The organism is Paenibacillus sp. G2S3 (assembly GCF_030123105.1).
GTDB lineage: Bacteria > Bacillota > Bacilli > Paenibacillales > Paenibacillaceae > Paenibacillus_AQ.
In genome coordinates, this window is sequence record NZ_CP126095.1 from 5651802 (window position 1) to 5882487 (window position 230686).

Genomic DNA, 230686 nt, shown 5'->3' on the forward strand with positions numbered 1-230686 from the left:
GATGATGGGCATGTACTCGTTGACCCACCTTCCCGGCAATCTGCTTGCAGGCGTACTCGTCGATCGTAATGGCTCCCGCCGCTACATCGTCTTCAGCCTTGTCGCAGCGGGAGCTATTCTACTGCTGCAAGCTCATGTACAGCTTCCATGGCATCTGCTAATGCTAAGAGCAGCAAGTGGATTCGTGCTCGCTTTTCTCTCTCCAGCCTGTATGACGTTACTGGCTTCTTTGTCATCGGATGCCACAGAGCAGGGTAAATATATGTCCGGACATGGTATCGTTCATACGTTAGCTTCAGTTGTATCGCCTGCTGCGGGAGCTTTTATCGTAGCAAAAGCGGGCTACTCTGGCACCTTCACCACACTTGGTTGGCTCCTAATCGCAACAGGAATCATGGCTTTTTTCAGTGTACCTGCACCTTCGAGACATATATTAAAGCCGTTAAGCTCAGCGCAATCAGCATTAAAAGTTCCAGATAAACCTTCTATTCCAGCGAAAGAGGATGATCAAGTTTCCAAACGTTATTACCTTTTACCTTTTTTCGTTTCCTGTTCACAAGGTGTTCTCTTTTTCGAGCTCCCACTATCTCAAACAGGGAGTAACAGTATCCTTTCCACAGGTATACTACTGTCACTCCTCAGTTTAGGTGCTTTGGTAACGCTCAGCATGCTCTTCCTGAACCGTCTTTCTCCGGGAGGAAGAATAGCAGCGGCATTACTGGGAATGGCCATCAGCTTCTTTGCACTCGCCTCATTTCACAGGATTCCGACTGCTGCGATTCTTTTTGTGCTCGGTGCAGCCAAAGGAGTGTTGTTTCCTGCAATGGCATCACTCTTCATTAGTCTAGGCGGCCCTGGGAGAATGGGTCGAACTTTCTCCATGCAGTCGATAGCCATGTCACTTGGTGCATTCGCTGGGCCCGTGGCTGCTGGACAGCTAAGGTCCTTCGTTTCTCCTTACTTCATAGCCTTTCTACTACTAATGGTAGCATTGCTTCTTCTTCCACCTAAAAACACAGGGAAACTATCGAGCCTCACTTCCAAATGGAACGGGCGAGCCGCATGATTCTTTGCTTTTACGACATTTCCCGGGGAATGAAGACTTTCCTGCAGAAACAGTTGTTAAAAATGACGATCCTTCGGTAAACTATAATGAGCCTGAAGCTTGGACCCATTCCCGGAGGTGATTGTCAGCTAATGTCCATAACAATTATTGTCGAAGGTAAGAACGATCGCAGCAGATTACGACGCGTGCTGGTACCGGAAGTAGAAATCCTATGTACCTTTGGTACATTAAATACACTAAAATTAGAATCCCTCCGCAAACAAGTAGGAGATGGAGAAGTATACCTTTATTTGGATAACGATAGCTCTGGCAAAAAAATACGCAGTGTGCTCCGGGATGCCTTCCCTGATGCCGATCACATTTATACTCGTCGCGGATATGCTGGTGTGGAAGGTACGCCTGATGAATACAACATCACTCAGCTCGAAAAGGCTGGATTGGAAGATTTCATCGTCTATCCTGAGCCACTTCCATTTTAAGCGTTTATACTTTCTTAAATTTTTTTAAAAAAAACGCCTTTTTCGTAATCCCATCTATAAAAAGGGATTCGAAAAAGGCGTTTTTAATGTTTGATGTTCTATTCCCGAGCCAATTCCTTCAGCTGATCAGCAAGAAATTCAGGAGTTACGTTCTCCGTATCTCCTGCGTCATACAATGCACGAAGTTGATTGTCTCGGTCAACTAACGCTATACGATTGGCATGTACGAAATTTTCTTTGGAATTCCCTGCGATTAGTACCTTAAAAGAATCCGTCGCTAACTTACGAACTTCTTCCTGATCCCCCCGCAAGAAATACCATCCATCATAATTCGCCTGAAACCGGTCTGCAAAAGCCTTAATAGCTTCCCGAGTATCATTCTTCGGATCAAAAGAGATAGAAACAAACTCCGTATCTTTACCAAAACTGCCATCCTCGACCAGAATCTTTTGTGTCTGAGATAACAAAAACGTAGTTATAGGACATACATCCGGACATTGTGTAAAAAAGAAGTATACCAGCCGTGCTTTACCTTGTGTATCAGCCAGAGTAACCTGGTCTCCATTCACATTTTCAAGAGAAAAGTCCTGTACTTCTCCGATTACTGGCAGCTTCTCTTTTCCTAAATTCAAAGAGTTAATTGCCAGATAACCAGCCATAATCAAAGCAAGTAATAGTAGAAGCCAAGTCCATTTATAACGCTTAAAGGTCTGCACGGACACGTATACCCTCCCTCTTCTTAACCGTGAATCGTATTTAATACAAGTACGATCAAACTAACTGTCAGGTAGTTAATGGAGAAGAGGAAGTTCTTCTTCGCCCAGACTTCATCATCCTTAGCCTTAAAGCCCATCAAGGTCAATACTAACCAAGCCAGGGACAACGCTGATGAAATGATTAGAAAAAATATGCCTGCGTAATCGTAGGCGTACATTAACACTGGAATAGGCAGCAAAAGGGCGACATAAGGAATCATCTGGAATTTTGTACGTCGTGTTCCTTTAACTACAGGTAGCAATGGAAATCCTGCCGCTCTGTATTCTTCTTTACGTCTTATCCCCAAAGCCCAGAAGTGAGGAGGTTGCCATAGGAACAACATAGCAAAGATCAGCCAAGCACCTAAGTCAACGGTTCCTGAAACCGCAACATAACCAATTACCGGAGGCATTGCTCCAGATATCGCACCTACAGAGGTGCTCCATGTTGATGTCCGTTTCAACCAAAGCGTGTATACTACAACGTAAACGAACATGCCAACAATTCCAAACAGACCGGCAAGCATGCCAGAAAAAGCAAACAGCACGATCAAACCTGCAATACCAAGCCCAATGGCGTATAATAATACAGTGTTTGGTTTCAGTCGTCCTGTAGGAAGTCCCCGTTCACGGGTTCTTTCCATCTTCATATCTAGATCACGGTCGAAATAGTTATTAAAAACGCAGGCCGAAGCCATAACCAGCATTGTACCAAGCAGCGTTAGAACTAACCTGCCGTAATGAACATCCCAACCCGAGGCCAGCCAATATCCCGCAAAGGCCGCAATAAGGTTAGATCGGATAATACCGGGTTTTGTTACAGCAATGAAATCACGCCAGCTAGCACCTTCCGGTGGAGATTTTGCAGACATGGCTGCAGAGTCGGAAGAAGCTTGAAATGTTATATGATTGTCCACACCTAATGATCCTCCTTCTAAACGAACATGTAACGTTCTAACCGAAGTTGTTTTAACTTCGCTGTTAACTTTATCATAACAAACCCGTGAAGACTTTGACAGTCATGGAACAGTAAGTTCATGAATTCGACAATTACGTGACAATATTTATTTTGTATTTATTACACTCCCCTTAATAACCAGAGCTAAATTTGGGTAATTATTAAATAGAGAACTTCCGAACAACAAAGGAGAACTGACCAATGGATACTGCTACACATTTAGTTATGGGCCTAGGCTTAGCTGGGCTTTCCTTCGTTGATCCCATCGTTGCTTCTGATCCGAAACTGGCCGGAGCTGTTATGCTGGCAACAGTAATCGCCTCTCAGGCTCCTGATGCCGATACTGCGCTACGACTGAAGGACAATGCATTGTATATTCGAAATCACCGAGGAATCACGCATTCCCTACCCTTTTTAATTCTGTGGCCCGCCCTGATTTCCTTCGTGTTAGGGCCCTTATTTGGTTTTACTGATTTACAAGCTCTAAGCCATATTGCGCTCTGGAGCTTCATTGGTGTAGGTGTTCACGTATTTTCTGATCTATTTAATACCTATGGCACTCAGGCTGCACGTCCATTCACGGAGAAATGGATTGCATGGAACATCATCCACATTTTTGATCCATTTATATTTGGTAGCCATATCGCAGCCATCCTTCTCTGGATCACCGGGATCGTTCCACCGCAGCCTTTATTTATTACGCTGTATGCCTGTACTATTCTTTATTATATTTGGAGAACCATCGTTCACGCACGCCTTACGCGTAATATCAAGCTTAAGGATTTACATCATAGTGCTGGCGAACGTTATATTGTAATCCCTACAATTTCACTAAAGCGCTGGAACATAGTAAAGGTGAAAAAAGATGGCAGCTATGATGTAGGGCAGCTAGTCAATAACAGACTGGAATGGTTCAAACATGCTGTATGCTCGACTCATCCCGCTGTGGAGATATCCAAGTCGCACCCTGATATTCAGTCCTTTCTATACTTCACCTCTTATGCAGTAGCCGAAGTGGAGGAACTTCCTTCAGGATATATGGTGCGCTGGGGGGACGTGCGTTATTTACATCGCAAACAATACCCATTTGTGGCTGTGTTAGTGATGGACAATCAATATCGCCCTTTAAATACCTATGTAGGTTGGCTTAGCAGCGAGAAGCTCGACAAGCGATTTTCCATTGACCCTGGTTCTTTAAGATGAAACTGTAGACTTACGCAGAGATCTATTCTATAATCACAAAAAATCCCGGAGTATTATTATCATACTCCGGGATTCATTTTAGCAGACATAGAAAGGAAGGCTCTCCTAATGGGTAAAGGACTTTCACTTTGGTTCGCTTGTTCTTCTATTCTTATTCTTACTGCCGCTTCAATCGCGATCAGTTATAGCTTTTGGTTGGCACTTCTGCTCGGGTTTCTCTGTGTCATGAATATTGGCTGGGGATTTATCCTCAAGGCCAAGATCAGACGCAAACAGGAAAGCCTGAGCGCTGATTAAATTAACGAGCTGGCAGAAATCCCATCCGTTCTTTAACTCCATTCAACGTCTCAGTTGCAACAATACGTGCACGACCAGCACCTTCAGCGAGAATATCTGTAATCGCACCCGAGCTACGAATTTCATTATATTTTTGTTGTAAAGGCTCAAGCGTAGATACAACCACTTCAGCAAGATCCTTCTTAAAGCCGCCATACATTTGCCCTTCATAACGATCGGCAATTTGCTGGAGTGTCATTCCAGAACATTCGGAATAAATACTCATCAAATTACTGATCTCTGGCTTATTAGCTGGATCAAAAATCACTTCACGTCCTGAATCAGTCGTTGCACGGCTGATTTTTTTACGGATCACGTCCGGTGAATCCAACAGAGCAATGTAGCTGCCAGCGTTAGGGTTGCTCTTGCTCATTTTTTTGGTACCATCATCCAGAGACATAATACGTGCACCCACCTCTGGAATGTACGGCTCCGGAATGGTAAAGAATTCACCAAAACGATTATTGAAGCGGCCAGCTAAATCACGAGTCAGCTCCAAATGTTGCTTCTGATCTTCTCCGACCGGCACAAGATCTGCGTTATAAACAAGAATATCTGCTGCCATCAAGGAAGGATAGACGAATAAACCAGCGCCAACAGAATCTTTACCTGATGATTTATCTTTAAACTGGGTCATACGCTCCAGCTCACCCATTGCTGTAAGTGTCGTCATGATCCAGCCTAGTTCAGCGTGTTGTGGCACATGCGACTGCATATAGACATTAGAACGTGCAGGATCAATTCCCGCTGCAATAAAGAGGGCTGCTACGGACTCTGACTGCTCACGCAGTGCCGCCGGATCTTGTGCTACAGTGATCGCATGCATATCGACAACCATAAAGAAACATTGATGATCATCTTGCAGCTTCACAAAATTTTTCAGTGCTCCAATATAGTTCCCCAGTGTAAGTGAACCGCTCGGCTGAATGCCTGACAATACTTTTTTCATAATATAGACCTCCGTTTGATGTCATTTCTAAGTTTCCGAGAACGCAAAAAAAGCCCCATCCGCAAGGGACGTGAGACCGTGGTGCCACCCTTATTCGCTGCTTAATCTTGTTTAGACAAGAAGAAAACAGCCTTAGTCTTCCGTTAACGGGGAAGATCCGGCCGGTCTACTAGGGCATTTAGCTCCCGTTCAAGCTCGGCGCTCAGGGGTCCATTCATCAGGTTTGTCCTACCGGTTCGCATCAACCACCGGCTTTCTGAAGGTGCAATACCTGCCTACTTGTCCCCGTCATCACATTATCATCATGAATTAATGCCTTCATCATAGAACCATAAAGAGAAGTTGTCAAATCACTTAACCACTACCGTATAAATCTGTTATGATAAGGTTATCCATGTTCTATTCGATTACAGTTACGATAAAGGAGCATATCTCATGAAACAGGTGACCAAAGGGCAGTGGGGCGGTTATGATACTTATATTTTGCACAGCCGTGAACTGGAAGTCACGCTTTTGCCGCGACTAGGAAATAACGTGATTTCATTGTTTGATGTAAAGAAACAACGGGAAATTCTACGGCGGCCTGATGAAAGCGATCAAGCTTTCTTTATGCAAAAACCTTACCATTTTGGCATGCCGCTATTAATTCCACCCGGAAGAATTCGCAAGGGCCAATTTCAGTTCGAGGGTACAAGTTATCAATTTGACCAGAATACCGCTAATGACAATCATATTCATGGTCTACACCGAACTCAGGCTTGGTGTGTCAGCGATATTGAAGAAGATGAGGATGGTTGCGCGGTCACTACTGAATTCCGAACGGAAGATGATCCTCACTGGATGGAGCAATTCCCTATCCCACTTAAATTCGAAATGACATTTAGGCTTCAGGAAGCCCGACTTACCCAAACTTTAAAGGTTACAAATCTCGGAGATCATCGAATTCCTTTTGGAATCGGTTATCACACATGGTTTATGATTGATGGAGAACCTGAGCGCTGGAATCTTAAACTCCCAGTAAATAGTATTTATGAACTGAACGATGAATTGCTCCCTAGCGGCGATCTAATTCCACTTGGTGATCTGGAAGCCTTGAACACCGGAATGAACATGCAGGGAACTAATTTTGATACCGCTCTACGTATTGGAGAAGAACAGCCCGTAGAAGCCTTATTATTACGAGATGATGGTTATGGCCTTCGTTATACTGCTGACGAGAATCTATTCCGTCACTGGGTGCTATATACCAAAGGACCAGCAGATCAATTTCTGTGCATTGAGCCCTATACATGGCTCGCGAATGCACCAAATGTATCCGACGATGCTTCCTTCACCGGTCTTTTAACGATAGAACCCGGTCAAAGTCAGAATCTATCCACCGTGCTGGAAATGATCTATCCTGAGATTTAAAGCAGATATACATTATATCGGTCTTCCTTTACGATTACGTAAGGGAAGACCGATTTTTTTTGTTTGATTCCTAGCAATTAAGAAGTTTATATCCTCACTTTTAATTCACTAAAAATTACCATCCTTAAAACCTTTCGAACGGATGCATGAATTAACCTCTTAGCGCTCATACTATCTTCACAACGGGCGAAGGAGGTGACACACATGGGTCAAGCAGGTCAAGGTCGTAGCAGTCGTTCCAATAACCTGGTCGTTCCTCAAGCAACTGCGGCATTGCAACAGTTGAAATATGAAGCAGCACAGGAGCTTGGAGTAACGATCCCAGCTGACGGTTATTACGGGAACTACACTTCTCGCGAAACTGGTTCTCTGGGCGGTTACATCACTAAACGTCTAGTACAACTGGCAGAACAACAACTGTCCGGTCGTCAGTAACAACGTTATCTTAAGTGTTTTATCCGGCTAGGGCGATATCAAGCCTAAAGCCGAGTAGCTTTTGAGCCCTCTCACACTTCTTTCTGAAGCTGTGGGAGGGTTTTTGATTTAAAAAAACATTTCAAATTTTATGTAAATAACGCTTAACCAAAAAATTGTTCGGAACTTTCCACATAGGCATTACGAGGCGATCGAATCATTAGATTCGCCATATTGTAATTGGACTCCAACGTAGCATCTACAATCACCATTCCCTGTCTGATGGCGAACTCATAAGAAATTTCACCATGCGTCCAACGCCGCTTGTATTTCAGACTTTCCAACGCCATTAGTCGAAAAGAAGACTGCTGCCCCTCTGTCATCCCTTCTTTCACATCAGTGAATCCCCCACTCCGTCCAGAAAGCGGATTATGTCGTATGCCGAATTTTCCGATCATGTTATTTCGTATTTGCACAAATACCGTTCCAGAAGTTAATCCCGATAATTCTTCCTGCAGCTCCTTAAACACCATATCCATCTGTCTCGCTAATGATAGTTGTTCTGTCTTAAGCATACTTTTCCTCCTAAAAGTTTTGTGAGCTTAGCTTCGTTCGAGTTCACTTCGTACAAAACTTGCTTCGTAAGCATTCACTTAGTTTTGTGAGCTTGCTTCATTCGAGTTCACTTCGTACAAAGCTGACTTCGTAAGCGCTTGCTTCATTTTGAGAGCTTAGCTAAGTGGTTTTTCTAGCACGCCTTATATAAGGCTTAAGACTCATTATAGGTTACTGATAAAGGGTAAACAACATTATTCGGAAAAATTGGGTTATTATCCCTATAGATGCGCAAAATCCATAGATTAATCGTATATTTATTTTTAAAAATCGTGTTTTTTCGACATTATACCATTAAAAAAAGCCCCTATATCAGGGGCTTTTGCGTATTCATACTGAAAATTAGTTGCTTTTTTTACCGTGAAATTTGTCTTACTTTAGACTTTTTTAAATTAAGTGCTCCGTCATCTCCAAGAACTCATTAATGTCAGCTACGATCAGATCTGTAGCACCTTGCCAGAAGTCCGGCTTCGTCAGATCCACACCCAGATGCTTAAGTACCAAATCCTCTAAAGTCATCACACCAGTATCTTGCAACAAGTTATCATATTTGTCTGCAAAGGAAGCTCCTTCTTGCAGAGCCAGTCGATACAAGCCTGTGCTGAACATGTAACCAACGGTATACGGGAAGTTATAGAACGGCACATCAGTGATATAAAAATGCAGCTTTGAAGCCCAGAAATGAGGATGGTATTCCGAAAGCACTCCACAGAAGGCTTCCTTCTGTGCTTCCACCATCAATTCAGACAGCTCCTCAGCATTCACAAGTCCTTCCTTACGTTTCTCATAAAAGCGAGTCTCGAACAAGAACCGTGCGTGAATGTTCATAAAGAAGGCCACGCTGTTCTGAATCTTCGTTTCAAGCAGCGCCAGCTTCTCTTCAGCGTTGCTAGCGGCTTTAACCTGAGCGTCAGACACAATGACCTCTGCGAAGGTTGAAGCGGTCTCAGCAACGTTCATGGCATAGTTCTGATTAAATACAGGTTGATCGTCCAGCAGATAAGAATGATAAGCATGTCCCAGCTCATGCGCCAAGGTTGAAACATTGGAAGTGGTGCCGCTATACGTCATGAATATCCGTGATTCCTTGCTCTCAGGGAAGGATGTACAGAAACCTCCAGGGCGTTTCCCCGGACGATCCTCAACCTCAATCCAGTTATTATCAAAAGCACGCTCTGCAAACTCGGCCATTTTCGGACTAAATTTGCGGAACTGGGTAACGATATCTTTAGCAGCCTGATCATATGGGATTTTACCTGAAGATTTGCCCACAGGCGCTTCGACATCGACCCATGAGAGAGCATCCAGTCCAAGCAGCTTTGCTTTTCGCTGAAGATAGGTCACGAGTGCAGGCTTGCTGTTCGTAATCACGTCCCACATCGCATTCAAAGTATCTTGTGACATCCGATTGATGCTCAGCGGATCTTTCAGAATATCTTCCCAACCTCTTCCTTTATAGAGCTTCAGACGGAAGCCTGCTAAGTGATTCAAGGTATCCGCACAGTTATCTGCTGCTTCGGTCCATGCTTCTTCCCATTTATGGAACATGGATTGACGTACTTTCGGATCTGGATCATCCAGCTTGTTAAAAGCTTGACCTGCGGAGAGCAGCTTTGTTCCTTCTTCATCCTCAAACGGGATCTTAATCGAGCTTACAATCGTATCATAGTGCCCGCTCCATCCATGATATCCGTCAACGGCTAGTTCTAGCGCTAAGCTTTCCAGCTCTGGACTCATCTTCTCACGGGCCAAGTCACGGCTCTCGCTCAGCACGAACGTTAATGGAGCAATCTCCGGACGTGCCATCCACTCTGCCCATACCTTGTCCGTAGTCTGACGAAGCACGTTACTGAATTGTGAGCTGATGCCTTCGAATCCGGCACGCATACTTGTCACTCGAGCCGCCAGTCTTACCGCACCCTTGTCCATTTGATTCTGAGCGCCCAGACAGTCTGCGAAGGAAGAGACCTCCACAAGTCTTCCTGAACAGCTCTGAAGCAGTTCTATAACCTCGTCCAGCGCCTTTGTAGACTCAACATCCGTTGGAGCTACAGCATTCTTCACCAGACCCTGTAAGGCTGTAATATCTTGTTCAAGATTCTTTAAAAAGCTTTCTAACTCAATAGAGGACGATCCTCCAGGAAATATGGAATCAAGTTCCCAAGTCAGTGATAATGATTGTTTCATGTCTTCTCACCATTCCTTTGCTCTCATTTGGTTTTCTTTGTAATTGACTTAACACCATGGTAAAGTGAATAACGATACCGGAACATTCATAGCCGATAAACTTTAGGAGGGCATCCATATGAAGCCACTACAAATTTCACCGGAAACAGCCATAACGTTATCCAAGCAACTAGGCGTTCCACTGGAACACTTGATGCATATGCCCCAACATATTTTGCTACAAAAAATAGCTGAGCTATCCAAAAAGCAGAATTCACCGCAAGCTGAGGATGGAAATAAAGAGTCTCCTTCTGGGATGGATTCACAATGATTCCTTTTAGTCATACCTGGCCTTATGACATTATTTTAGGCGATATGTATGTGCAGTATTGCCCTTTCTGCAGCTCGGAGAATGTTCTTCTCCCTATGAAGCCAAAAGAATTGCAAATCGTTCGTGACGGCAAGAAAAAACTACTTGTCTTCCCATGTTGCAGCGCCAGTCCCACAGTTGTAGATAACGACGGAGATTACCTCCTATTCGATCGGGCAGTCCGATAAATTGAAGGTCATCTAAATCCCAATCTTACCATTTTTATAAAGCGCAGACGAGAGCATTACTCTCTTCTGCGCTCTTTGTTGTTCGTGAAACTTTAAGAACCTGAAGGCAATCCCTCAGCATCAATATCTACAGCTTCGCCGCGCATTTGCTCTCTTAGCACAACCCACTGCTCCCTGGCAGCTCTTATCATCGCAGCATCCATAATCTTCTGATCATTAATCAGGCGGGAGAACCACATTACAGCCACAGAGAACTCTCCGATGCGCCGGTTAAGTTCGCCGATAAGATACATGAGCCGGGCATCATTGCCAGCTATTCCGTCTTTTTCGTATACCTTCACATATTCAGCTAATGAATAACGCAAAAAGCGTTGTTCCTGTTCCGTATTCCCTTGATAACGATACAACCAGGCAATGTGATGAAGCAGGCTTGCAATAATTCGATCCTTATCGTTAATACTTTGAGCGCATAAAAGCGCCAGTTTATAGGTCTCAAGTGCAGTTTCCCAGCTTCGTTTATCCCCAAAGTCACGGCTCTTCCATCGTTTTCCTACCTGTTCATTAAATGCCTTTCGCTGCAGATCCGTCAGCTTGTCCGCTGAATTTTCTGTAGAGGCAAACCCACAACTCGGGCAGACACGTACAACATAATAATCCGGATTCTCGTTTTTGTAATATGCGCAAAAATCAGCATCGCGGCGGATAGCCTTTTTCAGGCTAGGGCGTACGCGAGAGGTTGAAAATTCATGTTCACAATTGCAACATTTGACCTTAATAGAATATAGGGGTATTAAGTCTGGCAAGTACTCTCATTCCTTTCAGGATCAACCTGTCCCTTATTATTCCTGGGGCATGTTAACAAAATGATGTGCGGGACCTGCAAGGCGACTAAGCACGAAGGAACGTAGCGGCTCTTCTACGCCAGTTTCCACGAGCGCCTCTTTCATACACTGCAACCATTCTTCAGCACGTTCTGGAGTAATGGGAATATGCATATGCCTTGCTCTCATCATGGGATGTCCATGCAGTTCTGAATACAATGGGCCACCGCCAAAAAACTGTGTCAGGAATTGATACTGCTTCTCCAGAACAGGAGAAATATCTTCAGGAAATAACGGACCCAGCTGCGGATGAAGCTGCACTTTGGCATAGAACACTTCCACCAATCGATGTAGCGCCTCAGCTCCTCCTAGGTTCTCATATATACTCTCATTTGGATTCATTGAGGTTACCAGCTCTCTTCCATATTAATGAAACGTTTCTTACTTTATTATACCAAAAAAAAGCACGGCTGGGATATCCGTCGAAAGTGCCCCTAAACGCCAGAAAAAAGACGCTAAACTAAAGTTTAGCGCCTGGAGGTTATTGTCAGTAGGTCCGAAATTCTTCATCACCTGCAGGGACGAGAGAGACCCGGATCACATATACAAAAGCACAAACGAGAACTCCGGCTACAACGCTCATCGCCATCACTCCATCCCATTTATTCTTGTAACAGAGGGTGCATTTCTTATTTACATAATATCATATTCCGAGCGAAAAAGCACAGATTAATGTAACCGCTTCCTTTATTTTTTTTGTGCTGTTTGTCTTTCTTTTTGCATACATCTAACCATAGATCAGGAGGCGTTAATTATGACTTTTAAAAAGATTGGCGGCCCACTGCTGGGATTAACATTAGCGGGCTGTATGCTGCTGATGTTGCTTCATCCGGAGGCATCCCTTGGCGCAGCCTTACGAGGCCTGGCCATCTGGTGGGATGTGTTATTCCCCTCCCTATTTCCATTCTTCGTCATATCCGAAATCATGCTAGGCCTAGGGATCGTTCATCTCTTCGGTGCACTGCTCGATCCATTGATGCGCCCTCTTTTTGGTATACCAGGTAGCGGCGGGTTTGTCGCTGCGATGGGATATGTATCAGGATATCCTGTTGGCGCTAAATTAACCGCTAAGCTGCGGGAACAGAATCTGATTAGTAGAGTAGAGGGCGAACGATTAGTCGCTTTCACAACCTCCTCTGACCCAATCTTTCTGTTAGGTGCAGTATCGGTTGGTTTCTTTCGAGATGCATCGTTGGGGCTCATCCTAGCCCTCGCCCACTATGGGAGCGGTTTGATTGTTGGCTTGCTAATGTCGTTCCATGGACGCAAAGAACAGAGATCTCCGTCCCAAGACCCATCCTTAACTAGTTCTGCTGCCCCCTCTGTACCAGCCAAAAAAGGCTTTGGAAGAATACATGCAGCACTCCTTGCTATGGAGGAGGCACGGCGCAAAGATGGACGGAGCTTTGGGGAGCTATTAAAGGGCGCAATTCAGTCTTCACTAAAGCTTATTATTGTCGTAGGAGGGCTGGTTGTATTCTTCAATGTGTTAATGGAGCTGCTCGCCCGCGCCGGAATCATGTCCTCATTATTTAGCATGGCCGGGCATCTTGTCTCGCTAGTTGGAGGACCTCCCGAATTAGCTCAGGCCTTAATCAGCGGATTGTTCGAGGTCACCATCGGTGCCCGCTCGGCCGGTGAAGCCGCTTCTTCCATCCCGCTTCAATTCAAGGTAGCAGCAGCGGCCTTCATACTCTCTTGGGGCGGCTTATCTGTACATGCCCAGGTGGCAAGTATTCTGAACGGTACTGGGCTGCGGTATCTGCCCTTTTTGACTGCACGTCTAATTCACGCCATACTCGCATCAGGACTGGTCTTGCTGCTCTGGAACCCTGTGATGAAGACAGGACTGTCTACCGCATGGGTAGCATTACCCGCCTCTGTTGCCTTTACTCCTTCTGCCTCCGGGTTCACGGCAAGCCTCGCTCTGCTCAGCCTATTATTAACTGCTGCAATTCTAGTCTCACTGCTTGTTCCTACTTTCATGAAAATGGTTCGATGGATGCGGCGAAGTTGATTAACATATTGTGTTCCGGGTCAAGATTGATTATGATCGGTGTATGACTGAATTATACAAAAGGAGCCTGTACATCTTGAGATATTATGTTCTGGACCGCGGTGATGAACTATCAATCAAACTTGCCGAGCAGTTTCACAAGCTGGCGGCCGAGCGGGACCTGCAACTGGACGCCGAGTCTCCCGAAATCGTCATCTCTATTGGCGGAGACGGCACAATGCTGCACGCTTTTCATACCTTTATCGATCAAATCCCCAATTTAGCCTTCGTAGGTGTGCACACAGGACACTTAGGCTTCTATGCGGACTGGCAAGCTGAAGAGCTGCCCACCTTAATCGACTACATGTGCGGAACCGAGGATTCTGAGCCTCAGAAACCTCGTATCGTGAAATATCCGTTACTTGAGCTGGAAATTCACAAGAAATCCGGTTCTTCGTCTCACATTGCCCTAAATGAATTCACCCTTAAAGGGGTAGATGGAACTATAATGATTCAAGTTGACATCAATGATGTTACCTTCGAAATGTTCCGGGGTGATGGACTTTGTATTTCTACTCCTTCTGGTAGCACGGCCTATAACAAAAGCCTTGGGGGAGCCATGGTTCACCCATCTATAGAAGCGCTGCAGATTGCCGAAATCGCCTCAATTAACAACCGTGTATTTCGAACAATGGGGTCGCCATTACTACTGCCGAAGCATCACCATTGCGATATTATTTCATGTAAGGATCAGCGCTTACTACTCACGATAGATCATAACAATATTCCGGTAGACGACCTGATTTCAGTACGCTGCCAAGTATCGGACAAGAAGGTCAGTTTCGCCAGGTACCGTCCTTTTCCGTTCTGGAACCGTGTTCGTGAAGCTTTTTTGGTTTAAGATTAACCTTCGATCCAACGATTTTCAGTGGCTGGAGATATCCATTTCTCCGGCTTTTTTGTGTGACAAAACTAACACCAACTGATAGACTGAGAGAGAAGCCAAATGGTATAATGAGGCTATTTTACAAAGAGTTACATAAAAGGAGAGAGTACTGTTGAAAAGATTTTTATCCCTCTTAAGCATAAGTCTACTGGCCCTCATACTTGCGGTCCCGGCTTTTGCAGCATCGAAACCAATTGATGTTTATATTAACGGAAGTAAGGTTTCCTTCCCCGCTGGATCCCCATACTTAGCGAACAATTCTGTACTTGTACCCTTCCGGGTTGTCTTTGAGAAGCTTGGACTTCAAGTTCTTTGGGATGCCAAAACTGGAACGGTAACGGGTAAAAGTTCAAATCTTGCGATTACCCTCAAAATTGGCAGTAACCGCGCTACTGTTAATGGAACCGTTAAAAAACTAACCACTGCACCAGTTTCCTCAGCTGGCACTACATATATCCCTTTGCGTTTTATCGCCGAGGCAACCGGGGGCACAGCTGTCTGGAATTCTACCAGTAGAAGTGTACAAATTACTACTCCTGTCTCCAAAGGTAAGGACGAAGCAGCCATTACAGCATTAATCCGTTTGTCTAATCAATATTTCAATGAGGAAAAAGCGACCAGTTTCTATTCTCTAATGGATTCAGATTCCTCTTACACACAATCTGTATCTGATCTTAATGATTCCTTTTTAGCTTTCGACATTAAGAATACAATTGATAGCTTAGATATCCTCGACATTAAAGCTGACGAAGCCACTGTATATACAATTGAAAGTTCTCGCAGAGTAGGTGGGGCTTATACCCCAGATACAGAGGATGAATACATCTATACCCTGGTCCGCAAGAACGGAAGCTGGAAGATCTCATCCGTGGAATCCCAAAGCTCCAGCATTCTCCTTACGCGTGAACAAGCTCTAAAACCAGCAGCCAACATCCCTCAAAATGATGCGGATGCCATCAAAGGCAGTATTACCAAGTATTATCAAGCAATGAACGAAGAGAATCCTACCGCAGTTCTTTCCACGATGACTTCATATGGAGAAGAATATGATTCCTCTCTCAAGGCAGATTTGGATGATTTCTTCGCTTCGTATGATATTACCTATACTCCAGGCATTTCAAATATTTATTATTACAGCGCCAAAGAAGCTGCTATATATGTAGAAAGCAAAGACAAGGAAGCAAGTGAAGAGGAGACTTACGAGCAGGGTCTCATCTATATTCTATCCAAGTCGGATACCGGTGTATGGACAATCGATGACACATATAACGTCTACAACAAACTTGTGAAATCCTAATAAAAAAGGGTGTTTGATTCCATGAAATCCAAAAAAGTAATAAGTGCACTGTTAACCAGCTGTCTAGCTTTATCAATCACATTTGCTCCACTGGCTTCCGCAGCGGATGCTGCTAAAGCTTCCACAGACAACAGTGATCTTATTAATGAAGTAATGAAGCTATTGGAGAACTATAACATTTCAGATGTAGATAAAGATATTTTGATTCGCGGAGCAATTGACGGCATGGTGAACACACTGGACGATCCATACAGCCAATACTTCAATTCCGAGGAAGCGGCGCAATTTGAACATGCGGTTGATCTCGAATACGTTGGCATCGGTGTTAAACTACAATATACGCCAACAGAGCTCTACATCGAAGAAATCTCTCCAGGGTCTCCTGCTGAAAAGGCAGGCTTGAAACGCGGCGATACGATTCTCAAAATCAACGGAATACCTGTTGACGAAACGGATGATTCGGAACTGAGTGGAGCCGCAGGCACCAAGGTCACCCTGCTGATCCTCAGAAATGGTGTCACAAAATCTTATGTTGTCACCCGAAATGAATTGAACTCGACTTCCGTTTTTGGAACCCTCATTGGTCCGAAGATTGCCTATATTTCGCTAAGTGGTTTCACCCAGAATTCTGATGAAGAATTCACAGCTATGCTGAAGAAGATGCGTGCAGCCGGAATGAAATCCATGGTGCTTGATTTACGTGATAACTTGGGTGGCTACATGGATTCGGCATACAACATTGCCTCTAGCTTTATGGATAAGGGCATCATGATGTATACTTCTGATCAAAGTGGCGCGCTAACTCCTGTAACGATTACTAGTGGCAGCAAAATCAGTGTGCCCGTCGTAATTCTAACCAACGAATACACTGCAAGTGCCTCAGAAGCTCTTACGGGCGCCCTGCGTGACAACAAGCTAGCTACTGTCGTAGGCACTCGTTCTTATGGCAAAGCGCGTATTCAAAGCCTACTTCCGGTGTCTAATGGCGACATGCTGAAATTGACCACGCAGAAATATTTAACACCTAAAAAAGAAGACTTTAATCATATCGGTCTCGCACCGGATATTGAGGTAAAAGGCAAAACTGCACAGCTGATTACCGCCCTGCAGATTGCTGGAATGAAGACTTTAGAAGTCACCGGAGATCATCATATCTTAAATATCAATGGAGTTCCTTTTGCTGGTAATGTTGGTCTTGTGAAGCAGGGCGATAAAACTTATGCTTCTTCGCTCGTGCTGGCTGCGCTTGTCGAAGGCGAGATCACTTGGGATGCTAAGAATAAAAAGGTCATCGTAAAGAGCGGAACAGGCACGTCCACCGGCTTTACACTTTCCTCCAAAGAGGCGCTATCCCAGAATGGTGAGACCTACATTGAATTAAATGCCTTTAAGAAGAAGTTCCCGGCACTCGTGTGGAGTTACAACGCTACACAGAAGCAATTGAAATTATCTGTAAAATAATCCATAACGACATAAGGCAGCAATTCTCCAGAGATGGAGGTTTGCTGCCTTTATTTTTTGTACATATCCATTCCAAACAAGCAAAAACGCCTTCGGCGTCCCAAATGGACGGTAAGCGTTGATGCGAGAAATAGAAAAAAGCTGTCTCATTCGTAGAAGGACTCTACTTATGGTTCAGCTTTCATCATTAGGATTGTGAATTTTCTGCGTTTTGTGTATTTGGATTATTTTGAGGCTTTTGTGTGTTTTGTGTGTTTTGGGGCTTTTGGGACTGACCTTGTGGTGGTCTGCTTTGAAATTCCTTTTTGGATTTCTTCCCCTGTGAATCCTTGCCCCGGTGATTTCGGCTTTGGTGTTCTCTCAAGGGTCTATCCTTAGCAGAAGTCATCTCTTTAAATGCAGCAGATGAATTCGAACCTTGCTTAGATGATGTTTCTTTAGCAGAAAACTCTTTATCTGTAGCCGTTCCATCATTATCTTCAGCTTCTAGCTCCGAATCTTCTTCCTCACTCGGCTCTGGAATTTCTTTGATGAGAATATCCTTGAACAAGCCTTCTTGTGGTACCTCTTTTAATTTATGCAGCACAAAATATGCGCAGCCAAAATTGCAATATTCATTAATATAATCGACCATGCCAGAAATAGCTGTATCCCGATTCACCTTAGGGTGGTTGTCCCGGTAAAAGCCTTTCAAACGCAGCTGACTGTAACCCCAGTCACCAATAATATAGTCGTATCTTTCCAGCACTTCGCTATATCTTCCGCGAAACGCCTCCGGATTCCAACCATCCTTATGATCTAACATAAGTTCGTAGCCTTTTCCGCCTATAACGATCAAACCTTTTGTCGCCTGCCTTTCTGTGGGGAGGGTGCGTTGATTATGCCGTCATTTCCGAGAAATATTGGGCTTTCGGTCGCTGTTGTTGATTAATTTCTTTTATTTGAACCGCATTCAGCGGTGAAATTAATCAACAGCGTATGCTTACGATGCTAGCTTTCCTTCGGAAAGCTTTCAGGCGAACGCTAACGCTCCTACAGCTCCAACATTTCTCTCCAATGACTCAAATCAACGTTTTTTATGTGTAACCTATGGGCTGAGTGTTTCAGAACGCTATCGCTCCTTCAACCCTCTCCTTAATAAAACCTTTTTGTGACTTTGTCACTATTTCAAAAAAATCAACTAGAAGAAACCGCGCGCTCCTCACGAGCTTGAGCAGCAGATTTCACCTGCTCATGCGCACGATAAGAACTACGAACAAGTGGGGCTGATTCCACATGGCTGAAGCCACGCTTCAATCCCTCTTCCTTGAGCAGTGCAAATTCCTCCGGTGGATAATATTTCTCCACGTTCAAATGCTTTGGAGAAGGCTGCAAGTATTGTCCTAAAGTCAATATATCACAATTTACGGCTCGTAAATCATCCATTGCTTGTAAAATCTCATCCCACTCTTCACCGACTCCAAGCATAATGCTTGATTTGGTAGGAATGTCCGGCTTCATCTCCTTGGCTCTGCGCAGCAGTTCCATCGAACGGCGATACTTCGCTTTAGCCCGCACACGGTCTGACATCCGTTCCACCGTCTCGATATTATGGTTAAGAATGTCTGGATTACTGTTCATGACAATCTCTAGACTATTCCGTTCTCCCAAGAAGTCTGGAATCAGTACTTCAACACTACATAACGGAAGGCGTTTACGAATTGCCGCTACCGTCTCAGCAAAAATCTGGGCGCCACCATCCGCAAGATCATCGCGGGCCACACTGGTTACCACGCAATGGCGAAGGTTCATACTCTCTGCAGCTTCTGCTACACGTTCAGGTTCCTGCAGGTCCAGCTCTGTCGGCATCCCTGTATTCACAGCGCAGAAACGACATGCGCGAGTACATATATCTCCAAGAATCATAAATGTCGCCGTTCGATTTGCCCAGCATTCATAAATGTTCGGACACCTAGCTTCTTCACATACAGTATGTAAAGTTTTAGAACGCATCATGCTCTTGATTTCCTGATAGTTATCACCGGTAGTTAGCTTAATTCTAATCCAATCCGGCTTAGGCTGCTTTGCTGTTTTATTCGTCAAAATAATAAACCCCGCTTCCTCCTGAATGTGTTGCTGCAGATGAAAGATGCTGCCTCATATTATACCATGTGCGCTTTACAATTGCCTGTTTTTGTGAAATATGCAGGGTACACCAACTTCGATTCCGCCGGAGAATTTACTGGTACCTTTAGACAAGAACGGATAAAAAGTAGCTTTTTGCTTCAATCTATAATAAAAGCTTCAACCGAAGTGCCTACATTCAATTCTACGCCCGGACAAAAGGAGGCTGTTATCTTGCTGGCCCTATTTAAGAATACTAATAACCGGAGAACTATGTTATGTCTTTCCGCGGCCGCTATCCTTTGGGGTGGTTTAGGCCTTCCCGTTCCAGCAGCTGCAGTACAGGCTACAGTCCAACCGGTGGAAAGCAGCGGCAATCCCGTTAATGCTAGCAAGGAATCCATATGGTCTGCCCGCAGGGGAATTTATGATCACCTGAGTGCAGCCACTGGAATCCCTTGGTTTAGATTCGCAGCCATTGATCAATATGAACGCACCATCGCCAAAAAAGGGTCCTCAGACAAGCCCGTCACCAACCGTCTTACAGGAATCATGGTTCCAGCACCCGTATGGTCCGGTCCACTCAATCCGGATCAGGAGGATACTTCTCCTGCCTCCATCACCTTCTTTAACGGCTTCGGCCGTGATGGCTCGGGAGATGGAATCGCAGATCCAGAGAATGATGCTGACGTTCTATATAGTATGGCTAGACACTTGCAGAAATATGGTGATTCAGCTAATGATTTCAGTATCGGTATTTGGGAGTATTATCACAATGGCCGTGCCTCTCAGCGCATAGCTCAGTTCGCCAAGCTATATGAACATTTTGGGCGGCTTGACCTATCAGGTAATGCTTTTCCACTTCCCTTAAGTAATTCTTATTCTTATCGTAGCACTTGGGGAACCGGCAGAAGCTGGGGTGGGGCACGTATCCACGAAGGGACTGACCTCTTTGCACCACAAGGCATGCCGGTACGCAGCACCTGCTTTGGCTTAGTGGAAACTAAAGGTTGGAACCGCTATGGCGGCTGGAGAATTGGAATTCGCGATATCGAGAATCGATACCATTATTACGCCCATTTATCCGGATATAACAAATCCATTTCGCGTGGAGATATCGTCGCACCAGGTGAAATCATTGGCTGGGTCGGCAGCTCAGGATACGGAAATCCAGGAACACAAGGGAAATTCCCGCCACATCTACATTTCGGCATCTACCGGGACCGAGGAATTACAGAATGGGCTTTTGATCCATTTCCATTGCTAAAACAATGGGAGAATCAGGAGTATAGAGACCTAAAGAACAAAAATAAAAAAAGTGCTACGAATTAAAATTAAAAAGAAACGGCTTCGCCATCCTTTGGAGATGACAGCCGTTTCTTGATGAACATTAAGGCCCCTTCTTTGGAAAGAGGCCTTATATTATTTTAATACAACATTAAACAGCCAAACGGTTCCATGCTCACTATAAGCTTGTTAGTATTTTTAAAAGTAGCTCCTGACAGTAAATCGGTTAGCACATTCTTATCCGAACGATATGCATTAAGCTCAATCTCGTACGCGTTCGGAGAATTATTGATAATTAATCCTATCTTTTCATGACCCACACCCCGCGTATAACCGAGAACATTACGTACTTCATCCGTGAACCAAGGTCGGAATGTACCCTTCCGTAGAATATCACAGCTTTTTCTTAGGAAAATCAGTTCTTGATACCACTTCAGCAGCGCTGTATTCTGAGCCTGCTCTTGCCATACCATAGCTTTTCTACAGTGAGGGTCCGTGGCTCCTTCCATCCCAACCTCATCCCCATAATAGATCATCGGAATACCGATATAGGTCATCTGAAAAAAAACCGCCAACCTCATGCGCTGTATTGCCGTACTCTCGCGGTCCCAGCCACGTCCCCCTTCCTTACACGCTGTAAGAAAACGCAACGTATCATGACTGCCAATCAATTGAAACATAGCAGAATTCGCCTGGTCATTATACAACGCCTCCTGATGGAGTACTTGCTCCATAAAGCGATCTGGTCCTGTTGACTGCTCTGCAAAGAATTCCAGCAAGGCATCCCGAAGCACATAATTCATGCCACCATCGAATTGATCCCCTCTAAGCCAAGGCCCAGAAGCATGCATAATCTCTCCGATGAGTAGGATTTCAGGATATTCAGACTTGAGCTCTTGCCGGAAGCGGGACCAAAACGCCGGATTGACCTCATTCGCTACATCAAGACGCCAGCCGTCTATCTTTGTTTCACGAATCCAATACTTGGCAACGTCAATCATATAATCTGCCGTTTCGGGATGATCCATATTCAGCTTAGGCATATGAGCTTCAGCTTTGGCAAACGTCTCATAATTCGGCGCTGGCGTCTGTGTAACGGGAAAAGAACGAATAAAGAACCAATCTTTATACGGGGACTGCTCGCCTTTTTCCATCACATCCTTAAAAGCAAAAAATTGGTCTCCCGAATGATTAAACACGGCATCCAGTATTACCTTAATTCCATGATGATGGGCCACACTGACCAGTGACCTTAGTCCGTCCAAATCTCCAAAGGCAGGGTCGATCTTATAATAATCAGAGGTATTATATTTATGCTCGGAAGGAGACTCAAATACAGGCGTCATGTAAATAACGTTTACACCAAGCTGCTGTAGATAGGGAATTTTCTCCGAAATGCCCTGTAGAGTTCCACCATTATAGCTACTAGGATATATTTGATAGGTCACCGCATCCTGGCTCCATGAAGGTAGCTTTAAAGCCTCAGAACGGTGGAGGTATGCATATTGAAAAGAACCTGCACGCTCCCGATTCTCTGACGCCCCCCTCTCTCCATACCAGACATACTGTCCTGTAGCATTCGCTATATGAAATAGATATCTGCATCTTCTAGTGCTAGTGTGAATAATGGCTTCATGAATCTCATAAATACCGGCCGACCCTATCCGCTCCATCTGCAAAGGAACTTCTTGTCCCGGAGAATCATAACGATCCGAGTGGATTACGGTACAGGATAATTGCTGTCCAGCTTGTGTGAATAGTCTGAGCTTCAGGATACCCGTACCTACTGGATAGGCAAATGGATCTTCACTCGTATGATAAATAAACCATGATTGAGGCATAACTTAAGGACTCCTTCTATACTTTTATCGTTCTATCTACCTGTTCATTCTTCATTAGAGAGACTGCTAAATATGTGTTATTATGGTTACAAATACCGTTTTTAAGTTATGAGGGACGACGATGAAAGTAACGATTTCTGATATTGCCAAAGCAGCCAATGTGGCTAAATCTACCGTATCTAAAGTACTAAATGATTCCCCGAAAATATCACAGGAAACGAAACAAAAGGTTCGAGAGATTATGAAGCAAATGAACTACACGCCGAGCAGTATCGCTACTGGGTTAGCTAGACAAAGCAGCTGCAATATTGGCCTATTGGTCGATATGTCTAAAGAAAGTGAGTTTCTAAACCAATTCTTCTACAACATTATTGGTGGAATCGAGAGCGTAATTGCACCTTTAAAATACGAACTGACCATTTCCAATGTGCAACATAGTAGTCCAGAAGGCCATTTTCTAAATAGGCTTGTGTTTAGCAAACGTGTCGACGGTATTATAGCCAATAACTCCGTGCTGACTGAAGAGCTATCTGAAGAACTGAATCAACTGGGGTTTCCTTACATCTCCATTGGAGAGATTATGGCCCCTGGAAGTTGGGTTGATTTCGATAATGAAGCAGGCGGCAATATGCTGACCGCGCATCTCGTCGAACAGGGTTATTCAAAGATAGCCTTCATAGGCGGGCAGCAGCAGGAGAAGATTTATACCCATCGCCAAGGTGGTTTTTTAAGAGCTTTACAGCAGGCTGACCTTACCGTTCCTCAGCAATGGATCATTAACTGCAAGGCTGATGAGCATGATAGCTATCATGCTGCTCTTGAGCTTTTGCAACGCGAAGAACGGCCAGACTCTGTAGTGTGCATGAACAGTTATGTAGCCTTTGGGGTGCTTCAAGCCGCAAAAGCACTCGGAATTGATGTTCCATCCGAACTAGGCATCGCCGCTTTCGATGAATATCCGCTATCCCGATATACAACACCTCCTTTAACTTCACTTAATATTGATACGTTCAAGCTGGGTGTGTCTTCAGGGCAGCTGCTGATGGAGCGCATTCGTAGTAATGATATGCCCCTCAAGCATTTGCTATTAGAGCCAGAACTAATTCCCCGTGAATCTACGATGAGAACAAAATTCTCTGGAGGAACTTCGTAAATGGATCATTCAAATTCATATCTATTGTATCTTCTGCAATGAAAAAGCTTCATACTACTTACCAAGGAGCGGCCCCACACGGGGGCCGCTCCTTGTCATGTGAAAGGTATTATGATCCACTCGAGTATCAACTTATAGATCTTTCCAACGCTGCACGGTCAGATTCACTATTTGTGCGCCGCCTGCTGGAGTAAGTGTTCGATTGGAAATGTCTGATCCGTTCGAGTTTACTTCCACATTAGTCCAAGCGCCCCGCGTAACTTTATATTGCACCGCTGTTCCTGCTGGTAAGCTAAGTGTGATGGAATACACCCCATCACTACCTTTAGTCAGTTGATAGGCTGGATCCGCTGCATTCCAGCTGTTGAAGGTACCGGTAAGATACACAGGTCCGCTAGTCGGAGTAGACGCTGGAACATTTACACGAAACGTCACACTGTCTGCTTGAGGTTCCCCTGCGCTGATACTTCCGTTCACCAGGTTCCAGGTTCCAGCATCAAAATGATAATTACTGCTGCCGTTGTTATCCCATGTACCACTGCCATTATTAAAGGCTGCGGTCAGTCCGGCTGCAGTACCCAGCTGAATTGTGATCGACTTATATCCTGGGAAAGAAGAAGCCTGAAGCTGTTCACCAGGAGCCGTCGTCCAGACTGTCGATCCGTCCAGCCTGTAATGAATATACGAGCTGCTATAAGCCGTATTCTTATAATAGATCGTTGCCGTGTTGCCAGTTGGTGTAGCTGTTGGTGTTACTGTCGGCGTTGGTGTCGGCGTTACCGTTGGTGTCGGTGTCACTGTTGGCGTTGGTGTTGCCGTCGGTGTCGGTGTTGGCGTTGGCGTTGGTGTCGGTGTCGGTGTCGGTGTCGGTGTCGGTGTTACCGTCGGCGTTGGTGTCACTGGTCCACCCGATGTAATACTTCCTGTTGGCGTATAAGTCCAGGTTCCAGTACCGAATAGATAGTTGCTCCCCCCGTTACTGTCCCATGTGCCGCTGCCATTGTTAAAGCATGCTTCAAGCTGGCTGGCGGAGCCGATATTAATCGTTATTTTGTTGTATCCGGCTACATCAGATACAGGTATAGCCACACCCGGAGATGTCGTCCATGTACCACCTACTGGGCGATAATGAATATAAGGCGAGGTATAACCTTGCTTATAGTAAATCGTGACACTGTTCCCTGCTGGTGTTGTAATAGAGGCAATCGCACTAAGAAGAGATAGATTGCCTGCGGCATCAAATGCTTTTACCGTGTAGTTATAGGTAGTGCTAGCGGATAAACCATTGTCCGTATAGGAAGTAGTCGCCGTTGTGCCTACCTTGACACCATTACGATAAACTTCATATCCAGTTACGCCTACGTTGTCGGTAGAAGCCGTCCAGCTGATCAAAGCGCTAGATGCATTTTGAACAGTTGCCGTTACATTGGTCGGAGTAGTTGGAGGAACTGTTTCTGATGGTGGTTGTTGTTTCGCATAGATTTTGGCTGAATTTGCACCTACAGTTACAGTAATTTGCTTTCCAGTTACTCCACCTGATTGTACAGTCACTGTATCTGCAGTATTCAGCTGATTATACAAAACTGTTCCTGCGGTCAAACTACTCTCGGCGCGCAGCGGGATCGTTACCGTTTGCGAACCATTAGATTGATTACTAAATACAGAGATAGCTTCTTGACCTTGATTAGTTCCAGTGTCGATACGACGTGAGAAGGCGTATAAGTTCTGTGCAGCCCACATTTCACGTTGAGTACCTGTACGTAGTGCTGGGTTATTTTTACGAATCTCATTAAGTTTGGCTACGTGCTTGTAGGTGCTGGCATTTTCATTAAAATAGTTCTCAATTACGTTTCCGCTTGCATCCCGTTTCACCATAGACCAACGGTTCCAAGTATCAGCAATCCCGCCTGTCATGATCTGACTGTTGCCATTGCCTTTGTTCTGCTCTGTTCCTTGGAAGACAACCGGTGTTCCACGAACTGTAAAAATAAAGGTTAAAGCATTCTGCAGCTTATCAACGCTTCCCCCGGCTTCCGTTAGAAAACGGTTGCGGTCATGATTGTCGATAAAGGTAACCATGTGATTGGCATTCCCGTTGTAGTAGGAATCCTGTGCCAAGGTGCTTTTGATATTGGACTCAAAAGACTGCCCATAAGCAAAACTGTTAAGTACGGAGAAGAACATTGGGAAATCGAGCATGCCCCATTCTTTGTTGTTTCCGACCCAACGTGAGACAAATTCAGCATTTCCGTCGAAATTCTCACCAAATGTATTAACGCCCAGATAATTTTGTAGTTCACCAATATCTGTTGGCTTCATCAGCTTGGCAGCATCCACACGTGCACCGTCAGCGCCTGTATAATCAAACCAGCCTTTGATGGAATCGAATATCGCCTGCTTAGCCGCAGGAACATCAAAATCAATGTCATCTAGCCCGCCCAAATCATGATTCTCTAAGTAATCTTGCGCCCACTGGTCATATCTTCCATCCGCTAGAGACCAGTTAATATCTCCATTATGGTGGTACCATGCTGGATTATTGAACGGAGCCACTGGCTGCAATGATGGGATATCATAATAGGCTTGAGAACCTAGCATATAATCACCGACGTGGTTTGGCACAACGTCAATCACTACTTTGATGCCAAGCGCATGTGCGGAATCCACAAGCTCCTTCAGCTTCTCCTTCGTTCCGAAGTATGGATTGGCAGCGTTAGGGTTCTTAACGTTGTATCCGTGATAGGCTGTATTTTTACCGGTACCGTTGTTTTCCCGGTTAGTCATTTGTGGCTCAGCCACTGGGGAAATCCAAATCGCGGTATAGCCCATATTTTTAATATATGATAGCTTGTCGATAATCCCCTGCCAGTCTCCGCCTTTCATATAACGGAAATCTTCCTCAGAGTTTTCTCCATAGCGAATTGCCGCACCAGTAGCATTGTTGGAAGTGTCTCCATCATTAAATCGGTCAACCATAATCTGATAAATTGTGTCGTTCTCATTAATCGTGCCGATGCTGGCCGCTTCAGCCTTTTGCGGTGTTAAGACAAACAAATTAATCACGGTAGAAAGAAGAATAGATGTAATTAGAACGGGTACATACCATAGCCTACGTTTCATTGCGTGCATCTCCCTCTCTTATTAAAGCGTATTCATAACAATCTAAAACCTACTTCCTTGATTAAAAACCAAGCCCGCCCAGTGATGTCTTTAATGTTTTTAACGTCTTTAACACAAAAAACAAATAATTTTAAGGAAACCGGTTTCCCCACTAAAAATTACCATGATTATGAATGCGTTGTCAAGCTATAAAAAAATAAACTTCATAAGAAAAAGAGCCTCCTTAATTGGGGCTCTTTAGGGTTAATTATTTAAATTTCATCCTCAGCTTCCTACACTCTGAATAAAATGCAATACTTCATTCATGATCCGGTCCTTATCTTCACAATGACAAACCATATGGCCACTGTTATCCACCAGAAGTACCTGTTTTTGAGTCGTAGGGATTGTATGCTGCAGGTAGTCAGCGCTCCTAGTCTTCACCAGATGATCTCGTTTACCCTGCACGATCAGGGTTGGAGTCTCAATATGCGGATAGATTGAAAAGCTCTCCCGGACCAGTCGTTGGAACTCTCTCGTAGCCTTTGGGGGCGTTGAAGTGAATTTGTTAATATACGTTTTTAGCATGGAAAAGCTCGCAAGAGTCTTAAGGATCTCCACGGGATTTAGCGGAAATACAGGGGTGGACAATAAAGTAAGAGATTTGATCCAGGGTTTATACCGTACAGAAAGATGTGAAGCAATAAGAGCACCGGTTGAAAAGCCGATCAGATGAACGCCTTCATTCGTCTTTAACAGCTCTGTCAATTCATCTTCAGCACTCTGCTGCCAATCATGTCGATCCGAATGCAGTAAATCATTCCTGCTCCCCCCATGCCCTTTCAGGGTAAACGTTCTGGAACGGTAATTATGCTGCTCCATAAACTGGGACAAGGGAGAGATTTCATGCTCACCTCCGGTAAAGCCATGAATAAATAAACAACTTTCCATAATTGTCCCTCTTTTCACAATTCCATCTGACTTGCAGCTTTATTGTATAATGCCAATCCCCTTTATTTTCTATACATTCCATCCTTTTATGTAAAACCTCAACCCAAGTGGTGTCAAGGTTCAGCTCTGTTAATGGTTCTTAGCAAGAACTCTATTGTTCCCACCAAAGAAGACCCAGCGCTGAGGTAATCGTTAAACCTACGGCGGAGCTAGATGAAGTGACGTTAGCACAAATAGCCGTCCCGGGCGGGACAATGATGCTGCCCGTAAAGTTCTGTGTGAATGCTCCCGGTGCCAATTGATAATTGTAAAGCGTCGTCCCCCCGCTAATGGCTGCTGTGGAGGATTGAACGGTCATCGCACTCGTAGCCGAGCTTCCTAAATTATTATTCGTTGGCGTTAAGGTTGTAGGTGAAGTTACCGTCCCTCCTTTTACAATTGTAAAGCTACCCGACATTGCCGATAACAGAGAAGAACCGCCGATACTGCCGCTTATACGTGAGATATAAACCGTTTTTCCACTGCCAGCAGCATTACTAATCCGAATAGAAGCGATTGCGGAAATAAGACTAAGCACGACCAAACTAGATGCAGAAGTGTTAGTTGAATATAAGACTGCAGCTTGCGAAGCGCTTATTTCCGGTGGTGCGCTAATATCTGGAGATTGGAAGGTATTCACCATATCTACAAAAACAGGTTGATCGTTGTCGTTAAATACAAATTGATTAGGCATATTTATCCCCTCCTGTCTCTAATATTCCCACCAGCTGATTGACGTTGTCGCCGCTGAAGTCCCCGATGAAATCGTTATAGAGGTAGTGATGGAACTTCCGGGAGGAACAACAATTTGTCCCGTAAAATCCACAATGACCGGACCGGCCGCTAGCAATAGAGATACTAAAGTGGCTGGGCTTCCAGTAGGGGCGGTAGTTGAGGTTCTAGCCGTCATAACACTAGTTAACGCACTACCAAAATTATAATTAATCGGTGTAACGGTAGTTCCGGTGACCGTAGCGTTCCGAAGTAGTGTTAAGGTAACTGCCGCTGTCGCTGTGCTGGCTGTAACACGGGACACATACAGGGTGCGTCCGCTGCCTCCCGGATTACTAATCTGAATTACCAGCGGTGCAGCAGTCGTTACCGTAGAAGTAAATGGGATTCCAAACAATAGCCCCGCCTTTGCTGCTCCCCCCTCAGGAGCTGAATCTATACCAGGTGCAACATACGTATTGACTTGTTCTGTAAAAAGTGGCTGGCTACTCTGATTGAATACTGAGTCGTTCGGCATGAGATATCCTCCCCGTACTTAAGCTTATTCTCATTTTATGCCGCTCTCAGTAACAGGTTGTGGGAATGTGCGTATTTTTGCTTTCCCAGCCCAATCACCCCCTATTTCCCACCATATATTAATATCACACCATTCGAATGGCTAAGGATTGTCCCTATCGGTTTGGCTTATTGGACTGCGGTTTATTTGGGCTCAAACGACGGTTTGGGCCTTTTCATGGATAGAGTTCCAGAGACCCCGCAGGTCGATGAAATCCATAACGGTCTGGAGATCCGCCCGAATAGTTTTGATTGTTTTGTAGATTTAGAAGAGATTGTTGTCTCAATAGAAATGAGAGTGCTAGTGCTGAGTCAATTCCTAAAGTGGACTCGAATCTTCGCCTCTTCACTATTTCAATGGGTTTAAGATTGTGTATACGTCCAAGCCCAGTCTTTAGGTATATCTTGATCATTTTATAAGGAAGGGACGAGGAACTTTGCCTAACTATAGCTCTTTTCAAGCGAATCCTGATAATCTACGAACGCTTATATTCGGCCGGGATGCCTCGCTGATTGATCATCCGCTCACTACAGATCCAAGCGGAAATCTAACAACAATTATCCTAAATGGTACGATTTCCAGCGTGCTTGGCGCTACCATCACCGCGGGTACTTTGTCCTCCGCAGGAACAGTTACCAACATCCTTAACGGGACTATTACTAGCGTGCTTGGCGCTACAATTACTGCGGGTACTTTGTCCTCCGCAGGAACAGTTACCAATATCCTTAACGGGACTATTACTAGCGTGCTCGGCGCTACAATTACTGCGGGTACTTTGTCCTCCGCAGGAACAGTTACTAACATCCTTAACGGGACTATTACTAGCGTGCTCGGCGCTACAATTACTGCAGGTACTTTGTCCTCCGCAGGAACAGTTACTAACATCCTTAACGGGACTATTACTAGCGTGCTCGGCGCTACAATTACTGCGGGTACTTTGTCCTCCGCAGGAACAGTTACTAACATCCTTAACGGGACTATTACTAGCGTGCTTGGTGCTACGATCACAGCAGGTACCATCACCAGCGTACTCGGAGCCACCATCACAGCCGGTACTCTATCTTCCGCTGGTACAGTAACCAATATTCTTAACGGTACCATCACCAGCGTACTCGGAGCCACCATCACAGCGGGTACTCTATCCTCTGCAGGTACGGTTACCAACATTCTCAACGGTACCATCACCAGCGTACTCGGAGCCACTATCACAGCGGGTACCCTTTCTTCCGCAGGCACGGTTACTAATATTCTCAACGGAACTATCACCAGCGTACTCGGAGCTACGATTACTGCCGGTACTTTGTCCTCCGCAGGCACGGTTACTAATATTCTCAACGGAACTATCACCAGCGTACTCGGAGCTACGATTACTGCCGGTACTTTGTCCTCCGCAGGCACGGTTACCAACATTCTCAACGGTACCATCACCAGCGTACTCGGAGCCACTATCACAGCGGGTACTCTGTCTTCCGCAGGTACAGTCACTAACATCCTTAACGGAACTATCACCAGCGTGCTCGGAGCTACGATTACTGCTGGTACACTAAGTAGTGTGACCTCTATTTCCCAACGCAGCTTTATTGAACAGACGACTACAGGCATTGCGACTGCTAATACCTATACACCTCTACCTGCCGTTACTACGAGCGTACTGGGAACGTATTCCTTCTTCATTAATAATACTGGGGCAAATCCAGTCAACACACGTGTAGAAATCAGTGCTGATGGAACGAACTATTTCGTCGATACTACAGGAGATAATCCATTAGCAGCAGGCTCTATCGATGTCATAGTGCCAGCCAGATTCCTAAAATATACCCGCCTATCCTATCAATCAGCGAATTCAGGCTCTGCATCCACGATCAATGTAAGCTTCAATGCTCAGGGCACGTAATCCAGATGACTATCATATGCTGTAACAAGAAAGAGTACATGGATATCCATGTGCTTTTTCTTTTGTAAATGCCTTCCAAGGAGGAACAACCGTGAACAATATTACGCTTGGCGTCCACCTCATCGTAAAAGATGAAGCTGATCTCCTGCCCCACTGTCTTGCAAGCGTAGCTGGTGCTGACGAAATTGTGATAATAGATACGGGTTCTACCGACGAATCCATAGCTATTGCCGAAGCGCACGGGGCTAGAGTCTTCCAACGGGAATGGACAAACGATTTCGCTGCCGCTCGTAATGAAGGGCTCATTCATGCCTCAACGAATTGGATTCTTGTTCTCGATGCCGATGAGTGCCTGCAAACCCCACTTACAGAACTCCGCAGCCTTCTGCAGAACACACAAGCTCAGGCTTTTACAGTAAACATTGATAATTGGGTAGGCATTCGACCTGAAGATAAGGTAAAGCACAGCGCAGTTCGCTTATTCCGAAATGGACAGGGTTATCAATATAGCGGAAGAATTCATGAGGGAATTGACACATCAATCCTTAGCAAACATAACCCCTCAGCGATTGAACACAGTCAACTTGAGATTATTCACTTTGGATATTTACCTGAAATCATGACACGAAAAGATAAAATCAACAGAAATAGGTACCTGCTGCGCCTCGCTTTAACCGAACATCCGGATGATCCTTTCCACTCCTATAATTTAGCAGTAAACTGCTGCCAGGACGGTCGTCTTCAGGAAGCTGAGACGTTACTTCGTCAAGCCCTCCAGCATGTAGCACTCGAAACCTCCTATCGTCCTACGATGATTAGGGATCTCTGTAAAATATATCTTTCTCAAGGAAAAACGAATGCGATTGACCCCTTGCTGATGATTGAACTGGAGCGTTATGGCGACTACCCTGATCTACATTTTTTATTAGGGCAATCTTTGGAGAGCCAGGGGCTTTTGGAACGAGCACTATTAGCATATCAACATGCAGAATCCATTCCTGAACATGAGGTATTTAGCGGAAAATATGTATGCGAGCAAGGAATGAGCACCTTTCGCCCCCTATATCGTATGGGTTTTATTTCACAGCGGCTTGGACTGCAGGAGGATGCTGCGAGGTTTTTTCATCGTGCACTTCAACACCATTCTTTATATACGCCCGCCTTACAGGGGATAGCTGCTGCTTTTCAACGCCTAGCTGTACCCGATGCGGAAATTGCCACTTTACTGATCCAGCTCGTTCCGCCAACAACTTCAGCCAGTAGATCCGCGATCATGGATACTTTATTTGAGATAAATGCTTATGAGACCATTACCACCTTATCCCGAGACGTTTTTCCATTGGAATTGGATACTGCAAATGGGATCATCTCTTCACTCATCATCACCGGCAAGCTGGAAGACGCATGTATAGCTATAGAACAGCTGACTTCACTAGCTTACCAAGATAACCTAGGTTTGGAGCATAAAAAGCAGTTATGTACCCTTTGGGCCATTTGCCAATGGGAGCGATATGGGGAATTCAAAAACGACCTACTCAGTCATGCATCACATGAACTTCGTTCTGGACTGGAGTATATTGAGCGATGCCAACGCCAGCAAGAGGTATGTCCGGTAGAAATAGAGGTAGATCACTTATATTCCTCATTCCTTTCAGACCTCATCGGGCAATCCGTAAAGCTGCAACAGCTCAGACTTAGTCATACTTTAGTGGACTTGTTCCCTGCCTATCGCTCTGAATTTGCCACAGCATTATATAAAGAGGGGAACTGGGAGGCCGCAGGAGAGCAATTTATTGTACTTGTACGCGATAAGACCACCGATGCAAGCGTGCTTTTTTATATTGGTGAGATGATCTTTGACAAGGGGCATTATTCTGAAGCCAGTGAATGGTTTCAACAAGCGCTAGAACAAGAGCCTGAGCATGAATCCGCAAGGATCGGCTTATCCCTCTGTTACCTTCAGCAAGCGAAGATGAGTATGGAAGATGCTCTAAAAAGCTTAATTGATGCCCATGTTCATGGCCCATTACAGGAGGATATCAGAGCTATTCGTAAATCCATTTCCTTGCTGAATCGTACCCCATGGCACACACAGTGGAGCTTCCGTCAGAGCGAAGGGAGGTCATCCATATGAACCGTTCAAGAAAAAATCCACTAATTTCCTTATGCATGATCGTTAAGAACGAAGGAGATAGCTTGAACCAATGTTTAAAAAGCGTACGCGGAGTCGTCGATGAGATTATTGTAGTCGATACTGGATCCACCGACTCTTCGGTTCAAATTGCCCTTAGCTTCGGAGCTAAAGTCATACACCACGCTTGGAGCGGCGACTTTGCAGCTGCCCGTAACGCAGGTCTCCAGCAGGCCCACGGACAATGGATTCTCGTTCTAGATGGAGATGAGGAATTGAGTGAGGAGAGCAAAGGAGAATTACTGCTGTGTGCTGAGCATATGGAGTACGAGGCGTTTTTCCTACGTATTCATAATCATAAAGGGCAAACCCCCGCTTCACAGACGATTACCGTCAATCCGATTATCCGGATGTTCCGTAATCACCCTAATTACCGGTTTAGCGGTATCATCCACGAACAGATCGCCGAGGCCATCATAACAGCTACACCCCAGGCACCGATGCATTTGACCACTATAGTCATCCATCATTATGGTTACGCAGAGGGGGTAGTGGTCAAGAAGGATAAAATCAAACGAAATGTCGAGCTGCTCAAAGAACAGCTAAGGCTAAATCCCAAAGATCCTTTCCATCATTTTAATATGGCTGTTGAGTATATGCGTCTGGGGGAGTATCAACCTGCGCTAAAGCATATCCAGCAATCACTAGAAGAAGCTCCTCCTGATACAAGTTATATCCACCTGCTGCACAAATATGAAATTCGCTCTCTTGCAGAATTAAAAGATTTCCCTGGGGCGCTTGCAGCTTGTGACCGTGGGATTAGCTCCCATCCAGATTACCCAGACTTAGCTCATATCAAAGGGGCTCTACTCTTACAATTAGGTGCCTTTGCAGAAGCCAAAGTAGCGTTGCTACAAGCGCTGGTCATCGGAGCTGCTCCTCCCGGCTACCATACTGAGGCTGGGTTTGGTTCATTTTTAACGTATTATATGCTGGGTCAATTATGTGAGGAGATGGGTGATGAGACCGAAGCCATTGCTTGCTACACCAAAACCGCACAGCTTCATCCCGAGCCGATTCCCGTCATTACTCGGCTACTGCGAGCCCTGAAATGTGCAGGTCGCGAAAGTGAGATTTACGGTTGGTTCCACGCTCATCTACCAGACTACACAGTGACTAAGAAAAGAATTCTCCTAGAATTATTACAGAGTGAGGGATGTAGTGAAGCAGCTTCACAGCTGATAAATGCCACGAAGCAGCCCCTCCCTATAGAAGCCGCATTTAATCAAGCTTCTCAACAGGGTCGTTCACAGATTTTGTTAGCGGATCGTCTGCTTGCTTCATTATCCTCTTCAGCTACCTATTCTCCAGCGGTCAAAAGAGCACGCCTCGCACTTCCGCTTTCCAAAGTTTCAGAATAGGAGGGACGTTTCCCATGACCACACCCGATATCACACTTTGTATGATTGTTAAGAATGAGGCGAACCACCTGGAGAAATGCCTGTCCTCTGTGCAAGGAATCGTATCAGAAATCATCATTGTGGATACCGGGTCTGAGGATAATAGCAAAGATATAGCGCTTAAGTTTGGTGCAAAGATCATCGATATGCCTTGGGAGAATGATTTCTCGAAAGCACGAAACCAAAGTCTGAAGCATGCAACTTCCCCCTGGATTCTGGTACTTGATGCCGATGAGGCTGTAGACCATTGGAGGAAGGATCAGGTCCAGGATCTGCTGGGCGCAGCGCATATTCACGGATATTGGCTGCCCATTATCCACTATATCGGTGATGCCCCTGAAGCGGATTTTGTTACCGATCATGTCTGTCGCCTGTTCAGAAACGATAAAAGAATCATCTTTCGTGGAATCATTCATGAGGAGACGGCCAGCAGCATTTGGGAGCTTCCTGAGGGGGAGATCGCTTACGCTGAATTGCGTATTAATCACTACGGTTATTTAGAGGATGAATTGCAACGCAAAAATAAATACCAGCGCAATTTAGCTCTCATCAATAGTGGGCTGCAGCTTCAACCAAGTCAGCCAATCCTTCGTTATGCACTTGGGGTGGAGTATTATCAACAGGAACAATATCATGCAGCGGCAGATGTACTTCTCCCATTGCTTAATGAGGTTCCAACCCAATCCGGGTATACCTCCGATATTTATCTTAAGACTGCCTACGCCTTACAACGATGTGGTCGACAGCAGGAATCCGAGGAAGTCTTTCATGCGGGGAGCTTATTGTTTCCCGATTTCACTGATTTATTAGAGGGGTATGCTGCTTTGTTGCTCGAACAAAGAAAGCTTGGTAAAGCTAGACACTTCCTACAGCAAGCTCTGATGAGCGGGGATACGGCACAGCAATATCCTTCTTCCTCGGGAAGCGGAACGTATCGAACAGAACTACTGGCGGGCAGAGTGTGTGAGAATTTATTTCTGTATCCAAACGCGCAAAAACATTACGAGGCGGCTATACAATTCAAAACAGATTATACGGATGCGTGGAAACAGCTTGTCCCGCTAAGCCTGCTTTCTGGAGAGAGGTTAAGTCTGATATCATTGACCCGCTGCCATATTCACGCGCTCTCACCGGTTACCTTAAGCTATCTTGTGCCTGCAGCGCTCAATGCTCGTGACATTGAATGGCTGACCACTCTCTCTACTGCTCCACAATTACCGCCGGCCGTTCAGACCATTGTGCAGACTTTTCTTCCCTGTACACAGCAGCAAGTGGGGCATAACACCCTCGCATCGCTTGAACTGCTGCTTCATGATCCATCTTTTCTTTCCGAACGTTCATCTATACTTGGCTATCTCTGGGCGTTATCCTGCCGTGCTGAAGATATAGAATCAGCCATGCAGTGGCTTATTTCCTTATTGCCATACAGACCGGGAATGTTAGCGATTCATCATATTTTAACAGGTCGTTCTGACATTAAGCCTGCTCTTTCTGATCTGAGCTACGCTACACAATTGCTGCTTCAGGTCGGTGCTTGGGATCATGTATTAACGCTCTATCGACAATCAAAGAGTTCTTCCTTCCAATGGTGCAAGCTGCCGCAGCCCTTACTCTTTGGATTGCTTGAGGCTCCTATACCTGTAAAGAAACAGTGGTGCTCCATCTATCTCAGTCAAAACCTTCATTATAATGCCTCAACGGACTGCGCCGAATGGCTATTATATGTGGCAATAGCTTGCTCTTGTGGGGAAATTCCAAAGATTGATCTATCAGATGAAAAAGCTTTGCACAGGATCGGGGGAACAACCGCTGCAGTGGGTCTCTCATACTACAAGCTTATGCTCGCTGCAAAAGCTTATCCCTATGGGATATCCTCAGGTCATATTTCATGGGGGTTGCTCGTTAGATCTGCCAGTCAGACCTAGCCGACTGGCAGATTCGGATTTCAGAGCTCTTCCTTCCATTCGACCAAATGGGGCTGCACATCTAGAATCGACTGGTACTGCTCCAGACTCCCCCAACGTCCCTCTGGATCAAGCTCCAGATAACGCGAGTATTTACGTCGAAGCTCTTCGGGTGAAACTGCCCATCCATAATGCTTCACTCGCAGCTCGGCAAGAAAGCCCGGCAATACAGAGTAGGAAAGCGGGAGCCTAGGAACATGATGATCCATTTTCGGAAAAAAATAATGAAAATTCGGCAAGTATCGAACCAGTGTACGAGTATGCTTCGTATGGATATTCCAATGTTCATCTTCACGATAATGGGTGGTGCCACCCCAGAAATCAAATAACCGGAAGGATACCCAGTCATACACATCCTGATCAATCAGCCGTCTCATCTCCCGTTTGGCTGCCTCTTCATAGAACTCATCAGCGTCCACTGAGAGAAGCCAATCCGGATTCGTTGACACCGCCAAATTCCATAACGTCTGCCTTAGCTCCCACTCACGATTAAACAAGGAGGTCTCCAGTGTCACAAGCTTCGTAACCTTGGCAAAGGAACGACATAACTGTGCCGTATGATCCGTACTTCCATCATCTACAATCACAATATCATCCACGAACTCACTTAGTTCTTCAAGCACCTGCTCCAGATACCTACCAGCTTCATTTCGAACCTGCATCATAGCGGTCAAGCGGTTACCTGCTGTTTTGCGGAGAGGCCATCTATGAGTACTCATCCCTCCACTCTCCTTCTCAATCGTCTTATAGCCTCTTCTAGATCCGCCATCTCTGATAAAAGCGGCCACGCCTGATTATCTTGCCCTGCCGCATTCAAGAAGCTGCGAATAGCCTCATGTCGTCTGCCATGTAGCAAATGTATTGTGCCTTCTATAACCCCATCCACGCTTCCATCCAGTTCATGCTGAAGCTCCAGCGCCTTCTCCCATTGGAAGGTCCGAATATAATTCTGAATCAGCAGCCGCTTTGCTTCTGAGGTAGTGAGCGAGCTTAGAATCCGTATTCCCGCAGCCTCATCCTCATTCAAACGGAACAGCTCAGCTCGAACAAGTTCGTACTGCCCAGAGTGAAGCCAGCCCTGCAGTCTTTCCGCCTCCAGCTTCTCTTCAGTTGTTAATGCCGTAATCGTGTACTGTTGAACAGCCGTTTCCAATTCCCCTGTCTTGACCTCTATAGCCGAAAAAAAGCGAAAATGTGAATGAAGACAATCTAAATATTCATACAGGACCATCAGCTCAAAGGATTGCGCCAGATAACGGTTTGCTGCGGGATCGCCCAACAAGTACAGATAGGAAGCTGCCAAATAATGTACAACAGGTTGGCTGGGCAGCTTAGCGCACATGGAAATATAATAATCCGCCCGCAACTCAAGCTGGATACTAACCCAATCAGAGGATATAGTTGGATCCTGCCACAAGTTCACTATCGCCTTCCTCCATAGCACCTCATAATCCGTAAGAAAATGTAGCCGATCTCCCTGAAAGGTGATTCCATAGGATTCCTGCTGATCCCCGCCGAGATAGATCACACCTTCCCTGCGTAAGCTCTGCTCTAGATAAATCCTTTCGGATCGGGTGGCTACAAGGTCAGCTTTTGCGCCAAGCAAGCCACTGTATTTATCCCATAACCACTTTTTTTCTTCTTCCTGACAGCGTTCTAGCAGAGCCACTACATAGGTTGCCTGCAAGGAGAGAACCTCTGAGAGCCAATAGGGAGAAGAGACAAGAACCGTGTATTGCTTCACGTTCAGAGAATAAATATCTACAGCCGCAACGGCCCTAATCTGAGTGTTAGTCTGCTGTTCACGGGTCATTCGTCCAGCAAAGCAGACCTCTTCCCGGTCGGGAAGAAGCTCTAGCAATCTTTTATATTCGTAGTCCTCCCAAGAACCTCCGCTTAGAATTAGATATTTCATGGGTGTGCCTCCTTGGAATCGGACAAATCCCCAATATACCCTATTACCAGAGAGGCTTTAGGGTGAAGCAGCAATTGACGGGAAGTAGACTTCCTATTGCTAATCATCCCAGGCACAATCCCTCCTTTATAAGCAACACGTTCAAGAGGTAAAGTGACCGCTGAATCTCCCCCTGCAAGCAAATGAACCCCCGCTTCCTCCATTTCGGTGGATAAACTGACGATCAGATCTGCCGAGCCTTGAGTTATAGCCTTCATCACTCGTTCAATATAACGTTTCTCATATAGGATGGAAGTGGACAAATACAAGATGATCTCACTCTCATATAATGCAGATGCGTTCTTTAACGCCCGTAGCCATGCATCCTCACCACGAACTGTAATCACTACATCATGTTCGCTAACCGTAAATTCAGGAGTAGCGTCCACCGAAGTATCTCTGATCCAAATCCAGCGAACATGCTTGTAGCTCTGCTGCTCCTGTACAGCTATCCATTGCTGAGTCAGCTCATCGCAATCCTTAGCTTCATCAAAATACACTATGGCCGTCACCAAGGGTGAGACTAAAGGCATCCTGCCCAACGGTATAACCGGATGCGGAAAGTTTAAGGTTTCAGTAGCCGGCACTAAGATTTCTTCATTCCCTATCCCGCTTTCAAATGCCCATTTCTTGCAGTATGTCTGCCAGCCATTCGTCTGTTTGGATTCCTCTTTCGTTCTAAGGTATCTATCGAGAGACTGAATAGCATGAACATACACAGCTTCACTCAGTGCCAGCTTCGCTCCAATCTGCCGCGCTCGGAGACACCAGTCAGCAATCATGAGATACCGTGCTTGAAGCGAAGCGTCAAAACCGCCAATTCGCTGAATCAATTCCTTAGTAAATAGAAGACAAGATCCGGTTAGCACTTCCACCTCGCGCCATTCACCTTGGTACCGCCCAAGGCTATAGCTTACATGGTCAGCTAATTCATGATGAGTGCCAAAGTGAAGTCGTTTCTTCCCTTCCCCTCTCTCGGTAGAAGAACGTGGGGCCACGACTCGAACGGAAGCATCATCAAAGGAAACCCACATTAACTCGCTTAACCAGCCAGGCGATACCATAATCGAATCTTCAAGCAGAACAGCAAAGGTGGTCTCGATATGGGCCAGGGCTAGGTTGGGCATATACTCTTCCTTCTCATAGGGTAAGAAGAGCACTGGCTCCTCCGGCGAGAACTGTCTTGCTAATACCTCGATGGGGAAATTGGGCGTCATTGAAACAGCAATAATGCGCACAGTCGCTCCCGAGTGGAGCAGCAGCAAGGGTAAACAGACCGTTGCACATTCCATACGGCTAAGCTCAACTACAATAGAAATCCCATCATTACTAGGCAAGGGGAGTAGTCCCGCACGTTCAAGGGAACTATATCTCCCTGCCAAGCGTTCCACATTCAGCGATTCATATGACATCAGGACTCACGCTCCATTTATTTAAAGCTACTCTACCTATAGTCTATGAGCGGTGGAGCACGATATCCCTTAATTTCCTCCATTTACACCTTTGTCGCCTTCTTCTGTATGATCTGTGCCTGTATTCGAAGAATTGGATGCAGCTGGCGATGGATTGCTATCCTTTTGGCTATTTCCAGTGCTTTCCTTGCTCTGATCGGATACTCCATTATTATCGCTACTTACAGATGGTGCAGGAATAGCAATTCCCGGAGCACTGCTGCCATTAGCTCCGACAGGCTGGCCTTGATTATCGTAGTAATACATAGGCACGTCTCCGACGACCATCAAATAAGACACAGGAATTTCCGTATCCACTACTTGGGGTTCCATGTCAAAAGGAACAACGACCGCTACCTCCGTAACGATATGGATATAGACCTCAACTAAAATCATATTGATTCCGGCATTTTGCTGGCGAGTGCTGAGTTCCACCTTAACAGCACCTTGCGGTTCAATCTTGATCGGGATATCAGGTCCATAAGAGGCGATGAGGGGACTACCTAATGCCTGACCAAGTGGAATATATTCTGTCTGATTATGCAAATCCTGCAGTGTAGTCTGGATGACCTCTGCTGCTTGCGAAGTAATACGCATATGCTCCGCATAGTTCAGCATAAAGCCTGATATTTTCCCGTTCTTATCGGTCTTCCAATCAATCAGTTCCTCCGCATTTCCTCCGTTCGCAACTTGTGAAGTAATCGCTTTATTTATCGACTCAGTTGCGATTTGCTTCACACGAATTTGTGCTAAATGCAAGATAGGCGGCTTCAAGTGCAGCTCCACATATCGCAGTGCCTGTAACACAAGCACAATCAATACTAAGGATGCAATCAACCAAAATTTGCGCCGGCTTCTTGGCTTACGCGTGTTTCCACCGGAAACGGTCATCTTTCTCTCTGCCCTACTGGACGCTCTCATATGACTTCTGCTTCGCTTAGCTTCAAACCGTGCACTTTGTGGTCTAGCCGCTGCCCTACTAGGTTTTGACTTGAACGCGGAGCTTCTTCCAGAGAACCTCGGCGTCCCGCCCCCATTTATTTTTGGCAGCCGAAGTTGACCTAGATCAGGTAATCTTAGCCCTCGGTTCCCCCATTTTTTTAATCTCCCCATTGCGATAGTCCCTCCCACCTTACGTAGAGGTCAAGCCACCTCCACTTAGTTTAAGGTATTCGGACAGAAGGCAAAAAAGAAGAACGTTCCCTCCGGCGGATAATGCCAAAGAAACGTTCTTCATTCATTAGAAGATCAATTAAAAATATATATTTAGTGCATTCTACTCCGTTTATCTTCCTGCAAATGGTCCCAGTGCCGCCGTATAAAGATACCGATTAGAATAGCGATAAACACGGCATACCAAGTAAGATAACCATCCCATTCTTCCTTAGGGACAATCAAGCTTGATCCGATTGTACCGAATAGCCAAATGTAAGACATATTCCCAAGCACTGTTCCCCAAATAAAAGATGATGCTTTAATCGGTGAAACTGCGGACATAAAATTGATTACATTGTTCGGAATAATTGGAATCGTACGTAGAAGCACCAAAGTCCAGATTCCATATCGATCCAAGTACCGCTGCCATTTGTCATACCTTTTCAGCTTGGACCTCCATTTTCGATCAAACCAATTGTACAGGTATCGCCGAATGAGGAAGTACATCAGTATTCCACCCAGATTACAAGCCAGCCAACTAATTAGCATACCTCCAACAACGTTAAAGACAGACACATGGAGGACAATCAAAATTACAAACGGAAAAAATCCTAATATACTCTGCAAAAGTGCCAATGGAATCGTCACAAATAAAATAGAGGGTCCACTAAGGCCAAGCGTTTGCAGCAGCCAATCTATCCAGGTATTTATGGTCTCTGTCATGAAGCAGTCTCCTCTCTTGACTCCTTGCAGCAGCTGCCTCCTGATTTACTTCGCTAAAGCATAAGTGTAAGCATTAAAAATATAAGAAAAGTACCTATATTACTCTAATTACTTTGCTTATATTCCCAAGAAAAACACCCCTTCCGGGGTGTTTTATTGAATGAGTTTGCTTATGAAGTGCATTTGTAAAGAACAGTGGTTAGCGTACAAGTTACACTTTTGTAATCCATTGATTCTTCACATCATACCACAGAATTCTATCTACTTACAATTCTACACCTTGAATCCATGCATTTACTTTATCAGGGTTATTTTCTACCCAAGTCTTAGCAGCTTCTTCTGGTGATTTCCCACCTTGAACCTCAACCATTACTTTCGCCATATCTTCTGCCGTCCATTCGAATTGATCCAAGAACTTATAGACATTCGGCATGTCTTCTTTCAGACCTTGGCGAACCATCGTATGGATTTGCTCATCCGCACCATATACACCTTTTGGATCTTCCAGATATTTCAGGTCCATATTGGCGAACATCCAGTGTGGTGTCCAACCCGTTACAACGATAGGCTCGTTGTTGTCATAGGCTTTTTGCAGCTCCTGAGCCATCGCTGCCGATGAGCTTTCTAGAAGCGTGTAATCACTAAGACCATACTCCGCAATAGCCTTTTCAGTCGTCGTCATAATACCAGCACCTGGCTCAATTCCGATAATTCGATTGCTCAGTTTACCTGCCAGGTCACTGTTCTTCAAGTCTTCAATAGAATTAATATCCATGTACGCTGGAACTGCTAAACCAACTTTAGTTCCGTTCAAATTAGCACCTAAATCTTCGATTTTCGAACCATACTTCTCTAAATAAGCTGCATGCGTGCTTGGTAGCCAAGCTGCGACCATAGCATCCGCACTACCATCAGCAACCCCTGCCCACATTGGGCCAGCATCTACCTGCAGCATTTCAACGGTAGCTCCAAGCTTAGTTTCAAGTACTTCTTTAACAACATAAGTACTCGCAATTTCGGAATCCCATGCCACATAAGCCAATTTTACCTTTTCGTTACTTGAGGATGAACATCCAGCAATAACAGTAATCATCATAATCACTAACAAGAATAAACCTATATTTTTTTTCTTCATATCTCTTTAAAACCCCTATCTCTTTTTTGGTTTTAGTGCGTTCTGCGTTAAACGGTCGAGTAGAATAGCTATAATAACGATAGCAATCCCCGCCTCGAAGCCATCTCCTGTCTTAGCCTGCGATACCGCACGGTATACATAGGCACCTACACCTTGCGCACCAATCATAGATGAGATGACAACCATCGATAGTGACAACATAATCGTCTGATTGACGCCTGCCATAATCGTTGGCAGCGCGATCGGCAGCTGCAATTTAACCAGTTTCTGAGTAGGTGTTGAACCGAAAGCATCAGCTGCTTCCACTAGCTCCTCTGAAACTTGGCGAATACCGAGATTGGTCAAACGAATTGTCGGCGGAATCGCAAAGATGATCGATGCAATTACACCTGGAACTACCCCAAGTGAGAAAAAAGATACCGCTGGCAATAAATACACAAATGCCGGCATCGTCTGCATAAAGTCCAAAATAGGCGTAACAGTATTTCTAACCGCATTTCTCTGCGCACACAAGATACCAATCGGTACGCCGATTACTACAGCCAATATCGAGGCGGTTAGAACAAGGGCTAAAGATTGCATCGAAGGTCCCCATAATCCGAGATTATCGATTAAGAGCAGTCCGATGACCGCAAATAAAGCCATGCGCCATTTCCCAATCCAATAAGACAAGGCTGCAATAAGTACGATAAGCACTAATGCAGGCAGGAAGGTCAGTGCACCTTCAATTGCAGAAACCATTCCACCGATAATCGTAGCGATAAAGTCAAACAAGGGGCCACAATACGTAGTTAGCCAGTTTTCCAACCACTCGAGTGCCTTTCCTAAAGGCAGTTTTGGAATGTCCATTAAGATCCTTCTCCTTCCGGTACCGCGTTACCCGCGAGTGCGGAAAGAACGGCTCCCTTAATCACAATGCCCTTTAATTTATCCGCTTCATCTACGACGGCTACAGGCAAATGTGTCTCAGATATTAGTTCAAAGAAATCATTGAGCAGCGTTTCTGGATATACACGAGGGATCTCCCGCCGTGTAACCTCTAGGATAGATTTATTATCTTTCAGTGCCTGTGCTGCATCCTCAGCTGTAATAACACCCAAGAGCTTGTTTTCTTTGTCTACCACATACAGGCTGAATATGCCGCTATCGCGCATCAGTTGAAGGGCTACACGAGGTCCACGCTCAGGTCTAACCGTTTCTGGTTGCCGCATCACATGAGCTGCAGTTAGCACCTTGGACAAGTCCACATCCTCCACGAACCGCTCTACATATTTATTGGCAGGTTGAATGAGAATCTCTTCCGGTGTACCAATCTGCACGATAACGCCGTCTTTCATCAGCGCAATCCGATCACCAATCCGCAGGGCTTCGTCTAGATCATGAGTGATGAACACAATCGTCTTCTTCACTCTGGACTGCAATTCCAGCAGCTCCTGCTGCATGTCTTTACGAATCAGCGGATCCAGTGCACTAAAGGCTTCGTCCATGAGCAGGATATCAGGGTCATTAGCAAGTCCTCTTGCTAGTCCCACACGCTGCTGCATCCCTCCGCTTAGTTGATCCGGGCGATGGTTCTCCCAGCCCTTTAGACCCACTAGATGCAATGCCTCCATGGCCCGTTCAGTTCTCTTCTTTTTATCTACGCCCTGAACCTCAAGTCCGTATTCCGCATTCTCCAATACCGTCCGGTGTGGAAACAATGCGAACTTCTGAAACACCATGCCGATGTTCTTGCGCCGAAATTGCCGAAGCTCCTCCGGGTTCATTTTTACGACGTCTTTTCCTTTAAAAAGGACTTGTCCCCCTGTAGGTTCAATCAAACGGTTCAATAAACGAACCAACGTTGACTTCCCACTGCCGGACAATCCCATAATGACGAATATTTCTCCTTCTTCAATGCTGAATTCGGCTTTGTTGACTCCGACTGTCAACTTTAATTCCTGAGCGATCTTTTCCTTCGACCACCCTTGCTCTAATAATGGAATCGCCTTTCCCGCATCATGACCGAATACTTTGGTTAGCTTTTTCACCTCTATAATAGCCATGCCGTCCTCCTTCTCCCGAAGATATATCCGGGTTTAGTTCACTTATAGTAGTGTACCGGACTATTGAAAATTCATGCAAACACCATATACGGATAAAATTTAGTGTACAGTTTTAACTTTACGTACTTTATATATAGAATACTCTGTTTTACACCAAATTCCTTTCTTCATGATTTCTTTACTTATGGAGGGGGATTTGATTACAATACATTGTATAAGGTTGCAGCAGTCTATCGACCTATTCCTCAGGAGGGACATCATGAACGATTTAGAAGGGTTAACACCCGAACAAATAGAGAAGATTAGTAAGGCCCGTGAACGCGTGATAGACTCTATCGGTAAAAATATGGACCTATACGGCATCACTTTATCAATTGGGCATTTATACGGTTATATGTATTTCAATCAAGGTCCAGTGACACTGGACGAGCTTAGCAAAACAATGGGAATGAGCAAAACGTCCATGAGTACGGGAGTCCGTACCCTCCTAGATCTGAAAATGATCGATAAAGTTTGGGGGAGAGGGACTCGCAAAGACCTGTTTACCACCGTGCCTGACTGGCATCAGAACTTCAGTGATTACTTCTCTATTAAATGGAGAAAAGCCGTCGAAGGAAATATGATCTCACTAGCGAAATCACTTGCGGAAATTAACGATATGAAAAAAGAGTATAGTGACGATAGTAAACTTATGCAGCTCTTAAATACAGATGAAGAGAAGATTACCGAATCCATTAATTACTACCGCTGGTTGCTAAAATTAATAGAATCTTTTGAGAATGGTAAGATCTTCGAATTTATCCCTAAAGAAGAATCTTAATTCCAAGCCAAAAAAACGACAGTGCTCCTGTAAAAAGGAAAACACTGCCGTTTTTTCGTTTAACCTTCGATTAAACTTACATCATCCAAATAAATCGTGCTGCCCGCACTAATTTCACTATTCGTCTCCGTACTGTTTCCATCAATAAGCCCTAGTAAAAAAACAAGATGTGCCCCTGCGTCTGTCGCACCGTTCATGGTAAATGTGTAACTGAATTCTTTCATATTCTCGGTCAGAGCTACAAGCTCAGCTTCCATATATTTGGTGTAATCCCCGCCTTTATGCTCCACAGCTACCTGAATATTACGGTTTACCGTAGAACGGGCCTTAAACTTCAAGATGTACGTCTTCCCCTGAACAAGCTTCAGGTTTTCGTAATCCACTTGTGCGCTGTAGGCAGCTTCCCCTGTGCCTGTCAGGTCTATCGCAAATTCCCCATCTTTTACAGCAGCAGATCCAGTTCCATCAAAATACTGGCTCCATCCTTTGGAATCCAAATCAAATGTTCCATTATCCAGCGTGCCGCTTGGTGGTGTCACTGGCGGACCACCTTGTACTTCCCGAACCACAATATCGTCAAAAGAAATCGTATGTGGCGTACTGTTAGCCGTAGGATCAGCGCCCAGCGATTTGCCGATCAGATAATTCAGCTTCAGCGGATTGCTGTTAGACACCGTAAATTGTGCGCCATAAGTTACCCAATCAGCAGTAATATCAAACTTAGCTTGAGCAGAAGCTGCAGAAGTATTGGAGTATTCTAGGATGATCTGCCGCGGAACCGTTGATTTCGCCTTAAAGCTCACCTCATATGTTTTTCCGCCTTCCAGTGGGATACCTTCTTGGTAAAATTGTGTATGCCACGCCTCCCATCCTGCTGACGTAATCAAGATTTCTGCCACGCCATCCTTCACAGCAAACGCAGAAACACCACCTTCTCCAGACCATGTAGACCACCCCGTATTACCATTGCCGAACGAGCCATTTATGACTAGATTGTTATCGTTAGCAAGTATCGTCTGAAGTACAGATGCATTTGCGTAATGGTCAGCTTCTACAGTGATTGTATAGCTGCCCTCGGATGGAAATACTGCTGCATCGATTGTGATTTTTCCAGGCTCAATGGTGTACTGTTCAGTTTCAAGTGTTATACCATTAACCTTCACTGCAACGATTTTCTTTCTCCAATCCTCATGGTCTATGAAGGTTAGCTCAATCGGCTGCGAAACTCTGTTATTGCTGCTATCGCTTAGTAGTTCCTGCGGTTTAGCCGGTGCATTTTTGATTTCAAATTTCACATTATCGATGATAATATCATGGCTTTGAGGAATACTAATCCCCTCAACCTTCCCAAGCAGGAATTTAAGAGACAATGTGTCCTTGCTGCCTTGACGGAATTCGTATTTGTAATGATTCGTTGCTGGTGTGAGCTCTACAATTTTTGTAAATGAAGCCTGATAAGATGCATTTTCAACATTTACTCCGATTTTTCGGGCTATGGTTGAACTGGCATCAAACTCCAGCACATAATCTATTCCACTGGCAGCTTTCAAATTATTTTGAAACAACATCACGGAATATGGCTGACTACCCGTATTCGTAATGTTAAACTTTGCTGTTCCATCTGTAGCAGTAGCGGTGCTCTGTCCGCCCTGCTCCGTCAACAGCCGATCCCAGGCATGAAATTCAGCGTTGAATTCACCATTCACAAGCGGGTAGTAGACAAGTGATGGATCATAATAAAAGCTCGTGCGCAGCAACTTGAAGTTATCCAAGATGACTGTATCGGTAGCACCGTTCAGAAGTAACACAAATTGTCCCTCATGATCCGTTGTACCTGCAAGGTTGGTGAAGACTGCTTTTATTTCTTGTTCACCTTGGGCTAAATTAACTGACTGCTGCGCATGTACGCTGCCGTCTTTTCCAAGAAGCTGAACTGTAGCAGTACGTGCAGAGGATACTGCAGCATTAAAGGTAAGCTCATAATCTTGGCCCTGTATGAGCTGAATTCCCTTCTGAAGCAATCGAACTTCGCCACTTTCGCTGCCGCCAATCTGCAGATTCAGCTTTCCTGTATCATCTACATTGGCAGTGGACGTTGTACCATTGGCTGTTTCTACGTGCCAATAGCTCATCCGATTGGGCTCACCAAGATCGAAAGTGCCATTGTACAGATGATTACCGCTACCGAGCGGTGTTTTTATTCCATCATGATCAAAAGGAATACTATCTACCTCTTCCAGACGGACATTACCTAACCAAACTGGTGAAGCGTTAGTTCCCATATTGAACTCTATCCGTGCTGCAATATCAGAGTTGTCCTTCATTTGAAACATCGTTTCGTAATGGGACATCTCAGAAGTCAGCTCTGCCTTAAGTGCCGGAGAATAAGCAGCAAAGCCACGTGATTCTCCCCCCGTTAATTTAACGCTAATATTACGTGACACATCTGTTTTCGTATCGAAGCTGAGCTTATAGAATCTACCTTTAGCAACGGATACGATCGCTTGAGGTTGAACGGAATACGCATTGCCTCCAGCATTACTGATATTTACCTTTAGGAAGTTATGTCCCCCAATCGGTACAGTGGAGACAGCAGCATCAGCTCCTGGTTCTTTAAACAAAACCCAGTGTGAAGTATTCGGTATGCCCATTCCATTATCTCCCGGAACCTGCTCCGTGAAGTTGTTGTTATAGACAAGGTTGCCGTCAGGAAGTGCTAGCTTTGAGCCTTCCAAGTAAGGTTCCTTATCCAGCGTAACTGGCACCGGCTCACGATACTCACGGCCTGTCAGTTCATAGACTCTGACATAATCAACCTGCATCGATTTTGGAAACACGGTTTCTGGTGTTGGATCACCATCGAAGTTGCCGCCAACAGCTAGATTTAACAGCAGGTGGAACTCCTGATTGAACGGTGCTGGATAAGCATTATTCGCAGGCTGCCCATTGCTGATGCTGTACCAGTCATTTTTGGTTAAAAACAGTTCGCCATCTACATACCAGCGAATTTCTCCCGGCTCCCACTCAATAGAATACGTATGGTATTGCTCAATCGTAGAACCTTCCGGGAATACATACTCTTTGCCAGAGTACACATTGTTAGGCCATTCGCCGCCGTAATGGATGGTGCCCGCTACCGTATTAGGTCGGCTGCCCCAGCCCTCCATAATATCAAGCTCACCAGAGGAAGCCCAATTTCCGTACTCGTAGTTCTCCGGCAGCATCCAGATCGCTGGCCAGTACCCTTTTCCGGTAGGCGCTTTAGCCCGAATCTCAAACTTCCCATATTTCTTACTAAACAGACCTTTCGTTTTAAGTCGCGAAGAAGTGTACTCCTTGCCACTTACTGCTTCTTTACGCGCAGTAATCACTAGATTACCATCCTGTATCTTTGCGTTCTTCTCATCACTTGTATACCATTGCTTCTCGTTGTTGCCCCAACCTGGATTGTTAAATTGCGAACCATCTCCAAGGTCATAGGTCCATTTCGTAGGATCAATGGTTCCTTCATTGAATTCATCTCCCCAAACCAGCGTCCACGGATCATTGGTTGGTGTGGCGGTAGGCGTTGCCGTTGGTGTCGGTGTTGGTGTTGGTGTTGGTGTTGGTGTTTCGGTTGGTGTAGTAGTTGCTGTGGCTGTTGCTTCAGGTGTAGAGGTCGGTGTCGATATTGGACCTCCATTACCAGAACTGCTTGAGGCTGAAGTTGCTACTGGCAGTGTTGTTTTACTAGTGTTTCCTTTCTTTAATGGCGAGCCGCCAATCGTTACTCCATCGGCTTTGTTATCTATTGAGGTTACGCTTCCGCTGCCTTGAATCGCTGTTCCTCCAGCGCTCGCAGTCAGGATTAACGCGGCCACCTGTGCATTGTTCTCCAGAGTCAATTGTGTTGGGCTGCCCACCGTAAGACTGGCAACAGTTCCTGAGATTCTTAGCAAAGAACCGCTGACTGCTGAGTCTGCCGAGCGAACCGCTGCAAATATCCCTCGAAGTGAGATAATGTGAGGAACGACGTCCATCTCAACATCCCCAAAGCCTGCTCCCGTAAGATCGCTACTCTCTTCCAAAATAGCTCCGGATTGCAGTTGCACAGTACCCACAGCTGTTGAGCCGCTGGCATAAATTCGAACCTTCCCGTTAGGTTTAGCTACTTGAAGCGGCCCAAGAGAAGTATTGTGTAAGCCAATACTCTGCTCACCGCCTCCGCGTACAAACGTAGTCCCTGTTACCTTTACCCCTTCAAGCTTCGCATTCCCTTCGGCGATCCCCTCGGTTAGATAAAGATTACCTTGGATGACCGTGTCTTTAAGAATCACATCGGCCTGATTAATGACTATATTGCCCTTTACTGTTCCAAGCGAAGTCTCTCCAGATTTCAGGAGGAGTCCCGAAACCATCCGATCAGCAAGCTGAGCAAGCTCTGCACGTGTAATTCCGCCCCCAGGCTTAAACAAACCTCCAGGGTAACCTTTAATAAAGCCAGCACTCGTTAGGGCTACTATCGCTTTCGCAGTTTCATCATTGACTCCGTTCAGATCAGTGAATGCTGCCGTACTGCTTTTGTCCGTATTGAAACGAAACACTTTCTCCAAGGCCAACGCCGCCTCAGCGCGCGAAAGCGCACGTGAGGGATAAATGTTGTTGTTCTGATCACTGCTTAAATATCCAGCTGCAATTCCTTTGGCAATATCACTTTTATACCAGTCTGTAGCCAGGACATCCGCTGGAAGCTTATCCGATTGCTCCTGATAATTAAAAATACGATTCATAATAGCCGCGAATTCTGCCTTCGTGACTTCCTTGCCCGGTCGAAACGATCCATCGTCATATCCACTTATGATCCCATTTGCGCTCCAGCGCTGTAATGGACCTGCAGCCCAATGGCTTGGAGATACATCCGTAAACGCTTTCAATACATCGATTGCTGCACTTCCTACTTTCGTTGCCGCTGAATCAGGTGAGTTTGCCTTTAATGCCTCTGCCGCTGAAGCATTCATGCTCCCAACCGGTGATAGCAGCCCGGTGACAAGGAGCATAGCAGTTATTGCAGCTGTGAAATTCCTCTTCATCCTAAACATCACTCCTCGAATTTCGTAATATTCGTAATTCAAACGAAGAATCGAAATCGGTTTCGACAATGCTATTGTTACTTAGATTTCCATATTTGTAAAGATGTAATTTTGAATTTTTTTACATAAATTTTTTTCGGAATATATCTCAATCTTAAAATATCCGTTTGACTTGTTTCGGCAATAAGAATAGACTTAAAATAACTGTTTTACTCTTCACCCCATTCAAAAAAACTCATAAATAACCGCTCTACTACAGTCTTTCCCCCATATTTCAACTATTAAGCGGAGGGTGGCTTATATTACATATGAATATCAAAATGATTGCCGAAATGGCCGGAGTTTCTGTCTCAACCGTTTCGAAAATTATGAATAATTACAGCGATGTTTCGGAAAAGACCAAGAAAAGAGTCTTGGAGATCATCGAGCAAACTGGGTATTCACCATCCAACTCCGCCAAGACACTTGCAACCAAGAAATCGAATTTGATCGGTGTGATTTTTGCGGGTGAGCTTAATGTAGAATTTACGCATCCTTTTTTCGTTGAGGTATTAAATTCCTTCAAGAAACAGATGGGTGTCTTAGGATACGATCTCATCTTCTTCTCAAACGAGAAATTTATTAGCAGCGGAGATTACTTCGCGCGCGCTGTTCATTTTAATGTGGATGGCTGCGTCATTATATCCGGACAGAAGATGGAGCCAACGATCCACGATCTGGATATGAGCAGTATCCCTTGTATCGGGGTAGATCTCGAACTAAAAGGGAAGAAGTCAGGCTTTGTTATGTCAGATAACTTCCAAATATCCTCTAAGGTCGTGGAGCATTTTTACCTTCTTGGTTATAGGGAGCTTGGTTTTATAGGAAGTGCCGCGGATTCAGAAATATCCAACCTACGGGAAGCAGGATATACCAAAGCTATCGAAAGTTTCGGTCTCCCTTTGAACCGGCGTTGGTTTGTACATGGCGACGATTTCTTTGAGTCCAGCGGGTATACGGCTATGCAACAATTAATTCAAAGCGGCAGTTTACCAAAGGCTATTTTTGCTGCCTCTGATTTACTAGCTTTAGGAGCCATCCGTGCTTTAAAAGAACATGACCTTCGTGTCCCTGAGGATATCGCCATCATCGGCTGTGATGACATCGAAGCCTGCAAATATACTACCCCAAGACTGTCTACCATCCGTCAGAACAAAGAACGTCTTGGTATTCTCGCTGCCCATATGCTCTATGATTTGATTAACAATCAGTCGGGTGGCGGTTCATTTGTAGTGGAGCCCGTACTTGTTGTGCGCGAGTCCTGCGGAAACCAATTGAAATTCTAGGGCATAACATTAATAAATCCCCTCAAAGTTTACAACGCCTCGACCTCGATACGAAGTCTAAGGCATTGTCTAACTTGAGGGGATTTTTCATGTCGGAAGCTTAAAATTTCATTCTAGAATTTCGCAAGTAGATTGGAAATACTCTGAGCTGCCTCGGCACGGGTTGTCATCGATTGCGGAAGGAAGTTACCCTCCTGATGACCCGACAGAAGCTTAGCTTCTAGCGCACCTTGTACATAGGTTACTGCCCAAAAACTAACTTTAGAGCTGTCATTAGTCGGATGGAATGAGCCTGCTTCCGGCTTAACGCCCGTACGATATGCAAAGGCTCTTACCAGCATAGCTGCCATTTCCTCGTGAGTAATCTGTTGATTTGGTTCAAAACGATCCTCGGATACGCCTAGAATAATGCCTGCCTCAAAGGTAGCATTAACGCCCTCTTCATACCACGATCCAGCAACTACATCTTGGAATGAAGTCGAACGGCTCGCAGTTAAAGAAAGGGCTCTGCTGAGGAGAGCTGCATATTCCGCTCTTGTGATGGAACCCGATGGGTTAAACATAGAGTCAGATTGGCCCTTCACGATCTGTTTAGCAGATAGTTCCTGAATGGTCTTGTATGCCCAGTGACTTTCAGGTACATCACGGTAGCTGCTTTGTAACGAAAGAACAACGTATTGACTAAAATGACTCAAATCTACGGTAAGACTGGTTTTGGACGGATTCATTGTCCCCCCTAGATAGGTAAAGCCACCATTTTCCTCGATACGATAAATACCCGCCAGTGCTGGATTGTTTCCATTCAGAATCGGTAATGTTATTTTCACAGGTACAGGGAATTGCTTCAGTGAATAATTATTACCAGACTCATCTGACATGATTAATGAGAAGTCCATGATGTCACCAACCCGTAAATACGGTGGAGCTATCGTCAGATGATTCGATTGAATGGCCTCCATCTTCAAAATTATCGTTGCTGTCTTCGCAGTGGATGGCAGAAGCTTACGAAGCTCATTCAATACTTTGGAGGACATAACGGCACGAACCCCATTCACTTGAATCTCTAGATCCCTATTGCCGATCTGATCGAGTTGATCGATTGGAATCATAACTTGATTCTTATCCGCTTGAAGCTGCAAAATGATGTTTCCTTCAGCACTCTTCGTTAAGAGTTCATCTGGGATAACAACCGCCCCTGTAGGCAGCTCCGGCTTCACCACCACTGGCAGCGTAACATTTAATCCCGGGTTACCCCCACTCGTTGGTGGTGTTGTCGGCGTATCATTTTCACGCATAACAGTAATTGTGTAGATCTGCTTGGTCCCATCTTGAGCTGTCACAGTTACGGTGATCATATTAGTGCCGACATATAAATCTCCACTACCTGTTATCGATACGGTAGCCATAGGATCTGCTAATGTATAGGTTACTCGCGTAACGGTTGTAGTGTAAGGTACAGTCATTTCATAGTTGTATTGCCCAGAGGTAAATCCACGCACCGTAGTTCCGTTAACACGAAGATCTACCAAATCTGCATTGCTTGAAGACTCCGCTTCAGGCTGACGCGTAATGATGATCGTATAAATATTTAGTAATTCGTCTTGAGCGGTCACGGTAACCTTCACGACGTTCCTACCAACCTCAAGGGCTCCACTACCCGTAATCTTAACTACGCTAGTCGGATCGTATGCCGTATAGGTAATATCCGTTACCGACGTACTATAGGGAACCGTTACGTTATAGTTCAACGTACTAGGTGCAAAAGCTGGCAGAGTTTCCCCATCCATTCGTAGATCGGACAGCAGAATTTGGTTAGGTAAGGATTCTGACTCACGGATGACGATAATGGTATACACATTCGAGCTGCCGTCTGGAGCTTGGACATGCACTTCCACCAGATTCTCGCCTACTTGCAGAGATTTACCACCTATGACATGAACGCTTAGCAAAGGATCTGCTACCTTATAAGTGATCTCTGCGACCGAAACATTATTCGGTACACGAATCGCATAGTTCATTTGATCCGGTGTGAAGCCGATCAACGATTGACCGTTTACCTGAAGATCTACTAGTGTTGCCTGAGAGATCTGTACTTCTTTAGTTGCAGTGGTCAAATTCGGCATCGTTTCATGCCCTTTCGCATCTGCAATCATCGCTTGCGTAATTTGTACAGCAGTAGCCTTTTCTTGTGGTGATACTCGTAGCTTAAGAATCGGAGCATCAGCTTGAATGCCATTCGTTGAGGTTAGAATGATTCTTGTTACTCCATTAACCGTCTCCTTGCGCACAATCTTAACGCCAGGTTGAGCCGGTTCAATCGATGAGAAGTTGAGATTGCTGGAGTCCACATTCAAATCAATGGCTGTCACATCTGAAGTCGCATTGTTGATCGATACTTCATAACCGTTAACCTTTTGCGTAGCAGCATCAACTAATTTCGTGAATTGCAAGTCTGCAGCACCTGGTTGTTTCTGTTCAGTCTGCGGTATGAACATACCGTCAATGACATGAGAATCTCCAATCGTTGGATTCAAGCCAAGTGCAGTTAGAACCGTTGCAGCCAAATCTCTCGTATTCCCACCTTGCAACAATTTTTCCTTCCCTGCTTCAGTGGCTACAGTTCTACCATTCGCCGCGAAGAAGATTGTGGTGGCAAGGGGCTCATCTTGCCCATGACTTGTTGCCATGCCCAAAGTTCCGTCTGCATTCTCTTTACCCCCACCATGGTCAGGTAGCATGAGTATGAGCGTGTCTTCCAACAAATGATTGTTCTTTAAAGCATCATAAATGGTCTGGATGTTCTTATCCGTCTTCTTTATTTGCTCATAATACGACTTCGTATAGAATCCATCACCGTGGCCCGCTCCATCCATATCATCCAATTGGAAGAAGATTAACGAGGTATCTTTCGCTTTGCCGCTAGCTGCGTATTGCGTGAACGCCGCTACATCAGCTTCATCTCCTAGGGAATAACCTTCGACACCAACAGAAGGTTCAATATGCCCCTGAACGATGTTGCTCCAGGTGGAGAATACCGTTTGTTTAGTAGCAGGCAATGCCTCCCTAATTTTTTTGAATACCGTTGGGTAGTCCCATGATTCACTGTATGTGTAGGCTGCGGTATCGTCATTATATAGACCATGCTTTTCATAACCAACACCATTGATCATCGAGCCCCAGTTTGGAGATGAGCTGGAAGGTAATGTAGTTTTAGCCGTATAGCTAATAGCTCCATGCTCGATAATATTCCGAATGGCTGGAATTTGCAGGCGATCGCCTACCTTTTCTTTCTTGGCGCTAGGCGTCTCCCAATAAGGAGCATCCTTGGAGACCGCTATACCCCCACCATCAATCCCGATAACAATTACACGTTTATAAGGTTGGTATTGGGCTTGGGCAGCTATATCTGCTAACTCTTTATCTGAAATATCTTGCGCAAGTGCAAGGTCACCTATCGTAACATAACCATCTGCATTAAGATCTTCGGAAACTTTAGCATGGATCTGAATAACGGCAGGCGCCGATTCAAATGCCTTAATCGTTAGTTTTGTTGATCCAGTATAGAAATCCGCATGCTTAACTTCAATGATGCCTTGGCCGGAAGCACCAAGCGTATTGAATTTGAGCTCCGAGATTCTGGACTTTGCATACTCCAGCGGATTCTCGATGTTATAGACATTACCTCCTGGTAGTTCTAGTCTAACGATACCAGGGGTCGAAACGTCTGTCTTCGTTGCGCGCGAGGCGCTGACAAATTCGAACTGTTCTGAATCATAGGCAATCTCAACGACAGCTTTGTCCACTTTAGTCGTCATGTCAGGTGTACGCAGATCTAGGTTATATCGGAATTGCGTACCTTGAACCGTATGCTTAGCTCCAATCAGATTTAATGATCCTGAAAAATCCTCAATAGAAGCGAGCGGCGGAGCACTATTATACATATTAGAAACTTCCTGCGCAGTTAATGTTCTTCCATACATATGAAGCTCATCAAGCTGTACTTGCAGCGCGTTGCTGTAATTGCCTGTACCATCATTGCCGATCATGGTTGACAATCCGGTATCCAGGGTACCTGTCCGACCTGCAATGGTCATAGTGCTAGCGATTCCCTGATAGTTCGTGCCATTGACTTTGGTCACATTAACAGGAACACCATCTTTATAAAAATCAACTCGCCCTGAAGCACGATCATGCGATATGGCGATATGATGCCAGGTGCCGTCTACAACATTTGGAATTTGGGCATCTGCACGCGATTCGCCGGATGTATTAAAGTTCCATTGGAGTGCACTTCCCTTCAGCGCTAAGGCATAACCTACATTTGCACCGGAATCCCAATTTTTGTTGGATAGAATCGCAGGGTCTCCTGAGACAGAAGGCGATTTAACCCAGAATGCGAACGAGAAATTCTTGTCCTTGCCGAATTGCAGACTTGCTGGCTTGCCAAGATCAACATATTGCAGCGCTGAGCTCTTGGAATCGATACTCAAGGCTTGTCCGACGCGACCTTTCACGAACTGTGGATCTTTAACCGGTGTTGCCGGTATAGCATTTACAGATTGATCCTCCAAATTATTCTCGAAGGACATCTGTAGAAGTGTATCCGCAGAGAGCACTGAGCTACCGGTAAAATCGATTTCACTCATACTGGTGAATAAAGCGGTTGGGTTATAGGTGCTCGTGACAACAAATTTCACATATCTACCTTGTATCGCTTTATCCAGCATATTGAAATCTTGATAGCTCGTGCCTTTCCAGGTTTTCTGGAATGTGCCGCTCGCTTTATTCGCCGGATTGCTCAGGTACGCCGGATCGGTCAAATCCGATAATTGATCCGAGGCGTAGAGTTCAAAATCCTTTGGAAATTCCAGAGCCGTCTGACTTAAGCGGCTAGTGCGCCCAATACCAGTTAAGTTCTTACTGCCCTTCATGTCGATAATCACCCAATGTGGAAATGAAGCGACAGGCTCCTGCCATTTGGAATGCCAAATCGTAGCCGTATCGTTATCTAGGATGTTCGCAGCATTGGCATTTTCATTGTCCGCATAAGAACTAAAGGAGTTGATAGTGAATGCGTTCTTAGAAATAAAGGAATATATTGCTGCCTGTTGTATTTTTTTATAGACCCACTGAAGCTCGACATAAGCAAGGTCAATTTCGGTTGGGCTATTACTTGCCGTCAGTTGTCTGGCTTTCTGAAGTTGGTTCGCAAGCTCGTCCAGTTGGTCTTTCGGGTAAGATACACCACTGACTTTATCGCTGTTCTTTTGGAAGGAAGCAGCATCATGAATTAATGTGGTGAGCTGTTCAAAGGTAAAGAGCTGAACACCCTTATAGGAATCCGACAATGCTTTGTTTTCCGTAGCTGTGAGCGATCTCTTCCAGATTCTCAGATCATCTATGGTAATCGTTGCTCCGCCATTTCCTTTGTTGCCATCCACACCAATCAGCGTGTTAAAGGTTGTATCTACACTTTGAGTACCAAGCGAGGCAATACTCCCCGATGCCTTCTCCGTCCCATCTACATAAACTTTTGCTAAGTTGTTTGTTCTGTCCGCTGTAATGGTAAAGAGATGCCACTCCGTTCCGACACTTGATGCTGTAATATCCGCTCTTTTCGTTCCATCACTGATATTTAAGGTCATGCCATTGGTGGAGGCAGGTCCAATATACCAGCCTAGGTTACCGCCACTATTCCAGTTCTTATTGGAAAGGATAGTCTGATCTCCGGAAAGATTGCCTTTGTGCCAGAAAGACACGGTGAAGATTCCTGCTCCGAATTTCAAATCATCTCGTTTTCCCAAATCAATATAATTACTATTGCCCGCTGCAATGATCGCGGCTTTATTGGATTTACCATCGACATACGTTACATTGCCTGCGAGACTTGCAAGCCCTGTCACGTCTTTAGCATCATCAGATAGGTTTCCATCCAATTTCATATCGACAACTAGATCTTTCCACATGGTCGATGGATCAATTGGTGTCAGTTCAGGTGCTTCATTGCCGGCTGTAAACGATTGCTCTAGCGTTGCAGAGCGATTCCCGTAGGCATCAACAGCCGTCACTTGAACAATGTACGAAGTTTGAGGTGCAAGTCCTTCGAGTGGAATATTCATTACATTCGGAATCGGGGAAAAATAGTAGTCAGAGAATACATTTACTGATTTGCTGCTGACTCCAGATCTTTTATCGATGACATTAATCTCATAATGATGCATAGATTGATCATCTTTCGCTTGCTTAAAGGAAAGTAAAGGTATCTTATCCTGATTCGTTATGTCGAGTTCACTACTAAATACAGGAGCAACCTTATTACGGTTGGCCGTCGTGTACTTGAAATTGCTCTTAATCGCTTCATTCGTCGAGCCTTTTAGCTGAATGACCCACTTGTCTCCAGCAACTGAACCCGCACTGTTGAATGGAGGCTGCGGCTCAGCCGTCCATTTGCCGTCTGTGTAGATATCTCCAGGATCTGCGTTAAACGCAATCCGATCCACTTCAACCCGATCCGCATACACCTCAATGAAGTCGGCCTGACTCACAGGAAATTCAAAACGTCCTTCAAGTCCCTTCTTAGTCACTTGGGAGTACCCGCGATCGGATTCAATGTAAGACATGGAGCCGAGGTTGACCGAAGTAAAATCCTTCTGGTAGATGGAGCGATCATCACTAATATTCAGATGGGAGTGTCCTGAGAAGGTAATCACTTGAGGATAGTCTTTGAGATCGGAATAAAGATTAGGATTCGATGCCTGCTGCCCATCCATTACCGTATTCGATATAGGTTGGTGTACATTCACGAATATGGGAGTATTCTGATTTTTCGGATCAGCTGTGAGCTCTGCAAGTCTACCCCTTAGCCAATTACGCTGGCCTGTATCTGAGTTGTAGTTGTTCCCGTTTAAAAATAAGAAATGATAGCCACCGATTTCAGATTCATAATAGCCATTCGGCTGGCTTGTGAACCAGTCCACAGGATAATGTTCGTTGACTTTAGCAACGGTGGAATCGTGGTTACCTATAGCCATTCGGATCTGAGTGTTATTCCACTGCTTTCTAGCTAAATTTTGCTCAAAAATTTCCCGAACCATCACATGATCATTGGGTTTGTCGTTCCCATTATCATTAATCATATCACCAACGACGAGTATCGCATCCGGGTTCGGGAAAATCGACCCTATGGTATCAAAGAATTGGGTGTAACGTGCATCTGCTGAAGCATGTGAGCCTACATGTACGTCAGACATCGCTACAAACTGGAGCAATGGCTTTTCTTTGGTTTTGATGATATAAGAGAAGGTTACTCCTTTACTAGCTACACCATCCTTGATCGTAATGGCAGACAAATTCGTTGTTTTGGAAATCGAGATCGGCCCGTTATATTTCAAACTATGAACATCCGGAAGTGTGCCGTCGAGTGTATAGTAAATGTCAGCATTCTGCGTTGCAGTTGTGAGGTGGATCGTCTGCGCTTCTTCATATCGGCCGGTGGGTACAGAAGTCGTTGGTTGATCTACAGATAGAATCTCAGATTCTTCAGCTGCAAACACAGGGGTGATATTCGGCATCGTAGAACAAATCACTGTGAGTGCCAGTAATAATGCAACAAATTTCCTACCTTTTCTGAACAAAATCATCTCTCCCAAGCATTATTTTATAGTTTTGAATCCCATGAGAACTCTCCATCGACAAAAGAGCTAACTACCCTTATCTCGGATATATTCGATAACTCCTCCTTTCTTCATCCTATTCAAATTACATCCCATACTATTTTTTTGGTAGACTGGGGTCTGCTGTGTTTATTGTAGGTATGGATTATTTGCCTAGCATTAAATATCTGTAAACTTCAAAAGATGCATCCAAAGGCTGTGATATGGGTCGAAATGACTAACTCAATCCCAAAAGACGCCTAATAGATGAACAAAATATGCATATCATTAGCCGAACATGATCATAACAGTAGCCAAATACATGCATAACATATGCCCGAAAATACTTTTAGTAATGAAACAAAAACGACCATCCCTCGGAAAAATACCGAGAAATGGTCGCAGCTTTAACAATATTTTATTATTTATGTTTACTCGAACAACTCACAATAACGTTGGCTCCCCTACTAGTTCATCCAAGTTCAGCTCCACCAGTTGGCCCGCCTGCGTCAGCCCCGCACCAAAGCCATACATCAGAATCTTGTGCCCGTTCTTTACTTTGCCTTCACGAATGCCCAAATCAAGAGCCAAGGGAATCGTTGCGGCAGAAGTATTGCCAAAATTCACAAGACTATGCAGCACTTGCTCCATTGGATAGTTCAAGCGTTCGCAAATCGGCTCAATCATTCGCATATTTGCGCTGTGTGGAATAAACCAATCGACTTGCTTCAGGCCTACTTCTGCTTTTTCAAGCAGCTGCTGTACACCGAGAGGAACAGTTCTGACCGCCCAGCGAAACACCTCGCGTCCGTTCTGTACGAGCATCTGTGTATCTACCAGTTCAATATTATTCACCGTATGGGCTAGACCCGTGCGATACACATGATGCGCGCCGCTGCCATCACTAGCTAGCTGAAAGCCTAAAAATCCCGTCGATTGCTTATCACTCTCCACAAGCACTGCACCGGCCCCATCACCAAAAAGGATACATGTACTGCGATCAGTATAATCTGTAATCTTGGAGATCGTATCCGCACCAATCACTAGAACCTTACGGTGCATCCCTGAAGCAACATAGCTATGAGCTGTATGAAGCGCATATACAAAACCTGCACAGGCTGCGCTCAAATCTATAGCTCCTGCAGTCTGCGGAATATTTAAGCGGTCTTGAATCAAAGAAGCTACTGAGGGAAAGGAAAAATCAGGTGTACTAGTAGCTACAAGGACCATATCCACATCCTCAACGCTTTTTCCATAACGTTTCATTAGATCCTGTACTGCCGATACACATAAATCGCTTGTGTATTCATCCTGCCGACTAATTCTGCGTTCACGAATTCCAGTACGCCCCACAATCCACTCATTATCAGTATCCACCATCTGCTCAAGATCGGCATTGGTCAGTCTTTTAGCCGGGACATAAGTTCCGATAGCTGTAATTTTTGCACCTGTCATTCCAATCACCTCTTCATTTAGTATCTGATATTAGTACTTGGTACTAATTATAACTCTACACCTGCTATAAAGTAAAGAATGCCGGTAAAGCAGCATGGCTTCCCGGCACTTTCAATACATATCTCGAACTACTTAAGCACGATTTACTTTGCGGTGTTTTCTTTTTCTGACGAAAAATAGAATCGCAGCAATGATTACCACCACTAGGATGATTAACACGATCACTATATTCCATACATTTGGCACATAAAGCTGCATTTTGATCGGCTCCGTATCCCCCAGGGTAACATTCCAGGTAAGTGTTCTGCCTTCATCAACGGCTGCATTATTATCACCAATTAGGTCTATTGGCAACGTTAATTTAAAATCAAATGCCAAGTTTTTCAGCACCGCCCGAATAATCGGCTTTGATAAACTCAGCGTTCCCATGTTATCCATAATGGTATCCATATAGCTATTAAATTGAGGCTGCGCCTCAACATCATACGTGGTATATAACAAATTCTTTTTGGTAACGAGCTGTAGATCCACAATATCTAGCCCAGTAGAGGTTGAACCTATATCCTCAAATGAAGTGTAATTTTTCTGGATTTGATAGACTGTAGATTTTCCCTCTTGTCTGCTCTCTAGCTGAATCCCTTCCTCCTTCAGTTTGTCTGTCAGGCTCTTCTCCATTTTATCGCTGATCAATGCTTCTGTTCGGGAATCCAATTTCACATTCATTGCTAAATCTACACTTTGATTCTTATTCACCGTGACGTGAACGGTACCATTAGAGCATCCCGATATTAGTATCATCATTAAGAGCAGTGTTAGGATCGTCAAGCCTCTCCATTTTAACGGCATTTTCCTCAAACCCTTCAGTAATATGTATTCATAAAACAGGTACCCATGCTCTAAAGGCTAACTCATTTATATCATAGAATCAAATTCTATATGAATGAATAATCAAATTTCAGAACCATCAAACTTAAACTTTATACTCGCACAAAAAAGAGGCTAAACCTTAAGTAATAATTACTCATGAGGTAGCCTCTCTTAAAAACATCACCCAACACCCACAGCTCGGTGGGAGTTTGCGCAGCAGATGGGGATTGTGCTTGGCGCGCATAGGGTGCTCAGTGGTGCTTTGAATGCTTGATGTTTGTTGACGCTTGATATTTGTTGACGCTTGATGTTACTTGCAGCTCTCAAAGTTGCTATTGGACTCCAGAGTCGCTATTTCCGAAAAAACGCCTCTTTGGGGCAACTATCGGACTCCAGAGACACTACCGGCGCAAAATGACAGCATTATGGGCAATTTTTCGAGGAATAGCGCCTCTCCAGTCCGAAATTATTCAAAAAAGGCTCTAAATTGGCAAATAGCTGCATCTGAGTCCGAAAGCACATCGCCCTTCAGCAAACACACTCCGCTGCCGTCACAAAATGCTACTCAACAAACAAAGTCCGACTCTAAAAGCACTCCATTGCCCACCAGGGTGGACTATAGAGTTCCGCTCATGTAGTTAACGAAGCGCTTCTTTTCCCGGCTCCATGTAGTGAGGCATTCTCTTCACTCAAGCCGATATCCGCCTGACGGAGAACTTTTCTCCCTCTCCAGCGCATTAGAACAAGCATCCCCCGCACAAATTCATCAGCAATCATACAGCAGTAGATCCCCGTGAGCCCCCAGCCTAAGCTGATTCCAAACCAGTAAGAACATCCCACTCCAATAATGGACATAGACACGATAGAAGTATACATCGTATAACGGGTATCGCCGATGGCGTTCAGCGCATTACCCATGCCCATGTTCAGCATTTTGCAAGGTTGCAGTAGGAGATTTAGGGCCAATAGGGAAATCCCAATCGCAATAATCCGCGGGTCAGAAGTGAAATAACCTAGCAGATTCCTGCCGAAAAGAAATAGCAGTAACATGTTCGCTGTTACAATGGCCAAGCCGATATACAGTGTTCGATATGCACTACGATAGGCCTCTTTCAGTTTGCCTGCCCCGAACAAATGCGCAATCTGTATCTGTCCGGCTAGCGCGATTGCATATCCTAACGTGAAGCAAAAGGACTCTAAGGTATTAAGATAAGTCCGTGCGGCTAACGCTTCAGCTCCCAGTGCGGCTAGAAAGGAATAAACAATCAGCTGCGAGAACACCCAGCAGGAAGAATTAATTCCAAGTGGCCAAGCAATCTTTATAATTTCCTTGAATAACTTACCGTTGAATATACGAAAATCTCTAAGTCTAATCTTAATCTCGAACGAACCTCTAAACATGCTATACAGCATGATCACTCCGACCAGTCTACTGATAATACTTGAGATCGCAATTCCCGCAAGCCCTAGCTGTGGCAGACCGAACATCCCGAATATAAAAATATAGTTCAGAATAATGTGGATGACATTTATGATGATCCCTGTGTACATTGGTCCTCTGGTGTTCCCTGTATTACGAATCGCTGTACCAAGGGAAGCAATCATCCCTACCAAAAACAGACCGCCGCCGACATACGAGATATAGATATTGGACAGTGATAATAGCTCAGGCGATATATTTAGAATCCCCGCTATTGGACCCGCATAGAAGAACAGGATGATACTCACGACAATACCAAGGATCAGACTAACCGATACGCCCATAATTGCAATCGTACGCGCTTCGCTGAAACGTTTTGAACCCATTCTTTGCGCGATCAGGATACCTGCCCCACCTGCAAAGGTGGTAAAAAGTGTGGTCAACGCACCGAACAATTGATTGGAAATGCCGACTACGGCAACTGCATCGTCAGAAATACGGCTGACCATGAGCGTATCCACCGTACCTAGCAGGGTCTGTAGAATCACCTCTATAAATATAGGCCAAGCCAATACCCATAGTCCAAAGCCCTGTCTTTCTTTTTTCACTAAACAAACCCTCCTCTTAAACCAAACATATAGACTGGACCAAAGAAACAGCATATTTTTTCTTTAGGTCAGACTAAATTATAGATGATATACTTTTGGTGATGGTACAGATTTCAAACCAATAATTTCATTATTCCAACCTCATAAAAGGAGATCTCTCCATGAACATTTTTAATTTTACCGTCCCGCCAATGCTCTACTATATCGTAAGTGGATTGCACTCCTTCTCACCCGGTCATTACCACATGAGCCGTCACAATATCAAGGTGTTTGACTTGCTTGTAGTCAAGCAGGGTTGCCTATATATGAATGAAGGAGGTCTCACCTTTCAGATTAGAGCAGGTCAGGCACTGCTTCTTCGCCCAGATAGTCATCATTTCAGTACAGACAGCTGTAAAGAGCCCACCTCTTATTACTGGCTTCATTTTCAGACAGTGGGCGATTGGACTCTCTCCGAGGCTACGGCTACAGCACCAGAGACAGAACACACCAGAGCGGAGCATCCTCTTCATTCTGACGAATTTAATATACGCACTTTTACCTTACAGCTGCCCCAATATACCACTTTGCTACAACCGTCCAAGATGGAAGAACTGCTCTCGCAGCTGAATCAACTAGCGCCTAATTCCCATTTGAGCGATACTCCATTTCAGCAGCAGTTGCTATTCCAAGAGGTTCTTCAGCAATTATCCGCCTCTCTGAGCCAAGAGCGTCCCTCTCCCTCGAAAATATGTGCGGAGCAAGCTGCCTCCTATCTGCGCAGTCATTTTCGCGAGCACATCACAGCACAGCAGCTTGGGGAGAACCTGAACTTTCACCCTGTATATATCGCTCGCTGCATGAAAAAGGAGTATGGCTGTGCACCCATGGATTACCTACTGCACTACCGGATTCAGCAGAGTAAACTGTTACTGATGCAGACTAGTTATACGATTGCCCGGATCGCCGAGGAGGTCGGTTTCAATCAGGCACCTTATTTCAGCTTCAGCTTCGTCCGTATTGAGGGGACCACTCCACGGGAATTCCGCCAACGTTTCTCGTAACCCTAAACACGCTAAAGAACGCAAAAAAGGGCTGCTCCCCGCCACATGGCTTAAGGAACATCCCTTGCTGCTCTTTACTTCAAACCCTTCTCCTGTACGTAAGCATCCCACTGCTTGATATATTCGGTCTGGATTTTCTCAAGACCGGCTTGCTTAGCCTTTTCCATAAAGGTGGCTAGACCCGCATCAACATCCTCTACCAATCCAGCTTGCAGCGGATACAGGTATTGCTTCTCTACCTGCTCCAACGCCGCTTTTTCAGCCTGATAAGAAGTATAATCCTCTGCAAATCCTGTGAAGATATCCGGTTTCTGAATCTTATCAAGCTCAGCGAAAATCTCTTTGACGCCATCATAAGATTTGTCGAATATCATAAATTCCGGATTCCGCCATGCCCAGCCGTTCATCCCTTCACGAGTGAAACCGTTCGTAGAAGCGTCTCCAATCAGTTCATAATAACCATTCGCATCAACCTTATAATTTTTTCCTTCAACACCGTATTGCGTCAACTGATTATAACGTTTATCCATAACCATCTTCTCATAGAAGGCTAATGCACGATCCGGGTTTTTGCTGCCCTTCGGAATAGCGAACCCATTATGAATAGGGTGCACCGGTGTTGCGTAACCGATGGTTTTACCGTAAGGATAATAACCCAGCTCCCAATCTGGATGGGCTGCTTTAACTTTCATCAGCGTATCGTTGAAGCGGGTCGGGTTATCTCCAAAAATACTTGCCGCTTTTCCTGCAATAATCGGAGCTTGAAGAGTATCCTTCACATTCAATACATTTTTGGAGATTAAGCCTTTTTCCTGCCATCGTCTCATGGTCAGCAGTTCCTCTTTATGTTCCTCCGAGCCCCAGTAAAGATAAGCCTTCGAAGGATCGCTGTACTTGATTCCGATACCATAAGGCAGCGGGCTTCCGACCATAGCGGTAAGTGTGGTGTAGACATCATGCAGATTCCCCCTAACATCACTGTTAAAGGATGCCGGCGACATCTTCGGTTCATTCTTCTTTATACCTTCCATATAAGCCTCATAGCTGGCCAGATCGGTTGGCTGAGGCAGATTATATTTCTTGCGAAGATCCTCACGCCATACGAAACCATTCGTTACATATTCCTTATAGGTCGCAGGTACAGTGTAGATCTTGCCATCAATCTTAACTGCATCCCACATATCCTGCGGTACAAATTGCTGGAGCGCTGGAGCAGCCGTCGGCAGCAAATCATCTATAGCTAAAAAAGCTCCTTTTTTAGCGTAAGCTTGATACTGTGTCCAGTCCGCAGTGAAGATCAAATCAATCGATTGGCCAGAAGACAGCAGCAATTTATACTTCTGATCCCAATCTGTCCAAGTTGTATAGTTGAATTTAACGGTAGCATTCAGATCTTCTTCAGCCATCTTATTAATTTCCGCTTCAATGCTCGAAAGATCCTTAGGGGCATCGCCCAGCATATAAAATTGCAGTTCAACCTTCTTCGATGTATCCAGCCCCGTTTTCTCCTCTGTCCCGGCGTTGGTACTCTGAGCTGTCTCCCCTCCGTTGTTGCTCTCTTTTACCGCTGCATTATCCCCGTTCGTGGAACTAGAATTTCCCCCACAGCCTGCCAGTAGAGCCAAGCTCAGTACTGAAGTGAGCAGAATAGACATGCTTTTGCCCCGTAGCTTATTCATCTGAATCCTCCCTTTTCACTATGATTCTATGTTAGCCGACTTTACCTAAGCCCGGGTAGGGGTAAGGTTGCGGTTCTAACCTTTTACAGCTCCGATGGTCAACCCTTTGACGAAGTAACGCTGAACGAACGGGTATAGAAATAGAATCGGTCCCGTCACAACAATCGCCATCGCCATTTTGGTAGACTCAGCAGGGACTTCCGTAGCCAGCGACACCCCAGTTCCAGCTCCCATTTGCGCAATGAACTGCGCTGAATTGATAACATTGTACAGATAGAATTGCAGTTGATATTTATGGGTGTCATTAATGAACAGTGAAGATGTGAACCAGTCATTCCAGTAATACAATGCCAGGAACAATCCAACTGTAGCGATCCCTGGCATGGAGAGCTTGAGCACGATCTGCCAGTAGATTCTGAAATCACCGGCCCCGTCTATTTTTCCAGAATCGAACAACTCCTCGGGGACTGCTGATTTAATGAAGTTCTTCATTAAAATAATCAAGAATGGCGTCATCAGACCAGGTAGCACCAGTACAGCATAGGAATCTAGCAAGCCGAGGTATTTGGTGATCATGATGTACCACGGGACAAGTCCTCCACCAAACAAAGTCGTAAAGTATATATAGAAGGAAAAGGTATTCCGATATTTAAAATCCTTGCGGGCTAACACGTAACCGGCCATTGTCATGAAGAAAAGCCCAAGTATCGTTCCTATCAAAGTTGTGGTGGCTGTGACGGCATACGCACGCAACACTTCATCCGGGAAGATGAATACTGTCTTATAGCCTTCAAGGGAGAACTGCCCCGGAATCAGATGATAGCCATCCCGGATAATAGATTCATTACTAGTCAATGACGCCGAAATTATTAGCAAAAAGGGCAGTAAACAAGCTATCGACAGACCAATGATGACCACATAGGCAATCCAATGAAGCATTCGAGTATATTTATCCGTTTGAATTCTCATTTCTTATCCTCCTAGAACAGGGCGTAGTCATCGTTTATTTTGCGAATAATATAGTTGACCGTCATAATCAGGACAAAGCCGAACAAGGATTGATAGACTCCGGCAGCTGTTGCCATGCCCACATCGAAGGTTACTTTAAGCGAACGGTATACATAGGTATCAAGAATATCTGTCGTATTGTAGAGCAGCCCGTTATTGCCTATTAATTGATAGAAAAGATCGAACTGGCCTTTCATGATACTGCCGAGCGCGAAGAGCAGCAGCACTACAAAGGTTGATTTCAGCATCGGCACCGTAATATACCAAATTCGTTGAATAATATTAGCGCCATCAATCTTGGCCGCTTCATAATATTCGTCACTGATGCCTGTAATCGCCGCCAGATAGATAACCATGCTGTAGCCGAGATTTTTCCAAAGATAAAAGATTATGATCAGAAAGATCCAAGCCCAAGGTTTACTGTAAACGTCGACCGGATCAAGGCCAAATTGGATGAGCATTGTGTTTAAGAAACCGCTGTCATAATTAAACAAGTTGTAGACGATTACGCTGAGAATTACAAAGGATACGAAATAGGGCAGAAACATTACCGATTGGCTAATCTTTTTAAACCATTTTCCATTGAGTTCACTAAGCAGGATTGCACAGGCAATCGCCAGCACATTCCCCAGTACAATAAAAGCGATATTGTATCCTATCGTGTTCATTGTGAGCTTCACCAGCGTACCGGATCTCCAGAGAAACTCGAAATTCTGCAACCCGACAAACTTGGAATTGAACATACTACTGTTGAAGTCGAATTGAGTGAACGCATAATAGATGCCTACCATTGGAAAATAGGAATTCACCAGAAAAAAGATCAAGGTGGGCAGCAGCATCAGAAACATTACCCGATTGTGCACCAGTTCATACAGAAATCCTTTCTTCTTTCTTCTCGTTCGTAAGCGTGCTCTACCATCAGCCTGGATGCCAAGTTCGACGGTTGAGATTCCTTTGGATGAGGTTTGGCTCAAGTTCTCTCACTCCCCTTAATATAGAAACTGCATAATTCCACTATAGGGAGATTCTCCTGAACACAGAAGTGAAGCTTACAAGCCTTATTGCACAAACTTGCGAAACAGGGACTGAACAATTGGGGTATTTATGTAAAAGTACTCAAGAGCCTTCGAAAGACCTTAAGGCTTGTCTATTTCCGATTAACGCTTATAATTCTTGTAGAAAATGCTGTTATGTACACAAATATTTAGTTTGTTCACTACCTGCAGATAGGAAAAATACAGCATTCTAAGGTTGCTTCACTGTTCCGTTCACTCTTAGCGATTTATAATAAAAGAACTTCATAAGATGAATTCACCCAGAGCCTTACCCAAGGAAGTTATATGATGATCAGGGGGGACGGTATGAAGAATAATGATCTACGAAGAAAAAGACTACTGTACGGCAAGCTGCTCACCACCATAACCCTTTGCATATCGTTAACCCTTCTTGTCTCTACATTTGTCTACTATACGTACTACATCGGCGTCGAGAAGACGCAGACCTTTCGCTCCGATCTAAGAGACCTGACCCAGACTGGCAAAAAAGTGGTCAACATGGCTGAAGTCGCGCAAACGCTTTCATTTCAACTGTATCGAACCAGTACGATTTCCCATCTGTTGTTCTACAACAAGCCTTCTATTTATGAAGTGACGGCGGCGATGTCCGATCTCGGAAACTACTTAAATTCCATGCCATATATTGAATCCATCTACGTATATAATCCGAACAATGACACGGTTTATATCTCGGCTGCGCAAGGGCAGAACGGAGTGTACACCACACGAGAATTAGAGGACACTGAAATCATACAGATGCTGAATCATTATCAGGATTACAAAACCTTCACGCCGATTCCGCGAACCTATTCAATAGATGATCCTGAAAAGAAAACCATCTCAGTCTATACTTACCTCTGCTATGATGCGATCAATTGGGACCGCTCTATTAATTCTGCGGTTATTGTTAACATCTCTGCAGCTTGGATCAATAAAGAACTGGCTAACGGGAACACTCCAGGTAGTGGTAGTACCTACATTTTGGATGACCAAGACCGATTTCTGTCGGGGAATACGCTGACACTGGAGAAGCTGTCTGGGGAGGAAAACAGTTGGCTGGAGCATCAAGTAAAAGCACGTTCTGCCGGCTATTTTACCGCCCCTTTTAGAGGGAATAAATCACTGGTGTCCTATACCTCACCCGATTCGCTTGGCTGGCAATATGTGCGCATTACTCCTTATGGGTTAATCACTGAACAGACCAATCAAATACGTAATACTACACTTCTGATTTCTCTAATTATTTTATTGTTCGGTCTTGTTATTTCTAGAGTGCTGTCCAAACGACTCTATCTGCCGATAGATTCCATCGTAAGCCGAATGAATACGCTTGAAGCGGATAAACGCAACAGCATGTTTACGATTAGACAGAATTCATTACGTAATCTTGTTCTCGGTATAAGAGCCCCCCACAGCAGCCGTTCTAGTGATTTTGAACAACTAAGTATTGCTTTCAGCTTTAACGAAGGCTATCGGCTTGTATTGCTGCGTATTGATGAATACAATATCCTGCGACAAGAACGAGGTGCTTATCTACTTGCATACAAGTTCGCCATCATGAATATTGCCTCAGAAATTTGCGGTCAGACTTATCAAGTGGAAAGCGTAGATATGAACGATGACAGCGTAGTAATGTTACTTAGCAGTATGACGTCCGCGGAGCATCTCGATTCGGAATTAATCGAAGTGTTGCTACGACAAATTCGCGTAGCCTGCTGCGACTATTTAAAAATCGGTCTGTCGCTAGTATACAGTCCCATCAGTGATAATCCAGATGTACTAAACCGGGTATACAGTCAGGCTAGAGAAGCCTCTAAGCATAGGCTGTTTTATGGTCACGGCTGTCTGATCAATGCCGAGCGTATTAGTGAGCTTAAGAACAACCTCTACGCCTATCCGGCTGACAGTGAGAAGAAGCTGGTCGACGCCCTTACGAGCGGAAGAACCGATGAAGCCCGCAGTCATTTCTCCGAAATTCTACGTGAAATGGAGCAATATCCGTATCATGTGCTGGAGTTGACGGTTTCAAGGGTGACGCTAACGATTAAACGAATCGTCGACAACATCAGGAAGCTTAGTCCTACCTCCACAGAAGGAATAATGGTGATGCCAGCGCTTGAAAATTATGAGACCATAGAAGAATTTGAAGCAGCTTTTTACCAGCTTTTTGATCATATTCAGGAATTCCAGGCGGATAAGCGCAGCTCCAAGCAAAGCGATCTGATCCGGCAAATCAACCAAACCATCCAGCAATCTTATATGGACCCCTGCCTGAGTCTAAATCAAATTGCCGATGAACTTAATATGTCTCCGATCTATGTCAGCAGACTATATAAGCAGCAGACCCTAACCACTATTGTGGATGTCATCATGGATGTACGAATGAAAGAAGTATGTCGCCTTCTGGTCGAGACCGATCTGTCGGTATCAGATATTGCTGAAATGACTGGCTTCACCAGCAGTTCTTATCTCCATCGAATGTTCAAACGCAACTTCAGCCTCACACCGATAGAGTACAGACGTGCCAAGAACAGTTCATAGTACTAATGACCTCTCTACTCCAAAAAGATGGGTGCTCCAGCAGCCATTTCAACGGCCTTTGGAACACCCATCGTTATCCTTTAGATTATTAAAATACCTTTACAACATTGGCTTCATTCTCGCCTGCAAGAATAGTGAACTCTTTTTGCTGAATTTCAACAATTCGAACAGCTTCTGAACAACAGGACGTTCTACCTGAGCATCAATTTCATCTTTAGTATAATAATGGCGATTAATGTTACGTCCTTCTTTTGTGCTTTCGAGCAGTTCAACTGAACAGCAAGGCATTCGAGTGCCCGAGCAACTGAAAATCATCGGTTATGATTACCACAGCTTTACACGCATGCTTCAGAGTCCTAAATTAACTACCATTATGCAGCCTAGTGATCTAATCGGGGTCATGCCGACAAATACCCTCCTGCAAATGATCGAAAGTGCTGACGGAGAGCTGATCGCAATACTACTTAACTTATCTATTAAAAAGGCAGACTACCGTTTTTTGGTAGCCTGCCTTTTTGTTATGGTTACATTTATATCGACTCTCACCGTGATTATTGTAACAACTTCCGCTTCTCAGAATATGCTGATTGGGCAGGTTCCCAATTTTTAAAGGAATGAAGAGGAGAAGCTCAAGGAGGAGATACAGAAACATGTCGGATCATAATCATAGACCCTTTAAAGGTGAAGCTATCCTAAACAAGCAAGGAAGAATAAGCAGTCCTATTAGAAAAAGGGAGTGCGCCGCTCTATTAAAAATAGTCACTGAGCTCTCTGCAGTGGTACCTCCCGCACTTACGAATCCCACAACACTTCATATTACGAATCTTCAAAGAGTGTTAAGAGAACTCATGGAATTCTTGCATGACGCTAAGATATGCAGCCCTTTTAGAACGGAGCTTCTTTCTGTAGTAGAAATAACCATTGTATCTACTGAAGTCAGTCCCTTCTCAGTCGTAAGCGTTGGCACCAATCTTCAACAGCTGTTAGCCGAGTTATTATCTTTTATTCTCGCTACGAAGATTGACACTCATTGCAAAGATCAGTTGGTAATTCAAATCAGACATATTCAGGCTTCTATTTCACAAGCACTTGGCTTACCTATTAAGGGTGCGACGGGGCCACAGGGACCCCAAGGGCCACAAGGACCTCAAGGACCTCAAGGGCTTCAGGGGCCTCAAGGATCTACTGGTGCAGGGCTGCAAGGAATTGTAGTCTTTAATCCCACACAAAGTCCTTCTTATCCAGCAGGTCAAGTAGTAACCTACAATGGCAGCACCTATATAGCTACCGTTGCTGGACCTACCGGAATACCAGGTACTTCACCAGATTATTTATTAATTGCTGGTGGAGCTACTGGAGCTCAAGGGCCTCAAGGACCTCAGGGACCACAGGGACCTCAGGGGCCTACTGGAGCAGGGTTGCAAGGAATTGTAGTCTTTAATCCCGTACAAAGTCCTTCTTATCCAGCAGGTCAAGTAGTAACCTACAATGGCAGCACCTATATAGCTACCGTTGCTGGACCTACTGGAATACCAGGTAGTTCAACAGATTATCTGTTAATTGCTGGTGGCGCTACGGGACCTCAAGGGCCACAAGGACCACAAGGCGTGCAAGGGATTCAAGGGCCAACAGGTGCGCAAGGACCAACGGGTCCAGGCGCAGGAGCAACGGGCGCTACAGGCGTAACGGGCGACCCAGGTGTCGCAGGGGCAACGGGCGCTACAGGCACGACAGGGACTGCTGGCGCTGCGGGGGTTACCGGGGCGACAGGGACCGCTGGCGCTGCGGGGGCTACCGGGGCGACAGGGACTGCTGGCGCTGCGGGGGTTACCGGGGCGACGGGGACCGCTGGCGCTGCGGGGGTTACCGGGGCGACGGGGACTGCTGGCGCTGCCGGGGCTACTGGAGCGACGGGGACCGCTGGCGCTGCCGGGGCTACCGGAGCGACAGGGACTGCTGGCGCTGCGGGGTTACCGGGGCGACGGGGACTGCTGGCGCTGCCGGGGCTACTGGAGCGACGGGGACTGCTGGCGCTGCGGGGGCTACCGGAGCGACAGGAACTGCTGGCGCTGCGGGGGTTACCGGGGCGACGGGGACTGCTGGCGCTGCCGGGGCTACCGGGGCGACAGGGACTGCTGGCGCTGCCGGGGCTACTGGCGCGACGGGGACCGCCGGCGCTGCGGGGGCTACTGGCGCGACGGGGACTGCTGGCGCTGCGGGGGTTACCGGGGCGACGGGGACTGCTGGCGCTGCGGGGGTTACCGGGGCGACAGGGACTGCTGGCGCTGCGGGGGCTACTGGCGCGACGGGGACTGCTGGCGCTGCCGGGGCTACCGGGGCTACCGGGGCGACAGGGACTGCCGGCGCTGCCGGGGCTACTGGCGTAACGGGTGCTATCGGAGCTACTGGTGTTACAGGTGTTACTGGCGTTACTGGGGCTGGTGCAATCATTCCGCTGGCATCTGGAGGACCTATTATTATGACCACGATTTTAGGTGGTTTGGTTGGAACAACAAGCCTTATAGGCTTCGGAAGTTCAGCCACAGGCATTTCTCTTGTTGGCGGTAATATAGATTTGACAGGTACTGTCCTAGGTCCGCTTATCAACTTTGCATTCTCGACTCCTCGTGCAGGAGTGATAACATCACTTGCAGCTTACTTCAGTAATACCATAGCTTTATCGCTGCTTGGTACTACGGTAAATGTAACAGCACAATTGTACGAATCTGCCACACCAAATAACACATTCACTGCTATTCCAGGCGCAATAGTACCACTTCCACCTATCACCGGTACTATTAATTTAGGAACTTTTGTCAGTGGAGTTACAAATGGTATCAATTTCCCTGTAACAGCGCAGACACGTCTTCTCATGGTATTTTCAGCTACTGCAACAGGACTTAGCCTTGTAAATACAGTCACTGGTTATGCAAGTGCTGGCTATACTATTGATTAATTAATCACACTAATACAAACTAAAACATCTGCCACTCCATAAAAGGAGTGGCAGATGTTTTTATAGTAATATAAGATTTAAAATTTCTTAATCTTTCGGACTCAGATGCCGCTATTCGTTCATTTATCGCCTCAAAGAGGGATTTTCGGACCGGAAAGACGCTATTGAGCAAAAATGGGGGTCAACTTCGTCTTTTTTGTGCAAATAACGCCTCTGGGGTCCGATAGCAATCCAAAAGAGGAGAATACTACAAATAAGAGCCCCTAAGTCCGATAGCAAGTCTATTTTCTCGGAATCATACTAGTCGCCATTAGCTACTCCATTCCTGACAATCTACTATAACAAATACGCTTTCAGCTTCCCGATAACCTCATCGATCTCCGCTTTTGTCGTATACCGTCCCACACTGAATCGAATCGCTCCCTGCCCAATGTCCTCCGAAACACGCATGGCCTTTAATACAGGTGAGAGCGAGGTTTCTCCAGCATGGCAAGCTGAGCCTGTTGAGGCAGCCACATCTTCTAGCGAAGCAATAACTTCGTGACCCACCGCTCCAAGAAAACTAACGTTAAGCGTGTTGGGCAATCGCTTATGCAGATGACCGTTTAAATGAATTTTTTCTCCAAAAGACTCCTGTAGATTTTCGAAGAAATAGTCTGTAATTTGCCCAACTCTCTCTCTGGAAGCAGAGTCCGCAGCAAGCTCACAGGCTTTTCCTAATCCAATAATATACGGTGTGTTTTCCGTTCCGGCACGTCTTCCCTTCTCATGCCCCGCTCCATGAATTAAAGGTTCAATATGAATTCCTTCTCGGATATACAATGCCCCGATCCCCTTAGGTGCATATAATTTGTGACCTGCAAGGGTCAGAAAGTCTACCCCCAAATCTGCCACATCCAGCACTACTTTTCCAGCGGACTGCGAAGCATCAGTATGAACAAGAACACCCCGTTCGTGGCAGGCCTCGGCTATTTCTTTGATCGGTTGGATCGTTCCGGTTTCGTTATTAGAATGCATAATGGAGACGAGTATGGTTTGATCCGTAAGCTGCTCTTTTACATCCTCAACAGCAACCATCCCATACGAATCAACAGGTACATACGTAATGGAGTAACCCAACTGCTCCAGATACTGACAAGGTTTAATCACCGCAGGATGCTCTACAGCAGACACAATAATATGATTGCCTTTATGTCGATACGTTTGGGCGACTCCCTTAATGACAGTATTATTCGATTCGCTGCCCCCGCTTGTAAAAAGTACCTCACCCGGCGTACAATTCAGAAAATCAGCCACCTGTTGTCTCGCTTGCTCTATTCCGGATTTCGCGTCTCTTCCCAAACTATGACTGCTCGAAGGATTCCCAAAATACCCATAAAGATATGGAATCATAACCTCTGCTACTTCCTTATCAACAGGTGTGGTAGCGTTATAGTCTAAATAGATCATCTGTTACGCAGAGCCTCCTCTAAACCCTTCATACATTACGATACATAAAGCTTATACTTCCCGATCATTTAAAAAGAGCGCACCGCAGCCTCAGCTTCGTCCAAATTGTTCACCTTAAAGGTAACTCTCTCAATGCCTTCATACTGAGTAGAAGTATAATCGTATTTAGGATCATAGTAGTACTCTAACAGCAGAGCCACAGCTTCCCCGAATAAATCGGCTTGTAAGCACCGCTCGATTTCTGCCGCAATAGGGATATGAATTCGGGATTTAATACTCCGAAATGCTGAAATGCACTGCTCTTTAAATTCTTCTGGTCGATAATCCTCAAGGATTTGCTGCACTCTGGCTTGCAATGGCATCTCAATCCAAATCTGTGTTCCGATCTCTTTCTGCTCGGCCATAAATGGGGGCATTACGACCTTCCCAATCTTTTTGCTTTCCGCTTCAAACAATACATTAGGAGAATCTCCAAGCTTAATTAATTCCTCCATAAGAAGACTATCGAACGTTTTCTGATTGTTTGCATGAAGTCCGATCTCGCCAAAAATAGAACCGCGGTGACCCGCCATCCCCTCCAAATCCAGAACAGGATAGCCCTGTGCCTTCAGGCGGTGCAGAAGGTTTGTTTTACCTGTACCCGTATTACCGTGAATCACATAAGGCTTCGCCTTGAATTTATAGGACTCCAGTTCGTCGAGTACCCATTTACGGTAAGCTTTATAGCCGCCAATCAGTCGGTAAGCGTGAATATCCATTAAAGAAAGTACGGTCGCAGTTGTACGACTGCGCATACCTCCCCTCCAGCAGAATACAGCCTTGTCGCCTTGAATCGCAGCGAATTCTTTGACAAAAGACGGTAGCTTCGCCGCAGCAATCTCCAGACCGCGTTCTTTCGCAGCCTGCACACTTGTCTGTTTATACAACGTACCCACTTCTGCCCGTTCCTCATCGTCAAAAAAAGGAATATTCAGGCTCTCCGGCAATGTCGAATCTTTATATTCAGAAGGAGATCGAACGTCGATAACGGTGATCTGCTTCTTATTCTTTAACACTCTTAGTTCTTCCAGTGTAATATCCTGAAACAATGCGCTCTCTCCTCTGGTGGCTAACTTCGTAGGTTGCCTCTAAGCTGAACTCCATCGTTATTGTGCAGCTATAACTGCAATCTGACCCGGATGATCTTCCGTTACCTCTCCGATCAAAGCCGCTTCTACACCTGCATCTACTAACTCTTTTAGCAAATCCTCGCTTTGTTCAGGAGCAACAGAGATCAGCAGTCCGCCAGAAGTCACCGCATCACACAGAATATAGCGGCTTAGTTGGTCCATCTCTTCCGGATAAAGAATACTGCCCTCCAAATGGGCAAAGTTATTTTTAGTGCCGCCTGGAACAAAGCCCTGCTCCGCAAGCTCTCTAACTCTTGGCAGCATCGGTACATCCCCTTGACGAATAATCAGGCCGTGATTGCTCCCTTTAGCCATTTCCGAGGCATGTCCCAGCAGCCCGAATCCGGTAACATCTGTACAAGCATGAACATCATAGGGCTCCATGATTTCAGCCGCTTTTTTATTCAGTGTAGACATTACTGTCGTAAGGCGTGTGGTTTCTTCAGGAGATAGCTGATCCTTTTTAATAGATGTTGTTAAGATTCCCACACCGATAGGCTTCGTTAGTATCAGCTTGTCCCCTACTTGCGCGCCCGCATTCGTTCTTACTTTGTCCGGATGCACAAGGCCCGTAACGGCCAATCCGAATTTAGGCTCTTTATCGTCGATAGAATGTCCACCTACAAGCGTCGCTCCAGCTTCCTGTACTTTATCCGCAGCACCACGCAAAATGTCACCTAGAATACTTTTGTCCAGAACAGAGATAGGAAAAGCCACAATATTTAGCACCGTAAGCGGCTTTCCGCCCATCGCGTAAATATCGCTTAACGCATTGGCTGCTGCAATTTGTCCAAAAGAATAAGGGTCGTCCACAATTGGCGTGAAAAAATCAACAGTTTGTACCAACGCTAAATCATCACTTAAACGATACACGCCTGCATCATCACTAGTATCCAGACCTACTAGTAGATCCGGGTTAGGAACGGTTGGTGGCAGACTGCGAATGACCTGCATAAGATCGGCGGGACCGATTTTGCAGCCGCAGCCCCCTTTGAAGATAATGAAGTCAATTTTATAGTTTCGGCTTGAGACATCATGACTCAGCTTCCTTTAGATAGTTAATATCGAATATATTTAATCTTACATCAGTAGACAGCATTGTACAAAATACAGATATACAAAAGAACGTCCCGTAGCCAGTTCATACCCCCGGCTATAGGACGCCCTCATTTCTCACTTCAACGCTAACTCTCCATATCAGACGCGCGAAGGGCTTTATGCATTCTCTGATGCTTCCACCACTAGGATCAACTGATCTGCTGAGTGTCCTGCTGTTTCTCCAAAAACCGCTGAAGAATAGCATTAAATTTCTCCGGCTGACACAGATTACTAGGATCTAATGCGTTAGGAATAATCACTAACTGAGCATGCGGCAGCTGAGACACCATGTCCTTCATACAATTAACTCCAAATTCACTAAAGTCACCAACAATACATAACGCGGGACGCTTAAAAGTCTTTAGGCATCTAGTGTAATCCACATGGCTCGTAGCCAGCCTTTGCCGATACAGTTCCCGTGGACGTTTGTCGAGAAGTCCTCTTCTAATCTCGTTATAAGCCAGGTTCCAGCGTTCCCGATACATCATACGAATCGAAGGCAGTACAAGCTCACTTGGGGCATAATACATTAACCAACTGCAATAGGCAGCCATAAGCTGGATTTTACCGACTATCGTTGACGCCTGACTTCTACAGAAGCTATCCGCGACAACAATCGCTTTTACTCGCTCTGGATATTGTTTCGCTATATGTTGAACGACGAGCCCCCATAGGCGCTCCCGACAAAAACAGCCTCACGAATGCCCAAATCATTCAATAGCATAATTATATCTAAGCATTGGGTTTCAATAATCTCGTTTGGGGCCTGCAGCAATTCACCTGATTTGCCATTCCCCGTAAATCACACAAAATCACTTTATATTTATCAGAAAAATACTCCAATTGTGGCTTAAACATACTATGTGTTAATCCATGTCCATGGATAAACACAACCGGAGTCCCTGTTCCATTGATTTCGTAATAGAGCGAAGTTCCATTCAGTTTAGCAATAGGCAAAGTTAACACCTCTTTCATAGATAGGTTCTACAACGATATGTGCTTTTTAACGCAGCAAAAACCACAGAGGGATACTCTGTGGCTATTCATCATCAAATACGCCATTCATCCTCTCTCCATACGCTTACGAGGTTAGCTGTCGGATTCGGGCAGTGAGAGTTGCCCTACCTGTATGGATGCACTACTATGCACCTGTAACAGGATTCACCCCATAACTAGTAACGACGGTTACATCGATTCCCAGTTGTTGGTTCCCCCGCTTTCCATAACGGAAATTAAGCGGACTTCTTATGTAATTGTCAGTTATGTGATGAATCATACTCCGTGTAAGGTTTCTTGTAAAGTTGAGCCTTGGGCAAAATAATGTTGAAAGCCATGCTTTTCATTTCATATTGAGCATGCACTTCGTTTTCTCTTTCTTTTGCTCTTGTTTACTCGGTTTATTAAGAAAAAGCCGAGCGGTTATCAGAGATCAATCCCTGAACCACTCGGCTTCTTTATACAATCATATGGCTACAACAGATCGGCGTTTTTCAATGCATGCTCCCAGCTTGGAAAAAGAACAGCGCACTTCTCATAAGATCAGGATCGCTTTGCTTCACTTGTTTTTTGCTGATCGAGCTTCCGTCATTTTGAAGCTTTTTGATACGATTTAACACTTCATCAGCCTCCAAAGGAATTTCCATTGAAACACTCCTTTCTCAGTGACCTGGTTTCCAATCATTTTCTCCATAATATGCAAATTTATTCTTCATTTCGATTCATACGGATTAAACCAGCTGATAAATCGGTTGTTCAGCAATAAAATAAGTAGGAATCATTGGGTACTTCTCTGCCAGAACTTCAGCTAAATATTTCATCCCCGGGGCTTCACTCTCCGCGTGGCCTAACATGATCAGCGCATTCGATCTGCCTTGGTGGACTGCATCCCTCACATATTCCGGTGTTTCCCATTCGGGACCCTCGCCAGCAATAATTAAATCAAGATTGTGCTGATTAAAAGAGGAATAGCCATCGTCCCGCCTCCTCTGTAACCTACTAATATCCCCACATGTCTGCAGGTTTGAGATAGGTCGCCGGCAACACGTACATAGGGGATGCCTAGCATTCTTTTTATATACTGAGCCGCTTCACTTACTGTCATGGCCGGAATCGTTAGGATTGAAGCAGTGGCCTGCTGCTCATCCACATAGGCTGACCACTCAAGCTCTCGTAACAAACCCGCCATGATCCCATCCGGTTTATGCCGATGCCAATAATCATGATAACGAAAAATAGCCAGTTCAGAACGCTCAATCAAACTCAATTTCGTGCGATACACAGGGTCACCCTTTAACCACTCACTCGTCTCATGATGACTGTAATACACACCTTCATGTGTAATCAGCAAATTGGCGTTCATAGTAATCGCTCGCTCCACAACATATTGTGTAGCACAAAATGCCGTAACTATCCCTGTAATCACCGTTTCTGGATTACCTGGCTTAAGTATATCCACAGTCTCATCTATCTGTTCCACAGTACCTATTAAATCTTCCAGAATCGTTTTAATTGTGATGCTCACTTTAAACCTCCCTTTGAGATTTATTCTACTAATCTATCAACATAAATAACCCGTCCTTATTTGATATAAGGACGGGTTATTGGTTCACTCCTAGAGCGAACTATACACTCAAGGATTCCGTGGCAGAAGCGATAATCCGGTGGAAGGCTGGCTTCGGCTTATGCCCTTCATCAAATAGAAACGGCCAGTTCTTCCGTCCACGAACAGGGAAATCATCCAGCCAAGTATAGTCATCTGCTGCTCCCCAGAAAGTAACCGAGCTAATCACGTCACGGTATTCTTTCAGCAGGGCAAACATCGCTTCGTATCGTTCTGCCTGCAATTCAAGCAGATCAGCTTGGTGCAGCCTTTAGATCCTTACGTTTGTCATCGAAACGAAACATGGATACATCCAGCTCAGTCAATTGGAGCTGAAGTCCTAACGATGCATATTTCTCAATAGCTGCTCGTATATCGTCTAAGCTCGGATCATATAGATTCCAATGTGCCTGCAATCCGACGCCATGAATCGGCACTTCCTGCTCCAGTAGCGACTTCACCAGTTCATAGATTTTGTCGCGCTTAAAGGGATGGGATTCGTTATAGTCGTTGTAGAATAATAATGCCTTTGGATCGGCTTCATGGGCGAATTCAAACGCTTTGGCGATAAAATCCGGGCCCACAATGTCGAGCCACTTCGAATGGCGAAGAAGTTCTTCTCCCTCATCAGCGATTACCTCGTTTACAACATCCCAAGCATAAATATCTTCCTTATAACGTCCTACAACGGTCTGAATATGTGATTTGACTCGTGCAAGTAAAATTTCTTTGCTTACAAGTCCTCCGTTCTTATCCTCAAACAACCAATCCGTAGTCTGATTGTGCCAGACCAAGGTATGTCCGCGCATTGCCATCTTATGCTTCCGGGCGAAGGCAACCAACTGGTCTGCCGCCCTAAAGTTATAAATATCCTCAAGTGGATGCAAACTTTCAAATTTCATTTCATTCTCAGCGGTTATACTGTTGAAATGATAAGCAAGCAAAGGCTCCTGCGATTGGATCGTTAATGGGCTAACGGCTGCGCCAATCTTAAAATCGTCTGCGAATACCGTCTTTAGTGCAGGCTCTGTAAAATCACTAGCTTGTCTCAACAATCTCCCTCCTAACAAATGTATTAATATTCCGTATTCGAAGTATTATGAACGATAATCGAACCAATCAAAGTAGGCAGGTACCTCAGCCACTTTGCCATGAGCCGTCGCATATAGGCCAATAACAACACCTGTAAATCCGTTTCCTTTTACAGCTTGAGGAGATAATGGGTACGCTGCCGCTGTAGATAGCTCGATCCATTCCTGACCATCCAAAGAATAATATAAGGCGTATTCCGTTAGCTCCGCACAAATTTTCAGATACAGACGCCCAGCAGTCGTCGGAACCTCAGCCGCCACATGTGTTGTTCCATCAACGGTTAAATAAGCTGCAATCACTCTTTGTCCATTTCTTTGCGATAGAGCAATTTCATAATGTGCATGCTCATCCAATCTAGCACACAGTCCCGCTGCTTCACCGTCCACACTAGGATTAAACTCCAGTAATGTGCTCCATTCTGCTGAAGTATGCTGCTGTCTTCTTCCTATAAAAGCTACCTGTCCGATTTCACTGAGACCCTCAGATTGACCCCGAAGAGATAACCAGCCCGGGCGTTTATTTAGAGACCAGCTTGCCTCAGTGGGATTACGAAGAAAGGTCATTGCGAACGGCAATACATCGTCATCAAAATCATATCTTCCACTATAAGCAGGTGTAGGCGATGAGCCGGGTACTCGAGAGACCTTCATCTCCAGTCCTACGGTATCTTCATTATTATCAATCATGGGCCACCCATCTTCTTTCCACTTTACAGGCGCAAGAAAAGTCTCCCGCCCAAGCACGGTGTACTTGGATTCCACCAGTCTTACTCCAAGAAATACAGCCCACCAATCCCCGTTCTGATCTTCGATCAAATCGGCATGTCCTAAATACTGAATGGGATTCTCTGTACGGCTGTGGGTCAATATCGGATGCGGCAATCGTTCAAACGATCCATACGGAGAGGAGCTGCGGCCAATGATCTCGCGATGCTCCTTAGCCGTTCCACCTGAAGCACTCATGATATAATACAGCCCATTTATTCGATACAAATGCGGCCCTTCCGTCCAAGGCCCACCATCTCCGGTCCAGATGACAACAGGCTCAGTTAATGCGCTCCCCGTAGCAATATCAATCTCATATTGAATAACATGGGAATCATAATCCGCGCCCTGCTGTGTGGTAACATATACGGTTCCATCCTCATCAAACATCAAGGAGGGATCAATGCCCCCATAGGGGATCAAGATCGGATCTGACCAAGGACCTGCTGGATTCGTAGCCGTTACGTAGAAATTACCTTTTCCACGTACATCGGTTGTGATCATATAAAAAGTACCGTCATGATACCGGATCGTTGGCGCATATATGCCATCAGAGCTGTTACAGCTACGTATATCTAGCTGACTCAAACGATCCAGTACATGACCTATCTGTGTCCAGTGAATCAAATCCTGACTATGAAATATCGGTACTCCAGGGAAATATTCAAAGGAGCTACAAACCAAATAGTAGTCATCCCCTGCCCGTGTGATGCTTGGATCGGGATAGAAGCCCGGAAGTATTGGGTTATTGTATGTGATTGAAGACTCTATCATGGGTTAACAGACAACCTTCCCAGCTCTGATTAGTAATAGAAGAAAGCTGTTTATTCCTTTACACTTCCTACGTTCAAGCCCACTACAAAATACTTCTGCATAAACGGATAAACTAACAATATAGGTACGGACGCTACAATTGTGATCGCTGCTCGGATCGACAGCGGAGTCACCATCGCTTTTGCCGATTCCTGATTCATCCCTACCCCCGCTGCGACGTTAGGGTTACTGTTGGAGTTCATCGTTGAGGACAATAACTTCATCAGCTCATATTGCAGGGTACTCAGTTCTTGTCTAGAAGACGTATACAGGAAAGCATCAAACCAGGAATTCCAAGCGCCTACAGCTACAAAGAGCGCAATCGTAGCCAATACTGGCTTACATAGAGGGAAGACCACTCTCATAAAAATCTTAAAATCTCCAGCTCCATCTATTCGTGCGGATTCAAGCAAACTCTCTGGAAGCGTGCCGATATACGTCCGTATAACGATCATATTAAAAGCGCTCATCATAGATGGTAAAATGTATACCCAGAAGCTATTAAGCAAATGTAGCTCCTTGATCAAGAAATATCCAGGGATCAGACCTGCACTAAAATACATCGTAAGTACAAAGATGATCGTGATCGGTTTCCGAAACACATACTCTTTCCGGCTTAAAGTATAAGCAAGCATTGTGGTCAGGAAAATATTCAAGATCGTAGAAATCACTGTTCGTGCTACCGAAATTCCAAATGCATCGAAGATGGTTCCTGAAGCAAAAATGGCTTTATAGTTTTGTGTAGTCCAGACCCGTGGCCATAAGTAAATCCCGCCGCGGATGGTATCATTACCTGTATTGAAGGAAACAGCTATGGTGTTGAGAAAGGGGTATAAAGTAATTACGACCAAACACACCATAAAGATTGTATTAAAAGTGTTAAAAGAATCGGCTCCAGGCCGTTGTTACCTAAACGTCTCTTCGCGATCACACCTGCAGTTTTCTGAGGGCTAATTTGTTGGTTTGCCATGATTATAACAGCCTCTCTTCCCCTAGCCGCTTCGCAGTCCAGTTCGCAAACAGCAGTAAAGTTACACTAACGACAGTTTTGAAAATACCGCCTGCAGTGGCCAATGAATAATTCCCTTGAGCAATCCCGTATTTAAGTACGAAAATATCGATGGTTTCGGACCAATCCACAACCAGACCGTTACCTAGTAGATATTGCACTTCAAAACCTGCTTCGAGCACATGCCCCACGGACATAATCAACAAAATCACGATGGTTGCTTTAATCCCCGGCAGAGTGACATATGCCATTTTCTTATAACGGTTGGCTCCATCGATTTCAGCAGCTTCATATAAAGCTGGATCAATCGAAGCAATGGCGGCCAAATAAATAATCGTGTTCCAACCAACTTCCTTCCAAACATGTGAAGCCCCAACAATTCCCCAGAAGTACTTTCCTTCACTAAGCCAGAGAATCGGTTCCTTAATCAGATGTAGCTTCATCAGAACAATGTTGACAATACCATCATTGATCGAGAGAGAAGTGGCAACAATTCCAGTTACAATGATCCACGAGAGAAAATGGGGCAAATATGAGATGGTCTGCACTGTTCTTTTCCAGAATACCTTCTTGATTTCATTCAGCAGCAGAGCCAGAATTATAGCTGTTACAAATCCTAAAATCAGATTAATGATACCCATCGCAAGCGTATTGCGCAGTACTCGCAAGAAGTTATCGTCCGTAAAAGAAACTTGAAATGTTTGAAGCCTACCCATGTTTGTTCGCTAAAAGCACGGGCTGGTTTATAGTCTTGAAACGCCATGGTCCATCCCCAGACTGGGACGTAAGCAAAAAGAATGATATAAAGCATCAAAGGCACAGACATCCAGATCAATTGCTTCTGATTCTTAATCAAAGACCAAGTAATAGGCTGTTTCTTTTTTCTTTTTGGATGCCGGTCAACTTTTTTCCTGCTAAGATCTCATCCATATATAGTAATCTCCCCACGCAATCCTATATTTCAGTAGGTGGAAGGCTCGATAGCCCTCCACCTACTGATCTTATTCATAGAATTTCTGCTTATTTACTCCACTTTTCAATTCTCCATTTAATTTGCTCGTTGATTTTATCTTCATAGGCTTTGACATCAACTTTGCCGATTTGTGCTACATATTCGCTCCAAGCAGAGTCGAATTCGTTTGGATTAGCCAATATTACTTTTGGCAAGTACTTAGTAGAGGTATCATTAAGCTTGGTGTTAGCCACCTTAGCGTCAGACCCTTCCACCAAGTCAATAGACCAGGCTGGATAAGCTACAGGATTGGCAGGAGGTTCACTGAAGAAATCCACATAACTATTAAATCCGTAAGCATCAAGAATTTCTTTGTCGTACGGCTTTAGACCCGCTTTATATTCTTCAGGCTGTGCAGCGGCGTCTGTCGCATTCCCATCACTATAGCTACCCTCTATCTTAGGTGCGAAGGCCATAAATGATTTTGCTTTATTGGCTAATTGCCATGTAGCATCAGCAGCTTGATCGCGTTGCTCTTGTGTTCTCATAAATCTGCCATTCTCAACGATGTAATCTTCTCCTTCAATTCCCCAAGAGAGCGTCTTCTGCCAATCTTCTTGAATTAACGTATCTAGAAGCTTGATAATCTTCACTGGATCTTTGGCATTCACACTAATCCCGAAGCCGTTATTCAAGTTAAGCACCGCAAGATCACGGTAATAGTCTTTCGTAGCGGTATCATATACAAGTGGAAGTCCTACATATGTTCTTTCGATCTTCCCTTGTGTGGTCAGGGAATCTTCTGCAGCATTAAAGTTCCAATGCTGATCAAACATTCCTAGAACAGTACCACTGGACAATTTAGCCATGTATTGGTCGTAGTTCTGTACGAAAGCTTCTTTATCAATCAGCCCTTTTGCATTCGCTTCGTTAAGTTTTTGATAGTATTGCTTAGCATAGTCTTTATCTGCAAATATCTCTGCTACACCATCCTTAACAACAACTCCACCATCGTTCGGATGACCGATCAAGTGCTGAGGAGCATTAAAGAGACCCCAGTTTCTCCAGTCATTGTTAAGAATTTCAAATCCGATTGTTGGACTTCCATCAATCGTTGGGTACTTTTCTTTATATTTGGCAATAAGGTCGAAATACTCATCCAGCGTTTTCACCTTTGGATAACCAAATTCTTTAAGGATCGCTTTTTGAATCCAGAACGCAGGTCCTGAATACCAAGAGCTATTTACTTTACCGTTATAAACGCCATAGTTAGGCAGAATATAGATGTGACCGTCATTAGGGTCTTTCATCATGTTCCAGTAATCTGCATAATGCGCTTTCAAATTTGGTGCGTATTGCTCGATCAGATCTTCAAGCGGAATAAATGCGCCCGCTCCTGTCAATTTCGTATTGCCTGTCATCACATCCGGATAGTCCTGACCAGCAATCATAACCCCAAGCTTCTGGTTGATATCCCCTGCCAAAAACTCAAAATTAAAAGTGGCACCTGTTTCATCTTTGATTTTCTTGTAAATTTTGTTGTCCGGAGTTGGCTGTTGACCCGCCTCACCTATGAAAATACTAACGTCAAATGGTTCTATCTTCTTGTCATCTGTTCCAGCAGCAGTTGCAGCTGCTGATTCTGCTGGTTTGTTCTCTCCCTTAGCAGTATTACTGCTGTTATTTCCACCGCACCCTGCTAGGGTTAAACTTAGGGATACCACAGCAATCAGACTAAGTTTGAACTTTGATATTGACTTGCCCCCATAAAGCACCTCCATATTTTGTTGGTGTAGCAATATTGTAAGCCCTTACAACTTAAATTATAGAGGTGATAATGCATTGATAATACGCCAGAACTAAAGGTGTACCCCCAAAAAGTTTAGGTATTCTGATGTTTAAATTCATTAGGGCTCATATGCATCTTTTTTCAAATTGTTTGAGGAACTGACTATAATTGGAATAGCCTACTTTCTCAGCGATCTCACTGTTTTTCAGCTTGCCATGTTGAAGTAAACGTGTGGATTCCTTAATCCGGAGGTCATGCAGCTGCTCATTAAAATTAATGCCATTCTTCTTAATTAATAATTGCCCTAGATAAACTGGATGTAGGAAGAATACCTCCGACAGCTTCTTAATCGTAAGGTTTTCGCGATAATGCTCTTCAATATAGTTGTTAATTTCCTGTATAATCCCCTGTGATTTTTGGCTCTGTTCTTTCAGAAGAATTTCAATACTCGCCTCACCACATGCTAGTAAATTCCGCATTAAATCGTTCAACTTCATCATCGAGTCCCGCATTTCAGGGATTGTTATTTGAGTTAACAAGGATGACACCTGAACTTCACTAGCTTCCGAAGTAAATTCAACAATCTTATACATAATATGAATAACGATCTTCTTCACAACCTCTGGAGCGATGCGCATCTCACGAAAACTACGAGAGGCCAAGTCCACAGCTTGTTTAAATCCTTTTGTGTCCAGTGTGTTAATAGGTCTCATTAAGTCATACATCAATTGAATTTGATCATAGTGATAGCTGAACTGACTATCCTTGGTTCCCTGATAGGTCAAAAACCCCGAATGATCAGAATTGTAAAAATAATACATTAACGCTTCTTTTGCCGTTCGATAACTATTCGCAATTTGAAGCAAGGAGCTCTCACTAGCCCCTACTGCAATATACATGGCTTGCTTGGGGCGTTCATTTAGCAAGGGAGATACTGCAGGGTATATTGCGGCACCTTCATTAAACTCCGAAGGATATCCGTATACAATTCCAAAGCAATAGGCCTCCAGATCAATCAGAAACATCGATTCCGTATTCGTTAGGAGAGCTACTGCCTTCTCTCTTATTTCCGTATACATCGTCGGGTCTGTCTGTAGTAAACAAATATTCCAAAGGCTTTGGCCTTCCGATAAACAGGTAAGTAATGTGAAATCCGATTTATCTTCCGCTTTCTCATTCAGAATATTCTTAAGAAGAGAGATAACTTCCTCTGAGGTTGCCATTTGATTTAGGCTTCGCTTCTCTGTTTCCTGTTCTAATTCCCGATAGATCTCCTTCAATTCTTCTGCCGCCTCTTCTTCGAAAAGCGGCTTCATCAGATAATGATTAATGCCGTAGCGTATAGCTGTCTTAGCATATTCAAACTCACTATAACCGCTGAGTATGGCAAACTTAATCTTCTTAGTCTCCTCTTGCTGCCAGGCTGCAACCATCTCCAGGCCATTCATCAGTGGCATATTTACATCTGTAATTACAAGATCCGGCAGAAGCTGCTTCATTAACTGTAAGCCCTCTTTGCCATTACTGGAGGTTCCACACACCTCAAAGCCAAGCGCCTGCCAGTCTATCCATAATTGCATCCCCTCTAGGGCACTGGGCTCATCATCGATCAACAATACTTTGTATTTCATAGGCTCCCTCACTTTCTAGCTATTTTTTCGTTCCAGGAGCTTTAACGGAATGCCGAACGTGACAACAGTCCCTTCATTTGGGATACTGTTGATTTCAAAGCGAACCTGATCCTCATAATATAACTCCAGTCTGCGATACACGTTGCGAATTCCGATATTCGTTCCCGAGGAGGCTTCTTCATTTTGAACATTAAATAATATTTCTTTAAGCTGGCTCGGTTCGATCCCTTTGCCATTATCTGAAATCGTAACTTGCAAACGGCCATCCAAGATTTCCGTCTTTACTTTAATGATGCCGAGTCCTTCTATGGTTTGCAGGCCATGTTTACAGGAATTTTCTACTAACGGCTGCATGCTTAGCTTCGGAATTTTATATTGTAGCGACTGCTCATCGATCTCAAATTGATATTCAAATTTATCTCTGAAGCGGAATTTCTCAATTTTTAAATACATCTCAATAAAAGTCATTTCTTCTTCCAATGTAACGAGATCTTCCTTCCAGCTAAGCAGTCTTCTTAGTAATTTGGATAAGCTCTTAATGATATCTGTAACATCGGAGTAATTATTTTTGGTACAGACTACTAGAATGGCATTTAACGTATTAAATAGAAAATGAGGGTTCATCTGACTTTGCAGAAAATTCAATTCAGCCCTTACCCTTTCCATTTCCAGACTATTCTTCTGAATCTCCAGCTTGTATACATCATTGATCAGAGAATTAATTCTAGTCGTCATCATGTTAAAATTGCGTATCAATCCGCCAATTTCATCCTGACCTTCATCGATTCGAATCAAATCAAATTTCTCATTCGTTACCTTCTGCATATGTCTGGACAACCGTTTTACCCGATAATTGTAGGATCTCAACATTACATATAAAAAGGCGGTAGTGAGCAAGGTTACGATGGAGGCCAGAATACCGGCATAAATTCGAATCTCCAGTATTGCCTGAGCAATACGCTCCCCTTGTGTAACCCCTATAATTCGCCAGCCTTTTATATAACTAGCCCCGCCAACGGACACACTATGTACGTCTTCCTTGTGCTCATCATCAAGTAGCTTGAACACAGGATAAGGATCCTTCGTACCTCTCTGATACCCGCTCTGTGCAGACATAATGATTTCATCCTGCTCGTTGACCAGATAAAGACTCAAATAATCCTTTTCTCTGATAATGACGTCATATATTTTACTAAGATCCAAGTCGATTCTAAGCAGCTTCTCAAATGTATTCAGTGAGCTGTACACGTCCATTCGCTCAATCACACTCAAATAAGGGGCAGTAGAAGCCACATTAGGTGCTTCGCTCATATGATAAGCAGCAAGAAACACATGTTTATTTGCAGCCCTGAACTGCTTATACCATTCGCTCTCCTTTACCTTGTCAGTGATAACCTGATAGTTACTACCGGAAACAATGGTGTCATTATTCGTAAATACAGTAATCCGTTCAAGCTGATTGTTAACTGGCATATAGCTGTTCATCCGGCCTCGCAGCTGTTCGTCGAAGGTATCATAAAATTCAATAGAGTTCCCATACTTCCGCTCAAGCAGTTCATACAGATTCTTATCGGAGGACAGCGTATAGCTGACTGCTACTCCACCCTCAATAAAATCTTGAATATCCTTTCTGGCTCTCTCTAAAGAAATTTCTAAGTTCTGTTGCTCTCTAGATTTAATCAAATCTGAAATCCGATCCAAAAAACAAGGTTAATAATAATGATAGGAAGGAGAACGCCTATAATGTAAATGAGGGAAAATTTATAGTTCAGTGGAATGTCATTCACTACTTTTCTAAATCTAAATTTTTTCTCTCCATATGAAACACCTTGCTTCCCCTAGAGCTAATGGTTTTTATTTTCATTTTTATAGACGGATGGTACTACCCCTACAATCAGCTTGAACTTATCTATAAAATAGTCTGTGTTTGAGAATCCCACCTGCACCGCTATATCCGATATTTTCAGCTGCGTTCGCTTTAGCAGACTTTTGGCTTCCTCAATCCTTTTGGCATTTAAATATTCACTAAAGCCCTGACCCGTTTGTTTCCTGAATAGCTGGCCCAAATAGGTAGAATTGATATGAAATTGCCGTGCTAAATCCTGAAGCTTCAATTTATTCCGAAATTCACGATCCACATACTGAATCACCTTGTAAATCGTATTTCGTTCATTCTGCTGCTCTAATTCAGATAGATAGACCGTCGCCAGCATACACAGACTTTGAACATAACGGCTTAATACAAAATAATCATTTAATTCACCTAGATTTCCATACTCTTGCTGAAGCTTTATCATCATCGTATCCGGGACACCATTCATTTGGGCTATCAGTGTACAGATCGTAAACTCTAAATGGGCCACCTGGGCTTGCACGACCTCAATCGTCAGCAGATTCTCTACGAAAGAGGCGAACGTTTCTTTTATACATGGCTGTATCTGTTCTATATCATTTGCCAGTACCTTATCCAGCAGCAGTTTGAAGTGATCCTCATGGTGTTCTTTCTTCTTTAGGATCCTAAGCTCGCTATAATAAAAGATCCCCTTCTTCTGCTGATGTGTCTTTCGTTTCCATACATCTAGTGCCTGCATATAGATTTCTCGAATCGAGCCTATGCCTACCATTCTAGCGCTAATCGCTAGGAGTACCGGTTCATGTAATTGTTCAGCGATATCCGAACGAATCTGGTTGAAGATAACTTCCAGACTCTCATTCCCAATAGAAGCAGACTCAAGAATGATCCCTGTTCTTCCCGATCGATCTTGAAAAAACGGGTACATCCCTCTGGAAAATAGTCGACGATCCGTAGATGAAATGGACTCATAGACGTGGCAGGTTCGATGAGAATACACATTAACTCTGCATTCGCTTGAAGCTTCAACGTGCTCCGGGTTAGAAGCTCTAAATTTTCGTTATACTCGCCTTGAATTAGACGGTTGACGATATTGTTTACGATAAAGAATTGCTTCTTATTAAGCTCTTTATTGGAAGCGATTTCATTTTGGATCATAGGCGTAATCCTGCTTAATAAGGACTCTATTTCTTCATCATCAATAGGTTTTAATAGATAGTCATTCACTCGTTGTTGCAATGCCGTACGTGCATATTTAAAATCATCATACCCGGTCAATACTACAAATTTCGGAGGGTTTGTCATCACTTCATTCAGCTTTGCAATAAGCTCGAGACCATTAATAACCGGCATATTAATGTCCGTTAGGACCAATTCCGGTTTATATTCTTGTATAAGTCTCATCGCTTCTGAGCCATTATGGGCTTCCCCGCACACTTCAAAGCCATATTTCTCCCAGTCAATCATCGTTCTCAGCCCTTCAAGTACCCAGGGCTCATCATCCACGATCAGAACCTTCAGCATGATGTTCGCTCCAATCTCCTAAGATAAGGCTCACTTTTCTTATGAAAATATATATTATGCTATCACAATTGGATATTGTTGTGAATTCATAATTTTTCCTTCTTTTGCTTGAACTAGTGTTTTCCTCCTTAAAAAAACAACAAAAAAACGATGCATCTAGACTCTCAGACACATCGAAATTAGTACACTTTTAGTAGATATTCTACCTAGGAACTACGGTTGTTCTCATGATTGATTAACCATTCTTTTCTTGCAATCCCGCCGCCATAGCCGCCTAATTCACCGTTACTATTGATCACTCGATGACACGGGACCAAGATCGATAATTGATTCGCTCCATTAGCTCTGGCTACCGCACGACAAGCAGAAGGGTTGTTTATATTCTCTGCAAGCTCCTTGTAAGATACCGTCTGACCTACAGGAATTCTTCGGAGTTCATTCCATACCTTTTGCTGAAAATCAGAGCCTAAATAACGAATCGGCGTTTGGAATTCCGTAAGATTACCTGCGAAATAGAGAGTTAATTCCTCTTCAATCTGCTCTAGCACGGGTACTTTTTCAGGCAAAAGAGTTGCATTTAAGCGGGTACGTAATCTCTTAATCTCGTTCTCAAGTCCCTTTCGATCCACGAATTCCAGCAGTAAAAGGTACTCTTCATCTGCGATCGCAAGCATAGATCCTAATAACGTTTCTATCCAGGTACAGTACAGCACTTTAATCTGCTTGGAGTGATTCGGGACCGTCCCCATCGTTCGTGAAAAAGCATCTCTAAATCCATTACTCGAATCGTATCCGCTGTCCAGCTGTGCGTTAATGATAGAATCCCCATTCCTGATATGTTTGAATGCCAGCCCTAAACGTCTTGAACGTGCATATTCAATAAAGGTCATTCCAAATTGCTTCTTAAATTGTCGGCGTGCTGTATTTGCACTAATCGACAGCTCATCAAAATCTTTATCGGTCCATTTTCTTTCCGGATTATGCTCAATAGCTTCAACAAGAAGCTTTACTTCTGAAGACATTTTCGTGGGATTGGACAAGGGTTGGCATCTTTTACATGGTCTATATGACGCTAACAAAGCTTCTTTGGCTGTTGCGAAAAACTCGCAATTTTCTTTATATGGCTTTTTAGCCGGGCAAGTTGGCCTGCACATAATACCTGTTGTTTTTACGCCGACAAAAAATACACCTTCATAATTGGAGTTTTTTCGACTAACATCTCATAATATTTATCGATTTGCTGTTTATTAGTGATCATAGTATCGTTAGCTCATTTCTAAATAATGTGCGGGTCGCTGCAGAATGATTCGAGCATTATCTTGAATATTATGCTGTGCTTGAAAGTAACTATACGGACCATAGCTAATTCTTTTTACGCCAAGCTCCTGCAATTCAACATTTGAAATCATACCATCCATTACCATAACATTTACAGGCAGTGGTGACTGTTGCACAAAATGTTCAATCAAACTTCGATCAGTGAGCCCTGGTATAAAAATCCCATCCGCTCCAGCCTCAGCGTAAGCACAGGTACGCTCTATGGCTTCATTCACTAAATCCAAAGAATGCTTCCCATTTTTAAAAAGAGATCGGTTCTGGCGTTAATAAACACCTTCTTCTGAAGTTTGGCTGCCACTTGCTGTATAGTTCGTATACGATGACTTTGTTCCTCGATCGCCCATAATTCATCGCCCGGATGATTCACCTTTTGATCCTCAAAATTAATCCCACAGATGTCTAGCTGGAATAATTGTTCCATGTTATTGGCTAAGGACTCTACATCTACAGCATACCCACCCTCAATATCTACCGTCAATGGCACCGATACATGTTCTGCTATTCTCAAAACAGACCACAGCAGCTGCTCAAATGAGAGCTGTTCACCGTCCGAATATCCCCATGCGTCCGCCATAGCGAAGCTACTTGTGGCAATAGCCTGTGAACCCGCTTTTTCTATCGCTTTAGCCGAAGCTACATTCCAGCAGTTATACAGCATTAGCGGATTTTCTTGATCGTGCAAAGACTTAAAATAGTCATAGTCATTTCGGTTCATCAGTGGTCATCTCCATTAAATAGAATAGCACCACTATATAATAGCCATTGATCCGTCATACCAGAAAAATTAACACCAATCTTTTACGCAAAAAAACACCGATTGATGATCTCATCCTATAAGGACCTGATCATATCATCGATGTTAGTTTACAGTTTAAAGTTCTGCCTTACGGAGTGATGGTTTGGAGGATGGTTTGGGTGACTTTTTCCCTGTTCGCATCGGTATGATTTGTGGTGCCGCGATTCCGATCAGAACGACGAAAATCCCAACCCACCGAAGCAGGGACACTTCTTCTTGCAGGACTAACACGGAGGCTACAACAGCTGCCGGCAACTCCGCCGCACCTAGAATCGTTCCCAGACCTGAACCCAGTTTCGGAACACCGATAGAAAAGAAAAGCACAGGAATAACTATACCAAGTAGTCCTAAAGGTAGACCATACTTCCACAGTCCATCTGTAAGTGCTCCGTCATAAATAAAGGAAGGCGAAAAAACAACCATAATAATAATCATTGCACTTGTAGTCATATACAAGCTTTTATTCACAGCAGGTACCTGCGTAGCCACTCTTCCACTGACAAAAATATAAAAGGCAAACGACACCGCAGACATCAAACCAAAAACAATACCACTCGTAGTCATTTCGCCTACACTAGGTTCTAGAATCCCCCCAGCTAATATTGTTCCTATCAGAAGGATAAGCATCGAAATTACTTTCTCTCGACTAGGCCATTTTCTATCTACAACAGCCTCCAGAATCACACCAATCCAAGTAAATTGGAATAAGAGAACGATCGCAATCGAAGCAGGTAATTGTTCAACGGCAAATCCATAGAAGATCCCCGTCATACTAATGGTAATCCCAGCGCCTAATAACGAAGCACCTACTTTTAACCCGAGTTTTTTCGAGAAAATAATACAACTAACAATAGCAGCATGCACCATCCAAAAAAGTATTGCGACCCGACCAGTTGCTGCATTCGAAAGCCATCATTCATTCCAAGCTTGACGATCGTGGAGAGCGATCCATAACTACATGCACCTATAAATACTAGTAATGCATATTTGAGTAACTTCATATTCATCGTAATTCTTTCCTTTCTGTTGAACCGTCCTATTGAACCGTTCAAATCACATAATAAAGCCCCTTGTCATCGAAATGACAAGGGGCGACTGAAACCAAAGAATACATCTTTGACAAAATTCCGCCACTCCATCCACAGGATAGAGTTTGGTTTATTTACTTATAACAACACGGATTATAATATGATAAATCACACAGGGTGTCAACTTGAAATGTTTACATTAGACTCATTTCGGTTATATTTCAAATTCTTCTGTAGAATTTGAAAGACCACCATTCTGTACACCACTATTATTGGCTACAGCAAGAACATACACCTTATATTTGACACCTTTAACAATTGAATCGCCGTTAACATCCCTTGTCGCAGTGGATATGGAAGGATTCGTCCCGTTAGGGGTTACAGACGTATAATACGAGGACCTCACCTCAATAGCATCCGCAGAACCAAAACCTTGTTTGGAAGGAACCACCAATACTCGATATTCTGAAATATTGGACTCATTGGCTGATTTTACGAAACTAATCAGGATTCTCCCATTCTCCTCTTTATACGTTACATTGGTTACAGAGCTCACTGGGCTCTTAGTCGTAGATAACGTAATAACCGATGACTCCCAGGACAAAGCATTTGGACCGGCATAATTCCCACTACCGACAGATAACACATACACTTTATAGCTGGTTCCATCCTTTATCAAATTGCCACGTACGTCTCTGGCTGAGGCATCTAATACTTGACTCGTACTATTGCCTGAAGTACTTACCGAAGTGTAGTTTGAACTGGATACATTATTCGCTTCGGATAGGCTGAAGCTGCTGTAATAGGACGTAGGTACCACCATAATCCGGTATTGGTTAATGTACGTTTCATCTGTGGCATGGCTAAATGACACCTTCAAATCTCGGCCATCGCCATAGTCGTTAACATCACTAACACTCAAGTTTGTAACGGCCTTTACGCTGGAATCATTCAACAATGTAATGACTGATGAAGCGGATGAGAGCACATTCGAATCCCAATAAATCCCGCTTCCGATGGTTAACACATACACTCTATAGCTAGTTCCATTCTTTATCAAAGCGCCGAGAACGTCTCTAGTTGACGAATTCAATACTTGACTGGTAGAAGACCCAGATGTACTCACCGATGTATAGTTGCTACTTGAAACATTATTCGCTTCAGCTAAACTAAAGCTGCTGTAATAGGATGTGGGTACTACCATAATCCGATACTGGCTAATATAGGTTTCGTCCGTCGCATGAGTGAAGGATACTCTCAAATCTCGGCCATCACCATAGTCGTTAACGTCACTGACATTCAAGTTTGAGACGATACTCACACTAGAATCATTCAACAACGTAATGACCGATGAAGGTGACGAAAGCACATTGCCAGTATTACTGCTTCCAATAGAAAAAATATATACTTTATAGTTGACTCCATTCTTTATCAAAGCTCCACGTACATCTCTGGTTGATGAAGTCAATACTTGATTGGTTGTAGTACCTGTTGTACTCACTGCTGTATAGTAGGCACTGGTTATATTATTGGCTTCAGCTAAACTAAAGCTACTGTAATAGGACGTCGGAACTACCAGGATACGATACTGGCTAATATAGGTTTCGTCCGTCGCATGAGTAAATGATACCCTCAAATCTCGGCCATCATTATAGTTGTTAACGTCGCTAACACTTAAGTTAGAAACTCCTATGTTGGACAGCGTAATTGCTGATGAAACAGAAGACAACACATTATTTGCTGCATTACTGCTATCAATTGCCATGGCAAACACTCTGTAGCTCACGCCAGTTTTAACAAGAGCTCCGTCCACATCTCTGGCTCCTGAAGATAAAATTTGCGTGATATTATTACCCGTCTTGCTGACTAACGTGTAATTAGCACTGGTCACATTATTTGCTGTAGCTAAATTAAAATTCGAATAATTAATAGCTTTGACAACAAATATCCGATAAGAACTTACCTTCGACTCATCTGACAGCTTATTGAAGCTTACCGATAAATCTCTTCCATCCCCATAATCGCTTATATCATTTACTTGTACATTATTTATTGCCGCTACAGTCTTATTCACTAGTGTCATAATGGAGGACCCACTAGAAAGTGCACTAGTATTACTTCCTTTACCAACCGTCAAGACATAAGCCACATACGCTTGATTACTCTTAATTGAATCACCATCAACCGTCCTCGAAGCAGACGTCAATTGAATCGAAGGATTAGTGCCTGTTGGTAATACCGTAGAATAATTGTAAGAGGTTATCGTTTGTGCGGACGACAAGTTGAGAATATTCCCTGATTTCACAATCAAAACACGGTAATGATCCACTAGTGACTCATTTGCCGCTCGAGTGAAGCTAACCTGAAGATCACGACCATCACCGAAATCACTCACATCCTGCGCTACTACGTTGGATACTGGGCCTGCATTTCCAACGTTAGAGGCTGAAGTCGTTATTGTTACTACTTGCGTCTTGGGGTTCCATCCCACTTCATGACCCAGTGCTTCACTGACGAACCTTGTTGGAACCATCGTTCTCCCCTTCAGATTCAAACCAGGCACGTCTAGAGTTACAGCCTTATTGTTAATGGTGGCGGTCTTTGAGCCAATCTTTAACATAATCGTTGTATCATCTTTAGTTGCAGTTACAGTTTGTGCTTTTTGATTCCACTTGATGGTGGCATTAAAGGCTTCGAAAATAGCCCGCAACGGCACCATCGTCCGTCCATTCACCATCACCGGTGCTTGATCTGTAGATAATCGAACCCCGTCAATAATAATACTGATCGGAGTAGCAGCCTTTACAGAGGATTGAAACATCATCGGAAAGACTACTAAAACTACTAAAATTGAAATCCATAACTTCTTCACAGATCCACCCTCCTGGAATGACGAATACATTTTTTACCTACTCATCTGACGCTTCTAAGTATATAAAAGTTTCATGATTTATAGGTTACAAAAAATAATCTAGACTCTCCCCTCCATCCTCCACACCCCCTCTTGGAAAAGAAAAAGGAAAGAGCAGTGCGCTCTCTCCTTTCAATTATTCGTTCATATTTTTAACAATATTTTTTCGGAATTCCATCTAATCCATACTCCCAATCATAAGCATCAAAAATTTTTCTAGCTACAGGTGCGGCGCTATTTGATCCGAATCCACCTTCTGGAATGACTACAGCCACAGCAAGTTTTGGATTATCACGTGGTGCAAAGGCTATGAACACTCCGTTATCCCGGTTAATTTTTTTACTATCCGTTTGTTGTGAAGTCCCTGTTTTACGAGCAAAATCATAGGGGAAATCACCGAAGGCACTTTTAACGTCACTGTTCATCCCTTTCTTGATTTCCCGCCAAAAGGACTTATCAAAATTGGTCACTTCATCAAGCACTTCCCGTTTGAATTCTTTGATAACCTTCCCGTTCGAGTCAGTAATTTTACTTACTAGCTGTGGTTTGATTCGTTGCCCTTCATTGGCTAAAGTAGCTGCATATTGCGCCAACTGAAGAACTGTGTAACGCCCCTGCTGTCCAAATGAAGCATACACAAGCGCAGACTGAACGGATCCAGCTTTCGCTTCAGCTTTATAATTCAAATCACCCAAGTATTCCCTAGGTAAACCTATCCCTGTTGGAATACCGAGACCGAATTCTTTCATATATGTGTCCCATACACCAATAGCCTTAGATTTGTATTTGTCGTACAATTTTTTCCCGATCATATCAACCATATATACGTTTGAAGATTTTTCAATTGCTGTGTGAGGATACAAAGAGCCGTATACATGATTCGATGAATTCCTTACAAAGGTCTCATGTCCCTCTCTACCAAACGAGGTAATTCCTTTATCTTGATAAGTAGAAGATGTATTTATAAAACCCTCTTTTAATCCAATCAGTACACTTAATGGTTTTATTGTCGAGCCGAGCAGCACAGTGGATTCGAAATTATGCCCCGATCTTCCTGATGAAAAGGGAGTGATCGTTCCGTTTTGATAATGCTTTTCGATTTGTTCGTACTTCTCCGGTAATATCGAACCCGTAGCCCAATAATTGGTATCATAATCAGGCATACTTGCCATCGTAATAATATTGCCTGTATCGACCTCCATGGCTACAGCGTAACCTGTTAAAGCATCAGGATGTGTTTCCCCCTGTACTGTATGCGAATGCAACCACTGAATCTGCTCTTTAATGGCCTCTTCGGTCTTCAGCTGAATTTTTTATTTATCGTGGTCCAGATATTGCTCCCTTTAACCGGGGGTTCAATATTAACGATTTTTTCCGCCATGTTCTGCGGATCTACTGAAACTTCCTTATAACCATTCTGTCCCCGCAGCTCCTTCTGGTATTGCAGCTCCAAGCCATCAAAGCCTACGAGCTCATCCTCTTTATAGTTAAGTCCAGGGTCCTGATTATTTTTCATCGCCTGAAGTACATCCTTATAAAGATCTAAACTTGTAGAGGATTTAAAAAACTTCACATAGCCAACAGCTTGTACAGCCACTGTATCGGTATCATAATGCCTAGAGCTTTCCTCTAACACTTCAAGATTAGGATATTCGTTTTTATGCTCCAAAAAATAAGCAATTTCTTTCTTGGATAAGCCTGATTTAATTCTTCGAGCCACATATCCAGATGATTTTTTAGAATATAAATCCATGGCCTCAAGGATCTCTTCTGTTGTTATTTTTTTATCATTAGGATCACCATAGGTTTCGAAGGCTTCTGCTAACTTGCCAGCCAGTGCCTTAGAATTATTATTTGCCTCAGCAGTTAATGTAGTTTTTTGGTCGTTTTATCTGTTTTTGTAGCAGTATATTCCTTTTGCAAAGTTAGATATAAAGATTGAACAGGCGTAGAATACGCCAATTCCTCACCTTCAGCCGCGAGAATACTCCCTCGGATAGCCGATAATGGCACTATTTTTGTATCCCGATTAGCCTCAGCTTCAGTTAGCGTAGATCCTTCGACAAATTGCAAGACTGCAAGACGAAGGATAATCACACAAAAAATAATAAAAGTGCTAAAGAAAAAAATATTGATTCTTAATTCACCAGAGTTATTTATAGTTTTGCTGCCGCCTCGTATACCTTTTCCGTCGAAGAGTCTCACATAATCCCACTCCTTATTTCCAAAATTCTACAACATAAGAATCAAGTATAAACTAGCAAACTAAAATATACAAAATTAAGAATAATAGTTAAATAATTGTTCACAATCGATAATATCCAATTAAAAAGCAGCGATCCTCGGGATGGGAGAATCGCTGCTCTGTGTTTTTGGGCGGTGGTAGCCTGCACCTATGAATTGTCATCATTTGCTGAAGCTTACGGACCCAGATGACGTTATTTGCAAGATTTTAGCCTTTGGAGCTTGGTTTCGGACTCCAGCGACATTATTCCCTTGGAAGAGGAGCAAATTGAGTACTTTTCATGCCAATAGTCGCTATGCAGTCCGTTGTCAATTCAAATGCAAAATAAAGCGGCGTTTAAGTCAGCTGTGTCCGATAGCTAGCGTAAGCGAAAGTCTTAATCGAATGAACCGAAGTTGGAGGAGTTCTAGATCGAGTAAGCCCTAACTAATCAGGGGTGCCTCATCGGCCATTTTTATGGCTTATGGGCACCCTGATTTTTTCTCTATAGCAAAACCTTACACTTTTCTAACCTGAGACCGGTACATCAAGAACAAGAAATACGGAGCTCCGATCAACATTATTATAAGACCCGACGGAATTTCTTTAGGCGCCATAATGGTTCTTCCCAGCGTATCCGCAATCACGAGCATTAATCCGCCAAGTAATCCTGACAGAACAATGGATCGTCTCGTATGATGCCCAACCATCATCCGTACTCGCATGCGGCGCCATAAGTCCGAGAAATCCAATGGTTCCTACACTGGCAACGGCTCCTGCTGCAAGCATCACACCGATAATCATGGCCCAGAGCCGAGTTCCGCGAACGGGCAGGCCCAGACCAGTCGAACTCTCATCGCCAAATGCTAGCAAATCGAATTTACGTCCCAAATAATAAGCTATTGGAACGAGTACAATCAGGAAGATAAATAAGCTATTAAATTGATTCCAGCTTCGTCCGTAAGTCGAACCTGTTAACCAAATTAAGGAGCTGCTGCTCCATAGACTGCCCTTGACGATCATGACCTGTATTCCCGCAGAGGCAATTGCTGATACTGCAATTCCAAGCAGAATAAGGACAGATGGATTCAAGGCTCTACGCCATGCCATAACAAACACAAAGGCTGCAGCCAAAGCACCACCCGCAATTGCTGCAATAGGGACTGCTAATACCGTCAGTGCCGGAAAAGCAACCATTACGGTTAACGCCCCCAAGCCAGCACCAGAGGTCACACCAATAATGGAGGCGTCAGCTAGTGGATTTCGGACAGCGCTTTGAATCAAGACACCGCTAATGGCAAGCGCGATACCGCCTCCAGCCGCAACGAGTGTACGTGGAAGCCGTAAATTCAGCAGGACGGAATAAGATCCATCTCCGCTGTGGACAAGACTGCTCAGCAGCTCGCTGATCGGTATTCTCGTTCCCCCAAGTGATAGACTCACAAGGATAACAACGATGAGCAGTGCGCTCATAAATATCACCGTCGGAACAAAGCGCATCCGAAGCGCAGTTCCACCTATATTCATAGATGACTGACCAGAGCCTGAACCTGATATATTTTTCATCTTGGTGAGGACCAGCCAAATAAGCCAAGGCGCTCCAATAATCGCCATAACCGCCCCAACTGGCATCTCACCTACACTGCTACGAACCATACGCGCAAGCGTATCCGCTGCCGTAATGAGCAGTGCTCCCCACAGCGCACTCGCAGGAATGAGCAGGTAATGCTTTCGAATACCGCTAAGCCGAACCAGATGAGGAGCCACCAGACCCACAAATCCGATCGGACCGACTACACTGACCACGACCGCAGCCAACAATACAGATAAGCCTAAACCTAACCCCCGTGCCAATCCAACACGTTGCCCGAGTGAACGAGCAGTGGACTCATCGAGCTCCAGCGCATCAAACTGCCTACCTGCGAGCATAGCTGCTATAAGCAATGGAATAACAAAAGGCCAGGCATACTTAACACCGTCCCAATCTAGCTGAATCAGTGAGCCTGAGCCCCATAAGAATAGGTTTTGTGTTTCGTTCTTGTTAAAAATATGTAGGGCCGATGTAAACGCGCCGAGAACCATAGACACGATCATACCTGATAAAGCCAGTCGGACAGGTGTAGCTCCCTTGCCACCGCTAAGCAAATAGGCGGCTAAGGCTGCAAGCAATCCCCTGCTACTGCAAGCAGAAATGGGAACTCATGCTGCAAAGCTGGAAAAGTAACCATACCAAGGACAACCATAAAATAAGCTCCAGCATTAATCCCCAGTGTATCTGAGGAAGCGAGCGGATTCTTCGTTATCGTTTGCAATAATGCTCCAGCCGCAGCCAGAGCGGCACCAGCCAAAAGGCCAATCACCGTACGTGGCATCCGGATATCCCAGAGCAGATTATGTTCCATCACATCCTGGCGATTTAGCAATCCCTCCAATACCGTAGCTGCAGGGATTTTGGCTTCACCGAAGCCTAGGCTTAGAATGGACAGAACAAAGAGGGCGGCAAGGCCGCCCCCAAATATTCCAATGATTCGCCAAGTCATTCCACTTGAGGCTTCTTTGCTACTCTTCCCGTTCATAAAAGCACTCATTTCGTTAATGTATTTACTACTTCATCCACGATAACTTTGGAGGAAATCGGACCGCCAAACACCCAAGTAGTACTGCTCAATCCGAAAGTACGATTCTCTTTCACAAAGTTAAGGCCGTTCCAAACGGAGTTATCCTTCAGTTCTTTCGTGAAAATATTATCATCCTTCTGAACGATATACATCAGGTTCGTATCCTGAACAGCCGGCAATGCTTCAACCGTTGATGTAGTGAAGCCATAAACTTCGAAATTTGCAGGTTTCCAGTCGTTCTTCAGACCAATTCGATCCAACGTTTGAACAGCCAGTGAGTTGTCTGTAAAGAGACGCATCGTTGCTGCATTCTGATAGCTGTAAGCTTGTGTCAGCACGTAATTCATGCCTTCTTTACCTGCTTCAGCCAGCTTTGCCTTCGCTTCCGCATAATGTGCATCCAGGTCAGCAAGAACCTTGTCGCCTTCCGCGGTTTTACCAACAGCCGCTGCAATCGTTTTGAAAGTATCTTCCATTAACGTATACTGATTGCCTTGTCCTTCTTCCGGATACAGACCGAAAATCAGTGTTGGAGCGATGCCTTTTAATTGATCATAAATTCCTTCATGTCCACCCGTATTCGCAATAATCAAATCTGGCTTTAATGAAGCAATGGTCTCTAAATCCGGCTCGTCGCGTGAACCAACATCCGTTACACTTGCATCGAGTGGTACTTCAGAAGTTACATATAACTTGTAGTTTTCGTTATCGGCGTTCCCCACCGGCTGCATTCCGAGCGCAATAATATCTTCTGTAAATGTCCACTCCAGAACTACAACCTTTTGCGCAGGCTTATCCAGCTTAACCTCGCCTTTAGAATCTTTTAATACGATCGGACCGCCTGTAGATTCACTACTTGCGTTTTCAGAAGCTGGTTTGTCATTTGCTCCCGCGTTCGATGTTGAATTATTCTTTTGGTTAGTACCACAGCCCGATACTACCAATATGATAGCAATAACCATAAATAAACTAATTAGCCTTTTTTGCATTTTCTTTATCCCCCTGTATGTAACACTCGAAGTTATATTCTATGATAATTGTTATCATTCTATTGATAATGATTATCATAGATAACATAATAGTTATCTTATACGTGATTCCACCGAAAGTCAAAGTTAAAATTTAAGATAGAAGGACTTCCCTCTAAAAAAAGCCCTAATAAATCAAGGGCTTCCTTGATCATTAGGATGTTTGCTACTCCATTTTTTGGTTTGTGATTCTTTCAATGTGTATAGTGAGATAAAGCATCTCATCATTTGTTAATTCACGATTGTAGGTTTTATCAATATAGATTTTTATTTTCTCAACGCTGGCAAAAGCTTCTTTATATTGCTCCTTCACTAAATTAAATAAGCCATTCTCATTATCTGGCGGTGGAGTACCGTTGATGAGACGTTGTGCAAAAAATTTCAAGTGAGTGATAAAGCGATAATAAGCAAGGGATTCCTCGTCGTACTCTAGTCTGAAATGGTGCTTCACGATATTTAAAATGTCATTCATAATCTTCGTAATATTCACCATATTCGGCATCTCTTCATTCAGTTCAGCATTCACCAGATGAAGAGCAATATGTCCAGCCTCATCCTCGGGAAGCCTAACGCCGAACTTTGAATGAATAATTTGAAGTGCAGCTTTCCCAACCTCATACTCTTCCTTGTAAAATTTTTGATCTCCCAAAGCATGGCGTTTTTAATCCTCATCCCTTTTGAGAAACGCTCCAAGGCAAAGCTGATATGATCGGTCAGACTGATGTAGATACTATCATCCAGCATTTTACCTAATTGCAGCTTGGCGAAATTGATAATCTCTTCTGAAAGCTCCATATGCTCTATTGGAATCTCAGAAAGCAGCGTTTTTAGCTTATCAGAAAGCTTTTGATTGCTTAAAGTGAAGATCTTTTCAATTTTGTCTTCTTCTAGATAGTCCCCTTGTTTTTTCTTAAAGGCAAGTCCTCTTCCCATGACTACCAGTTCAAAATTTTGATCATCTATGACAGTAACAACATTGTTGTTTAACACTTTTCGATCCGCATACGGCAACCCCTTGTACCAAAAATTAAAAAGGCAAAACCAAAAGTAACCATTAAACAAATGGCTAAACTTCGGGTTTTGCCTGCACGACCAGTAACAATCCACAATTATTAATTTATAAAAATCATACCATGGACTTATTTAATCGACAAGCATCTAGCAATCCCTTCCATTATGCGCAACTAGCTATATTTTTATTAAGTTTTTCATAAAAAATCGACCTCTCAGCATCCATACTAAGAGATCGATTTCGTGTTAATTCTTATGGCCAGCCACTAAATCAAACTACAACCGTCATCAAATCCTCGCCCGGCGTGATCGCTGCCTTCTTGGTGCCAATGACATCACTATAGTTAGCTGTATTGGTAATAATGATTGGCGTTGTGCTTTGATAGCCTTCATTTTTTATTTGTTCCAGATCAAATTCAATCAGTAGGTCGCCCTGTTTAACCGTTGCTCCTTCTTCCACTTTCACATCAAAGTATTTCCCTTTTAACTTCACGGTTTCTATACCGATATGGATCAGGACTTCAACGCCATCATCCGATACGACTGCAATACAATGACCTGTTCTGAAAATGGTGGATACAACCCCACTTACCGGGGAGTACAGCTTGCCTTCTGAAGGTTCGATTGCCATCCCCTTGCCCATTGCTTCAGAAGCAAATGCAGCATCATCTACTGAGGATAAAGGGATTACGTTACCAGCAAGAGGGCTTACAATAGTTGTACTTTTCACAGCGTGTGGAAGAATAACTTCGCTCTTTTCAGTATTCGTATTCGTCTTTTCTTCTACACCATTCGATGTTTGTTCCTCAGCACTCAGTTTCTTTTGTCTTCAAAACCAAAGAACATCGTAATCACCATAGCCAATATAATCGTCCCAAGAGCTATAAGCGCTTGAATAGCTAAAGGAGAGAATGCGGGAAGACTTAATACACTCACAAATGCGAATACTTCCATTTTTACACCAGCAAGACCCGACATCGCTCCACCTAGACCACCGGCAATAGATACATAAATAAAAGTCCGTTTGTAACGTGTCAACAATCCGTAAATAATAGGTTCAGTTACGCCTGAGAGCGCGCCAGGTAAAAAGGTACTTCCGGCTAATGTTTTCAACTTTTTGTCTTTTGTTTTCAAGAAAATCCCTAAGGCTACACCAAGCTGGGCGAAAATAGCCATACCTGCCATTGCATAGATCGGATCTCCACCCTTAGCAATGTTTTCAAGAATAATCGGAACGAGTCCCCAGTGCAAACCGAGCACGGTCAGGTACGTCCAGGAAATCCCCACAATTGCACCCGTAATAATACCACTCTTACTGCTGAGGAACACAATAGCGTCTCCGATTAAGTTCCCTACATTCACTCCAAACGGTCCGAAAACCAAAATGGTTAAAGGAACAATTAACATCAAACATAACATAGGTACCAAGAACAATTGTAAATCCTTGTGTATAAATTTTCTTAGTTGCTTATCTAGTAAAGCATATATACAGATGGCGATGAAAATCGGAAAAACGCTCGATGAATAATCCGACATTACTAAAGGAATACCTAGAAAATGTGGAGATTCAACACTGGCTAATCCCGTAATATTAGGTTCGAGTAAGGCCGCACCGATAGCGCCCCCTACATAAGCATTTACACCAAGTCTAATCGATAACGTAATGCCTAGGAAAATTGGCAGAAAGTAAAACACAGCATTACTAGCGCCGGCTAATACTTTGTAAGTCTCTCCATCCGCCGCTAAAACATTTAACGAAGTCAGTACAGTTAATAGCGCTTTCAACATACCCGCACCCGCTAAGGCACCAATTAAAGGCGAGAAGCTTCTAGAAATCACATCAAAAATCAGGGTTCCTATAGGTTTCTTAACCGTATTATCGCCAGAATTACTATTAGGGGATATGGATTTGCTTATCTCTTTATAAACATCAGCAACATGAGTACCCACAATAACTTGGAATTGTCCCCCTTTGCTAACTGCACCAATAATCCCTTCCATTTTATCCAGCTTTTCTTTATCAACTTTCTGTTCATCATTAAGCGTGAATCTTAGTCGAGTAGCACAGTGAATTACGTTGTTAATATTTTTCTCTCCACCGACAGATTGAATGATGTCTTTACCTAGCTGTTCATAACTCATTATCCTACACCCCTTTGGTAACCGATATATTAATCAATCGAGAAGGAATGAACGCAAAAAACCTAAATCGCATTCATGCACGAGAGAGAAATCTCCCGTAAACATAAATGAAACTTAGGTTTTGCCTGCTATGCAGTAGCAATCCTGATATCCGATTAATTGTTATTTACAAATTAACATGTTCAATTCATGATGTCAACCGACATCCTAGAATAGGTTCTGCCCATTGGATTCAATCACTTCTTTGTACCAGTGGAAGGACTTCTTCCGGTATCTATCAAGAGTACCCGAACCATCATCATGACGGTCTACATAAATGAAGCCATAACGTTTCTTTAGTTCGGCGCTCGTTGCGCTAACCAAGTCGATGCAGCCCCAGCTTGTATAGCCCATGACTTCCACTCCGTCGGCAATAGCCTCCGCGACCTGAACCAGATGATCTCGTAAATAATTGATCCGATAGTCGTCGTTTATTACCTTTTCGCCGTTCCCATCTACTACCAGCTGATCGACAGCGCCAAGACCATTTTCCACGATAAACAGCGGTTTCTGATATCGGTCGTAGAACATATTCATAACATAACGCAAGCCTTGCGGGTCGATCTGCCAGCCCCATTCGCTCGCTTCCAGATACGGATTAGGCACCCCGCCCAGCAGGTTCCCTTCTCCTCTGATCTGTTTCTCTGGATCAGCCGTTTCACAAGTGCTCATATAGTAACTGAACGATATGAAATCCACAGTATGCTTCAGAATCTCTTCGTCCCCTGGCTCAAAATGAATGTGAATCCCATTTTCTTTGAAGAACCGCTTCATATAGCCGGGGTAATACCCTCTAGCATGAACATCCGCAAAGAACATATTTTTGTGATCACTTTGCATCGCCTTGATCAAATCATCCGGATGCGGAGTGAGCGGATAAATCGGCATACTGAGCACCATACACCCGATTTGGAAATCAGGATTGATTTCATGGCCGATCTTCACAGCCAGAGCACTTGCTACGAACTCATGATGAATGGCCTGATACAGATCCTGCTTGCTCAATTTCTCCAACGGCGTATTGATCCCGCCACTCATAAATGGGAACTCAAGAATGGAGTTAATCTCGTTAAAAGTCAGCCAATATTTAACCTTGTTCTTGTAACGATTATATATCGTTCTCACATAGCGCTCGTAAAAATCCACCATCTTACGGTTAACCCATCCATCATATTCTCTTGCCAGATGTAGCGGAGTTTCATAATGGGAGATAGTCACCAGTGGCTCGATGCCGTATTTATGACACTCATCGAATAGGTCGTCGTAGAACTGCAGACCTTTTTCATTGGGCTCCAGCTCGTCCCCTTTTGGAAAAATCCGGGACCAGGCAATGGACGTCCGGAACACTTTAAAGCCCATTTCCGCGAATAGCTTAATATCTTCTTTATATCGGTGATAGAAGTCGATCCCTATTAACTTCATATTATCTTCGGTAGGTACCTCTGTAGGCGCAGACTTAATTCCCTTTGGGCATAACATCTTGGGTGGACCACCCTTTACCATCTTCCTGATATGCTCCTTCAAGCTGGTTCGCTGCTACAGCACCGCCCCATAAGAATCCTTTTGGAAATTGCAATTCCATATTTTTTCCCGCCTTTGCTATTGTGATAGTATAGGATTACTGCTCTAATTCGAATCCTAAACCTTGGAACGCGTTACATGTCAAGTACTAATCATGCGAAGGAGAACAAGCCGATGTCCACTCTTGACGAAATTGCTAAACTGTCGGGCTTTTCCAAAGCCACGGTGTCCCGCGTCCTAAACGAATCGCCCCATGTTAGTAAGGAGACTCGTGAGAAAATTCTCGCCATCATGAAGGAGGCGGACTATGTCCCTAACCGCAATGCCATTTCTTTATCCAAAGGTCAAACGCAGCAAATCGGCATGATCACCATGGACCTAAACGAGCTTATTCTGAGCTTTATGAACAGCTTCGTCGAAATCTCCGATCATTATGGTTATCAGACGATTATTTATACTACCGGCGGGGATAAGCAGAAGGAGCTTCAGGCCTTTGAGGATCTCAAAATGAAACGAGTCGACGCCCTGCTCATCCTGACCTCCGTCAACGCACAGAATGTTATCTCTTCCTACTGCAAATACGGACCAATCGTATCCTGGCAGCGTATGGACCATCCTGAAATACCGTCCGTTGCCATGAACCAGTATGATGGATATGCACTTGCTCTGGAGCATCTGATAGAGCGAGGTTATAAGCGCATCGCTAATGCTTTCGGCCGTCCTAGCAGCATCAATACCCACAGCAGACGCCTGGCCTATGAGCAAATCATGATCAAATATAATCTTCCCGTTATCGAGAAATGGTATTACTCCACGATCTATGGAATCCGAGATGGAGAGCAATTGGTGCGGACCCTAATGGGACAACCTGATCAGCCGGATGCTATTCTGTGCGCCAATGATTTGGTTGCCGTAGGCGTCCTTAGCGAAGCGCGCAGGCAGAATTTGAACGTGCCTGGGGATCTCGCTATCGTTGGTTTTGATAATTCGGAGCTGTCGCAGACGCTCGGAATCACCACTGTACGGAATCCGATTGCGGGACAGGCGGAGAATGCTTTTCTTCTGTTGGCTCCAGCGCTGCTTGGTAGGGACATGGAGCTGCAGCCGCTGTCGTTTCAACTAATCCAACGGGAGACAACCTAGTTTGCCCAACCACTAAAGATTTTGTCTTTAGTACTTTTATCAATTAGAATTATGGGAAATGCGGACAAATCCGAAACCTATTGGAGTGAAACCATGATTAAGATCCTCGTTGTGGAAGACGATAAGCATGTCAGAAAGCTGATGAACGCTGTCCTGAAACGGGAAGGTTATGAAGTATTAACCGCCGAGAATGGAATCCAGGCACTGGAGGTTCTTGAAGTCCAGCATATTGATCTAATTATTCTCGATATCATGATGCCGGGGATGGATGGTTATGAATTTGCCGAAGAGCTAAGGAATGCCAACAACATGATCCCGATCCTCATGGCCACGGCCAAACAGCTTCCAGAAGATAAGAAAAAGGATTCCGCCTCGGAACCGACGATTATATGACAAAACCTGTGGATACAGAAGAAATGCTGTTGAGAATACAAGCCCTTCTGCGCCGCTCGCAGATTGTAAGCGCCCGTAAGCTTGTAGTCGGTAAAATTATTCTTGATTTCGATGCGTTAACAGTAACTCGAGATAATGAAAAACAGATGCTTCCCCAGAAAGAATTCCATCTCCTCTATAAGCTTTTATCCTATCCTGAGCGCATTTTCACTCGAATCCAGCTGATGGACGAAATCTGGGGGATGGACAGCGAAACTACGGACACTACGGTTAATGTACATATCAACCGCTTGCGGAAACGGTTTGAAAACTATCCGGAATTCGAACTTGTGTCCGTCCGCGGTCTCGGATACAAGGCGGTGAGAAAATGATCAAAAAGCTAAGCAGCAAAATCAGTCTGCCAATCTACTTCTCGATTGCTGTATTCATTATTTTCCTCATCACAGTGTTAATCACCGGAATTCTGACCTACTTGTCCTTGGCCTTCGGCCTGCTCGATGAGCGGATTCTTCAGGACAAAAAATTCTCACCTTGATTATATTGATTGCCTGCATTATTATCGGCACCGTCACATCAGTAATTACCAGTCGCAGGATGCTGAAATCAATCCGCTCATTTATTGATGCTATTGACCAACTGGCCGGAGGCGATTTCTCCATGCGGCTGCAGCTCAAGCACCCTCCTGAATTCAAGATTCTTTCAGAGAATATTAACCGGATGGCCGAGGAACTGGGTGGCATTGAAATTCTGCGAACAGACTTTGTAAACAATTTTTCCCATGAATTCCGTACTCCGATTGTATCGATTAAAGGGTTCGCTGAAATCTTGAAGGATGACGAGCTGAGTAAGGATGAACGGAATGAATATCTGGATATTGTTATCGAGGAATCTACCCGTCTGGCTACACTGGCCTCCAATGTATTGAACCTCTCCAAAGTGGAAGCACAGGCAATATTAACCGACCGGCAGCCCTTCAATGTCGGAGAACAAATTCGCCAATGTGTCCTGCTACTGCATGCTAAACTTACGAAAAAGCATATTTCCTTCAAAGCCAACGTACAGGACTATATGGTACCTGGGAATAAAGAGATGCTGAACCAGGTCTGGCTGAATTTATTGGACAATGCGATTAAATTCACTCCCGAGCACGGCGAAATCGAAGTTACTATGAAGCAGATGAAAGATCAGATCGAAATTACGTTCCGTGATAATGGAGCAGGCATCAGTCCAAGTGCACTTCCCAAGGTCTTCGACAAGTTCTATCAGCAAGATACCTCTCACTCTACTGCCGGTAATGGCCTGGGGCTTACGATTGTCCGAAAAATCATTGATCTGCACGGCGGAACCGTCACCTGCGACAGTGTTCCAATGCAAGAAACTATCTTTACAATACTACTCCTGCTTCGCAAAAGCCTTGATAGAACCGTTGGGTTCTTTCAGGGCTTTTCACTTTTTCAGTAAAAGTTAACTTTCAGTTTATCATTCTCCGTTAAGATCATAGCAACGATAATGCAAAGGAGTCATTCTTATGTTGAAATTACTCAAGAATCTGGAACCCAAAGAATGGTTCTTATTCGGTATCAGTCTCATGTTCATTATCGCTCAAGTCTGGCTGGATTTAGAACTGCCTGACTACATGAGTGATATTACTCGGCTGATCCAGACACCAGGAAGCGAAATGAATGAAATCCCTTGTCGCAGGCGGTTGGATGCTGCTCTGTGCTCTTGGCAGTCTGGCGACCTCGGTTGTTGTAGCGGGCATTGCGGCGAGAATAGCGGCCGATTTGTCTGCAAGATTGCGTTCCAAATTGTTCGATAAGGTACAATCCTTTTCGATGGAGGAGATCAGTAACTTCTCAACAGCCAGTCTAATTACCCGTTCCACGAATGACATTACGCAAGTACAAATGCTGATTGTGATCGGCTTACAGCTACTTGTGAAAGCACCCATCCTCGCAGTGTGGGCGATACTCAAGATTTCGGGCAAAAGCTGGGAGTGGACTCTTACGACAGGTGCCGCGGTCGCATTGCTAGTGGTTATTGTCGCAGTCTGTATCGTGCTCGTCCTGCCTAAATTTAAAAGCTGCAGCTGCTTACAGATAATCTGAATCGTGTATCCAGAGAGAATCTTAACGGTCTTCGTGTCATCCGGGCGTATAATGCCGAGGAATATCAAGAACAGAAGTTCGCTGTAGCTAACAACGAGCTTACCAGTACCAACCTATTTGCCAACAATGTAATGACCCTATTGATGCCGAGTATTACTTTGATTATGAGTGGACTCAGTCTCTCCATCTACTGGGTAGGTGCAGTACTCATTCAAGCAGCCGAGGGCACTGCCAAGATGGGCTTGTTCTCAGATATGATCGTATTCTCATCTTATGCCATGCAAGTGGTTATGGCCTTTATGATGCTGATTATGATCTTTATTCTACTGCCCCGTGCTCAAGTATCGGCTAAACGTATCAATGAAGTGCTAGAAACATTACCTAGCTTGAAGAATGGATCAGTCACTCAATTCCCTGTAAAGCGAGAAGATGAAATTGAATTCAAGGGGTTAGCTTCAAATATCCAGATGCAGAGGAATATGTGTTGGAGAACATCAGCTTCACGGCGAAGCAGGGGGAGACGGTTGCTTTTATCGGATCTACAGGCTGCGGGAAAAGTACACTTGTTAACCTCATTCCCCGTTTCTATGATGCTACAGAAGGCGAAGTGCTGGTAAATGGTATCAATGTCAGAGAATACGACCAGCAAGCGCTGCGGAATAAAATGGGCTATGTCTCTCAGAAGGCTGTTCTATTTGGCGGAACAGTGTCCTCCAATATTGCATTTGGTGAGAACGGCTCCGGTCAGGTCCTCAGTTCAGATATTGTAGATGCGGTGTACACTTCCCAATCCTCTGAATTTGTAGAAAAGCTAGAGGGGAACTACGATGCCCATATCGCCCAAGGCGGATCAAATCTGTCTGGCGGGCAAAAACAACGGCTGTCGATTGCCAGAGCGATTGCCCGGCGCCCAGAAATATTAATTTTTGACGATTCTTTCTCGGCGCTTGACTATAAGACTGACCGCAAACTGCGCAGTGAGCTTAAGAAAGACGCGAATGATTCAACGATGCTGATCGTTGCACAGCGTATTGGTACGATTAAAGATGCCGACAAGATCATTGTGCTGGAAGCCGGACGAATCGCAGGTATGGGAACCCATGACGAACTAATGCAGTCCTGCGACGTCTATCAGGAAATAGCTTATTCTCAGCTTACGAAGGAGGAGCTTGCATAATGAAAACCAAAAATAAAGGCCAGAATACATGGAGCAAGCTGCTCCGCTACTGCCGTAAATATGTTCCGGTTATTGCGATTGCGCTAATCTGCGCGGCAGCTGGAACGGTGCTCACGTTATTCGGTCCGGACAAACTCTCCGAGATCACCGACAAAATTACAGCTGGTCTTGCCAGCAGCATCGATATGGACGGCATTACTACCATTGGTATTACCCTCGTCGTAATTTACGGCGTCGGTGCGTTGTTGTCACTCTCGCAAGGCTTGATCATGTCGATTATTACCCAGAAGGTCTCGAAGAAATTAAGAACTGATCTGGCTCATAAAATGAACAAACTTCCAATCTCCTACTATAATAAATCGGCCACAGGTGATATTTTATCCCGGGTAACGAATGATGTAGATACTATCGGGCAATCGATGAATCAAAGTATAGGTAATGTCGTGACCGCCATAGCTATGTTCGTCGGTTCGATCGTCATGATGCTGAAGACCAATGTAATTATGACCCTTACCGCTATCGTCGCAACGATCATCGGCTTTGGCCTTATGGTGGTCATTATGAAGAAATCGCAGAAATATTTTGCTAGCCAGCAGGAGTATTTAGGTAAAATCAACGGTCATGTCGAAGAAGTGTACACAGGACATAATGTAGTTAAAGCGTATAATGGCGAAGCGCAGATGCGCACTACCTTCCAGGAATTAAATCAGGGGCTGAAGAACAGCGCCTTCAAAGCGCAATTCCTCTCTGGGCTGATGCCACCGCTGATGGGCTTTATTGGTAATCTAGGATTCGTTGCCGTCTGTATCGTTGGTGGTGTACTCGCCATGAACGGCACGATTTCATTTGGGGTTATCGTCGCCTTCATTATGTATGTACGTTACTTTACCCAGCCGTTGTCCCAGATTGCCCAGGCAGCGCAGAGTCTGCAAGCTGCATCTGCAAGCTGGCGGACGCGTGTTCGAATTTCTGGAGGCTGAGGAAATGGAAGACGAGAGCCACAAAGAGAACACACTGCCAACTGCTAAAGGTAAAGTGAAATTTGACCAAGTACAATTTGCGTATGAGACTTCAGAAAAACTGATTATCAATAACTTCTCGACAGATGTAAAACCTGGGCAAAAAGTGGCTATCGTTGGTCCTACCGGCGCAGGCAAAACTACGCTGGTCAATCTGCTCATCCGATTCAACGAATTGACGGGCGGAGAAATCTACATCGATGACACGCCGATCAGCAGCCTGACGAGAGAGAATATTCATGATCTGTTCTGTATGGTCCTGCAGGATACTTGGCTGTTTGAGGGTACCATCAAAGAGAACCTGATTTACAATCAGCAGAACATAACAGACGAGAAGCTTATAGAGGCTTGCAAGTCCGTTGGCCTGCACCGCTTTATTAAATCCTTAAGTGAAGGATACAACACCGTACTGAACGATAAGGTTAATCTGTCCGCCGGACAAAAGCAGCAGCTGACCATCGCTCGCGCGATGCTGAAAGATGCGCCAATGCTCATTCTTGATGAAGCTACAAGCTCAGTGGATACCCGTACAGAGCTGCTGATTCAACAGGCGATGGATAAGCTTATGGAAGGCAGAACCTCTTTCGTTATCGCACACCGGCTCTCAACGATCAAGAATGCTGATGTGATTCTGGTCCTGAAGGACGGCGATATCCTGGAAAGCGGCAGCCACGCAGAATTACTGGCTCAGAACGGATTCTATGCAGAGCTCTACAATAGCCAGTTTGAGCAGGCTTCATAATCGAAGCTTGCAAATCCTCTCTTATTTCCCTCATAATAAAAACGATAAAAAACTGCAACTCAATCATGAGCTTGCAGTTTTTTATCGTTAATACTCTGTTCCTTTTTTAAAGCAGCTTAAACCTTCCGCTGCCGCATTCCCTCAAACAGCAAAATCGTCGCTGCCATCGCCGCATTCAGCGATTCCGCCCGCCCTGCCATCGGGATAATGATACTCTTGTCCACGAGTCGCGCCGTTTCCGGCGAAATCCCCTTACCCTCGCTGCCAATCAACAACCACTGGCTGCCATGAAAATCGTGCTCATAGCATGATTCTTCACCCTGAAGCGAAGTGCTCACCAGCAGTGTCCCATTTTCCCGGGCCTGTGGCAAAATCTCACTTAAATCTCCCTCCACCACAGGGAGATGGAACATTGAGCCCATCGTGGAACGAATGGTCTTCGGATTGTAGAGGTCGGCACACCCTTGGCCGAGGATCACTCCGTCTGCTTCCGCTGCATCCGCGCTGCGGATGATGGTGCCGACATTGCCGGGGTCCTGGACACCGTCCAGGACAACCACCAGACTATCCTTCTTCGCAAGGATAGCCTTTACCGCCTGCTGTTCCTTCCGCACGATTGCGAACACCGGCTGCGGTGTATTAGTGCTGCTGCATTTCGAAATGATCGCCGCTGATACGCCAATCACATCCATGCCCTGAACGGACTGAAGAAGCCCCTTGAGTTCAGCGGGCATTCCTTTGTCGAGGTCATAGGCCAGACATTCTACATCAACTTCTGCTAGCAGCGCTTCCTGTACCAGATGAACGCCTTCTACGATATATTTACGAGCCTTGTCACGGTGCTTTTTCTCCTGTAGCCCGGCCCACTCTTTAACCCGCGTATTTTGCGGAGACATGATTTCCATAAAGTCTTCCTTTCTTATGCCTTGCCATTTATTCTTGCTCTTATATCTTTGCTTTTTGCTCTTTTACTCCCCTATAAACCTGATGATTACGTTACCCCTCACCTACTGATACGCGATCTCCAGCTTAGTCAGATTATCTTTATGCCCAACGATTACAAGGATATCCCCATCGATCAAACGATCCTCTGCGCGAGGGGAGATGTTCATCTCTTCACCTTGGCGAATAGCCATTACGTTACAGCCATATTTTGCGCGGATATCGAGCTCTTGTAGATTTTTCCCGATCATTGATCCGGATACCTTCATGTCCAAAATACTATAATCAGGCGACAGCTCAATATAATCCAATATATTAGGCGAAGCCAAATGATGCGCAACCCGCATTCCCATATCCCGTTCAGGATAAATCACCTTGTCCGCACCAATTTTTCCTAATACTTTGCCGTGCAGCTCACTTTTGGCTTTTGCGATAATGGCTGGTACACCAAGGTCCTTCAGGATTAAAGTTGTCAAAATGCTTGCTTGGATGTCCTCTCCAATAGCCACAACCACCACATCAAAATTGCGAATACCAAGTGCTCGTAGCGCTTCCTCATCTGTTGAATCTGCAGATACGGCGTGTGTTACTATATTTGAAATCTCCTGTGTCCGCTGCTCGTCTGCATCAATCGCAAGTACGTCAAACCCCATACCGCTGAGTGCTCTTGCAACACTGGATCCGAAACGCCCCATGCCAATGATGGCATATTGTTTTTTGGCCATGTCTTATGTACCTCCCGTAGCATTTCTATATCTAAAACAGTATAGCATAAGCGAACAAAAACTTGAATTTCCAGCATCTATACAGGGTACATTAAAACGAAGTGAATATCACTATATTTCAAAAAGGAGGTACTTTATGCCGGTTACTATTGACTTACGCCAGGCGATTATTCATAAAGTGCATGGTCAATCTGAAGAAGATTTGCGGCATATGATTGAAGGCTCGGTAGACGGACCGGAAGCAGCACTCCCGGGACTTGGCGCCGTGTTTGAAATGATATGGAAGGACTTAGACACCGCTAAACAAGATAATTTGGTTACTATGCTGCATGATCACCTGGAGACGATTACTCCCGGGAATATCACTTCATAACTAGCCGCAACTAGTGAAAAACCTCCGCTTTCCCATTGTGCAATTGCACGCTGAAGGCGGAGGTTTTTATTAGCAATCAGGAGGTTGGAGCTTCCTGACTATAGTAATGCTTTTGGAGCCATCTCTAGGAACTTAGCTGTCGGGTTCTTATCCATCGCTGTCCGCATAGCATATTCATTCTCGAACAACACGACAAAATTGCCCTTCTTATCTGTAACGAGCGTAGAGTTAATACGGAACTTACTCGCATCTGGTTTAGCATCATCTACGATCCAACGCGCGAACTGATATGGCATACGCTGCAACTGAACATCCACACCATATTCACCCTTCATGCGGTACTCGAACACCTCAAACTGCAGCTGTCCAACTACGCCGAGCAGAATATCGTCAAAGTTAACCGTACGGAATACTTGAATCATACCCTCTTCAGTTAGCTGGTCGACACCCTTCTGGAACTGCTTCGATTTCAAAGCATTTTTAATACTCACTTTAGCAAAAATCTCTGGTGAGAATGTTGGCAGCTCATCGAATTCCAAATCTCCAGCCTGACTCAGTGTATCTCCAATTCTAAAAATACCTGGGTCAAACAGCCCGATAATATCTCCCGGATAAGCTTCCTCTACGATATCACGATCTTGCGCCAAGAATTGTTGCGGCTGGGCCAGCTTAATGTCCTTACCCGCACGTACATGCTTCACACTCATGCCCCGTTCGAACTTCCCGGACACAATACGTAGAAAAGCAATCCGGTCACGGTGAGCCGGGTTCATATTGGCTTGGATTTTGAACACATAGCCAGTAAACTTCTCGTTCATTGGTTCTACCAAACCTGTAGTACTACGGCGTGGTTCAGGCTTCGGTGCCAGATCCAAGAAATTATCGAGGAAAGTTTGTACGCCGAAATTGTTGATCGCACTACCGAAGAACACAGGTGTGAGTTCACCACTTAGTACTTTTTCATAGTCAAAAGCATCGCCTGCTACATCCAGCAGCTCCAGATCCTGACACAGTTGATCATGCAGATATTCTCCAGCCATTTCACGAATGATTGGATCACGATATCCGTCGACCTTTTGTACCTTGATTACGGAGTGATCGTCACCTTGGAACAGCTCCACCTGATTCTTCATCCGGTCATATACGCCGCATAGCTCACGTCCACTACCGATCGGCCAGTTCATAGGCACAGAGCGAATACCCAGTACCTGCTCCAGCTCTTCCATTAGATCAAACGGACTGCGTCCTTCACGGTCCAGCTTATTGATAAAAGTAAAGATCGGAATCCCACGTTTAGCACATACCTGAAACAGCTTGGTCGTTTGGGTTTCCACACCTTTTGCTACGTCGATAAGCATGACCGCACTATCCGCTGCTGTTAGTGTTCGGTAGGTGTCCTCACTAAAGTCTTGGTGACCCGGTGTATCCAAAATATTCACACGGTGATTCAAATAATCAAACTGCATCACAGAGGAAGTAACAGAAATCCCCGTTGCTTTTCAATTTCCATCCAGTCACTCGTTGCATGCTTGTTCGCCTTACGGGCCTTAACCGTTCCCGCCAAACGGATAGCACCACCGAATAACAGTAGTTTTTCCGTTAAAGTTGTTTTACCCGCATCCGGGTGGGAAATGATCGCAAAGGTTCTGCGTCTATCCACTTCCTTTTGCAGCTTCTGATCTATTGCTTTGTTCATTACACATATCCCTTCATATATAAAATTCCTGCTTCTGCTTCAATTACACTGGGGTTATCTTCAAATCGGTGCTCTGCTCATTGTTCATACCCCTTCATTTCTAAATGAATAGCTATCTTAGGTCTAGCTCCAGTCCGCTTCAAGTGAAAGCATCCTCTAAAGTATATCAAAATCCGGCAGACATTATCTACTAAAAAGCTTGTGCAGCAAAATATCTCCCAAAACAGGTCTATATCCTGTTCACCAGTTCCCATAGCTCAAGAAGAAAAACGCCTGACTGCGTCCTTATTGCACTTATTCCCTAATAACAATCCCATTCCCGGGTGATTCAGGGCAGATAAGAGCGCTAGCTCGTTTACGTTATCGGAGACACACTGTATTCGGTTTTTCGCATACAATCGGCTCGTTTACGTTACTGGCAGCACATTGTATTCGGTTTTTCGCATACAATCGGCTCGTTTACGTTACTGGCAGCACATTGTATTCGGTTTTTCGCATACAATCGGCTCGTTTACGTTACTGGCGGCACATTGTATTCGGTTTTTCGCATACAATCGGCTCGTTTACGTTACTGGCGGCACATTGTATTCGGTTTTTCGCATACAATCGGCTCGTTTACGTTACCGGCGGCACATTATATTCGGTTTTTCGCATACATTCGGCTCGTTTACGTTACCGGCGGCACATTATATTCGGTTTTTCGCATACAATCGGCTCGTTTACGTTACTGGCAGCACATTGTATTCGGTTTTTCGCATACAATCGGCTCGTTTACGTTACCGGCGGCACATTGTATTCGGTTTTTCGCATACATTCGGCTCGTTTACGTTACCGGCGGCACATTATATTCGGTTTTTCGCATACATTCGGCTCGTTTACGTTACTGGCAGCACATTGTATTCGGTTTTTCGCATACAATCGGCTCGTTTACGTTACTGGCGGCACATTGTATTCGGTTTTTCGCATACAATCGGCTCGTTTACGTTACTGGCGGCACATTATATTCGGTTTTCCGCATACATTCGGCTCGTTTACGGTACTGGCGGCACATTGTATTCGGTTTTTCGCATACAATCGGCTCGTTTACGTTACTGGCGGCACATTGTATTCGGTTTTTCGCATACAATCGGCTCGTTCACGTTACCGGCGGCACATTGTATTCGGTTTTTCGCATACACTTGCTCGTTTACGTTACTGGCAGCACATTGTATTCGGTTTTTCGCATACATTCGGCTCGTTTACGTTACCGGCGGCACATTATATTCGGTTTTTCGCATACAATCGGCTCGTTTACGTTACTGGCAGCACATTGTATTCGGTTTTTCGCATACAATCGGCTCGTTTACGTTACCGGCGGCACATTGTATTCGGTTTTTCGCATTCATTCGGCTCGTTTACGTTACCGGCGGCACATTATATTCGGTTTTTCGCATACATTCGGCTCGTTTACGTTACTGGCAGCACATTGTATTCGGTTTTTCGCATACAATCGGCTCGTTTACGTTACTGGCGGCACATTGTATTCGGTTTTTCGCATACATTTGTCCGTAAGCTCGACTAAAACATGCATTTCGGAGGATAAGGTCCGTTCGGTCGTCCCAAAGAGGTGTGTGTTAATTGAAAACAAGGCTCCCCATGGCCCCCCGTTGAATATAGGCCCCTCCCTTGATTTCGTTTCCCATTTCTCCGCAGTCTCTTATAGTAAAATAGTTGTATTTCCTACACTTATAAGAAGTATTAGCATTTCCAATCGCCTTTAGTTGTATTTGATGCAATTAAAAATTCAATGTGCTAGCTATTCGGCCTTATGCGGAGAAAATAGTTGCAGAGAATACACTTAAAAGACTAATTTCCACCCAATATGTGATTTTAATTATACAAAGTGCAGTTATTTGAAAAATACTCCTGTCGCCCGAGCGGCATTTGTAGCCAGTGTGGCCTTGGGAGGCTGAGTGACCTTGTTGGCCCAAGCGACCTGGCAGGGGCTGAGTATTCTCTAATCTCAGCATTACAAAAAATCTCCCTGCATCCTCTGCAGGGAGATAGCATTAACACAAAGTTTAGTTATTCTTCAGCCATACTACATTATCTTCTTCCTGACCGTTTACCGGCCACCAATGGAAGCCATCCTGAGCGAGCAATTGATCCGCTTCAACCGGACCCCAAGTGCCAGCAGGATAAGCAGATAGATCACTTGATTCTTCCTTCCAAGCCTTCGCAATACGATCCACGAATGACCATGCCGACGATACCTCATCCCAACGAGTGAAATAAGTGGAATCTCCGCGTGCGGCATCATGAAGCAAGCGCTCGTAAGCTTCCGGAGAATTGATTCCAACCAAACAGCTCTGACAGAAGTCCATAGCAAGCGGTTGAATTTCAGACTCGGAACCCGGCTTCTTGGCATTGATCTTTACATAAATGCCTTCCATTGGGTTCACACGGATAACAAGCAGGTTAGGCTCCAGTGTATGCTTTTGTCCCAAATAAACATTGGTTGGCATTCCCTTGAACTCAACTACCACTTCCGTTGTCTTCACCGGCAGACGTTTACCTGTACGAATGTAGAATGGAACTCCAGCCCAGCGGAAGTTATCTACAAACACACGGGCAGCAAAATACGTCTCAGTACTCGATTCAGGATCAACCTTATCTTCCTGACGATAAGCAGGAAGGGTCTTCCCATTGTGCAAGCCTTGAATATACTGTGCTCTCACGACATTCTCACGAACCTCGTCAGATGTACCATAAGGACGAAGTGAACGAAGTACCTTCACCTTCTCGTCACGAATATCTTCTGCAAGCAGACGGCTTGGTGGTTCCATCGCGATCATAGTCAGCAGTTGCAATATATGATTTTGGCCCATGTCCCGTAAGGCTCCAGCATGGTCATAGTAACCACCACGCTCTTCAACACCTACGGTTTCGCCAAGTGTAATTTGAATATTGGCAATATGCTTATTATTCCAAAGCGGCTCGAAAAAAGCATTGGCAAAACGAATGACTTCGATATTCTGAACCATTTCTTTACCAAGATAATGATCGATCCGGTAGATCTCCTCTTCCTTGAATACCTCACGGATCTGCTCGTTCAAGCTGCTCAGCTGACTCCAGGTTATATCCAAAAGGCTTCTCGATGACGAGGCGATTCCATCCTGTGCTATCCAGCATGCCGCCAGCCTTAAGGTTGAACGAAACACTACCGAACAATTCAGGTGCGAGCGCAAGATAGAACATCCGATTGCCCGGAATTCTGAACTTCTCTTCAAGAGCTTCTGTTTGAGCTCTTAATTCACGGAAGCCATCAATATCGTTGATGTCCAGAGATTTGTATTCAAAATGCTGTACAAACTCATTCCATTCGCTCTCTTCTCCCGCTTTATAACGGCAGAATTCAAGGATGGATTCCTTCACATCACTTCTAAATTCTTCCTGAGTACGCGGGCGCCGCGCCACGCCAATTACCGCAAAATCATGTGCCAGCTTACCTTCACGGTACAAGCTGTAAATCGCCGGGAAAAGCTTACGCCGGGCTAAATCTCCGGTTGCCCCAAAGATAAAAAAGACAGCACCGGGTGTGTGCAGTGCATCAAGGGTTTGATTTTCAGCCATGGCTCCTCATCTTTCTGTATGTAATATAGTTTATTGACATTCTCAGCGTCGAGAAAACGACGTTATGTCATTTTAGCATATTCCTAAAAAGGATGCTATCAGATTCCTGACAAATACTCTCGGGATTTCGCAAATTTCAATTAAAATTTCTTATTACTACCTATATCTCCGCTTATAAAAGAGCAATATGTCAATATTCTATGGTGATTAATGGAAATCCAATCGTTAGGCGATTCGTCCCATGTTGATCTTCCTGATGCACTGCGATTTGCGCTGAAACCGAATGGTTGCCGCTAACTATAGAGCGTTTTAAATCAAGAATTGAATACGTACGGCTGACTGTTGCTACATCCTTATAGCTCTCTTTCTCATCCACGGCTTTAAACTGCTCTTTAAGTAATCCTTCTGTTTGTGACAGTACGCCTTCAGGTCCTCCCTGTTGGTCAGCGATTCCTTGAAGGGATACGTTCCATTCTGCCTTGATGTTACTTTGTTCTAGAATTGTACTTACTTCATCAGCAAGCCCCTGAAAGCTAGCTTCATCCTTTAAATCAGCCGTATCTAACGTCACAATAACATAACTATTTCCTTCTTCAAGCTCACTCCAAAATAAGGAGAGACGTGATCCATATGGTTTTACCGCTGCTGAACGATAAGTCATATGCCCATCTTCATCAATACCTGACGGTACTGTCAATCCAAGACGGGTGCTAAGCTTAGCCACTTCTACAGAAGGATCATTGTAACCGCTGATTGCCCCTTGCCATTTTAAGACGATACGTAGTGGTGAACCAGATACCGTTGTTTTCGTCCCGAGATCTATTAAACTCATCAGAGAACCATTCAGTTCTGATGTTACTGATGCTTGTGAAACAACTTCGTCTTGATCGATTGATTTTGCTTTAACACTTTGAAGGTTTACCAGTAGAGCTACAGTGAAGCACAGGAATAATAATATAAAAAGAGTCCCTTTTTTGTTCCGTTGTTCAACATAACCTTCAGCATAATTTATTCTCCCTTTCGAACCTCTCTAGCAATCTACTAGACAGTATGTACGAATTAGGAGATTCTAAACCTGGTCCATCATTAAAAAAAGACTGAAGCAAGAGGCTTCAGTTCTTTGGTTTCTATTCAGCTAGTCCATTTTTATATGCATAAATTGCTGCTTGGGTTCGGTCTTCCACACCCAGCTTCGCGAGAATATTCGTTACATGAAATTTCACAGTCTTGATCCCAATAATTAGTTGGTCCGCGATATCTTGATTCGATTTACCTTGCGCCAGCAGACGTAATACTTCCATCTCGCGCTCCGTAAGCTCTTTATAAGCAGGTGATTCACCTTTTGCATTGTTTCGAAAACGATTCATCATTTTAGAGGCGACCTGTGACTCGAGTACAGACTGCCCTCTTGCCGCAGCGCGTATAGCATCCGCCACTTCGCTAGCTCGTGAGGTCTTTAATAGATAACTGAACGCACCCGCTTCAATCACCGGATACATTTTTTCATCATCCAGATAGCTTGTCAACACAATAACTTTGATTTCGGGATACTGCTTCATTAGCTGTTTGGTCGTTTCAATCCCATCCATGCCGTCCATTACGAGATCCATCAAAACTACATCCGGATTGTACTCCTGTGCCAAGCGGATACCTTCTTCCCCGCTTCCAGCTTCCCCTACGACTTCAATTCCGTCTTCAGTACCTAGAACAGCAGCTAGTCCGATCCGTACCATTTCATGATCATCTACAAGCAATACTTTAATGGCTTCCTCCATCTCCATGGTCACTCTTTCCTCCTATTATTCATTGACTAACGGAACGGTAATTTCAATCCGCATTCCTTTACCCGGAGCGGTAATAAACTGAATGGAACCTCCGATTTCATTCATCCGCTCCTGCATATTCGACAAACCGTAGGAAGTTTGTTTACTATCATCCAATTCAAAACCGATCCCATCATCACGGAGCGTCAAACGAACCGTATCTCCTCGCCGGTGAAGTCTGATTTCCATCTTTTCTGCTTTCGCATGACGAAGCGTATTGGAGATTGCCTCCTGTACAATACGGAATAAGTGATTCTCTACCCCTTTTAGCAATTGTACATCAGGGTCCATCTCAAACACGATTTCAATCGGAACCTTAACCTTAAGTTCCTTGATCAACTCCTGTAGCCCCTGCGCCAATCCCTTACCTTCCAAATAAACAGGTCTCAAATGTAGCAATAATGCTCTCATCTCTGATTGAGCGACAGCAGACATTTCTTCAATAAGTGCAATTTGCCGTTGCGCCTTGTCAAAATCCTTCTCCAGCGTCCGACCTACAGCCGTGGCGGTCATAGAGATCGCAAACAACTGCTGTGAGACAGCATCATGCAATTCACGCGCAAGCCGCTGGCGCTCTTCCATAATAGCAGATACTCGTGCTTGCTCTGCGAGCTTCGCGTTATTTGTAGACAAACGCTGTAGCGTTGTCACTTGGTTTTCCCATTTTCCGCTGATTCGACCCAATTGTTCTCCGAGCCTTCCCAGCTCATCGTCACCCAAGTCAGGCATAGATAGCGTTAAGTTTCCCTTCTCCCACAATACGAGAGTTTCTCTCAGGCGTTCCAACTTTCGCTTTACCCGGAAGCTCTGATAGAAACCAAAGCCAACCCCGAAACCCATAGGCAGTAGAATTAGAGTAAATGCCGTGCGTAATCCAATCATCCAGCTTTCAAAAGGCTTCAAATAGCCATATGTATACATGGTGTACAATATCACAAGCAGCATGACAAAAGAGAACAGAGCCCCTCACCCATACTGCGTGACATCATATTTTTGTTCTTTTTATCCATACGGGGACCCTCCCTTCTGTATCAAACTAATCAGGATAATCGCACATCCAAATCTCCCATTAAATAAGACACACTAAATTTCACCTTATATTCACTGCTCTCATAGTTAGGGACTTCCAATTCAGACGGTTTAGCATACCAGTATCACGTTGGTTACCGAATTCAATCGATCCAAACAGCACAAAGGCTTCGATTTCTATACCAAAATCATCTGACAATTGAATGTCCATATCACCAAAGATCCCTTGAAACAGCATAACCGTTTCCTTTTGCTCCGCCATAGCCAGTGAAAGATCAAGATCGGCCTCTCCAAGGATATGCCATGAGCTGAGGCTATGCATCACCCAGGGTGAGCGATCCCAGTCAAATCTAGACGAAAAGTTCTGCTTCTGCATAAACCCTTCCTTACGCTGAACTCTTTTGGATTTAGTAAAAACATTCCCAGTGAGATCAAGCAAATCCCCAACACGAGCACCAAATGATCCAGCAAAAGCAATATAGCGCCAATCCCGAGCAGCTTATAACCCTGCTTTACTTTGCCTGACGTCGTGCGGTAGACCCCTAGAAGCAGGAATAGAAGCGCGACAATGGAGAAAAAGCCGAGCCATCTACCAAAAATCATCATGCAGCCAACACCGATCAGTCCGATGGCAATCAAACGGTTTCGTTTATCCATTTCGCACCTCCTATAAGTTTTGCGTAGCCAAAACTTTGTTATATAGTATCCGTGAATTAATCGTCACTACGAGGAATGTTTAGACTTTCGGTCGCTGTTGTTCACAGATTTCTTTATTTGAACACTCGATAGAGGTTGAAATCCGTGAACAAAGGCGAACGCTATCGCTCCTACAGTTCCAAACTTCCTCTCCCTGACTTTACACCGGCTTAAAGTTTAAATTTTGCTTCGAAAAACCATCTTCGTCAATATATTATAGCCAGCTGCTACAAAAGCCATATCGGTATGGAGATCCATACCGTATGGCTTCTTCTTGTCCAGCATATCATATCTACTTAAGTTTTAGGAACAGGATTTAATCTTCTTTTTTGTTTAAAGAAGGAGCAGCCGGTGTATCATTCAGCTTGCTTCTCAGTGCAGCCAGTTGCTCATCCACTTTCAGTTGTTTCTCAACATCGACTGGTTTAGTGTAAGCAGCGGATGGGCTGTAAGGTGCACGCATTACATCTGCTTCTGCTTCAAGCTGCATAATCTTCTCTTCCATCCGGTGGAATCCGAGTGACGCACTGCCACTTTCGATGGAATGTACGCTACTGATTTGTGTCATTTGTTTCTTCGCTTTAGCCATTTGAGCGCGGGATACGAGCTCGTTACGTTTGTTGCGAAGCTTGTAGAATTCATCCTTCATATCGTGCAGCTGCCCAACCAATTCCTTCGCTTGCACTTCAGCTTGAGCATGAAGATCGCTGTATTCCGCTTGTTTTTGATCGAAGTATATTTTTTCTTCCAACAGCTTGCGGGTAACTTCTTCTTGGCCGTTTTTCAATGCCAATTCAGCTTGTGCTCCACGTTGTGCGGACATTTTTGCTGCTTCTTCCACGCGTTGCTTCATGCGACGTTCGTTCGCCATTTGCTTGGCAACTGTAACTTCTGCTTCGTGGATTTCAGCCTCCATATCGCGCAGATATTGGTTAAGCATTACGATTGGGTCCTCTACCTTATCCAACAAGTCATTTACCGACGCCTTAGTCATATCTTTAATTCTTTGAAATACTCCCATGATTTACAATTCCCCTTTCTCATATTTAGACAGTTTTTGTTTGAGTTCTTCAACTTCTTTTTGCAGAGCCTTCTTCTCGATATCCTTCATCATCGCATCCAAACCGGAATCCGGTGCGGAATATGCGTTGTTCTTCTCAAAATTAGGATTGTAGTTAGGTTGGCGTCCGTAAGGTCCATGTCCGCCATTAGCCTGCGGTCCGTGTCCATGTTCTGGTCTACCTGAGTAAGGACCATCGAATGGGCCACCCGGTGCACCAGGGCCTGGTCCGAAAGGATTATAATGCGTAGGCTCCTTCGGAATGACCAGCGCTGCAATGAAGTACACTGGAATCACGGCACCTCCTGTAAACGGAATGCTGACCAGTAACAGAATCCGGAATAGCGTGGAATCAATACCGAGTGTCTCAGATAATCCACCTGCAAGACCCGTCATCACTTTATCTCTAGTTGAACGATATAATCGACTCATAGCGCTACTCCTTTCCACCATTGTTCAGTTTCTCCTTTAAGCGTGCCATTTCTCTTCGAGTACGGTTGCTACAGTCTCACCTGCTTGCACCGCATATTCCTGTCCCATACGACGTACATCGCGCAGGCTCTTCGCTTCTAATTCCCAATCTGACATCCGATCTTCCAGACGTCCGAACATTTTGGGAACATCACCGCCATTACCATAAGCACTTGCTCTTTGGTTCATACGTTGCTGTAGTCTCAGCGACTCCATCCGTGCCGCGTAATACTGACGTTTGCTGTACACTGTCTGATACTCTATTTTCAGCTCATTCAGCTGTCCTTCAAGTTCAAACAAGGATTGCTTACTTTGTTCAAGTAGCCCGCTGTACTGCTCCAACTTTTCCTCGTGAATGATCTTTTCTTGTAAAGCCAACTTTGCCAGATGATCTTCGCCCGCTTTTAATGCGAGTAACGCCTGTTCCTCACGTTTATTTCTCATGGCAGTCGCTTGATTCACTTGCTGCTGCAATTGCTTCGTATGGGAAGCGTATTGCTGATACAGTCTTTCAGCTTCACTGATTTCCTCGCGAGTTGAATGTAGAAATTGATCAATTAGCTTCACAGGATCTTGACTTTGCTCTAGACGTTCATTTAGATTAGCTACTGTAATATCCCTCATGCGACGAAAAACACTCATAATCTCCTGCTCCCTCCCTGCTTCTTGTTTAAGTACAATTCTTCTTAATAAGTACCATTTCTTCTACCCTTTAAAGCTGACACTCCCCATACGATCAACGCCACACCTAGCAGTGGTCCGATGATCCAGGAAAGCTTCGCGATCAGGGACATGACACCAATGAACATTAGTACCCAACCGATAACCTTGCGTCCACTCTTAATTCCATAGTACCCGAGAACAACCAGCAATACTGGGAACAGTAGTCTGAAAATACCGTGAATCAGAGGAAGCGCTAAACCGAGTAGCATTACCGCACCAATCACAATCAGTACAACCGCCAATCCGTTTCCTTGTCTTCTTTGCATTATTTTCTCACCGCCTTTCGTTGTCCTTAACCTTATAGCCTTATTCTAGAGCAATTCGCAGACTTTCAAAACAGACCAACGACGGTTTTTGGTACTGGACCTTAGTCGAGGTAGCTGTACGACTGCAGACCACTATAGGGCTAGCAAAGCACTTTTCATCAATGAAATAGCGACTTTAATGAGAAAAAACCCCAATTTAGGGGTAAGGCTTGGAGTATTTTCAGAATCAGCGTATCGGCAAAAATATAGAAAAACACTCCCTTTACTTAGCTCGGATTTCACCTTTATATATCCACCCTGCTCGGTCACAATTTTACGGGCTAAATAAAGACCTATGCCAACACCTTCAGTTCCATTGGAACCCGCACCTCGGTAAAATCGTTTAAAGATGTCATTAATCTCAGTGACAGGAATTCCTATTCCAACATCGGCAACATCAATCCTTGCAAAAAGCTCATACCTGCGAATCGTAATCCTAACCCTCCCGGACCCAAGTGTATATTTCAGAGCATTATCGATGATGTTATAGATAGCTTCTCCCGTCCACTTGGGATCATGTTGCAGCGTAATCTCCTGATCGGTTTCAAGTAAGATTTCTATATCCTTTAGCTCTGCTGCTGGAAACGCCTGTTTAATGGCTGACAACACCGTATTCTCAAGATTATGCTTCTCCGCATGAAGCTCTATAATACCGGATTCAAGTCGTGATAACTTGATCAGATTCACCATGAGCCAAGATAACTTCTCAATTTGACTACCCATATGACGAGTAAATTCACTGCGCTTTTCAGCAGGGAGCCCTTTATCCATCAGAAGACTGTTATACATCCCTAAATTAGCTAAAGGGGTCTTGAGTTGATGAGAAATATCAGAGATCAATGTTTTGACCTCGTGACTCTCTTCACGATAGCGCCGCTTCTGCGAAGACAACAGCTCAGATAATTGAAGGATCTGATGCTGTAATTTAGAGAGGAGTGTATCCTCCTGCACCGGGAACATCTGAGTCATTTGTCCATTGATAAGATCTTGAATCAATCCCGACAATGAAGATAGAGTGTTTAACATTTCTTTACGAAGAGCGAACACAAAACCTGTAAACAGCAGGGCTATCACGCTGACAAACACCACGTGATCCGATAACTACAGATCTCTCAGGCTTATAATAGATAAGCATAGAGCCAAACAAAGCCACGACTACAACAAAAAGGGCGAAAGAACTCCAAATTATTTTTATAAAAGGGTTCTTCATCCTTACTCTCCCCATGTGTAGCCGATACCGAATACAGTTTTAATATATTGACAGTCTTTAGGATCATCCTCTATTTTGGCCCGCAGCCTACGAATATTTACGCTCAGCGTATTCTCATCCACGAAATTACCTTCAATATCCCATAGCTTCTCCAGCATCAACCTCCGAGTAAGAACCTGTCCTCTATTCTCGGTAAGAATGGCCAGTAGACGATACTCATTGGTAGTTAGTTTTATTTCCTGTCCATATTTGTAAACCTTCATTTTGGCTGAGTTAATCGTAATATCCTTGTATTGAAGCAGCTCTGAGCTACCACCAGTGGCTGTTCGACGAAGTACAGCCTTCACACGCTGTAAAAGAACAACCATACTAAACGGCTTAGCGATATAATCGTCTGCCCCTAGCCCAAATCCAGTGACCATATCCTGCTCAGTATCATTGGCCGTTAGAAAGATTAACGGAATGGAATTCGTTCGCCGAATTTCTTGGCACAGTGCAAGACCACTCCCATCTGGCAGATTAATGTCCAAAAGGACCAGACCGATGGTCTGATCCTGAATCGCAGAGGCCCCTCCTGGTAAGAAAAGGCCTGAATAATACTATAGTGTTCTTTTTCAAGCATGAACTTTAGCCCCTCATTTAAGAGACTGTCATCCTCTACAATTAGAATGGTTGTCATTGAAACTCACCTCTATACCTATCATTGTAACAAGCAGAGGAAGGCTACGCTGTAAATTAAATAGCTCTATTCCATTTGCCGTAGACGTTCCACAATGCTGTCCTTTTTAATTTGCTTATAAGCAATAAGCGGAACACTCAGGCAAACCACAAAAACGAGTACAATTGCAATAGAAAGCGGAAGGGTTGGGAAGCTAAACACAGCATAAGTAGCTTCTTGGCTGAACAGGCTATAAGCACCATAACTGAGTAATGTGCCTATTGTTGAGATTAACAATGTCGATATGATCGCATAACCTGCCCCTTCGAACAGCAGCAGCTTTCTCATCTGCTTAGAGGTCATCCCCACGCTCTCCATCACTGCGAACTCCAGTTTTCGGGCCACAACGCCAGTATACATAATATTAATGTAATTCAATATTCCAATCAGCGCTAGAATGAGTGCAATGCCTCCACCCATAATATAAAAGGTTAGCTTGGCCGATTCCATGAACTTTTCCATATACAGCTTCGACTCCAGCTTCAGCTCACCATCTCCGCCGATGAGTCCTTCCAATTGATCGGTAATCTGCTTCCAGTCTTTTGGGTCAGCATTAATATACACTTTACTTATAAGTGGGTTTTTCATGTATTTCTCCATAGCAGTATGACTGATGTATACATTCGGAGCTACAAAATGTGACGATCCTAGCGAGCTGAAATCAGCAAGCCCTCCAATTTCGAAAGATTGTGCAGCTTCGCTGTTTATAGGACTGATTTGAAAGTTATCTCCCATCTTAATACCACCGAGATTAAAATTGTCCAGCAGGGCAATCTCACCCTTTTCAAAACGTTTCATATCCACAGTGATTCTTAATTTCTCTTCCATCTTCTTGAGCTGATCTGAATCTAGCCCAATAACATGGGTCATTGAAAACATGCCTTGAGGCTTAGCCAATTGTTCATCGGTAGGGCGATCTGTGTGATATGATTTTGCGAATTCATCCATATACTTACTGAATACCTCAGGATCATACTTGATCTGACCTATCCCAGTGTAAGCTTTGAAGACCTCTTTACTCCCTTTATATCCTGAATTTCCTTGATCATATCCTCTGTAATCTTGGCTTTCTCTTCCCCTCGAATCCAAAGGACATCGTTTGATTGGACAGCGTGAAGTCATTATCCATGTATTCAGCAATAAAATGATCCGTACTCATACTAAGTACAAGTGTATTGATTACCAGAAAAGTCGTGAGCCCCAGAAATAAAGAGAGAAACACAACCATCGCCCGTTTTTTCACTCTAAAAATATTACGCCAGGCCAGTCGATGCAGCTTAGATCCGCCAGTTCCCCGCTTCGTCTTAGCTTTAACCATCGTCCCTGTATATCTCACCGCTTCTATTGGAGAGACTTTACCAGCTATAGAGGCAGGTTTGATAGCGCTAAACATGGTGGTCAACCAAGCAAACAACGCAGCTCAATAAAGATTAACGGATGAAAAGAAATCACCACGCCCGTATCCAAATCCATTGTACTCATAGCCAGGGGCACCATTACGAAGGAAGTCACAGCTCCTGCGGCAAGTCCCAGTGGGATAGCGATAAGCGCTAACCGTGAGGCTTGTGCCCTGACTATTTTTTAATTTGCTGCTGTGTAGTTCCTAGCGTTCTAAGCAGACCGTAGAACCTTGTATCCCGTGAGACAGAAATATAAAGCACATTATAGATCAGTAAATATCCGCTCAGCATAACAAATAATATAATTCCAGCGTAACCGATCAAAGTCGCTGTTCTATCCGAAGAGGTAGACGATTGGTTAGAAACAGGTTCGAGCTTTTGATTTTTTCCAAAGGAATATCCTGTTGCAAACGTGAGATAAGTTCATCCGTGTTTTTCTCATTAAATAAAACAGTGGCATTTTGGGATTCCCAAGATCTACACCATGTGCTTCAGCAAAAGCCCCCGATACCAGCATAGCGCCAGTATTTCCGGTACGGGCATGACTGTAATCGGTAAACCATCCACTTAGTATGAAGTTGTTACTCTCTTGAGATTTCACCCCATCGCGCGTAACGGAGTAGGTAAATGGCAAGCTCATGCCAATCTGCGGATCATCCATCCCCATCGACTGTAATATCCATAAAGGAACGGCAATTTCATTGTCCTTCTCTGGGTACTTGCCCTTGAGCCCGTCGATTACAGGCTTACGCATCTCTGTCCATTCCGTAGAGTCATACCAGAGCAAAGCTAAACTAAGATCTCCCATTTCAGGAGTTTTGACAACATTCCCTACTTTGGACTGAAGTCCGATGGTCTTAATATAGGAAAGCGTCTTTAACTTGTTTAATTGCTGTTCTGACGGTGAGGTCAAGTAAACATCAGCCATGGTTCCGTTTATTTTCAATTGCTGCATTTCAAAGGTTTTATAGTTGCTCAGTCCAATACTAAAAAAGAAGTAATGAGCCAGGTAGTAAGCACGATGGCTAGAATTACAAACCAGTTTCTGGTCCGGTTGGCTTTCAGGCTTCTGCTCGTCAGCTTTTTAACAATCGGCTTATTGCTGTTTGGAAACATCATCACAATGCCCTCCAGTAATTTTACCGTCCTCTATCCGGATGGTCCGGTCTGCAAGCTGAGCAATCTCTTCATTATGAGTAATCATTAGAATCGTCTGATTAAACTGTCTGCTTGTTACTTTGAGTAATCCAATGACTTCTTGACTAGTGATGCTATCCAAGTTCCCTGTAGGTTCATCGGCTAGGATAATGGATGGTTTAGCAGCTAAGGCCCGTGCGATAGCAACCCTTTGCTGCTGACCGCCTGAGAGTTGACCTGGGAGGTTGTCCAATTTTTGCGAGAGACCTAACGTATTCACAATATGATCCACGAATTCCTTGTCTATCTTGTTCCCATCCAACTCTATAGGTAGCACAATATTCTCGTATACATTCAGAATCGGCACCAGATTATAGTTCTGAAACACAAATCCGATCTTTCTTCTTCTAAATACGGTTAACTCATCATCCTTCATCCCAAAAATATTCTTACCATCTATGACCACCTGACCCTCTGTTGCTCGATCAAGCCCGCCTAGCATATGTAAGAGCGTTGACTTCCCACTTCCTGATGTCCCGACGATCGCTATAAATTCACCGTTGTTTACCTCTACGTTAATACCATCCAGTGCCTTGACCAGGTTACTTCCCTTACCATAATGTTTACTGAGATTAACCGCGCTAAGTACAGCCATATTCCCATCTCCATTCCGCTTTGTTATTCTACAGCCCATTATATAGAGCAGTTCTTACATTCTAGTGACACATCAAAATATCCCCACAATACATACTTTCTGATATGTAAAAAAGACTTGCCCATAATGGACAAGTCTCTATAAATTGCTGACCTAGCTATTTAAGCTTATTTAAAAGCTGGCAACGCGATATCCGCATAATTATCTTCAAGGAATTTCTTCACTTCTGGTCCGCTAATCCGTTTAGCTAGCTTCTGAATCGCATCAGAGTCCTTGTTGTCTTCACGCGCAACCAGGGTGATCGTGAATTCAGAATCCGCGCCTTCAGTAATCAGTGCATCTTTCTTCGGTGTCAATCCAAGTGGGCTAGCATAAGCCGGAGTCATTGCCACTAGATCTCCATCATCCAGCATACGAGCCAACATCAATAGATCTACTTCCTCAAACTTAAAGTTTTTGGATTCTCAGTAATGTCTGCTTGTGTAGCCTTGATGCCTACGCCTTCTTTTAGCTTAATCAAATCCGCAGCAGCGAACATTTGTAAAGAACGACCGATATTTGAAGGGTCATTAGCCATTACTAGTGTTGCACCTTCCGGCAGATCCGCAACATTCTTGTAACGCTTGGAGTATCCACCGTAAATAGCGTCATAGACAGGCTGTACCTCTACTAGATTGGAGCCTTTGCTTTCATTAAACTGCTTCATATAAGGAACGTGTTGGAAAAAGTTAGCGTCTACCTCTTTATTCGCCAAAGCCTCATTGGGCTGCACATTGTCAGACAGAACAACGATTTCAAGATCAATACCATCTTCCTTCAGGAGTGGCTTAACAATGTCCAGAATTTCCGTCATTGGTGGAATTAAAGTAGCAATCTTTAATTTCGTTAGCTCATCGCTACCTTTTGCAGAATTGTTCTCGGCTGCTTTATTAGAGCCACAACCCGCTACTACCAATACCATTAACATAAGCACAACTATCATTGATTTTTTCATTACTACAACTAACCCCCAGTTTATATTCAATCATTTTGTATAACATATATTTGAAGTACAGGATCAACGCTTATCTAACAGCCGTGAGATCGTTCCTCCTGTGAATTGAACCAATTGAACTAATACAATCATCACAACAATCGCATAGATCATCACTTCAGTCTCAAAACGCTGATATCCATACCGGATCGCAAAATCACCAACCCCGCCCCTCCAACAACCCCCATTACAGTCGAGTAAGAGATAAAACTAATGGTAGAGGTAGTAAGTCCGAGCACTAGACCCGAACGCGCCTCTACATACAGGAATTTAAAGATCAACCCCAGCTTCGAGGCTCCCATAGACAACGCCGCTTCTATGACTCCTTTAGGAACCTCCAGCAATGACTGCTCCACCAGACGAGAGTAATAAGCAATAGCAACTATGGATAATGGAACCGTGGCTGCCATTGTTCCAATCGCAGTTCCGACAAGGAAGCGAGTGACGGGAATAAGTGCAACGACAAGCAGCAGAAATGGAAATGAACGGATAATATTTACGATGCTGTTAAGCACCAATGATAATGTTTTATTCTCATAGAGCTGCCCTTTCCGGCAAAAGAACAACAACGTCCCGAGCGGAAGCCCCAGCAGCAGTGCGGCACCAACAGAAATGCCGACCATTATAAAAGTTTCTCCGATCGACTCCCACATCTGTGCCTGATATTGAAGTACACTATCAAACATGAGTTTCCCCGCTTTACCCAGAATTTGATCCCGGTACGAGCCAGTACGAACTGCAGCAGGTCGGAAATCACCGTCATTGCGAGAGAACGAATCTACGATTCGACCATTTTCCATCACGGATACGTGCGTGCATATGCTTTGACAACATCCATCTCATGCGTAACAATCACTACCGTAACCCCAAGGCCCCCATTAATATGCTTCAGGACATCCAGAATATCCGCAGTTGTACCTGGATCTAGTGAGGATGTTGGTTCGTCACATAGCAATAGTCCTGGACTGTTCGAAAGCGCCCGGGCGATCGCCACACGTTGTCGCTGTCCTCCACTTAGCTGTGCAGGATATTGCTCTGCCTTATCAGCCAATCCGACAAAATCGAGACATTCCTTCACCCGTTTCATCCGTTCACGTTTCGGCACCCCTGCCAATTCCAGTGGGATCGAAATATTGCGGCTTACCGTGACGTTATTTACCAAATTAAATTGCTGAAAAATCATCCCTATCTTTTCCCTAGCTTTCCGTAGCTGTTTACTCGGCATTTCGGTTAAATCATGCCCATCTACGGTAACTGTCCCTTGATCCGGCTTTTCCAGCAGATTAATTAGTCGCAGCAGCGTGGATTTCCCTGCCCCGCTTTCACCAATAATCCCGTGAATCGATCCTTTCTTCACATCCAGCGATACATCATCCACCGCCTGATACATGCCGTCCTTCAGCTTGAATGCTTTACTCACCCCACTCAGCGATAGGATTGCAAACTCCCCCTTCCTTTCCATTTATACTGGAACCTTCTAAGCCAAGGTTTGTACTATAATTATTTAAAAACTGTTTTACTAAAAATCTCTTTAAATAATAAGGCATTTTATGTTCTGTGTCATCATTTTTCTTTAAATGATATATCAGGAAAAAATGGTGATAACATAAAAACCCTTTATACCGGGCTATTTTTACGTGTTTATCTCCCTAATAAATTACTGTACAACTCCCTCTTCAAATCAGGATTCTCCTGTTACCTAACTCCTAAACCCCTGTTACATCTATTTCAGGAACTAGATAGCCACGAAAAAAGGATGTCTAAGCTCGATAGCTTAAGACATCCTATAATTCTTTTCGTATTCCCTGATCTAAGACTTTCCGTCAAGCTCCTTGCGAATCTTCAAGAACACCTGATAGCTGCGCTCGGCGCATTCCGAAATCGCTATCGGATGGAACCCAGGCAGATCCGCATATAGCGTATCATGGAGTGGTTCAACCCACGAAGCCGGCAGCACACTTGCTCCAAGCTTCGCTCCCATGATAGAGCCGACAGTAGCACCGTTACAGTCTGTGTCCATTCCTCCGTATACGGAAGTAACGACCGCTTTTTCAAAATCATTCCCGCCATAGACCAGCGAAGCAGCTACAAGAGCAGCATTATTATTGGTGTGCACCGCATCATAGTGGCTGAATGTATCCCAAATCTTACTTACCAACTCCCGCTCACTTTTGGCCTTCTGCGCAATATCTATACCTCGTAGAACGTCACTTGCCAGACGACTAGTACTAGGGATCTCACTAAGACCAATCTCAAGAATACGCTCGTTATCCTTTTCAGCAAAAGCTGCCGAAATCATCGCCGCATTAAACATCTCGCCATAGATCCCGTTCTTCACATGTGAAAAAGAAGCATCGCGCCAGCCTAACTCCGCCGCAAGCTCAGGATGACCTGCTGCACCATAAGCCAGTCCATCTGCGCGTATAGCTGCACCAATCCACTCCCGGTATGGATTTAAGTGCATCCGCACTCTTTCCTGCCGCGCCAGCCAATCCGCAGGCTTCTCACCATGCAGATGAGACGTTTCCTGTGCAAAATTCATATATGACTGTGTTTCCGCCGTACATACCTGAGCGTATGTCAGATGTTTATGCCAGAGCTTCCCGATATCCCAAGAATCCCAGTTCAGCCCCTTTTGCTCCAGCAACATAAGGCCTAGAACCGTGTAACGAATATCATCATCGCTCTCCATAAACTTTATAGTCTCGCTGGTACTCGCATACGTCCAATCACTTAAGCCAAGGCCATATTCTGCCTCTGCCCGCGAATGCCCAGGCGTATAGCCAGTAATGGGCCATGCATCGGCACCACGGAACCACAGCTCAATATTCTCCCAGCCCGGACGTCCATCTTTACCGTAGAGGTAGTCCCAATACTCCAGTGGTTTTCCAAGTGCGCAACCGACACTTCTACCTAGCCAAGCTCCGTAGAACTTATCTCTCCATTCTGCTTTGCTCCAGTCAGTCTCAAGCTTGCGTGGACCTTCTGGACGAAGACGACGAATCTCCTCCAGTGAAGATGGCTCTTCATAAGGAAAGTCCTCGGCAATCGTGAGTTCCATCAACTCGTTGTATACTTGCACCAGCTTGATCTCATCGGCACCTGCAGCGGCTAGTTTTTCCGCGAAGCCGTCAATCTTGCAGCCTTCTTCTCCACGCTGAACCAATTCAAACTGAACCGTCTCCTGAAGTCTCTCCCATCCTGCCATAGGTTAGTTCCCTTCAGCCGCAAACAGCTCTTGATCTAGCTTTTCCAGTGAATCAAAAATCAACTTCATAAATGCTTCCCGGTCTACTCCCACCAGAACTTCTACATTTGCTGGACGATCTGTTTTCTTTCTTTTGTCTGCAACCGTCATTCCACGTGTTAGCTTGCCTTCTGTCTCCACCGTTACATACAGATGCTCGGATTCAAACAGTTCTGGGTGCAAGAGCCAAGCTACTGCGCATGGATCATGCAGTGCACTACCGACATAGCCCATTTTCTTTCCGTAAATCGAATAGAAATCTAGCAGCTCTCCGACCATAGTGGACACTGGCCCACGCTCTTTCAATGCTACGATCTCATCTTCGAAAATCGCTGCCTTATCGGTCACATCCAGACCACTCATCGTGATCGGAATACCCGATTCAAACACGATACGAGCGGCTTCTGGATCTACATAGATGTTAAACTCCGCAGTAGAGGTTACATTTCCATAAGAAATTCCTCCGCCCATCAGTGAAATCTTTTCAATTCTTTCCTTAATCTCTGGATAAGCAGTGATTAGCAGGGCGATATTTGTTAAAGGAGCCATCGGTACGAGCGTAATCTTCTCCTCCGAAGAACGGATAATATTTAGCATAAATTCTACAGCGCCTTCTTCTACAGGCCGGAATTTACTTGGTGGCAATAGCGGACCGTCCATGCCAGATTCACCATGTGCCTCTTCCCCTGTAACAAGCTTGCCGAACAGCGGACCCGCAGCCCCTTTGGCTACAGGAATATCAGCATTCACAAAGCTGATCACTTTAAGTGCGTTTTCTGTGATTTTATCGAGGATCTGGTTTCCACCAACCGTTGTAATCCCGCGCAGATCCAGCTTCTCCGAATTTGCTATTGCAAGCAGGATAGCGATTGCGTCATCATGCCCTGGGTCGCAGTCAATAATAATAGGTGTTCGCATAGTCATTCACTCCTTAGTTGTATAGATCCTCGTTACTCCTATCGCTATTTCACTAGTGGGCTCTTAAGCTTTTTGTTCTTCTTCCGTGTCTCAGATACGGCATAGATCACTAGTCCAATTACCGTTGCTACATAAGGAAGCGTCCCGATCAGTTCTGCTGGAATCTTCAGGACTTGTAGCGCATTCGACAAGGCGTCTGCCGTACCAAATAATAGAGAGGTCAGCGCCGTACCCACTGTCGTACTTCTACCCATAGACTCTGCGGCAATCGCAATCCAGCCCCGACCTGCGATCATATCGCGAGTGAACAGTGACAGGTAACCCATCGACATATAAGCCCCACCCAAACCAGCGAAAAATCCACTAAGCAGCAAAGCCATATACTGTATTTTCACAACACTTACACCCACAGATTGAGCCGCATGTGGATTTTCACCCACTGAACGAATGCGCAGGCCAAGCGGTGTACGGTTTAAGAGATAGTAGACAACAAACACAGCAATGATAGATACATACGTCAAAATGTGATGCCCCGATAAAATAGGCCCTAGCACGGGAATATCCTTCAGCAAAGGAATCTCTACACTAGGTAGCACTTTACTCGCCAGAGAAGTAGAAGATCCCTTGTCTCCACTTAGTAGATAAAGAATAAACACGGTTCCTCCCGAAGCGAACATATTAATAGCTACGCCGCCCAGAATGATATGTGTTTTAAATTTCAGTGTGAAAAAGCTAATATTCCAGCGATCAGTGTTCCGGACATCACGGCCCCAAGTAAACCTACCCACGCGCTATGCGTGTAGCTGCTTACAATGACACCAGCTAACGCCGCGACAAGCATGATGCCCTCCATACCGATGTTGATGATACCAGCCCTATTAGAGATTAGCGCTCCCAGTGCGGCGAATAGAATCGGTGTCGTCACTCGAAGGACGGAGAAGGCAAAGTCAGTCGTAAAAATTACATCAAACAAGCTGTTCACGCTTCCTTCGCCTCCTTCAAGAGCATCCGATTTTTCCAGAACTTCAGGAATTGCTCAGCCGAAATTAGAAGAATGATAATCGCCTGTATGATAGAAATCATCTCTGAAGGTACATCAGATAAACGTGCCATCATATCGGCTCCGATCCGGATATACGCAAGGAACAATGCAGCACCGATTACGGATAGCGGATTATTTTTGGCTAACATCGCTACAAGGGCACCATCTAAGCCATAACCAGGTAACGAAGTCCATTGGAATCGGTTATACATCCCTAGTACTTCTACAGAACCGCCCATCCCCGCGATAAAACCAGCAATCAAGTGAACCAGTATAACAACCTTCGCTGTCTTCATGCCTGAATAACGTGCAAAGTTCCGGTTGATACCTGTCATGCGCAGCTCGTATCCCCATTTAGTCTTGTATAGGAATAGATGCGCTGCAATAATAAGTACGATAACGATAATAAGTCCGGTATGAATGCGGGTGCCAGGTACCATCTTACTCAGCAGTGCCGTTTTCTCGAATTTGTAGGATACATTGGCGAAAGCTTTTGCATCACGTAAATGATAGTTCAGTAGATATAAACCTACTCCAAACAAAATATTATTGAACATCAAGGATGTAACCAGCTCATTAGCATTCCATTTGGCTTTGAGGATCCCGGGTATTGCCGAGAGCAACGCCCCTACAATAGAACCCGCAGCAATAGCTACGATCGGATGAAGCCACCCGTCCAGCGTTAAATGAATAGCCAACACGGAAGTTACAACACCGGAGAAATAAAAAATCCCTTCAGCTCCTAAGTTGAACATATTTGCTCGGAACAACAAGGAAACTGCTAGCCCAGTGAACATGAGCGGAATGGCCATCTCAATCACATTACCGATATGACCTTTACTGGATAGCGGCTCAAATAGGAATATCCCAATCGTCTTCACCGGCTGATTGCTGACCAATGAGATGATCAGAAAAGCAATAGCGAGTGCAATTACGATTACTGCCGATGTTCGAATGTATTCAAAATATTTTACTTTAAACATGATTTACGGCCCTCCTGATTTGCTCCTCGTCCTGTCGATGAATCCCTAGCATATAAAGCCCTAATTCTTCTTCACTAACCTTGGAAGGCTCCTCGAAAAAGGCAACAATCTTTCCTTCATACATCACTAGTAGACTATCGCTGATCTCTAAGATCTCATTTAAGTCTGCTGACACTAGCAAAATAGCGCAATCGTCTGAGCGTAGCTCTAACAGCTTTTGATGTATGAACTGCGCCGCGCCTATATCCACGCCCCGTGTCGGCTGCTCTGCAATAAGCAGTTGCGGTTCTGTAGAACACTCTCTAGCTACGACAACCTTCTGCATGTTACCACCTGATAACATACCTATTGGCTGAGAAGGTCCCGAACAGCGGACTTTAAATTCTTCTACAAGTGATACTGCAAGCTTGGCAATTCGTGATCCATTTAAAAAGGGTCCTTTATTCATAGCTTTTGTACGATACTGAGTGGACAGCAGATTATCCGCTATGCTCGCATCACTGGCTATCCCTTGATGCATCCGATCCTCTGGGATATAGGAAACGCCTAGCTTACGAATATCCAAAATATCCGATTCACGAATATCCTTTCCCTTCACTAGCACAGAGCCCTGACTTGAAACTCCTCTTAAACTCCCCGTAAGAGCCTCAATGAGCTGTGTCTGCCCATTCCCTTCTACGCCAGCAATCCCGATAATTTGTCCCCGCGTACCGCAAAGTTGATATCTGTTAGTAACGCTTTGCCGTGTGCATCATTTACACCTAGGCCCTGCACAGTGAGTACCGGCTCACCAATAGACAGAACCTCCTTGTCGTATTTCAACACGACGTCTCTGCCCACCATAAGGCGTGAGATTTCTTGCTCCGTGACATCCTTCGTTTGGAAGACACCTTCACTACGTCCACTACGCATGATCGTAATTCTGTCGCAGATCGCTTTAACTTCTTTCAACTTGTGTGAAATAAAAACAATCGTATGACCCTGCTCTCTTAACTGCTTAAGCTCCCGGAACAATTCCTCTGTTTCCTGTGGGGTCAACACTGCGGTCGGCTCATCCAGAACGAGGATTTTTGCACCACGCAGCAGCGCCTTCAGAATTTCAACCTTTTGCTTCATACCAACCGTGAGATCCTCCACTTTTGCTTTTGGATCCACTGCCAGATTGTATTTCTTCGCAGTCTCTTCGGTCATGCGTACAGCTTCTGCATAATTGATGCCAACGCCCTTACGAGGCTCCATGCCCAGCACCATGTTCTCTGCTACCGTAAAGAAGGGACCAGCATAAAATGCTGGTGAACCATGCCAATTCCTCTATCAATGGCATCCTGAACAGATTGCAGCTTCACTTTTTCACCCTTGATAAAGATTTCACCTTCACTAGGCTCTTCCATGCCGAACATGATCTTCATTAAAGTTGATTTACCAGCGCCGTTCTCACCCGCAATCGCATGAATTTCTCCCTCACGTAAAGAAAAATGCACATCTTTATTTGCAACGACGCCATTGGGATACACCTTGGTAATTCCCCGCATTTCCAGCAGAGCTTTGTTCATCGGTCTCAACGCCTTTCCACTTGGAGGTCTGCAAAAATATACAGCTGGAATTCTTCGGATAGAAGAAGCTCCAACTGTAGGTTTATCACTTTATAGCTAAACTTAAGGCTTAACTGCGTTACGAATGGCTTCTACTTCTGAGGTTTCCATTCCCATCGCGTTATCTACTGTAATTTCTTTATTGATCAGCTTCTGCTTCACTTCTTCAACTTTAGCCTGAAGATCGGCCGGGAAGACATTTTTATAGATCTCATTCTCTGCAATGCCCACGCCATCATCTACAAAGCTCAACACATCACGTTTGCCCATTTCAAGCGTGCCCTCTTGTAATTTCTTCACGGCACCCAGAATAGCACTATCAATCTTTTTAATAGAAGAAGTAACGATCAAGTTTGCTTTTTCGCTATCTGTCTCGTTAAGCAACATTGCCTGATCGGAGTCTACGCCGATAGCATATTTCTTCTTCTCCTTAGCTGCATCAAAGATCCCAAGACCTGTACCCCCAGCAACGTTAAAAATAACATCCACACCGGAGTTATATTGAATCAGCGAAAGCTCCTTGCCTTTAGCCGGGTTAACGAAATCACCAGCATAAGAAAAAGCGACCTTCACTTCAGGATCAACATATTGAGCACCCTGAATGTAACCAACCAAGAAAGCATTAATCCCTGGAATGTCCATACCGCCTACAAAACCGATCACATTCTCAGGATTAGCATTAGGCATATCTGATTGTGTTGCTAGCGCTGCTACAGCACCTGCCAGAAAAGATACTTCATTTGTTGCATAAGACATGTTGTACATATTCTCTGGTGCTTCATCTATATCGGTATCATAGTTAATGAATTTTTGTCTGGATATAATTCAGCCGTTGCATTAAACATCTCTGTAATTTCCGATCCGCCAGAAATAATAACATCCCAGTTCTCAGCGGCGATATCGTTAAACGTAGGCTCCCATTTCGTTTTATCGACACCCATTTCTACAACCTTTGTTTCTGCACCCAGTTCATCCTTAACCTTTTGCAAACCGCTATTTGCAGAGTCAAAGAATGATTTATCTCCAAGTGTTCCTGGAATCAGAAGTACAACTTTGAGTTTATCCCCTGAACCTGTTTCTCCACCTTCGACTGCATTAGATCCTGCATTCGCGGAAGATCCATTACTCGACGTATTATTTCCACAGGCTGTGACCATTACCATTACTACTAGTAACAACAAAGAAAGAACTTTCTTTTTCATTTTCTATTCCCCCTATTTATAGTTGGTTAGTAATTTGAGAGGCTCTCCTTCTTAGTCCGTTGTATATTTCACGATTTAGATGGAAACTCTCATGTTGCAAGTTACATTGTCAACAATTTAATGATTTTAACGAATAGACTCAAAAATAGAGAGAAAATTATCATTTTTATAAATTATCCGACTAATTTCCGAACGAGATGGCCAGTCAGGTTGCTAATTTTCGGATTTGTTGATACGATCATATCAAATATTAATGAAAATAATTATATGATTTCGGTCATATTTTTGTACGATTCGGCTAAAACGTAATTATTGGAGGGTCATCATGGATCGTGTTCTATATATTGTAAATGCAGCACATGAGGTTAATACCTATATTCCACCGCATCAGCATGAATGCTATGAACTGGTCTATTACTTAAATGGATCGGGCACTACTAATGTGGGGTCGCGAAGTTATCATTTTCGTTCTTCTTCATTCGCGCTAATACCACCCAATCATAAACATGACGAGAACCATCGCGAGGATGCTACTATACTATTTGTAGGCTTCCATTCAAATCACCCAAATATGGAGAATTTGCAAGGCGTCTATGAAGATGATAAAGACCATACTGTTCTACAAATCTTGCTTCGGATGAAAGCAGAATTTACACGCAAGCAAGATGGATTCTCCGAACTATTGAATCTGCAAATGAGCGAAATCACTGTTCATCTGATACGGCTTCTTAGCGCCTCTGGTTTTCAGTCTCCAACGGAAGACAGAGTACAATATGTTCTAAACTATATGAATGAGCATTACCGCCATAAGCTATCAGTCGCAACACTCTCTGAGATGTCTGGATACAGCTATGATCGTTTCCGCCATTTATTTAAAGAGCGATTCGGTTCTTCACCTCTGCGCTATCTACTATTGAAACGTCTGGATTATGCAAAATCTCTCTTGCAGCATACCCAAATGCATATCTCTGAAGTATCCGCTGCCGCTGGGTTTGTGAATGACGCCCAATTCTGCAATATGTTTAAACGTGAAGTTGGTCTCACGCCGCGGGCATTCCGATTAAGCAGTCAATAAAACAACACTCCACACAAAAGGCCGTTGATTAGAGACGCCTCTAATTCAACGGCTTAAGAATAAAAGCTCAAAGACAAAAAAGGTTTGTAAAGTTGCTTATACAAGCGACTTTACAAACCTTTTGATATACCGGCGAGAGGACTCGAACCTCCACGGTTTCCCTCTCGATTTTGAGTCGAGCGCGTCTGCCATTCCGCCACGCCGGCACATATGAAATTAATGGAGGCGCCACCCAGATTTGAACTGGGGATAAAGCTTTTGCAGAGCTTTGCCTTACCACTTGGCTATGGCGCCATATGAAAAATTTGGAGCGGACGACGGGAATCGAACCCGCGACCCTCGCCTTGGCAAGGCGATGCTCTACCGCTGAGCCACGTCCGCATAAAATGGCTGGGGATATAGGATTTGAACCTATGCATGACGGAGTCAAAGTCCGTTGCCTTACCGCTTGGCTAATCCCCAATAACATTTTAAAGTAAAATGGGGCGACTGATGGGTCTCGAACCCACGAATGCCGGAACCACAATCCGGTGCGTTAACCCCTTCGCCACAGTCGCCATATTAAACTGAATTTTGTTGCCATTCTTCTTTGTTAAAGTAAATGGGGCGACCGATGGGTCTCGAACCCACGAATGCCGGAACCACAATCCGGTGCGTTAACCCCTTCGCCACGATCGCCATATTAAACTTTAGAAAGAATTTGGCAGGGGCAGCAGGAATTGAACCCACACCAACGGTTTTGGAGACCGTTGTTCTACCTTTAAACTATGCCCCTAAAAACTGGTGGAGGATGATGGATTCGAACCACCGAACACTTACGTGAGCAGATTTACAGTCTGATGCGTTTGGCCACTTCGCTAATCCTCCAAGGATGGTGCCGGCGAGAGGACTTGAACCCCCAACCTACTGATTACAAGTCAGTTGCTCTACCAATTGAGCTACACCGGCATGGCACTCATTCTATTGTGGAAATCATGGTGGCTCGAGACGGATTCGAACCGCCGACACGAGGATTTTCAGTCCTCTGCTCTACCGACTGAGCTATCGAGCCAAGGTAAAAATGGCGGAACCGACGAGATTCGAACTCGCGATCTCCTGCGTGACAGGCAGGCATGTTAGGCCAACTACACCACGGTTCCAAAAGATACAATTGCTTAATGAAAATTGGTTGCGGGGGCAGGATTTGAACCTGCGGCCTTCGGGTTATGAGCCCGACGAGCTACCGGGCTGCTCCACCCCGCGTCGTTCTTAAATATTTATGGTGGAGGCTGAGGGATCGAACCCCCGACCCTCTGCTTGTAAGGCAGATGCTCTCCCAGCTGAGCTAAGCCTCCATAAACAACAATTGTTATTGTACCAAACTACACTATGTAAAATCAAGTGAAAATTTGGTGACCCGTATGGGATTCGAACCCATGTTACCTCCGTGAAAGGGAGGTGTCTTAACCCCTTGACCAACGGGCCATACTAAGTAAAATTTGTGGCGGAGAGAGGGGATTCGAACCCTCGAGACGCTTGTGGCGCCTACACGATTTCCAATCGTGCTCCTTCGGCCAAACTCGGACACCTCTCCATATGGCTCCCCGAACAGGACTCGAACCTGTGACAACTCGATTAACAGTCGAGTGCTCTACCAACTGAGCTATCAGGGAATATTCATACCAGGCTTGATCGCCTGAAAACTGAATCCGAGTTGAATTTGCGTTTTAAGTATAGGATAAGCCCTCGACCGATTAGTATTGGTCAGCTCCATGCATTACTGCACTTCCACCTCCAACCTATCTACCTCGTCGTCTTCAAGGGGTCTTACTAATTGGGAAATCTCATCTTGAGGGGGCTTCACGCTTAGATGCTTTCAGCGCTTATCCCGTCCGTACGTAGCTACCCAGCCATGCTTCTGGCGAAACAACTGGTGCACCAGCGGTACGTCCATCCCGGTCCTCTCGTACTAAGGACAGCTCCTCTCAAATTTCCTGCGCCCACGACAGATAGGGACCGAACTGTCTCACGACGTTCTGAACCCAGCTCGCGTACCGCTTTAATGGGCGAACAGCCCAACCCTTGGGACCTACTTCAGCCCCAGGATGCGATGAGCCGACATCGAGGTGCCAAACCTCCCCGTCGATGTGGACTCTTGGGGAGATAAGCCTGTTATCCCCAGGGTAGCTTTTATCCGTTGAGCGATGGCCCTTCCATGCGGTACCACCGGATCACTAAGTCCGACTTTCGTCCCTGCTCGACTTGTAGGTCTCGCAGTCAAGCTCCCTTATGCCTTTGCACTCTTCGAATGATTTCCAACCATTCTGAGGGAACCTTGGAACGCCTCCGTTACTCTTTAGGAGGCGACCGCCCCAGTCAAACTGCCCGCCTGACACGGTCCCCGTACCCGATAAGGGTACTAGGTTAGAACCTAGATACGATCAGGGTGGTATCCCAACGGCGCCTCCACCGAAGCTTGCGCTCCGATTTCTACGGCTCCCACCTATCCTGTACAGATCGTACCCAAATTCAATATCAAGCTGCAGTAAAGCTCCATGGGGTCTTTCCGTCTTGTCGCGGGTAACCTGCATCTTCACAGGTATTAAAATTTCACCGGATCTCTCGTTGAGACAGCGCCCAAGTCGTTACGCCATTCGTGCGGGTCAGAATTTACCTGACAAGGAATTTCGCTACCTTAGGACCGTTATAGTTACGGCCGCCGTTTACTGGGGCTTCGGTTCATAGCTTCGGGTTACCCCTAACCACTCCCCTTAACCTTCCAGCACCGGGCAGGCGTCAGCCCGTATACTTCGCCTTGCGGCTTCGCACAGACCTGTGTTTTTGCTAAACAGTCGCTTGGGCCTTTTCACTGCGGCCCCCTCGTGCTATTCACACTACCGGGGCACCCCTTCTCCCGAAGTTACGGGGTCATTTTGCCGAGTTCCTTAACGAGAGTTCTTCCGCGCGCCTTAGAATTCTCTTCTCGCCTACCTGTGTCGGTTTGCGGTACGGGCACCTTCTCCTGGCTAGAGGCTTTTCTTGGCAGTGTGAGATCATGACCTTCGCTACTACAATTTTCGCTCCCCATCACAGCCCAGCCTTAATGATGTGCGGATTTGCCTACACATCAGCCTCACTGCTTAGACGGACATATCCATCAGTCCGCGTCACTACCCTCCTGCGTCACCCCATCGCTCATAGCGGATTACGGTGGTACAGTAATTTCAAACTGTTGTCCTTCGACTACGCCTTTCGGCCTCGCCTTAGGTCCCGACTTACCCTGAGCGGACGAGCCTTCCTCAGGAAACCTTGGGCTTTCGGCGGATCAGATTCTCACTGATCTTTTCGTTACTCATACCGGCATTCTCACTTGTATGCTGTCCAGCGCTCCTTACGGTACACCTTCAACCCACATACAACGCTCCCCTACCCCAGATACATACGTATCTAGCCATAGCTTCGGTGGTGTGTTTAGCCCCGTTACATTTTCGGCGCAGAGTCACTCGACCAGTGAGCTATTACGCACTCTTTCAATGGTGGCTGCTTCTAAGCCAACATCCTGGTTGTCTGTGCAACTCCACATCCTTTCCCACTTAACACACACTTGGGGACCTTAGCTGATGGTCTGGGCTGTTTCCCTTTTGACAATGGATCTTAGCACTCACTGTCTGACTCCCGGCAATAAGTATATGGCATTCGGAGTTTGACTGAGCTTGGTAATCCTTGCGGACCCCGCACCCAATCAGTGCTCTACCTCCACTACTCTTATACCGAGGCTAGCCCTAAAGCTATTTCGGGGAGAACCAGCTATCTCCGAGTTCGATTGGAATTTCTCCGCTACCCCCACCTCATCCCCGCACTTTTCAACGTACGTGGGTTCGGGCCTCCAGTGCGTGTTACCGCACCTTCACCCTGGACAGGGGTAGATCACACGGTTTCGGGTCTACGTCCACATACTAAATCGCCCTATTCAGACTCGCTTTCGCTGCGGCTCCACCTTCTCGGCTTAACCTTGCATGTTAAACGTAACTCGCCGGTTCATTCTACAAAGGCACGCCATCACCCATGAATAGGGCTCTGACTTTTTGTAAGCACACGGTTTCAGGTTCTATTTCACTCCCCTTCCGGGGTGCTTTTCACCTTTCCCTCACGGTACTGTTTCACTATCGGTCGCCAGGTAGTATTTAGCCTTAGCAGATGGTCCTGCTGCTGATTCATACGGGGTTTCACGTGCCCCGCACTACTCGGGATCCGTCTCGGAGAGAACACAGTTTAGGCTACAGGGCTTTTACCTCTATCGCGGGCCTTTCCAGACCTCTTCGCCTACCATATTCCTTTGTAACTCCATGTGAGACGTCCCACAACCCCTAAGAGCAAGCTCTTAGGTTTAGGCTGTTCCGCGTTCGCTCGCCGCTACTGACGGAATCACTATTGTTTTCTCTTCCTCAGGGTACTTAGATGTTTCAGTTCCCCTGGTCTGCCTCTACATTTCCTATGTATTCAGAAATGAGTAACTGCGAATTACCACAGCTGGGTTTCCCCATTCGGACACCCCCGGATCAAAGCTTGCTTACAGCTCCCCGAGGCAGTTTCGTTGTTCGCCACGTCCTTCGTCGGCTCCTGGCGCCTAGGCATCCTCCGTGTGCTCTTATTAGCTTAACCTTGATTTTTCCCAAAGAAAAATCTCACTAATAACATTTACTTGTTTACACAAGTTGCTAAAAGATGTTCTAAAACGCAAATTCGTTTCGGTATCCAGTTTTCAAGGATCAAGTCTTACTTGAGAGCTTAAACTCTCAAAACTGAGCAACGAGTGAGTAACAGGCCTAAACCTGAGATTTGGAAGTTTAACTTCCGATTTGAATGTTTCCATTGCAGGAAACGATTCTCCATAGAAAGGAGGTGATCCAGCCGCACCTTCCGATACGGCTACCTTGTTACGACTTCACCCCAATCATCTACCCCACCTTCGGCGGCTGGCTCCCTTGCGGGTTACCCCACCGACTTCGGGTGTTGTAAACTCTCGTGGTGTGACGGGCGGTGTGTACAAGACCCGGGAACGTATTCACCGCGGCATGCTGATCCGCGATTACTAGCAATTCCGACTTCATGCAGGCGAGTTGCAGCCTGCAATCCGAACTGAGACCGGCTTTGATGGGATTGGCTTCACCTCGCGGCTTCGCTTCCCGTTGTACCGGCCATTGTAGTACGTGTGTAGCCCAGGTCATAAGGGGCATGATGATTTGACGTCATCCCCACCTTCCTCCGGTTTGTCACCGGCAGTCACTCTAGAGTGCCCAACATGACTTGCTGGCAACTAAAGTTAAGGGTTGCGCTCGTTGCGGGACTTAACCCAACATCTCACGACACGAGCTGACGACAACCATGCACCACCTGTCTCCTCTGTCCCGAAGGCCGCTGCTATCTCTAGCAGATTCAGAGGGATGTCAAGACCTGGTAAGGTTCTTCGCGTTGCTTCGAATTAAACCACATACTCCACTGCTTGTGCGGGTCCCCGTCAATTCCTTTGAGTTTCAGTCTTGCGACCGTACTCCCCAGGCGGAGTGCTTACTGTGTTAACTTCGGCACCAAGGGTATCGAAACCCTAACACCTAGCACTCATCGTTTACGGCGTGGACTACCAGGGTATCTAATCCTGTTTGCTCCCCACGCTTTCGCGCCTCAGCGTCAGTTACAGCCCAGAAAGTCGCCTTCGCCACTGGTGTTCCTCCACATATCTACGCATTTCACCGCTACACGTGGAATTCCACTTTCCTCTTCTGTACTCAAGTCACCCAGTTTCCAGTGCGACCTTAGGTTGAGCCCAAGGTTTAAACACCAGACTTAAATGACCGCCTGCGCGCGCTTTACGCCCAATAATTCCGGACAACGCTTGCCCCCTACGTATTACCGCGGCTGCTGGCACGTAGTTAGCCGGGGCTTTCTTCTCAGGTACCGTCACTCCGATAGCAGTTACTCTACCGGACGTTCTTCCCTGGCAACAGAGCTTTACGATCCGAAAACCTTCATCACTCACGCGGCGTTGCTCCGTCAGACTTTCGTCCATTGCGGAAGATTCCCTACTGCTGCCTCCCGTAGGAGTCTGGGCCGTGTCTCAGTCCCAGTGTGGCCGTTCACCCTCTCAGGTCGGCTACGCATCGTCGCCTTGGTGGGCCGTTACCCCACCAACTAGCTAATGCGCCGCAGGCTCATCCCTCAGTGACAGATTGCTCCATCTTTCATTCTTCCTTCAGGAGAAAAAGAAATTATCCGGTATTAGCTACCGTTTCCGGTAGTTATCCCAGTCTAAGGGGCAGGTTGCCTACGTGTTACTCACCCGTCCGCCGCTAAGTTACTTTGAAAGCAAGCTTTCAAAGTAACTCCGCTCGACTTGCATGTATTAGGCACGCCGCCAGCGTTCGTCCTGAGCCAGGATCAAACTCTCCAATTAGTATTGAAAAGAGCGATATGCTCATTTTGAAACATCTGACGAGAAAATTAATTCTCTAATTTTGGATTTCACTCTCGTGATTTCCTACTCACTCGTTGTTCAGTTTTCAAAGATCAAGCTGTTTATTTCGTCGTTGTGTTGTTCAGCAGCGACCTTTATAATATATCACAGCGTCCTCGTTTTAGTCAACCTTTTTTTAATTTCTTTTTTCGGTTGTCTTTCGAATGTTTTCGAAAGCACATCTCTGTGTCAGAGGGACGAGTTATAATTTAACACATGAACAATGAAAGAGTCAACCATTAATTTATTTGAATAAATAAGAGCGCATCATAATAGTAAACAAACAAAAAAGAGAGTGCTCAGCCTCTCCCTATCCCTACTTACTTTATCTATAGATTACCGGCAAATCCTGCATCTAATTCTTCTCTATAAGGTATATCGGATCGCATGACCCTCTCCCCCGTATCCCTCGCCCCATAAAGTAATCTCACGAATTAACGAACGAGAAACAAGCTTTCGTAATACCAGGGGTAACTCAGCCTCTAATTGGCATAGGCCAGAATGCTGAAGTAATTCTTTTATACTCCACGCTTCTTTACGGCTACTCAAAATATTAAAGAGCAAAGCACAACAATCGGTCATTTTGGACATAATTCCAAATTCACAGGCTAGAAGAACAAGCTCAACTCTTTGCTCTAAGGTCTCCGTGCTGATTGTTAGTTCTTCATATAGTTTATGGACCGAAGTGTTCATACTTTTAACCTGCTCCCAAACAGCTGGCTCTGGAAAGGTGCCCGCTTCACTGACTTCTATTCTTGCCCAATGATATAGAGCCATCAATACACAGTTATAAGCATCCATAATACAGCCAGCTTCTATATACCGCTTAGATTTCACATACAAATGCAAGAATCGCGCAAACTCCATAAACTCCACTCGTTCCTTAAGTGGCCCTTCAAACTGCAAAATCTCCCGGCGCATATCCCCTAGTATTCCTTTGGGATCCCAGATCACTTCCCCAATCATCAAACTAGTAAGGAGCTCGTTATTATCTCCCGCCATGACAGCCCGCTCCAAAGCGGAAAGGCCAATATGGACTGACTGGGTCCGTGTGTCACCGGCAATGGTGTGGCGAACAATATGTTCTAAATCCTGTTCCTCATGCAAAACTAACACAACCATATCAAAATCCTGAAGTAGCGCGCTTTGAAATGGAGTATTCCCTTTCTGCCGTAAAGCGACAGCTCCCAAAACATTCTCTTCAAACGTTTCTCCACTCAACAAAGTTACATTGGACAATTCCATGCTTCCCTCCATTAAATTTGGCGAATTTGCGTCCAGTCAGTTATAATTCAGTTATAATTATTATTCTACATATGAAAGACAGTTCCTTCTGGACAACCCAACTATATTTAGTTAGGAGCAAACACTCATGAAGTTTAAAACGGCCAAGATCAACGCTTTTCGCACATGGGGATTACTGCTCACAATGCTCGGAATGGGACTTATGGTTTTGGGTACAGCAGGCATCGTATTCTGGGGATCGACTGGGAAAGTCTTCGCAGGAATCGGACTTGTAATCGGTTTAATTTCCATGATGGCAAGTCTTGCAATCTATTTCTGGGCTGGCATGCTGTCAACAAGTGCAGTTCAACTAGAGTGCCCAGAGTGTCACAAGCTGACCAAGATGCTCGGCAAAACAGACCGCTGTATGTTCTGCCATACCATTCTTACTATGGATCCAGCTGAGGCCACTATTACTGCAGATCAGCTTGAGCATCAGCAACTAAACCACTAAACACATTTTACAGAGGCTCTTTACTAACTAGTTAAAATGCACTCAAATAATTGCTAATACAACAAAGAGGCCCCCGATATGGGAGCCTCTTTGTTTGTTATAAATGAAATTATGATTACTTATGAATTTCTTGTAGTGCTTCCCATGCTGATGGATTGCTAAAGCTGCGATTCCATGATCCGATGCCTCCAAGACCCATGGACTTAGCAAGCTCAACTCTTGATTTTAAGCTCACCTTATCTTCTATCCATATTTTCTTAAGAGCGCCATCTTCCTTGTATTCTACGTAATTCTGCCCAGCATCCTTATCAAATGTCGGAGTTAGCTTTTTCTCTTTGATAATCTTTTCTACGGCATTCATACTAACCGATTTAGAGCTTACCTTTGTCTTGCCATCTACTTGAGCCTCAGTCCAGATGCGGGTGTACAATGGGATCCCCAAAATCACCTTCTCAGGCGGCACATTGTCTTCCTCTATGATCCGGCTTATTGAATTCTCCACCCAAGGTAAGGAGGCAACAGAGCCCGCGATAGGGCTAGCCGCCCAATGTTCATCATATGCCATCACTATTAGATAATCGACTAGTGTCCCAAGAGCCTTACGATCAAGGAACGCAGACCACATCTCACTATTGGATTTAGGAGTCACGTCTATGGAGACGATTAGATTCTTCGCCTGAGCCATCGGTTTTAGCTCTCGCATAAATTGAGTGACATTCTCTCCGTCTTTCGTATACACATTTTCAAAGTCGATATTAATTCCGTCCAGATTGTATAAATCCGAATACTCTAAGATCTGTACGATTGCGTTCATCCGTTTCTCATAGCTGGACAATGCCTCAGTAGTCATGTCAGGATCGAAGCTATTGCTAAGCAATCCCCATACCTCTATCCCGCGCTCATGCGCCCACTGAACATACGCACTGTCGGCCTGACTGCGCACATTGCCATCACCATCTATAATACTAAACCAGGTTGGGCTAGCCACGTTAACGCCTGTTAGCTCACCGAAGGTTTCTGGATTTGGTTTGCGTTGGTAAACAGCTTCCCAATACAAATTCACTGACTTCCCTTTCCAGTTCCGTTCAGCGCGTGATGGCGTGGATTTCTTCGGCTCCACTGTCTTTTCACCATCTCGAACAATGTCACTTGCCTTGGCATAGCCTGCGTACCCGCTGCTTAATTGTACAAACAGCCAGTCCTTATTTTCCTCATTCCAAATATTCACGACTGCCCCAGGAGACATATCCGCAACTATAGGTGCGTGAATGGACGCTTCATTTCGTAGAGCTACTGACTTGTCTCCTTTTTCACCTTTTACTTTTCCTAGCGAGACAGTCTCTCCTGCCATCATCAATAGTACTGCGCCAGTATTGGTATCCTCTTGAATTTCAAACCCGTACAGGTCCTCTAACACATCCTCAGGAAGGTAGGTTACCTTCTCCTTTACTTCAGGTGCTAACCGCAGCTGCAGCGGACGATTGTTCAGACTGGCATCGGTTTTATCCTCCTGCATGTATAGAAGTTCGCTATCCGTTGATAAGATGACCGATTTCGTCTTTTCTTCATAACGAATGGACGGATCCACATACTCTTGCAATAACGGTAATGGTAACAACATGCTATCCCCAGTCCCACTAGCTGAATAACCTGTATGCTCTCCTTTTACAAAGATGGGATGCTCTTGAGCTTTCCAGTCCACATCTATATGCTGACGATTTGGCAATACATAAAATACTACCCAGTAAGCTGCTGCTACAATGATTAAAAGTCCAAACAAGCGCCAAAAAAAACCTCCGCGCTTTTTGACGCGTCTCTGTCCCAGTCTTCTGTCCAAAATATATCCTCCAGATAATAATATGATTTTTAATAGAGTCTAACATTACGATTATAACATCCACTTGGTTTCGTATAACCAGTAGAAAATAGTCATTTATCCTACAAATTGTTATATTCAAGAAGGATAGCGTGAAACTTATATGTTCTTATATTTTTAAAAAAATAAAAACGTGAGTCCTCCGCTTTCGGATTTCGCACGTTTATTGTGATAACTTGGTAGATTGCCTTGATACCGTTCTGTTTTAGCCTTAATGCTGCGTCTCTCTACAACTTTTGCAAATTCCATGCAGCTCCATACGCAAACCTGTAATCTTAAAGCCTGTAGCTTGCTCAGCATGCAGCTCTACATCCCTAAGTGAAGGATAACTGAAATCCTCAATCTTACCGCATTGCTGACATATAACATGATAATGATCAGACACATTGGCATCAAAACGGCTGGAGCTATCCCCATAGGTCAACTCACGAACCATGCCAGCTTCCATAAACATCTTGAGATTATTATATACGGTTGCCACGCTCATGCTCGGAAATTTAGGCTCTAATGCCCGATATATATCGTCAGCTGTAGGATGATTCATTGCTTCCATCAAATACGTAAGAATCGCATGACGCTGGGGCGTAATACGGACACCTGTTGTTTTTAATTGTTCCAATGCATGTTGTACGCCACTCCCCATGACTGTCACCGCCTTTTAAATTTAAAAATAAAAGAAATTTTTCTTATAATTGTAAGACTGGGTTTCCAATCTTGTCAACGAAGTCGATACATTATATTCATTATTATATAAGAAAAATTACTTTTTTCAATATCCACTCATATTTAAGTTGCTGTTTCCCTCCACCTGAACCTTGAACTCACCTGTGCCCACTTCACCAGATATCTTCTTCTTATCAATGGTTAGGCTAGGTAAATCTGAAATTATATCGCCATATCCACTAGAGCCATTCAACTTATAGTTCCCTAATAGCGGTAAATACAACTGGATATCGCCAACCGCGCTATAAATGTCCCAGTCTCCTCCTACTTCATGTGAACGAACATCAATGATGCCATTTAAGGATTCTGCATGCAGCTTCGCTCTGGCTCCATCAATCTCTAAATTACCATTCTTACTGGAAATATCGATCTCGGCTTCATTTCCGATTGCACCGATATTGCCAACTGCCGTTGATAATTTCAAGGCCCCTGTAACGTTCCAAGCATTCATGTTGCCACCGCTTGTCGATAATTCAACACTGCCCTGGACGGATCTTGCACGTACAGCTCCATTTAGTGTTTTCCCCTTCACATTACCAAAGATACGATGAAGAATAAGTTCTCCATTCCCCGTTTCCAGCGAAATATCTTCGATCGCTTCTATGTTCTGCAAGGTGATCCCACCATTCATAGTACGAACATCGAGGTTAAACCGGCGGTCTTCCGGCAAGGTAATGTCTAGATCCATTCGCGGCTGACGTTTGCCGGATTCTCCATAGGCCTTACTGTTTGAAGTGATTTTTATAGTTGGTCCTTCAACAACATCCACAAAGGACTGCTCCGAAATAGCTTCAGCCATCGGACCCTCTAATTGATCTACCCAGACTGTAGTAGTAATTTGAATATTATCTACAGGTGCACGATGCAATAAAATATCCCCATTAATACCATCAACAGATATTTTGGCTGTATTTAACTCCACTGGCACAATTAGCGGAGCCTTCTGAAATTTGCTTCCCTTAGCCTCGCCATAGTCGACTGCAGCAGCTGTAAGGTTGAGACTCACATTTTTCCACAGATATAAGTAATGTTCTTGTTCGGCAACAATAAACACACTCGCAGCAAGCAATATAGCAGATAAAAGGCCGCGTAAATCCAATCTGATTTTTGTTCCCTTTTGTACAGAGCCTGAACGACCAGAGAAGAAATACATGAACAGAAACTCAATCCCCCATAACACTGGAATGACTGGCCACCACTTCAAGAGAAGAAGCATATAATCGGATCCATCTTTCCAATCTAGAAATAACGGGATGGCAATAGCAATAAGCAAGACCGATGCCGTATATCTTCCTACACGCCGGTTATGAGACTCATTTTTTTTGCGCGAAACGATTCCTCTGACAATTTCTCTCGCTCCTATATATGTACCACCACATAATAGAACTGCAGACACGGCCACTTCGGAGTAATGCTCAATAAAAAATTGCAGCCATGCTGGCTTTTGGCGAAACAGAATGAGAAGCGATCCCCCTAAAAGAAGTAGAAATCCAAAGGATACGCCGGGTTCACTGACGATACTACGACGCTTAGGAGGTGTAGTTATTTTTGCCACAGGATCATCAAGCTCTTGATCTTCAGGGTAACGGAGAATCTTGTCCGCTGATTGCAGTACATCATACACATTATAGAAATATATCGCCGGAATAATTAGTGCAAGTAAAATAAGCAACGGAACATTAATCTGCATTCCAATGGATGAGAAATAAATTAAAGCTGAGATATCCAATAGTATCAAGAAGATAAAGGTAATTCCTTTGCGGAGAAGCCCAAAGTATAAGTGCCCAGTTCCTGGGATGAGAGCTGCCAATAGTCCAGCGATAAATTTGCGTTTGCGGCGGCGCCGTTTTGGACGTGGTGGGATTATCTTCTTCTGAATCTCACTCTCCGTAGTCTCAAGATCGGCTGAACCCCGCTGCTCTTCCTGCGCTGAGAGCATTGCAGAATCATTTGTCATATCTCGGCTCCTCCTTTCGTAAACATTTGTCTGTGTATATGATTCTTCAAAGTGAACCACTCCGATAAAAATCAATCAATTCTACGCCGGGAGCAACTTCCTGCGACCCATTAGGCACAAAACCATGCTTGCTATACAAAGAAACGGCAGGCAAGTTTAGTTTCCCCGTAGATACGATGTATTGCTCCATTTCTGAGAAATGTTCAAACACATATTCCAAAAGACTGCTTGCTATACCTCTACGGAAAAAATCCGGTCCCACCATCATCCGTGTAATCGTAAGTTTGCCCGGTGATTCTTCCTCTATTGCAATAGCACCCATCAGATCTTCCTCTTCATCGAAGCAGCCGTAAAAATCCTCTTTAGAGTGGCTGAGCATCTCTCTCGTCTCCATGAGCGGTGGGATCTCACGAAACCCTATTAACTCTGCTTCTAGTCGGTAGGCCTTATGCTGGAGGCTCCATAGTTCATTAACGGTACTATCATCCTGCAGGTTTAGCTTAATAATTGTATTCATCCCTACTAGTCCCCTTATATGCCGCTAAGGGCCTGCCGTTGCCGACAAGCCCTTAGCTTATTACATAAGTATATTACCCCAAGTATAAACAACGTTATCGACTACTAAAGACGATAATCGTTTTAATTGCCCAATACCTCGAGCAAAAGCTTATTCGCAAGACCTGGATTTGCCTTACCTTTACTTTCTTTCATAACTTGTCCTACGAGGAAACCAATTGCTTTCTGTTTACCTGCTTTATAATCTTCCACTGATTGCGGATTAGCAGCTACGACAGCTTCAACAATTCCTTTAATGGCACCTTCATCGCTGATTTGTACCAGACCTTTTTCCTCAACGATTACAGCAGGTAATTTACCGCTCTCTAGCATTTCTTTAAATACCGTTTTAGCGATCTTGTTGCTGATGGTTCCGCCTGCAATGAGGCCGATCATTTCTCCGAGCCCTTGCGGCGTAATTTTGACCTGAGACAAGTCCAGGTTATTACTGTTCAAATAAGCAAGCAACTCACCCATGATCCAGTTAGCTACAGCTTTGGCATCCTGCGTATAAGTAAGGCATCCTTCGAAAAAGTCCGCTAACGGTTTTGAGGAAGTGATCACACCAGCATCATAAGCTGTAAGACCCAGTTCTTCACTGTAGCGAGCTCGTCTTGCATCCGGTAGTTCCGGGATCGTCGAACGAATGGATTCTTTCCAGGCATCGTCAATATGCAGCACGATCAGATCTGGATCTGGGAAATAACGATAATCGTGCGCTTCTTCTTTCCCACGCATAGATAAAGTTTTTCCTTGCGCTTCATCCCAGCGGCGAGTCTCTTGCACAACCACTCCACCATCATCCAGGATCTCAGCTTGACGATATTGTTCATACTCCAGTCCACGCAGTACTCCGCGGAAGGAGTTCATGTTCTTAAGCTCTGCTCTAATGCCGAATTCCTCTTGTCCTTCTGGTCGTAGACTGATGTTCGCGTCACAGCGCATCGATCCCTCTTCCATCTTGACATCGGATACATCGCAGTATTGCATAATCGCACGGATTTTCTCCAGATAAGCCCGAGCTTCCTCTGGCGTGCGCAAGTCTGGCTCAGATACGATTTCGATGAGCGGTGTTCCCACCCGGTTAAAATCGACAAGCGACGCAAAACCGCCATCAACGTGAGTGAGCTTACCTGCATCCTCTTCCAAATGAAGACGAGTAATGCCGATTCGTTTGGTCTCACCATTAACTTCAATGTCAATCCAGCCGTTCAAACCGATAGGCTGATCGAACTGCGAAATCTGATAGGCTTTCGGAGAATCAGGGTAAAAATAGTTCTTGCGGTCGAATTTACTAACATCACCAATGGTGCAATTCAGCGCCATCGCTGCTTTCATAGCGTAGTCTACCGCTTGTTTGTTAAGAACTGGCAATACGCCGGGGTGACCCAGGCAGACAGGACAGGTATGTGTGTTAGGCGGAGCTCCAAATTCAGTGGAGCATCCGCAAAAGATTTTGGAGTTGGTATGAAGCTCTACGTGAACCTCTAAGCCGATGACCGTTTCGTATTTAGACATAAGTAATCCCATTCCCTCCTTTACTACAGCTGTGGACGCTGCTTGTGATGATCTGTATTTTGTTCAAAAGCGTGAGCAACACGCAGAATCGTACTCTCGTCAAATTCTTTACCGATAATTTGCAAACCTACTGGCATGCCTTCCGCAAAGCCACAAGGAACGCTAACGGCAGGAATACCTGCCAAGCTCACAGGAATCGTGAGAATATCGTTCAGATACATGGTCAGCGGATCTTCAGTCTGTGAACCTAATTTAAATGCTGTCGTAGGCGCTGTTGGGCCGATGACCACATCATATTTTTTAAAGATGTCATCAAAATCCTGTTTAATCAAAGTACGCACTTTTTGTGCTTTTAAATAATAAGCATCATAATAGCCGGAGCTTAGTGCATACGTTCCTAGCATAATACGACGTTTCACCTCAGGGCCAAAGCCGCGACTGCGGGAGTTTTGGTATAGATCAAGCAATCCTCCGCCTTCATCTACACGTACGCCATAACGCACACCGTCAAACCGGGCAAGGTTCGATGAAGCTTCCGAAGAAGACAGCAAATAATAAGCCGCTACTGCATACTCCGTATGTGGTAATGAAACTTCTTCCCAGACAGCGCCCATTCCTTCCAGCACCTTAAGTGCGGACAAGACCGTCTCACGAACAGAAGCATCGACACCAGCACCCAAGTATTCCTTAGGTACAGCGATACGAAGACCGGAAACATCACCAGTCAATGAACTCAAATAATCAGGAATTTCTACCTTAGCTGAAGTAGAGTCCTGTGCATCATAACCAGCAATCGCTTGAAGCACATATGCAGAATCTTCTACATTACGTGTTAGTGGACCAATTTGATCAAGAGAGGAAGCAAAGGCTACCAGTCCGTACCGTGATACAAGGCCGTATGTAGGTTTGAGACCTACAACACCACAATAGGAAGCAGGCTGACGGATTGAACCTCCAGTATCAGAACCTAGTGAGAAGAACACTTCGCCCGCAGCTACAGCTGCAGCAGATCCACCACTTGATCCGCCAGGAACACGTTCAAGATCCCAAGGGTTACGCACAGGCCCAAAGCTTGAGTTCTCGTTAGATCCGCCCATCGCGAATTCATCCATATTTAACTTACCGATTGTTACAGCGTCTGCCTGCTGCAGTTTAGAAGCTACAGTTGCGTTATAAATCGGCTGAAAATTGTTCAGAAATTGGCTGGCACAAGTCGTGCGCAGTCCTTTAGTTACAATATTATCCTTAATTCCGGCAGGAAGACCAAACAGCAACCCACGTGCTGCTCCAGATGCCAGTTTGTCGTCCAAAGCGCGTGCAGCGCTACGAGCGCCCTCCTCGTTCAAGGTCAAAAATGCATTTACTTTCTTATCCCGCTCAGCGATAATCGCCAGCGATTCTTCAGTCAGCTCACTGACCGATACTTCTTTAGCAGTTAACATACGATGTACTTCAGGCAATCGATTTTGAAACAGGCTCAAGATTCTTCCCCCTTTCTAATTATGTAGTTATTCCAAAACAGCTGGAACCTTGAAATGTCCGTCTTCATCATCCGGCGCGTTAAGAAGTGCTTCCTCTTGCGTTAGGCTTTCCTTCACAACATCTTCACGCATCACATTACTAACCTGCAGTACATGCGTGGTCGGCTTCACATTCTCCGTATCTAGCTCATTCAACTTCTCAGCATATTGTAAAATAGCATTCATTTGTTCTGTAAAGGTTGCCTCTTCTTCCGGGCTCAATTGCAGACGAGCCAGCTTGGCCACATGCTGCACATCTTTAACGGTAATGCTCATAAGATAAATCCCTCCTGTTTAAAGGGCTAAAGCGCCCGGATAACGTTTTTAATTATATTGTAGAAGCTTGGACAATTCAATGATGGGGTTATAACAAAAAAGCCGGCTTTCGCCGGCCTTCCTTAAATCCAAGCTCTAAGATTCACTTGTTTGATGAAATCTGCTTGGGACATGCTTTCTGTTGACGTTGTTTCCGTCTCTTCTGTATCCATATCTTCACCGTTCATCAAATGATGGAACAGCTTCTCATTGTACGTGGACAAAGCATAATCAATTAACGCTTCATGCGTTGCTCTTTCAGCCTCAGCTACTAATAAATGTTCTTCCGCCTCAATGTCCTCGGCTGGAACATAAAAGTTCCTATTAGCCTCCGGTACACGTATAACATAGTCAAACGCATTATCGGGATTGCGGTCGTAAGCAATTAGGTAGCCGTATTCCCCGATAGGAAGACTCTGCTCGAAAGCGTCCGCAACAATGACAATCTTTTCTCCTAAACGCAGCATCGCCCTACCTCCTGACCCCAAAATCTATCATGATTTTGCTTGTTTCAACAGTCTACTAAAAAAAGATAGAACTGTCTAGCGGCAGGCCAGATGATCCTAAAAATTCTACCAAGCAATAACACCTTCGGAGTCCCCTAAGGACGATGTGCGTTTATGCGAGAAATATAAGGATAAGGTATAGTGTGAAACTTATACTTTCTTATATTTTTAAATATACTATATTCGATATAGCACTGGTTATTATTTAATCGGGTAAGTTGTTCTTTCTTGTCAAAAGCGAAGCCCCAACAAGGCAAATTATGATCAATATACCGGCAGAAAGATATGGACCTGCTTTAAAGCCCTCTCCAGCTATAAGAATCTCTGCTGACAGCCCGGAAAGCCCTGCGGGTGTCCAGCCAAACCATGTAGGCAATAAGCTTAGACCTAATGACAAAGCAGCCATTAACGCCAGTGCTAAAAATGCAGCTACTGGAGGTCTTAAAAAGGCACTAAACAACAACGTAGCTGAGACAACACATAATAACCACAAACCATATACTCCAGAAGCTGCAATAACGTCACCCCATGATAATAAGCCAATCAGCTGCTTCGTGTAATAAGCTGCGCCAGCTGCACCCAATCCAAGCGCAACAACAAGCAGGGTCAGTTGAGCTGTCCATTTAGCGATCACTATTGCCGCCGGAGAAACCGGTCTTACTAGAATTAATTCCATAGTTCCGCTATAGCGTTCACCAGCTAAAGTATTCATCGAGCCTAGCGCCAATACCAGCATTCCAATCGTTCCATACTGTCCCAGTGCTTGCGCCATCACAGCTGCGGCACTCGGTATTTCATACCCCTCCAGCAAACCTGGGGGCACATCTCCTGAAGCTTTTAATATTTCCGGCAAATAATAAATGGTTAATGGCTGCATAATACCTAAAATGATGAACACGACAGGTATCCAGATTAACTTATAACTGCGGACCAGCTCGAGCATTTCTTTTCGATAAAGGACCCAGGTGCTGCTCATACGCCCACCACCTTCATAAATAAATCCTCTAATGTGGAAGAGCCTGCTTCAAATTGCAGCAATGGAATTTCGAGCTGCGTCGCTTCGTGCAAAATCGTCCGGCGGGCCATTTCTACATCATTCACATTAAATACGGCATAATCTCCAAACAATTGGGACTCCAGTACAAACGGTTTAGAAGCAAGCGATTCCAGCCAATGAATGGCTTCTTTGTGCTTCTCGGTACGTAATCGAATAACAGGAAGGCTGTATTGTGAACGAAGCTGTGACAAAGACCCCTGCTCTGCAATGCGTCCATGATTCATTAAAATAATATCATCACAAATTTCTTCCGCATCATGCAGCACATGCGTGGAGAAAACTACCGTTGTCTCTTCCCGTATTCCTCGTAGCAATTCCATCACTTCCCTGCGGCCGATCGGATCAAGTGCAGATACAGGCTCATCCAATAAAAGAAGTCGAGGGCGATGCACAAGTGCCTGTGCTAAACCCAATCGCTGCTTCATTCCACCCGAATATCCGCCAATCCTGCGGCGAGCATCGTCTTTGAGTCCTACATGCTTTAGGGATTCTAACGCGCTGCTTGTCGCTTCTTTGGTCCCCATTCCACTAAGCTTTGCTGCGAATACAACATACTCCTGTCCAGTCATCCACCCGTAAAAGGCTGGAGACTGCGGTACATATCCTAATCCCTTGCGATATTCTGCTCCGGGACGGCTCCCCTCAAACGAAATCATTCCAGAGGTGGGCTCTAGAAGTCCAGCCAGCATACGTAGTGTTGTCGTCTTTCCGGCACCATTAGGACCCAGTAAAGCGACACAGCGTCCTTTTTCAATTTCAAAGCTTATGTCATTTACAGAAATATGCGTCCCATAGCTTTTGCGTAGATTTGTAACTTGAAGGAGTGACATTAGACATCTTTCCTTCCTATCGTAAAATAAGCTACGCTGCCTAATATATTTCCGAAAATAATGATTATAATCCACATCCATTTTGGGCCACGCACTCTATCTGCTTTGGCTAAGGAAATCAAACCGATAATAGCCAGTAAAGCCTGCAAAATGATCAACGGCATAATTAAACCCCAATTTACATCTTCCATGAAGTACCACTCCTTTTGTGTTATGAAAGGAACGAGCTCCTATCCTGGACCTTTACAACTTCTTTCTCCTACGTCTTTCCGGTAGAATGACAACAAGTAAATAGACCAACGCGGGTGACGGAACTGTAGTTATAGCCCATAGTCCCCAGAACCAAGCTTTTCTTCCGCGTCGTTTGGCGTCGCGGAACAGCAATGTCCCTTGCAGCATTAATGCTATTGCTATGCAAAACCATAACCATAGAGGCACATCCTGCAGCTCATTCATTCTTGCGCACCTTCTCTATTCCTCCTGATCCTCGCTATTCCTAGAGCACTGAGTCCCGCAATAGGAATAATCGCTTGAATAATCCAATAGATTATCGGAGCAGAACCGAGAATGGATAGAAATACGCTGATCAGGATCAACGATATGCCCCAGAATAACAGCATCTCTTTACGTTCCATACTCTTTCTATGCACAGAGGCATCAACCATTAACCTCTCCAGTTCCTGTAATGAAGGGGGTGTGATGTCATTATATTGTGCATCTAACCGGGCAAGCTCATCTGAAAGCTTATGCAAATACAACTCAGACTCCTTATCGTTATCCTTTTCCATCCTCATTCAGCTCCTTTCGTAGTTGGTTAAGACCAAGGGATACACGCGACTTGACTGTACCTGAAGGAACCCGCATGATTTCGCCAATTTCGTCATAACTATAGCCATAATAATGCTTCAGTAGAACAGCCACTCTTTGCGCAGAAGGTAATCTGGAGAGGGAATCCAGCACTTCACTCCACTCTTCCCCCCTGCTCTCAAACCGCCAACGAATCGAACGAATCCCCTGTTCCTGTTGCTCCCGCTGCTTCCATTCCGCTTCACGCTTCCAGCGCCGCTTGCGATCAATAAATATTCTGGTCGCAATTGTGATTAACCAAGAGGAAAAGGAAGAAGTTCCGTTATAGGTGTTGATCTTCTCCATACATCTGACCATGGCGTCCTGTACAAGATCCTCTGCCAGCAACGGGTCCATGGTCACCTTGATTAAATATTTGAATAAAAAAGTATAGTGTTCTCGCAGCAGTGAAGACAGTGCTGAAGTATCTCCCTGCTGTGCCCGTCTGATTCTCTCCAGCGACTGATCGCTCATCTGCCCCTCCATTCAAGAATTCGTTTCTATTTGTAGTACGAATATGTATTATGAATCGTTCATTCCGCTTAATTATTATTTTTTGAGATCCCACAACTTGCGCCGCCAGGGCTGAATTATCCCTCCCCTTGCCGGAAAACGCCAAAAAAGAGGCATTTTTCTGGGCTCGCCTCCTAAAACCACTGTTATTCCCCCGTAAAACAAACGGCTCTCCTGAAGAAAGCCCTCACTAATGTCCTTTTCAGATTGTATGTCTCTACGCTCTATGGATGAACAGAAGCCACCCTTTCCTGAACAATCCGCAAAACATCGGCAGTTACTGCTGCAGAAATTAGTCCATTTCTCCTTGGAGTCATACCATCCGTGATCCAATGGGTAATATATATTCTTCTCCATTCTACTTCCCCCCATGCTTTTAAGCCTATATGAAGACAAAAAAAGAACGCAAACCGGGATTAATTCCGCAGTCTGCGTGCTTCGCGAGGTAAATGTTACATTTAATTAACCTCATTTTAGTCCTTTTGTAGTCTTTTGTCTATCAAAAATCCCTCGGTTTTTGTCGGTTCTAATAGAATCAACGTCTATTGAGGAACATAAGGGTTGCGAACCTTTTCAAATCCAATGGTTGTCCGTGGACCATGTCCTGGATAAACCTTCACTTCATCATCCATTTTGTATAGCTTGCCACGAATAGAATCGAACAGATCTCGTTCCCTGCCACCAGGCAAATCTGTGCGTCCAACTCCTAACTTAAACAAGACATCTCCAGAGAATAGATCATTTCCACAAAGGAAACTTACACTGCCTGGAGAGTGGCCAGGTGTATGGTACACACGGAAGGTGTGTCCAATGAATTGCAGAACTTGCCCTTCTGCCAGATCATACTCCGCAGGATCTGTGGCTAGAGGAGGTGACACCTCCGACCACATTAGTGAACCGTTCAGCTTGGGGCTGCTTAGCCATTCGCTTTCAAGTGGATGTAAATAAACAGGGCATTTCTTAGCTTTACGAATTTCTTCTACACCGCCCATATGATCAAAATGTGCATGTGTCAACAAAATAGCTTCGATCTCTATCCCTTCGATACTCCGCACTAATGCAGCAGGATTCATACCGGGATCAATAATAATGCCCTTCGCAGGATCCGCACCTGTCAGCAAGTAGGCATTCGTCTGAAGCGGACCTAGATTAAATGAACGTATATTTAGCATGAGTCTAGAATCCGGAAATCAGACTACGCAGTTCTTTTGCGATAACTGCCTGATATTCCGTTCCTTCCCCATAGGCTTGCCCCATGGCCTTACGTGCTTCTGCGATTTTGCTGTCGTAATCAGCGGCCTCACGATCAGGATTCTCACGTTTAAACTCTCTCATTATACGCTGCACATGCTCTGGTCTAGGACCCCAATGTCCGAGCACATATCCTCCGGTGTCTGCAAAAATCACGACTGGGACAGATCTGCCACCCATGGTCAAGAAATCATCCATAAGCTCCGGATTCTCTTCCAAAATGAATACCTCTGTCTTCATTCCCGCCGTCTCCAGGATACGGAATACAGCAGGAACGTTACGTACTACATCTCCACACCAATCCGCTGCTAGGATAAGTACCCGCAAATCGTCGCGATGGTTCAGACTTTCAAAATATTCCTTATCGTTCTCATCTTCCCAAGTAAACTTCTCATACCAGGATTCAAAGGCCTGTTGGTTCTTCATCATACTTTCTACGAATTGGCGCGGTGTTAGTCCTTTTCCAAACTTATGAGCTACATTCTGCTTCATTTTGAAGTCCCCTTTTTCTTGGATTTGTACCATTTAAACACAAAATAAATGATGATCAGAGCGATCGCTACAAGTATAATTTCGTTGGTATACTTAGCTGCTACTTTGTCAATATCTTCCCATTTATTCCCCAAGGTCATACCCAGATATACAAACAAAGCACTCCATGGAATAACAGCAAGCGTAGTCAACAAAGTGAACTTACCTAAAGGCATTTTCGATATCCCAGCTGGAACGGAAATGGCATGACGAACAACCGGAATAAAACGAGCTGTAAAGATTACGCCAGTCCCGTATTTATTGAACCACTCTTCCGAATGGTCAATATGCTTCTTTTGAATGAAAATATATTTCCCGTATTTCTCCAAAACAGGTCTGCCACCATAACGACCAATCCAATATACAAAAATCTGTGCAATGACTCCGCCGATCGTACCGAATAATACGGCGCCAAAAAAATTAATATCACCACTCCATACTAAAAAGCCACCGAAAGCCAGTACAATTTCACTCGGAATAACTTCAATCATAAGTCCGATCATAATCCCAAAATAACCAAGACTCTGAATCCATTCAAACAATGTTGAGATCAGATCAGAAATAACATGCAACCGTACTCCTCCTCCCTTTTCCGCAGAATATGGCTATGTATCTAGCATAAACATCTTTGGCGTCTATATAAAGACACTAAGCGTTTAAGCGAGAAATATAAGAACATAAAGTATAGCTCTAACCTTATACTTTCTTATATTTTTAAAAGCTCTGCCGCTCTGCTCTATTTTCCAGTTTCTCTTAGCCTATTCTAGCACAAGCAACCTTAACACATCTACTTACAGCGGTCGCGCACTTACCCTATTTCGACCCTCTCTTAAAAAGAGTTAGAACAACCCGTATAACCAAAAAAGGTGTGCACTTCCAGCAATGAAGATGGAAATGGACACCTTTTTGTCTAAAATGTAAAAGCTGTTTAATAAGCGGTCCATCCGGCATCCGCCGTTATTACCGTTCCATTCACGAAGCTCGCAGCTTCTGAAGCCAAGAATAAAGCTATCGATGCGATCTCACTGCTTTCCCCTGTTCGCGGCATTGACGCCATACCATCTCCTGCCTTTTGACTACCAAAAGCACTCGGATTAGACAAATCAATATTCGTCTTTACCCCACCTGGTGCTATAGCATTACAGCGAATTCCAAGCTTCGAGTACTGATACCCTACATTTTTAGTCATACCGATGACAGCGTGCTTGGAGGCAGTATAAGCCACTCCTGCACGAGATCCCTCTAAGCCGCCGATCGAAGCTACATTGATGATGCATCCACTTTCTTGTGCCATGAAAACCGGTAGCACCCTACGAATGGCTCTCATGGGTCCGGTAACGTTCACTGCAATTACCTTCTCCCATAAGTCATCTGTGATTTCGTGGGCTGGTGTCATTTTATCCATGATCCCCGCATTATTAACGAGAATATGTAGTCCACCAAATTGTGTACTTGCAGCATCAATCATACGCTGAGTATCCTCTTCCATCAAAACATCTGCCTTTAGAGGATACACCACTCCATTGCCATGACCTTGTTCTGCCTTCTTGGCCACCGCTTCAACAGCCTCCAGATGGATGTCCGCAGCAATAACCTTAGCCCCTTGCTGGGCAAAAAGAAGAGCAATTGCTTCTCCAATCCCAGAACCCGCACCTGTAACAACTGCAACCTTATTAGTCAGCATCATATATCCTCTCCTCCGCTTCTATATTTCTAACCATTCATCGAGTACTTGCCCAAAGTTAGTATTAGCAAGGGCATAGCCTCAAACGGCGGTAAATCCAAAGATTCAGTGACAATTTCTTTCTCAATCCAAATGAGGAGAACACGCATTGACAGATAAGAATATGAATGGTTATTATATATTTAGACAATTACCTAAATATCGAAATGGTGGGTGGAATATGAATGAGTCTTTCAAAGCACTAGCTGACCCTACCCGTCGCCAAATCATTCGGTTACTAAGGGAGAAGGACCGAACCGCAGGTGAAATTGCTGATTTTTTCAACATGTCAAAGCCAAGCATTTCTCACCATCTGAATGCACTGAAGCATGCCGATCTCGTACAGGATGAACGAAAAGGTCAATTCATTATGTATTCATTAAATATGACAGTTCTCGAAGAGGTTCTTGGCTGGTTGCTCGAGCTAACAGGTACGGGAAAGCAAACGGAGACGGAAAGCAAATCGCTGGACGGAAAACAAAGCCGTCAGGATAAGGATTCTGAGAAGGAGGCTGATTGAAGATGAAGGATTTTAAATGGAGATGGCAAGATACACTGATTGTAATATTAGGTTTAGCTTCATTAGCTTATGCATTAATCAATTATGGCAAGCTGCCACAAGAGCTGCCCGCGCAGTGGGGAATTACGGGTAAAGTTAACCGGTATTGGGATAAAAACATAGCTATTTTCATTTTAGGAATCCTGGGCATTGTGCTTCCGCTGATCATGCAGTTCACACGTAGCATCGATCCTAAACGGGAAAATTATAAGAAGTTCGAAAATGCCTATGCTATGAGCAGACTCGCTATTGGGGTGCTTTTTAATCTCATGCTTGTGCTCACGGTTGCTTACGGCCTGGGTAAAGATATTAATGTGAGTAAAATAGCTATAGGAGCCCTAGGAGTGATGTTGATTGCGCTCGGCAACTACATGCCACAGGTAAAAGATAATTATTTGTTCGGTGTTCGTACAGCATGGACGCTCTCTAGCCCAGAGGTATGGCGAAAAACACATCGTCTCTCCGGAAGAATGTGGATGATCGGCGGGTTGCTTATTTTTGGGGGAGCCTTTGTGAGCGGTGTCTTATCTCAGGCCCTTATTATTACGGCACTTGTGCTTGTTATTCTCGTTCCTGTTCTGTACTCTTGGATCATTTCACGTCAGTTAAAATCGTGATGCCAATACACTAAGCCGTCGACTCAGGTCGTCGGCTTGTTCTGTCATTTGGAACTTCCGGTCATTATGCTGCTCACCTTTACTTGCCTCATACTCTGCCAACGCTCTATACTGCCGCAGTAGCTCGTTCCCTGAAGCAATACAACCCATGGCCTCCATTCGATTCCCTTCCGCTAGCTTCTTCCGGCCCATCATAAGCATGCCTTCAACCCCTTTGACCCACTTCACATAGTTGTATTTATCCAGCTTAATACTTCGATGTATCCAATATAGTGCAGCTCCCGGATCATCACTGTACATCCATCGTCTAGCCATTTCCCAGCTTAAACTTGCATTCTCCGGAGAATATTTCAAACTCTGCTGCAGTATACTCACGCTTTGTTCACCCGTAAGCAGCCTAGATAATACTACAGCTGTTCTAGGTGATTGGCGATTCCACACTAGTGATTGCTGTAGCAAACCAGCCTTCACCGATGGATCAGCCGCCTGAACTGCTTGTCGGTAGTACCTTTCTCCTTGTGCGGCTTGAAAGGACAATACGGTTAGTATGAGAGAAAGCCCACAGGCGACAGTGATGAATAGTCGGCGGAGATATGAGTGGGCGAGTTTAGGCGAGGTCGCGGACTCGAAGTGAGTTGACTGCGGAATCGCAGACGTCGAGCGAGTTGGCTGCGGAATCGCAGACGTCGAGCGAGTTGGCTGCGGAATCGCGGATGCGAAATGAGTTGTGAGCGAACTCATGGACGTAAAGCTGGTAGGCGCAGTTTGATGTTTCTGCTCATGTTCAGCCAGAGCAAGTGCTGGCAGCCAAAAAAGCAGCAGCCAGATTAATCCGTAGCTCCAGTCAAAATCGACGGCGCTGTGCAAAACGATAACCAAAAATGGCGGCAGCAGGCGCGGCGATTTCTTAGCCAGCAGCCAGCCTGCTGCTAACAGCATAAGCAGTATGGCTGCAAGGCCGATAAATCCTAGGTTCAACAGGATGTCGAGATAACCGCTATGCACCTGGCTGCCTACATAAGGGCGAGACTGGGCGGCGAGGTATGAGCTCCGCCAAGTCTCGCCCCCCCGGCCCAGCCAGGGTGCTTCTGCCGCCAGCCGGCAGGCGTCGCGGTAAAACAGACCACGCGCGGATACCGTCGATGACGGTCCGGTGATCCGCTCGCGCACGTGCAGGAGGACGGCGGTGCCCGCCGCCGTCCAACCTATCGCCGCCAATGCCAGCATGGCGGCTCGGCACTACCCGCCGCGCTGCGCTGGCGGCGGCACAGCCATAGGCCGGCTAGCAACGCGCCGGCCCAAAGCCCGGCCAGCAACAGCAGGCCGGGCGAAGACTCTACCGCCAACCCGGCACGGGCCAGTTGGCGGTAGAACAACGCCGCGGCGACCATGGGCGCGGCGCCAGCAGCAAGAAGCGGCGCGATGAGCTGCCGCTTCCAGAGCAAGACGGCGGCGCAGGCGCAAGCCGCCGTCAGCCATGCGCCGCGTGACTCGCTGAGGAGCAGCGCGGCGGCATACGGGAACAGCGGCAGCAAGCGCAGCAGCGCGGCGGCCGTGCTTCCCGCTTCTTCCTGCTCCACTCCACCGCATCCATCCCCTCTCTTCTGAGGTCTTTCATAATAAGTAGCAACAGCAAATAGCCGCTCCAATAGAAAAACAGCCATCACAGCACCAAAGGCATTAGGATATTCCATCACTCCTGCTAATCTAGCACCTGTAACACTAACTGCAGAGGAGTGGCTATAGGCTACAGCGAAAGGTAACTCTATCACCCCGCACACTGCCAGCAAAGCTCTCATGCTTAAGAACATACCCAAAATGGACCACGCGGCAAAGATCAGCTGACGCCCCACTCGATTCAACGCACAAAAACAAACCAAAAATGCAAAGCTAGCATACAAGCCCCACCGTAATATTTCATTCATTGTGCCCTGTGCCGAAAGAGGTCCCCTTAACCACTGAACCAGGTAGAGTGATAGAACTAGCAAAGGCGCGATCAACATTATTTTCACAGCTCTAAGTACTCCACTCGCCCTACCTGCACTACTTCTCCACTTACCCACTCCAATGTACAAATAAAGCAGGACCGAAGAGCACATCACAAACCATAAGGTAAGAAAAGGATACATCTCCTCTGTAAAAAAAAATCCTCGCAGCAAACATGCTCCAACTCCGGCTGTGATTACTAAGGCTGCACTAAAGTATACGATTATTGAATCCAAACTCCGCTCACTGTTAACGCTCCACATTTAGATACCCCTGTATTCGTTAAGTTATCTCTATCCTTTCCACATTTACCCTCCGTAAAACTAGAATGCAAAAAGGACGATACCTCTCCACGAAGGAGCTGCATCGTCCTAATGCTCACCAAAAAAGCTATATAGTTGCAAAAAGTACAACTAACCTTTGATATTCGTTACTGCGTCCTAGTGTAATTGCATAATGTACAACTATTTTTCGAGAATCCCGCCAAATACGGAGAATTGTTCGTTTTTAAGTGTACAGAGTGCAGTTAAATCCAAAAAAAGCACCTTCAAAGCATATATAGCTGCACAACATACAACTAATCCAACTTACTGTTCCTAATAGTCGTGCTATCCCTCCACCGAACTTTCACTCGGAAGCAGGTCAGTGCATACGCGCTCGAGGTAAGGTTTCGCCCCTATAAAATCACGGAATGCGGTATATTCACGCCATTTGACGGAGTTATCACCACCTGAGCTCTTAACGGCGCGGATCAAAATGTTCTTTGGTGTATTCTCCAGGTCGATGAATTCCAGCAGCTGGCTACTATAACCCATCATATCGAGCAATTTGGCGCGGATAGCGTCCGTAGCCAAGGCAGAAAAACGTTCCTTCAAAATCCCATGTGAAAGCATCGGGCTCATTACTTCATTCTCAATCTGCGCGAACAATTCATGTTGGCAGCAAGGCACAGACAAAATGACGGAGGCATCCCAGCGTACTGCTTTTTCGAGTGCAGCATCTGTAGCTGTGTCACAGGCATGAAGTGTTATAACCATATCTACCTGATCCAGCTCATTGTACTCCGCAATGTCACCCACAAGGAACTTCAAGTGATCGTAACCGATCTTCGCAGCAAGCTCATTGCAATGCTCAATTACATCAGCTTTCAAGTCTAGTCCAATAATATTAAGCTCCCGCTTCTTGCGAACGGTCAGATAGTGATAAAGCGCAAAGGTCAAATATGATTTTCCACAGCCAAAATCAACAATCGTCAATGGCCGCCCGGTTGGAAGATCGGCAAGTACATCCTCGACCATCTCCAAGAATCGGTTGATCTGACGAAACTTATCGTATCGCTTGGCTAGCACTTTACCTTCTCTATTCATAATGCCGAGCTCCACAAGAAAAGGTACAGGGTCCCCATCCTCCAGCACATAGCGCTTGCGGCGATTGTGCGCTAGATCTGGCTCTTCCTTTTTAGTTGGAGACTTAGTAAGGATCGATACTTTGAATTTCTTGCTAATTAACACCTGATAATCCGCTTCTACCGTACATAACAGACCTTGTCGGAATGTCTCTCTGAATAAAAGAGTCATTTCCTCCGCTGCTAATTCAGCCGGTACGTTACGATGTTCAACCTTTGTACCAATATAAGATGCAAACTGATAATGCAGCTTACCCTTTAGTTCGACAGGTTTAATCTGTACTTTCGTACAGGTCTCCCCTTTATAACGTACTTGGCTTAGGGTCGCCATAATTAAAGTACGGTCACTTATCAGTTGTTCAATAAGAGCTGTTAAAGATTCCACAACGCACATCTCACTTTCGGGATTAAAAATGGAGAATCTATGTCTCCTAACCATCATCGTTCCATTATATCACGGCTCTACAAGAGGTAGCCTATCAGGGCTTAACATGCAGCTCTCCACTAACTATAGTTATTGCTCGGCCAGACATCTTAATCTGATCTTTGCTTACCTCAAGCTGAAGCAGGCCTCCTCGTTCGGAAGCTTGATAAGCGATCAACTGCGTACGGTTAAGTCGACTAGCCCAGAAAGGTGCTAGCGCAGTATGCGCTGAACCTGTGACCGGATCCTCATTTACCCCCATCTTCGGTGCAAAAAACCGTGACACACAATCAATGCCTTCGGTGGAGCTTTCTGCAGTAACCGCAAAGGCTCTCTCTTCAAGCCGTGATAAAGCCCCGAAGTCTGGGCTAAGTTCGCGAACTAGGGATTCCTGATCAAGTCGTACAAGTACATTGTCAGCATATAGCATAGTTTCTACTACATTAGCTTCTGTAATACCAAGTGCTTCTATAAGAGCCGGAATTGTAGGAGAAGACTTAAGCTCATAAGGCGGGAAGTACAGTGAGATCAAGTCACCCGCACGAGAAGCTCTAAGCAACCCACTGCGTGTATAAAATCTAGCTTCCACATCTGGATCCAGCAATCCCAGCTCCCATAATATATGTGCACTCGCTAGAGTAGCATGGCCACATAAATTAACCTCAACCTTGGGCGTGAACCAGCGCAGGCGATATCCATCATTCTCCGGCCAGAGAAATGCCGTCTCTGACAAGTTCATTTCTGCTGCTGTCTTCAGCATGAATGCCTCGTCGACTGGATGTTTTAGCAAGCATACCGCTGCCGGGTTTCCTGAATATGCTTTTCCTGCAAAGGCATCGATAATAAATAAAGGGGTATTCATAAGGCTTCCGACTCCCTCCGAACTTCTGTGATCCGGCACCACTCTTTCCATCCTTGTTCCACTTCATGGATAGGAAGCGAGCCTTGTTCCAATTCTTCCGGTGATTTAAGCAGCAGCCGTCTGTACAGCTCATCACCTTCCAGCGAAACATCTTCCCCTTGCTCCCATAGTCGATACAGACTGTCCTCCGCTTTACTGTAATGCCCGATCGACTCCATATAAACTAGAAGCAGCCGTTCCGTCTTGGCTGGAAGACGATACGCCTTGACTTCCTCTAGAAGTTCATCGATATCAGCTGTCATCTGCAGCATTGCTCGATCAGCGCCGTGCAAATCTGCGTACAAGTATAAATGCAGTGCCCTCATGCTTCTGAATAGTGCTGCATCATTATCGCCACTCGCAGCATAAATGCTGCCCTCTTCTTTAAGCAGTTTGGCTACACCTTGAAGCTTATCTGACTCCAACACACCGTTAAAACGGAACATTTCTATGATATCTTCTACAGATAGTGAATTTAAGAGACGTGAGTTCAGCGGAAAATGTCGGTTCAATAGCTCATCAATTTCCCATAAGGCTTCCGTTGTCTTCCGCTCCTGCTTTAGCGTTAGAACCTTGGCAACCATCGCCGTCATATCCTCGATCATGCGGACAATATAGTCTCTTCGGAACATGAACTTCCCCCTTTTCCATACTGTAACTGTAAAGCTTTTGTATCTAGATATGATATGTGTTCTATTCATTTATCTTAAACCATTGCCCTACGCCATGCCACCAAAGGAATTATAGGAAAAAGAATGTTATGATTAGGAATGACATATATTGGTGTCGTAATTAGTGTTCCATCCATCCGTAAATTTTAATAGTCTCCTAAAAAAGAGGCAGCCCACGCCAGTAACTTTGACGCGGTGCTGCCTCTTTTTGAATTATTATTTCAGCGATCACTAATGGCTGTTAATACTCACCGTAGCTTGGGTGAATTCCTTGATAACCTCAGCTAACCGTTCAGGAGCTTCAAAGAGGCTCATGTGGCCTGCTCCAGAAATCGTAGCTTGCGTTACATTGGGTTTATCTGAAGTAAAGGTGCGTTCCGCAGGAATCAGTCCATCCTGCTCGCCAGCAACAAGTAGTACTGGCAGCGTGGTAGCTGTGATCACATCACGTCGATCTGGACGCTCGCGCATCGCCAGTGCAGCTCCGGCTGCTCCTTGTGGAGGCGTTTTGTAGCCAATTTCTTTTGCTCGCTCCAGCAGCTGCGGTGATGCAGAAGCGGTTGCTTTAGCAAAAATTCCAGGGACGAAGCTGTCCACAAAAGGAGTAATGCCTTCATTTTGAATCCTGCTGACACTTTTTAATCGATTCTCCCGAGCTTCTTCACTATCCGGATATGCAGTGGAATGGATTAATCCGAAGCCCTTCAATCGAGAGGCATACCGCTGCGCGAACGAAAGTGTAATATATCCACCAAGTGAATGTCCCAGCATGGTGCATTCAGAAATTTCAAGTGTATCTAACAAGCCCAGAACATCATCTGCCATTTGTTCAATAGTATAGGGTCCTAGTGGAGCCTCTGAAGCTCCATGACCACGTAAATCGGGAGCAATCACTCGGTAGTCGCTGCTTAAAATGGGAATGACTTGCTCCCAGTAATCAGCACTTCCACAAAAGCCATGCAGTAATACAATAACCTCGCCTTCCCCCTGATCACTGTAGCAAATATTGCTTCCGTCACAACGTACTCTTTCCATGGCTGCTTCCCTCTTTCCAAAATACTAAGATATATTAACTAATATCTATTATTAAGCAAAACAGCTCACCTTGAAACGGGTATCCTATTCTTAACGCCCGATTCCAAACCCTTTTGCTGCGGCGGCTGCGATTTGCTCAGCCATAACCATAACTCTATGTAATGGGGTCGTCTGCAACGTCCGATAAGGCTTTGGACCATTGATATCTACAATTGCCGCCAAACTATAATGCCCCACTGCGGGAAGGCATACCCCCACCGATTGTGCTGGCTGAAGCGGCTCATTCGAAACGAAGTAATATCCAAGAGCTACTGGAGATCCTAGGCAAGCATCCACAGCAATAATGATATGCTCAGATGAAATCTCAGCGACTCTGGCCACCAAATTATCCGCATCGCAAGGAGATGGCAACGTACCGATTACGTGCGGAAAGCCATATTCCAGAAGTTTGCTGCCTGTTAATGGACCCAGAGCATCACCTGTAGAACGATCTGTTCCGATGCACAGAAACGTGACTTTCTCTGCTGAATGCAGCGCAGCAATTTCTTTAAAAAAGGACACCAGTCCTACATCGTCCATTTTACTTCGTTTACCGCTTCCCTGTTCTCTAATTGCCAATACCTTTCCTCCCTTCGATGATATTTTTGATTTCATGCCTTTAATTTAACATGATTTCTGTGGGCCCGACAAAAAAATGGTGATCAAGCTCACAAACATGGTAAAATACATGGATCAGTATACAGAGAGGATGTTAATAACCTATGGATTTAACACAACCTAGTCAGGAAAATGTTGAATATATGATCGAGGCCATCAAGAACAAGCTGAAGATGGCAAGTGCTGCTGCGATGCAAGCCTCTGCTTTTTCAGTAGATAAATATGAAGATATCTTCGATGTCTATGAGGTAGCCATGAGCAGCGACAGACTCAGTATTTCTCAGGTGGAAGCGCTCGTCTCCGAACTCGGTCGTCTACGTCAGAAATAATGGTTCTCCCCTTTACAAAAAGAGCCCCTCGCTACGTATCTGAGATGGATGCGCAGCGAGGGGCTCCTTTTTAAGTTCCTATTTCATGAAATGAAGCTGAAATTCTGTATCCGCATGACCTACCCGTGTACCACCGTCATTGTAGATCACACCTGAAAATGCATTACGCAGCTTTTCCAAAGTATTTTTCTGACTGTATCCAATCTGATTTAAAATCGCCTGTACAATAAGTCCCCACTCTTCTTCAGATCCATCTAAAATCTTGAAGGCAATACCCAGTCGCTCGCGACGCAAACCGAAGCAATATACCCCTTTAAATCCGCCCTTAGCAATAATATTATCATCTTCCAAAAGAATTGAATCGAGTCGTCCAGACCCAGAAACCATCTCTGGATGAGCATTCATGGCCGCAGTGATCGTAGTGACCGCTTTGCGAGTTGCCTCGTCAGCAATTAAATCAGGATTGGCTAATTTCAAATATGCAGTCGCCAAGGCTGTCAAAGGCATGGCAAATACCGGCAGACCACATCCGTCCGTACCTAGGCCAATACTGTCTGGGGCCACACCAGCCATATAAGCAATGGTATCTATTATCTCACGCTGAACCATTTGCTCCGGCTGAGAGTATTCTTCAAGTGGCAGTCCTTTGAGCTTACTATACGATAAAATTCCCATGTGCTTGCCCGCACAGTTATGATAGAACTTTCTTTTGCCCGCGCCGCGAATAGCATTCTCTCTACTCGTATAATCCAGTGGATAGCTAGTGGCACATATCATTTGTTGCTCATCAATGCCAATCTTGGAGGAAATACTCTCTAGCGCGGCAACATGATAGCTCTCTCCTCGGTGAGAAGCAGTCATTAGGGCAACCTCAGCGGGTGTAAAACCATAATGCTCCACGATTCCTCCACGAATGCCTGGGATAGCCTGAAGTGGCTTGGCCGCAGAGCGGGTAAAGGATACAAACTCAGGATCACCTGCATATCCCTTTACGTTCCCGTTTTCTCCTACGATAGCAATATGTCCACTATGGACACATTCCAGCAAATCCGACCGATATTCTCGTACTAATACTGTTTCCATGGTAATTCTCCTCTTTTCTCTTGATGCTATATACCTCAAAAGGATTTATTAGGATTCTACATTTAATAAATGCTAGAAAATAACCCCGTGCTCCGGGGATTTTTTGCACATCACAAACTCCCTTAAGTGTTAGTTCCATGAGGAATTCTACTCCTATTTTCATCATTCTTCAATCCTCTCCACACCAAGAAGATTTTAGAAGCCACACAAAAACAATTCCATCAGCAATAAATTCGGAATGACAGATACATAAATGACGCTATTAAAAATAAAAAACCACTTCCTCCCTCAGATTGTTGCGCTTCTGAAAAGAAAGTGGTTTTTATGGAATTCAGTACTGCTGCAGAGTGAGAGTACAAATCGGACTATCCCTTGCTTGCACCCGCGGTCAGACCGTCCACCAGGAAACGCTGAAGGAAAATGAACAGCAGCGTGACCGGGAGAGCGACCAGCACCGCTCCGGCAGCGAACAATGTGAATTCGGTCGAATTACTTTGATTCACCATCCGGAAAAGCCCGACAGCGAGCGTTCTCGTCTCTTCCGTACGCAATACAAGGTCCGCGAATATGAAATCCACAAAGCAGCCATTAAATATCATAAGACTGGCATAGGTAAGCATCGGTTTGGACAGCGGGATCATTATAGAGAGAAAAACTTTCATATGACTCGCCCCATCCATCCGCGCAGCATCTTCCAGGCTTTTTGGAATAGTATCAAAAAAACCTTTAGCCACAAACACATTCGTAATAATGGCGCCACTACTGTATACGAGAACAAGCGCCCAATGGGAATTCAGTAGCCCAAGTGTGTTCAGTAGCACGTAAACTGCGATCATAGCCATGAATCCCGGAAACATTTGCAGCACTAGGAGCGCGGTCAGTGTCGTTTTTCTACCCTTGAATCGATAACGAGAAATGGCATACGAAGTCAATAGCAACAGAAAGGTGCCAAGTAGCGTAGACAGCGCCGCAACCTTTAGTGTATTCATGAACCAAATCAAATATTTAGTTTGCTCAAACAGTTCCTTGTAATGAATGAACGTGAAATTTTTAGGAATCAACGAGTCGCTGAACAGACTGTTTCCCGTCTTGAATGAAGACATAATAATCCAAAATGCTGGAAAAAGACTAATGAAACTGAGCACAATCAGCAGCAAATGGCTTCCAATCGTTTTAAACGCTTCTGTCAGTTTTGGCTTCATGCAATCATATCCTCCTCTTTGTAGGATCGCGTTCGGCGGTAGCTCCAGATGGAGAAGGTCGCGACCAGCAGGAAGATGACAATCCCGATTACGGAAGCAAAGCTGTACTGCGACTGGTTAAGCGCCAGTTTGTAGAGCCAAGTCACCAGAAGGTCGGTGTGACCCGCGTACTGGTAATTCGGATTGACCGGTTCTCCGTTGGTCATTAGGTAAATGACGTTAAAGCTGTTAATGTTACCGGCAAACTGCATAATCAGGATAGGAGCGGTCGCGAACAGCACCATAGGCAGTGTAACCATGCGAAATTTGTAGAATGCCCCAGCTCCGTCCACTTCAGCAGCTTCGTACATATCCCTTGGAATCGTTGTCAGTACCCCAAAGGCTAGAATCATGGTCACCGGAATTCCGATCCACATATTAGCCAGAATTACGGTCACCTTAGCCCAGAAAGGATTAGTCAGCCAGGCCACCCCCTCCAATCCCAAAGCTCTTACATAACTATTGATCGGTCCGAACTGATTATTGAACATATTGCGCATGACGAGCAGAGAAATCATATTAGGAATAGCGAAGGGAACGATCAGAAGTGTACGCCAAAGCTTTTTCCACCGAACACGGGGCTGGTGAATAAGTACGGCAATGAGCACACCTCCAATGTAAGTCGTCGCAGTAGCAATAATCGCCCAGATCAGTGTCCACGTCAGCACTCCGCCGAAGGTGGAACTCCATACATCCAGACTTAGCATTTTCTTAAAATTACCGAAACCCACCCAGTCTACTAGATGCGCAGGCGGTAAAATCGGGTCGGCATAGTTCGTAAATGCTAAAAGCACTGAAAAAACAAGTGGCAATATCGTCAGAAAAACTACAGCCACAAAAGGAATCGCTAGTACAAGATAGGCGAAATTTCTACGCCCCATATGTCTGAGCGATTCACCGAATGAATGAATGGGCTCATTCCGGTCGCGCGCAGCTCCAACTAGGAAGGCGTCTCTGATGTTCAGTAAATGAAAAGCTGTATAAAAAAGCAGCGCCAGCAATGACATCAGACCATTGATCATCATAAATATGGAGTGATCGCCCTCCACCATTCGGGTTAATTTACCTACCTTGACCATACGGCTTGGGAATTCACCAAGTGTAATCAAGCCCCGCAAATAACCCATTAGATCATGAGCAATAAAATAGATTCCAGCAGACCCCACCAGCAGGAATACTAATCCTTTCAGCCACTGTCGATTGAAGAACTGGCCCAGTCCCGGAATAATAGCCGAGAGTAGCGCTGCGCCTGTTTTTTTGTGCATAGGTCAAATCACCTGTCCTTTACTTCGAATCCAGATCGGCCTGAATCGTTGATACGGTCTTATCGAGCGTCTGCTTAACATCAAGACCCGGGTCGTTCCACAGAGATACAAATGCTGCCTTTAGCGGTTCCCAGACGGATTTGATTTCCGATATGGATGGCATCGGCACAGAGTGTTGGAACTGCTTGAAGAATCCACTTATAATCGGATCATCTTTAATTACCGGCGCTTCTCCAGCTTCAATGCTCGCAGGAATCGCACCCGTCATTTCAAAGTTCTTGAGCTGGTTCTCCTTGTTGCTTGCAAAATGCGCGAACAAGCGGCTAGCGACCGGATATGCAGTATAGGAATTGACATAATACGATTTAACACCGGAAAAAGAAACGCTGTCTTCACCGTCAGGTCCCTTCGGAAGAGGCGCCACTCCAAGGTTGATATGATCCTTGAACATCGCTATGGACCAAGGCCCGTCGATGTTCATCGCCAGCTTGCCTTCCTGAAACAATTGGGTTTTAACGTCATAGGTGATATCTCCTGCATTCAATGGCAGAATTCCTTTTAAGCTCTGGAGAAAGGTAAATCCTTTGACGGTGCCTTCATTATTCAATCCGATATCCTTGATATTTGTATTGTTGTCACCGTAAATGTATCCGCCGAAGCTGCCGATGAATGGATAGCTGTAATACCCGACGAATTCCCACATGATCGCAAATTTGTTCTCTTTCGGCTTATTGTACGTATTGGCAAAAGCGATCACATCCTCCCAAGTTTTTGGAGCTTCGGAAATCAGATCCTTGTTGTAGAACAGCGCATAGGTCTCCACCGATTTAGGATAACCGTACAGGATACCGTCATAAGTCGATGCCTGAATGGCTGTCTCCACCATAGTTGATTTCGTTTCTTCCTCAAACACATCATTTGGCAGAAGCAACCCCGCTTTGACGGCCTGGCCGATCTGGTCATGCGGAAGAGTCAACACATCGGCGGCTAGTTTGGACGGGCCATCTGTTGCCAACCTTGTGCCCTGATCGCCGCCCGCCATTTCCTCAACCTTGACGGGAACGCCGTATTCTTTTTCGAAATCAGCAGCTAACTGCTTCATGTATTCAACCTGCTCCTTGGCCTCCCAAACCGTTAATTCGGCCCCTGACTCCGGTTTCAGCTCCTCCTCGGCGGGATTCGTTTCATTTGTAGTTCCCCCCGGCTCGTTCACTGCGGAATCCGGGCTTGAATTCGGCTGTGCCGTAGAGTTCCCATTGCCTGAACCGCAAGCCGTAACCGTCAATGCCAACAGCAGACTTAGGACTAAACTAAATGATACCGCTTGCATTTTAGACCGTTTACTCTTCTTCATTTGCTCATCTCCCCTTTATTCATAAGTGATCAGACCTAACACGCCTAGAAAAAAAAGAGCATGCAAAAAAGGTACAACCTCATTTGCACAAAGTGCCGAGGTTGTACCTTTTAGGTAACAGTGCCTTTAATTTGTATGCGTGTTACGAAAAATCAAGTTCGTTCGCCCTCATTCTATATTACCCATAATTTGGATTGCAATCAGAATAAAGATCCAAATGGGGCGATTTAATAGCACTTTTCTTATTATTCCTTATATTTCCTCCCATTTTCAATCGCATACTAAATATTCCATATTGTGAATTCATGTGAAATAATCCCTTGCTTTAATCTTGAGGGGTATGATAAGATTCAGACAAAATTTAAAGGCAATGAAACCGCCAAGGGTTCAACCTCTGATAATCATGAGGTTGGCCCTTTTTTGCGTTTATATGCCGCGAAGGGATGGAAATTGATAATGATTCAACCAGAAGCCATTTATCATCGTATGGGGCAAAATTGGTCATATGCCTACGATGAATCTACATTACATATTCGCATAAGAACTAAACGGGATAACGTTTCACAGATTGATCTTTTCTGCGGAGATAAATACGGTTGGGACAAAACCCATGAGGTTATTCCCATGCAGCACATGGCTTCTGACAGCTTATTCGATTATTGGCAGGCTGTGGTCCGTCCTGTTTATCGCAGACTCACTTACTATTTTGCACTTTATGAAGGAGATGAGGTCCTTTATTATTTGGAAAAAGGCTTCTTCTCAGAGCCTCCAGTAATTATATATGAGGGCCTATTCGACTTTCCTTTCTTGAACCGTGAAGATGTACACTCCCCTCCAGCATGGGTGAAGGATGCAGTATTTTATCAAATTTTTCCGGAACGTTTCGCAAATGGTGATCCTACAAATGATCCAGCAGATGTGTTGGAATGGGGTGGTACACCGAGTCCCCGAAATTTCTTCGGAGGAGACTTGCAAGGTGTACTGGATCATTTGGATTATCTCTGTGAATTGGGCATTACCGCCATCTATTTCAATCCTCTGTTCGAGGCAACCACCAATCATAAATATGATATAAAGGATTATTTCTTGGTGGACCCTCATTTGGGGACCAATGCATTGCTAAAAGAACTTGTGGACGCCTGTCATTCCAAAGGTATCCGCGTCATTCTAGACGGTGTCTTTAATCATTGTGGCCATACCTTTCCGCCATTTGTTGATCTACTCACCAATGGACGATCTTCCCGTTATGCCGATTGGTTTCATGTACGTGAGTGGCCACTACAGGTCATCGACGGAATTCCCACCTATGACACATTTGCATTCGAGCCTATCATGCCAAAATTCAACACTGAGAATCCTGAAGTCAAAGAATATCTGCTGAAAGTTGGCCGTTATTGGATGGAGGAAATCGGTGTAGACGGCTGGCGGCTTGATGTCGCGAATGAAGTCTCTCATACGTTCTGGCGACAATTCCGTAATACGATCAAAAGCATTAATCCAGAAGCCTATCTCGTAGGCGAAATCATGCATGATCCCTTGCCGTGGCTACTTGGCGATCAATTTGACGCCGTGATGAATTACCCACTAACCAATATTCAAATTAATTTCTTCGCTCTCGGGCAGATCAGTGCTGCTCAATTCTCTCTATCGATAGCTACTATGCTAGCAAATTATCCGCAGCAAGTTACAGAGGCCACTTTTAATCTATTAGACAGCCATGACACAACTCGTTTTCTGACCCTTTGCGGCGGTGACATCCGAAGATTAAAACTGGCTGTTTTGTTCCAAATGACCTTTCAGGGAGCACCATGTATTTACTATGGCGATGAAATCGGTATGGAAGGTAACTATGACCCGGATAACCGTAAATGTATGGAGTGGGACACCCAGAAACAGAACAGGGAGCTGTTCGAATACTATCGCTGGACAATCGGTCTTCGTAAGTCGCATCCTGCATTCCGTAGTAGTGGGTTTAAATCGCTGGAGATCCCGGACCACCCAAGGCTGCTTCTATATGAACGGTGGGACGAGTTCAACCGTTTCTTAATCGTGCTCAACAATGAAGATGTGTTAGTGGACACCACCATTCCTGTACCTGGGACGAACTCTAAATGGATAAACCTAGAGACACAGAAGCGAACAGAAACCTTCACATCATTACTCCATCTGAATCTGCCCGAATTCGGCTATGCGGTATTCCAAGCCGTTAATAATTAGCCCATAATAAGTGCCTCCCGCAATCTACCCCTTACTCATCAATTGTTTCAGCCTATACGCCAAAGTTTATATACGAAGTAAGATAACTTATAAGGAGTGATTGGTGATGAGTAACGTAGAACATAAAGTAGAGCATGAAGTAGAAAACGGAAGCAACTTTTTTAAAGGCATCTTTATTGGTAGTCTAATCGGTGCAGCAGCTGCCCTGCTATTTGCGCCAAAGCCTGGTCGTGAAATGCGCAGTGATCTGTCCGACAAACTCACGCTTGCTACTGACAAAACCAAAGAAGTAGCGGGTGTCGTGACTGACAAAACTAAAGCCATTGCCACAACGGTAGGTGAAAAAGCAACCGATCTTGCCAGTACGGTTTCAGTTAAAGCCTCTGATATCTATACTACTGTCAGTGACAGCAAGCAGCAAATTGCCGCTACCCTTCAAGACGCAGGCAGCAAAATTGGTGACACTGTAAGTGAAGCCTCAAATAATGTAGCCTCTGATGTTAAAGACGCTTCCAAAGAAGTGGCTGACGAAGCTAAAGCATCCTCTAAAGAAGTCGCCGATAAGGCTAAAGATGCGAAAGAGGATGTAAAGTCCTCCTATAAATCAAGTTACTAATCTGCGGTATTACACAGCTATGAATTCATCAAACAACAGCCAGCTGTCCGCAGCTGGCTGTTGTTTAGTTATACCTTTAATAACGTTTCAGTGGACTCAACTGATACTTAAAGAATGCCCATTTGGGCTACAGAAAGCAGGGATGTTGCATGGGTGAACCAAACAGCCAAACAAAAGCGTATGAAATTGATGAACATCCTTTCGAGCTACGACATGAAGTAAAACGCTTAAACAGTCGCCTCGATAAGATTGCTGAATCACTGGAAAAATCAGAATTCAAAGACATTCTCGATAACTACTCAGATCCCAAAAAAAGAATTATCACAAACTTAATGGCTGGGATATCCCGCGGTCTTGGACTGTCTCTCGGAACGTTTGTAGTCCTTGGTATACTAGGCTACATTCTTAGTCTGTTCCTGAATGTTCCGGTTATCGGAGAGTACCTTGGCGAAATCAAAAAATATATCGATGCTAGTAGCTAACAGCTGGACTATCTATCCCCTCATCTATCAACCACTTCCCCTTACCCCGCTGGTCCGTCTAATCCTCAAGGTTAGCCGGACCAGCGGGGTAAGAGCTTTGTAGAAGAACACAAATAAAGGACATGCTATTCTCCAGGCACGGAGAGAGGCATGTCCTTATCGTCGAAAAGTAGAATTTAAATCAAAGTAATGTATATTACACATAAAGGAGCTCAATAGGAAGAGTTGGCCATAATCTGCTTTAACTTCTCGGTGGCCCGCTTCTGTATCCGTGAAACACTCATCTGTGAAACGCCCAGCTTCTGAGCGATCGCCCGCTGGGATTGACCATCTTGGAAGGCTAGCAGCAATACTTGCTGCTCCTGCTCCTTTAATTGGCCTAGTGCTTGCTGCAGATCCATACGTTTCTCAACGGTTTCGTAATCGTTCGCTTCAGAGCTGATTAGCTCTCCAAGGGTAGCACCCGTCTCCTCTTGTGAAAGTGGCGAGTCTAGAGATACGTAATGGTAACATTCTCTCCCAGCCAGTACTTCTACAGTTTCTTCCACAGACAGATCAAGATAATGAGCAATCTCATCAACAGCAGGAGAACGTTCCAGCTTAACTGTTAGTTCATCAATCGCGTGTTGAACAAGTGCTCCCTTTTCTTTAATCCGTCTAGGAACCTGTATGTACCAAGACTTATCACGCAAATAATTCTTCATATGTCCAATCATACTTTTCATCGCGTAGGGCTCAAAAGGGATTCCGAGACTGATATCATATTGCTGTAGTAACCGGATAAGCGCCATTTGCCCGACCTGATATAAATCCTCATACAAGTCGGGACGATTGCGAGAAATTTTTCCAGCAGCCATCTTTACCATAGGCTCATATTTCTGAATCAGCAGAGTGGCGCGGTCGTTATCCTTGGTCTGCTGATACTCCCAGATTTGGGTGACTGCTTCATTCATGGACTCGGGGGGAGTCACGTTTTCGTTCATACTTTCTCCTCGCTAAAATTAAGGTGCTTCTTCAAAGTTACAACCGTCCCTTTTCCGGCTTCACTTACGACGCTTACGTCATCCATCAACGCTTGCATCAAGTAGAACCCTAACCCGCCAACCTGAACGTCACTTAATTCCTTATCGTGTAGTGTCATACGCTCACTAGACTGGTCCAAACCGTCAAAGCTCTCCCCCTCGTCTTTGACTGTTATGGATAGGGCACTTTCTCCTACCTCAAAAATGACATCTACCAATCCGTTTTTTTGACCGTAAGCATACAATACTGAATTGTTACAGGCTTCTGACACAGCCACTTTCATGTCTTCGATATCCTCATAGGTGAAACCCATTTTCGAGGCAATGCCGTATAAATTCAACCTAACAATATCCACATACTCTGCGCTAGCAGGCAGCTGAAGAATTACTTTTTGCACATCATCACTCATTCTTTGTTCTATCCTTTCCTAGTGGGAATTCTCTTGGGAGGCAAAAAACTTGGAAATACCAGTCATGTCAAACAGCTTTTGAATTTGTGGAGGAACATCCTCAACCATAAACTTAACGTCCATTCCTTGTCTTGACTTCAGAATCGAAAGTAGAATACCAATCCCTGTGCTATCAATGTATTTTAATTCTTTTAGATTAATAACTAAATCTAGTTTGGTATCTCCAACAAGTGGCTCCATCACTAGGCGGAAATCGGAAGCAACTGATAAATCAAGTTCACCGCTCAGGAAAACAGTGCATACATTCCCTTTGGTTTCTGTCTTAGCATGGAACTTGTTACTTTTATGCGTATTCATTAGACGATCTCTCCTGAACAAATATTTTCTATATTAATAACCTTAATAACATACCTTTGAATCAAATAACGTAAAAAAAACTGATTAGTAAATACTGGATTAAGCCTGGAAAATAGATATATCAGGTTCAACTATTATATTGTCGTTGCTAGAATACCGAGAAATAATTTGTTTTATACTACTCATCTTCAGCGGTTTGCTGATGTAATCATCCATTCCTGAGGCTTTACAGCGATTCTGAATCCCTTCCATGACATTCGCCGTCATTGCAATGATAACGGTCTTCTTAGCAGCTGGACCACCCTCTCGACGAATTTGAGCAGTCGCCTCCAAGCCATCCATCACTGGCATTTGCAGGTCCATAAAAATAAAATCATAAGGATTGTTAATCGCCATTTGCACAGCCTGTTGACCATCTTCAGCCATATCTGCCGCATAGCCCAGCTTATCTAGCATGCTGACCATTAGACGCTGATTAATCGGATGGTCATCTACAACAAGGATTCTATTTCTCCCCTCTTGATTAGGAACAGGTTGTGTGAATTCCTCTTCTTGATATCCGCCTATCAGGTCTTCTCCTGGCATGGACGCTTGAATCGTAAAGATAAAGGTGGCTCCTTTTTCCTCCATCGATTCTACCCGAATTTCTCCGCCCATCATTCCGACAAGAGATTTACATATAGCTAGTCCCAGACCTGTTCCCCCATATTTCCGTGTCATAGAAGAATCAAGCTGCGAGAAGGGCTCAAATAATCGGTCACATTTCTCTGGAGAAATACCAATCCCCGTATCCATAATGGTAAATTCAACTTCCATCTTATGATCAGCAACGCTCTTAATCGAGGCGACTAAATAAACCCCACCTTGATTTGTGAATTTAACGGCATTAGCGATCAAATTAATTAAAACTTGGCGTAAACGAGCCATATCCCCATATAAAAGCCGAGGCAATTTCTGATCAATAAAATAAGCGAGCTCCAGGTTCTTCTTTCCTGCTTCTATCGAAAAGAGGCTGAACACCTCTTGAATACAATTTCGAAGTTCAAATAAGTGCTCTTCGACTTCCATTTTTCCGGATTCCATTTTTGTGAAATCAAGAATGTCGTTAATAACCGTAATCAACGTGTCCGCACTTTTCCGAATGATCTCCGAATATTCCTTTTGCTCTGAAGTAAGATCCGTCTCCATTAATAGATCAATCATGCCAACTACGCCGTTCATAGGTGTACGAATCTCATGACTCATCATAGCTAGAAATTCCGACTTTGCTTTTGAGGCAATCTCAGCCTCTTCTTTTGCCTTGATCAGCTCGCTATTAATGATTTCCAGTTCTTTCGTCTTTTGCTGCAGCAGCATGGTTTGAGTCTGATGCTTCTTACTCGTGATGTACATTTCGACAAAGCCTTGTATCTTAGAGTTCAATATTTGTGGAATGAAAGGCTTGACCATATAATCAATAGCCCCTGCCGAATAACCCGCGAATAAATGCTCCGCTTCCTTGCTGTTCGCAGAGATAAAAATGATGGGGATATCCTTTGTTTTTTCTCTGGCTTTGATCAATTTTGCGGTTTCGATCCCATCCATACCTGGCATCTGTACGTCCAGTACGATGACAGCAAAATCATACCTTAACAAACACCGCAGTGCCTCTTCACCGGAGGTGGCTTTGACTAGCTCGTAATGCTGGCTCTCAAGTACCGCCTCCAGCGCCAGCAGGTTTTCAGGACGGTCGTCGACTAGTAGTATATGAATTGGTTCTTGAAACCCCATAGGACCACCCTCCTTCATGCGTTATTTTATGTTACGGTATATTTTTTCTACTCTATCTAAAGATTCATAACAATCACTGTACTTCGTAAAGTGTATGGATTCTTTAGAACCGAGAACAAGTATCCCAAAACGACTTAAACTTTCATGAAACAAGCCGTGAACATGATCACGAAGCTCATCATTGAAATAGATCATTACATTTCGGCAGAAAATCACATTAAATTCATTAAAAGAAGTATCAGTAGCTAAGTTATGCTCAGCAAAAATGATATTTTTGCGTAAATAAGGCTGCAGAATAACCGAGTTATACTTCGCAGTATAGTATTCGGAGAATGCCCGAGTACCTCCTGCCTCCAAATAATTCTTAGTATACTGCTTCATTCTGCTAATATCATAAACGCCTTCCTTAGCCTGTTGTAAAGAACGCTCATTCATATCTGTGGCGTAAATTCGAGCCTTATCATAAAGCCCTTCTTCGTGTAGCAGGATGGCCATAGAATATACTTCTTCCCCAGTGGAGCATCCGGCATGCCAGATACGAATATAGGGATAAGTTCTTAACAAAGGAACTACCTTCTGGCGAAAAGTTAGAAATAATCCTGGATCCCTGAACATTTCAGTAACAGGAATAGAGAGACTGTAGACAAACCGTTCAAAACAGGCGCGATCATGCAGCACCTTTTCTTGCAGCGCGGATATGCTGTGTACATTCTCCGCATGCACATGATGCCAGATGCGTCGTTTCAAAGAAGGCAACGCGTAATTCCGGAAATCATAGCCATATAAACGGTGTACTCCATCAAGGAGCAGCTCAATCTCAATTTGCTCCAACTCGTCACTTCCTACCATAACGGGCTGCTCCTCGTATCCGTGTTCTATTGCTTTCATTGTTATCCCGACTCCCTTATCAACACACCCTAATTCTAGTCATGTTAGTTCTTAAAAAAGTATTACCCCAAATTTGAGTTTACGAATACAACCAGACACGCATTAAAGAAAGAAGTTGACCTGTTGCGATCGGTTTCTTCATATAATCAGAAGCTCCCGCTTCAATACATTTGGCACGGTCCTCTTTCATTGCCTTGGCGGTAAGCGCAATAATAGGCAGTTTCTGATATTGCGGCATTTCACGGATTCGACGCATAGCCTCATATCCGTCCATCTCCGGCATCATCATATCCATAAGCACAAGATCAAAATCCTCTTGCTCTACCAGCATTTCCAGCGCTTCACGTCCATTCTCCGCAAACTTCACTTCCATGTGGTATTCTTCCAGTACACTGGAGAGTGCAAAAACATTGCGAATATCATCATCGACAAGCAATATCTTCTTTCCTTCAAATAATTCTTCTTTATTATGCAGCTTCTGCAATATTTTACGTTTATCTTCCGGAAGGTTGGCTTCTACCCGGTGCAAGAATAACGTAGTCTCATCCAATAATCGTTCCGGAGAACGAACATCCTTAATGATGATGGATTCAGCATATTTGCGGAGCTGTGTCTCTTCTTTGCTATCTAAATCCTTGCCTGTATAAATAATAATAGGAAGATCATTTAGTTCTTCATCATCGCGAATCTGATCCAGTAGTTCAAAGCCGTTCATATCCTCAAGCATAAGGTCCAGAACCATACAATCATATCTTTGCTTTCTCAGCTCCATTAGGGCCTCGCTACCCGTTGAAACTGCGGTGATAGCAACATCATCGTGACCGATCAATTCCATGATGGAACGACGCTGGATCTCATCATCTTCTACAATCAGAAGGTACTTCACTGTGCTGGACGTATAATTCTCAATTTGTGAGAAAGCACGTTCGAGCGCTTCTCTTGAGGATGGTTTTCTTAGATAAGCCATAGCTCCCATCATCAGTCCCTGCTTCACCTCATCGTTCACAGAGATCACATGAACAGGAATATGACGGGTCTGAGAGGCGCTTTTCAGCTCACGAAGAATGGTCCAGCCATCCATTACAGGCAGTTGAATATCAAGAATGATCGCATCTGGCAAATAAGTCTTCGCCATCTGTAAACCAATATCACCTTGGAGCGCTACTAGACCTTTAAATCTGCGGCCACGAGCCATATCTAGCAATATTTTCGCGAAGCTCTCATCATCTTCAATAATAAGCAAGACTTTGTCATTAGCCGTCAGATTGTCACGGTCGTCCTCTACTGTCAGTTGTGGAAGAGGTGCATTAACCGCAGCTGGCACTAAGGTTGGAAGCATATCTCCAATATATTCATTAAACGTTGATTCTTCTTTGGTTACAGCAGCTTCTATTGCTGCAGGCTGTTTAATGTAATTCGCCTTCACCGGCAAATACAAAGTAAAGGTGCTGCCTTGTCCCTCACGGGATTCTAGTACAATAGCTCCACCCATTATACGAACCAATTCACGGCTGATCGACAATCCCAGACCTGTGCCCCCATATTTACGACTGGTTGTCCCGTCCACTTGTTGGAAGGCTTCAAATACAATATCTGTTTTGTCAGCCGGGATACCAATTCCACTGTCCTTCACAGCGATAGCAATATACTCTTTATCACTTGGCAAGTTTAGTGGCAATAGATTGTTGTCTGCTGGGCTAACTGAAAATTCAATAAAACCTTCGGTTGTAAACTTAAAGGCATTCGAGAGCAGATTTCTTAAGACCTGCTTCAAGCGATGACCATCGGCAATTAAGCTATCGGGCAACGGCTCGTTAAAGGTAATCCGTAAGGAGAGTCCTTTTTTGAGCGCCTGCGGAGCAAAGTTCTGCTTCACAAAGCTCTTCAGCTCAGTCAGTTTAATTTCTTCATGATTCAGCTCCATTTTTCCTGCATCAACCTTGGAAAGATCAAGAATTTCATCAATCATCTTAAGCAGGTCTGCCCCTGACATGTAAATCGTATGTGCAAATTCAACCTGCTTCTCTGTTAAATTACCATCCTTATTCTCTGTAAGCAGTTGAGACAAGATCAAAAGACTGTTGAGCGGAGTCCGTAATTCATGGGACATGTTCGCCATAAATTCGGATTTATATTTACTAGTCACAGATAATTGCATCGCTTGTTTCTCTAACCGAACCTTGGCATGCTCGATCTCATCCTTCTTCTCCTCGACCTCCTGCACTTGTTCCTCTAAAGCACGAGTCTTAGCAATAAGTTCCGTATTATAATGCTCCAGCTCTTCCTGCTGACGCTGAAGCAGTTCTTCCGACCGTTTAAGCGCATCCGTCTGCTCCTCCAAATTCTCATTGGAACGACGTAATTCCTCTTGCTGAGTCTGTAATTCCTCTGACTGACACTGTAATTCTTCCGTAAGAGCTTGTGAATCACGCAACAATTTCTCCACGATCATACGACGGCTAATATTATTGAAAATAATGCTTAAATTATTAGCGAGTTGTTGCAGCAAATCATTTTTCAAACTGCTAAATGGTTGGAAAGAAGCGAATTCTACCACGCCGAGCAGTTCATCTTCAAAAATGAGCGGATGAATAGAAATATATCCAGGTTGTGCATCCACGAATCCGGACTTAACGGATAAATAGTCTTCAGGAGCCTGCTCCAGTCGGATCGGGTGCATATCGAGCGCACTTTGTCCTACGAGTCCTTCTCCAATCACAAACCCATCCTTAGGTTTCTTATCATTATCTACTGCATAATAACCGCTACTTCGTAAAAAATCGGGACGATCAGCATCTTTTAAATATACAGCACCGAACTGGGCTCCCAGCACAGGGGTAAACTCGTTGATAAAGGTCTGTGAGACCTGATCCAAGGAGCTAACACCTCGCAATAGTTCCGTCACCCGGGCAATATTTGCATTCAACCAAGATTGGTCATTCTGCGCTTGCGCATAGGCCTGTTCCATCTGCTGTTTCTGTTCAAGATCTAAAGCCATTTTCTTAAAGACGAGGGCAACCTCACCAATTTCATCTTTAGTAGTAACCTTTATACGCCTTATGGCTCGCACTTTACCGTTGCCAAAGCTGCTAATCATCATCGAAACGACATTAAGCCCACGTGTGATGCTCGGGATGATCCATAGAACAACGCCAAGTCCAAGAAGCAGGCCTATAATCATCATTAGGACTACCATCTGAGTCGAACTCTTATAAGCTTCGTTGGCCTTCGTACTTTCTTCGTTCATAATAAAAGCATTATAATCAGAGAGATTGTTCAGAGCGGTTAACACGGCATTCTGAATCTCTTGTCCCTCAGTGTTGGAATATGTGCTAGCATTCTGAAAATAACCAGCCGATAGCAGCTTCAATACCTTTTCCTGATAATTCAAATAGGTCGTATACGCCTCATCTATTTGACCAACCATTTGCATTTCTTCAGCGCTGGTCATCGATGCTTTTATCTTCTCATAATGCTCATTTGCTTTAGCAATCTTTTTATCAATCTCATTCTTTTGAGATTCTACCGATGATGCATCTGCACTTAACATGGTAGTGGTTAATATTCGCGCCATGTCATTAACTTCTCCACGCATCCCCGAAGAAGAACGCCCCTTCATATATCTATCCTGATACCCCTCCAGTTGGTTATTCATATAATTTAAGCGGTCGTATCCTATCATCGTAAGTGCAAGCATAATCGCTAACAAAGCACTGAAGCCAATTAAGAGTTTAGCCTTTATCTTCATTCTCTATCTGTTCCCTTCTTCAGTGAGATCCACACTATACATTTATCATCATCACGTTCTTTAGGAACCTCAACATTGAAAAAGGCGGCTCGAATCGCTTCTTCGTTCCACTCATGTTCAACATTTAAATGTTGAATCATAAATTTCAGCTGCTCCTCTTGTTCGCCCTCAACCAGTTCCAGTAAACCATCTGTATAAAGAACTAGATGCCCTTCATCTTCGTAGGTTAAGCTCTGTGGCTGAATATCAATACGTTCAAACAGACCCACAGGGTGACAGTTACTTTCCAGCAAGACCGGAGTATTAGCTTTGCCCTCAAAAAACAGTGCAGGCGGATGTCCTGCGTTAACATAGTCAATACGCTTCATACGGGTATCTATCACAAGATAAATGGTCGTAAAGTAGTATTGGATCAACTTCTTCTCAATATAGAGCTGGTTAAACCTTCGATTGAGCTCCTGAATTACCTTTTCCGGCTCTACATACGTAGTTACCGTGTCCTTTAACACAGAAGCAAGAAACATACAAAAAAGAGATGACGATATCCCGTGTCCCATAATGTCCAGCAGGATCACGCCATATCGCCCATCACCAAGGGGGTACCACGCGTATAAATCACCGGCGAGCTCAGAGGATGGCTGATAGATGGCATTGACCTCAAAATTCTCATCCTGAAGCGGCAGGCTCAACACAGCATTCTGAACAAGTGCTGCCAGTCTCAATTCCTCCTGAATTCGCTGATCTCGTTCCTTATGCCAATCTTTCTCGCGCTTCAACCGCAGCGCGAGCCGAATTCGGGCCATCAGCTCCACTTTGTTAATAGGTTTCGTAACATAATCTACTGCACCTGCATCCAGTGCTTCTGCCAGCTTCTTGGAATCACCAACAGCTGTAACCATTATTATTGGAATATCCTTAAGATGTTCGTATTGTTGTACAACACGACATGCCTCGATTCCATCCATTTCCGGCATCATCATATCCAGTAAAATCAGATCGATATCTGACATCCAAGGACGTCCATCTTCATTCACAGAACCGATTCCCAGCCGCGCAAGCATCTCTTTTGCAGAGGACGCGGTTACGAAATTTCGGTAATCTTCTTTTTTCAGGATTTCACGGATAATGATAACATTAGTCGGATTGTCATCTACGATTAAGATTCTCATCATCTTCACCTCACGAATAGTATTTCGACCGTAAAATTCTGCGACTCATTACCTATATCATACGCTATTTAAATCTATTTTTTCTATTTATATAATATGTAAATATAGTAATAGGTTCATTTACGTCTTCAGCAAAGTAACCTCCCGAACCACTACACCTAGTGGTTCGGGAGGTTACTCTATGGTAAGACAGCCCCTACTTATTAACCTAAATAATCAAAAGTGAATCACATTAAGATGAAATGCTATCAAATAAATCAATTCCTTCAAATTCACCATCCAAATTCCGATATATTTTGAGCGCATTATTTCCTCTCATATATACGTCACCATCTTCAGCTATAAAGTACGGCTTACCCAAGGAAGATTGTACATTATCCTTCAAGGGATCAATTTCAACTCCATTCACTTGTAGACCGAACTGCTGTGCTTGAGAAGGTGAGACATTCACATATAGTACAAATCCCTCGCCAACACCCACTGTCACATCTGCGTATTGGTACTCCTCTGTCCCTAGCAATGGATCATTTGTTACCGTAAGCGGATTGCCCTTGGTCAGAAGCAGTTCTTCCTTTGTGGCATATAAAGCAACTCCTTGCAGCGAATCAAACCGATTGATAAAAGGGCTGGTTACTGAAGTATGCTCAAAGGCCAGAACAGACTTAGGCTGTTCAATAAAATTTGAGATAGGCGCCATCTGTGGAGACGCATCAAAGTATGTGGTAAGAAGACTAAACAAAAGTATGATCATGTTCATGTTGTTGTCCCACCTTTCTTATCTGCAGCCGCCATTTACAGAAGCCTTGCTGCCTTAACTTTAATGACGGAATTTTTTCCAAAGAGTTGCAGCTACATCTACACTTTTTAACACAGTAGCTATTTTCCCCGGTGCTTTCTCGTTATTAACAGCATCATAGGAGTTAATCGTACGTTCCTCGGCTGGAGTCAGTGGAGCTTCTTTAATAGATACTCCCTTACGTTTCTCCCTAAGTTCATGCGATTTACGATATCTCTCAATCACAGTTACTGATACTTGCTTGACGGTTAAGGTTAACTCATTCATAACATCCCCCAAATTCTTCACAGAATCTATAACGGGATCAATCTTTTGGACCTTGTTCTGTACATCAGCGGTAATTTCATTTGCATGTCTGACTGTAGTTTTCACTTCATAAGTAAGCTCATCCATCGTCTTCTGCACTTCCACCAAAGTCTGGCTTACTTTGTCGAGAGATTCCTTCGCTGACTGCAAAGTCTTAATTAGAAAGAAAACAAGTATTGCGAATGCGATAGCAACGAGAGCTACACTGAGTTCAATGATCATATTCATAACCCCTTCCAAATCTCATAAATAGTGGCTAATCAGCCTTGTATACTGCATAGTTACCCCTACTACCATAGACCGAAACAATCTGTCGAGCGTTGTCAAAACTCTCTGCTCCCCTTTGTTTCAGAATCAAAGTCCCCGTTTATACAATGACTACAAATCAAAAAAAGGATAGGTGATATGTAATGTTAAAATGGTCCGCAATTCTACTAGTTGTAGCTGTAATCGCTGGAATCTTTGGTTTCTTCAATCTTGTAGCAGCCGCTGCAGGTCTTGCAAAGATACTATTCTTCGTCTTCTTAGTTCTGTTTGTTGTTTCCCTCTTCACGGGACGCAGAGGTAGATCGATGTAGCCTCCTCCCATATCTATCCATATATCTTATTCATCATGCAGAAAGTATAGGTCATTCCCACACAGATGTCACTTGAGAAAATAAGAAAATGTTATGAAGTTAGATCATACTAAGGAGGAACTAAACATGAAAAAACTTGCCAGCCTTACAGTAGCCTTGGGACTTATGGCTTCCCTTGCAGCTACAGCATCAGCCGCAGAGGTAACTGGGACAACTACAGATTCTACGACCGTATCTGGAAGCACTTACACTAATTCCTTCGAAACAATCATTACACCAACGGACATTGTTCCAGCCACACCACAAATTGTTCTTACTGAAAAAACAGCTTTCCATTTTTCAGTTGGCAGTATGATTCCTGCAGGCTGGCTTAGCGCTCAAACGCTTGACACCACAGGTGAAGTGATTACGGATACTTGGGGCAATGAATGGAGAGAAATATACACTTGGCTCGGAAAAGCGTGGGTAAAGGTTCCTGCCGCTGCCAATGTAATTATGTAATTAGTACAGAAAAGATGACAACAAGCATAAACGCCTTCGGCATCCCTATAAGGACGGCAAGTGTTTAAGCGAGAAATATAAGGATAATTTATAGCACGGAACATATAAATTCTTATATTTACAAAAAGCTACCCCCTCAGTAGATCATTCCACTGAGAGGGTAGCTTTTGCGCTTACGCCCGCCTTTGTTCACCCGTCACAAACATGCGATGCTGCCGCTTCTGTATACCTATATAATTATCGGATGACCGATCCCCCGAAAAGGAAACGATTCGTCCAAGAAGCGCTTAACTTATCTACTTTTACTCCGCCTGAAGCTACGGAATACGTATGTAGAATTTGTCCATCTCCCAAATAAATAGCAACATGCGATATTCTTGCCTTGGATTTATCGATCCCTTCATAAGCAGAAGCCGAGTTTCCTTTATAATCCATAAAGAACAATAAATCGCCACGTTTCAGACCGGAAGTAGACGTAACCACCTTACTATTCGTTTTCACCCAATCTCCCTGTTGACGGGAATCAGCAGGTAGTTTGAGATTCGCAGCATCCATGAAAATTTGCCGGATAAAATCAGAACAATCAAAGGTGCTTGTATCATTTCTGCTGGATCCAAACTCATAAGGTGTCCCAAGATAGCTCATACCTGCTGAGATTACACTCTCGATTTGGGTGGAAGCCCCAGGTGTTGAAGTAGGTGGAATTGGTGCTGGTGGTGTAGGTGTTGGCGTTACCGTCCCTGTTCCCCCGTTACCAGCGAATGAAGTATATTGATCACTTGAGCTTATATATCCAATGCTACCATCAGAGGTTTGAATTTGATACCAGGAGCTGTTCGGCTGTGCCAGAAGCTGTACTTGTTCCCCCTTCTTCAGAAGTCTCAGTACTTTTCCGCTTGTAGAAGGAGTAGTTCGAAGATTGACTCCGTACTTAATGGTTCCCGTTTGTGCTGATGGTGCTGTTGGTGAACCTACTGAAGATGAAATTACGCTGATATACTTATCATCTGTACTTGTATAGCCTACGGATCCATCTGCTGCTTTCACCTGATACCAATAGCTATTCGGTTGCGCCACAATCTGCACTTGATCTCCCTTTTGCAAATACTTCACTACTTCTCCACTTGTAGAAGGTGTGCTGCGAAGGCGAACACTTGCCTCGATGACCGCCGTTTGACCGGCTGCTACCGCCATAACTGAATTTGATGGACTTGAGGCTGCTGCTGCATTTCCAGGAGCAGATACTCCTAAACCTGCAACAATTGCAGCTGAAACCAATAAGGATGCTGTTAATTGCTTATGTGATTTAATCATACGTTCCCCCAATACCATGATGAGATTTCAACAAAGGTGTGTACTACATTCCTTTATGCCCTCATTATAGGCTTGCCCGGGATTTGGAACATGCTCCAAATTGCACATATAATCATGCCACTTTATGGTAAAATGCAGGACTAAAGTCTTGAATCCTCCTTGAATATGTTTGTTTTTTCCTTAAAATAGAATTTTTCAAATTTAATCTTTAGGTTCCACGTGCACCTGCACATTCATAATATTGTGAAGCTTGCTCATTCTCTCTTCAATAGAATCACTGATCCTATGACCTTCCACCACTGTAATATTCGCATCTACCTCCACTACGACATCCACGTGCACATGATTTCCATGAACCCGTGCCTTCACATCTTTTATCCCCTCTACTCCGGGCGTTCGAGCAATCGTACTACGTAGATCCATCAACCGATCCTCATCAAAGCCATCCGTAAGCCGGTAGGTCGAGTCACGAAAAATATCCCATGCTGTCTTAGAGATAATCAGTCCGACAACTACTGCCGCGGCGGAATCAATCCATGGCAGTCCGAACTGAGCACCCACAATCCCAACAGCAGCCCCTATACTAACCATAGCATCCGAAAAATTATCTTTCGCCGCTGCCATGAGTGCACTACTATTTATCTGCTTAGCCAGCCTTTTGTTGTATATGTATACTCCCATCATTGCTACTGCACACACTAGAGCCACACCAGCAGACCATAGCTGCGGGGTTTCCTTTGCACGATCGAAAAAGGACCGCACCGCCTCCACAATCACTTGAATACCTACTACCGCCATAATAAAAGAAGCCAACAATGCAGCTACTGTCTCTGCCCGAAAATGTCCATAAGCATGGTCAGAGTCAGGTGGCTTCCGCGAAATCTTTAGACCAACCAACACGGCTGCAGATGCTACTATGTCAGTTAAATTATTGACTCCATCCGCGACCAATGCACTAGAGGCGAATAGATAACCGCTAACCAGCTTGAATGTCGATAAAATGAGGTAAGCCGCTATACTAACCCAAGCGCCACGCTCGCCTTTACGTATATCTTCGTAAATATCAACCATTTTGGCTATCTCCTCGTTTTCTGTTTTGTAGAAAAGAATTCTTTCAATTATTCTTGCCCTTGTAGCAGCATTTAAAAACAATTAGAATAAAGTGAAGGACTTGCTTCAAAGGAGGTTATCATAATGAGCGAAAACATTGAAAAAGGAAAAATCAATTTAGCTGAAGCTATCCGGCAAAAGCTGGAGCAAAAGAAACAACAATCTTCCTCCAAACCTGGATCAACTTTCCAGGCCGGCTCCGCTAAACCACTAAAAAGTCAGAATAACAAAAAGCCTAACAACCAACGCCGTCGTACCGGCGGATCCTAGTACTATCTTATAAACATAAAAGGCTGCGTATCCCTAAGGGACAACGCAGCCTTTTATGCGTTCGTCTGCCTTAAAAGATGGGCTAGAACTCATCAAATTCATAACTGATTCTCTTTATTACGAAGCAGCCTCGCCATGCCTCACTATAAAAATAGTTCCAACCACATGATTCACCTGCCGTTGGCTTCTCAAAATCGAAATTATAAAGACAGCTACCCTAATCCTATTAGGATTAGAGTAGCTGTTTAACAGGTTCCTTCCGCAAAGCGGAAAGTAAATATTATACTTCTACAGGATACATGCGTTGGCGCATTTCCTTAATTTCAGGATTCTCTAAATACTCATCGTAAGTCATCGTGCGATCAATTACACCTGTAGGTGTGATCTCGATGATACGGTTAGCAATCGTTTGGATGAACTGATGGTCATGGGAAGTGAAGAGAATAGTCCCGTCGAAATCGATCAGTCCGTTATTCAGTGCCGTAATGGATTCTAGATCCAAGTGATTGGTAGGTTCATCGAATACAAGCACGTTCGCACCGTTGAGCATCATCTTCGCCAACATACAGCGAACCTTCTCGCCCCCGGATAGTACACTTGCTTTCTTCAGTGCTTCTTCTCCGGCGAACAGCATACGACCCAAGAATCCACGGAGGAATGTCTCATCCTGATCTTTGGAGTACTGGCGTAACCATTCTACAAGATTCATATCCACACCATCGAAATAGCTGGAGTTGTCTTTCGGGAAATAAGCTTGAGTTGTAGTGACTCCCCATGCATATTCACCCGCGTCCGCTTCCTGCTCACCCATGATCACATCAAACAGAAGTGATTTAGGCTGGGAGTAAGGACCCACAAAAGCAATCTTATCGCCTTTATTAACTACAAAGCTAATTTCATCAAGAACCTTCTCACCTTCAACCGATTTGGTCAATCCGCTGATCGTCAGAAGCTGCTTACCTGCTTCACGTTCAGGTTTGAAGTTGAGGAACGGATATTTACGGTTAGATGGACGAATGTCATCCAACGTAATTTTCTCGAGTTGTTTCTTACGAGAAGTCGCCTGTTTAGATTTGGAAGCATTGGCCGAGAAACGCTGAATAAAGGCTTGCAGTTCCTTGATCTTGTCTTCCTTCTTCTTGTTCGAATCACGCTGCAAAGCTTGAGCAAGCTGACTGGACTCGTACCAGAAGTCGTAGTTACCAACGTACATCTGGATTTTGCCAAAATCAATATCCGCAATATGCGTACATACTTTGTTCAAGAAGTGACGGTCATGGGATACGACGATAACAGTACCTTCATAATCCATAAGGAAGTTCTCTAACCAGCCAATCGATTCTAGATCCAAGTGGTTGGTAGGCTCATCGAGCAGGAGGTTATTTGGACGGCCAAACAAGGCTTGTGCCAAGAGTACCCGTACCTTCTCATTGCCGCTCAGTTCGGCCATTTTCTTATCATGCAGTTCACGCATAATGCCAAGACCGATCAGCATAGCAGCCGCATCCGGCTCTGCATCCCAGCCATTAAGTTCGGCAAATTCGCCTTCTAGCTCACCGGCACGTAGACCATCTGCTTCTGTAAAATCAGACTTCGCATAAAGCGCGTCCTTTTCTTTCATGATTTCATAAAGACGAGTATGACCCATGATTACTGTTTCAAGCACTGGGTATTCATCATACTCGAAATGGTTCTGCTTCAGAACTGCAAGGCGTTCACCTGGTGTTATATGAACATCACCCGTGTTCGCTTCAATCTCCCCGGACAGAATTTTCAGAAAGGTTGATTTACCAGCACCATTGGCACCAATCAAACCATAGCAGTTACCAGGGGTGAATTTTATGTTTACATCTTCGAAGAGAGCGCGTTTTCCGTAGCGGAGTGTTACGCCGCTTGTGCTAATCATTACGCATTACCATCCTTTTCACTTTAGGGTTTCGGCTCATTATAGCATAAAATCAGTGCAAAAATCCCGTGAAATAGGCATTTAAGCTGATCTCTCTCCTACGAAAGTTATTCCAACTGTTTTACGGTGACAACTTTTAAGGAGGAATTTTTTCAATTATTCCCCAGATGTGCGATTCTCCTTTTGTATTACCAGTGTTTCTCCGTAACCGAGTGTACGAATTCTTTCCTCCGAAATCGCGTGTTTAACTCGGGCGCTCTCCATGCGATCCAGTGCTTCCCGGGCGGTATCATCAGCAAGTCTAAAGGTACCGTAATGCATCGGAATCATGGTCTCCGCTCCTACATCTAGGAAAGCTTGTATGGCTTCCTCAGGATTTACATGCTGAGAGGTCATGAACCATTCCGGTTCATAGGCCCCAATCGGCATAAGCGCGATATCGATCTTATAACGACTTCCTATCTCCTTAAAGCCTGGAAAATAACCGCTGTCCCCAGCAAAATAAAGATTCGGAGAAGACTTCTGATTTCCGGAGTCAGCGGGCTCCAAGACGTACCCACCCCAATGAGAAGTATTCGTATCCCAAGGCGTTCTTCGCGTCCAGTGCTGGGTAGGCACAAAACTAAGCTTGATCTTACCTAGCTTAATCTCCTGCCACCATTCCATTTCCACACAGTTGTGGAACCCTTTGCGAAGCATTTTTCGCTTCAGACCAACAGGAACTACAAGCGTTGTCCCTGCCCGATATAATTTGCGAATAGAGGCGATATGCAAATGGTCATAATGTGAGTGCGAAATCAGAATCAGGTCAATCGGTGGCACTTCGCTAAGTGGAATCCCAGGTTGTCCCAGTCTTTTCTCAAAGCCTAGCCTTCTCGCCCAGATGGGATCTGTAATGATATTCATCCCTTCATATTGAAGGAAAAATGTTGAATGCCCAATCCACGTAATAGTGGACTCCAATCGATTCTCAGACAGATAAGATAATCTGGGCGGCGTATTCGGTACAACATAAGAATAGTCCTTCTTCTTCCGACGACGCTCCTCACGCCACTGGCGAAATTCCTTTAATGATTTATCGGTACTTACACTATCGACGTTATGGTAACGAGTTTTAGGCATACAACACCTCTTCTACAGAAGTTTACCGAGCAATCCTAGCTTTAGCGAATATACTACAACTATATTGAAGAGCAACGTATTTTGCAAAATATACAAATAGCATGATAAAGGTTCGCCCTTTTATTCATCACAATTGCAGACTTTAGCGAAATAATAGAAGAGTTCTTTTGGTTTCAGGCCAGAAATGAGATAATATGTGTATAAAGTATGGCGGTGCATATACCGTTCAAGGGGGAGCTACGTATGAAGATTACTTTTATTGAACCGACTCCAAGTCCAAATACGATGAAGCTACATTTGGACGAAAGTTTAGAACCCGGAATTCGCAGAACCTATACTCCAGAAAGTGAGCGTTCCGCACCTGCTTGGGCACGTGAAATGTTAACGATACCGGGCGTTATTAGCATTTATCATGCTGCTGACTTCGCAGCACTTGAGCGCAAAGGCAACGCCGATTGGGCAGCCATTCTAAGAGAAGTTCAAAGCCGCTTCGCTAACAGCGAAGGTGTAACTGGAGATTGGAGCCTAGCTGACGAGAATGCCGGTGCTCATTTTGGGGAAGCGCAAGTCTTCGTCCAATTGTTCCGCGGAATTCCGATGCAAATCCGCGTCAAAACGGGCGCGAATGAAGAGCGCATATCCTTAGCTAACCGCTTTACTAAAGCGGTTATGGATGTGGCCAGCGCCGTAATGATCAAAGAGCGTAAGCTCACTGATTACGGCGTGCGTTATGGCGAGCCCGCGGACATTGCGCGCGAGGTCGAGCAAGAGATCGAGGCAGCGTATCCGCAGGAACGCCTCGACTCTCTCGTGCAGCAAGCCATTGCGCACGGAGCCGAGGGTGAGTTCGTCGAGCAAAGACGAACTCGCACACAGGATGAGCTGCTGCGAGACCTGAAGCATGAGGATTGGCGCGTGCGCTACGCCGCGCTAGAGGATCTTACGCCGACGGCGGAGCTCCTGCCGGAGCTTAAGGCGGCGCTACACGATCCCAAGCTGCATATTCGCAGGCTTGCGGTCGTGTATCTGGGCGATCTTCGCACGCCTGAAGCGATGGAGCTGCTCTATGAGGCGATGGCAGACAGTGCGCCAGCCGTAAGACGTACGGCAGGCGATACCCTGTCCGACATCGGCGATCCTGCCGCCACGCCAGTGATGACGGCGGCACTAACGGATAAGAGCAAGCTTGTCCGCTGGCGCGCGGCTCGTTTCCTTTATGAAGTTGGCACATCCGAAGCTCAAGATGCGCTCACACTTGCAGCGGATGATCCAGAGTTCGAGGTTGGCCTTCAGGCCAAAATGGCTTTGGAGCGCATCGCCTCAGGTGAAGCTGCAGCGGGCACGGTGTGGCAGCAGATGTCAGAACGCCGTCGTAATTAACACGGAAGTACCTGATTTTGTCATTGCTTTGAGATGTAAACTTGCTTTATACTAATTCCTGTTGTTTATAAATGAATGAAGTAAAGATAGCCTCGTCATACTAAGATGAGGTAGAGGTCGCGGATATAAAGAGTACGCGTGTGGAGACGTTAGAGCCGTCTATGAATCACGCCGAAAGGAATATCTGCCGAAGCTTGCGCTGTAGCTCTTACAGCGGTGCGGGCTGGGGCCGTTGCCGAAAGGCACGGAACTGTCACATTGTACAGCCTGCGTAAGTAGCAGACTGCAATGTGTTGCGCTATCTTAACAGGGAGTATGATGCGGAGCTGTATAGATGGAAGCCGCAGATATAGTCTGCGGCTTCTTTGCGTTTACAGAATTTGTATGTTTCGTACAGTCATCCATAACCTTCTGGAAATCACGAAGTATACCTCCCGCCTTGCGGGAGTCAGCAGCTCAGCGCTCCCCGTTCATGAACAGTAAGATTAGATCATAAGGAGTGTCATATTCATGCAGGGCAAGCAGCAAAACCTAGCGCAAGGCAACATGAATCAGCCTGGGCTAAAAAAGTCATTCAAAGCAAGACATTTAACCATGATCGCGCTTGGCGGATCTATTGGTACGGGTCTATTTCTAGCCAGTGGCGGAGCGATCGCTTCAGCAGGACCTGGTGGGGCCCTTTTAGCTTATACGGCTGTGGGTGTAATGGTTTATTTTCTCATGACCAGTCTTGGGGAGCTCGCCACCTATTTACCGGACTCCGGGTCCTTCAGTACCTACGGCACTCGTTTCGTCAGCCCGGCCTTTGGCTTCGCCATCGGTTGGAACTTCTGGTATAACTGGGCGGTTACGATTGCAGCAGAGCTATCAGCAGCTACCGTCATCATTAAATACTGGTTCCCGGACAGCCCTTCTTTTCTCTGGAGTCTGGTGTTCCTACTGCTGATGTTCGGCCTTAACTTCCTATCTGCTCGTGGATACGGGGAATCAGAATATTGGTTTGCCATTATCAAAATCATTACCGTTATCGCCTTCCTCGTTGTCGGAGTCCTCATGATATTCGGCATTATGGGTGGAGAAGCCGTCGGCTTCAGTAACTTCCAAATCGGGGGCAGCTCCTTCCACGGTGGCTTCTTCGCCTTCGTCGGGGTCTTTATGGCAGCCGGATTCTCCTTCCAAGGTACCGAACTAATCGGCGTTGCCGCTGGTGAGAGCGAGAACCCACGTCGCAACGTCCCAATTGCGATCCGCCAAGTATTCTGGCGTATATTAATCTTTTATATCCTTGCCATATTTGTAATCGGAATGCTGATTCCTTATACGAATCCAGATCTGCTGCGCGGTGGCATCGATGATATCGGAGTCAGTCCGTTTACGATCGTGTTCAATAAGGCCGGGCTTGCAATTGCCGCATCCGTAATGAATGCCGTTATTCTCAGCTCTGTACTGTCTGCCGGGAACTCCGGAATGTATGCCTCTACTCGTGTCCTGTATGCAATGGCTAAAGATGGCATGGCTCCGCGCGCACTGGGCAAGCTCAATCGCCGTGGTGTCCCTGTTGGCGCTTTGCTAGTAACTACGGCTGTCGGAATGCTCGCCTTTCTAGCTTCATTCTTTGGTGACGGTGCCGTATATAACTGGCTGCTGAACGCCTCTGGGATGTGCGGATTTATTAACTGGCTGGGCATTGCGGTCTGCCACTACCGTTTCAGACGTGCTTTTATAGCACAGGGCCATTCACTAGATGAACTGCCTTACCGTGCTAGATGGTTCCCATTCGGACCTATCTTTGCCTTAGGGCTTTGTATTGTAGCTATTCTCGGTCAGAATATGGGCGCCTTCTCAGGTGGAAATATCGACTGGTATGGTATCGCCGTTTCCTATATCAGCTTGCCGTTGTTTGTCTTAATCTGGGTCGGCTATCGCTGGTTCCGGAAGAGTAATATTATTCCTTTGGATAAATGCGACCTAAGTACTCACCCAGAATAAAATAGACCCAATAAAAAAACAAAAAAAGGGACGTCCCGTAGCCATTTAAGCTTATGGGATGTCCCTTTTTGTTATCCTTCTATTCCCAGGTCACATACACTTTGAGGTCGCCCGTATTGTCAAAAGCAGAACTGGAGTAAGATACATCCTCTAGTCCAAGCTTATATAGCTCCTGCAGGTCATTCTTAAGCCGTGTTCCACTCCCTTGATAACGGAATAATAAGGACACCTCACCGGAGGTGACTGCCTTATTAACTAACCGGCTCAAATCTTCTGCCGAACGTACAATTAGCTCCTCGGCATATAGCTCATAATCGAGATCCTTCTGAAGCAGTTTATACACGGCCGCACTCTGTCCTCCACGCTCCACAAGCGCAGACAAGGTCTTATGATAGCCTACCGAAGCTGCCGGATAAGACTTCGTCCAGCTATGGTCCTGACGCATTTGTGCATCCGTCCTCAAATAGTACGCAGTACTAACCACGCCAGCTATATCGGGTGTCGGGTCATCCCAAGTCGTGTCGAGGTGATACCACCGTCCGTCTAATAGCACAAGATTCCAGGCATGCAACTGACTGCGTCCTCCCGGCTGTTTTGCCGTACCCTCAACGATTTTATTCGTGAATCCAGCTTCCTTTAACAGCTTATAGGTCAACAGCGAATAACCTTGGCAAACGGCACTGCCACTCTTCAGCCCTTCATATGCCGTATATTTGCGATACGAAGTATCATACTTCAGATGAAGCACAACCCAGTCGTGGATAGCCTTCACCTTCTGATGATTGTTCATGCCCGGCGTAATGATCTTCTTCAGCGCAGCTTTCACTTCCTTGTTCACAAAAGCGGTCTGCTCCAGAGTCTCCAGATATTTCACTTCTACCGTAACTTTTACAGCGCTTGCGCTCCCTCGATAAGTATATCCGTAGCTGTCTATGATGTAATACAAATAAGGGTCACTAGCCATCGCTTGATCCAAGGCCGCTTGTATTTTCGTTTTCAAATTTGAAGCTTTGCTCTCATAAGTAAAAGTAATGGTCTCCCTACGGTTGTTCATCGCACCCGTTAGTTTCTGCGCTACTTCATTTACAGAACGAAGGGTTGGTGAACTAGTAGCTGCATAAGCATGACCCCAGCCCCAATAAATCATCGGTGGAATAGCAGCGAATATAATCACTCCTCCCAGAATGATCTTTACTAATGTGAAACGTTTTTTCCACATATATATTCCGTTCCTCCGGCTCCATAGACTTATCATAAACCCTACCATTTAATAGATAATGAGCGCTTAGGTAAAAAAAGACTGCTCCCTGTAGAAATAATTCTACTCTGAGAACAGCCTATATGCTAGACCGATGTGTTTTATTCGCTTAGTGGTGTAATGCTATAGGTCTCTCCGATTACGGTTTCAAATTCCATTTCTATCCCTATTCGTGAACCATCAGGTCTTTGAATGAGTAAAGGCTCGCGACTAACAATTCTACATAGTTGTCCATGAGTAGAGGTCAGTTCTGCCTTCTTTAAGCGCCCCTCGTTCCATTCTATATTCGTGATAAAGCCACCTCGTGCTACCAACCCTTTTACATTACCGACGGACCATCCTTCTGGAAGAGCAGGTAATAATTCAAGCCCCTCCTGATGACTCTGCAAGAGCATCTCAGCAACTCCAGCCGTAGTTCCGAAGTTACCATCAATCTGAAAAGGAGGATGATTACCAAATAAGTTCGGCAGACTGGAATCCTGCAAAATACGACGTAAACAGCCATACGCATTCTCACCATCCTTCAAACGCGCATACAGATTAAGCAGCCAAGCTGCACTCCAGCCCGTGTGTCCACCCCCGCCTTCTAAGCGTTTTTTAAGTGATAATGATGCAGCCTTCGCTAGCTCGGGTGTTGAGGAAGGACTAATTACATTCCCGGGATATAAATCATACAAATGGGAGACATGGCGGTGTCCAGGCTCTTGTTCAGCAAAATCCTCATTCCATTCACGAATACGTCCGTCCGGTGCAACCCCAGGATGAGCGAGTCGTTCCTGTTTCTGGCGCAGCTCCTGCCTCAGCTGGGCATCGGTATTCAGAATCTCAGCAGCCTGAATGCAGTGCTTGAACAGCTCAGCGATCAGCGATAAATCCATAGCTGAGCCAGCTGAAACACTGCATGGCGTACCATTAGCAGTCAAGAATACATTCTCTGGTGAGGTAGACAGACCTGTCGTCCATCTTCCATCAGGCAGCTCTACCAGCCAATCCAGACAAAATAATGCGGCTCCCTTTAATAGAGGATAAGCTGTGATTCGCAAATATTCCTCATCTGGACGGAAAGCGTAACGCTCCCAAAGATGGCGAGAGAGCCAAACCCCTCCCATTGGCCAAAATGCCCACATCGCCTTGCCGTCTGACGGAGACGTCATACGCCACAAATCTGTATTATGATGCACCGTCCAGCCACGTGCGCCATAATGAATATTTGCTGTACGACTGCCAGCCACACTAAGCTCCGTAATAAAATCTATTAAAGGTTCATGGCATTCACCCAATCCGCATAACTCGGCTGGCCAGTAGTTCATCTCAGTGTTTATATTGGTCGTATAATTGCTGTTCCATGGCGGCTGGATATAGGGATTCCAGATCCCTTGCAGATTCAGAGCCTGCGTCCCCGGCCGTGAGCCAGCAATCATCAGATAGCGGCCATACTGGAACAGCAGCGCTTCTAGCGCAGAATCTGTCTGACCTTCGCGGTACCGTGCCATTCGCTTATCCGTGGGAAGCTCTATCTGGGAGGAAGAAGGCTCAAGCGTCAACTCCACGCGGCGGTACAAGGACTGATGATCCTCTAGATGGCGCTGCTTTAGCTCTGCATACCCAACAAAGGTTAAAGCCAATTGCTCTAGGCACAACTCCGAAGGTAGCTTACCGCCGCTTCCTGGCATCCGGTCATACCCGGCATAATCGGTTGCTGCAGCTAGACGGATCGTAATGGAGCGCGCACCTGAAACCAACAACAAGCCGTTCTCTGCTGTACAATTTCCGCCATCCGTACGAATTTCCATTGCAGCTGCAAAACTTATGCCAAGACCCTCTTCGTATAATACGGCACGCGGATGATCTCCTACATAATTATCAGCCACATGCGATGGAGCTCGGCCGGTCATCATCAGCATACCGTCAGGAGTAATCTCTGATCGAGAAGGATGCGGCGAAGTCAGAGCCATCGAGAAATCCGGTAGAATGCCCAGACCCTCTTCCCCCTCTGCACAGATATGAATGACTATAAGTTCATCTGGTCTGCTGGCAAAAACTTCGCGCACAATCCTTACATCCCCAGCAGTATAGGATACCGTGGCAAGCGCTTGATCCAAATCAAGCTCCCTCCGGTAATCCTCTACAGGACCAGCAAGATTGAACTTCATTCGCAATTCTCCGAGCGGTTGATAGGATTCGGTCCGTCTGCCTAACATCTTGGCATCTACCAGCGCTTCCGCTTCCTTGTATTTTCCCTCTGCCACTAACTGTTTGACCGGAGCCAAATGACGCAGTACCTCATAATTAGCTGTATCCCGTGGAAAGCCCGACCATAGGGTGTCTTCATTTAGGTGAATTAGTTCTTCTTCTGTTCCGCCAAAGATCATGCCGCCCAAACGGCCGTTACCCACGGGCAGTGCCTCCTCCCATACAGCCGCCGGCTGCTTGTACCAGAGCCCATGCCGTCCAGTGTGTTTGCTCTCTCCCACGTTTATTCCTCCAATCCTATAATTACAGATGAAAAGAAATCGGCGGGAAGCCCGGACTTTCGTTCGGACTTCCCGCCATCTTCATGCTTTTATTTTATTAGTCGTGATTCAGCAATTACTCATTCCAAAGTTTCACGCGTTGTTTAACCAGCTCTTCACGTAAATCTTCAGCTTTCGTCACACCAGCTTTATCCAGTTCAGCCATGTAAGCTTCCCAAACTTTGTCGAAATCAGCTGGTTTGGACAAGATCGCTTCAGGAATCCGTTTCCAACTGATATCCTTCAGCTTGTTGTCGAGAACGACAATTTCGCTATCCCCAGGGATCGTGATGTTCCATGCCGCACCCCAAGGTTTAACTTTGAATTCATCTTCATTTGGGAAGAGGTCTTTCCAAGTTGTTGCTTTATAGGCAGCAAGTGTTTCTTTTTCTACCGCATTGTAGCTTACAGTTACTTGCTCAGGGAAGCGAGTGGTATAGTAGTTTCCAGTTGGATCCAATACACCGTCGCCATAGTGAGCGCTAAGCAGTGCGTAGTTTGATCCGACATTGCCAAGTCCGGTTTCTTTTTGGAAATTGGTAGTGTCATTATATTTGCGGTTGTTCACATCTTCAGGAATGACGCGTTTGCCGTCCACTACGTTGTAATGCTTGCCTTCGATACCCCAGTTAACCAATACTTGACCTTCATCGGAAGCTAAGTAGTCCAAGAATTTAATTGCACGTACTGGATCTTTAGCATCTACGCTGATCCCAATGCCGTTACCACCCATGAAGCCTGTAGGCCAGAAGGAAGTTTCTTTGTACTCTTCAGACAAGGTTACTGGATAGTGTCCGTATCCTTGATCCAGCTTACCTTCAGCTTTCAATGCTTTTTCTCCATCGCCATAACCCCAGTCTTGGTCAATCAAACCAATAACACGGCCAGTAGCGATTTTCGCTTTGTACTGATCATACTTTTGAACAAAGCTTTCTGGATCAAGCAATCCGATATCGTTCATATGGTTGAGCCAGCGGAAATATTCTTTCTCAGCAGGACGACGGAAGTGATAAGTTACTTCTTGTGTGTCGATATCAATTGCATATTCACCATCGTCAGGAGAGCCTGTAGTAGTGAATGCTGGGTTAGTTACTGTAATGTACATGTACCAATCATCTGCATTTAGGGTCAGACCGATGTTTTTGTTACCATTTTCATCGGTTGGATGTTTTTCCAGGTAAGCCTTGATTACGTTCTCATAATCTTGGACAGTTTTAATTGCAGGATATCCAGCTTCTTTAACAGCACGGTGCTGTAGCTCAAATCCGCCGCCAGCATCAAAGTATTTGTTATCCACACCCGCATACGTAGGGATAGCATAGATCGCGTGGTCATCGTCACTGTAGCGTGAGCGTTTCATGCCTTCTTCGCCTAATACTTTTTTGATGTTCGGAGCATATTTTTCAATCAGATCTGTCAGATCAAGCATTGCGCCTGCATCCACCAGCTTGCTTACGTCGGTCTTGGCACTGATCAGATCCGGATAATCACCACTCGCTGCGATCAACGCTACTTTCTGAGCAGGGTCACCAACCGCGTATTCAGCATTCAAGGTAACTCCTGTTTTTTCCGTAATCACTTTACCTACTTCGTCTTGCATGCCTGTCCAGTTCGGGTTAGGGTCAGCACTGAAGAAAGTCATCGTGAGCGGAGAAGTATCCTCAACCGCATTGGCCGAATTAGCCGCATTCCCCTTATTTGTTGCATTTCCAGCTGCATCTCCAGCTGCGTTATTGCCGTTGTTTCCACCACAACCTGCGAGCATGCCGAGCATCATAATAGAAGTAAGTGTAAGTGCAGTTGCTTTAGCTTTTATTTTTCTATTATTCCCCATTACATAAACCCTCCTTAAAATTGTTTATCTATCGTATCACAGATAAATCCTGTTAATACTTATCCCAAAACTTCCCATAAGAAAAGAAAACGGATACAAAACACTCTTAAAGCTTAGGGGAGACTATGCTCCCCTGTTAGCTTTGATTAGCTCTTCACAGCGCCAAGTGTCATACCTTGAACAAAATATTTCTGAATGAACGGATACACCAACAAAATTGGCACGGTTACGACAATCGTAATTGCCATCTTGATAGATTCTGGCGAGACCTGATTCGAAGCTAGAGATGCAATGTTGGAGCGATAATCGCCACCATTACCACTTGTTGTACTCTGCAGAACCTTCATTAGTTCATATTGCAATGTCGTCAGATGAGGGCTTGAACCATTATACAAATACGTATCAAACCATGCATTCCATTGACCTACCGCTAGGAACAGCGCGATTGTTGCTAGAGCCGGCTTCATCAGCGGAAGGATGACACGCCAGTAAATGGTAAAATCATTCGCTCCATCCAGCTTCGCCGATTCCTGCAGTGCATACGGCAAGCCGTCAATAAAGGAGCGGATAACGAAGACATTAAAGGCACTAACCAATCCAGGCAATACGTAGACTGCAAAGCTGTTCATCATGTGCAGATCCTTGATCAGCATGTATATTGGAATCATTCCTCCAGAGATATACATGGTCATCGCCAAGAATGTGGAGACGAACTTGCGGCCTGCAAAGTCAGGACGACTGATCGTAAACGCCAGCATCGAGGCACTGATCAGTCCGAACAAAGTACCGATGACTGTCCGCAAAGCGGATATTTTGAACCCGGTCATCAGCCCCGCGAAACTGAAGATTTTCAAATAATTATCCCAGGTAAATTCCCGAGGATAAATGGTGATACCGCCGCGCACACTATCCACTGAATCATTCAGCGAGATAGCAAGCACATTCAGAAACGGATAGATCGTGATTACAACCACGAACAGTATTACAAAGTACACTATGAAGTCAAAGATCCGGTCTGACCACGACTTTCCGGTGATAGCTGTGTTTCCCACTGTAACGCTCTCCTTTCATGAAAAGGGCAATATTGCAGCCACGATTGGTAGAAGGGCCTTCTGTGTTACAGAAGGCTCTCTTTAGTTGTACGCTTGAAGATTCCATTAATCGTAAACAGCAGGATTACACTGATCACTGAGTTGAATATATTGATCGCGGTACCGTAGGAATATCTCGCCATGCCTAGTCCGTATTTCAGAGAGTACAGATCCAGCACCTGAGAATAGTCGGTAACGAGGTTGTTTCCAAGCAAGAATTGCTTCTCAAAGCCGATATTCAGCAAATTACCAATCGACATAATGAGTAGCACTGTAATTGTCGGCCGGATACCTGGAAGGGTAATATGCCATACCTGGCGGAGCCTGCTGGCACCGTCTACTCGGGCCGCTTCGTACAGTTCAGGTCCAATACCCGAGATGGCCGCAAGGTAGATAATCGCATTCCATCCGGTTTCTTTCCACACATCTGATAAAGTAACGATTCCCCAGAAGAGATGGCCCTGAGCCATGAACTGGATAGGTGAGTCTATAAATCCAATTGTTAACAAGAGATCGTTTACAAGACCATTTTCACTAGATAGCATTTTAGTTACAATTCCCGCTGCAACCACCCAAGATACAAAGTGGGGCAAATACGAGACCGTCTGAGCAAATCGTTTAAAAAATCCGAGGCGAACTTCGTTTAGCAATATTGCAAACGTTATCGGAAAGATAAAGCCTGCGACCAAGCCCATTCCACTCATCGCCAGCGTATTACGCAGCGCCAGAAGGAATTGCGAGTCACTGAACAGTGTCTTAAAGTGTTCAAAACCTACCCATTCTTGTTCAAAAAAGCCACGTGCGGGCTTGTACTTTTGAAAAGCCATCGTCCAGCCCCATAATGGGAGATAACTGAAGACGAATGCCCAGATCACAAAAGGTATCGACATCATCCACAAATACTTTTGATTCTTAAAGCTTCTCCAAAACCGTCCTCCTGAAGCAGGCTTTTTGTTGCGCATTCGGGTGTCCGGCGGGATTTGAGCAGTTACTGTGTCCGCTTTCATAAAGCCCCTCCTCTCTATGTCTCAATTCTAAAACTTTGTAAGCGATTGCAGTACCCTATAAATTCGACTTAAAATCAGGTGAAAATTAGAGATTTTTGTCCGTGGTGAATTCTCATTTCGGCTCATCGACACAGAGGGGCTAATGCTGCTGGCGTCTGCATTATTCTTTGGATTGGACTCCTAAAAACACTTTGCTTGCTGGATATTAGTCACTACGAGGAATATTTGGACTTCCGATCGCTTGCTTCTTCGAATTTTTCAACTAGGCTTCTGGTAACCAGCCACTACGAGGAATCTTTGGACTTCCGATCGCTGTTATCCTCAGATTTCCTGATTTAAACCGCTTCTCGCGGTAGAAATCCGAGGATAAAGGCGAACGCTCCGCTTCTACAGTTCCAAATATTCCTCTTCGTTCTTCTACCAGTCGCCCTTTTAAAGTTAGAAGCTATCAACGCTTCTGCAGCTCCAAAAATTCCTCTTCACTCCGTTCCCAGCAGTTTTTTTGAACCGAAGCTCAAAAGAAACTGCATTAGATCCCCACCTGCATAAGCTTAAGCAGGTGTCTATTTAACTACATTAATACTTCACCACGTACAATTGGTGGATTAGGAAAAACAAAAAAAAGACCCGCGGGCTGAGATTCAGAAAAACTCCTGAACCTCAGCCACGGGTATAACAGACAAGACAAGAACACCACACCATCCTTAGATGCTTTTTCGATAAGAAGTTGGAGAGATTCCTACATATTTTCGGAACTTAGCGTTGAAATAATCAGGGTTCATATACCCTACCTTCTCAGCCACCTCGTATACTTTCATCCCTTGCGTCAGAAATTCCTTAGCCTTCTCAATCCGCACTTTGTCCACGTACGTATTGAAGTATTCTCCTGTGGTGTTCTTGAACATTTTACCGAGATAAGCACTGTTATAGCAGAATAACTCGGATAAGGTCTCCAGCTTTAGGTTCTCATTGTAGCGACGGTTGATGATCTCCGTGATCTTCTTAATTTCATTTCCACGCCCACTGGTCATCTGACCCGCAATTTCTTCAAGAAATGAGACGGCCTGATCCTGCAAATCAGACAAATAATAACTTTGATAAAGCTCACCTATCGGAGGGGAATGCTCTGCTGCATAGGTGCGAATTTCCGGATACATAGGCTCCAGACGGGCCAGCACAGTACTAAGAAGTCTCACAAAGGTCTCTTTAATTCGTAATTCATCGCTGCCCTCAGCTACAAGCTCAGCACAGATGGTCTGCACGATCGGTCGGATCGCGCTCAGACTTCCGGTTTCTACTGCAAGCAGCAGACGACTCTCCGTCTCCTGCTCCTCTTCAGTCTCCTCTTTCATCTCCATCAGAAATCCTGAAGGATCTGCACTGATGATGATTCCCTTCTTGAAGAAGAAGGCGCTTCTTAACAGCTCACGTGCTGCATTCAAAGATTCTGCCGCCATTTCGGGTCGGGCTACTACTCCCCCCGCTACTGCAATGAAGTCGTATCCCTTCTGGCCAATCGTTACAGATAATTCCTTGTATAATTCTTCTCGCTTGCTCGCGTTCTGGTCCCGATCCTTCAAGAGAATACCCATATACTGCGATAACGTAAAAAATGAAGCATTAGGATGACTACTAAAATACTGTTCCATTACTGTTTTGATACCGTGGAGATCCTCATCATTTGCACCAGCTGTTTTTCTTAACTCAATGAGAATGACTTCATAATTCCCCTGTTCCAGCCCTAGCGCATCCACATGTCTACTGAGGTTCTGCTCTTCCAGTTTGTCCTCTGAAGTTGGCTGTAGTAGTGCTCGAAGTAACGTTTCTCTATTACGAGCGGGCTCCTCCTCATTCCAGTCACTGAACCGCTGCTCCTGCTCGATCGTTTCATGCAGTTCTTCCAGACATACGATCATCTCATCTTCATCGACTGGCTTCAGCAAATAACCGTCGATCCGATAACCAATCGCCCGCTTAGCATATTCAAAATCAGCATGTCCACTCAAAATGAGCACATGACTTTCTGAGCCTTCTTTACGAAGCTCACTGATCATTTCCAGACCATCCATTCCAGGCATACGAATATCAGCAACGATAAGCTCCGGGTAGAAGGTATGATATTTTTCAAGCGCTTGCAAGCCATTAGCTGCTGTAGCTACCACCGTATAACCGAGCTTCTCCCATGGGATCAAACTTCTTAGTCCTTCCCGCAGCTTCGGCTCATCATCGACAATCATCACTTTTATCATAGATTGTTGTCCTCCATTGGTATGCAAAAGAAAATAACCGTACCTACATTAGGTCTACTCTCAATCGTTAGCCCATATTCTGCACCGTAGGATAGTTTTAGCCGGTCATGTACATTACGAAGTCCTATTCGCTCACCTTCGCGCTCTTCCTTACGCTCAAGCGTGTTCAGTAATTCCTCTAGCTGAATTGGAGATATTCCTACTCCGTTATCTGTAATCGTAAATTTAGCATGATCCCCAACTTGTACAACTTCCACCGTCACAAATGCGCCTTCCATCTTATTGTCCAGTCCGTGGACTACTGCGTTCTCGACAAGTGGCTGAATAAGAAGTGGGGGCATATAAAGGGATTCAACGGCAGGGTCTATAGTAAATTGATATTTCAACCTCTCCTCATAACGGAATTGCTGAATATCCAAGTAACAACGTACCACTTCTAATTCCTGACTAAGCAAAATTTTACTTCGGCCTACCTCCAGGTTACTGCGCATCATTTTACCTAGAAGACGTACCACACGAGCAATTTCCACTTGCCCCTTCATGTGAGCCTCCATTCGAATCGCCTCTAGTGCATTGAACAAGAAATGCGGGTTAATCTGGCTTGCCAGCATTTTGAATCGTATATCATTTTGTTTCTGTTCCAGCAGACTGTTCTGAGCATTGGATTCCTGTACCTCATACATCAAATCGTTAATGCTGCGTACCATGGAATTGAATTGACGAGCTAACAGGGCGATTTCATCCTTGCCATCAATCTTTAATGTCGTATCAAAATCCCCAGTACTGACTCGGTTAATATGTCTGCTTAAATGCAGCAATCGTCGTGAGAATAACGAGGAGAAGCTATATATAATTAAAAAGGCCAATAGAACACTTATCGCAACTACAGTAATCGATAGCTTAATCACTTGATTGGGTTCTTTAACTATACTTTCAATCGAAAAAACAGATATGATTCGTAGCGCATTTCGGCTGGATTGTGGTTTAAGCTCCTCGATCACAATTTTGGAGGCTTCACCATCTACTACTGCTTCATAGCTTCCACTTCCCTGCCCCAAGAGCTTCGTGTCAAAAGAAACATCCACCAGCTTTTTACCTGTCCGATCTTTCCGGTTCGCTGCAATGATATTATCTTGATCATCGACGATCATGGTATCAAAAGATTCCTGGCTTAGAATGGATGCAAGCTGCTGACTGTTCACATTAATAACGAGTACACCGATCTTACTGGAGCCCTCCAGCTCAATTTTGCGAACAAGACTTAAATAATTCCGCTTATCACGCTCATCTTCGATATATTCCCAACCGACAAGACTATCGTACCGCTGTGCTCTCTGATACCACTGGCTCTCCTTAATCTCAGGTGAAGGATTGATCAGCTCCCAGTTGTTAAGCAGCGTAGCGTTGTCAGTGTATAAGCGAATGTTGGATATATCTTTATACAACCTAAGGTACTCACGCATATCCGAGTAATCGCGGTAAGCTTCCACCACATCATAAGTGCTAACATACTGACGAATGGCAAGTCTTTTTAACCGTGCATCATTGCTAAGGCGATATGCGATATCTTGAGATACACCGATGACTTCTTCCGTTCTTTTCTTCACCCGATCTACGTTGATTGAAGCTTGTTCCAGTGCGCTCTGAAACGCCATGGTCCTCATCTCAAACGTAAGATAACCGCCTACAAGTAATACCGGTAGTAAAGTGGTGAGTAAAAAAGCAAGCAACAGCTTATTGCGGATTTTGATGTCATTCAACAGCTTAACAATCCATTGGAACATGGCCTTCCGCCCCCCGAAACCTTCACTATCTCATGCAGAGTTTAATGCCGCCCTGGAGATACCCCATACTTTACAGAAGAAAAATAGGAACGGCAACAACTTCGAATACAGTCCATCCTCAAATCAATAAACGAGATGGTCATAAAAAGGTCCTTCGCCATATGCGAAAGACCTTTTTCATCAGACATATCAAGCATAAACGCTTTCGGCTTCCTTATTTATTGGCGGTATGCAGCCAGCTTGTTATTCAGTTCACGTGTCTGACCGTAGACCTCCTGATAGAGGTTGAATAAGCCGTCGTAAATTGCCGCTTGCTTCGGATCTGGTTTATACACATCCGCAGGACGGATGAAAGCTTCTGCACATGCACTAAGGGATGTGAACCAGCCGCTTCCGTAAGCTGCCAACATCGCTGCTCCCATAGCCGGACCTTGCTCACTTTCAAGCTTCACGATGGATGCATTGAAAATATCTGCTTGCATCTGGAGCCAAGCCTCATTTTTAGCCCCGCCACCGATTGCAATGATTTCGGTTATTTCTTTGCCTGAATCACGTACAATCTCGATAGATTCACGTAGCGAAAAGGTAATGCCTTCTAATACGGAACGTGTAAAATGAGTCAATGTATGCCCTGAATCCATACCAATAAAGCTTCCGCGAATATTCGCATCTGGATGTGGTGTACGTTCCCCTACGATATAAGGTGTAAAGAGCAGTCCGCCGCTACCCGCTGGAATGGAGGACACCCCACTTAGCAATTCATCAAAGCTCATGTCTGCCGCAAAGGTTTCTTTGAACCATGTAAGGCTATGCCCAGCCGCTAGAGTAACGCCCATGATATAGTAGGCATCTTTTTCACTATGGTTGAAGAAATGGACTTTGCCTTCGAGATTTAAATCTTTGTTGCTCTCATAGGAAAGAACTACACCAGATGTTCCAATACTGCACATCGTCCGGCCTTCACCAAGGATACCTGCTCCAAGTGCTCCACATGCATTATCCGCACCACCAGCAAATACCTTTGTTGAAGATAAAAGACCTGACGCTTCCGCAATATCCGGCAATAACGTTCCCGTCTGTTCAAAGGACTCTACCAGTCTAGGACAAAGGGAAAGTGGCAGTTCAAAAGCTTCAGCAATTTCAGCACTCCACGTTTTAGAACCTACATCTAATAGAAGTGTTCCTGCAGCATCAGAATAATCCATCGCGTAATCACCGGTCAACCGGAGACGCACATAGTCTTTGGGCAACAGGAACTGATACGCTTGTGATAATACCTCAGGTTCATTCTCTTGTACCCATAGAATTTTAGGAAGCGTGAAGCCTTCCAGTGCACGATTTCTAGCAACCTCAATAAGCTTTGTTCCGAGCGTCTTCTCTATTCTTCTGCACTGTGCAGTAGTACGAGTATCATTCCAAAGAATGGCCGGACGAAGCACTTGACCTTCCTTATCCACTAACACCAATCCGTGCATTTGCCCAGAGAAGCTAAGACCGTCAACTTGTGACGGGTCTATGCCCGATACTTCAATCAGACGACGAAGACTGACCAGGGTCCCTTTTACCCAGTCCTCTGGATTTTGTTCGCTCCAGTTCGGCTGTGGTCTGCTTAGCGGGTAGGACTCGGAATGCTCAAAAGCCACCTTGCCCTGTGGGTCCACTAGAACAGTCTTCACTGCACTAGTGCCCAAATCTACACCTATAACGTATTTCATTTTTGACCTCCTAAAAGTTTTGTGAGCATAGACTACATTGAATTACTTCGAACAAAACTCGCTTCGTAAGCATCCTGCTTAGTTTTGTGAGCATAGGCTTCACTGAATTACTTCGAGCAAAACTTACTTCGTAAGCAACCACTTAGTTTTATGAGCGCTACTTCGTTGAAATACTCCGAATAAAACTCGCTTCGTAAGCATCCGCTTAGTTTTGACTACAAAAAGGGGGCTGCCGAAGAATGCTCTCTTCAGCAACCCCCGTTGCATTTGTTCAAACTGGACTCAAAGCCTAAGCTTCAAGCTCCCTGTAAAGACTATTCAGCCAAAATGTATTGGTTAAGTGTAGCTCTCAGGTATTCTTGACGTCCGGATTGGTTAGGACGTGGGTTCTCATTGTTCAAAGCATATTCAGCCAAAGAAGCCAATGTTGCTTTACCGGAAACGATGTCTCTACCAACGCCTTCAGTGAAGCTGCTGTAGCGTTTGTCAACGAAGTCTTCGAATACGCGATCTTCGATCAATTTAGCAGCTACTTTCAAGCCTTTTGCATAAGTATCCATACCAGCGATGTGTGCTAGGAACAGATCTTCTGGCTCGAAGGAAGGACGACGTACTTTAGCGTCGAAGTTAATTCCGCCTTTGCCAAGACCGTCATTCTTCAATACTTCATAAAGTGTGAGTGTTGCATCGTAAATGTTCACTGGGAATTCATCTGTATCCCAACCAAGCAATGTATCTCCTTGGTTAGCGTCAAGTGATCCAAGCATACCATTGATACGAGCTACACGAAGTTCATGTTCAAAAGTATGACCTGCAAGCGTAGCATGGTTAGCTTCAAGGTTCAGCTTGAAGTGCTTGTCGAGGTTGTATTTTTGCAAGAACGAAATTGTTGTTGCTGCATCGAAATCATATTGATGTTTTGTAGGCTCTTTTGGTTTAGGTTCGATCAGGAATTGACCGTCAAAACCAATTTCCTTAGCGTAATCAACAGCCATGCTGAACAGACGAGCAATATTGTCTTGTTCCAGACCCATATCTGTATTCAGCAATTCTTCGTAGCCTTCACGACCGCCCCAGAATACATAGTTGCTAGCGCCCAGACGTTTACCAACTTCCAGACCTTTCTTCACTTGTGCTGCTGCATGTGCGTAAACATCAGCATTTGGAGTGGAACCTGCACCGTGCATATAACGTGGGTTAGTGAACATGTTAGCTGTATTCCACAATAATTTTTTGCCGGAAGTCTTCATGCCTTGTTCAAGGATATCAACGATAGTGTCGATGTTGCTGTAGAATTCACGCAAAGATGCGCCTTCTGGTGCGATATCTACATCATGGAAGCAGAAGTAAGGCAGATCCATCTTGTCCATAAATTCAAATGCTGCTTCAGCGCGAGCTTTAGCTTTATCAAGACCATTCAATTTGTCCCAGCTGCGAATTGCAGTTTCAGCGCCAAACGGATCAGAACCGCCAGCAGTTAATGTATGCCAATAAGCCATTGCAAATTTCAGATGTTCTTCCATAGTTTTGCCGGCTACGACTTCTTTAGGATTGTAGAATTTAAATGCGAAAGGGTTGGTGGAACGGCTTCCCTCGTAAGAGATTTTGTTCACTTTCTCAAAATAAGCCATTGTGTAATCCTCCTCAATTTATGCTTCGCCCGCAAGCGTTTACAGGATCATCTTAACACATCTTTCGAACTTTGTATATTGGTTAAACAAAGTTTCGATATTTTTTTATATCCATTTTTTTGGACTACTCAAGCTCACTTTCTCCCCTACCCAAATATAGAAGATCCCTGTTGGAAAATTTCCTCTAAACGCTATGTATTGCAATTTCCAGCACATCACTCTAGACTAAGTGGCATACAACAAATGGGAACTATGCCAAGCTAAAACGCCTTTAGCGTCCTTTTAAGGACGGTAAGCGTTTATGCGAGAATTATAAGGAGAAAGTATACCGTGAAGCTTATACTTTCTTATAATTTAAGAAGGATGTGTGATTTGTGAAGGTTACTGGTGACCAAGCGCTGGTCAAAAAAATAAATAAATCGATCGTACTACATACCATTCGAAGACACTCTCCACTCTCGCGCGCGAAGGTCTCAGAGATGACCGGACTGAATAAAGCTACGGTGTCCAATCTGGTAGCCGAGCTGTGCACGCAAGAATTGGTAACTGAAGTCGGACCTGGGGAATCAAGCGGTGGCCGCAAACCGTTAATGCTGCATTTTAACACGATGGCTGGTAGTGTAATCGGCATAGAATTACGGGTAAAGCAGCTAACAGCAGTCTTATGTGATCTGAGCGGGGGCATTCTTTACGAAAGCGACTTCTCCTTAGACAATCATGATTTCCCTTACGTCCTGGAACAAATGAAAAAGCTTATCTCTGGCTTGATTGTCAGTGCTCCTGAATCCCCTTACGGCATCGTCGGCATCGGAGTAGGTGTCCCCGGCATGGTGGATGAAGATGGTGTTGTACTCTTTGCTCCCAACCTTGGCTGGGAAATGGTCGACCTGCGAGCGATACTGGAAGCTGAATTTTCTGTTCCTGTCACCATTGATAACGAAGCTAACGCGGGCGCTCAGGGTGAACTCAACTTTGGCGCGGCACGAGAGGTAAGACATCTCCTTTACATCAGTGCGGGATCAGGGATCGGATCTGGAATTATTATTGGTGGAGAGCTCTACAAGGGTGCAAGAGGATATGCCGGCGAAACCGGACATATGACGATTGAAGCCCAAGGCAAGCCTTGCAGTTGCGGCAGTCGTGGCTGCTGGGAGTTATATGCCTCGGAGAAAACTTATGATAATCCCGATCTCTCCCTCCCTGCCCATACTACGCCAGAGCTGGTTCGCTATGCTGCCAACGGGCAAGAAGACGCCCTGCATCACTTCTCAACGATGGGCGAATATCTCGGTATCGGGGTGACCAATCTAATCAATAGCTTCAATCCTGAGCTTATTGTGATCGGTGGAGCCTTGTCTGAGGCTGAAGAATGGCTAGGTGAGCCGCTGCGCCGGGTTGTAGCTGAGCGTACTCTTCCTTACCATAAGCAGCAACTCGAAATTACATTTTCTAAGCTCGGAAGCCGTGGAACGATGATCGGTGCTGGTTTCTCAGCCGTTATGCATTTCTTAGGCGATATTCGGGTGACCCTATAATCCATAATGGTACGCGTTTATGTGAGAAATATAAGAATAATTTATAGCGTGGAACATATAAATTCTTATATTTTAAATTAATTGACGTAAAATTGACGCATTTGAGTGAAGCAAAAGTGCAGTAAAAAGAACAGAAATCCTATATAATAAAGGTCAAGCTAGTGTGACATTTATCACTACAACCCCTTTTTTGAAATGGAGAGCGAGTCCATGACCTATGTTGATACGTCTGACATCTCGGCACAGATGTTCATCACTGTGTTGCTTTTTCTGCTCATAATTGCCCCTTTGATCAGCCTCGGCGTGCTCCGTTTTTTTCAAGCTAAAAAGAAATCAGGCTTTATTCTTATTGGCAGTGGCGCTGCTGTTTACGTGCTATTTCAGATCATTACATCTTTCACTCAAACCTAAACTCTACTTCTAGATCTACTTTCATAAAAATAGTCTGCGCACTGAAGCGTCAGGCTATTTTTTGTATGCTTAAAGATCGCAAGCATAAACACCTTCGTATGTGAAACTTATGCTTTCTTATATGTCAAAAAAGACCGCCTCCTGATCGGAAGCGGTCCATTACAATTTCCTTACGGAAATCTTATTTAACAAGAAGAAACGACTTTGTCGTCCTATTAAGACGACAGCGGTTTCTCGTAGAAATATAAGGATATTATAGTTGTGCAGCATATAAATTCTTATATTTTTAAACAGTTGTAAGTGCTTTGTCGAACTGAGTTTTGTTCATGCCAACAATTTTATGCTCACCGATTACAGTTACAGGAATAGCCCTTACTCCCATGTCCCATACTTGCTGCGCAAAATCGTCATTCTGCTCGACATTGCGTTCTTCGTAGGGTACGCCTTTTTCGCTCAGAAAGCTCTTCACCTGACGGCAATGTGGGCAATTCGTTGAGGTATATACAATTACATTCTCCATGGTATGACCTCCTATAAAAGATATACAGTGATGATATCTATTGTAGCATTAGGGCTTTTCAAACCAAATTATAGAATGACTGCACTGTGCTCCAAGCTTTCGATATATTTCTCAGCATCCATAGCTGCCATACATCCACTACCTGCCGCAGTAATCGCTTGTCTGTAACGAGTATCCTGCACATCACCACATGCGAATACGCCTGGGATATTGGTTTCGGAAGTGCCTGGGTTCGTCATGATATAGCCATCCGCATTGGTTGTGATCTGTCCACCTAAGAAAGAGGTGTTAGGGTGGTGACCAATCGCAACAAACACGCCGCTTGCTTCGATGATTTCTTCTTCTCCGGTCTCATTGTTAAGCACTTTTAGTCCATTCACGCCTCTGTCGCTCGAAGTCACTTCCAGTGGAGTGCGATTCAGGTTCCAGTCTACTTTAACGTTAGCGCGAACGCGATCCTGCATGATCTTTGAAGCACGCAATTCTCCACGACGGTGCACCAAAGTTACTTTAGAAGCAAAACGAGTCAAGAAGCCAGCTTCCTCAAGTGCTGAATCTCCGCCACCAACAACCACGATCTCTTTATTACGGAAGAAAAATCCATCACAGGTAGCGCAGGTGCTCACACCACGACCCACGTTATCTTGCTCCCCTGGGATACCGAGGTATTTTGCCGTAGCGCCAGTGGAAATGATCAATGTATCTGTGGTAAGAACGCCCATTCCTTCAACATTCAGCTTAAAAGGACGCTCTCCAAGTTCTACACTGTTCACCCAGCCGGTACGGAATTCCGCACCAAAACGTTCAGCTTGTTTACGCATATTATTCATCAAATCAGGGCCCATGATTCCTTCAGGAAATCCAGGGAAATTCTCCACTTCTGTTGTAGTGGTCAATTGTCCACCCGGTTGGGGTCCTTCGATTACTAATGGGTTCAAATTGGCACGAGCCAAATAGATAGCGGCGGTTAATCCTGCCGGTCCAGTACCAACAATTATTGATTTATACATATCTATGTCCTCCTTGAGCTAAACGGCAATGACGTCGCTTCTTATTTAAAATAATTATAATGTAGTGTTAATTATGATAACTGAAAGCAAATATGTCAATATGCCAGACTCCCAAGTTCCGAAACTATTTTGTGAACAATTTAATTTTGAAAAATACTATCTCAATAATCTCAGTCCATTTAGAATCACTAATATCGTACTGCCTTCATGACCAATCACGCCAAAAGGAAGTGCGATCCCTTGCACAAAGTTGCTGATCATAAGCACCGCAATCACAGTCACAGCAAAAATCATATTTTGCTTCACAATACGCTGCGAACGACGCGCCAATGATATCGTTGAAGCAATCTCTTCTATATTATCATTCATAAGCACTACATCGGCTATTTCGAGTGCTGCGCCGCTCCCTTTCATGCCCATTCCCATGCCTACAGTTGCAGTCGCCAAAGCAGGTGCATCATTCACACCATCACCCACCATAACAACGTGACCATACTTTTCACGTAGTGCCTTGATATGCTTCACTTTATCCTCCGGTAAAAGATCAGCAAATACCATATCTACTCCAGTTGTACTTGAAATAACCTGAGCTGTAGCTTCACGGTCACCGGTAAGCATTGCCACTTTAATCCCAAGCTCCTGCAGCTTCCGCACTGCGGCTTCTGCTTGTGGACGAACCGTATCCTGTAAAGCAATCATTCCGGCAATTTGCTCACCATCCAGAATGATGGAGACGGTCTTCCCTTCTTCAGCCAACTGCTGCCGCTTAAGTTTCCAATGCTCCAGTTCAGAATTCATAGCAGATGGAGTCAGCTCATCGAGCAAATTAGATTTCCCGATTCTCCAGAGATGTCCGGCTATTTGACCTTCAATTCCCCAGCCTGTGATTGTTTTACTGTCTTCCACTCCCCGTAGCTCCAGACCTTCCTCTTCCGCTTTACGCACAATCGCTTCCGCCAGTGGATGACGGGACATATGCTCTATGGATGCGCTAACCGTTAGCAACTCTTGACGACTGTAGCCTTCACCTGCAATAAAATCAGTTACTTGTGGAGTTCCCTCTGTAAGCGTCCCTGTCTTATCGAACGCCACGACTGTTGTGCGTGCCATATTTTCCAGATGGACCCCGCCTTTAAAAAGAACCCCTTTTCGCGCACTTTTGGAGATGGCCGACAGCATCGCTGGCATAATGGAGGAAACCAAAGCGCAAGGTGAAGCTACTACTAGAAAAACCATCGCTTTATAGAAGGTTGCGCTCCAGCTCCAGTCCAGCAAAAACGGTGGAAGGATAATCAATGCCACCGTCGAGGCTACGACAACCCGTGCATAGATGGCTTCAAGTCTTTTAATAAAACGCTGCGAGTTAGGAACTTCCGTTTCTGCCTCTTCTACCATTTTGATGATTTTGGCAAAAAGGGTGTTCTCAGCTGCTTTCGTTACCTCAATATAAAGGGGTCCTTCTCCATTCACAGTGCCTGCAAAAACTTCGCTACCGGCACATTTCTCTACAGGAACCGATTCTCCCGTAATAGAAGCCTGATCTACGGCCGATTCCCCCCGATATACCTTGCCGTCTGCCGGAATCAAATCTCCCGGACGCACAAGCAGCAGATCTCCGATCACCAGCTGGTCAATATTTACCTCATTCATGCTTCCTTGTTCAATGCGCATAGCCGTAGCCGGTTTGAGCGCCATCAGCGAGGAAATGTCCTTTTTACTACGTTCCATCGTATAACTCTCTAAGGCTCCACTGAGTGCAAAAATGAAAATAAGCATGGCGCCTTCATTCCAGTACCCAATGGAAGCTGCACCTAGTGCGGCTGCAATCATTAATAGGTTCACATCGAGATCTCGTTCTTTGATGAGCGTTTCTACACCTTCCTTTGCCTTGTTCCAGCCACCAATCGTATAAGAAATGACATAGAGCACTACGGAAAGAATTTCTGACCATCCACCAACAGACCAAGCAAAAAGCATAAGCAGCCCGCTGCCCAGAGCAGCCTGCATTTCGGAATTGCTAAGCATGGCACGCGGATCGAATCGACGCTTTGGAGCGCCTGGCTTCTTCATGCTGCCAGAGATAGATGACTGCTTGGGTAAATGTTTTGATGTTGCTTGCATAATAATCGCCGTCCTTTAAAGTTTTTGTGGAGCTTTACTTCATTGACTCTACTTCGCAACAAAACTTGCTTCGGAAGCATACGCTTTGTTTTGTGGATTTTTACTTCTGCCAAGTGAGAATGAGAGCCATTATTAAGACCCCTAAAATGACACATGCTGCCCCGGCTTAGCCGGGACAGCATGATTGATAACTATAGGTAGTGAGAATGATAATCGTTGTTGCAATAGTACAACTATATTTCCTTAGTGCAACTTATATTTTAATCATACCACTATGAATGAAAAAGTAAAGCCTATCTATTCGGTTAACCGCCATAAATTTCTGAATATGAGTTAGTTGCCTGCTTAGTGGCGAATTTTATCTAAAAGTTCTATTAGGACATGCTCCTCAACTGGAGTTGAATAAGAACCATCTTCAAAACGTTTCATCGAGCCGATTCCTTCTTGGAATACAAATCGTATCCGCCCTTTACGTACTTTTTTATCTGTGTACATCTTATCGATTAGCATTCTGTCTGTAATGGTTGCTGGGATTTCAGTTGGCAGACCCGCCTTCTGTAGCAATGCAATTACACGCTGGACTTGGTCCGAAGTTACATACCCCAAGCGCTCTGCTAACTGCACCTGAATCGAAAGTCCAATCGCTATGGCCTCGCCATGTAACAATTCATAACCACTTAAAGCCTCCAACGCTCGTCCTGCGGTATGCCCCAGATTTAGAACCTGACGCAGGTTACTCTCTAGCTCGTCCTTCTCTACTACATCATATTTGATCTCACAATTATGAAGTGCAATCTGTTCGCAAACCTCTCGATCTAATACCAATTCACCTTCCGCGGTGACTACTTTGTCCATATTTCGCTCTAAAAACTCGAAAAATCCCGCATCGGCGATACAGGCATGTTTGATCGTTTCAGCCAAGCCACTACGGAACTCACGAACCGGAAGTGTTCTCCAAGTGACTAAGTCGATATATACCTTTTTAGGTTGATGAAATACACCGATTAGATTGGTAGCGACCGGTGTATTTACGCCTGTTTTTCCGCCAATGGATGCATCTGCTGCCGCTAATAGGGTAGTTGCATAGTTCAAACTCGGCACTCCCCGGCCAAATGTCCCTGCCAGAAAACCTGCCAAATCTGTTACCGCCCCGCCTCCAATCGCAATAATACAGCTATCTCGGCCATAAGAACGACTTAATAGCTGATCCTCCAACTGCGCCTTCGTTTCACGGGTTTTGGAAATTTCTCCGGCTGGGAAAGAAAACAGCTCTGCACGAAAACCGTTCTGAATCAACTGTTCCAGCAAGGCTTGTCCATATAGCGCTTCAACTTTGGAATCCGTAATAATCGCGAATTTGCTAACATTCTCTACGATTCCTCGTTTTAAGTCCTCTATTAATGAGTTAAATAATCTTTCACCGATCTCAATGTCGTAAGAATGATCAACAACCTTCTTCAGGGCAACTCTAAAATTTGCGGACATGTATAGCGCCTCTTTTCAGTAGGATGCTAATAGATTCGAGCTGCCAATTCGATTATCCTTTTTATGTAAAATGAATGAGGGTCTGAAAGCAAATCGACTGGGGCAAGACGATTTGACCCTGACGACAGTCGCCATCATGAATGAAAGTTCAGGTCACGGGACGACCTTACTCGATCTACATTTAGTTTCATTTGAATAGATAAAATCTACGTGGACGTAGTAGCTATCGGATACAAGTATATTGTTGATGAAGCAGGAAGTTTGCTGACTAATTCACTATCGGGGATATGTACACTGTTGGAGTAGGATGCATCCAATCTGCGTCACTATCGGGGATATGTACACTGAGCTTGCGGACTGCGTCACTATCGGGTACAAGTACACTGTTGGAGTAGGAAGCATGCGGACTGAGCGGACCTTAAACGTAGCTTTTTCTCAAATTTGGATTGCTAACGGACCCCATTGCAGCTATTGGTCTGAAAAACACCAAATATGAGCCTCTTTCTATCGAATAATGTCTCTGGAGTCCGAAACTGTGCTCAAAAAGCATAAAATATGCAAATAGGGTCATCTGAGTCCGTGAGCCTCAGCTGAAGCGAATGATGTCACACTGTTGATGAAGACAGGTAATCAAAACGATCATAACGAGGAGCATTGATTCTCTAATAACTAGTACAGTGATCATTCAATAACGAAGAGTATTGACCTTCTAATAATAAGAGCAGTGATTCTCCGTAATAAGAGAATCACTGCTCTTTTTTTATCGATTCTAAATGAAACGAATCGGCTTATTTAGAAGAGAAAGCGGCTTTATATGACAGCCGCTTCGCTGTTGTCCTACTGCCTTCCACCGGCGGCAGTATCCAATGTTTCCTGCTGCCTGGCGATCCAGATCAGGCAGGCTGCTCTAAGCAGCGCTTCGGTCCGCTGACCGGCGCTGCAAAAGATCCCGCTGAGGCCGATCTGATACAGATCGGCCAAAGCCGACGCCGCCGGAGTCCCCGCGGCGAGAACTACCGCCGCCGGCTTCACGCTCCGCACGGCGGCAAGGATCTCCCCGCCGCCAGGGCGAAGCCCTCTGCGGCGGCCTCTTCCGGCGCGAGCTCGCTCGCCGCGCCGTCGAGCACTAGGAAATCGGCGATGCGCGCGATTTCCGCGGCGGCGGAGGGCTCCACATCGGGCGCGATCAGCGCCCCGATGCGGCACGCCGCCGCATAAGCGTGGCCGAGTGTCTGATCGGCCACGACCTCGATGAATTCGCGCTTCGCCGCGAATTCGGCTCCGCTTGCGGTGTAGGCGGCCAGCAGGTCAAGGCGGCAATCGCCGCCTTGACGCTGGCTCTCCGCCAACGCAGTAAAAAGCGCTTCGAGCTGCGCGTCCTGAAGCGCGGCGAGCTTTGCGGGCTGCGCCGCAAGCTCCTCTGGATGCAGCAAGGTGACTGCTGCCCATTCACCATCCGGTGATTCCAGCAGCGCTGTGGTAGCTGCCTGCAATCGATAATAGATCCGCTGCAGCATTCGATTAGTCTGCAGCTCATCTTCACTGGATAACCAGTTCTCATAAAGACAGAACAACTCAGGTTCGAGCAGCCATTCCTCACTTCGTATCAGACAAGGACCAGCTTGGACGGATCTTGTTCCTTCCCTTGTAGTAGGGCGCTCATCACGTTCTTCTCGTCCTTCACGCAGCACTAAGAAGGCCGACTGTTCCCCAGGCCGCTTAAAATAAGAACGGTTCAAAGGTTCTACAACATCCTTCTGCTCTACTCCGGTGATAAATTCTGCGGCA

The 230686-nt window shown here is 44.8% G+C and carries 165 protein-coding genes, 16 tRNA genes, 2 rRNA genes, 28 pseudogenes, 2 riboswitches and 1 other annotated feature (2 of these 214 only partly in view); of the genes and pseudogenes, 48 read left to right on the plus strand and 163 right to left on the minus strand.

Features of this window, described 5'->3' with window-relative positions:
- Both QNH28_RS24865 and QNH28_RS24870 read left to right on the plus strand, forming a co-directional pair.
- Positions 1–1066, plus strand: partial view of an MFS transporter gene (locus QNH28_RS24865; RefSeq protein WP_283908981.1) — the 3' portion only. It extends 122 nt beyond the left edge of the window; only the last 1066 of its 1188 coding nucleotides appear in the window; the start codon falls outside the window, past its left edge; its stop codon occupies positions 1064–1066.
- A 131-nt stretch (positions 1067–1197) separates the two neighbouring features.
- Positions 1198–1545 carry a DNA primase gene (locus tag QNH28_RS24870; RefSeq protein ID WP_283908982.1) on the plus strand — a complete coding sequence of 116 codons (348 nt, stop codon included), beginning with the start codon at positions 1198–1200 and terminating at the stop codon, positions 1543–1545.
- Between the two features lie 98 nt (positions 1546–1643).
- Here QNH28_RS24870 and QNH28_RS24875 read toward each other — a convergent pair whose 3' ends face one another.
- Positions 1644–2267 (minus strand): SCO family protein, encoded by a 624-nt coding sequence (locus QNH28_RS24875; RefSeq protein WP_349655014.1) that lies wholly within the window; start codon positions 2265–2267, stop codon positions 1644–1646.
- A gap of 17 nt (positions 2268–2284) precedes the next feature.
- Positions 2285–3217, minus strand: coding sequence for a heme o synthase (gene cyoE / locus QNH28_RS24880; protein WP_042191612.1), 933 nt, complete (start codon positions 3215–3217; stop codon positions 2285–2287).
- A 242-nt stretch (positions 3218–3459) separates the two neighbouring features.
- On the opposite strand from cyoE, the gene QNH28_RS24885 reads away from it, so the two are divergent.
- Together QNH28_RS24885 and QNH28_RS24890 are read left to right on the plus strand one after the other, a co-directional pair.
- Positions 3460–4461, plus strand: a complete 1002-nt coding sequence (locus tag QNH28_RS24885) for a metal-dependent hydrolase (protein WP_283908983.1) — start codon at positions 3460–3462, stop codon at positions 4459–4461.
- A 108-nt stretch (positions 4462–4569) separates the two neighbouring features.
- Positions 4570–4758 (plus strand): hypothetical protein, encoded by a 189-nt coding sequence (locus QNH28_RS24890; RefSeq protein WP_042130914.1) that lies wholly within the window; start codon positions 4570–4572, stop codon positions 4756–4758.
- Position 4759: 1 nt separating this feature from the next.
- On the opposite strand, the gene trpS is transcribed toward QNH28_RS24890, so the two are convergent.
- Positions 4760–5746: a tryptophan--tRNA ligase gene (trpS, locus tag QNH28_RS24895; RefSeq protein ID WP_283908984.1), complete on the minus strand. Its 987-nt coding sequence runs from the start codon at positions 5744–5746 to the stop codon at positions 4760–4762.
- Positions 5747–5807: 61 nt separating this feature from the next.
- Positions 5808–6047, minus strand: a binding site (T-box leader).
- 134 nt (positions 6048–6181) lie between these two features.
- Between trpS and QNH28_RS24900 the strand changes: the two genes are divergently transcribed.
- Positions 6182–7156, plus strand: coding sequence for an aldose 1-epimerase (locus QNH28_RS24900; RefSeq protein ID WP_283908985.1), 975 nt, complete (start codon positions 6182–6184; stop codon positions 7154–7156).
- Between the two features lie 204 nt (positions 7157–7360).
- Positions 7361–7591 (plus strand): alpha/beta-type small acid-soluble spore protein, encoded by a 231-nt coding sequence (locus tag QNH28_RS24905; RefSeq protein ID WP_042130917.1) that lies wholly within the window; start codon positions 7361–7363, stop codon positions 7589–7591.
- Positions 7592–7734: 143 nt separating this feature from the next.
- Here the strand turns inward: QNH28_RS24905 and QNH28_RS24910 are convergent, their stop codons facing one another.
- Entirely contained in the window at positions 7735–8145 is a 411-nt protein-coding gene (locus QNH28_RS24910) for an O-methyltransferase (protein WP_283908986.1), read from the minus strand.
- Positions 8146–8572: 427 nt separating this feature from the next.
- Positions 8573–10372 (minus strand): M3 family oligoendopeptidase, encoded by a 1800-nt coding sequence (locus QNH28_RS24915; RefSeq protein WP_283908987.1) that lies wholly within the window; start codon positions 10370–10372, stop codon positions 8573–8575.
- Positions 10373–10490: 118 nt separating this feature from the next.
- Here QNH28_RS24915 and QNH28_RS24920 point away from each other — a divergent pair, with 118 nt between their 5' ends.
- Positions 10491–10682 (plus strand): YycC family protein, encoded by a 192-nt coding sequence (locus QNH28_RS24920; RefSeq protein WP_283908988.1) that lies wholly within the window; start codon positions 10491–10493, stop codon positions 10680–10682.
- Positions 10679–10909 carry a hypothetical protein gene (locus QNH28_RS24925; RefSeq protein WP_060625581.1) on the plus strand — a complete coding sequence of 77 codons (231 nt, stop codon included), beginning with the start codon at positions 10679–10681 and terminating at the stop codon, positions 10907–10909. Before QNH28_RS24920 ends, QNH28_RS24925 begins: the two co-directional genes overlap by 4 nt.
- 92 nt (positions 10910–11001) lie before the next feature.
- On the opposite strand, the gene QNH28_RS24930 is transcribed toward QNH28_RS24925, so the two are convergent.
- Positions 11002–11712, minus strand: a complete 711-nt coding sequence (locus tag QNH28_RS24930; protein WP_283908989.1) for a DUF2225 domain-containing protein — start codon at positions 11710–11712, stop codon at positions 11002–11004.
- A gap of 36 nt (positions 11713–11748) precedes the next feature.
- Complete coding sequence (locus QNH28_RS24935; RefSeq protein WP_042130923.1) at positions 11749–12132, minus strand: globin domain-containing protein; 384 nt, start codon at positions 12130–12132, stop codon at positions 11749–11751.
- A 412-nt stretch (positions 12133–12544) separates the two neighbouring features.
- Between QNH28_RS24935 and ylbJ the strand changes: the two genes are divergently transcribed.
- The 4 genes from ylbJ to QNH28_RS24955 all read left to right on the plus strand — a co-directional run bounded on the left by ylbJ (position 12545) and on the right by QNH28_RS24955 (position 17490).
- Entirely contained in the window at positions 12545–13807 is a 1263-nt protein-coding gene (ylbJ, locus tag QNH28_RS24940) for a sporulation integral membrane protein YlbJ (RefSeq protein WP_283908990.1), read from the plus strand.
- 76 nt (positions 13808–13883) lie between these two features.
- Complete coding sequence (locus QNH28_RS24945) at positions 13884–14687, plus strand: NAD kinase (protein WP_283912259.1); 804 nt, start codon at positions 13884–13886, stop codon at positions 14685–14687.
- A gap of 157 nt (positions 14688–14844) precedes the next feature.
- Positions 14845–16029 (plus strand): copper amine oxidase N-terminal domain-containing protein, encoded by a 1185-nt coding sequence (locus tag QNH28_RS24950; RefSeq protein WP_283908991.1) that lies wholly within the window; start codon positions 14845–14847, stop codon positions 16027–16029.
- A gap of 21 nt (positions 16030–16050) precedes the next feature.
- Complete coding sequence (locus QNH28_RS24955) at positions 16051–17490, plus strand: S41 family peptidase (protein ID WP_283908992.1); 1440 nt, start codon at positions 16051–16053, stop codon at positions 17488–17490.
- Between the two features lie 187 nt (positions 17491–17677).
- On the opposite strand, the gene QNH28_RS24960 is transcribed toward QNH28_RS24955, so the two are convergent.
- Entirely contained in the window at positions 17678–18295 is a 618-nt protein-coding gene (locus tag QNH28_RS24960; protein ID WP_283908993.1) for a YutD family protein, read from the minus strand.
- 371 nt (positions 18296–18666) lie between these two features.
- Complete coding sequence (gene lipA / locus QNH28_RS24965) at positions 18667–19572, minus strand: lipoyl synthase (protein ID WP_283908994.1); 906 nt, start codon at positions 19570–19572, stop codon at positions 18667–18669.
- 294 nt (positions 19573–19866) lie between these two features.
- Here lipA and QNH28_RS24970 point away from each other — a divergent pair, with 294 nt between their 5' ends.
- Positions 19867–20925: a M23 family metallopeptidase gene (locus tag QNH28_RS24970; RefSeq protein WP_481858408.1), complete on the plus strand. Its 1059-nt coding sequence runs from the start codon at positions 19867–19869 to the stop codon at positions 20923–20925.
- 95 nt (positions 20926–21020) lie between these two features.
- Here QNH28_RS24970 and QNH28_RS24975 read toward each other — a convergent pair whose 3' ends face one another.
- A complete protein-coding gene (locus tag QNH28_RS24975; RefSeq protein ID WP_283908996.1) occupies positions 21021–22721 on the minus strand; it encodes a glycoside hydrolase family 13 protein in 1701 nt (566 codons plus the stop codon).
- 121 nt (positions 22722–22842) lie between these two features.
- Between QNH28_RS24975 and QNH28_RS24980 the strand changes: the two genes are divergently transcribed.
- Entirely contained in the window at positions 22843–23874 is a 1032-nt protein-coding gene (locus QNH28_RS24980) for a LacI family DNA-binding transcriptional regulator (protein ID WP_283908997.1), read from the plus strand.
- 132 nt (positions 23875–24006) lie between these two features.
- Here the strand turns inward: QNH28_RS24980 and QNH28_RS24985 are convergent, their stop codons facing one another.
- From QNH28_RS24985 to QNH28_RS25000, 4 genes are all read right to left on the minus strand, one after another.
- Complete coding sequence (locus QNH28_RS24985) at positions 24007–26994, minus strand: alpha-amylase family glycosyl hydrolase (protein ID WP_283908998.1); 2988 nt, start codon at positions 26992–26994, stop codon at positions 24007–24009.
- 264 nt (positions 26995–27258) lie between these two features.
- Positions 27259–27924, minus strand: coding sequence for an alpha/beta hydrolase (locus tag QNH28_RS24990; RefSeq protein ID WP_283908999.1), 666 nt, complete (start codon positions 27922–27924; stop codon positions 27259–27261).
- Between the two features lie 151 nt (positions 27925–28075).
- Positions 28076–28657, minus strand: a complete 582-nt coding sequence (locus QNH28_RS24995) for a hypothetical protein (protein WP_283909000.1) — start codon at positions 28655–28657, stop codon at positions 28076–28078.
- An 18-nt stretch (positions 28658–28675) separates the two neighbouring features.
- Positions 28676–29212 carry a hypothetical protein gene (locus QNH28_RS25000; protein WP_283909001.1) on the minus strand — a complete coding sequence of 179 codons (537 nt, stop codon included), beginning with the start codon at positions 29210–29212 and terminating at the stop codon, positions 28676–28678.
- 216 nt (positions 29213–29428) lie between these two features.
- On the opposite strand from QNH28_RS25000, the gene QNH28_RS25005 reads away from it, so the two are divergent.
- The 5 genes from QNH28_RS25005 to QNH28_RS25025 all read left to right on the plus strand — a co-directional run bounded on the left by QNH28_RS25005 (position 29429) and on the right by QNH28_RS25025 (position 36661).
- Positions 29429–29617, plus strand: coding sequence for a hypothetical protein (locus tag QNH28_RS25005; RefSeq protein WP_283909002.1), 189 nt, complete (start codon positions 29429–29431; stop codon positions 29615–29617).
- A 70-nt stretch (positions 29618–29687) separates the two neighbouring features.
- On the plus strand, positions 29688–31145 hold the full coding sequence (locus QNH28_RS25010) for a DUF6385 domain-containing protein (protein WP_283909003.1): 1458 nt from the start codon (positions 29688–29690) through the stop codon (positions 31143–31145).
- A gap of 91 nt (positions 31146–31236) precedes the next feature.
- The gene (locus tag QNH28_RS25015; protein WP_283909004.1) at positions 31237–33279 is read left to right on the plus strand and encodes a glycosyltransferase; all 2043 of its coding nucleotides are present in this window, start codon (positions 31237–31239) and stop codon (positions 33277–33279) included.
- Positions 33276–34697, plus strand: coding sequence for a tetratricopeptide repeat-containing glycosyltransferase family 2 protein (locus tag QNH28_RS25020; RefSeq protein WP_283909005.1), 1422 nt, complete (start codon positions 33276–33278; stop codon positions 34695–34697). The genes QNH28_RS25015 and QNH28_RS25020 overlap by 4 nt, the downstream gene beginning before the upstream one ends.
- Before the next feature lie 14 nt (positions 34698–34711).
- Positions 34712–36661, plus strand: a complete 1950-nt coding sequence (locus QNH28_RS25025; RefSeq protein ID WP_283909006.1) for a glycosyltransferase — start codon at positions 34712–34714, stop codon at positions 36659–36661.
- Between the two features lie 20 nt (positions 36662–36681).
- Here QNH28_RS25025 and QNH28_RS25030 read toward each other — a convergent pair whose 3' ends face one another.
- The 8 genes from QNH28_RS25030 to QNH28_RS25065 form a co-directional block, all read right to left on the minus strand.
- On the minus strand, positions 36682–37419 hold the full coding sequence (locus QNH28_RS25030; RefSeq protein ID WP_283909007.1) for a glycosyltransferase: 738 nt from the start codon (positions 37417–37419) through the stop codon (positions 36682–36684).
- On the minus strand, positions 37416–38615 hold the full coding sequence (locus tag QNH28_RS25035; RefSeq protein ID WP_283909008.1) for a hypothetical protein: 1200 nt from the start codon (positions 38613–38615) through the stop codon (positions 37416–37418). The genes QNH28_RS25030 and QNH28_RS25035 overlap by 4 nt, the downstream gene beginning before the upstream one ends.
- Positions 38612–40066, minus strand: a complete 1455-nt coding sequence (locus QNH28_RS25040) for a glycosyltransferase family protein (protein WP_283909009.1) — start codon at positions 40064–40066, stop codon at positions 38612–38614. Before QNH28_RS25040 ends, QNH28_RS25035 begins: the two co-directional genes overlap by 4 nt.
- A 69-nt stretch (positions 40067–40135) precedes the next feature.
- Positions 40136–40996: a sporulation protein YunB gene (gene yunB / locus QNH28_RS25045; protein WP_283912260.1), complete on the minus strand. Its 861-nt coding sequence runs from the start codon at positions 40994–40996 to the stop codon at positions 40136–40138.
- 375 nt (positions 40997–41371) lie between these two features.
- Entirely contained in the window at positions 41372–41983 is a 612-nt protein-coding gene (locus tag QNH28_RS25050) for a TVP38/TMEM64 family protein (RefSeq protein ID WP_283909010.1), read from the minus strand.
- Positions 41984–42248: 265 nt separating this feature from the next.
- Complete coding sequence (locus QNH28_RS25055) at positions 42249–43118, minus strand: glycine betaine ABC transporter substrate-binding protein (RefSeq protein ID WP_283909011.1); 870 nt, start codon at positions 43116–43118, stop codon at positions 42249–42251.
- Positions 43119–43133: 15 nt separating this feature from the next.
- A complete protein-coding gene (locus QNH28_RS25060; RefSeq protein WP_283909012.1) occupies positions 43134–43967 on the minus strand; it encodes an ABC transporter permease in 834 nt (277 codons plus the stop codon).
- The gene (locus QNH28_RS25065) at positions 43967–45163 is read right to left on the minus strand and encodes a quaternary amine ABC transporter ATP-binding protein (RefSeq protein WP_042191675.1); all 1197 of its coding nucleotides are present in this window, start codon (positions 45161–45163) and stop codon (positions 43967–43969) included. Before QNH28_RS25065 ends, QNH28_RS25060 begins: the two co-directional genes overlap by 1 nt.
- A 259-nt stretch (positions 45164–45422) precedes the next feature.
- Here QNH28_RS25065 and QNH28_RS25070 point away from each other — a divergent pair, with 259 nt between their 5' ends.
- Positions 45423–45983, plus strand: coding sequence for a GbsR/MarR family transcriptional regulator (locus tag QNH28_RS25070; RefSeq protein WP_042191677.1), 561 nt, complete (start codon positions 45423–45425; stop codon positions 45981–45983).
- A 59-nt stretch (positions 45984–46042) separates the two neighbouring features.
- Here the strand turns inward: QNH28_RS25070 and QNH28_RS25075 are convergent, their stop codons facing one another.
- Positions 46043–51052 carry a carbohydrate binding domain-containing protein gene (locus QNH28_RS25075; RefSeq protein ID WP_283909013.1) on the minus strand — a complete coding sequence of 1670 codons (5010 nt, stop codon included), beginning with the start codon at positions 51050–51052 and terminating at the stop codon, positions 46043–46045.
- Between the two features lie 308 nt (positions 51053–51360).
- Here QNH28_RS25075 and QNH28_RS25080 point away from each other — a divergent pair, with 308 nt between their 5' ends.
- On the plus strand, positions 51361–52377 hold the full coding sequence (locus tag QNH28_RS25080) for a LacI family DNA-binding transcriptional regulator (RefSeq protein WP_283909014.1): 1017 nt from the start codon (positions 51361–51363) through the stop codon (positions 52375–52377).
- 113 nt (positions 52378–52490) lie between these two features.
- Here QNH28_RS25080 and QNH28_RS25085 read toward each other — a convergent pair whose 3' ends face one another.
- From QNH28_RS25085 to QNH28_RS25100, 4 genes are all read right to left on the minus strand, one after another.
- Entirely contained in the window at positions 52491–60011 is a 7521-nt protein-coding gene (locus tag QNH28_RS25085; protein WP_283909015.1) for a LamG-like jellyroll fold domain-containing protein, read from the minus strand.
- 462 nt (positions 60012–60473) lie between these two features.
- Entirely contained in the window at positions 60474–61484 is a 1011-nt protein-coding gene (locus QNH28_RS25090) for a ketoacyl-ACP synthase III (protein ID WP_283909016.1), read from the minus strand.
- A gap of 132 nt (positions 61485–61616) precedes the next feature.
- Positions 61617–62285, minus strand: a complete 669-nt coding sequence (locus QNH28_RS25095) for a hypothetical protein (RefSeq protein ID WP_283909017.1) — start codon at positions 62283–62285, stop codon at positions 61617–61619.
- Positions 62286–62981: 696 nt separating this feature from the next.
- On the minus strand, positions 62982–64379 hold the full coding sequence (locus tag QNH28_RS25100; RefSeq protein WP_283909018.1) for an MATE family efflux transporter: 1398 nt from the start codon (positions 64377–64379) through the stop codon (positions 62982–62984).
- A gap of 161 nt (positions 64380–64540) precedes the next feature.
- Here QNH28_RS25100 and QNH28_RS25105 point away from each other — a divergent pair, with 161 nt between their 5' ends.
- Positions 64541–65422, plus strand: a complete 882-nt coding sequence (locus QNH28_RS25105) for an AraC family transcriptional regulator (RefSeq protein WP_283909019.1) — start codon at positions 64541–64543, stop codon at positions 65420–65422.
- A 74-nt stretch (positions 65423–65496) separates the two neighbouring features.
- Here QNH28_RS25105 and QNH28_RS25110 read toward each other — a convergent pair whose 3' ends face one another.
- The 3 genes from QNH28_RS25110 to QNH28_RS25120 all read right to left on the minus strand — a co-directional run bounded on the left by QNH28_RS25110 (position 65497) and on the right by QNH28_RS25120 (position 68957).
- The gene (locus tag QNH28_RS25110) at positions 65497–67101 is read right to left on the minus strand and encodes an extracellular solute-binding protein (protein WP_481858338.1); all 1605 of its coding nucleotides are present in this window, start codon (positions 67099–67101) and stop codon (positions 65497–65499) included.
- A 75-nt stretch (positions 67102–67176) separates the two neighbouring features.
- On the minus strand, positions 67177–68070 hold the full coding sequence (locus tag QNH28_RS25115) for a carbohydrate ABC transporter permease (RefSeq protein ID WP_283909020.1): 894 nt from the start codon (positions 68068–68070) through the stop codon (positions 67177–67179).
- Between the two features lie 11 nt (positions 68071–68081).
- The gene (locus tag QNH28_RS25120; RefSeq protein ID WP_283912262.1) at positions 68082–68957 is read right to left on the minus strand and encodes an ABC transporter permease; all 876 of its coding nucleotides are present in this window, start codon (positions 68955–68957) and stop codon (positions 68082–68084) included.
- A 513-nt stretch (positions 68958–69470) separates the two neighbouring features.
- Here QNH28_RS25120 and QNH28_RS25125 point away from each other — a divergent pair.
- Positions 69471–71705: an AraC family transcriptional regulator gene (locus QNH28_RS25125; RefSeq protein WP_283909021.1), complete on the plus strand. Its 2235-nt coding sequence runs from the start codon at positions 69471–69473 to the stop codon at positions 71703–71705.
- 129 nt (positions 71706–71834) lie between these two features.
- Here QNH28_RS25125 and QNH28_RS25130 read toward each other — a convergent pair.
- A pseudogene (locus QNH28_RS25130) lies at positions 71835–71978 on the minus strand (sucrose phosphorylase); the annotation flags it as partial.
- 19 nt (positions 71979–71997) lie between these two features.
- On the opposite strand from QNH28_RS25130, the gene QNH28_RS25135 reads away from it, so the two are divergent.
- The 3 genes and pseudogenes from QNH28_RS25135 (at position 71998) to QNH28_RS29770 (ending at position 74661) form a co-directional block, all read left to right on the plus strand.
- Positions 71998–72315, plus strand: a complete 318-nt coding sequence (locus tag QNH28_RS25135; RefSeq protein WP_283909022.1) for a hypothetical protein — start codon at positions 71998–72000, stop codon at positions 72313–72315.
- Between the two features lie 40 nt (positions 72316–72355).
- Positions 72356–72781, plus strand: a pseudogene (locus QNH28_RS29765) (collagen-like repeat preface domain-containing protein); the annotation flags it as partial.
- A gap of 231 nt (positions 72782–73012) precedes the next feature.
- A pseudogene (locus tag QNH28_RS29770) lies at positions 73013–74661 on the plus strand (exosporium glycoprotein BclB-related protein).
- A 336-nt stretch (positions 74662–74997) separates the two neighbouring features.
- Here QNH28_RS29770 and QNH28_RS25145 read toward each other — a convergent pair.
- From QNH28_RS25145 to QNH28_RS25275, 26 genes and pseudogenes are all read right to left on the minus strand, one after another.
- On the minus strand, positions 74998–76110 hold the full coding sequence (locus QNH28_RS25145) for a cysteine desulfurase family protein (RefSeq protein ID WP_283909023.1): 1113 nt from the start codon (positions 76108–76110) through the stop codon (positions 74998–75000).
- A gap of 68 nt (positions 76111–76178) precedes the next feature.
- Positions 76179–77198, minus strand: a complete 1020-nt coding sequence (mnmH, locus tag QNH28_RS25150) for a tRNA 2-selenouridine(34) synthase MnmH (protein WP_283909024.1) — start codon at positions 77196–77198, stop codon at positions 76179–76181.
- Positions 77199–77255: 57 nt separating this feature from the next.
- A pseudogene (selD, locus tag QNH28_RS25155) lies at positions 77256–78316 on the minus strand (selenide, water dikinase SelD).
- 210 nt (positions 78317–78526) lie between these two features.
- Positions 78527–78907 carry an alpha/beta fold hydrolase gene (locus QNH28_RS25160; protein WP_283909025.1) on the minus strand — a complete coding sequence of 127 codons (381 nt, stop codon included), beginning with the start codon at positions 78905–78907 and terminating at the stop codon, positions 78527–78529.
- Positions 78908–79439: 532 nt separating this feature from the next.
- A riboswitch (cyclic di-AMP (ydaO/yuaA leader) is annotated at positions 79440–79626 on the minus strand.
- A 241-nt stretch (positions 79627–79867) separates the two neighbouring features.
- Positions 79868–80020 (minus strand): hypothetical protein, encoded by a 153-nt coding sequence (locus QNH28_RS25165; protein WP_283909026.1) that lies wholly within the window; start codon positions 80018–80020, stop codon positions 79868–79870.
- Between the two features lie 84 nt (positions 80021–80104).
- A pseudogene (locus tag QNH28_RS25170) lies at positions 80105–80898 on the minus strand (Nif3-like dinuclear metal center hexameric protein).
- Positions 80899–80998: 100 nt separating this feature from the next.
- A pseudogene (locus QNH28_RS25175) lies at positions 80999–82028 on the minus strand (endo-1,4-beta-xylanase).
- Positions 82029–82073: 45 nt separating this feature from the next.
- Positions 82074–83606 carry a glycoside hydrolase family 43 protein gene (locus tag QNH28_RS25180; RefSeq protein WP_283909027.1) on the minus strand — a complete coding sequence of 511 codons (1533 nt, stop codon included), beginning with the start codon at positions 83604–83606 and terminating at the stop codon, positions 82074–82076.
- 50 nt (positions 83607–83656) lie between these two features.
- A pseudogene (locus QNH28_RS25185) lies at positions 83657–84615 on the minus strand (carbohydrate ABC transporter permease).
- A gap of 2 nt (positions 84616–84617) precedes the next feature.
- Positions 84618–85480: pseudogene (locus tag QNH28_RS25190) on the minus strand (ABC transporter permease).
- A 194-nt stretch (positions 85481–85674) separates the two neighbouring features.
- Positions 85675–87387 (minus strand): type 2 periplasmic-binding domain-containing protein, encoded by a 1713-nt coding sequence (locus tag QNH28_RS25195; protein ID WP_283909028.1) that lies wholly within the window; start codon positions 87385–87387, stop codon positions 85675–85677.
- A 133-nt stretch (positions 87388–87520) separates the two neighbouring features.
- The gene (locus tag QNH28_RS25200; protein ID WP_283909029.1) at positions 87521–89026 is read right to left on the minus strand and encodes a response regulator transcription factor; all 1506 of its coding nucleotides are present in this window, start codon (positions 89024–89026) and stop codon (positions 87521–87523) included.
- Positions 89027–89041: 15 nt separating this feature from the next.
- A complete protein-coding gene (locus QNH28_RS25205) occupies positions 89042–90727 on the minus strand; it encodes a sensor histidine kinase (protein ID WP_481858339.1) in 1686 nt (561 codons plus the stop codon).
- 143 nt (positions 90728–90870) lie between these two features.
- Positions 90871–91650, minus strand: a complete 780-nt coding sequence (locus QNH28_RS29675; protein WP_349655074.1) for a helix-turn-helix transcriptional regulator — start codon at positions 91648–91650, stop codon at positions 90871–90873.
- Between the two features lie 14 nt (positions 91651–91664).
- Positions 91665–92402 carry a response regulator gene (locus QNH28_RS25215; RefSeq protein ID WP_283909030.1) on the minus strand — a complete coding sequence of 246 codons (738 nt, stop codon included), beginning with the start codon at positions 92400–92402 and terminating at the stop codon, positions 91665–91667.
- A gap of 206 nt (positions 92403–92608) precedes the next feature.
- Positions 92609–93660 (minus strand): annotated as a pseudogene (locus tag QNH28_RS25220) (bifunctional transcriptional activator/DNA repair enzyme AdaA).
- A 7-nt stretch (positions 93661–93667) separates the two neighbouring features.
- Positions 93668–94455 (minus strand): annotated as a pseudogene (locus QNH28_RS25225) (isocitrate lyase/PEP mutase family protein).
- Positions 94456–94611: 156 nt separating this feature from the next.
- Positions 94612–95537: pseudogene (locus QNH28_RS25230) on the minus strand (EamA family transporter).
- Positions 95538–95778: 241 nt separating this feature from the next.
- Entirely contained in the window at positions 95779–98436 is a 2658-nt protein-coding gene (locus tag QNH28_RS25235) for a copper amine oxidase N-terminal domain-containing protein (protein WP_283909031.1), read from the minus strand.
- Between the two features lie 191 nt (positions 98437–98627).
- Positions 98628–100680: pseudogene (locus tag QNH28_RS29775) on the minus strand (peptidoglycan D,D-transpeptidase FtsI family protein).
- 537 nt (positions 100681–101217) lie between these two features.
- A pseudogene (locus QNH28_RS25255) lies at positions 101218–103275 on the minus strand (iron ABC transporter permease).
- Between the two features lie 8 nt (positions 103276–103283).
- Entirely contained in the window at positions 103284–104306 is a 1023-nt protein-coding gene (locus QNH28_RS25260) for an ABC transporter substrate-binding protein (protein ID WP_283909034.1), read from the minus strand.
- Positions 104307–104511: 205 nt separating this feature from the next.
- Positions 104512–104871 carry a PRD domain-containing protein gene (locus QNH28_RS29780; RefSeq protein ID WP_481858409.1) on the minus strand — a complete coding sequence of 120 codons (360 nt, stop codon included), beginning with the start codon at positions 104869–104871 and terminating at the stop codon, positions 104512–104514.
- Positions 104872–104922: 51 nt separating this feature from the next.
- A pseudogene (locus QNH28_RS29785) lies at positions 104923–105278 on the minus strand (PRD domain-containing protein); the annotation flags it as partial.
- A 349-nt stretch (positions 105279–105627) separates the two neighbouring features.
- Positions 105628–107498 (minus strand): annotated as a pseudogene (locus QNH28_RS25270) (beta-glucoside-specific PTS transporter subunit IIABC).
- Positions 107499–107705: 207 nt separating this feature from the next.
- Positions 107706–109119, minus strand: a pseudogene (locus tag QNH28_RS25275) (glycoside hydrolase family 1 protein).
- A 113-nt stretch (positions 109120–109232) separates the two neighbouring features.
- Here QNH28_RS25275 and QNH28_RS25280 point away from each other — a divergent pair.
- The 6 genes and pseudogenes from QNH28_RS25280 to QNH28_RS25305 all read left to right on the plus strand — a co-directional run bounded on the left by QNH28_RS25280 (position 109233) and on the right by QNH28_RS25305 (position 115640).
- Entirely contained in the window at positions 109233–110201 is a 969-nt protein-coding gene (locus tag QNH28_RS25280; protein ID WP_283909035.1) for a LacI family DNA-binding transcriptional regulator, read from the plus strand.
- A gap of 93 nt (positions 110202–110294) precedes the next feature.
- Positions 110295–110965, plus strand: a pseudogene (locus QNH28_RS25285) (response regulator transcription factor).
- On the plus strand, positions 110962–111129 hold the full coding sequence (locus tag QNH28_RS25290) for a hypothetical protein (protein ID WP_283909036.1): 168 nt from the start codon (positions 110962–110964) through the stop codon (positions 111127–111129). Before QNH28_RS25285 ends, QNH28_RS25290 begins: the two are co-directional and overlap by 4 nt.
- A complete protein-coding gene (locus tag QNH28_RS25295) occupies positions 111126–112055 on the plus strand; it encodes a HAMP domain-containing sensor histidine kinase (protein WP_283909037.1) in 930 nt (309 codons plus the stop codon). The genes QNH28_RS25290 and QNH28_RS25295 overlap by 4 nt, the downstream gene beginning before the upstream one ends.
- A gap of 67 nt (positions 112056–112122) precedes the next feature.
- A pseudogene (locus tag QNH28_RS25300) lies at positions 112123–113879 on the plus strand (ABC transporter ATP-binding protein).
- Positions 113879–115640 (plus strand): annotated as a pseudogene (locus tag QNH28_RS25305) (ABC transporter ATP-binding protein). The pseudogenes QNH28_RS25300 and QNH28_RS25305 overlap by 1 nt, the downstream one beginning before the upstream one ends.
- A gap of 116 nt (positions 115641–115756) precedes the next feature.
- On the opposite strand, the gene QNH28_RS25310 reads toward QNH28_RS25305, so the two are convergent.
- A complete protein-coding gene (locus QNH28_RS25310; RefSeq protein ID WP_283909038.1) occupies positions 115757–116545 on the minus strand; it encodes a TrmH family RNA methyltransferase in 789 nt (262 codons plus the stop codon).
- Positions 116546–116647: 102 nt separating this feature from the next.
- Positions 116648–117307, minus strand: a complete 660-nt coding sequence (locus QNH28_RS25315; protein WP_042191745.1) for a potassium channel family protein — start codon at positions 117305–117307, stop codon at positions 116648–116650.
- Positions 117308–117443: 136 nt separating this feature from the next.
- Between QNH28_RS25315 and QNH28_RS25320 the strand changes: the two genes are divergently transcribed.
- Entirely contained in the window at positions 117444–117680 is a 237-nt protein-coding gene (locus tag QNH28_RS25320) for a small acid-soluble spore protein SspI (RefSeq protein WP_283909039.1), read from the plus strand.
- A gap of 98 nt (positions 117681–117778) precedes the next feature.
- On the opposite strand, the pseudogene QNH28_RS25325 reads toward QNH28_RS25320, so the two are convergent.
- From QNH28_RS25325 to QNH28_RS29790, 29 genes and pseudogenes are all read right to left on the minus strand, one after another.
- Positions 117779–119376, minus strand: a pseudogene (locus tag QNH28_RS25325) (peptide chain release factor 3).
- A 2060-nt stretch (positions 119377–121436) separates the two neighbouring features.
- A pseudogene (zwf, locus tag QNH28_RS25330) lies at positions 121437–122988 on the minus strand (glucose-6-phosphate dehydrogenase).
- Positions 122989–123178: 190 nt separating this feature from the next.
- A complete protein-coding gene (locus tag QNH28_RS25335; RefSeq protein ID WP_283909040.1) occupies positions 123179–123820 on the minus strand; it encodes a YwmB family TATA-box binding protein in 642 nt (213 codons plus the stop codon).
- Between the two features lie 295 nt (positions 123821–124115).
- The gene (locus QNH28_RS25340; RefSeq protein WP_036685532.1) at positions 124116–124769 is read right to left on the minus strand and encodes a response regulator; all 654 of its coding nucleotides are present in this window, start codon (positions 124767–124769) and stop codon (positions 124116–124118) included.
- Positions 124747–125821, minus strand: a pseudogene (locus tag QNH28_RS25345) (sensor histidine kinase). The gene QNH28_RS25340 and the pseudogene QNH28_RS25345 overlap by 23 nt, the downstream one beginning before the upstream one ends.
- A gap of 80 nt (positions 125822–125901) precedes the next feature.
- Positions 125902–126162 carry a cell wall-active antibiotics response protein LiaF gene (gene liaF, locus QNH28_RS25350; protein WP_283909041.1) on the minus strand — a complete coding sequence of 87 codons (261 nt, stop codon included), beginning with the start codon at positions 126160–126162 and terminating at the stop codon, positions 125902–125904.
- Positions 126162–126497, minus strand: a complete 336-nt coding sequence (locus QNH28_RS25355) for a hypothetical protein (protein ID WP_283909042.1) — start codon at positions 126495–126497, stop codon at positions 126162–126164. Before QNH28_RS25355 ends, liaF begins: the two co-directional genes overlap by 1 nt.
- Positions 126498–126852: 355 nt before the next feature.
- Complete coding sequence (locus tag QNH28_RS25360; protein ID WP_094874749.1) at positions 126853–127557, minus strand: PspA/IM30 family protein; 705 nt, start codon at positions 127555–127557, stop codon at positions 126853–126855.
- A gap of 3 nt (positions 127558–127560) precedes the next feature.
- A complete protein-coding gene (locus QNH28_RS25365; protein WP_094874752.1) occupies positions 127561–128028 on the minus strand; it encodes a PspC domain-containing protein in 468 nt (155 codons plus the stop codon).
- A gap of 4 nt (positions 128029–128032) precedes the next feature.
- Positions 128033–128709: pseudogene (locus tag QNH28_RS25370) on the minus strand (PspA/IM30 family protein).
- A 44-nt stretch (positions 128710–128753) separates the two neighbouring features.
- The gene (locus tag QNH28_RS25375) at positions 128754–129056 is read right to left on the minus strand and encodes a LiaF transmembrane domain-containing protein (RefSeq protein ID WP_076285318.1); all 303 of its coding nucleotides are present in this window, start codon (positions 129054–129056) and stop codon (positions 128754–128756) included.
- A 132-nt stretch (positions 129057–129188) separates the two neighbouring features.
- A complete protein-coding gene (locus QNH28_RS25380) occupies positions 129189–130184 on the minus strand; it encodes a sensor histidine kinase (RefSeq protein ID WP_283909043.1) in 996 nt (331 codons plus the stop codon).
- A 123-nt stretch (positions 130185–130307) separates the two neighbouring features.
- Positions 130308–130865 carry a response regulator transcription factor gene (locus tag QNH28_RS25385; RefSeq protein WP_349655075.1) on the minus strand — a complete coding sequence of 186 codons (558 nt, stop codon included), beginning with the start codon at positions 130863–130865 and terminating at the stop codon, positions 130308–130310.
- A gap of 185 nt (positions 130866–131050) precedes the next feature.
- The gene (locus tag QNH28_RS25390; RefSeq protein ID WP_283909045.1) at positions 131051–132112 is read right to left on the minus strand and encodes an ABC transporter permease; all 1062 of its coding nucleotides are present in this window, start codon (positions 132110–132112) and stop codon (positions 131051–131053) included.
- On the minus strand, positions 132069–132416 hold the full coding sequence (locus tag QNH28_RS25395) for a hypothetical protein (RefSeq protein ID WP_283909046.1): 348 nt from the start codon (positions 132414–132416) through the stop codon (positions 132069–132071). The genes QNH28_RS25390 and QNH28_RS25395 overlap by 44 nt, the downstream gene beginning before the upstream one ends.
- 365 nt (positions 132417–132781) lie before the next feature.
- A complete protein-coding gene (locus tag QNH28_RS25400; RefSeq protein ID WP_283909047.1) occupies positions 132782–133351 on the minus strand; it encodes a hypothetical protein in 570 nt (189 codons plus the stop codon).
- Positions 133352–133398: 47 nt separating this feature from the next.
- A complete protein-coding gene (locus tag QNH28_RS25405; RefSeq protein WP_283909048.1) occupies positions 133399–133542 on the minus strand; it encodes a hypothetical protein in 144 nt (47 codons plus the stop codon).
- Positions 133520–134215 carry an ABC transporter ATP-binding protein gene (locus QNH28_RS25410; protein WP_283909049.1) on the minus strand — a complete coding sequence of 232 codons (696 nt, stop codon included), beginning with the start codon at positions 134213–134215 and terminating at the stop codon, positions 133520–133522. Before QNH28_RS25410 ends, QNH28_RS25405 begins: the two co-directional genes overlap by 23 nt.
- Positions 134216–134382: 167 nt before the next feature.
- A pseudogene (locus tag QNH28_RS25415) lies at positions 134383–135209 on the minus strand (MetQ/NlpA family ABC transporter substrate-binding protein).
- Between the two features lie 63 nt (positions 135210–135272).
- Positions 135273–135934: pseudogene (locus QNH28_RS25420) on the minus strand (methionine ABC transporter permease).
- An 87-nt stretch (positions 135935–136021) separates the two neighbouring features.
- Positions 136022–136686 (minus strand): annotated as a pseudogene (locus tag QNH28_RS25425) (methionine ABC transporter ATP-binding protein); the annotation flags it as partial.
- Positions 136687–137058: 372 nt separating this feature from the next.
- Complete coding sequence (locus tag QNH28_RS25430) at positions 137059–138456, minus strand: ADP-ribosylglycohydrolase family protein (protein ID WP_283909050.1); 1398 nt, start codon at positions 138454–138456, stop codon at positions 137059–137061.
- Positions 138457–138459: 3 nt separating this feature from the next.
- On the minus strand, positions 138460–139413 hold the full coding sequence (locus QNH28_RS25435; RefSeq protein WP_283909051.1) for a nucleoside hydrolase: 954 nt from the start codon (positions 139411–139413) through the stop codon (positions 138460–138462).
- 44 nt (positions 139414–139457) lie between these two features.
- Entirely contained in the window at positions 139458–140090 is a 633-nt protein-coding gene (locus QNH28_RS25440; protein ID WP_349655018.1) for an ABC transporter permease, read from the minus strand.
- A 41-nt stretch (positions 140091–140131) separates the two neighbouring features.
- Positions 140132–140395: a hypothetical protein gene (locus QNH28_RS25445; protein WP_283909053.1), complete on the minus strand. Its 264-nt coding sequence runs from the start codon at positions 140393–140395 to the stop codon at positions 140132–140134.
- Positions 140392–141438: an ABC transporter permease gene (locus QNH28_RS25450; protein ID WP_283909054.1), complete on the minus strand. Its 1047-nt coding sequence runs from the start codon at positions 141436–141438 to the stop codon at positions 140392–140394. Before QNH28_RS25450 ends, QNH28_RS25445 begins: the two co-directional genes overlap by 4 nt.
- Entirely contained in the window at positions 141431–142135 is a 705-nt protein-coding gene (locus QNH28_RS25455; protein WP_349655076.1) for an ATP-binding cassette domain-containing protein, read from the minus strand. Before QNH28_RS25455 ends, QNH28_RS25450 begins: the two co-directional genes overlap by 8 nt.
- A pseudogene (locus QNH28_RS29680) lies at positions 142114–142991 on the minus strand (ABC transporter ATP-binding protein). Before QNH28_RS29680 ends, QNH28_RS25455 begins: the two are co-directional and overlap by 22 nt.
- A gap of 102 nt (positions 142992–143093) precedes the next feature.
- Positions 143094–144232: pseudogene (locus QNH28_RS29790) on the minus strand (BMP family ABC transporter substrate-binding protein).
- A gap of 325 nt (positions 144233–144557) precedes the next feature.
- Between QNH28_RS29790 and QNH28_RS25475 the strand changes: the two are divergent.
- A complete protein-coding gene (locus QNH28_RS25475) occupies positions 144558–145307 on the plus strand; it encodes an AraC family transcriptional regulator (protein ID WP_283909057.1) in 750 nt (249 codons plus the stop codon).
- Positions 145308–145434: 127 nt separating this feature from the next.
- Here QNH28_RS25475 and QNH28_RS25480 read toward each other — a convergent pair.
- The 19 genes from QNH28_RS25480 to QNH28_RS25570 form a co-directional block, all read right to left on the minus strand.
- Positions 145435–145513: transfer RNA gene (locus QNH28_RS25480), tRNA-Leu, on the minus strand.
- 14 nt (positions 145514–145527) lie between these two features.
- A tRNA-Cys gene (locus QNH28_RS25485) sits at positions 145528–145601 on the minus strand.
- A 12-nt stretch (positions 145602–145613) separates the two neighbouring features.
- Positions 145614–145688: transfer RNA gene (locus QNH28_RS25490), tRNA-Gly, on the minus strand.
- Positions 145689–145694: 6 nt separating this feature from the next.
- Positions 145695–145769 (minus strand) — tRNA-Gln (locus QNH28_RS25495).
- 19 nt (positions 145770–145788) lie between these two features.
- Positions 145789–145864: transfer RNA gene (locus tag QNH28_RS25500), tRNA-His, on the minus strand.
- Positions 145865–145909: 45 nt separating this feature from the next.
- A tRNA-His gene (locus QNH28_RS25505) sits at positions 145910–145985 on the minus strand.
- A 23-nt stretch (positions 145986–146008) separates the two neighbouring features.
- Positions 146009–146082 (minus strand) — tRNA-Trp (locus QNH28_RS25510).
- A 6-nt stretch (positions 146083–146088) separates the two neighbouring features.
- A tRNA-Tyr gene (locus QNH28_RS25515) sits at positions 146089–146174 on the minus strand.
- Positions 146175–146179: 5 nt separating this feature from the next.
- A tRNA-Thr gene (locus QNH28_RS25520) sits at positions 146180–146255 on the minus strand.
- Between the two features lie 27 nt (positions 146256–146282).
- Positions 146283–146358: transfer RNA gene (locus tag QNH28_RS25525), tRNA-Phe, on the minus strand.
- A 10-nt stretch (positions 146359–146368) separates the two neighbouring features.
- Positions 146369–146446: transfer RNA gene (locus tag QNH28_RS25530), tRNA-Asp, on the minus strand.
- Between the two features lie 26 nt (positions 146447–146472).
- Positions 146473–146549 (minus strand) — tRNA-Met (locus tag QNH28_RS25535).
- A gap of 17 nt (positions 146550–146566) precedes the next feature.
- Positions 146567–146641 (minus strand) — tRNA-Val (locus tag QNH28_RS25540).
- A 55-nt stretch (positions 146642–146696) separates the two neighbouring features.
- Positions 146697–146771, minus strand: a tRNA-Glu gene (locus tag QNH28_RS25545).
- Between the two features lie 17 nt (positions 146772–146788).
- Positions 146789–146880: transfer RNA gene (locus QNH28_RS25550), tRNA-Ser, on the minus strand.
- A gap of 3 nt (positions 146881–146883) precedes the next feature.
- A tRNA-Asn gene (locus QNH28_RS25555) sits at positions 146884–146959 on the minus strand.
- A 61-nt stretch (positions 146960–147020) separates the two neighbouring features.
- A 23S ribosomal RNA gene (locus tag QNH28_RS25560) occupies positions 147021–149948 on the minus strand.
- Between the two features lie 233 nt (positions 149949–150181).
- A 16S ribosomal RNA gene (locus QNH28_RS25565) occupies positions 150182–151737 on the minus strand.
- The 16S and 23S rRNA genes sit together here with 16 tRNA genes alongside, the layout of an rRNA operon.
- A 426-nt stretch (positions 151738–152163) precedes the next feature.
- Entirely contained in the window at positions 152164–153042 is an 879-nt protein-coding gene (locus QNH28_RS25570) for a nucleotidyltransferase-like protein (RefSeq protein ID WP_283909058.1), read from the minus strand.
- Positions 153043–153169: 127 nt separating this feature from the next.
- On the opposite strand from QNH28_RS25570, the gene QNH28_RS25575 reads away from it, so the two are divergent.
- Entirely contained in the window at positions 153170–153535 is a 366-nt protein-coding gene (locus QNH28_RS25575; RefSeq protein WP_042191795.1) for a DUF2614 family zinc ribbon-containing protein, read from the plus strand.
- A gap of 115 nt (positions 153536–153650) precedes the next feature.
- Here the strand turns inward: QNH28_RS25575 and QNH28_RS25580 are convergent, their stop codons facing one another.
- From QNH28_RS25580 to QNH28_RS25665, 18 genes are all read right to left on the minus strand, one after another.
- Positions 153651–155372, minus strand: a complete 1722-nt coding sequence (locus QNH28_RS25580; RefSeq protein ID WP_283909059.1) for a glycosyl hydrolase family 18 protein — start codon at positions 155370–155372, stop codon at positions 153651–153653.
- Between the two features lie 250 nt (positions 155373–155622).
- Positions 155623–156054 carry a Fur family transcriptional regulator gene (locus tag QNH28_RS25585; protein WP_283909060.1) on the minus strand — a complete coding sequence of 144 codons (432 nt, stop codon included), beginning with the start codon at positions 156052–156054 and terminating at the stop codon, positions 155623–155625.
- A gap of 126 nt (positions 156055–156180) precedes the next feature.
- The gene (locus tag QNH28_RS25590) at positions 156181–158091 is read right to left on the minus strand and encodes a DUF4097 family beta strand repeat-containing protein (protein ID WP_283909061.1); all 1911 of its coding nucleotides are present in this window, start codon (positions 158089–158091) and stop codon (positions 156181–156183) included.
- A gap of 46 nt (positions 158092–158137) precedes the next feature.
- Positions 158138–158608: a GNAT family N-acetyltransferase gene (locus QNH28_RS25595; RefSeq protein ID WP_283909062.1), complete on the minus strand. Its 471-nt coding sequence runs from the start codon at positions 158606–158608 to the stop codon at positions 158138–158140.
- A gap of 122 nt (positions 158609–158730) precedes the next feature.
- On the minus strand, positions 158731–160176 hold the full coding sequence (gatB, locus tag QNH28_RS25600) for an Asp-tRNA(Asn)/Glu-tRNA(Gln) amidotransferase subunit GatB (RefSeq protein ID WP_481858340.1): 1446 nt from the start codon (positions 160174–160176) through the stop codon (positions 158731–158733).
- An 11-nt stretch (positions 160177–160187) separates the two neighbouring features.
- Positions 160188–161645 (minus strand): Asp-tRNA(Asn)/Glu-tRNA(Gln) amidotransferase subunit GatA, encoded by a 1458-nt coding sequence (gatA, locus tag QNH28_RS25605; RefSeq protein ID WP_060625698.1) that lies wholly within the window; start codon positions 161643–161645, stop codon positions 160188–160190.
- Between the two features lie 27 nt (positions 161646–161672).
- A complete protein-coding gene (gene gatC / locus QNH28_RS25610) occupies positions 161673–161960 on the minus strand; it encodes an Asp-tRNA(Asn)/Glu-tRNA(Gln) amidotransferase subunit GatC (RefSeq protein ID WP_283909064.1) in 288 nt (95 codons plus the stop codon).
- A 122-nt stretch (positions 161961–162082) separates the two neighbouring features.
- A complete protein-coding gene (locus tag QNH28_RS25615; protein ID WP_042131017.1) occupies positions 162083–162466 on the minus strand; it encodes a hypothetical protein in 384 nt (127 codons plus the stop codon).
- 244 nt (positions 162467–162710) lie between these two features.
- Complete coding sequence (locus QNH28_RS25620) at positions 162711–163481, minus strand: ABC transporter permease subunit (protein ID WP_283909065.1); 771 nt, start codon at positions 163479–163481, stop codon at positions 162711–162713.
- Positions 163478–164392, minus strand: a complete 915-nt coding sequence (locus QNH28_RS25625) for an ABC transporter ATP-binding protein (RefSeq protein WP_283909066.1) — start codon at positions 164390–164392, stop codon at positions 163478–163480. The genes QNH28_RS25620 and QNH28_RS25625 overlap by 4 nt, the downstream gene beginning before the upstream one ends.
- Positions 164392–164583, minus strand: coding sequence for a PLDc N-terminal domain-containing protein (locus QNH28_RS25630; RefSeq protein ID WP_042191814.1), 192 nt, complete (start codon positions 164581–164583; stop codon positions 164392–164394). Before QNH28_RS25630 ends, QNH28_RS25625 begins: the two co-directional genes overlap by 1 nt.
- Positions 164584–164635: 52 nt before the next feature.
- On the minus strand, positions 164636–164848 hold the full coding sequence (locus QNH28_RS25635; RefSeq protein ID WP_283909067.1) for a hypothetical protein: 213 nt from the start codon (positions 164846–164848) through the stop codon (positions 164636–164638).
- Positions 164845–165180 carry a YxlC family protein gene (locus QNH28_RS25640; protein WP_283909068.1) on the minus strand — a complete coding sequence of 112 codons (336 nt, stop codon included), beginning with the start codon at positions 165178–165180 and terminating at the stop codon, positions 164845–164847. The genes QNH28_RS25635 and QNH28_RS25640 overlap by 4 nt, the downstream gene beginning before the upstream one ends.
- Positions 165167–165712: an RNA polymerase sigma factor SigY gene (gene sigY / locus QNH28_RS25645; protein WP_283909069.1), complete on the minus strand. Its 546-nt coding sequence runs from the start codon at positions 165710–165712 to the stop codon at positions 165167–165169. Before sigY ends, QNH28_RS25640 begins: the two co-directional genes overlap by 14 nt.
- A gap of 581 nt (positions 165713–166293) precedes the next feature.
- Positions 166294–166923, minus strand: a complete 630-nt coding sequence (locus QNH28_RS25650; RefSeq protein WP_283909070.1) for an MBL fold metallo-hydrolase — start codon at positions 166921–166923, stop codon at positions 166294–166296.
- Positions 166924–166927: 4 nt separating this feature from the next.
- Positions 166928–167494, minus strand: a complete 567-nt coding sequence (locus tag QNH28_RS25655) for a thioredoxin family protein (RefSeq protein WP_283909071.1) — start codon at positions 167492–167494, stop codon at positions 166928–166930.
- Positions 167491–168105, minus strand: coding sequence for an undecaprenyl phosphate transporter UptA (uptA, locus tag QNH28_RS25660; protein ID WP_283909072.1), 615 nt, complete (start codon positions 168103–168105; stop codon positions 167491–167493). The genes QNH28_RS25655 and uptA overlap by 4 nt, the downstream gene beginning before the upstream one ends.
- A gap of 356 nt (positions 168106–168461) precedes the next feature.
- On the minus strand, positions 168462–169220 hold the full coding sequence (locus QNH28_RS25665; RefSeq protein ID WP_283909073.1) for an SDR family oxidoreductase: 759 nt from the start codon (positions 169218–169220) through the stop codon (positions 168462–168464).
- A gap of 217 nt (positions 169221–169437) precedes the next feature.
- Here QNH28_RS25665 and QNH28_RS25670 point away from each other — a divergent pair, with 217 nt between their 5' ends.
- Positions 169438–169776, plus strand: coding sequence for an autorepressor SdpR family transcription factor (locus QNH28_RS25670; protein WP_283912266.1), 339 nt, complete (start codon positions 169438–169440; stop codon positions 169774–169776).
- 2 nt (positions 169777–169778) lie between these two features.
- Positions 169779–170432 (plus strand): SdpI family protein, encoded by a 654-nt coding sequence (locus QNH28_RS25675; RefSeq protein ID WP_283909074.1) that lies wholly within the window; start codon positions 169779–169781, stop codon positions 170430–170432.
- On the opposite strand, the gene QNH28_RS25680 is transcribed toward QNH28_RS25675, so the two are convergent.
- From QNH28_RS25680 to yyaC, 7 genes are all read right to left on the minus strand, one after another.
- On the minus strand, positions 170421–171659 hold the full coding sequence (locus QNH28_RS25680) for an O-antigen ligase family protein (RefSeq protein ID WP_283909075.1): 1239 nt from the start codon (positions 171657–171659) through the stop codon (positions 170421–170423). The genes QNH28_RS25675 and QNH28_RS25680 overlap by 12 nt on opposite strands.
- A complete protein-coding gene (locus QNH28_RS25685; protein WP_283909076.1) occupies positions 171638–172444 on the minus strand; it encodes a hypothetical protein in 807 nt (268 codons plus the stop codon). The genes QNH28_RS25680 and QNH28_RS25685 overlap by 22 nt, the downstream gene beginning before the upstream one ends.
- A 582-nt stretch (positions 172445–173026) precedes the next feature.
- On the minus strand, positions 173027–174217 hold the full coding sequence (locus tag QNH28_RS25690; RefSeq protein ID WP_283912267.1) for a class I SAM-dependent methyltransferase: 1191 nt from the start codon (positions 174215–174217) through the stop codon (positions 173027–173029).
- Between the two features lie 85 nt (positions 174218–174302).
- Positions 174303–175109, minus strand: a complete 807-nt coding sequence (locus QNH28_RS25695) for a PhzF family phenazine biosynthesis protein (RefSeq protein WP_283909077.1) — start codon at positions 175107–175109, stop codon at positions 174303–174305.
- Entirely contained in the window at positions 175106–175780 is a 675-nt protein-coding gene (locus QNH28_RS25700; protein WP_283909078.1) for a DUF6483 family protein, read from the minus strand. The genes QNH28_RS25695 and QNH28_RS25700 overlap by 4 nt, the downstream gene beginning before the upstream one ends.
- A gap of 270 nt (positions 175781–176050) precedes the next feature.
- Positions 176051–176854 carry an alpha/beta fold hydrolase gene (locus QNH28_RS25705; protein WP_283909079.1) on the minus strand — a complete coding sequence of 268 codons (804 nt, stop codon included), beginning with the start codon at positions 176852–176854 and terminating at the stop codon, positions 176051–176053.
- A 90-nt stretch (positions 176855–176944) separates the two neighbouring features.
- A complete protein-coding gene (gene yyaC, locus QNH28_RS25710) occupies positions 176945–177472 on the minus strand; it encodes a spore protease YyaC (protein ID WP_283909080.1) in 528 nt (175 codons plus the stop codon).
- Between the two features lie 143 nt (positions 177473–177615).
- Between yyaC and QNH28_RS25715 the strand changes: the two genes are divergently transcribed.
- On the plus strand, positions 177616–177840 hold the full coding sequence (locus tag QNH28_RS25715; RefSeq protein WP_042131036.1) for a DUF1128 domain-containing protein: 225 nt from the start codon (positions 177616–177618) through the stop codon (positions 177838–177840).
- A 78-nt stretch (positions 177841–177918) separates the two neighbouring features.
- Here QNH28_RS25715 and QNH28_RS25720 read toward each other — a convergent pair whose 3' ends face one another.
- The 4 genes from QNH28_RS25720 to QNH28_RS25735 all read right to left on the minus strand — a co-directional run bounded on the left by QNH28_RS25720 (position 177919) and on the right by QNH28_RS25735 (position 182783).
- Positions 177919–178923 carry an asparaginase gene (locus tag QNH28_RS25720; RefSeq protein WP_283909081.1) on the minus strand — a complete coding sequence of 335 codons (1005 nt, stop codon included), beginning with the start codon at positions 178921–178923 and terminating at the stop codon, positions 177919–177921.
- 365 nt (positions 178924–179288) lie between these two features.
- Positions 179289–180125: a sugar ABC transporter permease gene (locus tag QNH28_RS25725; RefSeq protein ID WP_283909082.1), complete on the minus strand. Its 837-nt coding sequence runs from the start codon at positions 180123–180125 to the stop codon at positions 179289–179291.
- Positions 180122–181429: a sugar ABC transporter permease gene (locus QNH28_RS25730; protein ID WP_283909083.1), complete on the minus strand. Its 1308-nt coding sequence runs from the start codon at positions 181427–181429 to the stop codon at positions 180122–180124. The genes QNH28_RS25725 and QNH28_RS25730 overlap by 4 nt, the downstream gene beginning before the upstream one ends.
- Before the next feature lie 19 nt (positions 181430–181448).
- The gene (locus QNH28_RS25735) at positions 181449–182783 is read right to left on the minus strand and encodes a sugar ABC transporter substrate-binding protein (protein WP_283909084.1); all 1335 of its coding nucleotides are present in this window, start codon (positions 182781–182783) and stop codon (positions 181449–181451) included.
- A gap of 456 nt (positions 182784–183239) precedes the next feature.
- Between QNH28_RS25735 and QNH28_RS25740 the strand changes: the two genes are divergently transcribed.
- The 3 genes from QNH28_RS25740 (at position 183240) to QNH28_RS25750 (ending at position 186098) form a co-directional block, all read left to right on the plus strand.
- Positions 183240–185000: a glycoside hydrolase family 13 protein gene (locus QNH28_RS25740; protein ID WP_283909085.1), complete on the plus strand. Its 1761-nt coding sequence runs from the start codon at positions 183240–183242 to the stop codon at positions 184998–185000.
- A gap of 106 nt (positions 185001–185106) precedes the next feature.
- Positions 185107–185616: a YtxH domain-containing protein gene (locus tag QNH28_RS25745; RefSeq protein WP_283909086.1), complete on the plus strand. Its 510-nt coding sequence runs from the start codon at positions 185107–185109 to the stop codon at positions 185614–185616.
- 149 nt (positions 185617–185765) lie between these two features.
- Entirely contained in the window at positions 185766–186098 is a 333-nt protein-coding gene (locus tag QNH28_RS25750) for a DUF5665 domain-containing protein (protein WP_283909087.1), read from the plus strand.
- A gap of 212 nt (positions 186099–186310) precedes the next feature.
- Here the strand turns inward: QNH28_RS25750 and QNH28_RS25755 are convergent, their stop codons facing one another.
- The 9 genes from QNH28_RS25755 to QNH28_RS25795 all read right to left on the minus strand — a co-directional run bounded on the left by QNH28_RS25755 (position 186311) and on the right by QNH28_RS25795 (position 196786).
- On the minus strand, positions 186311–187081 hold the full coding sequence (locus QNH28_RS25755) for a sigma-70 family RNA polymerase sigma factor (RefSeq protein ID WP_283909088.1): 771 nt from the start codon (positions 187079–187081) through the stop codon (positions 186311–186313).
- On the minus strand, positions 187078–187530 hold the full coding sequence (gene rsbW, locus QNH28_RS25760) for an anti-sigma B factor RsbW (protein ID WP_283909089.1): 453 nt from the start codon (positions 187528–187530) through the stop codon (positions 187078–187080). Before rsbW ends, QNH28_RS25755 begins: the two co-directional genes overlap by 4 nt.
- An 18-nt stretch (positions 187531–187548) precedes the next feature.
- Positions 187549–187887, minus strand: a complete 339-nt coding sequence (locus QNH28_RS25765) for an STAS domain-containing protein (protein ID WP_042131044.1) — start codon at positions 187885–187887, stop codon at positions 187549–187551.
- Positions 187888–187986: 99 nt separating this feature from the next.
- Entirely contained in the window at positions 187987–189657 is a 1671-nt protein-coding gene (locus QNH28_RS25770; RefSeq protein ID WP_283909090.1) for a response regulator, read from the minus strand.
- A 21-nt stretch (positions 189658–189678) separates the two neighbouring features.
- Positions 189679–190545 carry a CheR family methyltransferase gene (locus QNH28_RS25775; protein WP_051491113.1) on the minus strand — a complete coding sequence of 289 codons (867 nt, stop codon included), beginning with the start codon at positions 190543–190545 and terminating at the stop codon, positions 189679–189681.
- Between the two features lie 79 nt (positions 190546–190624).
- Positions 190625–194293 (minus strand): response regulator, encoded by a 3669-nt coding sequence (locus QNH28_RS25780; protein ID WP_283909091.1) that lies wholly within the window; start codon positions 194291–194293, stop codon positions 190625–190627.
- Positions 194290–195462 (minus strand): SpoIIE family protein phosphatase, encoded by a 1173-nt coding sequence (locus QNH28_RS25785; protein ID WP_283912268.1) that lies wholly within the window; start codon positions 195460–195462, stop codon positions 194290–194292. Before QNH28_RS25785 ends, QNH28_RS25780 begins: the two co-directional genes overlap by 4 nt.
- Before the next feature lie 232 nt (positions 195463–195694).
- Positions 195695–196219 (minus strand): hypothetical protein, encoded by a 525-nt coding sequence (locus QNH28_RS25790; protein WP_283909092.1) that lies wholly within the window; start codon positions 196217–196219, stop codon positions 195695–195697.
- Positions 196220–196279: 60 nt separating this feature from the next.
- Entirely contained in the window at positions 196280–196786 is a 507-nt protein-coding gene (locus QNH28_RS25795) for a DUF948 domain-containing protein (protein WP_481858410.1), read from the minus strand.
- Between the two features lie 188 nt (positions 196787–196974).
- On the opposite strand from QNH28_RS25795, the gene QNH28_RS25800 reads away from it, so the two are divergent.
- Entirely contained in the window at positions 196975–197142 is a 168-nt protein-coding gene (locus QNH28_RS25800) for a DUF1328 family protein (protein WP_042131050.1), read from the plus strand.
- 126 nt (positions 197143–197268) lie between these two features.
- Positions 197269–197643 (plus strand): hypothetical protein, encoded by a 375-nt coding sequence (locus tag QNH28_RS25805; protein ID WP_283909094.1) that lies wholly within the window; start codon positions 197269–197271, stop codon positions 197641–197643.
- A 237-nt stretch (positions 197644–197880) separates the two neighbouring features.
- On the opposite strand, the gene QNH28_RS25810 is transcribed toward QNH28_RS25805, so the two are convergent.
- A complete protein-coding gene (locus QNH28_RS25810; protein WP_283909095.1) occupies positions 197881–198957 on the minus strand; it encodes a C40 family peptidase in 1077 nt (358 codons plus the stop codon).
- Between the two features lie 201 nt (positions 198958–199158).
- On the minus strand, positions 199159–200028 hold the full coding sequence (locus QNH28_RS25815; RefSeq protein WP_042191865.1) for a cation diffusion facilitator family transporter: 870 nt from the start codon (positions 200026–200028) through the stop codon (positions 199159–199161).
- Between the two features lie 123 nt (positions 200029–200151).
- Here QNH28_RS25815 and QNH28_RS25820 point away from each other — a divergent pair, with 123 nt between their 5' ends.
- Complete coding sequence (locus QNH28_RS25820) at positions 200152–200337, plus strand: hypothetical protein (RefSeq protein WP_283909096.1); 186 nt, start codon at positions 200152–200154, stop codon at positions 200335–200337.
- A 280-nt stretch (positions 200338–200617) separates the two neighbouring features.
- On the opposite strand, the gene QNH28_RS25825 is transcribed toward QNH28_RS25820, so the two are convergent.
- On the minus strand, positions 200618–202243 hold the full coding sequence (locus tag QNH28_RS25825; RefSeq protein ID WP_283909097.1) for an ABC-F family ATP-binding cassette domain-containing protein: 1626 nt from the start codon (positions 202241–202243) through the stop codon (positions 200618–200620).
- Between the two features lie 156 nt (positions 202244–202399).
- Positions 202400–203365 (minus strand): MBL fold metallo-hydrolase, encoded by a 966-nt coding sequence (locus QNH28_RS25830; RefSeq protein ID WP_283909098.1) that lies wholly within the window; start codon positions 203363–203365, stop codon positions 202400–202402.
- A 243-nt stretch (positions 203366–203608) separates the two neighbouring features.
- Between QNH28_RS25830 and QNH28_RS25835 the strand changes: the two genes are divergently transcribed.
- Together QNH28_RS25835 and QNH28_RS25840 are read left to right on the plus strand one after the other, a co-directional pair.
- Positions 203609–204745 (plus strand): virulence factor, encoded by a 1137-nt coding sequence (locus tag QNH28_RS25835; protein ID WP_042191874.1) that lies wholly within the window; start codon positions 203609–203611, stop codon positions 204743–204745.
- Positions 204746–204848: 103 nt separating this feature from the next.
- Positions 204849–205054, plus strand: a riboswitch (Lysine riboswitch).
- A 201-nt stretch (positions 205055–205255) separates the two neighbouring features.
- Positions 205256–206734 (plus strand): amino acid permease, encoded by a 1479-nt coding sequence (locus QNH28_RS25840; RefSeq protein WP_283909099.1) that lies wholly within the window; start codon positions 205256–205258, stop codon positions 206732–206734.
- Positions 206735–206813: 79 nt separating this feature from the next.
- Here the strand turns inward: QNH28_RS25840 and QNH28_RS25845 are convergent, their stop codons facing one another.
- The 9 genes from QNH28_RS25845 to xylA form a co-directional block, all read right to left on the minus strand.
- The gene (locus tag QNH28_RS25845; RefSeq protein ID WP_283909100.1) at positions 206814–207953 is read right to left on the minus strand and encodes a transglutaminase domain-containing protein; all 1140 of its coding nucleotides are present in this window, start codon (positions 207951–207953) and stop codon (positions 206814–206816) included.
- Positions 207954–208093: 140 nt separating this feature from the next.
- Positions 208094–210466 (minus strand): glycoside hydrolase family 95 protein, encoded by a 2373-nt coding sequence (locus tag QNH28_RS25850; protein WP_283909101.1) that lies wholly within the window; start codon positions 210464–210466, stop codon positions 208094–208096.
- 115 nt (positions 210467–210581) lie between these two features.
- Positions 210582–212339: an ABC transporter substrate-binding protein gene (locus QNH28_RS25855; protein ID WP_283909102.1), complete on the minus strand. Its 1758-nt coding sequence runs from the start codon at positions 212337–212339 to the stop codon at positions 210582–210584.
- A gap of 146 nt (positions 212340–212485) precedes the next feature.
- Positions 212486–213391 carry a carbohydrate ABC transporter permease gene (locus tag QNH28_RS25860; RefSeq protein ID WP_283909103.1) on the minus strand — a complete coding sequence of 302 codons (906 nt, stop codon included), beginning with the start codon at positions 213389–213391 and terminating at the stop codon, positions 212486–212488.
- A 65-nt stretch (positions 213392–213456) separates the two neighbouring features.
- Positions 213457–214392 (minus strand): ABC transporter permease, encoded by a 936-nt coding sequence (locus QNH28_RS25865; RefSeq protein WP_283912269.1) that lies wholly within the window; start codon positions 214390–214392, stop codon positions 213457–213459.
- A gap of 749 nt (positions 214393–215141) precedes the next feature.
- Positions 215142–216686, minus strand: coding sequence for a response regulator transcription factor (locus QNH28_RS25870; protein ID WP_283909104.1), 1545 nt, complete (start codon positions 216684–216686; stop codon positions 215142–215144).
- Positions 216683–218470: a sensor histidine kinase gene (locus QNH28_RS25875; RefSeq protein WP_283909105.1), complete on the minus strand. Its 1788-nt coding sequence runs from the start codon at positions 218468–218470 to the stop codon at positions 216683–216685. Before QNH28_RS25875 ends, QNH28_RS25870 begins: the two co-directional genes overlap by 4 nt.
- Positions 218471–218688: 218 nt before the next feature.
- Positions 218689–220185 carry a xylulokinase gene (gene xylB / locus QNH28_RS25880; RefSeq protein WP_283909106.1) on the minus strand — a complete coding sequence of 499 codons (1497 nt, stop codon included), beginning with the start codon at positions 220183–220185 and terminating at the stop codon, positions 218689–218691.
- A 314-nt stretch (positions 220186–220499) separates the two neighbouring features.
- Complete coding sequence (xylA, locus tag QNH28_RS25885; RefSeq protein ID WP_283909107.1) at positions 220500–221816, minus strand: xylose isomerase; 1317 nt, start codon at positions 221814–221816, stop codon at positions 220500–220502.
- 374 nt (positions 221817–222190) lie between these two features.
- On the opposite strand from xylA, the gene QNH28_RS25890 reads away from it, so the two are divergent.
- Positions 222191–223351: an ROK family transcriptional regulator gene (locus QNH28_RS25890; RefSeq protein ID WP_283909108.1), complete on the plus strand. Its 1161-nt coding sequence runs from the start codon at positions 222191–222193 to the stop codon at positions 223349–223351.
- 210 nt (positions 223352–223561) lie between these two features.
- A complete protein-coding gene (locus QNH28_RS25895) occupies positions 223562–223762 on the plus strand; it encodes a hypothetical protein (protein WP_042131070.1) in 201 nt (66 codons plus the stop codon).
- A 286-nt stretch (positions 223763–224048) separates the two neighbouring features.
- Here the strand turns inward: QNH28_RS25895 and QNH28_RS25900 are convergent, their stop codons facing one another.
- The 5 genes from QNH28_RS25900 to QNH28_RS25920 all read right to left on the minus strand — a co-directional run.
- The gene (locus QNH28_RS25900; RefSeq protein ID WP_283909109.1) at positions 224049–224282 is read right to left on the minus strand and encodes a glutaredoxin family protein; all 234 of its coding nucleotides are present in this window, start codon (positions 224280–224282) and stop codon (positions 224049–224051) included.
- Between the two features lie 68 nt (positions 224283–224350).
- Positions 224351–225292: a thioredoxin-disulfide reductase gene (trxB, locus tag QNH28_RS25905; RefSeq protein ID WP_283909110.1), complete on the minus strand. Its 942-nt coding sequence runs from the start codon at positions 225290–225292 to the stop codon at positions 224351–224353.
- A gap of 156 nt (positions 225293–225448) precedes the next feature.
- Complete coding sequence (locus QNH28_RS25910) at positions 225449–227413, minus strand: heavy metal translocating P-type ATPase (RefSeq protein ID WP_283909111.1); 1965 nt, start codon at positions 227411–227413, stop codon at positions 225449–225451.
- 345 nt (positions 227414–227758) lie between these two features.
- Complete coding sequence (gene aroB, locus QNH28_RS25915; RefSeq protein WP_283909112.1) at positions 227759–228898, minus strand: 3-dehydroquinate synthase; 1140 nt, start codon at positions 228896–228898, stop codon at positions 227759–227761.
- A gap of 1028 nt (positions 228899–229926) precedes the next feature.
- Positions 229927–230686, minus strand: the 3' portion of a protein-coding gene (locus QNH28_RS25920) for a hypothetical protein (protein ID WP_283909113.1). Its footprint extends 125 nt past the window's final position; 760 of the gene's 885 nt are visible here — the last part of the coding sequence; the start codon falls outside the window, past its right edge; its stop codon occupies positions 229927–229929.

Bases quoted from the DNA above. Each gene is read 5' to 3' on its own strand.
- QNH28_RS24870 (WP_283908982.1), top strand. From the start codon at position 1,198: ATGTCCATAACAATTATTGTCGAAGGTAAGAACGATCGCAGCAGATTA.
- QNH28_RS24885 (WP_283908983.1), top strand. From the start codon at position 3,460: ATGGATACTGCTACACATTTAGTTATGGGCCTAGGCTTAGCTGGGCTT.
- QNH28_RS24890 (WP_042130914.1), top strand. From the start codon at position 4,570: ATGGGTAAAGGACTTTCACTTTGGTTCGCTTGTTCTTCTATTCTTATT.
- trpS (WP_283908984.1), bottom strand. From the start codon at position 5,746: ATGAAAAAAGTATTGTCAGGCATTCAGCCGAGCGGTTCACTTACACTG.
- QNH28_RS24900 (WP_283908985.1), top strand. From the start codon at position 6,182: ATGAAACAGGTGACCAAAGGGCAGTGGGGCGGTTATGATACTTATATT.
- QNH28_RS24905 (WP_042130917.1), top strand. From the start codon at position 7,361: ATGGGTCAAGCAGGTCAAGGTCGTAGCAGTCGTTCCAATAACCTGGTC.
- QNH28_RS24910 (WP_283908986.1), bottom strand. From the start codon at position 8,145: ATGCTTAAGACAGAACAACTATCATTAGCGAGACAGATGGATATGGTG.
- QNH28_RS24915 (WP_283908987.1), bottom strand. From the start codon at position 10,372: ATGAAACAATCATTATCACTGACTTGGGAACTTGATTCCATATTTCCT.
- QNH28_RS24920 (WP_283908988.1), top strand. From the start codon at position 10,491: ATGAAGCCACTACAAATTTCACCGGAAACAGCCATAACGTTATCCAAG.
- QNH28_RS24925 (WP_060625581.1), top strand. From the start codon at position 10,679: ATGATTCCTTTTAGTCATACCTGGCCTTATGACATTATTTTAGGCGAT.
- QNH28_RS24935 (WP_042130923.1), bottom strand. From the start codon at position 12,132: ATGAATCCAAATGAGAGTATATATGAGAACCTAGGAGGAGCTGAGGCG.
- ylbJ (WP_283908990.1), top strand. From the start codon at position 12,545: ATGACTTTTAAAAAGATTGGCGGCCCACTGCTGGGATTAACATTAGCG.
- QNH28_RS24955 (WP_283908992.1), top strand. From the start codon at position 16,051: ATGAAATCCAAAAAAGTAATAAGTGCACTGTTAACCAGCTGTCTAGCT.
- QNH28_RS24960 (WP_283908993.1), bottom strand. From the start codon at position 18,295: ATGTTAGATCATAAGGATGGTTGGAATCCGGAGGCGTTTCGCGGAAGA.
- QNH28_RS24970 (WP_481858408.1), top strand. From the start codon at position 19,867: ATGTTATGTCTTTCCGCGGCCGCTATCCTTTGGGGTGGTTTAGGCCTT.
- QNH28_RS24975 (WP_283908996.1), bottom strand. From the start codon at position 22,721: ATGCCTCAATCATGGTTTATTTATCATACGAGTGAAGATCCATTTGCC.
- QNH28_RS24980 (WP_283908997.1), top strand. From the start codon at position 22,843: ATGAAAGTAACGATTTCTGATATTGCCAAAGCAGCCAATGTGGCTAAA.
- QNH28_RS24985 (WP_283908998.1), bottom strand. From the start codon at position 26,994: ATGAAACGTAGGCTATGGTATGTACCCGTTCTAATTACATCTATTCTT.
- QNH28_RS24990 (WP_283908999.1), bottom strand. From the start codon at position 27,924: ATGGAAAGTTGTTTATTTATTCATGGCTTTACCGGAGGTGAGCATGAA.
- QNH28_RS24995 (WP_283909000.1), bottom strand. From the start codon at position 28,657: ATGCCTAATCAATTTGTATTTAACGACAACGATCAACCTGTTTTTGTA.
- QNH28_RS25000 (WP_283909001.1), bottom strand. From the start codon at position 29,212: ATGCCGAACGACTCAGTATTCAATCAGAGTAGCCAGCCACTTTTTACA.
- QNH28_RS25005 (WP_283909002.1), top strand. From the start codon at position 29,429: ATGGATAGAGTTCCAGAGACCCCGCAGGTCGATGAAATCCATAACGGT.
- QNH28_RS25020 (WP_283909005.1), top strand. From the start codon at position 33,276: ATGAACCGTTCAAGAAAAAATCCACTAATTTCCTTATGCATGATCGTT.
- QNH28_RS25025 (WP_283909006.1), top strand. From the start codon at position 34,712: ATGACCACACCCGATATCACACTTTGTATGATTGTTAAGAATGAGGCG.
- QNH28_RS25030 (WP_283909007.1), bottom strand. From the start codon at position 37,419: ATGAGTACTCATAGATGGCCTCTCCGCAAAACAGCAGGTAACCGCTTG.
- QNH28_RS25035 (WP_283909008.1), bottom strand. From the start codon at position 38,615: ATGAAATATCTAATTCTAAGCGGAGGTTCTTGGGAGGACTACGAATAT.
- QNH28_RS25040 (WP_283909009.1), bottom strand. From the start codon at position 40,066: ATGTCATATGAATCGCTGAATGTGGAACGCTTGGCAGGGAGATATAGT.
- yunB (WP_283912260.1), bottom strand. From the start codon at position 40,996: ATGACCGTTTCCGGTGGAAACACGCGTAAGCCAAGAAGCCGGCGCAAA.
- QNH28_RS25050 (WP_283909010.1), bottom strand. From the start codon at position 41,983: ATGACAGAGACCATAAATACCTGGATAGATTGGCTGCTGCAAACGCTT.
- QNH28_RS25055 (WP_283909011.1), bottom strand. From the start codon at position 43,118: ATGAAGAAAAAAAATATAGGTTTATTCTTGTTAGTGATTATGATGATT.
- QNH28_RS25060 (WP_283909012.1), bottom strand. From the start codon at position 43,967: ATGGACATTCCAAAACTGCCTTTAGGAAAGGCACTCGAGTGGTTGGAA.
- QNH28_RS25065 (WP_042191675.1), bottom strand. From the start codon at position 45,163: ATGGCTATTATAGAGGTGAAAAAGCTAACCAAAGTATTCGGTCATGAT.
- QNH28_RS25070 (WP_042191677.1), top strand. From the start codon at position 45,423: ATGAACGATTTAGAAGGGTTAACACCCGAACAAATAGAGAAGATTAGT.
- QNH28_RS25075 (WP_283909013.1), bottom strand. From the start codon at position 51,052: ATGAAGAGGAATTTCACAGCTGCAATAACTGCTATGCTCCTTGTCACC.
- QNH28_RS25080 (WP_283909014.1), top strand. From the start codon at position 51,361: ATGAATATCAAAATGATTGCCGAAATGGCCGGAGTTTCTGTCTCAACC.
- QNH28_RS25090 (WP_283909016.1), bottom strand. From the start codon at position 61,484: ATGACAGGTGCAAAAATTACAGCTATCGGAACTTATGTCCCGGCTAAA.
- QNH28_RS25095 (WP_283909017.1), bottom strand. From the start codon at position 62,285: ATGATGATACTAATATCGGGATGCTCTAATGGTACCGTTCACGTCACG.
- QNH28_RS25105 (WP_283909019.1), top strand. From the start codon at position 64,541: ATGAACATTTTTAATTTTACCGTCCCGCCAATGCTCTACTATATCGTA.
- QNH28_RS25110 (WP_481858338.1), bottom strand. From the start codon at position 67,101: ATGAATAAGCTACGGGGCAAAAGCATGTCTATTCTGCTCACTTCAGTA.
- QNH28_RS25115 (WP_283909020.1), bottom strand. From the start codon at position 68,070: ATGAGAATTCAAACGGATAAATATACTCGAATGCTTCATTGGATTGCC.
- QNH28_RS25120 (WP_283912262.1), bottom strand. From the start codon at position 68,957: ATGTTTCTGATGCTGCTGCCCACCTTGATCTTTTTTCTGGTGAATTCC.
- QNH28_RS25125 (WP_283909021.1), top strand. From the start codon at position 69,471: ATGAAGAATAATGATCTACGAAGAAAAAGACTACTGTACGGCAAGCTG.
- QNH28_RS25145 (WP_283909023.1), bottom strand. From the start codon at position 76,110: ATGATCTATTTAGACTATAACGCTACCACACCTGTTGATAAGGAAGTA.
- QNH28_RS25160 (WP_283909025.1), bottom strand. From the start codon at position 78,907: ATGTATTATGCCCCAAGTGAGCTTGTACTGCCTTCGATTCGTATGATG.
- QNH28_RS25165 (WP_283909026.1), bottom strand. From the start codon at position 80,020: ATGGAAATTCCTTTGGAGGCTGATGAAGTGTTAAATCGTATCAAAAAG.
- QNH28_RS25180 (WP_283909027.1), bottom strand. From the start codon at position 83,606: ATGATAGAGTCTTCAATCACATACAATAACCCAATACTTCCGGGCTTC.
- QNH28_RS25195 (WP_283909028.1), bottom strand. From the start codon at position 87,387: ATGGAGGTGCTTTATGGGGGCAAGTCAATATCAAAGTTCAAACTTAGT.
- QNH28_RS25200 (WP_283909029.1), bottom strand. From the start codon at position 89,026: ATGAAATACAAAGTATTGTTGATCGATGATGAGCCCAGTGCCCTAGAG.
- QNH28_RS29675 (WP_349655074.1), bottom strand. From the start codon at position 91,650: ATGGTAGGCATAGGCTCGATTCGAGAAATCTATATGCAGGCACTAGAT.
- QNH28_RS25215 (WP_283909030.1), bottom strand. From the start codon at position 92,402: ATGCTGAAGGTTCTGATCGTGGATGATGAGCCCTGGGTACTTGAAGGG.
- QNH28_RS25260 (WP_283909034.1), bottom strand. From the start codon at position 104,306: ATGCAAAAAAGGCTAATTAGTTTATTTATGGTTATTGCTATCATATTG.
- QNH28_RS25280 (WP_283909035.1), top strand. From the start codon at position 109,233: ATGTCCACTCTTGACGAAATTGCTAAACTGTCGGGCTTTTCCAAAGCC.
- QNH28_RS25290 (WP_283909036.1), top strand. From the start codon at position 110,962: ATGATCAAAAAGCTAAGCAGCAAAATCAGTCTGCCAATCTACTTCTCG.
- QNH28_RS25310 (WP_283909038.1), bottom strand. From the start codon at position 116,545: ATGGAAATCATGTCTCCGCAAAATACGCGGGTTAAAGAGTGGGCCGGG.
- QNH28_RS25315 (WP_042191745.1), bottom strand. From the start codon at position 117,307: ATGGCCAAAAAACAATATGCCATCATTGGCATGGGGCGTTTCGGATCC.
- QNH28_RS25320 (WP_283909039.1), top strand. From the start codon at position 117,444: ATGCCGGTTACTATTGACTTACGCCAGGCGATTATTCATAAAGTGCAT.
- QNH28_RS25335 (WP_283909040.1), bottom strand. From the start codon at position 123,820: ATGAGTTTAATAGATCTCGGGACGAAAACAACGGTATCTGGTTCACCA.
- QNH28_RS25340 (WP_036685532.1), bottom strand. From the start codon at position 124,769: ATGGAGATGGAGGAAGCCATTAAAGTATTGCTTGTAGATGATCATGAA.
- liaF (WP_283909041.1), bottom strand. From the start codon at position 126,162: ATGCATAGCCTCAGCTCATGGCATATCCTTGGAGAGGCCGATCTTGAT.
- QNH28_RS25355 (WP_283909042.1), bottom strand. From the start codon at position 126,497: ATGGATAAACGAAACCGTTTGATTGCCATCGGACTGATCGGTGTTGGC.
- QNH28_RS25360 (WP_094874749.1), bottom strand. From the start codon at position 127,557: ATGGGAGTATTTCAAAGAATTAAAGATATGACTAAGGCGTCGGTAAAT.
- QNH28_RS25365 (WP_094874752.1), bottom strand. From the start codon at position 128,028: ATGAGTCGATTATATCGTTCAACTAGAGATAAAGTGATGACGGGTCTT.
- QNH28_RS25375 (WP_076285318.1), bottom strand. From the start codon at position 129,056: ATGCAAAGAAGACAAGGAAACGGATTGGCGGTTGTACTGATTGTGATT.
- QNH28_RS25395 (WP_283909046.1), bottom strand. From the start codon at position 132,416: ATGTTTAGCGCTATCAAACCTGCCTCTATAGCTGGTAAAGTCTCTCCA.
- QNH28_RS25400 (WP_283909047.1), bottom strand. From the start codon at position 133,351: ATGGCTGATGTTTACTTGACCTCACCGTCAGAACAGCAATTAAACAAG.
- QNH28_RS25405 (WP_283909048.1), bottom strand. From the start codon at position 133,542: ATGATGTTTCCAAACAGCAATAAGCCGATTGTTAAAAAGCTGACGAGC.
- QNH28_RS25410 (WP_283909049.1), bottom strand. From the start codon at position 134,215: ATGGCTGTACTTAGCGCGGTTAATCTCAGTAAACATTATGGTAAGGGA.
- QNH28_RS25430 (WP_283909050.1), bottom strand. From the start codon at position 138,456: ATGGCAGGATGGGAGAGACTTCAGGAGACGGTTCAGTTTGAATTGGTT.
- QNH28_RS25435 (WP_283909051.1), bottom strand. From the start codon at position 139,413: ATGCGAACACCTATTATTATTGACTGCGACCCAGGGCATGATGACGCA.
- QNH28_RS25440 (WP_349655018.1), bottom strand. From the start codon at position 140,090: ATGTTCGCTTCGGGAGGAACCGTGTTTATTCTTTATCTACTAAGTGGA.
- QNH28_RS25450 (WP_283909054.1), bottom strand. From the start codon at position 141,438: ATGTTTAAAGTAAAATATTTTGAATACATTCGAACATCGGCAGTAATC.
- QNH28_RS25475 (WP_283909057.1), top strand. From the start codon at position 144,558: ATGGATCGTGTTCTATATATTGTAAATGCAGCACATGAGGTTAATACC.
- QNH28_RS25570 (WP_283909058.1), bottom strand. From the start codon at position 153,042: ATGGAATTGTCCAATGTAACTTTGTTGAGTGGAGAAACGTTTGAAGAG.
- QNH28_RS25575 (WP_042191795.1), top strand. From the start codon at position 153,170: ATGAAGTTTAAAACGGCCAAGATCAACGCTTTTCGCACATGGGGATTA.
- QNH28_RS25585 (WP_283909060.1), bottom strand. From the start codon at position 156,054: ATGGGGAGTGGCGTACAACATGCATTGGAACAATTAAAAACAACAGGT.
- QNH28_RS25590 (WP_283909061.1), bottom strand. From the start codon at position 158,091: ATGACAAATGATTCTGCAATGCTCTCAGCGCAGGAAGAGCAGCGGGGT.
- QNH28_RS25595 (WP_283909062.1), bottom strand. From the start codon at position 158,608: ATGAATACAATTATTAAGCTAAACCTGCAGGATGATAGTACCGTTAAT.
- gatB (WP_481858340.1), bottom strand. From the start codon at position 160,176: ATGGGATTACTTATGTCTAAATACGAAACGGTCATCGGCTTAGAGGTT.
- gatC (WP_283909064.1), bottom strand. From the start codon at position 161,960: ATGAGCATTACCGTTAAAGATGTGCAGCATGTGGCCAAGCTGGCTCGT.
- QNH28_RS25615 (WP_042131017.1), bottom strand. From the start codon at position 162,466: ATGCTGCGTTTAGGAGAAAAGATTGTCATTGTTGCGGACGCTTTCGAG.
- QNH28_RS25620 (WP_283909065.1), bottom strand. From the start codon at position 163,481: ATGAGCAGCACCTGGGTCCTTTATCGAAAAGAAATGCTCGAGCTGGTC.
- QNH28_RS25625 (WP_283909066.1), bottom strand. From the start codon at position 164,392: ATGTCACTCCTTCAAGTTACAAATCTACGCAAAAGCTATGGGACGCAT.
- QNH28_RS25630 (WP_042191814.1), bottom strand. From the start codon at position 164,583: ATGGAAGATGTAAATTGGGGTTTAATTATGCCGTTGATCATTTTGCAG.
- QNH28_RS25635 (WP_283909067.1), bottom strand. From the start codon at position 164,848: ATGAATGAGCTGCAGGATGTGCCTCTATGGTTATGGTTTTGCATAGCA.
- QNH28_RS25640 (WP_283909068.1), bottom strand. From the start codon at position 165,180: ATGGAAAAGGATAACGATAAGGAGTCTGAGTTGTATTTGCATAAGCTT.
- sigY (WP_283909069.1), bottom strand. From the start codon at position 165,712: ATGAGCGATCAGTCGCTGGAGAGAATCAGACGGGCACAGCAGGGAGAT.
- QNH28_RS25650 (WP_283909070.1), bottom strand. From the start codon at position 166,923: ATGCTAAATATACGTTCATTTAATCTAGGTCCGCTTCAGACGAATGCC.
- QNH28_RS25655 (WP_283909071.1), bottom strand. From the start codon at position 167,494: ATGAAGCAGAATGTAGCTCATAAGTTTGGAAAAGGACTAACACCGCGC.
- QNH28_RS25665 (WP_283909073.1), bottom strand. From the start codon at position 169,220: ATGATGCTGACTAATAAGGTTGCAGTTGTTACAGGTGCGGGTTCTGGG.
- QNH28_RS25670 (WP_283912266.1), top strand. From the start codon at position 169,438: ATGAATGAGTCTTTCAAAGCACTAGCTGACCCTACCCGTCGCCAAATC.
- QNH28_RS25675 (WP_283909074.1), top strand. From the start codon at position 169,779: ATGAAGGATTTTAAATGGAGATGGCAAGATACACTGATTGTAATATTA.
- QNH28_RS25680 (WP_283909075.1), bottom strand. From the start codon at position 171,659: ATGCTGGCATTGGCGGCGATAGGTTGGACGGCGGCGGGCACCGCCGTC.
- QNH28_RS25690 (WP_283912267.1), bottom strand. From the start codon at position 174,217: ATGTGCGTTGTGGAATCTTTAACAGCTCTTATTGAACAACTGATAAGT.
- QNH28_RS25695 (WP_283909077.1), bottom strand. From the start codon at position 175,109: ATGAATACCCCTTTATTTATTATCGATGCCTTTGCAGGAAAAGCATAT.
- QNH28_RS25700 (WP_283909078.1), bottom strand. From the start codon at position 175,780: ATGTTCCGAAGAGACTATATTGTCCGCATGATCGAGGATATGACGGCG.
- QNH28_RS25705 (WP_283909079.1), bottom strand. From the start codon at position 176,854: ATGGAAAGAGTACGTTGTGACGGAAGCAATATTTGCTACAGTGATCAG.
- QNH28_RS25715 (WP_042131036.1), top strand. From the start codon at position 177,616: ATGGATTTAACACAACCTAGTCAGGAAAATGTTGAATATATGATCGAG.
- QNH28_RS25720 (WP_283909081.1), bottom strand. From the start codon at position 178,923: ATGGAAACAGTATTAGTACGAGAATATCGGTCGGATTTGCTGGAATGT.
- QNH28_RS25725 (WP_283909082.1), bottom strand. From the start codon at position 180,125: ATGAAGCCAAAACTGACAGAAGCGTTTAAAACGATTGGAAGCCATTTG.
- QNH28_RS25730 (WP_283909083.1), bottom strand. From the start codon at position 181,429: ATGCACAAAAAAACAGGCGCAGCGCTACTCTCGGCTATTATTCCGGGA.
- QNH28_RS25735 (WP_283909084.1), bottom strand. From the start codon at position 182,783: ATGAAGAAGAGTAAACGGTCTAAAATGCAAGCGGTATCATTTAGTTTA.
- QNH28_RS25740 (WP_283909085.1), top strand. From the start codon at position 183,240: ATGATTCAACCAGAAGCCATTTATCATCGTATGGGGCAAAATTGGTCA.
- QNH28_RS25745 (WP_283909086.1), top strand. From the start codon at position 185,107: ATGAGTAACGTAGAACATAAAGTAGAGCATGAAGTAGAAAACGGAAGC.
- QNH28_RS25750 (WP_283909087.1), top strand. From the start codon at position 185,766: ATGGGTGAACCAAACAGCCAAACAAAAGCGTATGAAATTGATGAACAT.
- QNH28_RS25755 (WP_283909088.1), bottom strand. From the start codon at position 187,081: ATGAACGAAAACGTGACTCCCCCCGAGTCCATGAATGAAGCAGTCACC.
- rsbW (WP_283909089.1), bottom strand. From the start codon at position 187,530: ATGAGTGATGATGTGCAAAAAGTAATTCTTCAGCTGCCTGCTAGCGCA.
- QNH28_RS25765 (WP_042131044.1), bottom strand. From the start codon at position 187,887: ATGAATACGCATAAAAGTAACAAGTTCCATGCTAAGACAGAAACCAAA.
- QNH28_RS25770 (WP_283909090.1), bottom strand. From the start codon at position 189,657: ATGGGGTTTCAAGAACCAATTCATATACTACTAGTCGACGACCGTCCT.
- QNH28_RS25775 (WP_051491113.1), bottom strand. From the start codon at position 190,545: ATGAAAGCAATAGAACACGGATACGAGGAGCAGCCCGTTATGGTAGGA.
- QNH28_RS25780 (WP_283909091.1), bottom strand. From the start codon at position 194,293: ATGAAGATAAAGGCTAAACTCTTAATTGGCTTCAGTGCTTTGTTAGCG.
- QNH28_RS25785 (WP_283912268.1), bottom strand. From the start codon at position 195,462: ATGAGAATCTTAATCGTAGATGACAATCCGACTAATGTTATCATTATC.
- QNH28_RS25790 (WP_283909092.1), bottom strand. From the start codon at position 196,219: ATGAACATGATCATACTTTTGTTTAGTCTTCTTACCACATACTTTGAT.
- QNH28_RS25795 (WP_481858410.1), bottom strand. From the start codon at position 196,786: ATGATCATTGAACTCAGTGTAGCTCTCGTTGCTATCGCATTCGCAATA.
- QNH28_RS25800 (WP_042131050.1), top strand. From the start codon at position 196,975: ATGTTAAAATGGTCCGCAATTCTACTAGTTGTAGCTGTAATCGCTGGA.
- QNH28_RS25805 (WP_283909094.1), top strand. From the start codon at position 197,269: ATGAAAAAACTTGCCAGCCTTACAGTAGCCTTGGGACTTATGGCTTCC.
- QNH28_RS25810 (WP_283909095.1), bottom strand. From the start codon at position 198,957: ATGATTAAATCACATAAGCAATTAACAGCATCCTTATTGGTTTCAGCT.
- QNH28_RS25815 (WP_042191865.1), bottom strand. From the start codon at position 200,028: ATGGTTGATATTTACGAAGATATACGTAAAGGCGAGCGTGGCGCTTGG.
- QNH28_RS25820 (WP_283909096.1), top strand. From the start codon at position 200,152: ATGAGCGAAAACATTGAAAAAGGAAAAATCAATTTAGCTGAAGCTATC.
- QNH28_RS25825 (WP_283909097.1), bottom strand. From the start codon at position 202,243: ATGATTAGCACAAGCGGCGTAACACTCCGCTACGGAAAACGCGCTCTC.
- QNH28_RS25830 (WP_283909098.1), bottom strand. From the start codon at position 203,365: ATGCCTAAAACTCGTTACCATAACGTCGATAGTGTAAGTACCGATAAA.
- QNH28_RS25835 (WP_042191874.1), top strand. From the start codon at position 203,609: ATGAAGATTACTTTTATTGAACCGACTCCAAGTCCAAATACGATGAAG.
- QNH28_RS25840 (WP_283909099.1), top strand. From the start codon at position 205,256: ATGCAGGGCAAGCAGCAAAACCTAGCGCAAGGCAACATGAATCAGCCT.
- QNH28_RS25845 (WP_283909100.1), bottom strand. From the start codon at position 207,953: ATGTGGAAAAAACGTTTCACATTAGTAAAGATCATTCTGGGAGGAGTG.
- QNH28_RS25855 (WP_283909102.1), bottom strand. From the start codon at position 212,339: ATGGGGAATAATAGAAAAATAAAAGCTAAAGCAACTGCACTTACACTT.
- QNH28_RS25865 (WP_283912269.1), bottom strand. From the start codon at position 214,392: ATGCGCAACAAAAAGCCTGCTTCAGGAGGACGGTTTTGGAGAAGCTTT.
- QNH28_RS25870 (WP_283909104.1), bottom strand. From the start codon at position 216,686: ATGATAAAAGTGATGATTGTCGATGATGAGCCGAAGCTGCGGGAAGGA.
- QNH28_RS25875 (WP_283909105.1), bottom strand. From the start codon at position 218,470: ATGTTCCAATGGATTGTTAAGCTGTTGAATGACATCAAAATCCGCAAT.
- xylB (WP_283909106.1), bottom strand. From the start codon at position 220,185: ATGAAATACGTTATAGGTGTAGATTTGGGCACTAGTGCAGTGAAGACT.
- xylA (WP_283909107.1), bottom strand. From the start codon at position 221,816: ATGGCTTATTTTGAGAAAGTGAACAAAATCTCTTACGAGGGAAGCCGT.
- QNH28_RS25895 (WP_042131070.1), top strand. From the start codon at position 223,562: ATGACCTATGTTGATACGTCTGACATCTCGGCACAGATGTTCATCACT.
- QNH28_RS25900 (WP_283909109.1), bottom strand. From the start codon at position 224,282: ATGGAGAATGTAATTGTATATACCTCAACGAATTGCCCACATTGCCGT.
- trxB (WP_283909110.1), bottom strand. From the start codon at position 225,292: ATGTATAAATCAATAATTGTTGGTACTGGACCGGCAGGATTAACCGCC.
- QNH28_RS25910 (WP_283909111.1), bottom strand. From the start codon at position 227,413: ATGCAAGCAACATCAAAACATTTACCCAAGCAGTCATCTATCTCTGGC.
- aroB (WP_283909112.1), bottom strand. From the start codon at position 228,898: ATGTCCGCAAATTTTAGAGTTGCCCTGAAGAAGGTTGTTGATCATTCT.